Source organism: Pedobacter sp. PACM 27299, assembly GCF_001412655.1.
Classification (GTDB): Bacteria; Bacteroidota; Bacteroidia; order Sphingobacteriales; family Sphingobacteriaceae; genus Pedobacter.
The window spans coordinates 2,595,218-2,825,903 of record NZ_CP012996.1; the positions used below are offsets into that span (position 1 = coordinate 2,595,218).

Annotated in this window: 186 protein-coding genes and 2 tRNA genes (2 of these 188 cut by a window edge); 117 read left to right on the forward strand and 71 right to left on the reverse strand. The window is 41.2% G+C overall.

Translation table 11 applies throughout. The features are described from left to right. The 8 genes from AQ505_RS10915 to AQ505_RS10950 form a co-directional block, all read left to right on the forward strand. A protein-coding gene (locus AQ505_RS10915) for a DEAD/DEAH box helicase (RefSeq protein WP_062548211.1) crosses the window boundary here: on the forward strand, positions 1 to 205 show its end. Its footprint begins 1,946 nt before the window's first position; 205 of the gene's 2,151 nt are visible here — the last part of the coding sequence; its start codon lies beyond the left edge, outside the window; its stop codon occupies positions 203 to 205. Continuing rightward, complete coding sequence (locus AQ505_RS10920; RefSeq protein WP_062548212.1) at positions 205 to 927, forward strand: DUF2290 domain-containing protein; 723 nt, start codon at positions 205 to 207, stop codon at positions 925 to 927. The genes AQ505_RS10915 and AQ505_RS10920 overlap by 1 nt, the downstream gene beginning before the upstream one ends. Positions 928 to 1,041: 114 nt before the next feature. Then, entirely contained in the window at positions 1,042 to 2,187 is a 1,146-nt protein-coding gene (locus AQ505_RS10925; protein ID WP_062548213.1) for a hypothetical protein, read from the forward strand. Between the two features lie 58 nt (positions 2,188 to 2,245). Further along, positions 2,246 to 2,533 carry a helix-turn-helix domain-containing protein gene (locus tag AQ505_RS10930; protein WP_062548214.1) on the forward strand — a complete coding sequence of 96 codons (288 nt, stop codon included), beginning with the start codon at positions 2,246 to 2,248 and terminating at the stop codon, positions 2,531 to 2,533. A 415-nt stretch (positions 2,534 to 2,948) separates the two neighbouring features. Further along, positions 2,949 to 3,203 (forward strand): helix-turn-helix domain-containing protein, encoded by a 255-nt coding sequence (locus tag AQ505_RS10935; protein ID WP_316839275.1) that lies wholly within the window; start codon positions 2,949 to 2,951, stop codon positions 3,201 to 3,203. A 3-nt stretch (positions 3,204 to 3,206) separates the two neighbouring features. Next, positions 3,207 to 3,536, forward strand: a complete 330-nt coding sequence (locus AQ505_RS10940; protein ID WP_157262305.1) for a hypothetical protein — start codon at positions 3,207 to 3,209, stop codon at positions 3,534 to 3,536. 4 nt (positions 3,537 to 3,540) lie between these two features. After that, entirely contained in the window at positions 3,541 to 4,089 is a 549-nt protein-coding gene (locus AQ505_RS10945) for a BfmA/BtgA family mobilization protein (RefSeq protein WP_062548217.1), read from the forward strand. A gap of 3 nt (positions 4,090 to 4,092) precedes the next feature. Then, positions 4,093 to 5,085: a DUF5712 family protein gene (locus tag AQ505_RS10950; protein ID WP_062548218.1), complete on the forward strand. Its 993-nt coding sequence runs from the start codon at positions 4,093 to 4,095 to the stop codon at positions 5,083 to 5,085. Positions 5,086 to 5,247: 162 nt separating this feature from the next. Here AQ505_RS10950 and AQ505_RS10955 read toward each other — a convergent pair whose 3' ends face one another. The 3 genes from AQ505_RS10955 to AQ505_RS10965 all read right to left on the reverse strand — a co-directional run bounded on the left by AQ505_RS10955 (position 5,248) and on the right by AQ505_RS10965 (position 7,210). Continuing rightward, the gene (locus AQ505_RS10955; RefSeq protein WP_062548219.1) at positions 5,248 to 5,520 is read right to left on the reverse strand and encodes a hypothetical protein; all 273 of its coding nucleotides are present in this window, start codon (positions 5,518 to 5,520) and stop codon (positions 5,248 to 5,250) included. A gap of 77 nt (positions 5,521 to 5,597) precedes the next feature. Continuing rightward, positions 5,598 to 5,876 carry a hypothetical protein gene (locus tag AQ505_RS10960; RefSeq protein WP_062548220.1) on the reverse strand — a complete coding sequence of 93 codons (279 nt, stop codon included), beginning with the start codon at positions 5,874 to 5,876 and terminating at the stop codon, positions 5,598 to 5,600. Between the two features lie 20 nt (positions 5,877 to 5,896). After that, positions 5,897 to 7,210, reverse strand: a complete 1,314-nt coding sequence (locus AQ505_RS10965; RefSeq protein ID WP_062548221.1) for a hypothetical protein — start codon at positions 7,208 to 7,210, stop codon at positions 5,897 to 5,899. A 436-nt stretch (positions 7,211 to 7,646) separates the two neighbouring features. Here AQ505_RS10965 and AQ505_RS10970 point away from each other — a divergent pair, with 436 nt between their 5' ends. Together AQ505_RS10970 and AQ505_RS10980 are read left to right on the forward strand one after the other, a co-directional pair. Further along, a complete protein-coding gene (locus AQ505_RS10970) occupies positions 7,647 to 7,859 on the forward strand; it encodes a helix-turn-helix transcriptional regulator (protein ID WP_062548222.1) in 213 nt (70 codons plus the stop codon). A 292-nt stretch (positions 7,860 to 8,151) separates the two neighbouring features. Further along, entirely contained in the window at positions 8,152 to 8,559 is a 408-nt protein-coding gene (locus tag AQ505_RS10980; protein ID WP_157262307.1) for a hypothetical protein, read from the forward strand. A gap of 101 nt (positions 8,560 to 8,660) precedes the next feature. Here the strand turns inward: AQ505_RS10980 and AQ505_RS10985 are convergent, their stop codons facing one another. The 5 genes from AQ505_RS10985 to AQ505_RS11005 all read right to left on the reverse strand — a co-directional run bounded on the left by AQ505_RS10985 (position 8,661) and on the right by AQ505_RS11005 (position 12,699). After that, positions 8,661 to 9,872 (reverse strand): site-specific integrase, encoded by a 1,212-nt coding sequence (locus AQ505_RS10985; RefSeq protein ID WP_062548225.1) that lies wholly within the window; start codon positions 9,870 to 9,872, stop codon positions 8,661 to 8,663. Between the two features lie 248 nt (positions 9,873 to 10,120). Continuing rightward, a tRNA-Lys gene (locus tag AQ505_RS10990) sits at positions 10,121 to 10,193 on the reverse strand. Between the two features lie 464 nt (positions 10,194 to 10,657). Next, positions 10,658 to 11,008, reverse strand: coding sequence for a hypothetical protein (locus AQ505_RS10995; protein ID WP_062548226.1), 351 nt, complete (start codon positions 11,006 to 11,008; stop codon positions 10,658 to 10,660). A gap of 79 nt (positions 11,009 to 11,087) precedes the next feature. Next, positions 11,088 to 12,083 (reverse strand): biotin synthase BioB, encoded by a 996-nt coding sequence (gene bioB / locus AQ505_RS11000; RefSeq protein ID WP_062548227.1) that lies wholly within the window; start codon positions 12,081 to 12,083, stop codon positions 11,088 to 11,090. Further along, complete coding sequence (locus AQ505_RS11005) at positions 12,076 to 12,699, reverse strand: hypothetical protein (protein ID WP_062548228.1); 624 nt, start codon at positions 12,697 to 12,699, stop codon at positions 12,076 to 12,078. Before AQ505_RS11005 ends, bioB begins: the two co-directional genes overlap by 8 nt. 67 nt (positions 12,700 to 12,766) lie before the next feature. On the opposite strand from AQ505_RS11005, the gene AQ505_RS11010 reads away from it, so the two are divergent. After that, the gene (locus tag AQ505_RS11010) at positions 12,767 to 14,251 is read left to right on the forward strand and encodes an aminotransferase-like domain-containing protein (protein ID WP_062548229.1); all 1,485 of its coding nucleotides are present in this window, start codon (positions 12,767 to 12,769) and stop codon (positions 14,249 to 14,251) included. 35 nt (positions 14,252 to 14,286) lie between these two features. Here AQ505_RS11010 and AQ505_RS11015 read toward each other — a convergent pair whose 3' ends face one another. After that, entirely contained in the window at positions 14,287 to 14,997 is a 711-nt protein-coding gene (locus tag AQ505_RS11015) for a hypothetical protein (RefSeq protein ID WP_062550972.1), read from the reverse strand. Between the two features lie 168 nt (positions 14,998 to 15,165). Between AQ505_RS11015 and AQ505_RS11020 the strand changes: the two genes are divergently transcribed. After that, on the forward strand, positions 15,166 to 15,873 hold the full coding sequence (locus AQ505_RS11020) for a DNA alkylation repair protein (RefSeq protein WP_062548230.1): 708 nt from the start codon (positions 15,166 to 15,168) through the stop codon (positions 15,871 to 15,873). 20 nt (positions 15,874 to 15,893) lie between these two features. Here the strand turns inward: AQ505_RS11020 and AQ505_RS11025 are convergent, their stop codons facing one another. Then, complete coding sequence (locus AQ505_RS11025; RefSeq protein WP_062548231.1) at positions 15,894 to 18,035, reverse strand: outer membrane beta-barrel family protein; 2,142 nt, start codon at positions 18,033 to 18,035, stop codon at positions 15,894 to 15,896. A gap of 126 nt (positions 18,036 to 18,161) precedes the next feature. Between AQ505_RS11025 and AQ505_RS11030 the strand changes: the two genes are divergently transcribed. Next, entirely contained in the window at positions 18,162 to 19,832 is a 1,671-nt protein-coding gene (locus AQ505_RS11030; protein ID WP_062548232.1) for a histidine kinase, read from the forward strand. Positions 19,833 to 19,849: 17 nt separating this feature from the next. Next, positions 19,850 to 20,551 (forward strand): LytR/AlgR family response regulator transcription factor, encoded by a 702-nt coding sequence (locus AQ505_RS11035; RefSeq protein ID WP_062548233.1) that lies wholly within the window; start codon positions 19,850 to 19,852, stop codon positions 20,549 to 20,551. Positions 20,552 to 20,624: 73 nt separating this feature from the next. Here AQ505_RS11035 and AQ505_RS11040 read toward each other — a convergent pair whose 3' ends face one another. Then, positions 20,625 to 22,016, reverse strand: a complete 1,392-nt coding sequence (locus AQ505_RS11040) for a DUF3943 domain-containing protein (protein WP_062548234.1) — start codon at positions 22,014 to 22,016, stop codon at positions 20,625 to 20,627. Between the two features lie 111 nt (positions 22,017 to 22,127). Next, positions 22,128 to 22,880 (reverse strand): thioredoxin domain-containing protein, encoded by a 753-nt coding sequence (locus AQ505_RS11045; protein ID WP_062548235.1) that lies wholly within the window; start codon positions 22,878 to 22,880, stop codon positions 22,128 to 22,130. 104 nt (positions 22,881 to 22,984) lie between these two features. Between AQ505_RS11045 and AQ505_RS11050 the strand changes: the two genes are divergently transcribed. The 6 genes from AQ505_RS11050 (at position 22,985) to AQ505_RS11075 (ending at position 30,851) form a co-directional block, all read left to right on the forward strand. Beyond that, the gene (locus tag AQ505_RS11050) at positions 22,985 to 23,491 is read left to right on the forward strand and encodes a GNAT family N-acetyltransferase (RefSeq protein WP_062548236.1); all 507 of its coding nucleotides are present in this window, start codon (positions 22,985 to 22,987) and stop codon (positions 23,489 to 23,491) included. Between the two features lie 276 nt (positions 23,492 to 23,767). Next, positions 23,768 to 24,007, forward strand: a complete 240-nt coding sequence (locus AQ505_RS11055; protein ID WP_062548237.1) for a hypothetical protein — start codon at positions 23,768 to 23,770, stop codon at positions 24,005 to 24,007. Between the two features lie 282 nt (positions 24,008 to 24,289). After that, the gene (gene gdhA, locus AQ505_RS11060) at positions 24,290 to 25,630 is read left to right on the forward strand and encodes an NADP-specific glutamate dehydrogenase (protein WP_062548238.1); all 1,341 of its coding nucleotides are present in this window, start codon (positions 24,290 to 24,292) and stop codon (positions 25,628 to 25,630) included. A 203-nt stretch (positions 25,631 to 25,833) separates the two neighbouring features. Next, on the forward strand, positions 25,834 to 27,324 hold the full coding sequence (locus tag AQ505_RS11065) for a sensor histidine kinase (protein WP_062548239.1): 1,491 nt from the start codon (positions 25,834 to 25,836) through the stop codon (positions 27,322 to 27,324). After that, positions 27,321 to 28,070, forward strand: coding sequence for a LytR/AlgR family response regulator transcription factor (locus tag AQ505_RS11070; RefSeq protein WP_231635073.1), 750 nt, complete (start codon positions 27,321 to 27,323; stop codon positions 28,068 to 28,070). The genes AQ505_RS11065 and AQ505_RS11070 overlap by 4 nt, the downstream gene beginning before the upstream one ends. A gap of 6 nt (positions 28,071 to 28,076) precedes the next feature. Continuing rightward, complete coding sequence (locus tag AQ505_RS11075) at positions 28,077 to 30,851, forward strand: outer membrane beta-barrel protein (protein ID WP_082461494.1); 2,775 nt, start codon at positions 28,077 to 28,079, stop codon at positions 30,849 to 30,851. A gap of 61 nt (positions 30,852 to 30,912) precedes the next feature. On the opposite strand, the gene AQ505_RS11080 is transcribed toward AQ505_RS11075, so the two are convergent. Then, positions 30,913 to 31,794 carry a universal stress protein gene (locus AQ505_RS11080; RefSeq protein WP_062548241.1) on the reverse strand — a complete coding sequence of 294 codons (882 nt, stop codon included), beginning with the start codon at positions 31,792 to 31,794 and terminating at the stop codon, positions 30,913 to 30,915. A gap of 21 nt (positions 31,795 to 31,815) precedes the next feature. Beyond that, positions 31,816 to 33,399: a BCCT family transporter gene (locus AQ505_RS11085; protein ID WP_062548242.1), complete on the reverse strand. Its 1,584-nt coding sequence runs from the start codon at positions 33,397 to 33,399 to the stop codon at positions 31,816 to 31,818. Between the two features lie 161 nt (positions 33,400 to 33,560). Here AQ505_RS11085 and AQ505_RS11090 point away from each other — a divergent pair, with 161 nt between their 5' ends. The 3 genes from AQ505_RS11090 (at position 33,561) to AQ505_RS11100 (ending at position 36,373) form a co-directional block, all read left to right on the forward strand. Further along, positions 33,561 to 34,055 carry a hypothetical protein gene (locus tag AQ505_RS11090; RefSeq protein WP_062548243.1) on the forward strand — a complete coding sequence of 165 codons (495 nt, stop codon included), beginning with the start codon at positions 33,561 to 33,563 and terminating at the stop codon, positions 34,053 to 34,055. A 177-nt stretch (positions 34,056 to 34,232) separates the two neighbouring features. Next, on the forward strand, positions 34,233 to 34,955 hold the full coding sequence (locus AQ505_RS11095) for a GNAT family N-acetyltransferase (RefSeq protein WP_062548244.1): 723 nt from the start codon (positions 34,233 to 34,235) through the stop codon (positions 34,953 to 34,955). Between the two features lie 80 nt (positions 34,956 to 35,035). After that, positions 35,036 to 36,373, forward strand: a complete 1,338-nt coding sequence (locus AQ505_RS11100; protein ID WP_062548245.1) for an alpha-L-fucosidase — start codon at positions 35,036 to 35,038, stop codon at positions 36,371 to 36,373. Positions 36,374 to 36,524: 151 nt separating this feature from the next. Here AQ505_RS11100 and AQ505_RS11105 read toward each other — a convergent pair whose 3' ends face one another. Beyond that, the gene (locus tag AQ505_RS11105) at positions 36,525 to 36,716 is read right to left on the reverse strand and encodes a cold-shock protein (protein ID WP_062548246.1); all 192 of its coding nucleotides are present in this window, start codon (positions 36,714 to 36,716) and stop codon (positions 36,525 to 36,527) included. A 490-nt stretch (positions 36,717 to 37,206) separates the two neighbouring features. Continuing rightward, on the reverse strand, positions 37,207 to 37,647 hold the full coding sequence (locus AQ505_RS11110; protein ID WP_062550974.1) for an SRPBCC family protein: 441 nt from the start codon (positions 37,645 to 37,647) through the stop codon (positions 37,207 to 37,209). A gap of 280 nt (positions 37,648 to 37,927) precedes the next feature. Here AQ505_RS11110 and AQ505_RS11115 point away from each other — a divergent pair, with 280 nt between their 5' ends. Then, positions 37,928 to 38,761, forward strand: coding sequence for a 3-keto-disaccharide hydrolase (locus AQ505_RS11115; RefSeq protein ID WP_062548247.1), 834 nt, complete (start codon positions 37,928 to 37,930; stop codon positions 38,759 to 38,761). 110 nt (positions 38,762 to 38,871) lie between these two features. Here the strand turns inward: AQ505_RS11115 and AQ505_RS11120 are convergent, their stop codons facing one another. Then, on the reverse strand, positions 38,872 to 39,645 hold the full coding sequence (locus AQ505_RS11120; RefSeq protein WP_062548248.1) for a glucose 1-dehydrogenase: 774 nt from the start codon (positions 39,643 to 39,645) through the stop codon (positions 38,872 to 38,874). 267 nt (positions 39,646 to 39,912) lie between these two features. On the opposite strand from AQ505_RS11120, the gene AQ505_RS11130 reads away from it, so the two are divergent. The 17 genes from AQ505_RS11130 (at position 39,913) to AQ505_RS11210 (ending at position 64,646) form a co-directional block, all read left to right on the forward strand. Next, a complete protein-coding gene (locus AQ505_RS11130) occupies positions 39,913 to 40,752 on the forward strand; it encodes a hypothetical protein (protein WP_157262309.1) in 840 nt (279 codons plus the stop codon). Positions 40,753 to 40,819: 67 nt separating this feature from the next. After that, the gene (locus AQ505_RS11135; RefSeq protein ID WP_062548251.1) at positions 40,820 to 42,004 is read left to right on the forward strand and encodes a hypothetical protein; all 1,185 of its coding nucleotides are present in this window, start codon (positions 40,820 to 40,822) and stop codon (positions 42,002 to 42,004) included. 53 nt (positions 42,005 to 42,057) lie between these two features. Beyond that, on the forward strand, positions 42,058 to 42,657 hold the full coding sequence (locus AQ505_RS11140; RefSeq protein ID WP_062548252.1) for an RNA polymerase sigma factor: 600 nt from the start codon (positions 42,058 to 42,060) through the stop codon (positions 42,655 to 42,657). Positions 42,658 to 42,729: 72 nt separating this feature from the next. After that, positions 42,730 to 43,767, forward strand: coding sequence for a FecR family protein (locus tag AQ505_RS11145; RefSeq protein WP_062548253.1), 1,038 nt, complete (start codon positions 42,730 to 42,732; stop codon positions 43,765 to 43,767). A gap of 285 nt (positions 43,768 to 44,052) precedes the next feature. Next, positions 44,053 to 47,493 carry a TonB-dependent receptor gene (locus AQ505_RS11150; RefSeq protein WP_062550975.1) on the forward strand — a complete coding sequence of 1,147 codons (3,441 nt, stop codon included), beginning with the start codon at positions 44,053 to 44,055 and terminating at the stop codon, positions 47,491 to 47,493. Then, complete coding sequence (locus AQ505_RS11155; RefSeq protein ID WP_062548254.1) at positions 47,493 to 49,232, forward strand: DUF4397 domain-containing protein; 1,740 nt, start codon at positions 47,493 to 47,495, stop codon at positions 49,230 to 49,232. Before AQ505_RS11150 ends, AQ505_RS11155 begins: the two co-directional genes overlap by 1 nt. 68 nt (positions 49,233 to 49,300) lie before the next feature. Next, a complete protein-coding gene (locus tag AQ505_RS11160) occupies positions 49,301 to 50,521 on the forward strand; it encodes a hypothetical protein (RefSeq protein ID WP_231635074.1) in 1,221 nt (406 codons plus the stop codon). A 4-nt stretch (positions 50,522 to 50,525) separates the two neighbouring features. Then, entirely contained in the window at positions 50,526 to 51,614 is a 1,089-nt protein-coding gene (locus AQ505_RS11165) for a fasciclin domain-containing protein (protein ID WP_197286354.1), read from the forward strand. Positions 51,615 to 51,620: 6 nt separating this feature from the next. Continuing rightward, complete coding sequence (locus AQ505_RS11170; RefSeq protein ID WP_062548256.1) at positions 51,621 to 52,949, forward strand: hypothetical protein; 1,329 nt, start codon at positions 51,621 to 51,623, stop codon at positions 52,947 to 52,949. A gap of 2 nt (positions 52,950 to 52,951) precedes the next feature. Then, the gene (locus AQ505_RS11175) at positions 52,952 to 53,950 is read left to right on the forward strand and encodes a fasciclin domain-containing protein (protein WP_231635075.1); all 999 of its coding nucleotides are present in this window, start codon (positions 52,952 to 52,954) and stop codon (positions 53,948 to 53,950) included. 28 nt (positions 53,951 to 53,978) lie between these two features. After that, positions 53,979 to 57,236, forward strand: a complete 3,258-nt coding sequence (locus AQ505_RS11180; RefSeq protein WP_062548257.1) for a TonB-dependent receptor — start codon at positions 53,979 to 53,981, stop codon at positions 57,234 to 57,236. A gap of 33 nt (positions 57,237 to 57,269) precedes the next feature. After that, positions 57,270 to 59,438: an IPT/TIG domain-containing protein gene (locus AQ505_RS11185; RefSeq protein WP_062548258.1), complete on the forward strand. Its 2,169-nt coding sequence runs from the start codon at positions 57,270 to 57,272 to the stop codon at positions 59,436 to 59,438. Positions 59,439 to 59,610: 172 nt separating this feature from the next. Then, on the forward strand, positions 59,611 to 60,036 hold the full coding sequence (locus tag AQ505_RS11190; RefSeq protein WP_062548259.1) for a hypothetical protein: 426 nt from the start codon (positions 59,611 to 59,613) through the stop codon (positions 60,034 to 60,036). A gap of 128 nt (positions 60,037 to 60,164) precedes the next feature. Then, positions 60,165 to 62,408 carry a TonB-dependent receptor gene (locus AQ505_RS11195; RefSeq protein ID WP_062548260.1) on the forward strand — a complete coding sequence of 748 codons (2,244 nt, stop codon included), beginning with the start codon at positions 60,165 to 60,167 and terminating at the stop codon, positions 62,406 to 62,408. A 56-nt stretch (positions 62,409 to 62,464) separates the two neighbouring features. Further along, positions 62,465 to 63,421 carry a DUF4625 domain-containing protein gene (locus AQ505_RS11200; RefSeq protein ID WP_231635076.1) on the forward strand — a complete coding sequence of 319 codons (957 nt, stop codon included), beginning with the start codon at positions 62,465 to 62,467 and terminating at the stop codon, positions 63,419 to 63,421. A gap of 1 nt (position 63,422) precedes the next feature. Further along, positions 63,423 to 63,899 (forward strand): DUF4625 domain-containing protein, encoded by a 477-nt coding sequence (locus AQ505_RS11205; RefSeq protein WP_062548261.1) that lies wholly within the window; start codon positions 63,423 to 63,425, stop codon positions 63,897 to 63,899. A gap of 450 nt (positions 63,900 to 64,349) precedes the next feature. Then, positions 64,350 to 64,646 (forward strand): hypothetical protein, encoded by a 297-nt coding sequence (locus AQ505_RS11210; RefSeq protein ID WP_062548262.1) that lies wholly within the window; start codon positions 64,350 to 64,352, stop codon positions 64,644 to 64,646. Positions 64,647 to 64,860: 214 nt separating this feature from the next. Here AQ505_RS11210 and AQ505_RS11215 read toward each other — a convergent pair whose 3' ends face one another. Continuing rightward, on the reverse strand, positions 64,861 to 66,063 hold the full coding sequence (locus AQ505_RS11215; RefSeq protein WP_062548263.1) for a multidrug effflux MFS transporter: 1,203 nt from the start codon (positions 66,061 to 66,063) through the stop codon (positions 64,861 to 64,863). Positions 66,064 to 66,152: 89 nt separating this feature from the next. Between AQ505_RS11215 and pdxR the strand changes: the two genes are divergently transcribed. Continuing rightward, positions 66,153 to 67,646 (forward strand): MocR-like pyridoxine biosynthesis transcription factor PdxR, encoded by a 1,494-nt coding sequence (gene pdxR, locus AQ505_RS11220; protein WP_062548264.1) that lies wholly within the window; start codon positions 66,153 to 66,155, stop codon positions 67,644 to 67,646. Positions 67,647 to 67,717: 71 nt separating this feature from the next. Further along, entirely contained in the window at positions 67,718 to 68,737 is a 1,020-nt protein-coding gene (locus tag AQ505_RS11225; RefSeq protein ID WP_062548265.1) for an acyltransferase family protein, read from the forward strand. A gap of 26 nt (positions 68,738 to 68,763) precedes the next feature. Here the strand turns inward: AQ505_RS11225 and AQ505_RS11230 are convergent, their stop codons facing one another. The 3 genes from AQ505_RS11230 to AQ505_RS11240 form a co-directional block, all read right to left on the reverse strand. Then, complete coding sequence (locus AQ505_RS11230; RefSeq protein WP_062548266.1) at positions 68,764 to 69,603, reverse strand: AraC family transcriptional regulator; 840 nt, start codon at positions 69,601 to 69,603, stop codon at positions 68,764 to 68,766. A gap of 173 nt (positions 69,604 to 69,776) precedes the next feature. Beyond that, positions 69,777 to 71,012 carry a glycoside hydrolase family 27 protein gene (locus AQ505_RS11235; RefSeq protein WP_062548267.1) on the reverse strand — a complete coding sequence of 412 codons (1,236 nt, stop codon included), beginning with the start codon at positions 71,010 to 71,012 and terminating at the stop codon, positions 69,777 to 69,779. Between the two features lie 68 nt (positions 71,013 to 71,080). Then, positions 71,081 to 73,969, reverse strand: coding sequence for a ligand-binding sensor domain-containing protein (locus AQ505_RS11240; RefSeq protein WP_062548268.1), 2,889 nt, complete (start codon positions 73,967 to 73,969; stop codon positions 71,081 to 71,083). Positions 73,970 to 74,140: 171 nt separating this feature from the next. On the opposite strand from AQ505_RS11240, the gene AQ505_RS11245 reads away from it, so the two are divergent. From AQ505_RS11245 to AQ505_RS11265, 5 genes are read left to right on the forward strand one after another with little or no spacing between them, the layout of a single operon-like run. After that, positions 74,141 to 74,977, forward strand: coding sequence for a PKD domain-containing protein (locus AQ505_RS11245; protein WP_062548269.1), 837 nt, complete (start codon positions 74,141 to 74,143; stop codon positions 74,975 to 74,977). 31 nt (positions 74,978 to 75,008) lie between these two features. Beyond that, positions 75,009 to 78,065, forward strand: a complete 3,057-nt coding sequence (locus tag AQ505_RS11250; RefSeq protein ID WP_062548270.1) for a SusC/RagA family TonB-linked outer membrane protein — start codon at positions 75,009 to 75,011, stop codon at positions 78,063 to 78,065. Between the two features lie 44 nt (positions 78,066 to 78,109). Then, the gene (locus AQ505_RS11255) at positions 78,110 to 79,774 is read left to right on the forward strand and encodes a RagB/SusD family nutrient uptake outer membrane protein (protein WP_062548271.1); all 1,665 of its coding nucleotides are present in this window, start codon (positions 78,110 to 78,112) and stop codon (positions 79,772 to 79,774) included. 16 nt (positions 79,775 to 79,790) lie between these two features. Next, positions 79,791 to 81,077 carry a glycoside hydrolase family 2 TIM barrel-domain containing protein gene (locus AQ505_RS11260; RefSeq protein ID WP_062548272.1) on the forward strand — a complete coding sequence of 429 codons (1,287 nt, stop codon included), beginning with the start codon at positions 79,791 to 79,793 and terminating at the stop codon, positions 81,075 to 81,077. Between the two features lie 22 nt (positions 81,078 to 81,099). Continuing rightward, positions 81,100 to 82,200, forward strand: coding sequence for a family 16 glycosylhydrolase (locus AQ505_RS11265; protein ID WP_062548273.1), 1,101 nt, complete (start codon positions 81,100 to 81,102; stop codon positions 82,198 to 82,200). A gap of 178 nt (positions 82,201 to 82,378) precedes the next feature. On the opposite strand, the gene AQ505_RS11270 is transcribed toward AQ505_RS11265, so the two are convergent. Genes AQ505_RS11270 through AQ505_RS11285 form a run of 4 tightly spaced genes read right to left on the reverse strand, consistent with a single transcriptional unit; the run spans position 82,379 to position 89,879 of the window. Next, positions 82,379 to 84,034: a beta-N-acetylhexosaminidase gene (locus AQ505_RS11270; RefSeq protein ID WP_062548274.1), complete on the reverse strand. Its 1,656-nt coding sequence runs from the start codon at positions 84,032 to 84,034 to the stop codon at positions 82,379 to 82,381. A 24-nt stretch (positions 84,035 to 84,058) separates the two neighbouring features. Then, positions 84,059 to 85,324 carry a family 16 glycosylhydrolase gene (locus AQ505_RS11275; RefSeq protein WP_062548275.1) on the reverse strand — a complete coding sequence of 422 codons (1,266 nt, stop codon included), beginning with the start codon at positions 85,322 to 85,324 and terminating at the stop codon, positions 84,059 to 84,061. Positions 85,325 to 85,358: 34 nt separating this feature from the next. Continuing rightward, positions 85,359 to 86,867: a RagB/SusD family nutrient uptake outer membrane protein gene (locus AQ505_RS11280; RefSeq protein WP_062548276.1), complete on the reverse strand. Its 1,509-nt coding sequence runs from the start codon at positions 86,865 to 86,867 to the stop codon at positions 85,359 to 85,361. A gap of 9 nt (positions 86,868 to 86,876) precedes the next feature. Further along, on the reverse strand, positions 86,877 to 89,879 hold the full coding sequence (locus AQ505_RS11285) for a SusC/RagA family TonB-linked outer membrane protein (RefSeq protein ID WP_062548277.1): 3,003 nt from the start codon (positions 89,877 to 89,879) through the stop codon (positions 86,877 to 86,879). 342 nt (positions 89,880 to 90,221) lie between these two features. Here AQ505_RS11285 and AQ505_RS11290 point away from each other — a divergent pair, with 342 nt between their 5' ends. Both AQ505_RS11290 and AQ505_RS11295 read left to right on the forward strand, forming a co-directional pair. Then, positions 90,222 to 94,256 carry a hybrid sensor histidine kinase/response regulator transcription factor gene (locus AQ505_RS11290; protein WP_062548278.1) on the forward strand — a complete coding sequence of 1,345 codons (4,035 nt, stop codon included), beginning with the start codon at positions 90,222 to 90,224 and terminating at the stop codon, positions 94,254 to 94,256. 95 nt (positions 94,257 to 94,351) lie between these two features. After that, positions 94,352 to 94,765, forward strand: coding sequence for a rhodanese-like domain-containing protein (locus AQ505_RS11295; RefSeq protein ID WP_197286355.1), 414 nt, complete (start codon positions 94,352 to 94,354; stop codon positions 94,763 to 94,765). Positions 94,766 to 94,872: 107 nt separating this feature from the next. Here AQ505_RS11295 and AQ505_RS11300 read toward each other — a convergent pair whose 3' ends face one another. Beyond that, on the reverse strand, positions 94,873 to 95,868 hold the full coding sequence (locus tag AQ505_RS11300) for a GlxA family transcriptional regulator (RefSeq protein ID WP_062548279.1): 996 nt from the start codon (positions 95,866 to 95,868) through the stop codon (positions 94,873 to 94,875). Between the two features lie 166 nt (positions 95,869 to 96,034). On the opposite strand from AQ505_RS11300, the gene AQ505_RS11305 reads away from it, so the two are divergent. The 4 genes from AQ505_RS11305 to AQ505_RS27230 all read left to right on the forward strand — a co-directional run bounded on the left by AQ505_RS11305 (position 96,035) and on the right by AQ505_RS27230 (position 98,349). After that, positions 96,035 to 96,511, forward strand: coding sequence for an SRPBCC family protein (locus AQ505_RS11305; RefSeq protein WP_231635077.1), 477 nt, complete (start codon positions 96,035 to 96,037; stop codon positions 96,509 to 96,511). A 13-nt stretch (positions 96,512 to 96,524) separates the two neighbouring features. Then, on the forward strand, positions 96,525 to 97,298 hold the full coding sequence (locus AQ505_RS11310; protein ID WP_062548280.1) for a toxin-antitoxin system YwqK family antitoxin: 774 nt from the start codon (positions 96,525 to 96,527) through the stop codon (positions 97,296 to 97,298). A 76-nt stretch (positions 97,299 to 97,374) separates the two neighbouring features. Further along, complete coding sequence (locus AQ505_RS11315) at positions 97,375 to 98,100, forward strand: 2OG-Fe(II) oxygenase (RefSeq protein WP_062548281.1); 726 nt, start codon at positions 97,375 to 97,377, stop codon at positions 98,098 to 98,100. Between the two features lie 108 nt (positions 98,101 to 98,208). Further along, positions 98,209 to 98,349 carry an Ada metal-binding domain-containing protein gene (locus tag AQ505_RS27230; protein WP_335338004.1) on the forward strand — a complete coding sequence of 47 codons (141 nt, stop codon included), beginning with the start codon at positions 98,209 to 98,211 and terminating at the stop codon, positions 98,347 to 98,349. A gap of 5 nt (positions 98,350 to 98,354) precedes the next feature. On the opposite strand, the gene AQ505_RS11325 is transcribed toward AQ505_RS27230, so the two are convergent. Genes AQ505_RS11325 through AQ505_RS11350 form a run of 6 tightly spaced genes read right to left on the reverse strand, consistent with a single transcriptional unit; the run spans position 98,355 to position 103,468 of the window. Continuing rightward, on the reverse strand, positions 98,355 to 99,512 hold the full coding sequence (locus AQ505_RS11325; protein ID WP_062548283.1) for a lycopene cyclase family protein: 1,158 nt from the start codon (positions 99,510 to 99,512) through the stop codon (positions 98,355 to 98,357). Further along, a complete protein-coding gene (locus AQ505_RS11330; protein WP_062548284.1) occupies positions 99,499 to 99,975 on the reverse strand; it encodes a sterol desaturase family protein in 477 nt (158 codons plus the stop codon). Before AQ505_RS11330 ends, AQ505_RS11325 begins: the two co-directional genes overlap by 14 nt. Next, positions 99,968 to 100,495, reverse strand: a complete 528-nt coding sequence (locus AQ505_RS11335; protein WP_157262311.1) for a hypothetical protein — start codon at positions 100,493 to 100,495, stop codon at positions 99,968 to 99,970. Before AQ505_RS11335 ends, AQ505_RS11330 begins: the two co-directional genes overlap by 8 nt. After that, on the reverse strand, positions 100,492 to 101,328 hold the full coding sequence (locus AQ505_RS11340) for a phytoene/squalene synthase family protein (protein WP_062548286.1): 837 nt from the start codon (positions 101,326 to 101,328) through the stop codon (positions 100,492 to 100,494). Before AQ505_RS11340 ends, AQ505_RS11335 begins: the two co-directional genes overlap by 4 nt. Before the next feature lie 2 nt (positions 101,329 to 101,330). Beyond that, entirely contained in the window at positions 101,331 to 102,830 is a 1,500-nt protein-coding gene (locus AQ505_RS11345; protein ID WP_062548287.1) for a phytoene desaturase family protein, read from the reverse strand. Between the two features lie 29 nt (positions 102,831 to 102,859). Next, positions 102,860 to 103,468 (reverse strand): MarR family winged helix-turn-helix transcriptional regulator, encoded by a 609-nt coding sequence (locus AQ505_RS11350; RefSeq protein WP_062548288.1) that lies wholly within the window; start codon positions 103,466 to 103,468, stop codon positions 102,860 to 102,862. A 211-nt stretch (positions 103,469 to 103,679) separates the two neighbouring features. Between AQ505_RS11350 and AQ505_RS11355 the strand changes: the two genes are divergently transcribed. From AQ505_RS11355 to AQ505_RS26635, 5 genes are all read left to right on the forward strand, one after another. Continuing rightward, the gene (locus AQ505_RS11355) at positions 103,680 to 104,462 is read left to right on the forward strand and encodes a hypothetical protein (protein ID WP_062548289.1); all 783 of its coding nucleotides are present in this window, start codon (positions 103,680 to 103,682) and stop codon (positions 104,460 to 104,462) included. A gap of 6 nt (positions 104,463 to 104,468) precedes the next feature. Next, positions 104,469 to 106,040, forward strand: coding sequence for a sulfatase family protein (locus AQ505_RS11360; protein ID WP_062548290.1), 1,572 nt, complete (start codon positions 104,469 to 104,471; stop codon positions 106,038 to 106,040). Between the two features lie 217 nt (positions 106,041 to 106,257). Then, on the forward strand, positions 106,258 to 107,364 hold the full coding sequence (locus AQ505_RS11365; protein ID WP_197286356.1) for a 6-bladed beta-propeller: 1,107 nt from the start codon (positions 106,258 to 106,260) through the stop codon (positions 107,362 to 107,364). 37 nt (positions 107,365 to 107,401) lie between these two features. Beyond that, positions 107,402 to 110,164 (forward strand): hypothetical protein, encoded by a 2,763-nt coding sequence (locus AQ505_RS11370; RefSeq protein WP_062548292.1) that lies wholly within the window; start codon positions 107,402 to 107,404, stop codon positions 110,162 to 110,164. 62 nt (positions 110,165 to 110,226) lie between these two features. Further along, entirely contained in the window at positions 110,227 to 111,654 is a 1,428-nt protein-coding gene (locus AQ505_RS26635; RefSeq protein ID WP_197286357.1) for a S41 family peptidase, read from the forward strand. Positions 111,655 to 111,699: 45 nt separating this feature from the next. On the opposite strand, the gene AQ505_RS11380 is transcribed toward AQ505_RS26635, so the two are convergent. After that, positions 111,700 to 111,963: a hypothetical protein gene (locus tag AQ505_RS11380; protein ID WP_062548293.1), complete on the reverse strand. Its 264-nt coding sequence runs from the start codon at positions 111,961 to 111,963 to the stop codon at positions 111,700 to 111,702. 202 nt (positions 111,964 to 112,165) lie between these two features. On the opposite strand from AQ505_RS11380, the gene AQ505_RS11385 reads away from it, so the two are divergent. Next, a complete protein-coding gene (locus AQ505_RS11385) occupies positions 112,166 to 113,008 on the forward strand; it encodes a GNAT family N-acetyltransferase (RefSeq protein WP_197286358.1) in 843 nt (280 codons plus the stop codon). 69 nt (positions 113,009 to 113,077) lie between these two features. On the opposite strand, the gene AQ505_RS11390 is transcribed toward AQ505_RS11385, so the two are convergent. After that, positions 113,078 to 113,767: an OmpW/AlkL family protein gene (locus AQ505_RS11390; RefSeq protein ID WP_062548295.1), complete on the reverse strand. Its 690-nt coding sequence runs from the start codon at positions 113,765 to 113,767 to the stop codon at positions 113,078 to 113,080. A gap of 138 nt (positions 113,768 to 113,905) precedes the next feature. Beyond that, positions 113,906 to 114,250, reverse strand: a complete 345-nt coding sequence (locus tag AQ505_RS11395; protein WP_062548296.1) for a lipocalin-like domain-containing protein — start codon at positions 114,248 to 114,250, stop codon at positions 113,906 to 113,908. Positions 114,251 to 114,456: 206 nt separating this feature from the next. Between AQ505_RS11395 and AQ505_RS11400 the strand changes: the two genes are divergently transcribed. Continuing rightward, complete coding sequence (locus tag AQ505_RS11400; RefSeq protein ID WP_062548297.1) at positions 114,457 to 115,173, forward strand: YqjF family protein; 717 nt, start codon at positions 114,457 to 114,459, stop codon at positions 115,171 to 115,173. Here the strand turns inward: AQ505_RS11400 and AQ505_RS11405 are convergent. The 8 genes from AQ505_RS11405 to AQ505_RS11440 form a co-directional block, all read right to left on the reverse strand. Continuing rightward, positions 115,170 to 115,652: a DinB family protein gene (locus AQ505_RS11405; RefSeq protein ID WP_335338005.1), complete on the reverse strand. Its 483-nt coding sequence runs from the start codon at positions 115,650 to 115,652 to the stop codon at positions 115,170 to 115,172. The genes AQ505_RS11400 and AQ505_RS11405 overlap by 4 nt on opposite strands. Positions 115,653 to 115,739: 87 nt before the next feature. Beyond that, positions 115,740 to 116,882, reverse strand: coding sequence for a PepSY-associated TM helix domain-containing protein (locus AQ505_RS11410; protein WP_062550982.1), 1,143 nt, complete (start codon positions 116,880 to 116,882; stop codon positions 115,740 to 115,742). An 11-nt stretch (positions 116,883 to 116,893) separates the two neighbouring features. Beyond that, positions 116,894 to 119,272 carry a TonB-dependent siderophore receptor gene (locus AQ505_RS11415; protein ID WP_062548298.1) on the reverse strand — a complete coding sequence of 793 codons (2,379 nt, stop codon included), beginning with the start codon at positions 119,270 to 119,272 and terminating at the stop codon, positions 116,894 to 116,896. A 182-nt stretch (positions 119,273 to 119,454) separates the two neighbouring features. Further along, complete coding sequence (locus tag AQ505_RS11420; RefSeq protein WP_062548299.1) at positions 119,455 to 120,477, reverse strand: MAC/perforin domain-containing protein; 1,023 nt, start codon at positions 120,475 to 120,477, stop codon at positions 119,455 to 119,457. A gap of 351 nt (positions 120,478 to 120,828) precedes the next feature. Further along, on the reverse strand, positions 120,829 to 122,217 hold the full coding sequence (locus AQ505_RS11425) for a DUF5689 domain-containing protein (protein WP_062548300.1): 1,389 nt from the start codon (positions 122,215 to 122,217) through the stop codon (positions 120,829 to 120,831). A 426-nt stretch (positions 122,218 to 122,643) separates the two neighbouring features. Beyond that, positions 122,644 to 123,039 carry a VOC family protein gene (locus tag AQ505_RS11430; protein ID WP_062548301.1) on the reverse strand — a complete coding sequence of 132 codons (396 nt, stop codon included), beginning with the start codon at positions 123,037 to 123,039 and terminating at the stop codon, positions 122,644 to 122,646. 67 nt (positions 123,040 to 123,106) lie between these two features. Then, complete coding sequence (locus AQ505_RS11435; protein WP_062548302.1) at positions 123,107 to 124,219, reverse strand: hypothetical protein; 1,113 nt, start codon at positions 124,217 to 124,219, stop codon at positions 123,107 to 123,109. Between the two features lie 4 nt (positions 124,220 to 124,223). Further along, entirely contained in the window at positions 124,224 to 125,324 is a 1,101-nt protein-coding gene (locus AQ505_RS11440; protein WP_062548303.1) for an SPFH domain-containing protein, read from the reverse strand. A 214-nt stretch (positions 125,325 to 125,538) separates the two neighbouring features. Between AQ505_RS11440 and AQ505_RS11445 the strand changes: the two genes are divergently transcribed. Then, positions 125,539 to 125,844: a hypothetical protein gene (locus AQ505_RS11445; RefSeq protein ID WP_062548304.1), complete on the forward strand. Its 306-nt coding sequence runs from the start codon at positions 125,539 to 125,541 to the stop codon at positions 125,842 to 125,844. On the opposite strand, the gene AQ505_RS11450 is transcribed toward AQ505_RS11445, so the two are convergent. After that, on the reverse strand, positions 125,821 to 126,231 hold the full coding sequence (locus AQ505_RS11450; RefSeq protein ID WP_062548305.1) for a hypothetical protein: 411 nt from the start codon (positions 126,229 to 126,231) through the stop codon (positions 125,821 to 125,823). The two genes, AQ505_RS11445 and AQ505_RS11450, sit on opposite strands and share 24 nt — an antisense overlap. 203 nt (positions 126,232 to 126,434) lie before the next feature. Between AQ505_RS11450 and AQ505_RS27140 the strand changes: the two genes are divergently transcribed. Next, positions 126,435 to 126,560: a hypothetical protein gene (locus AQ505_RS27140; protein WP_257720572.1), complete on the forward strand. Its 126-nt coding sequence runs from the start codon at positions 126,435 to 126,437 to the stop codon at positions 126,558 to 126,560. A gap of 142 nt (positions 126,561 to 126,702) precedes the next feature. Then, positions 126,703 to 127,479, forward strand: a complete 777-nt coding sequence (locus AQ505_RS11455; protein ID WP_157262313.1) for a hypothetical protein — start codon at positions 126,703 to 126,705, stop codon at positions 127,477 to 127,479. Positions 127,480 to 127,537: 58 nt separating this feature from the next. Here AQ505_RS11455 and AQ505_RS26350 read toward each other — a convergent pair whose 3' ends face one another. Next, positions 127,538 to 127,714, reverse strand: coding sequence for a hypothetical protein (locus AQ505_RS26350; protein ID WP_197286359.1), 177 nt, complete (start codon positions 127,712 to 127,714; stop codon positions 127,538 to 127,540). 87 nt (positions 127,715 to 127,801) lie between these two features. On the opposite strand from AQ505_RS26350, the gene AQ505_RS11460 reads away from it, so the two are divergent. Together AQ505_RS11460 and yiaA are read left to right on the forward strand one after the other, a co-directional pair. Continuing rightward, positions 127,802 to 128,149, forward strand: coding sequence for a Crp/Fnr family transcriptional regulator (locus AQ505_RS11460; protein ID WP_197286360.1), 348 nt, complete (start codon positions 127,802 to 127,804; stop codon positions 128,147 to 128,149). A 122-nt stretch (positions 128,150 to 128,271) separates the two neighbouring features. Beyond that, positions 128,272 to 128,682 carry an inner membrane protein YiaA gene (gene yiaA / locus AQ505_RS11465; RefSeq protein WP_062548308.1) on the forward strand — a complete coding sequence of 137 codons (411 nt, stop codon included), beginning with the start codon at positions 128,272 to 128,274 and terminating at the stop codon, positions 128,680 to 128,682. 79 nt (positions 128,683 to 128,761) lie between these two features. Here the strand turns inward: yiaA and AQ505_RS11470 are convergent, their stop codons facing one another. Both AQ505_RS11470 and AQ505_RS26030 read right to left on the reverse strand, forming a co-directional pair. Beyond that, positions 128,762 to 129,445, reverse strand: coding sequence for a DUF6629 family protein (locus AQ505_RS11470; RefSeq protein WP_062548309.1), 684 nt, complete (start codon positions 129,443 to 129,445; stop codon positions 128,762 to 128,764). A gap of 74 nt (positions 129,446 to 129,519) precedes the next feature. Beyond that, positions 129,520 to 129,777: a hypothetical protein gene (locus AQ505_RS26030; protein WP_082461500.1), complete on the reverse strand. Its 258-nt coding sequence runs from the start codon at positions 129,775 to 129,777 to the stop codon at positions 129,520 to 129,522. A gap of 90 nt (positions 129,778 to 129,867) precedes the next feature. Here AQ505_RS26030 and AQ505_RS11480 point away from each other — a divergent pair, with 90 nt between their 5' ends. From AQ505_RS11480 to AQ505_RS11510, 6 genes are all read left to right on the forward strand, one after another. Beyond that, positions 129,868 to 130,476 carry an RNA polymerase sigma factor gene (locus AQ505_RS11480; RefSeq protein WP_062548310.1) on the forward strand — a complete coding sequence of 203 codons (609 nt, stop codon included), beginning with the start codon at positions 129,868 to 129,870 and terminating at the stop codon, positions 130,474 to 130,476. A gap of 146 nt (positions 130,477 to 130,622) precedes the next feature. Then, positions 130,623 to 131,735, forward strand: a complete 1,113-nt coding sequence (locus AQ505_RS11485; RefSeq protein WP_062548311.1) for a FecR family protein — start codon at positions 130,623 to 130,625, stop codon at positions 131,733 to 131,735. 392 nt (positions 131,736 to 132,127) lie between these two features. Beyond that, positions 132,128 to 135,280, forward strand: coding sequence for a SusC/RagA family TonB-linked outer membrane protein (locus AQ505_RS11495; RefSeq protein WP_231635104.1), 3,153 nt, complete (start codon positions 132,128 to 132,130; stop codon positions 135,278 to 135,280). Between the two features lie 29 nt (positions 135,281 to 135,309). Then, complete coding sequence (locus AQ505_RS11500; protein WP_062548314.1) at positions 135,310 to 136,866, forward strand: RagB/SusD family nutrient uptake outer membrane protein; 1,557 nt, start codon at positions 135,310 to 135,312, stop codon at positions 136,864 to 136,866. Positions 136,867 to 136,880: 14 nt separating this feature from the next. After that, on the forward strand, positions 136,881 to 139,649 hold the full coding sequence (locus tag AQ505_RS11505; RefSeq protein ID WP_082461501.1) for a family 78 glycoside hydrolase catalytic domain: 2,769 nt from the start codon (positions 136,881 to 136,883) through the stop codon (positions 139,647 to 139,649). A gap of 32 nt (positions 139,650 to 139,681) precedes the next feature. Beyond that, a complete protein-coding gene (locus tag AQ505_RS11510) occupies positions 139,682 to 141,988 on the forward strand; it encodes a family 20 glycosylhydrolase (RefSeq protein ID WP_062548315.1) in 2,307 nt (768 codons plus the stop codon). Positions 141,989 to 141,992: 4 nt separating this feature from the next. Here AQ505_RS11510 and AQ505_RS11515 read toward each other — a convergent pair whose 3' ends face one another. Further along, positions 141,993 to 142,901 (reverse strand): LysR family transcriptional regulator, encoded by a 909-nt coding sequence (locus tag AQ505_RS11515; RefSeq protein WP_062548316.1) that lies wholly within the window; start codon positions 142,899 to 142,901, stop codon positions 141,993 to 141,995. A 101-nt stretch (positions 142,902 to 143,002) separates the two neighbouring features. On the opposite strand from AQ505_RS11515, the gene AQ505_RS11520 reads away from it, so the two are divergent. Continuing rightward, positions 143,003 to 144,058, forward strand: coding sequence for an SDR family oxidoreductase (locus tag AQ505_RS11520; RefSeq protein ID WP_062548317.1), 1,056 nt, complete (start codon positions 143,003 to 143,005; stop codon positions 144,056 to 144,058). Between the two features lie 168 nt (positions 144,059 to 144,226). After that, positions 144,227 to 144,571 carry a DUF3892 domain-containing protein gene (locus AQ505_RS11525; RefSeq protein ID WP_231635078.1) on the forward strand — a complete coding sequence of 115 codons (345 nt, stop codon included), beginning with the start codon at positions 144,227 to 144,229 and terminating at the stop codon, positions 144,569 to 144,571. A 378-nt stretch (positions 144,572 to 144,949) separates the two neighbouring features. Here AQ505_RS11525 and AQ505_RS11530 read toward each other — a convergent pair whose 3' ends face one another. Beyond that, positions 144,950 to 149,647 (reverse strand): DUF3320 domain-containing protein, encoded by a 4,698-nt coding sequence (locus AQ505_RS11530; RefSeq protein WP_062548318.1) that lies wholly within the window; start codon positions 149,645 to 149,647, stop codon positions 144,950 to 144,952. Positions 149,648 to 149,811: 164 nt separating this feature from the next. Continuing rightward, positions 149,812 to 150,831: a hypothetical protein gene (locus AQ505_RS11535; RefSeq protein WP_062548319.1), complete on the reverse strand. Its 1,020-nt coding sequence runs from the start codon at positions 150,829 to 150,831 to the stop codon at positions 149,812 to 149,814. A gap of 144 nt (positions 150,832 to 150,975) precedes the next feature. On the opposite strand from AQ505_RS11535, the gene AQ505_RS11540 reads away from it, so the two are divergent. From AQ505_RS11540 to istB, 7 genes are all read left to right on the forward strand, one after another. After that, positions 150,976 to 151,386: a DUF6804 family protein gene (locus AQ505_RS11540; RefSeq protein WP_062548320.1), complete on the forward strand. Its 411-nt coding sequence runs from the start codon at positions 150,976 to 150,978 to the stop codon at positions 151,384 to 151,386. A gap of 1 nt (position 151,387) precedes the next feature. Then, complete coding sequence (locus AQ505_RS11545; protein WP_062548321.1) at positions 151,388 to 151,795, forward strand: hypothetical protein; 408 nt, start codon at positions 151,388 to 151,390, stop codon at positions 151,793 to 151,795. Continuing rightward, positions 151,795 to 153,144 (forward strand): hypothetical protein, encoded by a 1,350-nt coding sequence (locus tag AQ505_RS11550; protein ID WP_197286361.1) that lies wholly within the window; start codon positions 151,795 to 151,797, stop codon positions 153,142 to 153,144. Before AQ505_RS11545 ends, AQ505_RS11550 begins: the two co-directional genes overlap by 1 nt. Before the next feature lie 11 nt (positions 153,145 to 153,155). Then, on the forward strand, positions 153,156 to 154,016 hold the full coding sequence (locus AQ505_RS11555; protein ID WP_062548322.1) for a hypothetical protein: 861 nt from the start codon (positions 153,156 to 153,158) through the stop codon (positions 154,014 to 154,016). A gap of 25 nt (positions 154,017 to 154,041) precedes the next feature. Then, positions 154,042 to 154,695: a hypothetical protein gene (locus tag AQ505_RS11560; protein WP_062548323.1), complete on the forward strand. Its 654-nt coding sequence runs from the start codon at positions 154,042 to 154,044 to the stop codon at positions 154,693 to 154,695. 405 nt (positions 154,696 to 155,100) lie between these two features. Then, positions 155,101 to 156,633, forward strand: a complete 1,533-nt coding sequence (istA, locus tag AQ505_RS11565) for an IS21 family transposase (RefSeq protein ID WP_231635096.1) — start codon at positions 155,101 to 155,103, stop codon at positions 156,631 to 156,633. A 21-nt stretch (positions 156,634 to 156,654) separates the two neighbouring features. Then, the gene (istB, locus tag AQ505_RS11570; protein WP_062547708.1) at positions 156,655 to 157,392 is read left to right on the forward strand and encodes an IS21-like element helper ATPase IstB; all 738 of its coding nucleotides are present in this window, start codon (positions 156,655 to 156,657) and stop codon (positions 157,390 to 157,392) included. Positions 157,393 to 157,782: 390 nt separating this feature from the next. Here the strand turns inward: istB and AQ505_RS11575 are convergent. Continuing rightward, positions 157,783 to 157,855: transfer RNA gene (locus AQ505_RS11575), tRNA-Lys, on the reverse strand. A gap of 248 nt (positions 157,856 to 158,103) precedes the next feature. Here AQ505_RS11575 and AQ505_RS11580 point away from each other — a divergent pair. The 5 genes from AQ505_RS11580 (at position 158,104) to AQ505_RS11600 (ending at position 163,362) form a co-directional block, all read left to right on the forward strand. After that, positions 158,104 to 158,913, forward strand: coding sequence for a helix-turn-helix transcriptional regulator (locus AQ505_RS11580; RefSeq protein ID WP_062548324.1), 810 nt, complete (start codon positions 158,104 to 158,106; stop codon positions 158,911 to 158,913). Between the two features lie 101 nt (positions 158,914 to 159,014). Further along, positions 159,015 to 160,643, forward strand: coding sequence for a serine hydrolase domain-containing protein (locus tag AQ505_RS11585; RefSeq protein ID WP_082461503.1), 1,629 nt, complete (start codon positions 159,015 to 159,017; stop codon positions 160,641 to 160,643). A 20-nt stretch (positions 160,644 to 160,663) separates the two neighbouring features. Beyond that, positions 160,664 to 161,527 carry a helix-turn-helix domain-containing protein gene (locus tag AQ505_RS11590; protein WP_062548325.1) on the forward strand — a complete coding sequence of 288 codons (864 nt, stop codon included), beginning with the start codon at positions 160,664 to 160,666 and terminating at the stop codon, positions 161,525 to 161,527. Between the two features lie 99 nt (positions 161,528 to 161,626). Further along, complete coding sequence (locus AQ505_RS11595; RefSeq protein WP_062548326.1) at positions 161,627 to 162,265, forward strand: class I SAM-dependent methyltransferase; 639 nt, start codon at positions 161,627 to 161,629, stop codon at positions 162,263 to 162,265. Positions 162,266 to 162,525: 260 nt separating this feature from the next. Then, positions 162,526 to 163,362: a DUF6266 family protein gene (locus AQ505_RS11600; protein WP_062548327.1), complete on the forward strand. Its 837-nt coding sequence runs from the start codon at positions 162,526 to 162,528 to the stop codon at positions 163,360 to 163,362. A 239-nt stretch (positions 163,363 to 163,601) separates the two neighbouring features. Here the strand turns inward: AQ505_RS11600 and AQ505_RS26355 are convergent, their stop codons facing one another. Continuing rightward, positions 163,602 to 163,754, reverse strand: a complete 153-nt coding sequence (locus AQ505_RS26355) for a lmo0937 family membrane protein (RefSeq protein WP_157262315.1) — start codon at positions 163,752 to 163,754, stop codon at positions 163,602 to 163,604. Positions 163,755 to 163,987: 233 nt separating this feature from the next. Here AQ505_RS26355 and AQ505_RS11605 point away from each other — a divergent pair, with 233 nt between their 5' ends. The 12 genes from AQ505_RS11605 to AQ505_RS11660 all read left to right on the forward strand — a co-directional run bounded on the left by AQ505_RS11605 (position 163,988) and on the right by AQ505_RS11660 (position 181,895). Then, positions 163,988 to 164,842 carry an AraC family transcriptional regulator gene (locus AQ505_RS11605; RefSeq protein ID WP_062548328.1) on the forward strand — a complete coding sequence of 285 codons (855 nt, stop codon included), beginning with the start codon at positions 163,988 to 163,990 and terminating at the stop codon, positions 164,840 to 164,842. A gap of 105 nt (positions 164,843 to 164,947) precedes the next feature. Next, a complete protein-coding gene (locus AQ505_RS11610) occupies positions 164,948 to 165,664 on the forward strand; it encodes a siderophore-interacting protein (protein WP_062548329.1) in 717 nt (238 codons plus the stop codon). Between the two features lie 73 nt (positions 165,665 to 165,737). Beyond that, complete coding sequence (locus AQ505_RS11615) at positions 165,738 to 166,694, forward strand: quinone oxidoreductase family protein (RefSeq protein WP_062548330.1); 957 nt, start codon at positions 165,738 to 165,740, stop codon at positions 166,692 to 166,694. After that, the gene (locus tag AQ505_RS11620; protein WP_157262317.1) at positions 166,646 to 168,070 is read left to right on the forward strand and encodes a hypothetical protein; all 1,425 of its coding nucleotides are present in this window, start codon (positions 166,646 to 166,648) and stop codon (positions 168,068 to 168,070) included. The genes AQ505_RS11615 and AQ505_RS11620 overlap by 49 nt, the downstream gene beginning before the upstream one ends. A gap of 78 nt (positions 168,071 to 168,148) precedes the next feature. After that, positions 168,149 to 169,930, forward strand: coding sequence for a PAS domain-containing sensor histidine kinase (locus tag AQ505_RS11625; protein WP_062548332.1), 1,782 nt, complete (start codon positions 168,149 to 168,151; stop codon positions 169,928 to 169,930). Between the two features lie 561 nt (positions 169,931 to 170,491). After that, positions 170,492 to 171,109 carry an RNA polymerase sigma factor gene (locus AQ505_RS11630; RefSeq protein ID WP_062548333.1) on the forward strand — a complete coding sequence of 206 codons (618 nt, stop codon included), beginning with the start codon at positions 170,492 to 170,494 and terminating at the stop codon, positions 171,107 to 171,109. Positions 171,110 to 171,210: 101 nt separating this feature from the next. Beyond that, a complete protein-coding gene (locus AQ505_RS11635) occupies positions 171,211 to 172,419 on the forward strand; it encodes a FecR family protein (RefSeq protein ID WP_062548334.1) in 1,209 nt (402 codons plus the stop codon). 249 nt (positions 172,420 to 172,668) lie between these two features. Then, positions 172,669 to 175,965: a TonB-dependent receptor gene (locus AQ505_RS11640; protein WP_197286362.1), complete on the forward strand. Its 3,297-nt coding sequence runs from the start codon at positions 172,669 to 172,671 to the stop codon at positions 175,963 to 175,965. A gap of 11 nt (positions 175,966 to 175,976) precedes the next feature. Beyond that, positions 175,977 to 177,626 carry a RagB/SusD family nutrient uptake outer membrane protein gene (locus AQ505_RS11645; RefSeq protein WP_062548336.1) on the forward strand — a complete coding sequence of 550 codons (1,650 nt, stop codon included), beginning with the start codon at positions 175,977 to 175,979 and terminating at the stop codon, positions 177,624 to 177,626. 11 nt (positions 177,627 to 177,637) lie between these two features. Then, positions 177,638 to 178,537: a DUF1735 domain-containing protein gene (locus AQ505_RS11650; RefSeq protein ID WP_062548337.1), complete on the forward strand. Its 900-nt coding sequence runs from the start codon at positions 177,638 to 177,640 to the stop codon at positions 178,535 to 178,537. 56 nt (positions 178,538 to 178,593) lie between these two features. Next, positions 178,594 to 179,727 carry a family 20 glycosylhydrolase gene (locus AQ505_RS11655; protein WP_062548338.1) on the forward strand — a complete coding sequence of 378 codons (1,134 nt, stop codon included), beginning with the start codon at positions 178,594 to 178,596 and terminating at the stop codon, positions 179,725 to 179,727. Then, positions 179,727 to 181,895: an alpha-N-acetylglucosaminidase gene (locus tag AQ505_RS11660; protein WP_062548339.1), complete on the forward strand. Its 2,169-nt coding sequence runs from the start codon at positions 179,727 to 179,729 to the stop codon at positions 181,893 to 181,895. Before AQ505_RS11655 ends, AQ505_RS11660 begins: the two co-directional genes overlap by 1 nt. Positions 181,896 to 181,983: 88 nt before the next feature. Here the strand turns inward: AQ505_RS11660 and AQ505_RS11665 are convergent, their stop codons facing one another. From AQ505_RS11665 to AQ505_RS11715, 11 genes are all read right to left on the reverse strand, one after another. Then, the gene (locus tag AQ505_RS11665; RefSeq protein WP_082461505.1) at positions 181,984 to 184,287 is read right to left on the reverse strand and encodes a polysaccharide lyase 6 family protein; all 2,304 of its coding nucleotides are present in this window, start codon (positions 184,285 to 184,287) and stop codon (positions 181,984 to 181,986) included. Continuing rightward, a complete protein-coding gene (locus AQ505_RS11670) occupies positions 184,284 to 185,567 on the reverse strand; it encodes a hypothetical protein (RefSeq protein ID WP_157262319.1) in 1,284 nt (427 codons plus the stop codon). The genes AQ505_RS11665 and AQ505_RS11670 overlap by 4 nt, the downstream gene beginning before the upstream one ends. Positions 185,568 to 185,601: 34 nt before the next feature. Further along, positions 185,602 to 187,191, reverse strand: coding sequence for a RagB/SusD family nutrient uptake outer membrane protein (locus tag AQ505_RS11675; protein WP_062550987.1), 1,590 nt, complete (start codon positions 187,189 to 187,191; stop codon positions 185,602 to 185,604). Positions 187,192 to 187,216: 25 nt separating this feature from the next. Beyond that, on the reverse strand, positions 187,217 to 190,420 hold the full coding sequence (locus tag AQ505_RS11680) for a SusC/RagA family TonB-linked outer membrane protein (RefSeq protein ID WP_062548342.1): 3,204 nt from the start codon (positions 190,418 to 190,420) through the stop codon (positions 187,217 to 187,219). A gap of 106 nt (positions 190,421 to 190,526) precedes the next feature. Further along, a complete protein-coding gene (locus AQ505_RS11685; protein ID WP_062548343.1) occupies positions 190,527 to 191,279 on the reverse strand; it encodes an SDR family NAD(P)-dependent oxidoreductase in 753 nt (250 codons plus the stop codon). An 11-nt stretch (positions 191,280 to 191,290) separates the two neighbouring features. Further along, positions 191,291 to 192,577, reverse strand: coding sequence for an MFS transporter (locus AQ505_RS11690; protein ID WP_062548344.1), 1,287 nt, complete (start codon positions 192,575 to 192,577; stop codon positions 191,291 to 191,293). A 24-nt stretch (positions 192,578 to 192,601) separates the two neighbouring features. Continuing rightward, positions 192,602 to 193,480: an alpha/beta hydrolase gene (locus tag AQ505_RS11695; protein ID WP_062548345.1), complete on the reverse strand. Its 879-nt coding sequence runs from the start codon at positions 193,478 to 193,480 to the stop codon at positions 192,602 to 192,604. A 34-nt stretch (positions 193,481 to 193,514) separates the two neighbouring features. After that, on the reverse strand, positions 193,515 to 193,853 hold the full coding sequence (locus AQ505_RS11700) for a cupin domain-containing protein (RefSeq protein WP_062550988.1): 339 nt from the start codon (positions 193,851 to 193,853) through the stop codon (positions 193,515 to 193,517). Further along, complete coding sequence (locus tag AQ505_RS11705) at positions 193,840 to 195,909, reverse strand: heparinase II/III domain-containing protein (RefSeq protein ID WP_231635079.1); 2,070 nt, start codon at positions 195,907 to 195,909, stop codon at positions 193,840 to 193,842. The genes AQ505_RS11700 and AQ505_RS11705 overlap by 14 nt, the downstream gene beginning before the upstream one ends. Before the next feature lie 143 nt (positions 195,910 to 196,052). After that, positions 196,053 to 196,790 carry a FadR/GntR family transcriptional regulator gene (locus tag AQ505_RS11710; protein ID WP_062548347.1) on the reverse strand — a complete coding sequence of 246 codons (738 nt, stop codon included), beginning with the start codon at positions 196,788 to 196,790 and terminating at the stop codon, positions 196,053 to 196,055. 78 nt (positions 196,791 to 196,868) lie between these two features. After that, positions 196,869 to 197,750 (reverse strand): heparin lyase I family protein, encoded by an 882-nt coding sequence (locus tag AQ505_RS11715; protein WP_062548348.1) that lies wholly within the window; start codon positions 197,748 to 197,750, stop codon positions 196,869 to 196,871. 393 nt (positions 197,751 to 198,143) lie between these two features. Between AQ505_RS11715 and AQ505_RS11720 the strand changes: the two genes are divergently transcribed. From AQ505_RS11720 to AQ505_RS11730, 3 genes are all read left to right on the forward strand, one after another. After that, positions 198,144 to 199,184, forward strand: a complete 1,041-nt coding sequence (locus tag AQ505_RS11720; RefSeq protein ID WP_062548349.1) for a linear amide C-N hydrolase — start codon at positions 198,144 to 198,146, stop codon at positions 199,182 to 199,184. A gap of 226 nt (positions 199,185 to 199,410) precedes the next feature. Beyond that, positions 199,411 to 201,159 carry a hypothetical protein gene (locus tag AQ505_RS11725; protein ID WP_157262321.1) on the forward strand — a complete coding sequence of 583 codons (1,749 nt, stop codon included), beginning with the start codon at positions 199,411 to 199,413 and terminating at the stop codon, positions 201,157 to 201,159. 32 nt (positions 201,160 to 201,191) lie between these two features. Further along, positions 201,192 to 201,647, forward strand: a complete 456-nt coding sequence (locus tag AQ505_RS11730; protein WP_197286363.1) for a S41 family peptidase — start codon at positions 201,192 to 201,194, stop codon at positions 201,645 to 201,647. 32 nt (positions 201,648 to 201,679) lie between these two features. On the opposite strand, the gene AQ505_RS11735 is transcribed toward AQ505_RS11730, so the two are convergent. The 3 genes from AQ505_RS11735 to AQ505_RS11745 form a co-directional block, all read right to left on the reverse strand. Next, a complete protein-coding gene (locus AQ505_RS11735) occupies positions 201,680 to 202,213 on the reverse strand; it encodes a dihydrofolate reductase family protein (RefSeq protein WP_062548352.1) in 534 nt (177 codons plus the stop codon). 66 nt (positions 202,214 to 202,279) lie between these two features. Continuing rightward, positions 202,280 to 203,062 (reverse strand): AraC family transcriptional regulator, encoded by a 783-nt coding sequence (locus tag AQ505_RS11740; protein ID WP_062548353.1) that lies wholly within the window; start codon positions 203,060 to 203,062, stop codon positions 202,280 to 202,282. Positions 203,063 to 203,087: 25 nt separating this feature from the next. Beyond that, a complete protein-coding gene (locus AQ505_RS11745) occupies positions 203,088 to 204,170 on the reverse strand; it encodes a serine hydrolase domain-containing protein (RefSeq protein WP_062548354.1) in 1,083 nt (360 codons plus the stop codon). A gap of 614 nt (positions 204,171 to 204,784) precedes the next feature. On the opposite strand from AQ505_RS11745, the gene AQ505_RS26035 reads away from it, so the two are divergent. The 9 genes from AQ505_RS26035 to AQ505_RS11785 all read left to right on the forward strand — a co-directional run bounded on the left by AQ505_RS26035 (position 204,785) and on the right by AQ505_RS11785 (position 215,440). Continuing rightward, entirely contained in the window at positions 204,785 to 205,054 is a 270-nt protein-coding gene (locus AQ505_RS26035) for an NAD(P)H-binding protein (protein WP_082461507.1), read from the forward strand. Between the two features lie 169 nt (positions 205,055 to 205,223). Further along, positions 205,224 to 205,811 carry an RNA polymerase sigma factor gene (locus tag AQ505_RS11755; protein ID WP_062548356.1) on the forward strand — a complete coding sequence of 196 codons (588 nt, stop codon included), beginning with the start codon at positions 205,224 to 205,226 and terminating at the stop codon, positions 205,809 to 205,811. Between the two features lie 70 nt (positions 205,812 to 205,881). Continuing rightward, the gene (locus tag AQ505_RS11760; RefSeq protein ID WP_062548357.1) at positions 205,882 to 206,829 is read left to right on the forward strand and encodes a FecR family protein; all 948 of its coding nucleotides are present in this window, start codon (positions 205,882 to 205,884) and stop codon (positions 206,827 to 206,829) included. 177 nt (positions 206,830 to 207,006) lie between these two features. Continuing rightward, positions 207,007 to 210,255 carry a SusC/RagA family TonB-linked outer membrane protein gene (locus AQ505_RS11765; protein WP_062548358.1) on the forward strand — a complete coding sequence of 1,083 codons (3,249 nt, stop codon included), beginning with the start codon at positions 207,007 to 207,009 and terminating at the stop codon, positions 210,253 to 210,255. Between the two features lie 34 nt (positions 210,256 to 210,289). Continuing rightward, entirely contained in the window at positions 210,290 to 211,915 is a 1,626-nt protein-coding gene (locus tag AQ505_RS11770) for a RagB/SusD family nutrient uptake outer membrane protein (RefSeq protein WP_062548359.1), read from the forward strand. Positions 211,916 to 211,986: 71 nt separating this feature from the next. Continuing rightward, the gene (locus AQ505_RS11775) at positions 211,987 to 214,053 is read left to right on the forward strand and encodes a glycoside hydrolase domain-containing protein (RefSeq protein ID WP_231635080.1); all 2,067 of its coding nucleotides are present in this window, start codon (positions 211,987 to 211,989) and stop codon (positions 214,051 to 214,053) included. Positions 214,054 to 214,302: 249 nt separating this feature from the next. Then, complete coding sequence (locus tag AQ505_RS11780; RefSeq protein WP_157262323.1) at positions 214,303 to 214,800, forward strand: hypothetical protein; 498 nt, start codon at positions 214,303 to 214,305, stop codon at positions 214,798 to 214,800. Between the two features lie 108 nt (positions 214,801 to 214,908). Next, complete coding sequence (locus AQ505_RS26360) at positions 214,909 to 215,070, forward strand: hypothetical protein (protein WP_157262325.1); 162 nt, start codon at positions 214,909 to 214,911, stop codon at positions 215,068 to 215,070. Between the two features lie 172 nt (positions 215,071 to 215,242). Then, the gene (locus AQ505_RS11785; RefSeq protein WP_062548362.1) at positions 215,243 to 215,440 is read left to right on the forward strand and encodes a hypothetical protein; all 198 of its coding nucleotides are present in this window, start codon (positions 215,243 to 215,245) and stop codon (positions 215,438 to 215,440) included. Between the two features lie 76 nt (positions 215,441 to 215,516). Here the strand turns inward: AQ505_RS11785 and AQ505_RS11790 are convergent, their stop codons facing one another. Together AQ505_RS11790 and AQ505_RS11800 are read right to left on the reverse strand one after the other, a co-directional pair. Continuing rightward, on the reverse strand, positions 215,517 to 216,125 hold the full coding sequence (locus AQ505_RS11790; protein ID WP_157262327.1) for a hypothetical protein: 609 nt from the start codon (positions 216,123 to 216,125) through the stop codon (positions 215,517 to 215,519). Between the two features lie 677 nt (positions 216,126 to 216,802). Beyond that, a complete protein-coding gene (locus AQ505_RS11800) occupies positions 216,803 to 217,648 on the reverse strand; it encodes a sialate O-acetylesterase (RefSeq protein ID WP_062548365.1) in 846 nt (281 codons plus the stop codon). A gap of 251 nt (positions 217,649 to 217,899) precedes the next feature. Between AQ505_RS11800 and AQ505_RS26640 the strand changes: the two genes are divergently transcribed. The 7 genes from AQ505_RS26640 to AQ505_RS11835 all read left to right on the forward strand — a co-directional run bounded on the left by AQ505_RS26640 (position 217,900) and on the right by AQ505_RS11835 (position 225,799). Next, entirely contained in the window at positions 217,900 to 218,190 is a 291-nt protein-coding gene (locus AQ505_RS26640; RefSeq protein ID WP_062548366.1) for a hypothetical protein, read from the forward strand. 81 nt (positions 218,191 to 218,271) lie between these two features. Continuing rightward, on the forward strand, positions 218,272 to 218,526 hold the full coding sequence (locus AQ505_RS11810) for a hypothetical protein (protein ID WP_062548367.1): 255 nt from the start codon (positions 218,272 to 218,274) through the stop codon (positions 218,524 to 218,526). A gap of 108 nt (positions 218,527 to 218,634) precedes the next feature. Next, positions 218,635 to 219,165: an RNA polymerase sigma factor gene (locus tag AQ505_RS11815; protein WP_062548368.1), complete on the forward strand. Its 531-nt coding sequence runs from the start codon at positions 218,635 to 218,637 to the stop codon at positions 219,163 to 219,165. Positions 219,166 to 219,223: 58 nt separating this feature from the next. Continuing rightward, positions 219,224 to 220,240, forward strand: coding sequence for a FecR family protein (locus AQ505_RS11820; protein ID WP_062548369.1), 1,017 nt, complete (start codon positions 219,224 to 219,226; stop codon positions 220,238 to 220,240). Positions 220,241 to 220,264: 24 nt separating this feature from the next. Further along, positions 220,265 to 223,252, forward strand: coding sequence for a SusC/RagA family TonB-linked outer membrane protein (locus tag AQ505_RS11825; RefSeq protein WP_231635081.1), 2,988 nt, complete (start codon positions 220,265 to 220,267; stop codon positions 223,250 to 223,252). A 20-nt stretch (positions 223,253 to 223,272) separates the two neighbouring features. Then, positions 223,273 to 224,793, forward strand: a complete 1,521-nt coding sequence (locus tag AQ505_RS11830) for a RagB/SusD family nutrient uptake outer membrane protein (RefSeq protein ID WP_062548371.1) — start codon at positions 223,273 to 223,275, stop codon at positions 224,791 to 224,793. 1 nt (position 224,794) lies between these two features. Further along, positions 224,795 to 225,799 carry a metallophosphoesterase gene (locus AQ505_RS11835; protein WP_062548372.1) on the forward strand — a complete coding sequence of 335 codons (1,005 nt, stop codon included), beginning with the start codon at positions 224,795 to 224,797 and terminating at the stop codon, positions 225,797 to 225,799. 240 nt (positions 225,800 to 226,039) lie between these two features. On the opposite strand, the gene AQ505_RS11840 is transcribed toward AQ505_RS11835, so the two are convergent. The 3 genes from AQ505_RS11840 to AQ505_RS11850 all read right to left on the reverse strand — a co-directional run. After that, a complete protein-coding gene (locus AQ505_RS11840) occupies positions 226,040 to 228,088 on the reverse strand; it encodes a M13 family metallopeptidase (protein ID WP_062548373.1) in 2,049 nt (682 codons plus the stop codon). 272 nt (positions 228,089 to 228,360) lie between these two features. Then, entirely contained in the window at positions 228,361 to 229,248 is an 888-nt protein-coding gene (locus tag AQ505_RS11845; RefSeq protein ID WP_062548374.1) for a PorP/SprF family type IX secretion system membrane protein, read from the reverse strand. A gap of 68 nt (positions 229,249 to 229,316) precedes the next feature. Beyond that, positions 229,317 to 230,686, reverse strand: partial view of an Ig-like domain-containing protein gene (locus tag AQ505_RS11850; RefSeq protein WP_197286364.1) — the end only. It continues 7,165 nt past the right edge of the window; 1,370 of the gene's 8,535 nt are visible here — the last part of the coding sequence; its start codon lies beyond the right edge, outside the window — the gene reads right to left on this strand; its stop codon occupies positions 229,317 to 229,319.

Below are 230,686 nucleotides of genomic sequence, written 5' to 3' on the forward strand. Positions count from 1 at the left end.
CCTGCTTAAGAAAAACAATTTCAAGTTGATTTTTATACAACCTAGTGAGGAGGAGGTAAATACTATAAGACAGGATATAAATAAGAATCAATTCAACTTGAATAAGTTGGATAAAATGGCAGAAGAGCTAGCTAAAAATATGGGCGTTACTAAAGAAGAACTTTTAGGGACTTTTATGAACGATAAAAAAGCGAAAGGAAGATAATGTCAGAAATGAATTTCAGCAATTCAGTTAAGGAGGTGCAATCATTTTTAAAAGAAATAGGCTTATTTAAAGAGCAGGGAGTGAAGGTAATAAATAGAGATGATGTCTCAGGAGAATTTAAAAATGCATCTCAAAAGGCTGATTATTTCAATTTGTATAAAGTCGCATTAAGGAATTTTGACTATGATATTTTATTGAAAGATGATTCAATATTTCAGTTTTCATATAAATTTAATGGTTCATCTCCACCAGATATCAGATTTGCTTTCTTTCAGAATCCGAGACAATATAAGTCGTATGATGATTTCTTGGAGATACTCACAGAGAAAGGTTTAATAGAGAAAGAAGGAAATGAAAGTATTAGTGATTTATTAGAAGAAGAATATCAACAGTTTCTTACTGAGCAAAATATAAATGAATCATCAACATCTATTAGATTTGATGTCGATGCGACAGCATACAAGCCTCTTATTCATTCCACGGCTCATTTCCATATTGGTCATAAAAATAATGTTAGAATTCCTTGTAAGATTATTTTATCTCCTTTAAAGTTTTCAATATTTATCATAAAACACGTATACTATACAGTATGGAAGACAAAAATCGGGGAACCAACGGGTATATTAGCAACCTCCCTAAGTAATTCAAAATCTACTTGTTTAAAACTGCATCCATTGTCATGGGATCAGATTACAGAACAAAAAGAAATGTTTTTTTCATAATTATTGGTTTTAACCACTAAAATCTAGGAAAAGGTTTGAATTCTGGTTTAAGAATCTGAATACCAGGCGGAAATAATATGGTTTTTCCCTAACGGGTAATTAAATATAAGTTCTATGTTTTTTCATCACCTCAAAAATTTCAGTCCTTATTCTGGTCATATCTATAATGATATGAGAGTGCCTTTAATTAAAAAGCATGACAGGCACTTTAGCAAAAGCCCTCATCGCTTCGATTTGATGGATAGATTGGGTTATTTTCCCTTTAAAGAACTAATCAGAGGTGGTAGAGCTTATTTTATCAGTGATCTAGACCTGTTTGATTTTTTAAGCATGGACGAGCGTACTTTTGAAAACTATGTCACAGATTTTTTTCAAGACTGGGACATTTCAAAACAAGACATCTTTTTGAAGAGTTTTTTAAATGGCTATGATACTGGAATAATTGACTACGAAAGAAACATAGGGACATCATATCAGACCTTGCCACAGGAGCAAAAAATGCAGTACCTACATACCTTCTGTTTATACTGTCTTGATTTTCTTTATTTCGATGGTGATCTGGATGAGCATCTTTTCCATAACCTGGGCTATTTGCAGGCCAGTCTGTATCGGGGGTTTGTGGAGATCAATAATATAGAAAGTATTCTGGCTGGCAGAAGTGTTGGCATACGTTTACATTTTGATAGTTACTTGAAAGTACTGAGTAGTGCAAAAGCAAGAGGAGAAATAACACCAACTATTTTAACGGAATCGGAGGCTGTTAATGAAAGTGCTATACCAATCAACACCCGAATTGAATTACTATGTGACCTAGAAGAGGTCAGAACAATATGGTGGGTACTTACCGCACCAATCAAAACTAAGAACGGCGTTCAGGATGCTGTTTTCAACGTTCAGGAAATAAACCGTTTTTTAGGTTCTGCTTTTAGTTCAGGGGCATTTCCAGAGGCTTTTAAAACCGGAGATGAATATATTGAAAAACGAACTTCAAAAGGAGATATGAGGAGCATATTGAATGCGTTGATGTACGTCACTTATCAGCTGAATCATGAACATAACCGAAGTGCTAATCTAATTGAATATGCAAGTAGCTTAATACAGCATTTTCCGGTGTTTTCGGGCTCAAAGCCCGAAAGTGTCAAAAGTGTAATGGCGACCCATACCCCCAACGGGATGAAAGTACTGAAAGATAGCCAAAGTGTTAATCCTCATGTGGAAGAAATGATAAGTGTCCTAAAAAAACATAAAATATTACATTAATGTCATTGCGGTTATAACTCTTTTTGTACCATTACTTTGTACTCCTAAACGAAATATTATGAACAAAGAGAAAGTGTTATTTACTGCTTTATCTGAACAAGAACTATCCGATATAATGGAAAAATCTGTTAGAAGTGTTATCGGTGATAGTGAAATTATAGCCTCCGGTACAGACCAGTTGCTAAATGCTAGACAAGCTGCCAAGCTTATCAATTACAGAAGACCTACACTCTATGGGATGGTCAGAACTAACAAGATCCCTTATTCCAAGACAGCAGGTAAATTGCTGTTTTCACGGAATAAATTACTCCAGTGGATAGAAAAGGGCAATCATAAACCAGCATAAAAATTTCTCGGCGTGAGTAGGCTATGTATCTATATAGCTGGTAGGTTGTATATCCGGCTAAACGTATAGCTATATAAGCGTATATCTGGATATACGGCCTATCAAAAATTAAAAACACAGCAATTAACCTGACACCCAGGACAGTCTTTGGCTATATCAAATGACCAGTTCTCATGCTATGGAAAGGCGCTTTAGGCAGTCAATCCCCTTTCAGGGGTTTGAGCAAGCGGAAGTTGGGCAGCGCCCTACTTTCTTGCCCTTAAGCTATCGCTAGAGGGGTCTAAAGTATACTCCGGGTATACTTTGGGCAGGTTAAGACCCTGTAGGGTACTATAATGGTATACCCGTCAGTATACCAGATGAAAACAAACAGATTCAGCAGGAAATATTCAGCAAGAGGAGAAGCATTATGAAAATGGACATCATTACAATGGAAGATCTGCAACAGTTTAAAACTGATTTTATGCAGGATATCAAAGACCTTCTGGCTGGGAACAAAGAAGGTCAGAGCAACAAGGAGTGGTTGAGAAGTGCAGAAGTCAGGAAGATGCTTAAAATATCAGGTGGTACTTTACAGAATCTTCGCATAAGCGGCACGCTTCCTTTCCGTAAAATCGGAGGCAGTATGTATTATGATAAATCGGCAATCGTAAAAATATTGGAGGGCTAAAATATGGAAAACTATAACATGGACTATCTGAATATACATAAACACGCATTAAGTAAATACTTTGAATGCATTGCATCGGATGAACGTTTGTTTGCAAGCCATATTAGCTTGTGTATGGCTTTATTCTATTTCAGTAACGGAGAACATCCCAGATCAGCCTTTCAGGTGAGCCGGCCAAAGTTAATGCGTTTCTCGCGTATCAGGTCAATTGCCACCTACCACAAGAATATCAAGGATTTAACGGATTATGGCTATATCGAATATAAGCCATCGTGGCATCCTGTAAATGGAACACAAATCAGGCTGATGATTGAAATAATGGACAAGGATTAAGGTTATGGAGGATGTCAATATAAAATCTATCCGCTATCCCATAGCTGTAGACGTAAAGCTGGAAAGCCTTAGTTTGAAATTCGGGCGCACCAAAAAGCTGTTTTTTGAGCAGATGGTGGACTATTTTTATAAAAGTAAGAAAGACCCTAAAGACCTCAGCGATGAGGTGCTTAAAAAGGAGCTGTCGAATGGGAACAGTCGTATTATTTCCTTTGTCCGCAAGCAGGAAAGTGATTTCCTTTTACCCACTTTTTCGAATTTGGGTAAACTGCTGATTCTTTCCAATGCACACAGCAAGTATTTAGAAGGCCTGAGCCAATACGCAGTAAGCGATGAATCACAGACCAGAAGAATTATAGCTGGTATGATGTTACTTGAAAAAGCAATTGTAAAAACGCAGACGAACCTGGACGAGAAGGCGGTATTAAAAACGAAGTTCAGTAAAATACTGGAAAGATATATCAGTAGTCGGGAATCATTAGGCTGGACGGATTCATCCGCTAAAAAAGAAGAATTGCAAGGTCTGGCACGGGAGTCACTTAAAAACATATAGCCTATGTATATCAATATCACTGCATCAGAATCAGGGGATAATAAAGGAAGTAGCGGGGCGCTGGTCAACTATCTGGAAAAGGAAAACCACCTGCAACCTGAAAAAGGATCGGCTTTAGTACAGGAAAACTGGTTTAACGGCAGTGGTCAGGAAATCGGGAGGCAGGAAGTCAGAATGAAAATAGACCGGAACATTGCAAAACTTTGCCGTGACGACAGTAAATTTTTCCTCATCAATATCAATCCCAGCCAGAAGGAACTTGCGCACCTGCTTGCCAGATATGGCGGGCAGGGTGCAAAGGTCAAACTAAAAGAGTTTGGGCTTAAAGTGATGGATGAGTATGCCAGAAACTTCAAAAGAGCTGGGATTGACAGTCACAAAGATTTATTATGGTTCGGTAAGCTTGAAAATTACCGTTACTATGGCTTTAAAGATAAAGAGGTCAAAGAAGGGACAAAACAAGCAGGTGACCACAAAGGGGGCTGTCAGATGCACCTGCAAATTATTGTTAGCCGTAAAGACATCTCAAACCGGATCAAATTAAGCCCACAAAATACCTCCAGAGGAAAGAATAGGGAACATTCTGCAAAGCTGGGGCAGTTTGACCGCACCGCCTTTAAGCAGTCTGGGGAAAGCTTGTTTGATGATGTTTTTGAATTTGACAGGGGCTTGAAAGATACCCTGACTTATGCCAATACCATGAAAAATGGAACTGCTATCCAGAAGATGCAAATGCAGACTCTAGGGGATCTGCCTCCGCAGGGGGCTGAAACAGGCAGGGTGATTTTAGATTTAAGCAAGGGCGTTGCAGGTGGGCTATTCCAGAGTTTCGGGGATATGTTGGTCGCAGGAACAAAGGCGGGTGCAGGATTGCTCAGTTTACTACTGTCAGATGTTTATGTGCCAAACCAAGCAGATCCGGTAGACGATGGAATGCTACGAAGGAAAAAAAGAAAGAGTAAAAGTAAAGGGCAAGATATGGGGCACAGCAGGTAAGTGCTTTGTATAATCCTTAAACCCATTTAAGATAAAGGTGTTTTGCAGGTGTTTCCCCCCGCGCAAGAGGGTGGCCTGCAAAACACCTTGCCCGCGCTGGCCTTTGCACAGTTTTGCGGGGGATTTACGGAAAAGACAGCAGGCTGAAAACAGGTAAGTAGCCTACTGACCAAGGTGCAATGCTTTTAAACTTTCAGAAGTTGGATTCTGGTAGGCCAGTGTACCCTGCTCAAATTCAAAGAGCTGTTCCATGAGTACCACCTTTTCGTATGGAATATCCTTACTTTCCTCTAGCAGGATCTTCCGATAATTCTGGAAAGTATTCATGGAAATCCCTAGTAGCTCCGGTAGCAAATGCATGGCTTTCCGGTATTGTATTATGTTTAGTGCGTGTAAATACTCATTGATTCTGTATTTGTTGATAGGCTTGTTCATAGTGTTTAATTTTTATGTAGTTAACTGAAAAGATCATTTTTAACAGGTCAGATGCTAAAAATGATCTACCCTTCGGTTTAATTGGTACTTTCAAGACGTTCTTTTTCTATATGTACAAAAGAGGCATTTAAGAAACCAATCAGTTGGGTGTAAAACAATAGCATATTGGTCGTCTGATTGCTGTCGTATTCTGCGGTATGGTAAGTCCATCCTTTGAATAGTTCCCAGACCAGATCCCTGCATTCGTGAATAGGGGTATTGTCAAAGAACTCGGTGATTAAGTTTTCAGGATTTTGCAGTTCATCATCGGACAAACGTGCAGGCTGGTAATCCAGCTGTTTTAGGATTTTTTGCATGGTGATTGTTTTTATGGGTTTTAATTGGACAGTTCTTTGGTAGTCACTTTTTTAAATTCATACAAACTTTCCAGCTGGTTGATGAAATCCTGAAACTGCTGGTTGTAATGTGTTTTAAGTACGCAAATGCTGAAATGACGCGTCTCAAAAAATGCACTGAGCTGGTAATCTGCCAGAGTACCCAACAGGTAAAATTTCATTGGCTCTTTAGCGCTATGTAGGAAAAAGACAGGGTTTTCTGCCTCCGGTACTAAAGTGGCATTCCCAATGCGGAAACACATTTTTAATTCATAATAATCGCCTTTATCCAGCCATTTAAAGTAAATTTCAGGGATTTCTCTGGCAAACACGCAGGGGATTAAGTACTTCTTAAATGGTTTTGGCGCCAGATTTTTCATGCCATAGGTCATGAAATAATGGGTGTAGGATTGTGATTCCAGCATAGGGTATGCCTCTTGCCACAAATAGAACAGCTGATCTCTTCTCTCCATATTGTGATTACGGATTTCCTGCTTTTCTGCCTTACTATGGCTGAATTGCGTGTTTTGTATCTCAGCAAGCATTTTCATCTTTACCAGTAGTGGATGGAGCTGGGTTTGCACAGGGCTGTAATGTGGTTCTGCCGAAGCTTTGGTATCGGTAATGAAATAAGTATAGCTTTTTATGGCCTCTTTATTCCTGCCAAGTTTTCCAAGGTAAGGAATCGAAAATGGGTAGTGGTTAGGGCGGTAGGGAGCAAAAGTGGTATGAGCGAAGCAATACCCGATGATGCCATTGCTGGCAGAAATGTTGCTTCGAGTATTGGGGAATCGCTTTAAGCGGTCGGGGCATACAGCTTCTTTAAACGGATAGTAAAGTATGGACTCCGGTTTATAGAAATAAGAATATTGCTCTTTTAAACTAACGTTCATTCCCCATCTGTCGTTGATGATGTTAAGGTATTTGCTTTTACCAGTTCGGGGATGAAAGAAATCCGGCCAGTAAAATTCCTTAAAATCACATTCACCACTATGGTTCATTAAATCCTGTAAGACATAATAAGCATAACGACTGAGGTAGTTTTCGCTAGTGTCCACACTGCAACTAACCAGTAGTTCAGTCGATTTAACCTGCAAATAAACCATTTCTTCCTTTTCCTCACCAAGGGTAATCCCAATGGTGAGGATTTCCTGATGAAAGGAGATTTTCCTTTGTTTGATGTTTAGGAATGGCCTTTTGGTTCTCCTGATTGCAGAATGCTTGTCTAAAGTTTCCTGACTGAGTATTACAGTCCCTTTTTCCAGTGGAAGGTGGAAAAAGTCGATGCCCCGAGGCGATAATTGTTGCATTTCCATATATGATCTTATTTAATTTCTCATTAAATAAGCCTCAGATAAGTGGGATGCCGGAAAACAAAACAGGGCTGGTAACTCACTTACTCTATTGCAGCTAGGTTCTGGTAAACCCCCAAACCTTTCGGGATGGATCTCAGCAATATACATAAGCGAGCACCAGCCCTATTTATATATAGGGTGGTGGATGCTACACTTACGCTCGCTGAGATTAAATTTACCAGATTTAGCTGCGAGGCTCGTATGCAATCCTAATTGTTCATGACTAGAATTACAAAAGTATAATATTTAATTTATAACAACTTTTCTATAATGTCAGAAATAATAATGTAAAACACAAATAAAATAATAAATAACATTAATGTATTGACGAAATACATTACTATAATGATAAATATGATTAATTTCTGAATATTATATTTGTTTTACATCACATGATATGAGTAAAATAACTTATAACCGCATTAAGGCTGTACTAGCAGAAAAACAAAAGACAAATAAAGATTTGGCTGATGCTTTGAAAATTGCCCCTGAAACTGTTTCGAGCTGGTGTACAAACTCCGCACAGCCTTCGATTAAAAAATTGTTTGACATTGCTGTTTTTTTAGGGGTAGAGCCAGGTGATTTATTATCGTCGGTTAAAAATTTATAGATAATTCTAATTGTCAATAGTAAGTTGATATGGATCTAAAACTGTTTTTTATAGGTGTTGGCTTTTTAATGGTTGGATACTTAATGTACCGAAGTATTAAAAATGAAAGACCTAGTTCAGAAGAGAATAATTGGAATGGGCTTACACTTTCAAATTATATTGGATATTGGGGTAGTTTAGTGATGCTTATAATAGTTGGAATAGCGTTTGTCCTTAAGTCACTTCCAGCTAAGGTTTAGAAAAGAGCCTAGCCGAACTTGATTAAGTTGAACCAAAAAAATACACTACATAAATGTCTTTCCGTTATATATTTACATTTTTTATATTCTCTCTTATTTGTTCAGTTTGTTCTGGACAAATAACCATCAAGGGAAGGGTGTTAGATTCGGAACTTAAGCCGATAGTAGCAGCCCGTGTTGAAAATAAATTAAAGAATTTAAGATTCTATACCGACATAAATGGTGATTATAATATTGAAACAAGTATTGGTGATACACTTAAATTTTTAAGTATTGGACTTAGCCCAGAAAGTAGAGTCATAATGGATTTAAGTAGAGATTGCAATATAATCCTCATTGACAAGGAGGTGAATTGTCTTGGTGCTATTTGGGATGAACGAGATTACAAGAAAGCTTATCGTCAAGTGAATAGAAAATATAACCGTCTTAACATCGAAGCAAATAAGAAGAAGCTTTGGTAGAATCTGCAATTCGGGTGAAAATTAACCGACATTCATTTAGATTTATAGAAGAGCCAAAAACACACCGTGCTTTTGGCTTCAATTGTTGTCCTTTATACCTGTTACTGGTATTTATCCCTCAATAATGCCATATCTGCACCAACTTTAATGTCCAGCACTTTTGCGTAAATCTGGGTTGTTCTGATATTGGTATGTCCCAACATTTTTGATACGCTTTCAATGGGAACACCATTTAAGAGTGTGACCGTAGTGGCAAAGGTGTGACGGGCAATATGTGAGCTAAGTGGTTTATCAATTTCACATAGTGTAGCAATCTCTTTTAAATACTCGTTTAATTTTTGGTTGCTGGCCACGGGCATTGCTCTGTCTTTAATAACACAATATTCATTCTTACTGTATCTGTCTAAAATTGTCATCGCAGTAGGTAGCAGAGGGATAGCGGAACGGATATTGGTTTTCTTTCTGTTGGTGAAGATCCAGTGGTTTCCGTCAACTCCCTTGGTGATGTTGGATAGCTTTAGTTTTTGAACGTCAGCGTAAGCAAGTCCGGTATAACAGCAAAATAGAAATACGTCTTTAACTTGTGAAAGCCTTGCTGTACTAAATTGTTTCATGGCAATGCGTTGTAATTCTTCCTCCGACAGAAATGGGCGCTCTACAGGCTTAGATTTAAGTTTATAACCAAACATCGGGTCGTTGTCGATCCATTTCAGGTTTAAACAAATGCGGATAATCTTGCCGAAGTTTTTAAGGTATCGTATAGCGGTATTGTTCGCGCAGCTGTTTTCTGTTCTCAGGTAAAATTCAAAATCGCTGATAAAAGCATGGTTTATTTCTTTGACCTCTATATCAGTGACCTTGTATTTTTCGAGCATAAAGGCTTGAAGGTGGCGTTCCAGTATCTCAAATCTTTTTAAAGTTCCAATCGCATATTGTTTACCTACCAAAGCTTTCATTTTTTTGTTGTGATTCTTCACAGCCTCTAAAAGGGTATGTGTTGCGGTGTCTTTGCCCTGAAATTTGTTTCTGATACTTTCTGCTGTAATAGGTAAGTCAGCTTGAGCCAGATCTTTGTGTGCCCGATAAACCATTGCCTGTAAGTTGTCCAGATAGGCATTGGACCTTTTTACATCTTCTTTAGTTCCGGTTAATCGTCCGGTTTTGGGATTCCAGCGTTCCGGTTTGCATTCTTGTCCTGTAGTGATTTCCACACGATTTCCATTTACGGTAATCCTTAAATAGATAGGGGAATCACCGGAAGCATAGTTTTTTTGCTTTTTCATGTAGAAGAGCATACTGAAATTCGTTTTCATAATCAACTGATTTAAGGTTAAACAAATGTAGCCTTGCAGTTAATGGACGTCAAGTCGTTTAATGAATGAACTTTATGTGTGTCAGAAAGTTACGCGTTTATTCGGTGAGTCGGGGGAACTTCAATTTACTCACCGAATCACTCACTTTTTATATGTGATTTATTGAATAAACTGTAGTTTTTGGTAAAAACAAAAAGCCTGCAATCAATTGATTTGCAGGCTTTTAAACGTTTTGTTACTATTTCTTGTGATCCCGCTGGGATTCGAACCCAGGACCACTACATTAAAAGTGTAATGCTCTACCAGCTGAGCTACGGAATCATTTATGTTCCCTTGTTTCGGGAGTGCAAATATAGAAATATTTATTTAAAAACAATTATCTAAATGCAAAATCATCTAAAAAAAACACCCTTATTAGCTCTTTAACGTTGTTTGTGTGTATTATCTAATTGATCATCAACTGTTTGGATCCTTTGAAAAAATCAAACAATTTATTCTAATTCACAAATGAAAGACGTACTTTTAACCATCACCGGATAAAATTTCCTGAATTTTAAGAATTTTAGCACTGATATAGGCTGTATACGCTAGTCATGAAGAGATCGGCTCTTATTAGGGGGTAGCAGGGCTCTATTAGGGTGCTGGTAGGGCCTTGGTATACTGAGCAGCCGTATCAGCCCTTTATGAAAACTTAAGTGATGCAGGAGTAACCCAGAACTTAATCAGGTGACATTATTACTATATCTTTAGCATAAATTATGGTGTGGCTGATTTAACAAAGAGATTTATGGTTTTTTTTCTAAAACCAGAACAGTCAGGTAAGTCATGAGGAGAAGTAGGGATAAAATTCCCGGGTATTTAAAATAGCTGGTTTTAAGAAACAGATCAACTACGCCAACGAATAGCGTAAGCCCGATCAAAAATAAGATAATCCAGGTACCAAAGAGTATAAATTCAGCAGATTGATTGGCATTTACTGCACCAAAAACGACCGCCAAAACTGCTGCGATGCCGAGAATTAACCAAGTTAATCCCGGAGATTGTTTTGCCTTTTCTTTTACTTTATTATCGATTTTCTTACCAAAGACAATTAGTAACACAATAATTATCAGCAGAATTAGGGGTAAAATTTCCATACTCTAAGATATAAATAAAGGAGAGAAGGACAAGCCCATCTCTCCTTTATGTCAGCAACTGACATTCCCCCTCAAAGGATTAGATATTCACCGTTGAAGCGGAATTTCTATCTTTTTGCATCGGTTTCAATCCTAATAATTCAAACATCCGACGGTCATCATCTAATTTTGGATTTGGCGTCACCAGCATTTCCTCACTCTCACTTGTGAAAATGGAATTGGCACCTGCCATGAAACACCAGCTTTGTTCTTCTGTAGTCATTTCAGCCCTTCCCGCGCTCAGTCTAACCATCGCTTTTGGCATCAGAATTCTTGCGGTGGCAATCATCCTGACCATTTCCCAGGTATCTACTTTTGGCAAGTCAGCAAGAGGTGTTCCTTTCACTCTGGCCAAGGCATTTACTGGTACTGATTCAGGATGCTGTTCTAAATTTGATAAGGTATGGAGCATACGGATTCTGTCCTCATGCGTTTCTCCAAGTCCGATAATACCACCTGAACATACTGAAATACCTGCTTTTCGAACATTGTTCAAAGTCGTTAGGCGATCGTCATAAGTTCTCGTACTGATAATTTCCTGATAATATTCTTTAGACGAATCAAGATTATGGTTGTAGGCGTACAATCCGGCTTCCTGTAATCTTTCCGCTTGTGCCTCATTGATCATTCCTAAAGTACAGCAAACCTCCAGGCCGATTTCATTGACCCCTTTTACCATCTCAATAATCTTATCGAAATCCCTGTTGTCACGTACTTCCCGCCATGCTGCAGCCATGCAGAAACGAGAAGAACCTGCATCTTTAGCCCTTTGAGCAATGGCAACAACATCATCCTTGTCCATCAATGCTTTCACGGTGATACCAGTATGGTATCTTGCCGCCTGACCGCAATAAGAACAATCTTCCGGACATCCTCCCGTTTTCACAGAAAGCAGTGTGCATACCTGAACCTCACTGGCTTTGTGCCATACCCGGTGTACCGTTGCAGCCTGGTAAACAAGTTCCAATAAAGGCTGATGGTAAATGTTTTCTATTTCCTGGATAGACCAGTCATTACGTAGGGTAGTATTAGTCATTTGATATTATGTTTATGGTTTTTGATAAGTCACTGATCCAGTTGTGGTACAATTGACTCTCTATTTTAAGAATATGTTCCGCATGGAATTCCCAATCCGCGGAAAAGCTTTTCAATTGAACAATCATTTCTTCCAAATGACCCTGTTCTTCTAAAATGATGGATCGCACACTTACTTTACTATTGTTTTTACTCAAAACATCCTGATAAATTGGATAAATCAGGTCCGCACGTACTTCAATGGCATAGGTAACCAATAGATAAGCGGCAAATTTCAGCGGTGTTCCCTGCAGATCCAGTGTGTTTTTCAAATAGCGGCTGGTCATCAGATCCAATTTGTTCAGGTAGTATTTACTACTATAAGGTGCCAATAGGTAGTCCGGTTCATAGGTAGGACAGGCTGCTGCATTTAACCGGGTAATTTGTTTTTTCAGATAGAAGGCATGACGGTGTTCTTCGGCCGCATGTTTTAAGACCATATAGGTCGATGTTTCAGGCTGTTCATTCGCAGAGATCTTTCTGGCCCCGATATTCTCTTGTAAAGAGAGGGTGTTGAGAAAACGCGCATGTACTTCATCATGGTTTACTATATGCTGTAACAGTTCTTCTAATTCCATTGATTTCATTTGTTTGTGCCAAAAGTATTACCTTGCCGGATAGTTAACAGGTACCAGTTTTAAGTTTATGAGTAGTCCGGTTCAAATTCCTTTTCAAAGCGTGATCCGTATCGACCGGTCTTTAGACCGTCCGGTATATCTTCAGATCGCCCATCAAATGATCAATGCCATCCAGCGGGGAGTGCTTTTGGCAGGGATCCAGCTTCCGGGGACCAGAAGTCTGGCCATAGATCTGGAAGTACACAGAAAGACCATTATTGCGGCTTATGATGAGCTGGATGCCCAGGGATGGACGGAAATCAGGCCAAATAAGGGGACCTTTGTAAGAAATAAAGGTCCCCAGGAAAACATCGCCCTGCAATCTTATGATGAAAAGATTCTGACCAGCTATCCGGCTGAAACCGGTTACCGCTTTAAACAAAGTATCCTATTGGATGTGCTCAGCGTAACCACATCCAGTAAACTGGAATTCAATGATGGCTTGCCTGATATCAGACTGCTGCCCTTAGAACGATTGTCGAAAGTTTACGGTGGAATTCTGAAAAGTAAAACCAATTACAAACACTTCGGTTATTCTCATGTAGAAGGAAATGAATATTTCAGAAAAACGCTCGCGCAATACCTGAATAACACCAGAGGCTTACATATCAATAAAAATAATATCCTGACTACCAGAGGGATTCACATGAGTATTTACATGGCTTCCAGTATGTTAATTGAGCCTGGCGACCTGGTAATTGTTGGAGACCTGAGTTATTATCTCGCCAATATGTGTTTTCAGCAATGTGGAGGCAAGATTATTTCCGTGCCCGTAGATGCAGATGGGATTTCCGTGGAGGCCATAAAAGAACTTTGCAAGACGAAAAAAATCAGAATGTTGTACCTGACGCCCCACCACCATTACCCCACTACCGTTACACTAAGTGCCGAAAGAAGGGTGGAGCTGCTGCAATTGGCACAAACACATGGTTTTATCATCCTTGAAGATGATTACGACTACGATTTTCACTACAATGGGAATTCAGTACTGCCGCTTGCAAGCGCCGATACCAATGGTATGGTAGTTTATATTGGCTCTTTTTGCAAATCACTGGCACCAGGTTTCAGATCTGGTTACTTAATTGCTCCGGAGAACCTGATCCAGGAAATGGCGAAATTCCGCAGATTGGTAGATCGGCAGGGCGATATGCTCATGGAGCAAGCACTAGCAGAACTGCTGGACGAAAAAGAAATTCAGCGACACCTTAAAAAAGCAGTGAAAATTTATCAGGAAAGGAGGGATGTATTTACGGAACTCCTACAAAATGAGCTTGGAGAAGACCTGAGTTTTGCTTCGCCGCCCGGCGGATTATCTGTATGGACAAAATGGAATCCACAGCTCAACCTGATGCGTATCAGTAAAAATTGCCTGAAAAGAAACCTGCACCTCCCTCAGGAATTATTGTATCAAACGGATAATTTCACCGCAATGCGCCTGGGATTTGGAAATTTGAGTACCCCTGAACTCGAAGAAGCAGTTCATATTTTATCTCTTGCCGTCAAAGAATCCTAAGTATTCGTAAACATCTATAGAGAAGATTGATGCTGCTAAATTTTACGCAGCAATTGACGTATGGAAACCAGGTGGCCAAAAAATACAATGGGTACAATCAGCGTAGGCAGCCATACAAAAGGGAAATTAGGTAAGGCGATATTGGGTTGGTCAAATGCGAATTTTTGAAGTGGCGATGGGGCAGATAAAAGTGCGGTAAACACAATATTAATCAATAACGCCAGACAAATGACATTCCATAACAAGATCAGCTTCGGACTTAATTTTCCCCTTCTGATGCCATACCAGGCTATAAATGGTGCAGTAATCCCCGCTAGAATGTCAAAATTTCTACCCTCAAAAGTCATGATTTCAGGAACAACTTTGTTTAAGTACAGCAGATAAAGTCCGATTTCAACAGGAATTCTGATCAGATTTAAATAAGTCAGCCTTTCTAAAGGCAGACTATCAATGAATGTTCTACCCTTGACACTCACAAATAACGACACAATGGCGATAACCATAGGTAAAATGCCAAATAGAATGATTTTCGGCGGCAGTGCATCGGTATCTGTATTGTAAGTGTTTTTCAAGGCTAAAATAGCCTGTATGATCAGCCATGCGCTCAAGACAATAGCCGTAATGCCCGCTTTCTTTTTGGTGAAACGGGAGTCAGAGCCCAGAATGGTCCATTGCAGCAGGATTAATGCAGCAATAGCAATCAGACAAAACAATACGGAAAGGTAGACTGGTAAATGTTCAAGCATGGTCAGCATTTTTATCGGGATACTAATATACTGAATTTTGATATAGTTGTGTGACCGCTTTTTCCTCGAAAACCAGTCGGTTTTGATGAGGAATTAACTTAAATTCGTCTTAGATAGTTCCAGTCTATTGGAATATCAGGACATGAAAGACCTCCAATCAAAACAAATATGACTGTAAAAGAAATTATGGATGAGCTGCAGGCCAAAGGTAGCGAGCAAATCAAGAATATTCTATTGAAACATGGGGTCAAAGAGCCATTCTTTGGCGTAAAAGTAGGGGATATGAAGCCCATTCAGAAAAAGATAAAAATGGACTATCAGCTGGCAAAAGACCTGTATGCTACTGGCAACGTCGATGCGATGTACCTTGCGGGACTAATTGCCGACGATAAAAGGATGACCAAAGCTGATCTGCAGAATTGGGTGGAACAGGCCCTGTCTAACAATATTTCGGAATGGACGGTTCCCTGGGTCGCTGCTGGCAGCAATTTTGGCTGGGAATTGGCACTGCAATGGATAGATCATCAGGAAGAACACATTGCCGCCGCAGGCTGGGCGACACTCAGTAATCTAGTGGCACTGAAAACAGATGAAGAATTAGACCTTCCTGCGCTCAAAGGATTATTAGAAAGAGTACAGCGGGAGGTTTCCAATTCGGATAATCGGGTTCGATATCAAATGAATAATTTTATCATAGCAGTAGGAGCACATGTAGCCGCTTTAACTGCTGCTGCAATTGAAGCGGCTAAAAAAATAGGTGTCATTACTATAGATAAGAATGGTACTGCCTGCAAAGTCCCAGCTGCGCTTGATTATATTTTGAAGATAAAAGATAAAGGCGCGATTGGGAAAAAGAAGAAAACAGTAAAGTGTTAGATATTCACAGCTATTAAGCTTTAATTCCTGTTTCCAGACTTTGCCTGGCGTACTGTTTGGCCCTCCTTATTGTTAAACTTATACACGAAACTAAGGCGATAGCGCTCGGCATTTGGGCTGTTTGTCTGGTTGAGCACATAGTTACGGCCAATCGTCCTGGTCTTGAAATTGCGGGAATTTAAAATATTAGTACCATCCAGAACCAGGCTCGCCTTGTCTTTCCACAGATTTTTACTGATCCCCAGGTCTAAAGAATGGACTGCCACTGTTCTGCTTTGTGCATTTCTTTCTGCGCTGCTATAATTATAGCGTCCCTGGAAACTGACCCGCAGCGGTAATTTCAGCTGTGCAGAAAAACGAGCGGTCAGCGTTTCGCCAGAAAAATTGAAGTCTTGATCCTGATAAAATCCCCGCTGTTTGAAAGCATAATAGTTAAACTCTGCATTGACCTGCAATAGTTTTACAGGCTGATAAAGGATGGAAAGTTCCATTCCCCGACGCTGTTCCTGATCGATGTTAATGGGGCTGCTCAGGAAAATATTTCCTTGCTGTACATAGGTATAGTCCTGTATTGGATGCAGAAGATATTGATAGTACAGCGAGGGGTTCAACGTGACTTTCCCCCAGTTCTGTAAAAATCCCAATTCAAAAACGTCCGCATAGGAAGGATTTAATGCAGGATTTCCCCGGTATTGTGCATTAAAATCAGTGATTTCATTAAATGGATATAAAAGGTATAAAGATGGTCGGTTGATGCGTTTGCTGTAACTCAATTGCAAACTTGTGCTTTCTTTCAGCTGATAGCCCAAATGGACCGTTGGAAACAATCGCGTGTAATCTTTCCGACGATCGTAACCGCGCTCTGCATCCGATATGCGAACCTTGGTCAACTCCGTACGTAAACCCAATAAGTAAGAAAACTGCTTCCATTTACTGCTGAATTGTACATATCCACTGCCAATCAATTCTTTGTAATCTAGCTTGTTGTCGATCTGGTCAAGGATTTCCCAATCATTTCCTGTTTGCTGCTCCGCTTTATAATCACTGCTGACCTCCCTGTTTTCTAATTTTAATCCGAATTCAAAAGTCGCATTCAGATCAACAGGCTGCACAAAATCCGTCTGTAAAAGGAAATCTTTGCTGGCACCTGCCGAAGATGTTCTGATGCCAGGCAATAAAGCAGCTGTTGGCGCAGTCCTGCTGGTATTCAGGTTCCAATCCTTCTCACTGTTCCAGAAATCATACTGCAAATCTACACTGAACTTTTTCTTTGGCGCTTTGAAAGTTCTTGTGTAATTGAATTCCAATTGGTTATACGCTCTTTTCTCCCAGGATTCTCCCTGCCGGATTAAAGTGCTGTCTAAGGAATAATTATAGTTTAAAGCGGTCTTGTCATGGTCCTTAGTGGCATTTTTGAAGAAAGCAGCCGTGATGGTGTTTTGATCACTGATCAAATAATCAGCACCTAGGTAGAGGAGTTTCCCATCATCGTGCCGGTTTTCCTTTTTAAATTGCCGGTAGCTTGCCGGACTCGTTCCCTCGCGGTCAAGCAATTGCTCGGACTGGTATTTGCCAACATAATCGGTACTGCGGATGCCAAAAGTCGAAAATAAGTTGATTTTATCAGATTTGTAGTTCAGACTTGGGTTTAGCCTGGTGTCATTAGGAAGGCCGCCAACCAATTTCAGCTGGCCTGTAAATCCCGCTTTATTGTTTTTCTTAAGGATGATGTTGATGATACCAGCCGCACCAGCCGCATCGTAACGGGCAGAAGGATTACTGATGACTTCTACCCGTTCAATATGCCCGGCAGGAATCTGGTCCAATGCATTGCTTTGAGTTAATCCTGTTTTACGGCCATTTAAAAGAATGAGTACATTACTGTTCCCCCTTAAACTAACCGAGCCTGTAGGGCTAACGGCAACGGAAGGAAGGTTGTTGAGCAGGTCGTTGGCAGAACCATTTTGTGATAAAATGTCTCTTCCAACCACAAATATCTTTTTGTCCAACTTCAAGCTCAGGCCTGGTTTATCGGCCGTAATAGCCACTTCATTCAGGATTTTAGCGGTACTGTCTGTTCGCTGTTTTTCAGTGCTGCGCTCCTGTGCGCCTGCACTTAAGCAACAGCTCAGGGATAAAAGGAGAAATATCAGTAGTTTCATGTTCGGTTTATTTATTGACCACAAGATTAGGGAGCCGGATAATTTATTTCCCGGTAAAACGTGTCAACTGCTCTATATCCTTTTGAATGACATTTTTCTCCCTTATATTCCACCTAACTTTACCTTATGAACCGGCTCGTATTATTAACACTTCTGTTACTCTCTTTTTCTTCCTGTAAAACAGCAGAGGAAGCAGGCATTACCGATCCGGTTTATCAGGTAGGTGACGACCAGGAATGGGCTTTTCCAACTCATGACGACCACAAATGGTCAAAAAACAGAACCGCTGTCCAGGATCGTATTTATTGGGTGCGTGCCCATGTCGAATTGCTTAAAGGCTTAGGGACCGATGGACATCTGGGTTTGAAAGTCAATGCTTTTGGCGCGTTTGAAGTGTATTGGGATGGACAGCGGATCGGTCAAAATGGAATATTGCAGCAATTGGGGCAAAAAGAAGTCCCTGGGACAGAGACTAGCTGTTTCATGATCCCCGATGCGCTCGCAGGAAAGGGGAAGCATTTGCTGGCCATCAGGGCCTCACAAGCTTATTTAAGCGACGACTTGCGGGATGTCATTCTCTCGGTAGGGAACTACGATCAGCTTATTAAAAGACCAATCATCATCGCCTCGTTTATGAATATCACTGCTGGTGTATTTCTGATCGCTGCGGTATATTACTTCTTTATCTTCATCAACAGCAGAAAAAAAGACAAGGCAGTACTTATATTTTGTATCACTTGTTTCATTTTCTTTATCCTCCAGGTTACGGAATACATAAAAGTTTACATCACCATTCCTTACGACCATTTTTACCTGCGGCTTAAGATGATTGGCTTCCTTACTTTCGTGATCGCCTTACTGATTCCACTATACTTTAGCATTCAGTTTCAGTTCAAAAGAAAAGGTTTAGTTCTTGGAATATTAGGCCTTTCGCTGCTGCTGATCTTTAACCATAATTATGGCCATTACGATCTGACATCATGGTATTTTGGTTGTGCAATGTGGTTTGCAGCCCTGCTTATTGTTGGAAATGCGATGCTGCAAAAAGAAAAAGGAGCTGGTATTGTGATGACCGGACTGTTGGCCTCGGCCTTGATAGATTATTTCCTGTATTATGATTTTAGTTTATATATCAGCTTCAATATTATCATTTTGTGTATGTTATACCTGCATACCATTAGATCCAGGGATGCAGAACTAGAATATCAATCTGCTTTATTACTTTCCGCCAGACTGCAGACCGAGTTACTCAAGAAGAACATCCAGCCACATTTTATTAAAAACACGCTGACCTCCCTGATCGATTGGATAGAGGAATCGCCAAAACAAGGGGTAGTCTTTATTCAGGCCCTTTCAGCCGAATTTGACCTGCTGAATGAAATGGCTGAAGAGACTTTAATCCCTATTCAAAAAGAAATAGAACTCTGTAAAGTCCACTTGAAAGTGATGCAATTTAGAAAAGAATTGAAGTACTACTGGAGTGACTCAGGTGTGGAGGCCTCAGAGCTGATTCCGCCAGCCATCTTACATACCCTATTGGAGAATGGGATCACACACAGCAAACCTTTAGCCGATGGAAGTATCCGTTTTCATTTGAGCTTTATCAGGTATCCCGAATTTAAACAATACACCCTGTTGACAATGGCCGAAAATCGGGAAATGAAATATGGTAAGGAGAGGGGGACTGGTTTTAAATATATTAAAGCAAGGCTGAGGGAGAGTTACGGAGCGCATTGGACTTTTACTTCTGAGGCCAGTCCGGAAGGTTGGATGACCACCATTAAAATTAATAAATGAAGATCCTAAGCTAAATAATGAGAATACTAATTATAGAAGATGAAAACAGAATCGCCGGTAGAATTGAACGGATGACCCGCAGTTTCTTTGCGCAAAAACTGACGCGCCTCGATCGTTTTGAATCTGTCGCTGAAGGCTTGGCTTTTTTAGCGGATCATGAGATTGATGTTTTACTGCTAGACCTTAATTTAAACGGAGAAGATGGTTTTTTAATCCTGCAATCACTGCTGTCGAGGTCTTTTCACACGATTGTGGTTTCTGCCCATACCGAAAAAGCGATTACTGCATTTGAATATGGTGTGCTTGATTTTGTAGCTAAACCATTTGATGAAAGTAGGTTAATCCAGGCTTTTTTACGGATTTCGAGCCCTGAGCATCAGACAGGAAAGGGGCTAAGGTTTCTGGCGGTAAAAAAAGGAGGGCTGATCTCTATGGTGGAAGTTCAGGACCTGATTTATATCAAAGGCGCTGGGATTTATGCTGAACTTCATTTGAGAAATGGTAAGCTGGAACTTCATGATAAGTCCTTAGAAAAGTTAGAACAGCTGCTTCCAGAGACATTCGAACGGGTGCACAAATCATATATCGTAGCGATCGACCAATGTGAAAAGATCAGGGTCAATTCAGGAAGTAAATATGAACTGCTGCTGAAAAACGGAGAACTGATCCCTATCGGTAGAACCCGCTATGCGCAATTGAAAGGAAAACTGTTTGTGTAAAATCCTTCATCTTTAGGTCAAATTAAGGGTTTTATACAAACAGTTTTAAGCAGTAATGGCTACTGATGATCGTTTAGTCGTAAGCCAGCCTATATTTAAAGCCAATCTTTAAACCGGGAATCGTCTTGTGCACATCTTCGGAATTCTTATAGTTTTCCTGTACAAGAAACAAGCTTGGCGCGGTAGAAAAAGAGATTTCTTTACTCAGCGTATACTCCACTTCAGTGGAAATCGCCTGTGAAAAATAACTGGAAGTATTGCCGTTCAGCGTACCTAACCATCGGCCATTGTAATGGGCTTCAAACCTGAATTTATCTGACACATTGATTTCCGCATTCGCGTTATAGCCGCCGCCAGCCCCGTAATCGTAAAACCTATTGTTGTAAATTCCCTTCTCTCCAAAAGCGCCAACCAATATCGGGCCCATACCAATTGATGTCTTTACTTTAGTGCTGCTGCTGAGCCCAAACTCTGAAAACAGGTTCAGGTTGATGCTTTGTCCACCAAATAAAAAGCTTTGGTTGTTGATATAGTCATAATTGGAAGTGATAGACATCAGGTGTCTGTTCCGACTATTTGTACTTAAAAGCCAGCCATTCACTGCACCTACAATATTTACAGAATTTACAAAAGAACTGTCGTCCTGCCCAACTTCTGCATTGAAAGTGAAACTCCCAAATGGAGTTTTATAGTTTTCAAAAGGATTTCCATAGATCAGTTTTAAACGTCCATATACGCCAAAATTGGCCTGATCATCTCTCATATTCATCTTTCTGATCCCGCTTTCTGCCTCCAGCAGCAGTACCGTGGAGTCTAATTTCTCCGATAGTCCGGGAACTTTTCCCCATTCTCCATCTGCAATTCTCCTGAACCCATTGGTCGGATTGATCACCAGACTGATAGTTTCATTAATATATCTTCTGAAACCTCTCCTTCGGGTCTGCAGTATTTTTTTCGTCAATCGATGAACAGATTCACCAATGGTAATCCCGCCGAAAGTAGTATTGATGATGTCATTCTTTGAAGGGGCCTGGTTTTCACCGGCAGTTTCCCAAATGTAACTGCCCACTAATGCCGCAGGGGCGGATTGCCAGAAAGTAAAGCCATTGGTACGGAAAGAGTTAAAGAACACACTTCCATGGTAGGGGTGGTCGATCTGATTGGTAGGAAAAGCATCGTCATCCCAAGCCCAGCTGGATAGCTTTAAATTGTGTCCAATAGTTTTCAAACTAATGTTCGAAAACTCGGCATGAGTAATAAATTTACTATAAGACCAGGGCACCAGTTCTGCTAATACCAGTGATGTTGCGGCTCTTGCAAAGCGTTTCTTTACAGGGATTTCGACGATTGGACTGGCGAGACTATCCGCTTCAATTGACTGAGACGGACTTTGCGCATAAACTGGAATTGTAATACTTAGAAAAAGGAGGGGCAGCGTCGTTCTGAAGCCGGAAATTATGCTCATATATTTTATTACCTTCAAGTAAAAACACCTTTATCTACTCCTGATGTTAGATAAAGATGTCTTAAATTGGTAACACCGAAACTTCCGTAATGTTTCTCAGATGAAAAAAAATTATTTAAACTGCTGTAGTAGATTTAGTAAATCCTGCTCCGATTGAAATCCTGTAACTCGTTTGATTTCGATACCGTCGCGATAAAGAGCCACTACCGGAAGTCCCAGGATCTTGATGGACTTCGTTAAAGATTTCGCTTCATCAACATTTATTCTTTCTATGGCTATTTTGCCTTTGAATTGATTTTTTAACTTAGCCAGGCTAGGCTCCATTTCTTTACAAGGGATACACCATTCTGCATAAAAGTCGACCAATACATTTTTATTTGCTTTCAGCATTTTATCAAAATCATTGCTGGTAAACAGGTCTATTTTTGGCTTTTCTGCATCTTGCAATGGTAATCCACCTTGTTCCCATGCCATTATTCCACCTTTTAGCTCATAAACCGTGTTAAAGCCAAGTTCTTGCATCTTTTTAACCGCATTTGCACTTCTTCCGCCACCCTTACAGTAAACATATACCGGTTGTTTCTTGTCCATTTTGGAAATTTGATCCTGGAAAGATGGATCATAAATGTCCAGATTCTTGGCCTGGTTTAAGTGGCCGGATTTAAATTCTTCCGGAGTTCTTACATCAAGGATCACCGCTTTAGGGCTTGTTTTCAATTGATTTTGAAATTCTACCGCCGTGATGGTCTTGCTCAGCGTTTGTGCAGCTGCTGACAAACTGGAGCTGAAAAGGAAAAAGCTGATCATCATGACCAGGATATATAAATAGGAATTGCTGCTGTATGGATGCTGATAAACTTTCATGTGCCGTTTTAAAATGATGATATTCAAAATTAGGAAATACTATTGGATCTTTAAGTCCCGATTGTCATGGGCAAATAAGGTTTTTTAGTAATTTTACGGGTAATATGGTGATTAGACAAGCAACTTTAAACGACATCTCCCCAATAATGGAATTGGTGAAGGCAGTGGTGCCACTGATGAATGCCGCTGGAAACTGGCAATGGGATGATACCTATCCGAATCCTGCAGTTTTCGAAAAGGACATCAGCCTCCATCAGCTGTGGCTGGCAGATATTGAAGGTGCCATTGTTGGAATTGCCGCTATCACTACAGATCAGGACGCAGAATATGCACAGGTAGGTTGGGATCTCCATGAAACCGCTATTGTAACGCACCGTTTGGCCGTAACTCCGGATCATCAGGGAAAAGGAATTGCCGTAGCACTCATGGAGCAAGCAGAGAAAGAAGCGGTAAATCGCCATATCTCGGTGTTGCGGGTGGATACCAACTCCAGGAATGTAGCAACTCAAAAGCTGTTTCCTAAGTTGGGCTATCTCTATGCTGGGGAGATTGATTTGGCTTTCAGGCCCGGTTTGAGGTTTTATTGTTATGAAAAGCGCCTGTTTGTTTAAAATATAGCTAGTTTTCAGGACGATTTACCTGTTGTATGCAACGATATTTATCCTCTTTATTTATTCTTGCCCTGCTTTTTTCTAATTGTAAAAAGTCGGATGTGCCAGTGGTTTCTGAAAAACCAATATAAAAGATCATTTTAAATCAAAATGAAATAACACTACCAAAAGATCTGATAGGTGTATATGTACAGCTCATTGTGACAGTGAATAACCTATTGGTTGCTGCGTTCTAAACAATTGTATAAATAAACAGGAGGTTTTTAAAACTACAAAATGGAACAATCGAAGGACTTGCATGAACTTTGGGATGACCAGCAGCCAGCTTACCATTACGCAGCTCATGAGGACGTGGCGGAAGGAATTATTGACTTCGCCAACAAGCAAGCGGCCCAATTGGTGGTTACGATACTAAGAGTATATGGTTTCCTGGAAGGATTTTTTCATCAGCGCCTCAGTAATCGCCTGGCCAATCTTCTTCATCTTCCATTGATGCTGTTTCGGGTTGAATTATAGGACTTAAAATAAATTTATTTGCTGTTTTTCAAAAAGGACTGTCGTTTATTTCCAGGCTTGCGTTTAATATGCTTTGTATTAATTTGATTATTTAGTTTTTTTTGTAAAAAATTAGGTTATTTTTGTTTTCGGAGCCAAATGAAGCAATTACTTGTATTTCATATCCTGAAAATTCAAATACTAACTCTTTTCCTGAGAAAAACTGATTAACTCCAAGAATAAGGCCTGCATAGGATTGCTATGCCCTTTTTTTTTGCCAATTTTATAACCTAATACACACAAATGAACCAAACGATCAATGAATTTATGAGTAAAGTAGCATCTCGCAATACTCATGAACCAGAATTTTTACAAGCAGTCTATGAAGTAGCAGAATCTATTATCCCTTTTACAGAAGAAAACCTGAAATATAAGGTAAATAAGGTTTTAGAACGTATTGTTGAACCTGAACGTGTGATCATTTTTAGAGTACCCTGGTTAAATGACAAAGGAGAAGTAGAAGTAAACCGTGGTTTTAGAGTGCAGATGAACAGCGCAATTGGCCCATATAAAGGCGGTTTGCGTTTCCATCCTTCAGTGACACTGAGCGTGCTAAAATTCCTTGCTTTTGAGCAGGTGTTTAAAAATAGCTTAACCGGCCTGCCAATGGGTGGTGGAAAAGGTGGCGCAGATTTCGACCCTAAAGGGAAATCTGATGCGGAAGTCATGAAATTCTGCCAGAGCTTCATGACGGAATTGTACCGCCATGTGGGTGCTGATATTGATGTGCCAGCCGGCGATATTGGCGTAGGTGCCAGAGAAATCGGTTACTTGTTTGGTCAATATAAACGTATAAAAGGAGAGTTTACAGGTGTGCTAACCGGTAAAGGCTTTGAATGGGGTGGCAGTTTGATCCGTCAGGAAGCCACCGGTTACGGCGTGGTTTATTTCGTAGAAGAAATGCTGAATGTCAAAAATGATTCCTTAAAAGGGAAAAATGTAGTGATTTCAGGTTCTGGAAATGTAGCCCAGTTTACCGTAGAAAAATGTATTCAGGTAGGGGCAAAGGTATTGACTATGTCTGATTCAGAAGGTTTTGTTTATGATCCACAGGGGATTGATACAGAAAAGCTAAAGTTCATCATGGAACTTAAAAATGTACGTAGAGGTAGAATTAAGGAGTATGCAGATCAATATAACTGTCAGTATTTTCCAAATGAAAAACCTTGGCGCATTAAATGTGACATTGCTTTCCCGAACGCAACACAGAATGAACTGGACGAAAGTGATGCAGAATTGTTAGTGAACAATGGCTGTATCTGTGTGGCAGAAGGCGCTAATATGCCAACCACACCTAAAGCTATCCATGTTTTTGAACGTGCGAAAATCTTATATGCGCCAGGTAAAGCGGCCAATGCAGGTGGAGTAGCCGTTTCCGGCCTGGAAATGTCTCAAAACTCTCAGCGTTACTCTTGGGATAGAGAAGAAATTGATGGTAAATTGAAAGTGATCATCTCACAGATCCATAAAACCTGTATGAAATACGGTCAGGAAGCTGATGGCTATATCAATTATGGTAAAGGCGCAAACATCGCAGGATTTGTAAAAGTGGCGGATGCCATGATTGCACAAGGAATCGTTTAAATCACTAAAATATAGCCATAATAAGGCTAAAAGGCTGAGCACTGATCTGTTAAAAGGGAGGTGCTCAGCCTTTTTTTGTTGATTTTTAAATCATATTTTAGCTTTTCGTACCAGATTTAGGGTGTCGATCCCATATTTTGTAAGCAATTACCGCCTTTTGTATTCTTGTATCAGATTATAAACTGATAATTGATGCTGAACCTATGAAAAATAAACTGCTTACCCACGAAATTCTTATCGTTGTATTGTTTTCCACAATACTGGTCATTAAAGCGATTTTTCCAGATGGATTTTTGAATGGCTTCTCTGAGCTCCCTGTTTTACTACCGCGTATTGGCGTGATCCTGCTCTTTTTAGCGGTGTATTTATGGATCAATCTGTTCAGTATCCCGTCTTTCTTAAAGTGGAAAAACAACCATTTTTTCGCCTGGATCTTGCTGCTGGTTCAATTGCTGGGTTTGAGTTTTTTACTTGGGCTGGGAGTGAATGCAGCCAGCTACTATGCAAATCCAGCCCAGTCTAATTATGGAGGTTACGCGCTTTTTGCCTGGCTGGGCTATAATGATGCGCCTTTAAAATCCATTTCGGCAGGCTGGGATAGGGCTTTCATCATCCTTGCTGTATATGGTATTTACGCTGCTTTCAGGACTTATGTCATCTGTAAAATTGAAAACTCAGGCCCAAAAAGACGTTATTATACTTTGATCGTAAATCAGGTTTCCGGCTTTTTAGTGTTCTATTTGCTCTGTCCTGCATTTCTTTTTAATTTCAATCTGATCAGCAATGATGGCTTTTACACCGCCTATTTTATTGTGGTTACATCTATGGTGTTGGTTTATGTAACTAATACTTGCTGGTTGTTTCCCAGGTATTTAAAAGTGGGTAAGATTACTGTTGGTTTTCTGCTGAGGCTGCTCTGCTCTACCTGCTTATACTCTTTTCCATTGTTCTCATTTTTTAGTCATTGGGGAGCACTTCCCCTTTTGTGGATGGAGAACTGGGCTGTTCAATTGTTATTTACGGTGCCTTTCAGCTGGTGGATCTACCGCCAGGGAAATCAACAGGTATTGGAGTTAAGAAATGCCGTGATGGAATTGACACGTTCAAAGGCAGACCTGCAGTTTTTACGGAGTCAGATTAATCCTCACTTCCTGTTTAATGCACTGAACACCTTGTATGGAACAGCCTTGATCGATGGCTCAAAAAGAACGGCCAATGGGATCCAGATGCTAGGGGATATGATGCGCTTTATGTTAGAGGACAACCATCAGGACTTTATCCCGATGCAGGATGAGGTCGCTTACCTGGAAAACTATATCGCCCTGCAGAAACTACGCACCCTGCCTTCAGATCAAATCAAAGTAGAAGCTGATCTGGAGCTTTCACAATGCCAGCATTTAATTGCACCAATGCTGCTGATCCCTTTCGTAGAAAATGCATTTAAGCATGGGATAGATCCAGATGAAAAGTCCTGGGTGTGTATGGAATTGTCATGTACAGCAGATGGTATTCGTTTTAAGGTGCGAAATAGCCTTCCTAAGGTCTTGTATACTGATCCGGAAAGAAAGTCGCCAGGAGTAGGTTTGAATAATGTCAGAGAAAGGCTATTGCTGTTTTATAAAGGAAGGTATCAATTGAAATACGGCCCTGTTGAAAATGAATTTATCGCTGAATTAACCCTTAAAATCTCATGATCAGCACCGAAAACCCATCCGCTTTGAGCGCAATAGCGATCGATGATGAACCCATCGCGCTGGAAGTGATTAAAAATCTTTCTTCGGAAGTGGCATGTATCCAGCTTGTTGCCTGTTTTACCAGGACTAAAGATGCCTTGGCTTACCTTCAGCAGGAGGGAGCAGACCTGATTTTCCTGGACATTAAAATGCCCGGACTTTCCGGAATCGACTTTCTGAAGTCGCTTTCTAAACCCCCAATGGTGATTTTTACTACTGCTTACTCGGAACATGCGGTCCAGAGTTTTGAATTGGATGCGATAGACTATCTTTTGAAACCATTCTCATTTCCGCGATTTCTGAAAGCATGTAATAAGGCTTTTGAACATGATCAGCTCCGCCAGCAGCAGCAGGCTGTACCGCAGCATCCATCAGCTGTCATTTTTATTAAAAGTGGATATGAGCTGATCAAGGTGGTGCTGGAAGATTTGCTGTATGCCGAAAGTGTAGGCAATTATGTGCAGTTCGTTTCAACAGCCGGAATGGTACGATCCCGCTTAACGATGGTAGAAGCAGAGGCTTTGTTATCCGCTCCGGCATTCGTTCGGGCGCACCGTTCTTTCCTCGTTTCCAGTGCAAGAATTAGTAAGCTTGATAAGCGAAATGTATGGCTCGGAGACAAGCCCATTCCTGTCGGATCGATGTACCGATCCATGCTGGAACAGTCGGTTTTAACGAACCCAATCACCCCTCATCTCCTTAAATAAATAGCCATGTTACTCAAATGTTTAATGACCATTGTATGGTCAGCAGGATTTTTTTTGCCCGGATTTTCTCAGTATTCAGTTAAAGTATCAGTATTGGATAGCGAAGTTAACTATTTGATTTTAAATACTAATTTCGTTATAAGAAAACATGGTGTGCTGCAAAATTCGACCAAAGCAACTGCTAACGGCCGCTTTGAATTAAGGGGCTTGACAGCGGGTCGGTTTTCCTTATTGCTCAGCTGCATTGGCTATCAGGATTACCATTCGGAATTTGAGTTGAGTCCAGAAAATCCAGTCCTTGATCTTGGCAGGATTACCCTATTGATGAAAACTAATTTATTGAAAGAAGTGAGGATTTTAGGGACCGTCGATCCCATCCGGATCAAAGGAGATACTACGGAATATAATGCGCTTGCCTTCCGGTCGAACTTGAATGATAAAGTGGAAAGTTTGCTGAAACAGCTGCCTGGAATCTCAGTGGATAAAGATGGAAAGTTGACCGCTCAAGGTCGGACGATCGACAAAGTATTGCTGGATGGGCAGGAGTTTTTTGGTGATGATCCTACCTTGGCTACCCGGAATATTCGTACAGATATGGTGGATAAGATCCAGCTATTTGAGAAAAAAAGCGACCTGGCAGTGCTCATTGGCAGGAACGATGGGAAAGGAGTAAGGACGATGAACATCAAACTCAAAGCGGATAAAAAGAAGGGTTATTTTGGTAAAACAGAAGCAGGAATAGGAAATGGCGGTTATGCCGCCACCCAGATGATGGGGAATTATTTTAATGGTCAGCAGCAGATCTCAGTTTATGGAGTAGCCGGGAACAATGGGGCGACGAGTTTGAATTGGCAGGATAACGCCAAATACGCCTCTTCTAACGTAGATATTTCTGTTTCGGGGTATATGATTGACTTGGTTGGATACGATGAACTGGAGTCACGTAACGGCAATTACAGTGGACAAGGGATTCCGTTAGCCAGGACTTCAGGTTTACATTATGAGAATAAATGGAATAAAAATGAAAACAGCCTCAACTTCAATTATAAAATCGGGTCGTTAAAAACTACCGGGACACAGGAGATCAGTAGTCAGAATAGCCTGCCATCTGGCCTGGTCAGCAGCTCTGCCGCTGAAGAATTTAGTAATGAAGTGTTCCGGCAAAAGCTGGATGTCAGATTTGATTTAAAGCTTACAAATGATGCAAACCTGAAAATCACAGTGAATGGGGGGCTAAAAAATAGAGCAGCCAAGCACAGTGCTTTATCCAGTCTGTTGCTGCATCGGGAAGATTCAGCTGGACTCATGAAGGAAACTGAAAACTTTAGATATTTGTCGGAAGATTCAAAAGAACAGCATTTTATGGCTTCTGCTTTATACTTGAGGAAGCTGAAAAAAGAAGGTCGGACTTTCACAATTGGGCTCATGACTTCATTGGAACAGCAGCAGATGAATGGGCAGCTCAAGTCCAATACCACAGTTTCACAAATGGATCCAGCCATTGAAAATATTGATCAGAATAAAATCAGTAATATTTCCAATCAAGGGCTTTACATGAACGCGACCTATTCAGAACCTGTTTCGAAATCATTGCTGTTATTGCTCAATTATGGCTTAGGAGGAAGCAATAACGGGATGAGCAGGTTTTCATTCGATCGTTTAAATGAGCAGCTCCTGAATACACCAGATCCTCTGTATAGTAATGATTTTGAGCTGGGCCAGCTTGGACAGGAAGCAGGACTAAGTTTCAGCCTGGCGAAGCAAAAGGTGTTGCTTAATTTTGTGTTAAAAGGGAGTGTGGTTGCCTTTAAGCAAAGGGATAGGGCGACTAAAAGTCAATCCGATCGAAGCTTTCTGCTCTGGCATCCACAGCTTAATTTTCAGTATACCCTTTCGCCGCAGCGCAGCATTCGTTTCAATTATGAGGGAAATACAGCTGCACCAGCAATTGCCAAATTGCAGCCGGTTTTGATAAATGATGATCCACTAAACATCAGCCAGGGAAATCCGCTCCTAAGCCCCTCATTTAGCCAAACTTTTTTTATCGGATACCAGTCTTATCATCCTGATAATGGGGAGCTAATCGGTGTGTTTGCGAATTACGGAACTGTGATGCGGCCAATTGTCAATAAGATACAAACTGATACTGCAGGGAAAACATTTACGCAGTTTATAAACCTTCAGCATTTTCCATCCAGAAGTTTGAATCTTTCTTTATTTTATGACAGGAGGGTTAAAACCTTGGATATGAGTGTTGGGGTGAATTTCAATGTGAACGGTAATACCAGTTACCATATATCAAATGAAGTGCTCAATAAACTGGATGATTATACTTACAAAGTGCAAATGAGGTTTTCTAAACTGATGCCCAACGCGTATGAATTTAACCTGAGTTTGGGCCCTTCGTACACCCTAGGCGGTGCTTCATTACAGCCTGATTACCACAATAATGGAAAAGGTTTCCTAGGGGATGGGAATTTTACGGTATACCTGCCTTTCAGGCTTCAAACGATGGTCACAGCTGCTTATCAATACTTTGGTAAAACAGCCGTCTTTGATCAGGGGCTTTCAAGAATGATAGTCAATGCCTCCCTCAGCAAAGTTTTTTTAAAAGAAAACACTTTGAAGGTTGCGCTATCGGGAAGCGATTTATTGAACCAGAACGTTGGATTCAATAGGAGTAGCGCTGGTCATCTCATCAGTCATCGGAGTTTTACAGTCATTAAGCGGTATTTTATGCTTGGACTGACTTATGACCTGAATAAAATGAAATCTCAATAAATGATAGCCCAATAAATGATAGCCCAATACCTGGCGGTTCAATAAAAACTATTGAGGTGTTTTAACCTTCAATACTGTGTTTTACAAACAATAAACAGGCATCGCTTTCCAGGTAGAGCACTTCATTTGCCACACTGCCCATAAACAGTGTCGTCACAGAAGTAACCCCTTGAACACCCATAATCAATACATCTGCCCGTTCTTTTTTAACATGATACATTAATGCGGAGGCGATATTTTTATCTTCTGCGGGGATCACCTTTAAGGGCGTAGCAGTTGGATAAAGCTTCGCCCACTTTTCCGATTTCAGCTTCAGATCTTCCTGCGTATTCTTTTTGATTTCTGCAGTGGAAAGCCCAGGGAAGAACTTCCAGGACAATTTAGAGATGTTGATCGGCTGAAAAGTCAGCTCCGGTATCTGGTTATATTTCTTAATAAGGCTGCCCCATTGCATGACTTTAGCCGTATATTTTGAAAAATCTATGGCCTCTATTACTTTCGTTGGTTTAGGGTTATAGGTTTCCGGAACGAGCATGGTCTCAAAAGGAAGCATGCGGATCAGCTTATGAGCGAGCCCGCCATTGCCCTCCAGGTGCTGTTTATTGCCCAATATAGCCAGGTTGCTTTGCTTTTTCCTGGCCATCTTTTGAAAAGCCAGTTCTGTATAGTCCTCAAAACTGATCTCAACATCATAAGGCAATTGGTCGCCAAGCAGGGCAGGAATAGTATTAGAAAGTTTCTTTTTAAGCGTATTGGCTATGGTATTGAGCTGATCGAGGCTTTTAAAAGACTCAGGAAGCTCAGATTGTTTGATGTTATGAAAAAAAGTCACCTTGTTTAGGGGCAGCAATTCGGACAATAGCTGGAGGTATTGAATGAGCGACTGGTCCATTTCAGAAAGATCCAGCCCTGCAATTACATTTATTTTCGGGGTTAATGCCATGTTGTTTTCTTTGTTAAAGGGTTACTTCTGTTCAGACATCAGGTCTGAAATAGTGTCTCTATAGCTTTTCTCCTGCTTAGAACGCAGCTTCTTTTTATTCTTGTTCAGCTCTTCCTGCAGTCCTTTTTTCAGGCTGTAACACATCAGTAAAATGATGACGGCAAAAGGCAGTCCGGCAATAATCACGGCAGTCTGCAAGGCATCTAGTCCACCTCCCCAGAGTAAAACAATCGCGACTATCGCCTGTAGGAAAGCCCAGAAAACACGCTGTAATGGTGGGGTATAGGGGGCGTTACCTGAAGTGATGTTGTCGATCACCAGGGATCCTGAATCAGAAGAAGTGATGAAGAAAAAAGCGACCAGGAGGATGGCTAATCCTGATAAGATGGGGGTAAAAGGGATTTTCTGCAGGAATACAAAAAGGGCAGTGGAGATGTCGGAATTTACGGCAGCGATCAGGCTATGGTCGCCTTCCAGAATAAAATGAAGGGCGGTTCCACCAAATACAGTCATCCATAATAAAGTGATGATTGCAGGGACAATCAGAACGCCAAGGATAAATTCCTTCACGGTTCTTCCTTTCGAAATCCGCGCGATAAAACTGCCTACAAAAGGAGACCAGGCGATCCACCATGCCCAATAGAACACGGTCCAGGAATTTTGCCATCCCGATTGCCGGTAGCTGTCATTCCAGGTGCTGATTTCGATGAAGTCGGCCAGATATGATCCCGTATTTTGTATGAAGCTTTTTAGCAGATAAATGGTCGGGCCAAGTGCAAAGACCAGCAGCATCAGCGCAAAAGCCATGATCATATTTCCCTGGCTCAGGAGTTTAACGCCCTTATCTAAGCCAGAAACCACTGAAATGGTGGCGATAGAAGTCACGATGATGATGATAAAAGATTGGAGGGTGGTAGACATATCCCAGCCGAAAAGGAAATTTAAACCTGCATTCATTTGCTGTACCCCTAATCCCAGGGAAGTGGAAAGGCCAAACAAGGTGGCGATGACGGAAAGAATATCGATCGAATGTCCCCACCAGCCATGAATACGCTCTCCTAAAAAGGGGTAAAATAGCGAACGGAAGGTAAGCGGGAGTTTCTTGTTGAAAGAAAAGAAAGCAAGTGCAAGTCCGACTACCGCATAAATTGCCCAGGCATGGAGTCCCCAGTGTAAGGCCGTAAACTCCATCGCTTGTATGGCCAGTTCCGGTTCGGAACCCGCCGGGCGCGGAGGGTGACTGAAATGGGAAACAGGCTCAGCAATGCTGAAAAACATAATTCCTATGCCCATTCCTGCACTGAACAGCATGGCAAACCAGGAAATGTTACTGAACTCCGGTTCCGCATCCTCTCCTCCAAGTCGGATTCTGCCAAACTTCCCAAAGGCCAGATACAAGCAGAAACCAAGGATAAAGTTGACGGTCAGGATTAAAAACCAACCCAGGTTTTGTGTAATCAACAGCTTTGTATTGTCGAACCAGGCGTCTAAGGATTTCTGAAAGAGCAGGCACAGTGCCAGGCTACATACAACCAGTAATATCGAGGTGTAAAAGACTGGTTTATTGATGACGAATTTAGAATTTCGCGGTTGATTCTTGAGCATGTTCCAGGTTTATGAAAGCATAACACAGTTTTTGTGATTAAGTTTCTGTTTTTGGCGCATTTACCCCTTAATATTGACGTTTTACTCCCCTTTAATTCTAAAAATAGCTGTTTAACTTTAATCACAGTTATTGATCGGATTGAAAATAAAATCATAAAACCATGGAAAACAACACCGTTAGTAACAGAACGCAGGGGCTGCTGTCTTTATTTGACATACAAACCGGCTTTCTGGCGAAGGCAATTACAGGAATTTCGGAAGAAGATATGTACAACCGTTTAAATACGGAGGCAAACCATCTGGCCTGGCTGACCGGCTCTTTGGTGGGACAGCGGTTTTGGATGACTGCCGAGACCAATCCGGGGCTTAAGCAAACCGGATATGAGCTCTTTGCGGATCATAAAGGGATACAGGAAGGGACAAAGTATCCTACAAAAGAAGAATATTTGAAAGATTGGGAGATGATCAGCCCGATTGCCCGGGAAGCATTGCGGACAATCGATGATCAAAAGTTAGACAGTGAAATCGATATGGGTTTCATGAAAATGACTTATGATGAGATGATTACTTTTACGATTTATCGGGAAGCTAGTATCATTGGTCAGCTGGCATTGTGGAGAAGGTTGTTGGGTTATCCGGCACTGAAATACGATTAGCCTTCGTTTTTAAGAAGATCATTCCATTGATGATCGTGTTCATGATGCCGTTAATGTGCTGCTTAAAAAAGCAATCTGAAGCTCATTAACGGTATTTTTACTTGAGTTGCTGGGCTTTGAATCTTATATTTATCAGCCAGCACGTGTAAAAAAACACACATCGGCTGCTCGAAACCTATGATCAAAGACGAAAATAAATTAGACAACCCCGTTTGGTTTTCATTAACGGAAAGCCATGCCAAATTCTCAGTCGGCCATGCTGAGGTCAGCGACCATGCTCAGGTCTGCAACCATGCTCAGGTCAAATTCTACCATCCAGACTATTGCCCTTTTGGTGGTTACCTCAATTTAGATTCCACCGAAAAACACTTAAAAGACTATTCAGAACTGTCTGCTTCCTTTTATGTGGTGGGCGAACAGCCCAATTACCCAGCTTCCTTAACCTTAAACAAAGACCTGGTATGCCTTCAAATGGTGCTTTCTGACAAAATAGAGGTTGATATAGTAGAAGCTATCATTCCCTTAAAAGCGGAGCAGAAAGCCGATCTTCTTAGATTGGTAAACCTGGTACAACCCGGGTACTTCAAAGATAAAACACCTGAATTGGGTAATTATTACGGGATTTATAAAGACAATCAACTGGTAGCAGTTACTGGTGAGAGGATGAACATGGATGCTTATACGGAAGTGAGTGCCGTAGTGACACATCCGGAGCATACAGGAAAGGGCTATGCCAAACAGTTGGTAGCCCATACTTCAAAACAGATCCTTTTAGAAAATAAAACACCCTACCTGCATGTTGCCGAAAGCAATACCGGAGCCATAAAACTTTATGAAAAGCTGGGCTTTGTAACCAGAAGAAAAATCAGCTTCTGGAATTTCATAAGAAGCCAAAGCTAAAATCGTTGAATGCTTTGGCATTATCGCAGAATTGCAGCAGCTCTTAAATCCGTTATTTGTAATAACCAAATGATAAAACTATGAAAAAGAGCTGTTTGCTGTTTGCCGGCCTGGCCTTGTCCTGTTCGGTATTTGCCCAAAAGAACTATTTAGAAGAATCGAAAGCCGCAAAAACACAGCGGATGCAATGGTGGCATGATGATACTTTCGGAATGTTCATCCATTGGGGATTATATGCGGTTCCTGCCGGTACTTACAATGGAAAGGATGGTGGTGCAGAATGGATTATGGAAACGCATCACATTCCAACCGCGGAATATGAGAAATATGCGGCACAATTTAACCCTCAGCAGTTTGATGCAAAAAAATGGGTCAGCATTGCGAAAGCGGCAGGTGCCAAATATATAGTGATCACTTCGAAACACCATGACGGCTTCAGTATGTGGGATAGTAAGGTGACAAATTACGACATTGTAGATGCGACGCCATTTAAAAGAGATGTGATTAAAGAGCTGGCGGATGCCTGTAAAAGTGCAGGTATCAAATTCGGTTTGTACCATTCCATCATGGACTGGCACCATCCAAACGCCAATCCGAAACAAAAACCGGCGCAGAAACCCGATTTCGCGAAATATAGAGAAGAGTACTTAAAGCCGCAATTGGCAGAGCTGATTAAGAAATATGACCCCGCCATATTGTGGTTTGATGGAGAATGGATTTCCGAATGGACGGAAGAACAGGGGAAAGATCTTTATAACTATTTACGCGCTCTAAAACCATCTTTAGTGATCAATAACCGCATCAGCAAGGCCCGTGGAGGGATGGAAGGGATGAATAAATATGAAAATGCAGCTGGAGATTTCGGGACTCCGGAACAGGAAATCCTAAAAACCAATTCTCAGGATTATTGGGAAAGCTGCATGACCATCAACAACAACTGGGGATTTGTGAAAAACGACCAGAATTGGAAATCAGCAGAAACACTGATCAATAATCTAATCGATGTAGCTGCAAAAGGAGGAAATTACCTGTTAAATGTAGGCCCAAATGCCGCAGGTGAAATTCCTGCTCCAAGTGTAGAACGACTGGGAGAGATGGGGGTATGGCTGAAACAGAATAAAGAAGCCATCTATTCGACAAATAGCCTGGAAAACTATAAAGAAGGGGACCATATCCGCTTTACGCAGGGTAAAGATGGTAAAACTACCTACGCCATCTTTAATAAACAGGAGAACAATGAAATATCCATTGCGACTATTCAGCCAAAAAAAGGATCTAAAACCTATTTGTTAGGCTTGAATCAACCATTAAACTGGACCAGCAATAACGGGAAGGTATTGGTTAAACTGCCGGCAGAATTGCCTGGCAAATATGCCTGGGTTTTAAAAATCCAGGATGCTGCGAGCAAAGCGAAATAAGAATTAAAATTGAGGCGGTACGGATTTCACTCGAAATACGGCCGCTTTTTCACAATTAGGAGGAGCGTTTTTTTAATACTGCTAGCCAATGCCGTTTAGAAACAAAAAAAAGCATCTCTTTTGGAGATGCTTTGATTAAATCATCGATCAATTAGATGGCTTTAACATTTGTTGCGTTTAGGCCTTTTTTGCCGTTTTCAACTTCATAGGTAACTTTGTCGTTCTCCCTAACTGGGCCTGCTAATCCTGTTACATGTACAAAGATCTCTGCATCTCCGTTTTCAGGTACGATAAAGCCAAATCCCTTTGACTCATTAAAAAATTTTACTGTTCCTTCTGGCATTGTATTTTATTTAGTTATTAAAGATAAGTGTTATCGCTTCCATTTAAGTAGTTGCTCAACGATAGTGAATAACAAGTGTAAAATAGGGATTGTTTAAAAGAAATCTAAGTTTTTTTAATAAAATATTTTACAATAGTTCATTTTCCCTTCTAATTGGGGTTTTAATGCGGTTTTTCGCGATTTAGTATATTTTAAAATTAATAGTTTTTTTTAACTAATTACTTTTTGTGCAGGCGGAAATGCCTCCGGATCTTTCAGATATTGTCCCGGAAATAGATTTCAAGGGTTATTAAAACTATTTCCCCGCTCAAGGGTTTTAAATATAAACACTAACATTATGTCTATATTTCTTGAATATCCATCCGCTGAAGATTATCCGGTTTATGAGCCTAAGCCTTTTGCTACGACCTGGGAATAACCGAGAAAATCAAATAAAAAAATAGCGCATATCCTGAGGATAGGCGCTATTTTTATGATATAATTATAGTACTTAAAGAATTTTGTTTAGTGCATCCAGCATCTTTGTCCAGGAATTTTCTGCACTTTCCACGAAATGAGCCCAGTTCGCTGGCATTTTCTGAGTCAGGGTAAGTTCAGCACCAGTAGAATTAGGTATGATATCAATCACGATCTCAGAGTGATCAGGTGAATCCGAGCGTACTGCCCAGGTAAAAGATAGGTGCAGTGGCCTGTTGATCTCCATATATTCACCGACATGATCCACCTCATCCGCTTCCCGCTTTACAATATAGGAAAAGGATCCGCCAACTTTAGGATCGGATTTAAGACTGATAATCTTTTCATCCCGGACCTCGGGACCAAACATAAACCTTCCAATCATTGCGGTATTTAACCAGGCATCAAATACATCTTCCGCAGATACCGAAAAATGGCGGCTTACTGTAGCATGAGCAGGGAGTTGATCATTCATGATTTCCATTTTTATTTAGTTTTATTGAGCTATTATTTTTCGTATAACTTTTGTTAACGCCAGAATGTTTTAAGCGCCACCAGAAATTTTCTACTCATCCCCGGCTTTACTGTTAAAGTTAACGAATATATGAACAGATAGTAGTCAGGCTATAGTCCATTTTTTTTCTCTGAATCAAGCCCTTTATTTTAATAAAGGTTAATTTTTTAGCACATCAGCAGGATAATTATTGACTGATGTGATTTTAATCCCTATTTTTAAACCAACCATAAAATGAAATATGAAACTAAAAATCAACTTATCTCTTATTGCCGCACTCAGCTTCTTATTCGTAAGCCATGCTGCTGCTCAAAAAGGCTGGACCAATCTTTTTAACGGGAAAGACCTGAAGGATTGGAACATTAAAATCTCCAAACATGACTATAACGACAATTATGCAAATACCTTCCGTGTAGAAGGTGGCCTGATCAAAGTAAACTATGATGGATATGAGAATTTTGATCAGCAATATGGACATATTTTTTACAAAAAACCTTTTTCATACTACCTGCTAAGAGTCACCTATCGTTTTGTTGGCGAGCAGGCTAAAGGAGGAGAAGGATGGGCGATAAGAAATAGTGGAGCGATGCTGCATTGTCAGGCGCCGGAAACAATGCTTAAAAACCAGGATTTCCCAATATCTGTAGAAGGACAAATTTTAGGAGGCGATGGCGAACATGTACGTCATACCAGTAATGTATGTACGCCAGGTACGCAAATCGTATATGAAGGGAAACTATTTACTCCGCATTGCCTGGATTCTAAATCGAAAACTTATGATGGCGATCAATGGGTAACTGCTGATTTTCTGGTTTTAGGAGATTCAGTGATCAAACACATCATTGATAAAGAAGTGGTATTGGAGTATACTAAACCGCAAATTGGTGGAGGAAACGTCTCTAACTTTGATCCGAAAATGAAGCAGGATGGAAAAGCGCTTACAGGCGGTTATATTTCTCTGCAGAGCGAAAGTCATCCTATAGAGTTTAAAACAGTAAAGCTTTTTAACCTTGCGCCTTATGCAAAAGATAAAGCAAAGTTGGATAAAATGATTGCCAAGGTGTTAAACGATTAACAAATTAGCACCCGATTAAGGGAATCGAATAGCAAACAGGCCTCATTTTTACTATAAATGAGGCCTGTTTTCATATCATCATGGTCTGAGATTTAATAAAGCTTTCGGAATTAGTCAAGGGTTTGAACCCCACCGCCATTCACAAATAGGGTTTGTCCGCTTACCCATTCCGAAATAGGAGCAGCAAAATACAATACAGCTCCAGAAATATCTGATGGCTCCCCTAATCTCTTAATTGGCGTATGTGCCAGCATCCTTTCTTCAATTTCTGGTGTCAGCACAGTCGCTAAGGCTGCAGTTTTGGTAGCCCCGGGGCCAACTGCATTGATGCGAACTTCCGGACCGAAATCCATGGCCAGATTGCTGGTCATGTGGTTGATGGCGGCTTTAGAAGAGGCATAAGCACTGATATTCGGACTTTTGTTGATACTGCTCATCGATGTGATATTGATAATGCTTCCGTAACCATCTTTTTTCATTAAAGGCACGCATAGCTGACAAAGTCGCCAGGCACTGAAAACATTCAGCTTGAATACGCGGGCAAAGTCATCTACCGTGATTTTAAAGGGGTTTTCGCGACCAGCGCCACCTCCGCCCGCATTATTGACCAGGATATGAACACCACCTAATTCCTGATCAGCACGTTCCACAAGCCGAACCAAGTCCTCATCATTGGTCACATTACACTCAACCGCAATGGCTTTACCGCCTTTAGCAATGATCTCTTCGACTACTGCTATTGCATCTTTTAATTTCAAATCGGCCACAGCAATAGCAGCACCAGCTTCCGCAAGCGTCTCACAGCAAGCTTTACCAATCCCATTACCACCTCCGGTTACAATGGCAACTTTCCCTTGCAGGTTAAAAAGTTCGTTTATAAGCATATCCTATACATTTAATTTTAAAGGTCGAAATCCAGGTTTTTACCTGATTTAAACACAAAAACAACAACAGGAGGTGGTAAATGTTTGGTTTAACAGCAGAGTCATTAGAAGAACTGTCAATTTTCTGTGGGGAAGCCATTTTAATGCAGGTATTCTGTTTTAAATTAAGATATTGGAAGCTCGCTGAACAAATCAGGTGGATCATCAAAAAGAAGCCTGGCCGATAAAAACTGGCCGATAAAACTGGCCTATAAAAACTGAGCATACATGAAAATTTGCAAAAGAACCGAATTCATTAAACTAAAAATCTTATTGCCGCTCGTTTTGATGGTGTCATTGTCTTCCTGCGTTTCCAGGTTGTCCAGGCCTGCTATGTCAGGTGTGATCGTAGATTACGATAAAAAACCAGTAGCGGATTGTCGGGTCGGAGAAACACGAACAGATAAAAATGGAAAGTTTTACCTCACAGAAAGAAGATATAACAAGTTTTTACTTTCAGAAATCATGATGATGGAAGCACCTCCGGTAAATGTGATGGAACCAATTACAAAAGAAGGTTTTAACAGTGATGCGATTTCGTTGTTTAACCCCCGTGGCGGCGGACAAGCGAAAGGAGCGAATTATCAAATAGATACTATTTTTCTAAAGAGAACAAATCAGCAATTTGATATCAACAGTTTACTAGCCAACAATACCTGGAATCTAAGCTATACTAAAAATGCGGATACCATATATATGGTTAGCCCAAAATTTAAAGATTGGTGTAAAACGGAGAACTGCCGTGCATTTTATAACAATTATGAGGTTTTAACTGATAATTATTACCATTCTAATGGCAATAACCTGAAGGATGGTATAATTAAGCGGTTTATTGAGGTTCGTTTTAACGGCGATCATTCTGGTAAATTACAGCAGGTACAACATTACAAACATACTTATGAAGGGCCAAATAAACCAAGTGATACCCTCCATACCAATATTACCTGGGCATTCACAAAGCCAGATGTCATCAAATTTGTGATTCCAAAGCAGGCTGAAATTAATCAGCCTTATAAAATAGTGATGGTGGATTTGTATCAAATGATGCTGATCAAAAGCAAGGAATAACTTAGCATGGCCCCATCCAATAATCCCCTTTCAATAAACTAAGAATAACCGGTCCACGACCTGAAAAATGAGCATATCGACCCTAAATAAAACCATATATACGATGCTGCTGGCCACAATGATTACGGCCTGCCAAAATACCTCAAAGCAATCTGCTGAAGAATCCAAAGTACCTTCCTCCTCAAATCAAACACAGCAACTGATCCAAGTTTTATCTGAACAACTCAAAAGAGGAGAAGATGAAAACTTCATATACACGGAAAAGGACCTCGATGTAACGGTACCCATTCTTAAAAATGAATTGCTGAAATACGGTTTTAAACCCGTTAGCGATGAAGTGTTCGCGGAAAGAATACTGAAAATATTCGGAAGAAAGATCGATCCTAATTCCAGCTCCAATTATTTAGCCATCCATTTTGACCCGGCAGCGAATACAGAAAGATATGCGAGCCCGGCTTGTAATCAAGAACTTGTTTTCAAAGGGAGCGCGCTCTGCGACAGCAATCCTGTATATGTCATTAAAAAAGACAATTTTATCACGGAGCTTTTCGCCCTGCCTCGAATCATGGATTATGAAAACATGTATCCTGATCTATCTTCTTTGGAATCCAAAAACAGTAAAACCGCTCCTTGGAAAGACAATACAGACCTGGCTGCGGATAGGAAAAGGATTATTGAAAAGTTAGTGATCCGTAATATATACCTCATCAACGATGATAAATCCCAATTGCCTTGGCTGATTAAAAACGATGCTGCATTTCTGGAAGACCTGGTTACTGATTTCGGCTATACTGATGACCCTAAATTATTGGAATGGCTGTTGAAAAGGAGCCTGGAATTGCGCTGGCCAGAACAGGTCCTTGCTGAAATATTATGGAGAACCGGCTGTAATGGAGAATTGATTTTTCATGAAGGCGCATTCGAGGTACTGAAGACATTGAGCAATAAGGAGAACCCTGGTTATCTGGAAAACCTCAGGCTTCACATCTTAAATATCAGCCTGAAAAAGGAACATGATACGTTAGACTTCGAAAAAAGAACTAAACTGCTGACTTACCTATGTCATCAGGGGACTAAAATTGCAAAAGAAAAAAACGCTGAATATGATTACCTCTTTTTCCAAATTCTGAACCAGCCAGCGTACCTAGCGGAGATGAAAAAGAACAATTTCTATGACCTTCCCGGTTGTGACGCGCTTTTTAAAGATACCGCTTTTATTTTGCGCCTTAACAATCACATAACTCCACATTAACTATAAGCTTATTTCTTCCTGCTAGGTTTGCCACCGTTAGATTCAGGAAGATTATGAAAGAATTAAGTGAATTATCAGACCATCAGTTGTTGAAATCTTGTCGCAATGGAAATGATAAAGCATTTGATCTGCTCTTTCAGCGATATTTCAAACCACTCTACTCGCTCTCTTTAAAATATGTGCGTGATCCGGAAGTTGCCGAAGAATTGGCAATGGACCTGATGCTGTGGGTATGGGAAAAAAGACAGCTCGACTTTTGTCCCGATGGAAACCTGAAAGCGTATTTATTTAGGGCGATACGCAACAGCGTGATCAGCTTCTTCCGCAAAAAGACTTTAGCTACCCAGCCACTGGAAGATTACCATGAAGAAACCATGCCGGATTCCAGACATGCGGATCACAACCAGATCTATACAGAAATTGAAGCCTGCTTCCAGGAAAAACTGAATGAACTGAGTCCACAGCGACGCAAAGTTTATGAAATGAGCAGGGAGGAAGAGCTGACCTACCCGCAGATCGCCCATCAATTGAACCTTTCTGCAAACACAGTGAAAAGTCACATGAGCTATTCTTTGAATCACCTGCGTAAAAGTTTACATGAATACCTGGATGTTACCTCTGTAATTGCGCTTTTCTGCTGGTTCATAAAATAATTCAATTATTTTTTCAAACCCATTCACCCTACCACTAATTTTCTGCGCTATACCTATTGAAGGAGATAGGATATGCAACACCCCATAGATAAAGAACTACTAAAAAAATACCTGAAGGATACTTGTACCCCCAGCGAGCTGGAAGTTGTACGCGGGTATTTAGGCAGACCAAGTACCGAGGCGATTTTACAGGAACTGATCGCTGAAGAATCAGCCGCAGAATGGGAGTGCGCCACGAATGCGCCTGTAGAACTTGATGAACAGCTGATCAGATGGCAGTCTAAATTTGAACAGCGTAAAGCCGTATCATCAGGCCATAGCCCAAAAATCATTAAAGGCTTTTTCAGCAGGAACAACTTTCTAAAATATGCTGCGGTATTGAGTACGGTCATTTTAGGAATAGGGATCTATACATTGAACAGCTCCCAGGAAAAAGAACTTCCTAAAGCAGCAATTCAATTGTCCATGAAAACTTTTACTACGGTAAAGGGGCAGCGTGCAAAGATCACCTTAACCGATGGAACCATCGTTTACATGGGAGCGGGCAGTACTTTAGCCTATCCTGAGCAATTTAAAGATTCGATCAGAAGTGTATCCTTAAAAGGAGAAGCATTTTTCGAAGTCGCAAAGAATCCTGCACAGCCCTTCATCATCCAGACAGAAAACATTCGCACCCAGGTATTGGGAACTTCCTTTAAAGTAAACGCCATCACTGGAAAACCCTTTCAAGTGCAGGTGGCTACCGGAAAGGTAAGAGTAGATCGTATAAAAGAAGGCCAAAGAGAGGAACTCGCCATCTTGACCCCAGGACAGCAGCTGAGTTTAAAAACCTTAAATGACCGGGCGGTTTCCAGCGAAATTGCCGTTGCAGATATTCAGGGATGGAGAAATTCAAGACTGGTTTTCAAAGACCAGACCATTCAGGAAATCGCGGAGCAGCTGGAGCGTTCCTACGATGTTCGCTTTACATTCAAATCTCCGCAAAAAGCAGCAGCTGTGCTGACGGTCACCCTTCAGGACAACATTCCTTTAAATGAAACGCTGCGGGTTTTAAGTGCCGGCGCACATTTCAAATATCAGATACAAGGTAAAAACATCATTATTAAATAAGGAAAGGCGGTTATGACGGATTAGTTACTCAAAAAAAAACGTTCCCAATGGCCCTGGCAGGCTAAAGGGAACGCTTCATTAAAATTCGTCCTGCCTTCCATGTTTTCGACGACACATAGGCAGGTTGAAATGGCAGCCGGAAAACCGGCTCATACACCTATTATTCGCCCAAAGGGCATTTTAACACGTATAACATTCAAATATATGCAAAAAGGATCAATAGCTAATCCTTCACTTTTGGAGGAACCCGGTGGTTCCAGATTTTTAAGAATAATTTATTTGCTGATGAGATGTTCATTTGTCCTGTTGTTTACTAAGCTGACCATGGTAGGCATGCTGTATGCCAACACCGTAACTGGCCAGGATCTGAACCGAAAGGTGGATCTGAAACTGGAAGGAGTTGGGGTAAAAGAAAGCCTGCTACATATAGAAGCCAAGACTGGCGTAAAGTTTCTGCTTCCACAGAAGGTGCTGGACATCAGTACCAAAAAAGTAAACCTGACCACAAATGATATGACCGTTGCGGAAGCCATTAAAAATGTGCTTTCCAATTCCGGTTTAAGGTATAAAGTGGTGGAGCATTATGTAGTGATTGAAGCCATCCCGGTTCAGCAGCGGATCACGGGCAGGGTAACTGACGCGGCAAACAAAGAAAGTTTACCAGGCGTATCTATCCAGATCAAAGGCCAGCAGCGCGGAACCTCCACAGATGTAGACGGTAATTTTAGCCTCACAATTACGGAACCCGAGGTGACCCTGGTATTCAGTTACATGGGCTACAACACCAGAACGGTAAAAGTGGATAAAAACAGCGCTAACCTGAATATCGCCATGACGGCTTCCAGCAATGCCTTAAATGAGGTGACTGTGCAGGCCAGAAGAAAAGCGAATACAGAAGTTGCCGTATTGGACGAAAGAAAAAAATCTTCCGTGATCCAGGACGCGATTTCTTCTCAATTGATAGAACGTACCGGAAGTATCACCACTACGCAGGCCTTACAGCGCGTATCAGGGGTAACGGTAACCGATGATAAATATGTAGCGATCCGTGGTTTGGGCGATAGAAGTGTTATCGGACAGCTGAATGGCGTTCGTTTAGCTTCCTCAGATCCAGACCGCAGTACGATCCCACTAGATTTAGTACCCGCTTCCTTATTAGACAACATCACCATTTATAAAACCGTAACGCCGGATAAACCTGCAGATGCAGCAGCGGGTATTGTGGAACTGAAAACTAAATCTGTTCCTGAAAAGGAGACTTTTGAAATCATCGCGCAAAGCGGATTAAATTCAAATGTAGGTTTAGGTGGTCAGTACAATAGCTTCTGGAACAGTGACATGGGGACTTTCGGTGGAAAGATCAAGGACAAGAACCTGAGCAATGATTTTAAAAACCTGGCCAAGCAATATCCAGACGGATTGGGTTCTATACAAAACATGATTGCCAACAGCAATTATAGCCCAAGTGCTTATCAGGAAGTCAACCGCATCAATAGCATCATGCAGTCTTTTGATCCGGTGATGACTACGCAATACAAAAAAGCACCCTTAAATCAGCTGTATTCGGCGACCTATGGAAATAGCTTTGATGTATTTAAAAAACATAAAATAGGCTTGATCCTGGGCGGGAATTACTACCGACGCATCACTGATATTTCCGGGGGAGATTTAACCCAATACAGTATCTATCAAGGGGTGGTGACTGGTAATACCGATGTATACAGTCCGCGGAATATTCCAAACTACATCACGCCAAACAGTCTGTATATGGGTAAATACCAGACCTATAAAGAAAATACAGGTATAGAAACGCTAAACTACGGTACTTTAGCCGGTTTAACCTATCGTTTCAACAGCAGAAACGAAATCAGTATGCAATATCTGGGCAGCTGGGGTGGAGAAAGCAAGGCGACCAACCTATACGGTCGTTATGAATATACCGGCTTACCGGGCGATGTATACACGACTACTTATTCTCTGAAACAGACCTTCCGTAACCTGAATACCTTCAATTTACAGGGAGAGCATAAATTTCTGGATAACGAAATGTCGCCTCGTTTAAGCTATAATGTGGCCAGCTCCAGGTCTAAACAAAACGATCCGGATTTCCGTTTCGCCAGCTTAGTAGACTATATGCCTAGAGGCGGTGGCTGGTATTCAAGACCGGGAATTGGTGCAGGAAGTACTACTGAAGGCCTAACTTATACCAAACATCTTTACGCTTTAACCTCCGGTTATGTGAATGGATTTGGTCCTTATGGCATCATGCAGGCAGAACCAAACGGACGCAGATGGCGTAACCTGGATGAGAAGAATTACAACTATAAAGCAGACTTGAGCATCCCTTTTAAACTATTCGGACAGACCCAGCAGTTTAAAACAGGGATCAACTATTTGTTCCGTGACCGTTCATTTACAGAGAATCAGCTGTTCTTGCCGGGCTCAAACTTTACCTCGAATAAATCTATCCCATTGTATGATGTGGAAGGCAACTTAAACCGACTGGTGAGCAATCAGATCATCGGTGTAAAGGCACCTGCAGCCAATCAGGGCGAGGGCATGATGCCTATCGGTGGTTTCTTGTACAACACACAAAAATCTCCGAACAACTACACCGGCTACTTTGAAACCAATGCCCTGTACGGGATGGTGGATTTGAAAATCACGGAAAAGCTTCGTGTAGCAGGTGGTGTCCGTTTCGAAACCACTAATATCGGATCCAAAGTAGATACGGCAGGGGTATTCTTAGACCCTTCCTTAACTGCAGGAGGTGCCAGCGGTGGAAGGATTCCATTGAATCCAATCAACCCGAATTCCGTTTATAAAACTGGTTTCAAGCCGTATTATTCGGTCAACGCCACTTATACCTTAAACGACAACATGAATTTCCGTACGGCTTACAACACTACGCTGGCCCGTCCGGAGTTAAGGGAAATCACCAATGTGTTTGAGTTCGACGCTTTCCAGATGGGATTGGTAGTCGGTAATCCAAACCTGAAAAACCAATCTACGCAAAACCTGGACTTCAGATGGGAATGGTTCCCGGATAAAGGGGAGGTGCTTGCGGTTTCCGCCTTCGGCAAACGTATTGAAAACCAATTGGTAAAGGTGTTCAGTCTGCAAACTGCAGGTTTAGCGGCCACTTATCCGGAGTTTCCAACCATCCAGTTCCAGAACGATCCTAACGTTGGTAGGGTATGGGGATTGGAGCTAGAAGTAGTGAAAAGTCTGGGTGCTTTATATGATCCTTTGAAGAATTTCTACTTCGGCTCTAACCTATTACTCGCACAGAGTGACATCAAAAAAACACCGGAACGTTATGAAGCCATCCGTTCACTGGATCGTTATACGCCAAAAAACTCTCCGCTGTTTGAGCAGGCACCTTATTCCATCAACCTTTGGTTAAACTATGAAAACCCAAAATCCGGCTCTGATTTAACCATGACTTTTAACATGGTAGGAGAGCGTTTGGTACAGATTAACCTGACCGGTGAGCCTGATTTGTACACCCAGCCGGTACCGGTATTAGATTTTGTATTCAGTCAGCGCATCACTAAGAGCGTGAAATTTAAAGGATATGCGAAGAACATCCTGAATCCGGCCATCAAAACCGTTTATGCAAATCCTCAGACTGGTGGTAAATGGTACGGTAACGAATACATCAACCGCAGTTTTACCCGTGGTGCAGAAATTATGCTGGGCTTTACCTATAACCTTCTTAAATAATGAACAAGCTAAAATATAAATTCCTCCCCCTGTTTTTCCTGACGGCAATGCTCTTATTTCAGGCTTGTAAAAAGGATAAGCTGAATTTTGAGGCTGATAACCGCGTTTTAACAGAGAACCGTGTGAATTCTACGGCCAGGGTGATCAATCTTTCGCTTTACAATCAGGTGATCGCCAATGGTGATAGCCTGACCAGTTTTCTAACCCCAGTTCCAACTCCAGGATCGCCTCCAAAATTACCGGGAACTTCGTATTTCCCTGTGAATGGCTATTTGACTAAGAGCTGGTACATCCCGCAAAACCTTTTCAATGCACAGGAAACCGTAAAATTAGACTTCATGACCCGGTCTTATCAGCCCACATTAGGTACTGATATTAAAACAGAGATCAAAAACGATTACAGCAATCCAATGGATTATTTCCTGATGCCAACTTTTGCGATGGAAGGACAGCCGGATGTAGTTCCTGTGAAAAGAGGGGTCTCGGCACCTTCAAAACCTGATCACTTTAAAATCAGGATCGTCAACCTTTCCGGTAAAATTAAGAACCCTGCTTTCAACAGCAGTGGAGCCCTGGAAGATTTAACGGGCCGCGTATCCCTGGCTTACTCAGATGGTACGCTTGTGAATACGCGAACCAGCAACATGAATTCCGTTGATGTGGCTTCTGAATATGTAGAGCTGCCTTATGGCACCTACCAGTTTAAAGTACTGATGGCGGACGGCCGACAAATGCCTGCCCTAGGTGCTGAATTGAACCAGTATACCATATTAGACCCGCCAACTTCTACGATTCCAAGAACGATCAGCAATTCTACTGCTTTAGTTTATGCACCGATTCAAACCTATCAGCCTGGAGGGATTTACACGATCTTAATCGCTCCACAGCGCTTTAATTATTTAATCAATGAGAATTCGGAAACCGCTGATACTTACCAGAATTCATTCCAGATATTGAATGACAATACCGCTCCTGTTAACAATAGCTATTTCCGAGTACAAGGTGTGAATGCTTTGAACACTGAAAAAGTAAGTTTCAGAGTAGATGGTAAAACGATTGCCAGCGGTCTTGGTTTTGGCGCATCCGGCGACTATAGTAATTTCATACAGGGCACACATACCATTGAAGCGGTAGATGCTTCAGGGAAGGTCATTGCTTCAGGATCACAAGTACTTCGTTCTGCGCAGAATTATACGGCTTGGTTATCGCCAGATGCTGCAGGAGCAGCTAAATTGTTAATCGTTGCCAACGATTTGAGCGGTGCAACTTATACCGGTGGCCCTGAACAGGAAGATGCTACTTATGCTAGAAATCAGTACCGCTACTTCTTCTTTAAAAGGTTTTTAAACCTGTCGGCCGGCAATCCTTATCTCACTTTCACGCTGGATAACGGTCAGCCTATTTCCAGCGGCGAGGACAATCCTAATGCTGGGGTCAACCTTCAGCCGGGGATGCCTTTGTTTGAACGTCCTTATGTGAGCAGTGATTACGCCTCAAATTCTTATGAGGTAATGGCCTACCGTTCTAAGCCTAACGTGGTTCCTGGGGTTTGGGCAAGCGATATACAGGTGCTGAAAAGCGATGCTTTTATCGCCAACAAAGACCTATACCTGAGGCCAGGAAGGGAATTGCCTGTCCATGAGCCTGGTATTTATACGGTTAGCTTAATTGGGCAATCTGGAACGGGAAGCGTACCAGCCACCAAAGCAAAAATGATCATTATCAAACATAACAAATAATGAAAGCAGCAAAAGCCCTTATGAATCCGCTAATGATCGCTTCATACGCTATTAAAAAATATCATCTGATGAAAAAGAATAGATTATTTCTAATGAACAAAACATTCGTCTGGCTGGTCGCTTGTAATTTCCTGCTGCTGACCTCCGGCTGTGTAAAGGTCGAATACAGTAAAATTAAGGAGCCTGCGTACCTGCGCGTGTTCAACAACCTGAACTACGTGCAAACGCTGGGCAGTAAAGACAATAAAGTACCGTATTTCTGTATGTTCATCAATCCGGTAGTGGATGCCAGCGGGATGCCCGTAAGTGCAGAAATTGTAGGTGATTTCCTGGACCAGCGGGATGCTTATGCACCGCCATATCCATCTCATATTGGAACCAGTACTTCGGTAAATAACCCGGAATACCCTGGAAAAGAGAATGTATTGGTAGGTCCGATTTTAAACGGTTTTGATCTGAGCAGCTGGGCACAGGTGCCATCTGGAAAAGTACGCATCATGTTTGCTTACCGACCTAAAAATACGGTGCCCTTCTTTCAATTAGAAACCCACCTTAAAAAGGACATCCTGATCGATACCACCATCAATTTGACCAATCAGGAAGTCTATACGCTGCACCTGCTGCAGAAAGACTTTGTCAGCAAGAAAACAGGGGTATTACTGCGTCAGGAGATCTTCCATAAACTCCCATTGTCCGACTCACTGGCTTATGTGAATTTCTATAACATGAGCGCAAAAGGATACTGGCAGGCAGAAAAGTCCCTTAAAGAAGACAATTTCTTATTGGCAAGTTTTCAATGGGGAATGAAAGACGACATGAACGTTTACCTTTCGCTTTTCGAAAATCAGAATATATTGAGTACCCAAGGGGCCACCGTAACAGGCTACAAAGGGAAATACTTCGCCAATGTGAAGCTAAATACGGAAAGTCCAGCAGTGAGCCCTTATTCCAGCTTCCCGATCTGGGCCAGTAAATCATCCAATGGCATCACCACCAACATCTGGCCTAGGTTCGACTTTTTTGTGCCGGGAATGGACATCACCACCAATCCATACTATGGCGGTTCTACGGATAATGGTGGAAACTGGGTTTCTGTGAATTGTCTGCAAAACGGTAAAATCAGGATGACAAGCAATGATAATGCGGCAATACTGCCTAACGTATTGGTCAACATCCACTCTGGCAAGAACAATCCGGCCACATTCGCTACCGTAAACACCATTGAAGTAGTAAATGGTAAGGTTTATTTAACCACCATTCAAAGGAAATATGCACCGCCAATTTATTAAGAATATGATTTTCAAGGAAAAAAGAAAATATAGGAATAAAACGCTGATGATACTGGCCATAGGAATGCAAATCTTATTGCTGGCTTCCTGTAAGCATGATGATTTAACGATTGCTGAACCGAACGAAAACATCCGTCCGGCAGCAGATTTTGTTAAGAACAACTATGAAATGCGCTTGTTTTATGCGGCCATTAAAAAAGCAGGCTATGTGGATGAGCTCAATGGAACAGGGCCTTTTACCATATTGGCACCTACCGATGAAGCCTTCAATAGGATGGGGGTTTATAGCCCTTCAGATTTTGATAAAATGAACCAGGATAGCCTGAAAAAGGTGATTGGGTACCATTTGATGCCTCGGAAATTGAGGGTGAGCGATATTCCAAATAATGGAATTGATGTGCGTTATGCCACTTTAGCTGGCAGCGACCTGTATGTTTCCAGAGCTTCAACCAACCCAAATGGAGGTGCAGAAAATGAACTGTATTTTTCTGGATCTGAGGTGCTGCGACAAGATGTGGTGCTGGCCAATGGAACCCTGCATGTGCTGGACAACGTGATGAAACCTAATTTCAATAAAACCGTACAAGCCTGGCTGGCCGGACATCCGGATTACAGCGTGTTTGTAAGCGGTTTAAAGAAGTTTAACTTATGGGATCAGCTCGCCGGAACAGCAGAATTCACCGTTTTTGCGCCCAATAATGAAGCCCTTAAAAATGTAGGCATTACCGCTGCTTCCTTAAATGCAATGGATGTCAGCAAATACCAGGGAGAGCTGCTTTTTGGAGTTTACCTTTTATACGACAGACACTTTTTTGTGTCCGATACTCAGGTGTTCGCCAGGATCAATTCGAATGCCTCATTTGACTACTATCTAAAGAACAGCAGCTATTATATGACCTTCGGAGGCGGAAAACTATATCCCACTTTTAAACTGGGTTATGGAATAAGCTTACGTAATGATGGACCAACAGGTAGTCTTATCAACTCAGCGACCAGCACCATCGTCGCGAAAAATGACAATTTATGTAGCAATGGGCTTGTGCATCACCTGGCTGATGGAATGGTTAAACCAGAACAAGCGATAAAAAAATAAGATATCATGATGAATATGAGAAATTTAAGGTCAGTGATTTTATGCTCAGGTCTGCTGCTGTTTGCCGCTTGTACCAAAAGCGAATTTATACCTGACCCGGCAGGAAGCCAGGTTCCTTTTCAACCTGAAGCCACACAAACTGTAGAAGAATTATTAGCCGCATCTCCGGCAAAACTTTACTACAGCGCCTGGCAAAAAAGTAATATCAAGACGATCCTGAAAGCAAAAAGCAGCAAATTGGTGTATACCGTTTTTGCCCCGAATGATGCGGCAATGCAGGCTGCGGGTTTAACTGCCGCTGCAATCGGGCAGATGCCTGTCGCAAAATTAGATAGCTTAATGATGTTTTATACCACGCTTGGATTCGTTACGCAGACAGAACTGAAACAGCGAAGCGACAATTTTGTGGTGAAAACCCTGCTGCAGAAACCTGGGCTTTACCTGCCTTATTATGAAAATACAGCATCAAGACAATACGACCTTTATTACTTTAAAAACTATGTAGGTGTAAAAGGAGAGTCCCTGCTGGTGAATGGCAAGAACCTAGGGAAACTGAATTATATCCCTGCGGTAGATGGTGGGCTTTACCTCTTGGAAAAAGCCATAGAAAAGCCAACCAAAACCATTTTAGAAGCTTTAACCGCAGATGGCAGATTTACCATATTCCTGGAATCTCAGCGCCTGGCAGATGAAAGTTATATCGAAACGATGATCAATGGTATGGAGCCGCTTTTCGGTTACAGACCTGAGCCGGAAGAAGTGCTGCCATATATTACCGGCAGAAAGCTGTACACCGTTGGATGGGGCATCAATGCGCCAATTTATCAGGGATACATAGGACCAAATATTACCATATCTACACTCTTTGCACCAACAGATGAGGCTTTTCATAACGCAGGATTTCAAACCCTCGCCGAAGTCATGAAGTTTAATGAACGCGGTGCCAGCACAATTTATTTTGATGAGAATTTGTTTACCGGAGTGGGTGGCTTTCCAATGGATACCGTATACAATTTTCACCGTGATTGGGGAAGGATGTTCCAGCGACTGACCACGGGTGGAGATAAAGCGATCGCGAATACCACCGTGTTTTATGGCAATGTGCTCAATGCTGCACTGAACGAATACATGGTGAATGTGGGCGGAAATGCGCCTGCAGAATTTGCCTATAAAATGCCAATCGAATTTTCATCATCCAATAACAGCGTTCAGCTGAAGGCAAAAGGTTCCAGCTATCCGGCAGCAACGGTAACAGAGACCGATATCAACACCTTAAACGGACCCATCCATGTGGTTGACCGCCTGATTTTTCCTAAAGGATTTAAACTAAACTAAACATGGCACATTTATATAAAAAGAACGCCTTATTTTCTTTGATGCTGATGACCATTTTGGGTACGTCATGCAGTAAAGATGACCAGCAAAATAGCGAATACGATAATAACAAGATCAACCTGGTAATCGCCGATAACTTTAACCTTTCGACATTCAGCGCGGTGTTAAAACGTAGTGGTTTAGATAAATCCTTACAGCAGGGTGCCGGGCCTTATACGGCATTGGTACCTTCAGATGCTGCCTTTAGTACTGCGGGTTACGAAGGACCAGTAGGGGTGATGACCGCCAATCCAACCCTCATTTCGCGGATTGCGAACTACCATACGCTGGATGGAAAGTATGAACTGAACAAGCTCCCTTTCCTGTTTAATCAGGAATTACGCTCCCGCGGAGGTAAGTTATATGCCACACACTGGATCAAAGGACAGGACACCATCCTGACCCTGAATGGCTCCAGAGTGATTTCGCAGAATATCCCGGCTTCCAATGGATTGATCCAGGTGGTAAACCGGGTATTGAGCCCGTACTTACATGATCTATTGGGCGATGCCATCGCTGCAGAAGCCAGTACCACACTTTTTGCCCAAGCTTTAAGAAGTTCTGGTCTGCTGCAAACCATCGATGGAGCAGGTCCTTACACGATTTTTGCCCCCGATAATAACGCCATGCAGCAAATGGGTTATGGAAGTATTGAACAAATCAGCCATACCGATCCGGCAGAGCTGAAGCGTTTCGTAAACTACCATGTGGTAAAAGACAGGCGCTTTATCTACGATTATATTTTAAGTACCGGGCCTTCCAATATGAGTTTACAAGCCATGCTGGATGGTAATTCTGTAACAATGTACCTGGTACCAGATGAAAACATCGAAGGAAGTTTTAAAGGAATTACCCTGAAGGGAATCGGAAATACAAACCAGATCAACCTGCTGAAACAAGACATCCTTTCTGGAAATGGGGTATTACATATTATTGATGGCGCTTTGCGAATTACCCAATAAGGCTTCGTAAAACAATTAAACTTAAAAAATGAAGAAAATATATGCAGTCGTTATGCTTTGCGCCCTGATATTGGTGTCGTTTTATAGCATGGCGCAAGAAACAAGTGGTTCTTTAACCGGACAGGTGAAAGATGCCAAAGGTTTAGCGATCCCTGGTGCTACAGTGGTGGCTATCCACACGCCATCGGGTACCCGTTACGCCATGTCGGCGGATAAAGATGGCCGTTATTTCCTAAACAATCTCCGCATTGGAGCCCCTTATCTGGTGACCGTTTCCACTATGGGGATGCAGAATGCAGTGCGGAACGACATTGCAGTTCGTCTGGGCGGTAGTCAGCAGCTCAACTTTGTGCTGTTAGAAAATGCACAGGAGCTGAAAGGAGTAGAAGTATCCGCAAGGAAAACCGTCCGCCAAAAAGCCGACAGCTACGGAACAGGAAAAAACATCAGCTCCGAGCAGGTGAAAAACATGCCAACAATTAGCAGAAGCATTACTGACATCACCCGTTTAACGCCTCAGGGTAGCCGGGACAATAGTTTTGGCGGTACCAATTTCAGGTACAATAACGTGACTATTGATGGTGCTGTAAACAACGATGCCATTGGTTTTAGTCCTTCACAAGGCGGACAAACCGGTACTTCAGGCATGAATGGCAGCAGTACAAGGACCAACCCGGTTTCTTTGGACGCCATTGAAGACATGCAGGTTTACCTGGCACCGTTTGATGTGAAAATCGGAAACTTTACCGGTGGATCGGTCAATGCCGTTACCCGCAGTGGTACCAATACGGTCACAGGTTCGGTGTACGGATTAGGAAGAAACGCCGCATTAACCAGCAAGGACCGCGTAGGTGGTTTGGGTAAAATGAACTCCGATTTTTATGATTATCAGGCTGGTTTCCGCGTCGGTTTCCCAATCATTAAAAACAAGCTTTTCTTTTTTAGCAACGAGGAAATCACCCGTCGCCAGGACCCTACACAATTATCGGTAGGTACAGCAGAAACGGATGCTATTTTCAGTGTAGCAGATGCGCAGTCAATTGCCAATACAGTGAAAACCAGGTACGGAAGTATCTTCGATGCAGGTACTGCCGATGTATATACCAACTGGAGTAAATCGCAGAAATTCTTTAACCGCTTAGACTGGAACATCAATGATAAACACCAGCTGGCGATCAGGAACAATACGATTTTCAGTAAAGCCACACACATGGACCGTGATCAGCAGGATTTCCGTTTCAGCAGCATGGCTTTCCTACAGGAAAACAACCAGACGAGTACGGTTGCTGAGCTGAAAAGCAGGTTCAATAATGAGCTGTCTGGTAATTTGTTAGTCGGCTTTACCCATGTAAACGACAACAGAGATCCATTAAGTGACCCTACCTTGCCGCAAGTGCAGATTATGGGACGCACACCAGGAACGACCATTTATTTAGGTACAGATCGCGAGGCGAGTATTTTCAATATGAAACAGAAAACCTGGGAATTTACCGCAAATTTAAACTGGACAAAAGGACGTCATAAGTTCTTAATCGGTACGCATAACGAGTTGTACAACATTCAATATGGTTTCGTCAACTCCTGGAATGGTCGTGTGGATTATCAGAGTATCGAAGATTTCACCAACAACAATCCTTACCGAGTAAGAGGCAGTTACAATTATTTCAATAACAGCAGAGATTACCTATTGGCCAATCCGGCAGCAGATTTCAACGTCAACATGTACAGTTTATATGTGCAGGATGAAATCAGAATCAGTGATAAATTACGCATTACGCCAGGATTACGTGCAGATTTCGTGAATTTACCGACCATGCCGACTTTAAGTGATAAAGTCCGCGACATTTTCGCAGATCCAAATTTTGGAAATACCTACACGTATACACCATTGAACCGTATCAACAACAAGTTCTTAAACAAAGTGCAATTGTCGCCGCGTTTAGGTTTCAGATACGATGCACTGGGTGATCAAAAGTTAATTTTAAGAGGAGGTGTGGGGATGTTTACCGGTCGGATTCCTTTCGCATGGTTAGCTTATGCGTATTACAATACCGGAAATACTTTTGGAGCGATCGATCAGAGAGCTGATCAACAGCCGTTCTTACCAGGTACAGATCCGATTAAACCAAGCCCGAATGGTATTGGCGGATTTATTGAACAAAACGGTACGGTGATCAACAACCCAAATAGCGGTCGTACACAAGTCGACCTGGTAGATAACGGTTTTGAAATGCCGCAGGTATTGCGCGGAAGTTTAGGGATCGATTACGAAACTGAAAACAACTGGCGCTTTACCGTAGAAGGAATGTATACGAAAAACTTAAAAGATGTGTTGTTCCAGCAGTTGAATACCAAAGACAATCCACTATATTATGGTTACGACAAAGAGAAACAACAGCCAGTTTATGGTGGCACAGTAGATCCGCGTTTCTCTAATATTTACTTGCTGAGCAATACCAAAGAAGGCTACCGCTACAGCTTAACTGGTACCATTGCCAGAACATTTATGAACGCTTTAAATGTGAGTACTTCTTATACCTACGGACAATCAAAAGATTTAAGTAATGGGGTGCGTAACTCTATGGAAAGTAACTGGCAATTAAACCAGGCTTTGATTCCGAACAACCCAACACTGAGTGCCAGTAATTTTGACATTCGCCACCGCATTGTGTCCACCATTAGTTATAACTACGAATGGAGCAGAGCGGGTAAAACGAACATCAGTTTATTCTTCAGCGCACAATCCGGCAGTCCATTTACCTATGGAATTGTGAATGGAAATATCCAGGGCTTGCCACAGCAGGTGAGTTTAACCTACATCCCAATGAGAGAGGAAGCGATCCGTTATTTCAAAGACATTTCAACGGCAACTGCGGCGCAGCAGGCAGCAGCATTTAATGAGTTTATTGATGGAAATGAATACCTGAGCAGTAGAAGAGGCAGATATACAGAGCGAAATAAAGGAAGAACGCCATGGAATGTTCAGGCAGATTTACACCTTTCCCATGAGCTGTTTGTTAACGCTGCGAAATCTCAGTCTTTAAGCTTTACGGTGGATGTGATGAATGTCACCAACCTGATCAGCAAGACCTGGGGTGTGCAGTATTTTTCGCCAAACACCTTTAATTCTACCAGCAGTGTGGGCTTAACACCTTCGTTATTCCCGCCGCAGCAAAACGCCGATAATTATCCTGTCTTTACTTTTAATAATCCTGGTCAGCCATACAGCATCGATTATTTTGGATCGAGAGCGCAGATGCAGCTGGGATTGAGGTATAGCTTTTAGTTCATATAGATTAGAAATTAAGTCATAAAAAAGATGAATATTCAACACAAATGGAATTTTAGTATTGGCATTATGCTGTGCTTCCTGCTGTTTATTGGTGCTTGTAAAAAGGATAAGGTAGCCATACCAGATGTGCCTTTCAAAATAAACAGCTATTACCCGAATAGTGGGAATGCAGGAACCCTGGTTTCCATCGTTGGGGAGGGTTTTGGAACTGAGCTTGCTAAGTATTCGGCAAGCATTTCAGGGAAAGCCGCAGAAGTGATCAGTGCCACAGAAAATACGATTGTAGTCCGCATGCCTGAAGCTGGGGTAACTGGCGTATTGTCGATAAATTATGATTCCAGAAATTATGACCTTGGATCATATACTTATCAGGCATTAAGTGTGAAAACGGTATTCCCTGCAAATGGCCCTGCAGGTTCTCAAATCAGGATTACCGGAGCTGGTTTCAGTAGCACCACTGGGCCGGCGACGGTTTTCATCAATGGAAAACCAGCATTGGTAGTGAGTGTGTCTGATGAAATTATCGTAGCTGAAGTGCCAGAAGAGGCTGGTTTTGGCCCGGTTACGGTGAAGGTGGATGGCAAAGAAGCCAAAGGTCAGAATTTCACGTACCAGGCCATCAGCAGCATCAAACCTTTAAGCGGTGGTAAAAACACAAAAGTGACGATCAACGGTGTTGGTTTTGAAGAATTAGCGGAAGGTAACCTGATTGATTTTAATGGAACCAGCGCTATTGTTCTGGAAGCAACAAAGGAGAAGCTGATCGTACAGGCACCTGATGGTGTCAATACAGGTCCTCTTTCTGTAAACATCAACGGGCAAAAAATTGCAGGTCCGGTATTTACGGTCGTGGCGGCACCAATGATTCAAGTGGTAACGCCATTAAGCGGTCCGAAAGGAGCGGAGATGACAATTTCTGGTGTTCAGTTCAGTGCGGTGCTAGACGAGAATAAGGTGTTCATCAATGGCGTATCTGTTGATGTTCAATCCGCAACTGAAAGCCAGATCAAGCTATTGGTGCCAGGAGGTACCGGAAGCGGATTGGTAAAAGTGGTGGTAAATGATCAGGCGACCAACGGGCCTCAGTTTAAAGACCAGACGCTTGGGATTATTTCCGTAAGTCCGGATAATGGGATTGCAGGAACAACCGTAACGATTAAAGGATCTGGCTTTAGTGCCAGCGCTGCGAATAACAAGGTATACTTTAATGGTTTGCTGGCCACAGTGAAAACCGCGACAGAAAATACTTTGGTACTGGATGCGCCATCAGGATTAAGTACTGGTGATTTAAAAGTAGTAGTAGACGGTCAGGAAGCATTGGCGCCGCAGGATTTTAGAAGAGCAGGAATGTCTACGCTCGCTGGTGGTCCTAACAGTGATACATTCGGACGTTTTAATGTGGGTATCGCGGTCGACAATAGTGGCAACGTTTACATCGCAGACAGAATGAATCAAGTGGTCAAAAAGGTGACGCCAACAGGTACAGTAAGTGTTTTACAATCCAATGGGGCCAATATTCTCTTTGATACACCTTATGGAATTGTGATCGATAAACAGGATAATATTTATGTATCAGATATTGGCCGTAATCAGGTTAGAAAAATTACGCCATCAGGACAAAATACGGTGTATGTTGCTGGTTTTGCACCAGGATTAATGACATTTGACAACGCAGGAAATCTTTATATTAACGTGGTAGCTGCTTACGGAGGGATGTACAAGGTAAATACAGCCGGCATTGCGACCAAAGTAAGTGGTCCATCATGGCCAATGTCTAAGCCTGTGGTAGATGCAAATGGAAATCTTTATTATGTAGATTCTGGCTCAAGCAGTAACAATGCGATTTCAAGAATCCCTGTTGGAGGTGGAAATGAAGGCTATTTTGTGGGCTCTTCTGATTCAGGATTTGATGACGGAATAGGCTTCGCTGCAAGATTCAACAGTATTGCTGGTGGATTGGCCTTATATGGTACCGGTAAACTAATCGCCGGTGATAGGTACAATTATGCCTTAAGAGAGGTTGATGTTGCCAATAAAAAGGTTTCAACCGTAGTCAAACTAAGATCTGGTTTTGCGGACGGTGCATTCTCTGATGCGAAAATCGGTTCAATGGATGATATGGCCATCGATAAAAATGGAATTATTTACATCCTTGATGCCGAGAATAAGGCGATCAGGAAAGTATTTCTGAAGTAATATTCATTTAAAGGATTGATACTCCTTTCAAGTATAACGGCTGTTCATCGTAAGAGGAACAGCCATTTTTTTTATAGACAATCTTTCTTTTTAAAGGCCCTATGTTAAATTTGGCAACTTTGTTGCATTTACCTTGTTTGTTAGGAAATAATAATGCAACTTTGATGCAGTTGTGAAGAGAAGCAAAAAACAAATACAGATCAGATTAAAGCAGGGGGCATCCTTCCTGTTGGTCTTGCTGTTTTTAAGCATTGCTGCAGCCCCGGTTTTAGACGATCACAACGATGGGCATAGGAATGCTCAGGAACAACACAAAGGATCAGAAATGTATGTTACGCAGGTAGGTTATAGCACTGCAGAACTATACAACTGGGCAGCAGAACAGTCTGGTACGCAAGAACAATTGCAGCGGTCAGATAAATGTTCCGTTTGTGATTATTACCACCATATCCAGGGCAAGCAAATCTTTTCCCATTACCTTTTGGAGCTTCCTGCAATTTTCTCAAAAGTAATCAGTACGAGTCCGCATCTGCTAACCGGAAACTATAAAATTACGGTTCAGGGTTTCACGAATAAAGGGCCACCTCCAGCTTTTTAAGCTCTTGACCGTTTGCTATGCGGTCGTTTTTACACCCAAATTTTACACCATCCGGATGATGATTTCTATGGGCTCTTTACTGGGTTCTAAGACTTTGTGCGTTCCTTTTTTCCAACATTTTCAATTCAATGAATAAATCCTACAGGCTATCCTTTTGCCTTTTAATTTGCAGTGCACCGGTTTTCGGGCAAAGCAATCCGGCTGTTCAAGATACTACACTTCAGCCTAAAAAATCCTCGCCAAAACAGCTTAAAGAAGTCGTCATTAAAGACCGCAGACCACAATTACGCAAGGAAGAAGAGGCCTTAAATATAGAAATTGTGAATAGCAGTTTTATACAGCGAAACCTGGGTGGGAGTTTAATGAAATCTCTGGAGCGATTACCGGGCATTCAAACTATTGGCATAGGCTCTGGACAGTCTAAACCATTGATCCGCGGACTAGGATTTAACCGGGTATTGGTAGTAGATCAGGGCTTGAAACATGAAGGGCAGCAATGGGGTGCGGATCATGGGTTAGAGATCGATCAATTTGCCATTGGCGAAGTGGAACTGATCAAAGGTGCCGCTTCATTTAGGTATGGATCCGATGCGATAGCCGGTGTCATCGACCTTAAACCTCAGCTCATTCCCGCTAAAAACTCTTTTGGCGGATCGGTAAATCTGCTGGGCAAGAGTAACAATGACTTGTACGGAAGTTCGGTTAATTTGTACGGACGTCAGGAAAACTGGTTTTTTGATGCCCGTATAACCTATCAGAATTATGGCGATTATCGGGTGCCTGTAGACACGATATTCGTGTACGATTATGCGGTAAAATTACATAACCGGCAATTGCGCAATACTGCGGGTAGGGAAACAGCCCTGCACTATACCACAGGCTATATCGGGAAGCGTTTTAAATCCCTGGTTTACCTGAGTAATGTGTACAGCAAAAGTGGTTTTTTTGCCAATGCACATGGTTTAGAGCCGAGAAATGTCGATGAAAAAATACATGATGCTTCCAGTAGGGACATCCAGATGCCCAGTCAGGAAGTGAATCATTTTAAGCTGATCAGTCGTACGGAATATCAGGTCAATGCACATCAACTGGCCTTAGATCTAGGTTATCAGCGCAACTTCCGACAAGAGTTTAGCCAGTATGTGAATCATGGTTTTATGCCGCCTGTGTATCCAGATACCATGTCGGTTTCTCCGAATCTGGAAAGGGAGTTTGATAAACACGTGTACAGCTTTAACTTAAGGGATAAAATCCTATTGGGTAAACACGAAATCACCGCAGGTTTAAGTGGAGAATATCAGCAAAATACCATCAATGGATGGACGTTTTTAGTACCTTCTTTTAAGCAGGTTTCTGCAGGGCTCTTTGCCTATGATAAATACAGGGTAAACGAAAATCTATTGCTTCATGCCGCGTTAAGGTACGATTTCAGCCATATCAGGATGTTCAAATATACAGATTGGTTCGAATCTGAGCGGGGTACGAACATGACTGCTGTAGGTAATGAAAGTACTGCTGCTTTTGAAAAACTGGTGCGTTCGGAAGACCTGAACCGGTCATTCAACAGCCTGGTTTGGTCGGCCGGATTGAACTACAACCTGGAGCAATTTTCCTTGAAAGCCAATGTGGGTAAAAGTTTTCGGATGCCGATCGCAAAGGAGCTCGGTGCTAACGGGGTAAATTACCATTATTTCAGCTTCGAAAAAGGAGATCCGTCATTGAATGCGGAGCAGTCTTATCAGGCAGATTTAAGTCTGGGCTGGACTGCGGATCGCTGGTCTGTTTTACTCAGTCCATTTTATAATTATTTCCCGAATTACATTTACTTAAATCCGACTTCCGGGCATGATGATTACTATGGTGCCGGCAACCAGATTTTTCAATATGCGCAGAGTAAGGTGATGCGTTACGGAGGAGAATTGCAGCTTAAATTGAAATTGCTGGAAAGCCTGAGTACTTCCTTTTCCGGGGAGTATTTGTATGCCCGACAGTTGTCGGGGGATAAGAAGGGCTATACTTTGCCATTTTCTCCGCCAGCTTCCGCGTTATTTAACCTGAGCTGGTCGCCGGTCATCAATGAGAAGTTCCAGAAAACCTATTTTTCTATAGACTACAGGCTGACTTCCAGTCAGAATAACATCGTACCACCAGAAAAGAAAACGCCAGGTTATGGCTTGATTGATCTGCAGATTGGTACGGAACTAAACTTTCAGAAACAAGCCCTACTGATCAGTCTGCAGGCTCAAAACCTGATGAACACGCGGTACTTAAATCATACCAGTTTTTACCGGTTAATCGGGCTGCCTGAATCCGGCAGGAACCTGATCCTTTCGATAAAAGTTCCTTTCCAGATCCCATTGAAGAAATCATAAAATCGCCATACCCTCAATTCATAAAATCACCATAATCCCCATTATAAAAACAACAGATGAACAGCAACAAAATCTTAAACAACAACAAATTATTAAACATGAAAACAGCTAGAATGATGACCGTTCTGCTTTTATTTTTCACTGCTTTTTCGGCATGTAAAAAGGAGGAGCGGATAGAATTGGCAAAGCCAACAGCCGATAACATTGAGATCGGTACTGCGAATAATAAACAAGCTTTAAAAGGAAGAGATTTCCATTTCAATGCCGACGTGGTTGCTGCCAGCAAAATAAAGGGGATACAGCTTCGAATCCTGCAGAAAAGCACCGAAACTTATAGCAAAACCTGGAAACTGGAATTCGACTGGCAGGAATATATTGGTGCAAAAAATACGAATGTGCACAAGCATTTTACCATGCCTGCGGATGCACCTGATGGAAAGTATGATTTCTATTTTATTGTACTCGATGAGAACGGAACGCAGCTGGAAATTAAGGAAGAAATTACCATTGCCGATCCTGCAAATATGCCGGTAGATCCTGTAATCGGCCGTGATATGATCTCCCGAAATGAGACCATGATCTATTACATGGATACTTGGGTCGAGCAAGAATTGACCTTCAAAAAAGGGGATGAAATGACTGCTCATGCTCAGGTTTCCCAGCTAAAAGGCGACGGAGTTTTATATACTTTATTGATTAAGAAAAGCGCTAATTATTACCCGGAATCTATTGATAAACTTGATTTTAATAAAGCAATTGTGATTTCAAAAGTAGAACATAAGGACTTACCTGCGGCTTCAAAAATTACTACACTAAAACAGGTAAATGGTGTTTATGGTGGGGAGAAAATTGTCATCGGAGCAGATAAAGATGGTAATGAGCCAGTCTCAAACCCTATCAGCGGACAAAAAGCATGGGAGTCCGGCAAGTATAACCTGGTAATTTTATATAAAAATACCAGCTATAACAGAAGTGTGTACAAGGTGATTCCAATCACCATAGATTATAAATAAGATGAAGAAACTGAAAGTATTAGTCTGCTGTTTATTACTGGTGGTAGCCCTGAGCAATTGCAGTAAAGATAAGGCTGAGCCGATTGATACCACTTATCCGGAAATTAATACGGATGTGGCGCAGGCATTTCCAAAGCAATGCAGTGTATTGAAAAGAGGAGAGAAGTTCGTGTTTAAAGCATTGTTAACTGATAACGCTCAATTGGGTTCTGTAAGTGTCGATATCCACCATAATTTTGACCACCATACCCACAGTACAGAACTGGAAGAATGTGAAATGGCACCCATAAAACAAGCGGTAAAACCATTTTTGCTGATCAAAAATATAGCTATTCCTGCCGGGCTGAAATCTTATGAGGTTAATGCCGAAATCGAGGTTCCCGCAGATGTGGATCCCGGAGATTATCATTTTATGATTAGACTGACAGATAAGGAAGGCTGGCAAACGATCAAAGGATTGAGTATCAAAATTAATTAACAACATCGGAAAGGGGGCTTTATCATATTGCTTAGGATTTGCCATACTGCTTAGGATTTGGCCCCCTGTTTTATTCGGGATTCATCTGGAGAAGCGCTATAGCAGGCATCATACTTATGAGTTTTTCTTAAGTATTGGAATTAGGTTGCTAGGGATTTTTCAGGTTAAATGACCCCTGCAACCTCTTTTGTTATTTCTTTTTAACGAGTTTAAAACATATTATAGATTTCATTTTTAATTCTTTAGGTGTGTTGGTTATCTCTTGTTTAATATCATATTGGTCTGAATTAATTTCAGCTTGTTAACCGCTCCCATCATGGCAATATTTTGTGCAGGCCCGCATGGGTACCAGCCGGGTAACCGTCACCCGGATCATGCTCGTGCAGCAGTTTTCTAAATGCGGGCAAAAGAGGAAATGGAAGCTGTTTTATCCCGCTTCAGTCGGAATGGATGAGGAATGGACAAACGGAAGTTTATGTTTGTTTTAAATCTGCGAATGGGGAATTAATTTCTGATAGTGCTTATGTGGGGAACCTGAATGGCCTTGCAGAAAGTAATAAAGAACAAGTAGAAAAGAAACATTATATGGTAGTTAAAGTTCGTTTTGACCGGGTTGAAGCAGATTATCATCAAAAAATAATAGCCCATAAAGAGGGAAGGATCGGCACCAAAGCTTTCCGGCATATAGCAAAAGAATACGAAATGCTGAAACAGAAACTGAAATCCCTGCCGGGAAAACCTTCCTGAAATTTATAGGTGATGCTTATGCTCTGGTTTTAAATGTTGATCTTAAATAAGCGGTGGTCCCTAAAATTGGAAGTCATATAATGATAGCGATCCAGACAATTTTATCCAGAAGGCTAAGCGTTTTATTTTTTACAGCTTTGACAGTACCATAAACCAAAGAAAAGAATGCGATAATCAATACCAGCAGTTCGAGAATCGTCATACACAAAGGTAATTATTTCATCACCTGATCATCATGATTTCTTCTCCTGAAAAGTAAACAGCTCAGAGCAACGATCGTACAGGTCCACATCGTGAATACCATCGGATAAGCGGTGTTGTTATGAAGTAAACTTAAAACCGAAGTAATTAGAAATGCTGATAAATAACTTAAGGAACCGATCAAGGCCGAGGCAGAACCTGAAAATGCGGGAAGTGTAGCCAGATATAAAGCGGTTGTATTTGGTAAAATAGGACCAAGCATCGACAGGAACAGAAAAGCAAAAGTCAGGAGCAGATAGAAAGGGCCATTAAAGTAAATCACTAAGATCATTCCTGCGCCGGTAATCAATTGAAAAATCAGTGCATATTTGGTAATGACTTTAACTTCAAAGTGTTTCAGTAATCGGGTGTTGATGATGCCTGTGAAAATAATTCCTACGGCCAGCATGGAAAATATAAATCCAAATTGCTTCTGGCTAACCGCATAGAGCTGAGTAAATACGAATGGAGAACCGGTAATCATCGCAAATGCAGCACTGTTACTCACTGCTCTGACTAAAGCATAATTCACAAAGGAAGGGCTTTTTATACATTGGCTGTAAGCGTTTCTGATACCTTTGAAATTTAGTTTCTTGACGGCTGTACCGGGTTTCCCATCTGGCAGCACCGTTAAACAGCCTAATAAACCCATTCCCGAAAGTATCGCCATAATCAAGAACAAGTACTTCCAGGTAGATTGATCGGAGAGCATGCCGCCAACCATTGGCGCAAGAATGGGTGAGACCCCCATCAATATTTGCAGAAGTGTAAAAACATGTGCCGCACGATTGCCCTTATAGAGGTCATTTACCAATGCTCTGGAGATCACCTGACAAGCACTTCCAGCCAGGCCCTGTATGAACCTTAAGGCCAGTAACAGCGTGAAAGAGCTGGTCAGCATACAAGCCACACTGCATAATATGTAAATCGACAGCCCTAATTTTAAAGGTAATTTTCTGCCCCATACATCAGATAGTGGGCCAATGAACAACTGACCAAAAGACATCCCGAAAAGAAATAGCGTTACGGTCGTTTCCATCCGCACTATCGGTACCTTAAAATACGAAGACATCACGCTAAAAGCAGGTAAATACATGTCGATGGAAATAGATCCTATGGCTGTTAAAATACCTAGTGTAAGCGTAATGAGCAGTGGCTGCAGATTTCGTTTTTGCATGGTTAAATATTCGTTTGTATTCTACAAAACTAAGCTTACATTGGTTCTGTAAAAAGAGCCATTATATAAGTAATTCATAGTGCCAATTTATGGGTAAAATATCACCTGAAATCCTGCTGACTTTCATCCATCTGGATCGAAAACTTAAAACACCGCTTTACATTCAGTTGTATGATGCGATGAAACAAGGCGTATTTGATGGCATGCTGAAGCATGGCGACCGAATGCCATCTACCAGAAGTCTGGCGGCAGAATTTAGTATTTCCAGAAATTGTGTGTTACTGGCTTTTGAGCAGCTGACACTGGAAGGATTTCTAAACGGTAAAACGGGAAATGGTACTTACGTTTCTGAACAAGTCAATGAACTAAAACTCGATAACAGGAAATCCAAGAAAGACTTATCTCCGGAAGAAAAGGTATTGAAACCAATTGAAATGACTGATCTTCCTTCACATACAAAATATGTGGTCAATTATGTGGGTCAGGAAGCGATGCTGCCATTTCAACCCTCTACACCTTCGCTGGTTGATTTTCCATTCCAGATCTGGGCGAGAATTGCGGCCAATGTGTACCGGAATATTCATCAGTTACATTTGGGCTACGATAGTGCACAGGGTTATCTTCCGCTGAGGGAAGCCCTCACAGATTATCTTCGGATGAACCGCTCGATCAGCTGTACTGCGGATCAGATTGTGCTGGTCAATGGCTCTAGTCAGGCGATGCAGCTCATCGCAGAACTGCTGTTGAAAAAAGAAGACCAGTGCTGGATGGAAGACCCGGGCTTTCTACGTGCAAAATCTGCTTTTGCCCGTTTCGGTGCTCAAATTTGTCCGGTTCCTATAAAAGATTCAGGCATGGATCTGGACTATGCCATGCAGCATTTTCCGGCAGCAAAATTAGCGTATGTGACGCCTTCCCATCAATATCCGCTGGGGGAGACCATGCCTTTAATGGTAAGGATAAAACTCCTGAAATGGGCTGCACAAAAGGATATGTGGGTGATAGAAGATGATTATGAAAGTGAATTCCGATATTTAAATAGACCGATACCCGCACTCAAAGGCCTGGATACTTTCGGGAAAGTGATCTATGTGGGTACCTTTAACAAGACCTTATTTCCTGCACTAAGAATCGGATATATGGTGCTGCCTTCAGCAGCTATTGCACAGCAATTTACCATTGCCAAAGCAGTGATTGATCGCCAGAGTCCGGTTATTGATCAGGCCATTTTAACCGAGTTTATTCTCGGAGGACATTACACCAGGCATTTACGAAGGATGAGGCTGGTGTATCGAAAAGCACAGGAAGAACTGATTCTATTGCTAAAAGAACATCTCGGAAATCAGCTTCGGATTGCAGCAGCAGAAGCTGGAATGCACCTGGTGGCCTGGTTGATGAGCGATCAGGATGCCACAGCTATCGCACTAAAAGCAAGAGCCAGCGGTGTATTTATCTATGCTGTGGATGAGCTGGCGATAGATTTTAAGCATCCGAAAGCCTTGATTATTGGCTTTACCGGATTTAGCATTCAGCTCATGGAAGCAGCAGTACTGATGTTGAAAAGCATTTTGGAAGAAGAATAATTTCGACAATGATTTATTCCTAAATTATGTATAATATTGATTTCTCGTAAATTAACGATTAGCGCAATCAAATGAACAGAAGTCATTTTTTAGATTATTTAAAGGGCATAGCCATATTTTTAGTGGTCTGGGGCCACTCCATACAGCATTTTAGTACAGGTTACGAGACTTCGGAGAATGGCTTGTTTATGTTCATTTATTCCTTCCACATGCCTTTATTCATGACGATCAGCGGCTATCTATTCGCTTTTAGTAAGAAAAGGAAGGAGCTGGAGCTGATGGTAAAGACAAAAGCGACTCAGTTGTTGATCCCTGTATTCAGCTGGGCAATTCTTATGGTCGTGCTTTCCTATTATAAAGAGCTGTTTTCCGCTGATCTGAAACATAGTGTCCTCCTTTTTATTAAATCTTATATCAGTATTCTTCCTTACTATCTATGGTTTTTATGGGCGCTTTTTGTGATTTCCATATTAGTTTCAGTGATCGCCAGTAAGTTTAAGGATAGGGTCACCTTACATATTCTAGTATTTGGGTTGCTACTGTGTTTAACGGATCGTTTTGGCCTGATGTACATTAAATTTATGTATCCATACTTTCTATTTGGATATTTCTACAACTTGTACCGCGAGAAATTTGTAGCCTGGGAAAAGCCGCTGACTTATTTGAGTTTTGTGGTCTTTCCTGTTTTATTGTTCTTCTTTTGGTCTAAAGAGGACCTGATCTATCAAAGTGGCATGTCATTATACAAGCCAGAAGTACTCAAGGTAGTCCTGATTTCCTTGAAGCGATATGTGATTGGATTTACAGGTATGGTCGTGGTCGTAACGATTTTAAGGAGGCTGCTTTATTTTCCAAAAGTTACCTTTATTACTAAAATGGGTACCTTGAGTTTAGGGATTTACATCATCCAAACCATTCTATTTCAAGGAATAGACATTTTCGCTCCGGTGACTACGATGAATGATTACCTCTATACTTTTGGGTATACGCTGGCATTGTCGGTCGTGATGATTGTGATCTGTATGTACCTGACTTCCATCATCAGCAAAATTCCAGTGATTGGAAAAGCCCTGTTTGGGGGAAGATATTAAGCCTGAGGTATTAATTAGCGATACGCTTAGCTATTCATCGTTGCCCTGAAGGCTTTAGGGCTGATCCCTTTCTGCGATTTAAAGAATTTGTTCAGGTGACTTTCATCTGCAAAGCCCAGCTCATTGGCTATTTCGGTGATGCGCATGTCGCTGAAACGCAGTCGGGCTTCGACCAGTCTGATCCGAAGCTGAGCAATATATTGCTGCAGGGTTTCATGGGCATGTTTCTTAAAATACTTGCTGAAATAATGCTCAGAGATCCCAAAATGGCTGCTTAGACTTTCTGCCCTCAGCTTTTCAGGACTGTAAATATTGGCCTGTATATAGTTTAAAATCTCTAATGCCTTCTCTTCCGAATCCTCCCTGACTGCTGCTGGCATATATTTGGCAATATTGCGGGCGACCAGCACTATCATCGTGTCCACCATTTTAGCGACCAGCTCTTTATTATAGAGATCTCTGTTCACATATTCAGCGATTATAGCCTGGATCAGCGAACGGATCAAAACTTTGTCGGAGAAGTTTTTGAGAATACAACCCGGTTGGTGACTCGCATTGTTCAATATATATTCCATTCTTCTGATATCTTCCGTATGAAAATCGTTAGAGCGGATATATACATTACCGAAGCGTAAAAAGAAAAACTCTGTGGTGGTTTCGATTTCAAAAGAATGACAGTCTTCCGGGGTGATCAGAAACATCTGATCTGCCTGGTATTGGAACTTGTTATTGTTGATACACTGCATCCCTGTTCCAGATAACACATAAACCAGTTCAAAAAACAAATGCTTGTGCGCCGCTTTAGGGCATTCATCCAGCTTTTTGTAAATGACTTCAAAAGGCTCATACAAGTGTTCTCTGTTCATAGGGCTGAATTTAGTTCAGCAAATATATGTTATTGAGGAATATGGATTTCCAGTTTGGCAGGAATGTACTGCTATATAGCCTGATTGTACAGGTAGTCGGGCTATAATCAGTTGAATTCTGTCTATAGGAAGCCAATTTCACCACAGTAACTTGTAAGGCCTATGGCTTATTCTTACGGAGCGGATTGAAAAACATTAAATGGGATAGACCTGCCTTTTAGTTTTAAAGTCACTACGCCATGTGCCGGAACTTCAAAACTCAATTGTTTGGATTTAGCTGTTGTTAAATCCTGGTGTTTCCATAAATCACGGATCTGATAAGGTTTCGAAGTATCGATTCCTAAACTATCCGGTTCAAAGCTAATGTTTGCCGACTGTTTTGATCTGTTGAACAAGGTCACCGCAACTTCTCCGCTCATGGTAGAAATCAAGGGCTTTGCCCAGACTTCCAGATCTCCTGTTTTTTTCAACCTGCGGGATTGATAACCTAGTGGATCCTGATTGAGCGCGATGATCTCCTTATTCGTTACGAGTTTCAGACTTTCTTTAGACATCGTTCTTAAATCATTCCCTAATAATAGGGGAGAGTTGAGGATACACCACATGGTAAAGTGCGATTTGTCTTCTTCCGCGCTCATGCCGCGACCCACCTGCAGCATATCCATATCATTGACATGCCCCGCAGAACTGTACTTCCATAAGTCTGCATTTTTATCGATAATATGTAGAATGGATTCAAACTTATTGTCAATATCTCCAGAAATACGCCATGAATCCGCGATATTCACTGCCCAGATTCCTGGAAACTGCCAGCGGCAGATGTTAAAAATAACCTCAGGTTTTATACTTTTAATATGGTTTGCAATTTGTGTGTAGCGGATCTCTTCATTTAATTTCAACTGCTCTCCACCACACCAATCGATTTTGATAAAATCATAACCCCAGGTGTTCAGCATCAGGTTTAAATCCCGTTCATCATGACCATACAATCCTGAACCTACGCCTACGGTATCTTTATCCCAGATGGACGCACAGGTGTTTATCCCTGCCTCCGCATAAATTCCTGCTTTTAAACCCTTGCTATGGATATAGTCGGCAACTGTTTTCATGCCATTAGGAAAACGTCCGGAATGAACCAATAACTCTCCTTTTTCATTTCTGCCTCCGAAAAAACCATCGTCAATATTTACAAAATTATATCCTGCTGCTTTAAGTCCGGTGGAGATCATGAAATCAGCCTGTGCCTTGATGATCTTTTCATCAATCGCTACACGAAAATTATTCCAGCTGGACCAGCCCATAATCGGTGCTTTCGGTTTTGAAGTTTTAGTTTGTGCAGTAAGATCTGTGCTAAAAAAAGAGAGTAAAAGAAGGGAAGAAAAAATTAAGGATAATGGTTTACGCTGCATTGATATAAAGGTTTATGAGGCTAATATAGAAATTAAAAGGATTTGATTTAAAACGGCTGGTTTTTACACTAGTTCCGAAACTCAGATAGAAAGTCGAACAGCGTGACCTCTGCTGGAATCTGAAGCTTCTTTCTTAGTCGGTAGCGACTGATTTCAACACCTCTTGGCGAAATCTTCATCAGCTGTGCAATTTCCTTGGTAGACAGGCCCAATTTTAAATACGCCGCTAATTTCAGGTCGTTATTGGTCAGGTTGCTGTATTCCGCTTTCAAGTCCTCCAGGAAGTTGGCATGTACCTTATCAAAGTAGATAGAGAACTGCTCCCAGCTTTCTCCGTTTTTTTCTTCAGTAGACAGCAGCCTGATGATCTTTCTTAAATTATAAAGGTTCTCATCAGAAGGAATATTGGTATTTAATTTACTGAGGTCGTTTTTGATTTTCGTGATCAGTTCCTGCTTTTGAACCAGGTGCATAGAAGTAGAAGCCAGCTCTGAGTTTTTGATCTCTATTTCCGTGATCAGCCTTTCATTTTTAAGTTTAATAATTTCCTGCTCAGATTTATCGATTTCCAACTGGTGCAGGTATTTCATTCTGTCCTGTTCCTTCAGGAATTCCTCCCGCTGTTTTACAAACTTCTTCTGCTGTCTTTTATAGATTAAATAGATCAGCCATACCGTAAGTACCGCGTAAAATAAGTTGGCATAAATGGTTTGATACCAGGGTGGGAGGATTACAAATTCGTAGTTCGTAACCGCAGATTCTTCCCCGAAATTATTCCGGGCCTTTACCTGAAAAGTATAGCTGCCATAGGGTAGGTTAGTATAGTCTTTTTCCGTTTTTCTACTATATTCAGACCATTTACTATCGAATCCTTTCAGGTAATAACTGTAGGTAATATTGGTCTGGTTTTTCTGCAATACCGCTGCAAATTCAAAATGGAAGGAATTGGAACTGTATTTAATTTCCGGGATCTGCTGCTGTGAGTTCAGGTCGTTCACTTCTCCGTAATAACCGGCAAAAAGCAGGCTGTCGGTCTTGCCAATAGCTTTTACCACATTGATACGGACTACGGGCTGACTGAGGCCTTTTAAGTACTTTTCATAATTAATGTGGTAAAATCCTTTCTGGGCACCCACCAGAATATTGTTTTTATTGATTGGGTTGATATGCTCAAATCCGCTCACCAGTTTCCCATTCATTTCCGGAATATAGATGAGCTTCGGCTTGCCGGAAGAGAAATCACAGACCCCTAATTTCTTGTCCTGTACAAACCAGACATTCCCATCCGGATCTTCTTTTAAATAGCGGATGTATAAATCGCCGAAAACGGAATTAAACAATGGGGAGGGTTCAAAACGGTCGCTTTTCTTATGATATTCATAAATGCCTTTTTCTGTGCTGACTACTACGCGTCCTTTCACCTGGTAAACGTGGTTATTATAAGTAGAAGGGAGCTGATCGGCTTGGGTATACAACCTGATTTTAGGCGCATTTGCTGTGCTCAGGTCAATTCGATAAACGCCTTTATAGGGTTGGGAAGCCCAGATCACCTGATCTTTATCTACCGTAGTAAACCTTGCTGATTCATTAAAACCTTCAATTTTTCCGATCGGGGATAAGGCTTCATTAAAAATGTCTATGCCATTGTAATTGCCCGCTAATATGACCGGTTTTCCTTGAAGCTGGTAGCTTAAAAAGTTCCAGTAACCTTTGCCTTCCGCAAATTTAACCGCGCTATTGCCTTTGACTTCAAAAGCACCTTCGTGTTTTCCAAGCAGCAGTCGATCGTTCAGGATATTCATGCCCCATGCTTGTCCCTCGGTGTTCGTGACATATTTAAAATTGTCTTGCAGCAAACTGATGTCGGCACCTGGTTTTACCGGAATTTTAAAAAGTGCACCGGAAAGGCCAAGGTAAAGCTCGTTGTGGTACAGCATAGAAGTATGGCCCACACCTTCATTGAAAACTTCTGGATTGAGGTGCCTGATGGCATCATTATTTGCGATGAAATCAATGCCATTGTTCAGTCCGAGCCAAAGGTTTTGCTGCTTGTCTTTCAGCATGCTCAAGACTACATTGCTCTGGAGGCCTAGTCTCCGGGAAAAATTATACACAATGTCGCCTTTTTTATTGACGATGTAACAGCCGCTGATATTGGTCGCCACTACCAGCATATCGTCATTTAAGCGGAAGGCTTTGGATACTTGTTTGTTGCTGTATTTTTCCGACTGATAACCGGGTAATTTACTTAAAGTGTTATTGCTGAGGGTGTACAGTCCGTCTTGCCAAGTAGATAACAACAAGGTATCTGCATGATAGGGAGATATGGAGGTGGCCCGAAATCCGCCTCCGGGAATAGGATGGTTTAAAAATGGAAGCCATTGCTTGTCTTTATATTGCAGCAATCCTTTCTGTTTATCCTGCGCAATGATGGTTTTATTGGCCATGCCCAGAAAGATCCATTCTGATTCATTCGGGTAGACAGTGATCTTATGATCAGCTAGTTTAAAGATTCGTTTTCCGGAACGGAAGAATACTTCATTATTTAAGGCTACGATGTCCCAGATGTCGGCAAAAGATCGGTAGGCAATAGGGATTTTATCAATCAGGCTATGGTATTGCAGTTTTCCATTCTCCGCAGGAGAGAAGTAACCGAAATCACCTTGTGCCCCAACATATATTTTATGATCATCTGCAATGGCCAGAGAGCGGACGATCGTTTTATTGGAGATAGGATAGGTTTTCCAATAAGTTCCATCAAAGCTGAGCAGCCCTTCATTATTTGCAAAATAGAGCATGCCATTCCGGTCCTCCTGGATCGCCCAGTTTTGTGTACCGGCACTGTAAGCCGTTTTTTCATAATGGCTGATATCCGGCAGTCCAATTGGATTTTGCCCGAATGAAAAGCTGCTGAAAAGAAAAAAAAGGAAAGTGAATAGCTGGTTTAGTTTGGTCATAATGGTCGAAATAAAAATAGCTATAAATTGTAGAGTTTTCTTGGTTTATCAAAAAAAACCTTGTTTCTAGCTATTTTATCGAGGTATGATGTAGTATTGATGTACCCCTAAAAACACTGTGGAAAGGAACACTTAATACCTTTACCCTTTAACAAACCAAATATAAACTTTATGAAATTTCTAAAATCTTCGTACCAGGTGAAGACCTTGTACCTGCCGGTTTTGCTGGCTTCATTTTTAATTTTCGGCTGTAAGAAAAAAGAGGGAGAACTTGGCGAAGCGGCAAAAGCTTCCTTTAAGGTGACTCAGGTTACAGGCAAAGCGAATACCTTTTTACTGCAAAGTACTTCAGAAAACGCTTACCGTTATCAATGGGATCTGGGCGATGGACAGGGGCTTTCGGCAGGTACCGTAAATAAGGAAGCTTACTTCCTGAAAAAGGGTGATTATAATGTAAAACTCTATGCTTATGGTCAGGGTGGTTATGATATCGCTACGGCAAAAGTTACGGTGGCTAATGATGACCTTTCTCCAATTTTAAACAGTGAGACCTTTAAAAAACTAATCGCTCATTCCTGGAAATTAGATCCCAATTCCCTGGCACCAATTACGGTAGGTACAGAGAATAATCCTGCAGAGTATTTTGGTGGTGGTTCATTAGCGGCTTGTCAGGCAGATGATGTCTATACTTTCTCTTTTGTAAACAATGATTTCAAGATTACTTACAATGCGAATGGGGCAACCTTTAATGCGGGAAATGTGCAGCCGAATTATGCCTGTGGTGCTGACCGTTCTTACAGCAATGTTTCCTTTAACTATTCTACGGTAGTTGCAGGTGCTGGTTTAGCGACGATCACCCTTCCGGGAGCTGTTCCTACTCAATTTATCGGCGTAACCGATGTGAGTTCTAACAACTACAGGATCATCTCGATCACAGACACAGAAATGGTCCTTAGAGGAGGAAAAGCGAATGAAACTGTGTTTCAGTTCCGCTTTGTGACGCAATAAACCCTTTTGTTTAAGTTTTAAAAATAAAGAAATGAGAAGAATTATACAATTAATAGTCTTTTTGATCGGTACCTGTTTTTTGCAGGAGGCTAATGCGCAGCGTTGGTCTGTATCTGGAAAGGTAACCGATCCAACCGGCGTTCCTATGCCCGGTGTATCTGTATTGCTGAAAGGCTCAACTGTAGCCACTTTATCCGATGGAAATGGCAGCTATACCCTAAGTATTCCTGAAAAAAGTTCCGTGCTGGTATTCAGCTATATTGGCTCGAAAACCAAAGAAGTGGCGGTTTCAAAAGCAGGGGTGTATAATGTGACGATGGAAGATGCCGCAAATGACCTGAATGAATTGGTGGTAGTCGGTTATGGCAGTCAGCGGAAATCAAGTGTAACCGGATCTATCTCCACACTGAATGATAAGGAATTATTACAAAGTCCGGTGGGCGATTTAAGTAATGCATTAGCCGGGCGTGTTCCGGGGGTAATTACCAAGCAGCCAGCAGGTGAGCCTGGTGCAGATGCAGCACAGATTTACATCAGAGGTAACGCCACTTTCGGTAATGCCACAATGGAGCCTTTATTCGTGATCGATGGTATTGTACGTTCCTTCCGTGATTTTTCACAGATGGATGCGAATGAAATAGAATCGGTGAACGTCTTAAAAGACGCTTCTTCTGCCGCAATTTTCGGTGTGAAAGGTGCGAATGGGGTGGTGTTAGTCACCACTAAACGTGGTAAAATAGGTAAAGTGAGTGCCAGTTACACCATGAATTACGGGGTTTCTCAAGTAACCAGATTGCCTAAAAACCTGGGTTCTTATGAGTATGCGGTATTGTTTAATGAGGCAAAACTGAATGACAACCCAAACGCGACTCCAGAGTTTTCTTTAGAGCGATTAGACGGTTTCAGAACTGGTGCCGACCCTGAATTGTATCCGAATACCAATTGGATGGACCTGGTATTGGGTGGAACTGCACCAAGAATGCAGCACAATGTTTCCCTGAGCGGTGGTACAGAAAAGGTGAAATATTTCACTTCATTGGGTTATTTGAATGAAGATGGTTTGTATAAATCATTGAATTACAAACGGTACAATGTACGTTCTAACTTAGATATTCAGGTGACCAATACGACTCGTTTCTCGGTGGATTTATCCGGCAGAATGGAGAACAGACAGGCGCCACCTTCAGGAGGAATATTTGAGCATACCTTGCGTAATCCGCCTATTTACCTGGCAAAATTTGCCGATGGTCGTTTAGCAAGTCCGGGTTCTTACCCAAATCCATTGGCGATGATCTCTGAAGAAAGCGGTTACAACAGAACATCCAGCAATTACCTGCTGAGCAATTTCCAATTGGTTCAGGACATTCCTGGCGTAAAAGGATTGTCTGTAAAAGGGGTGATGGCATTTGACCGTAATTTCAGCTACAACAAAACCTGGAATGCCTGGGTGCCTTTATATGTGAAAAATGCAGACGGAACTTTTGAGAGTTCTGCACCTTCAAAATCTTCTCTTTCTAAAGATTTTGGTGAGGGACAGGCATTAGAATTTCAGGCACATTTAAACTATGAAAACCGTTTCGGTAAACATGGGATTTCTGCTTTAGCTTTATTCCTGCAAAAGGAAAATCAGAGCAGCGGTTTGCATGGTGCCAGAAACTCTTATACCAGTTCTGCATTGGAGCTGATCAATTTTGGTCCGGCAGAGAATGAAGTGCTTTCAGATCGCGAAGATAAAACCGGTTTAAGAAGTGCTGCAGTACGTGTGAATTATGATTATGACAATAAGTACTTTATCCAGGGTAGTTTAAGACGCGATGAGTCTGAAAACTTTGCTCCGGGTAAAAGAACAGGTTATTTTCCGGCAGTTTCCGCAGGTTGGTTAGTGACCGCAGAGGATTTCATGAAAGGGGTTAAAGTGATTGATTATTTGAAAATCAGGGGATCTTATGGTCAGCTGGGCAGTGATCGTATCCCTAGTCGCTTTGGTTATTACAACAGGTATGATTTAGTGCCAAATAACTATCCTTTTGGCGGTACTTTATCCAATGGTTTAATGCCAGGCGCAGTAGCCAATGCAGATGTAACCTGGGAGACTTCCACTAAAACAGATATTGGTTTTGAAACTAAATTCCTGAACAACCTGATCGGTTTAGATTTCACTTATTTCAATGAAGAGCGTAAAAACATTCTGGCTACAAGAAGCTTATCAGTACCCTTGTCTTTCGGTGCAAATCTGCCAACGGAGAACATTGGGAAAGTGCGAAATAGGGGTGTGGAATTGGTGTTGAGCCATAACAACAGGCTTTCTAATAATTGGTCTTATTTCCTGAGCGGGAATTTGACTTATGCGAAGAATAAGATTATCGAAGCTGCGGAAGCTTCTAATGTTCCTCCAGGGAAGAAAATCACTGGTCGTCCGAACGGTGGTCAGTATGGCTATAAAGCAATTGGCATTTTTAAAGATATGGACGATTACAACAACTCTCCTAAAACCAGTGCTTTTATGTCTTCGACCGGGCCTGGCGACATCAAATATCAGGACATCAGTGGTCCGAATGGTGTTCCAGACGGCATCATTGACGATTTTGATGTGACGTATTTAGGTGGTGGTTCTCTACCTGAAATCATGTATGGTATCAGTGGAGGTGTGAATTACAAAGGTTTTGAGGTCAACTTTTTATTACAGGGTGCTGCAAGATCTCAGCAGATGCTGACCCAAAATTCTGCATGGGCATTTTACAATAGCGGAACGGTAACGGAAGAATGGCTGGACAGATGGACACCAGACAATACCAATGCCAGCTTACCAAGGTTGGGGCTTAATGCGAATGGAAACAATTATGTCACCAGCAGCTTCTGGTTAAAAAATGCAAGTTACCTGAGGTTAAAGAACGTTGAAGTTGCTTATACCTTCAAAAATGAGTTTTTAGCGAAGCTGAAATTAACCGGAGTAAGGGTGTATGCAAATGGACAAAACCTGTTTACCATCACGGATATGAAGAATGTGGATCCTGAAAACACCAGCTCGTTGGGATGGTACTATCCACAGCAAAAGATCTTCAATTTTGGTTTAAATGTTCAGTTCTAAGCCCTGCGGTATAATTATTAATTCATATTAAATCAGCATATATTATGATGACTAAAAAAATAAAATGGCTAATCTGCTTCGCATTTGTCGCTTCAGTAGCCTATTCCTGTAAAAATGTATTAGACGTAAAGCCTACCAATTTCGTGTCTGATGAAGCAGTTTTCAAAGACATTACTTTAACCAATCAGTTCGTTACCAATATTTATTCAAGTTTATTGAGCGGTTTCGACCGTCGGGATGCTGGATTGGGACAGGATTGGTCCGTTGGCTTTGGTTTGCTGGATATGGCAACCGATGACATTGAAGCCCATGCTTCTCTGAATGTAAACCTGATCCAGACCGGAGATTTGAACAGTTCTAATTTTAACTTCTCTACAGAAATGTGGCAGGCCAATTATGTCCTGATCAGAAAGGCAAATATTTTATTGGCCAGGATTGATGCGGTGCCCACTACAGAGACGGCATTGAAAGCAAGATTAAAGGCTGAGGGACGTTTCCTGCGTGCCTTTGGTTATGCAGAATTGATCAAAGCATTTGGTGGTGTACCTTTAATTATCACGGAGCAGAAGATCTCTGAGGACCTGGAAGTACCGAGAAATTCTTATGAAGAATGTGTGAAATTTATAGTGGCAGAATGTGATGCTGCAGCTGCTGATTTGCTGCCTATCTATGGCGAATCTGACCTGGGCCGTGCCACTAAAGGTGCTGCATTGGCACTTAAAGCAAGGGTTTTATTGTATTATGCAAGTCCACTGAACAACCCTTCTAACGACCAGACGCGTTGGGCAGATGCGGCTAAAGCAGCAAAAGATGTCATGAATCTGAATGTTTATGACACCTATCCTGATTTCTATCGTCTTTTTATGGACAAGCAAGGCAACAAGGAAGTGATTTTTGCCAAGAAATACGGCAGACCGGGCAGGATTCATGAAACTGCCTGGAAACTGGCGATGAGTATTGAAGCACCTTCGGTAATTGGTGGTGCCTGGGGTGGTTTTCATGCGACACAAAACCTGGTGGATTGCTATGAGATGAAAGATGGTAAATCGATCAATGATCCTTCCAGCAACTATGTGAAAAATGACCCATATAAGGATCGCGATAGCCGTTTGGACAAATCAATATTGAGAAATGGATCGAGCTGGAAAGGCGTAACTGTAGAAACGTTTGAAGGTGGAAATGCCAATAAAGTATCTAACGGCGACCGTACCAAAACCGGTTATGGCTTGAAGAAATTTATTGATGAGAAGTATGTGACTGCTGCTGATGTGTACCAAGGTGCTGATAATGACTGGATATTTATGCGTTATGCAGAGATCCTATTGATTTATGCAGAAGCACAGAATGAAGCCGTAGGTCCGGATGGAACGGTGCTGGAAGCGATCAACAAAGTGAGAAAAAGAGCGGGTCAGCCTGATTTAACCGCAATGGGAAAAACTCAGATGAGGGATAAAATCATCAATGAAAGAAGAGTGGAACTGGCATTTGAAGAACACCGTTTTTATGATGTCCGCAGATGGAAATTGGGTGCTACCTATTTCAATCAGCCAGTAAGAAAAGTGAAAATCATTAAAAATAATGATGGCAGCTTTGTGTATACAGATGAGGTCTTGGAAAACAGACAATTTAAAGAGCACTATAACCTGCTGCCAATCCCTCAGATAGAATTGGAGAGAAACAGGAAATTGGTGCAGAATAAAGATTATTAACTATTAATTGAATACCATGTTTAGAAAGAGATTAGCTGTTGTATTGTGCTTCGCTTTCCCCTTTATCGTCGTAGCTCAGGATGTAAAATCCGGGGCTGCGATTAAAGTGGCAGTGAAAAAGGAAGGAGCTGGATATCAGCTGATGCGTGACGGGAAACCGTATTATATTAAAGGAGCAGGGGGAACGGGTTATATGAGCCGCATTGCCGCTTACGGAGGGAACTCTGTACGGACCTGGGATACGAAAAACGGAAAGCAGATTTTAGATTCTGCACAGAAATACGGGCTTACCGTTTTGATGGGTTTGCCGGTTGCGGCAGAGCGCCACGGTTTTAATTACGATGATCCGGCGGCGGTAAAAAAGCAGTTTGAAAAGGTTCGTGCAGAAGTGCTCAAATTTAAAGATCATCCGGCATTACTGGCCTGGGGGATTGGCAATGAGCTGAACCTTTCTTACAAAAACCTGAAGGTTTGGGATGCAGTGAATGAGATCGCTGAAATGATCCATAAAGAAGATCCAAATCACCCGGCCAGTACCGTGTTGGCGGGTATCAATAAAAAAGAAGTGGACTATATTAAAGCGAATGCCAAAGCGGTTGACATTTTATCAATCAATACTTATGCTGGCCTGACAGAATTGCCTCAGCAAATTGCTAAGCTGGGTTGGGAAGGTCCGTATATGGTGACAGAATGGGGACCGACTGGTCATTGGGAAGGTTTAGAGACTTCCTGGAAAGCACCTATAGAGGAATCGAGCAGCGAGAAAGCAGCGGTTTATAAAAGAAAGTATTTGTACGGGATCGCAAATGACAAAGATAAATGCTTAGGCTCTTACGTATTTTTATGGGGACAGAAGCAGGAAAGAACACCGACCTGGTATGGTGTTTTTACTGAAAAAGGAGAAGAATCGGAGGTGGTAGATGTGATGCAATTCCTGTGGTCGGGGCATTATCCTGCAAACAAAGCGCCTCATATTTATGCTTTTCAATTGGATGGCCAGATGGCGCTGAACAGTGTGCATTTAAAGGCTGGCGGAAGTTATGAAGCAGTAGTGGATGCCATAGATCCCGACAATGATCAACTGACTTACCGCTTTGAAATGTTGCCAGAGGCGACAAAAGTAGGAGAAGGCGGGGATTATGAAGAAAGACCTGCTGCAGTTTCCGCTGGACTTAAACCACTGGAAAATGGAAAGGTTCAGCTGACTGCACCTGCCGGGAAAGGCGCTTATCGTCTTTTTGTCTATGTGACCGATGGACACAATAATGTAGGTACCGCAAATATTCCTTTTTACGTCAACTAATAAACTATTAAATTTTAAGCGTATGAAACCTTTATTAAATAAATACAGCTGGCTGCTGGTCTTCCTGATTCCTTTGATGGTGTATTGTAAAAAGCCAGAGAAACCTGTTGTTTTGTCCAACTTGCAGTTGTCGGTGGAGCTGCAGAATGATGGATCTGGCCTGGTTAAAGTAAGTGCTACTGCGGAGCAGGCAGACCGCTATTATTTCAGCTTCGGCATTAGCGATAATGAAGAAGCGGTTCGTACGACCGATGGGAAAGCCAGTTTTACCTATACAGCCAGTGGTGCTTATGTGGTAAAGGTGACTGCTTATGGTCCGAATAACAGCTCTGCTGTAGTTACAAAAAACATTAATGTAGTGGTTGCCAACGACGATGCAGGTTATGTTACCCCAGAAAGCTATCCTGGAATGAAGTTGTCCTGGAAGGATGAGTTTAATGGCAGCGCATTAAATACTGCAGATTGGACTGCGGAAATTGGCAATGGAACAGATGGCTGGGGCAATGCAGAATTGCAGTATTACCGCAAGGAAAATGCTAATGTTGCCGATGGTTACCTGACAATTACTGCGAAAAAAGAGGCTTTTGCTGGTTCTCAGTATACTTCTTCAAGATTGAAAACGCAGTACAATAAGAGCTTTAAATACGGAAGATTAGACATCCGCGCAAAGCTTCCAAAAGGGCAGGGGATCTGGCCTGCAATCTGGATGCTGGGTGCCAATATTGACGAGAAAAAATGGCCGTACTCCGGCGAAATTGACATTATGGAATTAGTGGGCGGAGGACCAGGAAAAGACAATACGGTGTATGGTACAATTCATTATGACAATGATGGGACCTATGCACATGTGACCAAATCTTATATTTTACCTAAAGGTGATTTCTCTGAAAAGTTCCATGTGTTTTCATTGTTGTGGGATGAAACCAAACTAACCTGGTTGGTGGATGATGTGGCCTTTTATACGCAGGACATTACCGCTGCTACATTTAACGAATTTCATGAGCCGTTTTTTATCCTGCTGAACGTGGCAGTGGGTGGAAGATGGCCGGGAAGCCCTGATTCAGCTACCTCATTCCCTCAAAAGATGATGGTAGATTATGTGAGGGTTTTTCAAAAACAATAATTATTTGACTGAATGATACAATGTAGCTATTCGCCAGTTCTTTGAATCGTAGTTTGTAAACTTGAAGTCGCAAAATGCGACATCAAGCTGAGGAGAGAGCAGAAAAAAAATGCCCCCGGAAAGCAGTTAACTTTCCAGGGGCATTGGCAAAATAATACTCGTTTTAAAATAGCGGTAATTATTTTGCTTTACTTGAGTTTTCGAGTGCGTCTTTGTAATAATTTGCGTTCCACAGTTGATAACGGTTAAACTGCTGTTTCAAGCGACTTTGAAATGAGGTCCAATCTCTGCTTTCTTTGCTGCTCCAAACTACTTCACTTAAAGCGGACATCCTTGGGAAGATCATATACTCTATTTTGGAAGGGTTGTTCATATACTCTGTCCACACATTGGCTTGTGCACCAAGAATATATTTTCTGGATTCAGCTGGCAGAGCAGCAGGAATAGGTTCATAGCTGTATACCTTTTCTAAAGTAGTCAGACCTGGCATTGTTAAGGAATCTCTTTTAGCCGTTTGGGCGTAATCAAAATACATATAGTTTCCGGGAGTCATGATCGCATAATGGTTTTGTTTTGCGGCTTCAATTCCTCCTTCTTCACCGCGCCAGCTCATCACCGTCGCATTAGGAGCGAGGCCGCCTTCTAAAATCTCGTCCCAGCCAATAATGCTTTTCCCTTTTTTATTGATGTATTTCTCCATGCGCTGTACAAAATAGCTTTGTAATTCATGCTCATCTTTCAGCTGATGGTCTTTCATGCGCTGCTGACATTTCGGACATTTCTTCCAGCTGGTTTTCGGACATTCATCACCACCGATGTGAATGTATTTGGCTGGGAAAAGCGCTGCTACTTCGTCTATGACATCCTGAAAGAAGGTAAAAGTCTGCTCATTTCCTGCACAGAAAACCTCGTCAAAAACACCAAAGGTTTCCTGAACTTTGTATGGTCCGCCGGTACATCCTAAATAACTGTAAGCGGTTAATGCTGCGGAAGCATGACCGGGCATTTCAATTTCAGGAATCACAGTAATGTATCGGTCAGCAGCATATTTAACCACTGCTTTGATTTCCTCTTGGGTGTAGAATCCTCCATGAGGGATATTGGTATTTCCATTGCCTGGCAGGAATCCGGTGATGGTTCCTTTACGTTTCGAGCCAATTTCTGTCAATTTTGGGTACTTTTTAATTTCAATTCTCCAGCCCTGATCGTCTGTTAAATGCCAGTGGAAATAGTTCATTTTGTGGAGCGCCAGGTAATCAATGTATTTTTTTACAAAAGACACTGTAGAAAAATGACGGGCTACATCCAGGTGCATTCCACGGTATTGGAATCTTGGCTCATCTTTGATTTTCACAAAAGGAACCGCTAAGGTTTTGTCTTTTCCGTTCGGATCCAGCAGCTGAATCAAGGTCTGAACACCGTAAAAAACACCTTCCTCGGTGGCAGCGCTAATGAAAATACCTTCCTTTTTTACTTCAAGGGAATAATTTCCAGTAGTCTGATTGGTTTCAGCAGGTTTACTGCTTTCAGTAATTTTGCTGCTCTCAGTAGTTTTGCCGGTTTTATTGTTCAGCGAAAGGTAGATCCCTTGTGTGGCACTTGTCTTACTTTGTTTCAAACTAAAACCATAAAACTGGCTTAAATAAGTGTTTAAAAAGGAAGCTGATTTTTCTAAACCTTGCTGCTTAAAGACCACCTGAGTTTTGTCAGACAAATTAAAAGAACCCTTGGAAGTACTATTGACTTCCAGGGGTTGAGGGATGATATTAAATTGGGCATGTAGTTCTGCTTTTAACAGCAGCAATGTAAAAAGGCAAAGAAGGAATTTGTTCATTTGTGTGTGTTTAACGCTATTGAATTATAATTTATTAAAGTAAAAGTCATCGCCGTAAGCGGTTCCGGCAACAGGTTTATACATGTAAACGGTGACTGATGAATTGGTGGCACCTGTACTGAAAGTCACGGAAGAATTGGTATAGCTCGTAGCGTTAATTGCAGTGTTTACGGCAGCACCACCATAGTTTTTAACGCCGAACATTGCCGATTCTCCAGCGGTACTTACCTTTCCATAACCTCCAAAAACATAGGTGGTATTAGGACTCAGACCGGTAATGACTTGTTCCAATGAAGTCTCGCCGCCTTGCTGTCTGATTGCTTTTGCCCCAGATCTGAAATTGGTCGTCACTACCGCGGTATTACCTGCTGGATTCCAGTTGCCCCATGGGGTCAATGCAGCATCCTCAAAACCTGGATTACCCAATACTGGTACTTCCTTATACACCCTGATATAATCCACATTCATGTTAAAAGGAAGGTCGGCATTGGTAATTGCTCCAGGCCATCCTGCACCACCAGATTGGTTTAAGATCAGGTAAAAGGGCTTGTCGAACGGCCATTGTGAAGAGGTCGCAGCGGCAGCTCTGTTATAGGTGTATTGCAGGACATTGTTTACATAAAACTGAATGGCCGAAGGGCTCCAGATGATGCCGTAAATGTTGTAATCTGCAGTGTTGTAAGCCGTCGTTTTGGTTGCGGAACTGCCGCCTGATGGTCCGGTAACTGATCCATTGTGAATCGTTTGGTGAACTGAATTCTCATAGTTTACATGTTCCATGATGTCTATTTCACCACTGTTTGGCCAGTCGCCATAAGAAACCGGCGTTTCTGGCATCATCCAGATCGCTGGCCATGAACCTTGTCCTTGTTTAAACTTTGCCCTGACTTCCACTTTTCCATATAAGAAGCTGAACTTTGTGGAAGTCTGAATACCTCCTGAATGGTAGGGAACCGGATCGCCGGCGATCACCGCATTATCCATTCTTAATACCAGATCGGTTCCATTTTGAGCCACATAATCTGAGGTTGAGGTCAGGTATTTTGCCCATGCTGGAGACCACCTAGGACTATACGTCCATTTGCTGGCATCAAAACTTCCGGTGCTGTTGAATTCATCAGAAAAAACAAGGTCCCAGGAAGAGCTCAGGGTAGCCAGTGCTGCTGTGTTTTGTACAGCAACACTACTTGCCTGGCTTTTACTGGCGGGTAGATCCGGACTTTGCTGCAGCGCTTTTGAACAGGAAAACAGTAGGATGGAGCTGCCCATCAGGAGGTTCATCATTTTCATAATTCTTGGTTTAGGGTTTATATTGATTTATGGTTTATTTAATGATAGGCAATGGGGACCAGTAAAATTCATGTGTCGCATCATTTGGTTTCCCTTTCAATGGAAGTTCTGAAGGATCGCGGTCTTCCGTGGCTTTGGCTACAGTTTCCGTTCTGATCAGGTCAAACCATCTTGCTGCAGGTTCTGGTCCGGCAAATTCCCAGCCTTTTTCTGCAATTACTGCATTTCTAAAATCCGTTTGATTCAAACCTTTTGCCAATTCTCCTAATCCAGCTCTGTTTCTAACCTCATTGACGGCCTGGTAAGCGGTTTCATCTGGTCCGCCAGCGGACATGGCTTTTGCTTCTGCGTAGGTTAAGAGTACTTCTGCATAGCGGATCATGTATACCGTTGCACTTCCCCACCAGTCGTTCAGTTTATGGGTAACCGGATCATAGGATTCATCATCTCTATATTTTAAGAAATAAGGATGTTTGTGCGTCAGTTTGGTATAATCTACCGCTTTAGCTGGATCGTTACCTAAGAAATAAACCATTTGGTAAGTGGCCTCTTTTCTTGGGCCAGCAGGGAATTTATTGTAAAATGCGATCTCTCCGAAAGCCTCGTCCCATCCACCTTCTTCACCAGGAGCAAAGTTGGGAGGTCCCATCTGACTGCCATTACCCCAGTTGTCTCCATAATCCCAGATACTTGGCATGTTTTTATTGTAATAACAGGCAAAAACAGCTTCTTTATTAAACCTGGAATCTTTATCCCAAAGTTCCGCATAACCGTTTACCAATCCATAACCCCAGGTCGCTTTGCCATCTATCACTTCTTTGGCTTTTTTAGCGGCGAGGTCATATTTGTCGGTTTGTTTCAATGGCCAGCCCGCCATAGTCAGGTATACATTGGCCAGCAATGCTTTCGCGGAACCTCTTGTTGGCAGAATATCCGTGCTGCCTTGTCGTCTAGGGCCAGACCAGGCATCAGGCAGCATCATTTCTGCTTTCTGCAGATCTGCAATCACCAGATTATAGATTTCCTGTGGGGAAGCATTGTTCTGCGCCTCTAGATTTGCCTGCAGTGGCATTGGTACCGCACCCCAGGTACGGGTCAGGAAAAAATAGGAAATGGCACGATAAAAATAACCTACACCGGCGGAGTTGCTGCGCTGTACCTCAGTGGCATCCGTTGCTTTTGGGTAATTCTCAATCAAAGAATTGGAAGATTTGATGGTTTTATAGAAATAGTTCCACCAGATGGTCATCCTGTCGTTGGAAGAGTTGGCTTGAAAGGTATCGAAATTGGAGAAGCCCATTTTGTTTCCTCCGGCATGCGTGGTAATGTCATCACTGCCAAAGGTGGTGGCCAATCCGCCGGTTTGATTCCAGGCCAGGTTATACGTTAATGAAATACCAAGTGTGGCAGAATTCAGGTCTTCGGCAGTCTTGTAAAAAGTTTGAGGAGTGATGCTGCCTTTAGGGTCTTCCTTTAAGAAATCTTTCTTGCAGGAGGAGACAAGCATCGCAGGTATCAGGAGGGTAACAATATATTTTTTCATTGGAATGGTTTAAAAGGTTAGGTTAAGCATAATGGTGAAGGTTTTTGGAGAAGGGTAGGCCCCTAAATCAATGCCGGCATCTGAGTCATTATTTGCCGCAGTTGAACTGGCTTCAGGGTCAAATCCTTTGTATTTGGTGATGGTAAATAGGTTTTGACCACTTAGGGTAAGTTTTGCATTGCCAAACTTTATCATGCTTTTAGGTAGCTTATAGGATAAGCTGACGTTTTTGAGTCTGGCATAAGCTGCATTTTGCAGGAATTGAGTAGACTCGATATATTCTTTTGCGGTACTGGTTGGATTTGCCCATAGGGAACCTGTATTTTGAGGTGTCCAGTAATCGGCTGCTGCGGCAAGTGTTGGATAGGCTACATCGCTGGTGGCAATTGCTGATGCTGCATAGGTAGCATTGAACATTTTATGTCCATAAGCACCTTGAATAAATACATTTAATTCAAGATTCTTATAGTTAAAATTATTGTTGAAACCCCATTGTACTTTAGGCATGGCATTTCCTGAGATCACCATGTCTTCAAAGCCAATCGTCCCGTTTCCACTCACATCAGTGTATTTATAATCACCTGCTTTATGTCCATTCTCGTCATTTTGGTACACACCTTCCCATGGAATCAGGTAAAATGAACCTAATGGCTGTCCCACCTGAATCACCTGGATAGGGGAATTAATTAAACCACCACCGATTTGGTTCCGTCTGATCATGGTTTGCTCACCAAGGCTGACTACCTTATTCTTATTCAGAGCGGCATTAAAGCTGGTATTCCATTTGAAGTCGGTATGGTCAATGGCATTGAAATCTACCATAAATTCAAAACCTCTGTTGTTCACTGCACCGATGTTTTTTAATAGGGTGCCGCCGCCAAGATAATTGTCGATTGGGGTGAATAAGAGTAAATCTGTCGTGTTTTTATTGTAATAATCTGCTGTGATGTTCAATCTCCTGTTGAAAAAGCTCATGTCCACACCAATATCAGTCTGTTTTGTCGTTTCCCATTTGATATCTGGGGTATTTGGATTACCCAGCGTATAACCCTGAAAAGAGGTGGTACTGCCGTAAGAATAATTTGCCGGACTCAATAAACCCAAAGTACTGTAAGGGGCAATAGATTGATTTCCAGTTACTCCCCAGCCTGCTCTAAGTTTAAGCGCAGAAAAAACATTCAGTTTCTTGATGAAGGATTCTTCTGATAAGTTCCAGCCTAAACTTGCTGAAGGGAAATTACTCCATTTATTGTCTCCCTGAAATTTGGAAGATCCATCTCTTCTGATGGTTACTGTAGCCATGTATTTCCCATCATAACTGTAGGCTGCTCTACCCATAAAAGACAGGATGGACCATTGGGAATAGCCGGATGAAATACTTTGAGCGGTGTTCAAACCCAGGTTATAATAGCCGTTGGAAGTAGTGCTTAAACCGGATCCGTTTGCACTAAAGCTATTGGAGGTGTTTTGTGTGCTCTCTTCCACAGCGGTGATGGTAAGGTCATGTTTTTCATTAATGACTTTATGGAAGGTCAGGACATTGTTGTTCTGAAAGTTGTAATTTTCAGAGAAGCTCTGTGCGGATTTCATGTTACCTGGGGAAATCCAGTTGTTGGTAAGAGAAGCTGCTTTTGACAGGTTCAGGTCTAATCCAAAAGTAGAGGTAAAGGTTAGCCAGTCTGTAATGTTATACTTCAGGTTGGCATTCATAGTAGCCACATTAGCAAACACATTATTGTCGCTTTCCATACTGGTCATGTATGGATTTGGCCAGATCGGAGACAATCCGTTTCGGTTATATTGTTTGGTCGCTTCGTCATCATACACTGGTTCTGTAGGTGCCCAGGCAATCGAAGCCATCACAGGATTTGCTTTTGAAGTTTGCAGCCCATTATTTTTTGAATTGATGCGCTGTGCAAACAGGTTAATTCCTAAGGAGATTTTACTGTTTAATTTGGCCTCCAGGTTGGTACGGATACCAAATTTCTTTTGGTTGGTGTTGACTAGTAATCCATCCTGATCGGTATAAAAACCGGAAACATAATATTTCGCATTTTCAGTTCCTCCACTTGCAGAAAGCTGGTGATTCTGGGTGATGGCATCTTTAAAAAGGAGGTCTTGCCAATCTGTTGTTTTTCCAGCATAGGATTCCGGGTTAGGAATCACCGGAGAACCTGCGGAAAGGTTGGCCATGTTTGCATAAGTCACTGCATCCATCAGTTTGTATCTTTTCATTGGACTGCTGAAGTTGACGAAACTATTGTAGGCCACTGTTACGGCGCCAGATCTCCCTTTTTTAGTGGTTATAATCACTACGCCATTTGCACCTCTCGAACCGTAGATTGCAGTAGCTGAGGCATCTTTTAACACATCCATCGCTTCAATATCATTTACATTGAGGTCCTGAATACCGATACTGCCCAGCGCTACACCATCTACAATATATAAAGGCTCATTGCTGCCACCTATGGAATTGGCCCCTCTGATCCTGATTTTTGCCTGTCCACCAGGTGCACCAGAGCTTTGGGTAACCGCAACACCTGCTACTCTTCCCTGTAATGCATTGGCTGCATTAAGTACAGGCTGATCTTTATACGTGTCTGATTTTAGGGTGGCCACAGATCCGGTCAGGTCTTTACGTTTTTGCGTACCATAACCAATTACGGCAACGGCTTCCAGCGTTTGTACATCGGATTCTAAATTTACATTGATTACTTTTTGGTTGTTTACAGGCACTTGCTTTTCTTTCATGCCCACATAATTGAACACTAGTGTGGCATCTGCAGGCGCATTGATAGAGAATTTACCATCAGGGTTTGTTTGTGTAGATAAGGAAGCTCCTTTTACTCTTACCACAACCCCAGGTAAAGGGGCACCTTCATTGCTGACTTTTCCAGTAATGACCTGCTGGGCATAGGCGGTGGTAAAGCCGGAACAGACCAGGAGCAGTAAGAGTCGGAGGGCGATCGAGTGTTTAAAAAAATAAGAAAGGTGTAATCGTTTGATCATCATTAATTTGGTTTTTGTTTAAAGAAATAGGTTGTTTTGGGAGTTGATAAGGATGAAACCTGCTCCTGCAGGAGCTTTCGGTTTTTTGAGCTCTGTTTTTATGCGAAGCCTTGTTTGGCTCAGAATAAAACAGCGCATGACAAGGCCAGTGTTTTCATAATATTTGGTTTAGGTGAAGCAATTGGCGATAAGATGTGGTGAACCGCTTTGCTAAGGTATATAGGAATAGCAGCCTGAAAAGGGGGTGAAGTAGTTAAAAAAGGGGGGTAAACTCGATAGGTTCCATGTTTAAAACACAAATAATACTTACATTCAACCCTAGATATCATATTCCCTTACCTCCACATGTTTAATCCTTTTAGAACTCTTGCGATCACTGTTTCATTATTATGGATCACCTTACCTTCAGCTGCAATTGACTTTTCTTCGGTATTCTATTTAGGTATTGAAAATGGCCTTTCTAACAATGAGGTAAATTGTCTTTTTCAGAGCAGGGATGGTTTCATGTGGTTTGGTACTTTTGATGGATTGAACCGTTATGATGGCTACAGTTTCAAGATCTTCAGAAAGAAGCTGAAAGATGGAAATTCACTGATCAACAACAGGATCCAATGTCTTGCGGAAGATGAGGCTGGAAATCTGTGGATTGGCACGATGGGCGGGGTATCCATTTATAATGCGGCGAAGGAGAAGTTTAATACGCTGTATTTTAATGCACTTTCGAAAAAAGGAAAGCAGCTGGTGGACAATACCACGGTATTAAAAAGAGAAGGAAAAAATGATATGCTGATCGGGACTGCTAAGGACGGCTTACTGCTGTATATGGCAGCAACAGGAAAGACCATCCAGATTCCGTTCGTATCCGGTTCTTCAAAACGTGTTTCGTATCAGGTAACGGCCATAGAAAGGGATAAAAATAACCAGGTTTGGTTGTTTATTGAAGGCCTGGGTTTGTGTAAATACGATAGAAAAACACAAACGGTTAGTCTCTTGAGTAATACCTTAAAAAATGTCTCCTGTATTCAGGCAGATACTTTGGGCAACCTGTGGCTGGGTACAAGTTCGGGGATCTATAACTATAGGATTGCTGACCGAACATTCTCTTTCAGGCCATTGCCCCGACCAGTAACCAGTTTGTATTTCGATCAGTCTGATCAGCTTTGCATCACCACAGATGGCGGGGGGATTTTCATGATCAACATCAATGAAGAAAAGATGACCCAGCCTTTTAGGCTGAATGAAAAGGAACTTTTTACCAGCACGGCGATAAAAGGAATGTTAAGAGACCATCAGGGCAGGGTCTGGGTGGCCACATTAAGAGGGGGAATCAATGTCATAGACAATCAGCGATACCGATTTAAAACCCTTAATCCTGATCCTTTAGAAAAGAACAGTTACCATAACTATTTTATTTCTTCATTCGCTGAGGATGCTGCCAATAACATTTGGATAGGGACGGATGGGAATGGACTGGACCGCTGGGACCGCAAAAGGAATATATATGTAAACTATAAAAAGGAAGCCAGGAATGGCTTGACAAGCAACAACATCACGACCATTTTAAATGACCATCAAAATACCATTTGGCTGGCTACCTGGGGCGGGGGAATCCATCGTTTCCAGAAGTCAGCAGGGACTTTTGAGCATTTTAGCTGTATCCATCCTGTCAGTGGTTTAGAGTTTAAAAATGTATGGAAATTATACGAGGACAAACAACACAATTTATGGGCAAGTACGTTCGACAATGGCGGATTGTACAAGTTCAATCCAGCGCTGAAACGTTTTGAGTTATTTGATGATGCGATTGGCAATATCCTTTGCTTTATGGAGGATCGTAAAGGCGATTTATGGGCGGGAACGGATAGTAAGTTAATCCGCATCGACAGGCGCTTGAAAAAACACCTGGTTTATCATATTGGACATCGGGTAAGGGCTATTCTGGAGGATAAAGGAGCTATTTTATGGCTTGGAACGGAGGGCGGTGGATTGCTTTCACTAAATACCAGCAGCAAGAAGTACAGGCGATTTACAGAAAGCGATGGATTGCCGAATAATGCGGTATTGAATATCTTGCCTGATCAGGAGGGCGCGCTTTGGCTGAGTACTTTTTATGGGCTTTCGAAATTCAATCCGACCACTAAAAAGTTTCATAATTTCTTTGCCTCTGATGGCTTGCAAAGCAATCAGTTCAGTTACCTGGCAGCGGCCAAATTGAAATCCGGAGAATTGATATTCGGAGGGATCAAAGGTTTTAATGTGTTCTCAGCAGAGAAAATCAGCTTCTCCAGGGATAAACAGCAGATCTTGCTGACGGAGGTAAGTATAGATAATAAGCCTGTAAGCGAGAGTTTAAATGCGGAGTTTGTTAAGAAAACAACGGCCGGAGTCATCGATCAGCTCCTGATCCCTTACCATAAGGCATCGCTGTCTTTTGGCTTTATTAGTCTGGAGTATTCTAAACCTGATAAGATTAATTATGCCTATTTTTTGGAAGGATGGGATAACAACTGGATCAATGCAGGAAAAGTAAGGACCGCAAATTACAGCAGGTTAAAAGAAGGAACATATACGTTTCATATCAAAGCAAGCAATAGCGAAGGGGAATGGGGGGATGAACAATTAGTCAGCATTGTGGTGCTGCCACCCTGGCAGCGAACCTGGTGGGCTTATGCTTTGTATGCTTTGGTGATTGGGCTGGGCGTTTATTTGTATGTCAGGTATAAGCGTCAGCAGCTCGACCTGAACTATAAAGTGCGTCTGGCACAAATGGAAACTGAAAAAGAAAAAGAACTCAATGAGAAGAAGCTTTCCTTTTTTACAAACATCACCCATGAATTGAGAACTCCGCTCACTTTAATTGTGAACCCGGTTAAGGAACTGATAGGTAAAACAGAAGATACGTTAAAAAAGGAATTGACGGTGATCTATAGAAATGCGAGCCGTTTATTGACTTTAGTGGACCAGCTGATGCTGTTCAGGACAACGGATCAGGAAACGGCTAAGGTTCAGCTCAGTGAATTGAATTTTTACCAGCTGTGTAAAGATACTTTTGAAAGCTATCAGAAAATTGCTTTGAGCAAGCATATTCATTATGAGTTTGAATGTGCAAATCATGACCTGATGATTTTTGGGGACTATGAGAAGCTGGAAATTATCTTTTTTAACCTCCTTTCCAATGCTTTTAAATTTACGCCTTCCAATGGCAGTATCTTGTTTAAGGTGGAAGAAAATGAAACTGAGGTTAGCGTTTTTATCAACGACACCGGATGTGGGATCAATGAAAATGTGAAGAATAAACTCTTTGAAAAGTATTACCAGGGAAAAAATAGCGCAAAGAATAAGGAGATCGGATTTGGCATTGGTTTGTATCTGGCAAAGCAATTTATTGATTGTCATCAGGGAGAATTGAGCTATTCCAGCGAGCCGGGTACAGGGACTTCATTTCAAATCAAACTGAAAAAAGGAATGTGGTTTGATCCCGCTACCCCGGCAGCAGTGCCACTGGAAAATAAGCTGCTGCAGCGCCCAGAGCAGATTCCAGCCGAAGAAATTACTGAGGTTCCCAATATCAATACACTGGAGATCACTGAAAAAAGATCATTACTGATTGTCGATGATAACATGGAACTGCGGCAGTACCTGAAAAAGATCTTTAGTCCGCAGTTTGTAGTATATGAAGCGGAGAACGGTCTGGCAGGCTTTGAACTGGCACAAAAACTGGTGCCTGATCTGGTGATCAGTGATGTGCTGATGGAAGAAGGAAATGGGGTGGAGCTCTGTAAAAAGATAAAAACTGAGCCTATGCTGAACCATATTCCTGTGATTCTTTTATCTGGCCTCAGCTCTGCGGAAAGTAAATTGAAGGGGATTGAAAGTGGGGCAGATGATTACATCATTAAGCCGTTTGACAAGGACTTGCTGCTGGCTAAAATCAATGCGGTATTAGACAACAGGGATACCTTGCACCAATATTTTAGAGACAACATTACCCTCCGGAATAACAATCAGAAAATATCTGCGACCTATAAAGCTTTTCTGGAGAAATGTATTGCCATTGTGGAGGAGAATTTAAGCAATGAAGATTTCAATGCGCAATGGCTGGCCAGGTCTTGTAATTTGAGTTATTCTATCCTCTACAAAAAAGTGAAATCCATTTCCGGCCTTTCTTTAAATGCATTTATACGGTCTATTCGGTTGCGTAAGGCGGCATTGTTGATGCTGAGCACCAATACCAATGTGAACGAAGCCGCATTTCAGGTGGGGATTTATGACATCAAGTTTTTCAGGCTGCAATTCAAGAAATTGTATGGGATGAATCCTTCTGATTATATTAAGAAATACCGAAATTCCTTTAGTAAAGAATTTAACCTGATCAAATAAGCGTGATGGTTTTTATATTAGTATCAGCGCTAGGAGGAATGCCTGTTAAATGACGGAAGTATTCCGGATAAGTTTTAATTATAAATCGACTCAAGATGGAAAATCAACTCAGGATGGATGCACAAATTAAACATTATGAAAACAAGCTGGCTTTTGAAATGGATCCTTCAGATTTGTTTGAAGCCCTAAAGAACGGTGAAAAAGTAATTGCGATGGATGCCAGGAAGGTCTTTGGATTTGAAGCAGAGCATATTCCTGGTGCCATCAATATTCCCCATAGGGAGATGAATCTAGAAAGTACAAAACATCTGGATAAGGATTTTACCTATGTCACCTATTGCGATGGAATTGGCTGCAATGCTTCCACAAAAGGCGCTTTAAATATGACCAGACTTGGTTTTAAGGTCAAAGAACTGATTGGTGGACTGGAATGGTGGAAGCTTGATGGCTATGCAACAGCGGGGACAAAAGCAGGTGATGCTGGCGAGCAAATCCAATGCGCTTGTTAAAATTTCTACATTTTACTAATTTCATGTATCCAGCTAAAGCTTAAAAGCGATGAAGGATCATGTTCAATAAATGAAGGAGCTCGGGATTGAGGCGATCGAGGATTAAGCTAGGCCCGGATCGCTGCCTCTTTATTGTACTTGCCACGGTACTCCAGTGGGGAGATTCCTGTGATTTTCCTAAAGACTTCCCGGAATGCCTTTGTGTCTGAGTAACCAACCGCATACATGATTTCATTAATTGTTTTCCGGGTAGTTTCAAATTCTTTTTTTGCAAATTCCATCTTGACGCGCTGTGTATACTCCACTGGGGTATTGCCGGTCGCTTTTATGAACCTCCTGTCGAAGTTTCTTCTCCCTATAGCGAATCTGGAAGACAAAGCTTCCATCGAAATTTTATCCTCCAGGTTGCTTTCAATATAGGCTTGTGCTTTTTTTACCATTTCATCGCTGTGGTGCTTTTGTCCGGCAAATATGATAAATGCCGACTGACTTTGTCGGTCTATTTCAATCTGGAAGATTTTAGAGCAATAAATAGCAGTTTGTCGGTCGTAATATTTTTCTACCAGGTAGATGACCAGATTGAGAAAGGAATAGCCACCACCATTGGTATAAATTCGATGTTCATCCGTAATTAACTGCTCAACTTGCAGGTTTACTTTAGGGAATTTTTTCTGAAAAGCATCCGCGAAACACCAATGCGTCGCACATTTTTTCCCATCTAACAAACCTGCTGCTGCCAATACAAATGCCGCACTGCACATGCTGGCTATTTCGGCGCCTTTGCGATAATGTGCGTTGATCCAATCCAGCATTGCCTGACTTTCGTTATCGTTTTCGTCTTCTTTATGGTTGAGGGAAGGAATCAGAATCAGGTCTGTCTTTTGTATAGCAGAGATGTTCTTTTCTGTTTTTAAGGTGAGTAAACCTTTCATGAGTTCCGCACGAGGGGAAAGCCCCGCCATTTCAATTTCATATAAGGGCTGTTTTCCATTTCCTACCCAGTAATCATTTGCCGCCGTCAGTATTTCATAAGCGCCTATGATGCAGGCCATGCTGTTGATATTGGTTTTTCCACCAGGAATTAAAATCGTGATGTGTTTCATCGCTTTCTTTTTAATAAAAATAAGGGAAATCTGCGTCTAAATCAACCCCTGGAAAAGTCCAATTGGTACCACATTAGCAAGGGGGATGTCCCGTAACTTTGAGTTGTACTCCTCAATATTTGAGTTGTTCTTTTCGATAAATGAATTAATAACAGTTAAACCTACAATGAAACAAGCTATGGAAAGTAAAAACTTTACTGCGACACTATTGGTCGATCAAACTCCGGAACAAGTGTTCAATGCCGTTAAAAATGTACGTGGATGGTGGTCAGAGAATATTGAAGGAGGTACCGAAAACTTAAATGATGTATTTAAGTATCATTATGAAGACATACACCGCACAAAAATTAAGCTGATAGAGGTGCTGCCTAACAAGAAAATAGTTTGGTATGTGATGGAAAATAGGTTCAATTTTACCAAGGATCAAGAGGAATGGACAGGCGATCAAATGATTTTTGAGATTACTGAAAAAGGCGGTCATACGCAGCTGCAATTTACGCAGGTAGGTCTGGTTCCTGATTATGAATGTTACGAGATCTGTTTCAGTTCCTGGAATCATTATATTTTGGATAGTCTACAAAGTTTAATCACTACGGGCAAAGGGTTGCCAACTATTAAGGAAGGAAAATCCCTATCTTCATGAAATAATTGAAACCATGAACCTCCCTCAAAATCTTGCGCTAAAGCTCAGCTGCTCTTTTCTTTTGCTAAGTACAAATCTTTTCGCGCAGCTGCCGGAAGAAATCAGCTGGAAACATTTGCTGAAGACCTATAACCAGGATAGTACTGAAATGGTGCTTTCCCTGAATAATAAACTATTGGAAGGCCAGTATAAGATCCCTTCAGATGAAGGAGGTTTTGCTTTGTATACGATTAAAAAAGGGAAGATTACAGGCGAAGCTTTTTGGTATACGCAGGGTGGAAGGATGGAGTGTAAACTGCATTTTAAAGATGGCGTACGTAATGGTTTAAAGGAAAATTACGACAATGATGATCAGGTTTGGCTGCGTCAGGAATATAAAGATGGCAAGCAGGATGGCATCAGCGAAATGTACAGAAGCGGTAAAGTCATTAATAAATCAAGCTATAAGGCGGGTAAAAAAGACGGTCAGTCTTTAACCTATTCTGGTGATCAGCTGAGTACCGAAGCCAATTATGAGAATGACAAAAGGAATGGCCTTTATCGGGTGTACCAGAATGGCCAGATCATCACAGAAAATAATTACAAAGACGACTTACAGCACGGTTTGTCGAGCACCTACCTTTCTGGTAAAAAGAGCATGGCTTCTACCTACGAAAATGGCAAAAGACACGGTGTTTCTTATATGTACAAACCTGATGGAACTGTCCTTTTTGAAAGCTATTACCTGCTTGGAGATAAGGTGAGCAAAGATGCTTTTGAAAAATATCAGGAAAGTCATCAAAAATAATGCTGCTTAGCAAGTTTCGGGTTTTATGAAAATCAGGTTTATCTGACCTTTGTTTTGAATTTAAAAAACAAAGGAAATGGAAAAGCTGCAAAATAAAGAAACCATAGTGAGGAATCCGGTAGATTGGCCTACCGTAACGGAGGAAATGCATGAAAAAGGATTTGCGCTGGTTCCTGCATTCCTTTCCGCCGAACAATGCGGGGAATTGATCGATGGTTATCATCAGCCGGATGCTTACCGAAAAACAGTGCTGATGGAACGCTATCGTTTTGGCCTTGGTGAGTATAAATATTTCAATTATCCATTACCTGACCTTATCCAGCACATGAGAACAGCGCTATATCCAAAGCTGGCAGTCATTGCAAATGCCTGGATGAAAGTGCTGAATATTGCGACAGTTTTTCCAGCCGAACATCAGGAGCTGATACAGCAGTGCAACGAAAATAATCAAACCAAAGCAACAGTACTGATTTTAAAATATGGTCCAGGTGGATTCAATACTTTGCATCAGGATTTGTATGGGGAGGTCTATTTTCCAATCCAATGTGTGATGTTTTTAAATGAACCAGCACAGGATTTTACTGGCGGCGAGTCTGTGTTAACAGAACAAATACCTAGAGCACAATCAAAAGCGATTGTACTACAACCCAAAAAAGGGGATCTGTTGATCTTTACCACGAACTTCAGACCAGTACGTGGGAGCAAAGGGTATTATCGCGTCAATATGAAACACGGAGTAAGTGAAGTTCATACGGGAGCACGCCATACGCTGGGTATCATTTTTCACGATGCTTTGAGTTAAAAGATGATCAGACATACTGAGGTTAATGACCCTGATTTAAGAAGGAAATTACGACAAAAAGAGGTTTGTTTCGCTGGAAACAGCAAACTGAAAATATACGGAACGTTAATGTGTAAATCTGGTAAGCGAATGAAAAAAGAGAACAGGGTTTTCTTTAGTTCTCAGGAAGCAGCAGTTAAGCATGGTTTTCGACCCTGCGGACATTGCATGAAAACCGAATATAAGAGTTATCTAATGGCCATACGATAGATGGGCTAACTGTTGCTCATTATTTTTATAGTACGGTTCAATAAAGCCATTGCAAACTCTGTTTTCTGCAGCGTACTGAAAATCTGTACTTCTTCTAAAAGAGTAGATTCATTGTCCAGGAATTTCAGGATTTTCCTGGCGCTGTTTTTCTCGAACATCCTGGAGAAGATCTCCTCACCTGAAATGCGTTCAGAATCGAGCAAATGTAAAAGCGTGGCATCATAGAGGGCAAACCTTGGTGATGAAATTGCTGGAAGATTGGGATGCCCGGACTCCATCAATTGTTTCACAATTGCTGCGGTATGTTTCTGGATAAATCTAAAGGTATAACCGGTAGAGCCTTTTGTAAATCCTCCTGCAGTACCTAGATAAATAATACGCTCCTGCTGCCTTTTGATGGGATGATCAGTCATTGGAATTACACCATGTTCCTTTTCTATGATGGTATATTGCATGCATTTTAGCTGCTCTTGGATGTATTGCTGCAATGCGGCGCTATAATCTTCTGGAGCTAATTCTTGCTTAGAAAAGATCGTGTATTCCACTAAAGCGCGATTTGAGCTGAGCGGCAATACATAAACAAATGAGGTGCCTGCTTGCTGTGAGGTGTTAAAGTCCATCAATGTCGCACATTCCTGGTCAAAGGTATTGCCTTCAGTTTCTATCAGCCAGCCTTCAAAATGCTGCAGGAAATATTGGTAACGATCAGGTTTTTTCTCCTGGACCTGGGGAATACTGCTGAACACATAATCAGCGCTGAAAGTCTTCCCATCAATCACTACATAAGCCTGATCTTTTTCCGTGTACTGCTTTTCTACCTTTCCTTGTAAGCGGATCAACTGCGGCTGATCTGCTAATAATTGATCCGTATGTGCATAGAAATCCAGTCCACGGATCATTTTATATTGATAGGGCTTGATGTCTAATTCTTGATGAAGGAATTTGCTGGCAAATGATAAGCGGTCCCATTTCCGATATACGGCAGGTTCAAATACATCCGGATGTTCTTCCCAAAAACACCAGGTTCTGTCGTTGGATTTTTTCTCCTCATAGTCTACGAGCAGTACGCGTTTATTGCTGGCCTGGATATAGGGGAGTATCCGTACTGCAAGGCTTCGTCCAGCACATCCGCCTCCGGCGATGATGTAATCAAAGTGCTCCATGTTTGTTCTTTTGAGAGTGCTGCCAATATTTTCTTGCTGCGAACAACATGCCAAAGGATTCTCCATGATGCCTGTCCAGGTGCTTATGGTGCATTTTATGGGCTCTTTTGATCGTTTTTATATACTTGTTATCGCTCCTTGAAAACCACTTGAAACGTTGATGGATCACCACATCATGGATCATGAAATAGGCGATACCATAAAGTAAAATTCCTAATCCTATATAAAACAACCAGTTGAACCCCTTTTCCGCACCGAAAAAGAACAATAAAATACTAGGTGTAGCAAATATTATGAAAAAGGCGTCGTTCTTTTCAAAGAAATGTGGTTTTTTCTGATGGTGGTCTTTATGCAATACCCACAATAGTCCGTGCATGACATATTTGTGTGTAAACCATGCCACTCCTTCCATGAAGATAAAAGTACCTATGGTAATCAATAAATAAATCATCCAGTTATCCATGGTTATGCTTTAATAGTTCCAAATTTAATTCTTTCTTTTCTTCTGCAGTACAATACTTAGAAGTCGACAAGTATTTTACTATGTTTTGCTTTAGTGTTTTGTCTTTGCTGTTTTTTAAATTAGCCAGCACAAACTTCTTATCATTTTGGATGTCGTCGTTGTAGTTCAGAAAAGCGGGCAGATTCGTTTGAATGGCCAGTCTTAAGAATCTTATTTCCAAATGATCCGGTGCTTTTTTGACCGCTGTTTCTATCAGGTGTTTCCCGTTGTTAAAACGCTTAACTTTACTGATCGGACTCCATGCATACTTGGCCTGCATCATTTCTGCAGCTCCTTTATAGCCAATTAACAGCGGGCTGGAGGACTCCGTAACCTCTGCCAGCAGCTTTAAAAGCTGATCTGCTGCGGTTTTACTTTTCGCGGAGGCCTGGAATAGACTTTTTACTTCCTGAATTTCTGGTTCTGCTGCATAAACTTTGCTCAACAGCAGCATGAACATCAAAAAGACTATTTTCTTCATATCGTATTCGTTTTGTAACGGATGATGGAGTCGAACATCAATCCAAATTTATGGGCATTGGAAATTCTAATCCTTTGCGACATCACTTTCTCAGCAGTACTGGATTTAATCTTCTGAAACAGTTTTTTATAATAAACATAAGCCAGGTAAACACCGTTTCTTGAGGAGGCCGGTAGTTGTCGGATGCCAATCAATGCCCGTTTGAACTCTTCTTCTATTTCCTCTTCAATCAGCTTTTTTTCCGTGTTGGAGAAGGCCGATAAGTTTACATTAGGGAAATAGCTGCGGCTTAAGGTATAATAATCTGCGTTAATATCCCTCAGGAAATTTACCTTTTGAAAGGCAGAACCGAGCTGCATTGCCGAATCTTTTAGTTTTTCATATTGTAATTTATCACCTTCTGTAAAAACTTGTAAGCACATTAGGCCAACTACCTGAGCTGATCCAAGGATGTATTCATTGTATTTTTCGGGGGTGTAAAGTGCTTGTTCCAGGTCCATTTCCATACTTCTAAGAAACAATTCTATCAGCTCTTTATCAATGTCATATTTGTTCACTACTTGCTGGAAAGAGTTGAGAATAGGGTTTAGGCTAATTCCATCTTCAATCGCTTCAAAGCAATCTCTTTTAAATTTAGAGAGTAAAATAGGCTTATCATAATCATGGAAGCTATCTACAATTTCATCCGCCAGCCTTACAAAACCATAAATGGCATATATCGGATGACGCAGTTTTTCCTCTAAAAAATAGATGCCTAAAGAAAAGCTGGTACTGTAACGCTTGGTGATCATTTCGCTGCAGGCTGCTGACAGCTTATCGTATATCTCTTTCATGGCTATTTGTTTAGGTGCTTTATCAATTGTTGGGCGGCAAGGTTTCCAGAAATAATCGATGGCGGAACTCCTGGTCCGGGCACAGTAAGTTGTCCGGCATAAAAAAGATTGTTGATTTTTTTATTTTTAAGGGTTGGTTTCAGGTTTGCAGTCTGCATCAGCGTGTTCGCTAAGCCGTACGCATTTCCTTTAAAAGAATTGTAATCGGTAATAAAATCACTGACACAGTAGCTTTTTTTATAATCCAGGTGTTTGCGTATTGGTGTTCCGGTATAAGCTTCCAGGCGGTCCATAATTAAATCAAAGTATTGTTCACGGATGGCTTCAGGATCTTTGATATCCGTGGCAAGCGGCATCAATACAAATAAGTTTTCATGACCAGCTGGGGCTACCGATGGATCGGTGACACTTGGACAGCAGACATAGAATAATGGTTTTGTGGGCCATTGCGCTTGTTTATAGATCTCTCGTGAATGCTTTTTTAAATCCTCGTCAAAGAATAAAGTATGGTGATTTAAGCGCGCGACCTTAGTGTTTACCCCTAAATAGAAGATGAGGCAGGAGGGCGCAAGTACTCGGTTGTCCCAATATTTTTCTGAATAATTTCTCTGTGCAGCATTTAGCAGTTTTTCTTCCACATGATGGTAGTCTGCAGCAGCGATCAGGCCATCATAATGATGAGTCCCGCTTTCCGTAGTTAAACTGACTACTTGGTTTTCCTCCACATCAATTGCGGATACGGCGGCATTGGTATGAAATTTAGCACCCTGCATCTCCGCAATGGTCTTCATGGCTTTGATCACTTTTCCAAAGCCACCTTTTGGGTACCAGGTGCCTAATTTCAGCCCTGCATAGTTCATCAGACTGTATAGTGCTGGAGTATCTTCCGGCATTGCGCCAAGAAACAGCACCGGGAATTCCATTAAGGCAATGAGCCGGGGATCTTTGAAATATTTTTTAACGTGCGCACTAAAAGAGGTAAATACCTGTAGTTTAAACAAGCCTTTGATCAGGTCTACATCGGCAAATTCCATTAAGGAAAGTCCGGGTTTGTACACCAGTTTGCCCATTCCAATGTTGTATTTATAGGCGGCTTCAGCTAAAAATTCCTTTAGTTTTTTAGCACTGCCAGTTTCTATGGATTCAAATAACGCGCACAATTCTTCGAAATTTGCCGGAATATTTAATACGTCATCAGCGCCGAAAACTACACTAAAGCCAGGATCAAGCAATTGCAGCTCATAAAAATCTTCTGCTTTATAGCCGAAATCATTGAAGAACTTTTCAAATACTTCGGGCATCCAATACCAGCTTGGCCCCATGTCAAACAGGTAGCCGTTCTCCGTAATCAGCTGACGTGCCCTTCCCCCAATGTCTGCGTTTTTTTCATAAACATCCACCTGGTAACCTTGTTTTGACAGGTAAGCTGCTGCACTGATTCCGGCAAAACCTGCACCAATGATGGCGATTTTAGTTTGAGCTTTATTTGTTGTAGTTGACATGCTGGTGGTTTCTTTTGATGAGTTGATGACTATCCTCTTGCCTTTGCCTTATGAAAATCTTCCAGCTTGGTCAGTATTGTGATCAATTGCATTTTTTCTTCCTGAGATAATGGTTCAGTAACATTCTTTGTGGCGGCCCTTATATTTTCCATACTTTCATTGAGAAGCTGAGTTCCTTTTGAAGTAATGTGGATCATTCTATTCCTTTTGTCTGTGTCAATCGTAGTTTGTGTTACCAATTCCATACTAATCAATCTGTTGATGATTTGTATCCCTGCAGATTTTTCATGAACATTCAATTTTATCAGCACGGTTTTTGTCATGCTCCCAAATGCAACCAGACTGATTAAATAAATGAAATCATCAGGAGTGGAAAATGCAGTGTTGGCAATCGCCACCTTTGCCTGTAATTTCGCATACCTGGACAAGTGCACTAATGAAGTATTAATGACACTATCAGCCGATCGACCTTTCGATTTTCCTTCCCATTCAGGTTCTGAAGGAATCAGCAAACCTTCCTTTCTGGAATATTCATTTAGCCATTGCCCAAATGAATGTACATCCTGGGGATGCTGATCAGACTCCTCTTCGTAAATCTTAACTAAACTGATCAGGTCCTTTATTAAATCGTAATGCATATTTTTAGAATCAGGTAGGCGAATAATTAAGCTAATATAGTATTAAATTGTACTAATAAATAAATTAATTTAGTTTTGTGTGCTGTAAAAAGTATAATAATATACTAATATTGCTTGGAACAAATTTACACTGAGGCTGTTATTCAGATATAGCGGTCATATTGAAAGATACGGACATCTGCTATAATAGTGCTATTTAATACAAAACAATATGAAGAAAATACTTCCTTTCGCCAATGGCATTGCTTTATTGGTCACAATTTTGGTCAACTATCTCTCTAATTCAGGATTGTTGAATGGCAATACCATGAAAACGATATCAGATCGTTATTTTAATTATTTCACTCCTGCAGGGTATGCGTTTTCCATTTGGGGGCTTATTTATATTGGCTTGATCGCTTTTGTATTTTACACATGGCGAGACTTTTCTAAAAAGAAAGAAGAAGATTCCATCGTGCTGAAAATAGGCTGGTGGTTTGTACTTTCTTGTCTGGCGAATTCTCTTTGGGTACTGGCCTGGTTATCTGATTATACCGCCTTATCGGTTCTGCTGATGGCAGTATTGTTGATTTCTTTGTGTAAGATCATCATCAATACCCGTATGGAATTAGATGCGCATCCGTTTAAAAGTTACCTTTTTGTTTATTGGCCTTTTGCACTGTATTCCGGATGGATTTCTGTTGCTTTTATTGCGAATATAGCGGCTTACCTGACTAAAATCCAGTGGAGTGGCTGGGGGATTTCTGCAGTCAGCTGGACTATTATAATGATTGTCGCAGCTGGATTGATCAATATTGTGATGGTGAGGCTGCGAAATATGCGAGAATACGCGTCGGTTGGTATTTGGGCATTAATCGCGATTGCAGTCTCCAATGGAAAGAACAATGGTCCGGAATCAATAGTGTATGCCTGTTATGTAGTTGCAGTGATTATATTTGTTTTCATTAGTATCAGTGCTTTGAAAAATCGCCAGAGCTCTTTAGAAAATATGTAAAACAATATGTTGAAACGCTTTAAAAAATGCTTCCTGCTTGCCAGTTTTTTTCTTGCCTCTAGCACTGTATTTGCCCAAACGCAAAGGGTTAAGCCAGCGGTAAAACCTAATATTATTTTCATTATGGCCGACGACCATACTTCCCAATCCTGGGGAATTTATGGTGGCATATTGAAAGATTATGTAGTCAATAAGAATATAAAAAGGATGGCAGCTGAGGGGGCTGTTTTAAACAACGCTTTTTGTACAAATTCTATCTGTGTACCCAGCAGGGCGACCATTATGACTGGTCAGTACAGTCAGAAAAATAACGTGTATACCTTAGGTGATGCTTTAGATCCAGCTCATCCAAACATTGCTAAAGTACTACAGGGAAACGGTTATCAAACGGCATTAATCGGCAAATGGCACTTAAAGAAGCAGCCCACAGGCTTTGATCATTTCATGGTGATGGACGATCAGGGCGTGTATTTTAACCCCACGTTTAAGACAGAAAAAGACTGGAAGGATGATGGCCAGGCTGCTGGTGTGCTGCATAAAGGATACAATACAGATCTGGTGACGGACTACTCCATAGATTGGCTGAATCAGCGGGATAAGAACAAACCGTTCTTCATGATGACACATTTTAAAGCGACTCATGAGCCCTGGGAATATCCGGAAAGATACCATAACCTGTATGCAGGACTGACGATTCCTGAGCCGGTATCTATACTTGATTTCGGACCAGAAACCAATGGCCGGACTTTTAAAGGACAGGATCTAGAAGACCTGGAAAGCCGCTGGGAACAGTATCAGAAAAACCCTGAAAAATATTGGACTACTTATCCGGGGATGCCCTTTACCATTGAAGGTTTAGACAGCATTCAGGCCCGTAAGAAGATCTATCAGAAGTTTGTTAAAGATTACCTGAGGTGTGCCGCCGCAATTGATGACAATATTGGCAGGCTGCTGGACTACCTGAAGCGTAATGGCCTGGCGGAAAACACCATTGTGATATATACCTCAGATCAAGGTTACTTTTTAGGGGAACATGGCTTTTTTGATAAACGGATGATGTATGAGGAATCGTCAAGGATGCCTTTTGTGATTTGTTATCCGAAGGAAATTAAAGGAGGCAGCCGTGTCAATGATATCATCCTAAACATCGATTTTGCTGCACTTTTTGCAGATTATGCAGGCTTAAAAAAACCTGATTTCATCCAGGGGCAAAGCTTTAGGGATAATTTAAAAGGTAAAACTCCAAAAAACTGGCGCAAATCTATGTATTACCGTTATTGGGAACATAGTAAAGACAGGCCCGCTCATTTTGGGATTAGAGACCAGCGTTATAAACTCATTTTTTACTACGGAAAGGGCCTTGGAATGAAAGGTGCTTCCAATGAATCCAGTCCAGCTGCCTGGGAGTTTTATGACCTTTCAAAAGATCCAAAAGAGCTGCACAATGCGATGAATGATCCAGCTTATAAACAGCAGATCGCCAGGATGAAAATTGAGTTATTGAAACAAAAGGAGCAGAGTGGTGATGACGATTCCGGCAGACCTGAGATGAAGGCCATTATGAACAGTTCATTTTAGTATTTCTTTTTAGTTTAAGGGTTTAAAGTAAAATATTATTATATTCGATAGCTTTCTATTGATGATAATATATGCGCCTCAAACTAATTGTGCTGATTCAAATTTTCTTTAGGGAGAATAAAATGTTTTCTTTTTTATTATCCTTAATATTATTGCTTCGCAAGCGGTTTTTTCTCAGCAAATTCCGGAAAAGAAGCTGTTGGTTGATATTGCCAATTTGAATGGTGGGACAGTTTCCGAGATTTTCCTTGAAAATGAATATATCCCACTGGAAAATACAAAAGAAAGCGAGGTTAACAGAGTGGATAAGGTGCTGGAGACCAAGGATAACTACCTCATTCTTGACACAAAGAAACCAGGTAAAATATTTATTTTCGATAAGCAGGGGAAGTTTGTACGAAAAATCAAGGAAATACCTGGAAAGAAAACGACGGCAGATGGTTTTCGGAACCTTTGGCTGGACGAAGCTAAAAATGAGATCATCAGCGAAGTATTCTCTACCATAGATGGCCTGAATTTAATTTACTTTGACCTGAATGGCAACTTTTTGAGATCGAAAAAGCAACCTCATGGAGGTAGAGACCTTTATTATATAAACCAAAATATTTTTGCTGGAGTAAGCAGCTACTATCAATCCGGGGACCTGAATAAAAAAGATCGCCCAAATTTTCATTTGTCCTTTTATAAGGATGGGAAAATGATCAAACAGTATTTTCCAATAGATACTGCTATTCTCAATTTGGACCTGGATGATATCATTTATCGACCCTCTGGTATTGATGTGACGGATCCTGCTTTTTTATTCGTCAACACAGCAAGCTATAAGGTTTTCAATGTCAATGAAAAGGGTATTAACGCCATTTACAACATTGTGCTGCCTTTAAAAAACACACTGCCTGCAGATTTTATGACTAACAAAGCTCATCAAGGAAAGCGTTATCAAATGGCCAGCGCTAACAAAGATTTAGTTTATGGATTCCAAAATTTATATAAACTAAAGAATTGGCTTTTTTTTAGTGCGAATCATGTGAATGATGATGACCTGATCATGTATAATTTACAAACTTCCAGCGCGATCGAATTGAGACATGTACAGGGTGATGCTTCAAATGCCTACCTGCCTGTATTCTTATTTGAAGGGTTGGTTGGAGTTTCACATCAAAATATCTATACTACTTTAAGCGCAGCAGAGTTATTTCAATCCAAAACGGATATGTCCGCTAAAAATCCTGCTTACAGTAAATTGCTGAGTGATTTCTTTGCAAAATCATCTCGTTTGAGTAATCCGGTACTGGTTAGGTTAAAGCTGAAAGGTGATTTCTAGGTTGAAGTTCAAAGCAGTTTTATTCATTTGCATATTGATGATCACTGCGCAGGCAGATGCCCAGCAAAAAGATCCATCCGCTATCGGGCAGATCAAAGGGGTAGTTCGCGATTCCCTGCATAATTTTAGTTTACAATCTGCTACCATCTCCATTTATAGCAAGGCAGATTCTTCATTGCTGATGTATCAGCTGGCTAATCGCTTAGGGGAGTTTGTAGCTAAAAATATTCCAATAGGAAAGCCATTATATGCTGATTTTACCTATCTGGGCTATAAAGGACAAAGACGATATTTTACCATCAGCTTAGCCGAAAAAATATATGATTTTAAGACCATCTACCTGCGCAACCAGGATGTCATGCTGCAGGAAGTGGCGATAGGACTACCTCCTGTGAGAATGAACAGGGATACGCTGGAATTTTTAGCCGATGCCTATACGCTTGAAAAAAGTGCGACAGTGGAGGATCTGCTGAGGAAATTAGCCGGATTAACGGTATGGGGCGATGGCAGCATTACTTATAATGGTAAACCTATTCACAATCTCACTGTCAATGGCAAGCCTTTTTTTGGTGGTACTATAAAAGTTGCGACGCAAAACCTCCCAAAGAATATCGTAGATAAGATACAGGTCTTCAATAATGGTCATAATGAAAATCCATTGGATTCTACCCTGCAAATGAATGTCAAATTAAAAAAGGGGATGGAAAATGGGCTGTTTGGTAAAGTGTCTGCGGGCTATGGAACAGCGCAGCGATATGGGGCGGATGCCTCCATCAGCCATTTTACCCCAAAATTGCAGCTAGGGATTTTGACTGCATTCAATAATACGAATAAGGTTGCTGGCAGCGTATCTGGATTACAGCAATATTCCTCCTTTAAGGGGGCGGGGACGAGCAATGAGTATAGTTCTGATTTTAGTAGGGCCGGGCTAAACCGTCAATACGCGGGCGGCGCACAGTTCCAGTATAATTTTATGGAGAGTAAAAAGACGCTGCTTGAAACGCGTTTGCTGACAGGAGATTATTTCGCAAGTAAAGACTTCAATCAAACCGAAAGGGAAATTGTAACAGACAGATTGGTCTCTCAGGGGATTGATACCAGAAAAATTGATGCCAATTCCAATCGTAATACGGTAACTAGACAGCATTTAAATCTGAACTATCAAGCTAATGATTCTAAGAATGGATTGGTGCTGGCGCCGAAAGTCATTCAAAGCATTACAGACCATCACTCCATTACAAATAGTACTGTTCTTTTGCCTGATGGTACAGAACAAAGCAGTAATGAATCCCAAAATATAAATAGCCAGCGATATAACTTTTATGGGATCAGCGGCAAGTATAATATGGCATCCATATTTAGCCTGTCATTCGATTTTTCTAATCATAAAAATGATGAGGATAGAACGAATATTACTGAGTTTACATCGCCTTTGGATGTTACGCAAAACAAAGCTTTTAATCGTAAGTACGCTATAAATACAAATAGCAATTATCAAATGATAAATCTGCGCTCTATGCCTTTGCAGGATTTTATTTTTGATAAGAGAAAAATGAGGCCAAGTATTACTTTAAGAAATAAAATAGAACTTCGCCAAAACCAAAGTATTGACCAGATCAGCGATTTAAATGCAGATCAAAACAACTATACTGACAATACTTATTTGAGCAATCGAACAAAATATAATTTAACAACTGATGTATTAGGCTTGAACATCAATCGCAGTTATGATGTGGGCAGTTTAGCAGGTCGATACCAGAGAAATCTAAGGCTAAACATAGACCTTCAAAACCAGTTTCTCTGGCAAGAGCATCGCTCAGAGAAGGCTTTCCAAAATATAAAGCGCGACTACAGTTCATTTGTCCCCTTGGCATCCATCCATTATGAGGATTATCAGACAGGGAGCTACAGTAAGAGTTACAGGTTAAGCTATATCAGCTCCATCACCGTTCCAGAAATTCAGCAGTTTGCGCCATTGGTAGATAGTTCCAATGTTTACATTTTTTATCGTGGTAATACAGCACTAAAGGAAAGCTACCACCATGAATTGGTTTTTGATTTTAGTCATGTCCCTTCGAGTCTAAAAGATGGGATAAACTATACGGTATCAGCCCACTATAAGGCGATCAATAATTATATCACGGATAGTGTTTTTTACGATGAATTAGGTCGGCAAACTATTGGATATGTAAATGTAATGGGCTACAGAAGTGCTGGACTAAATTCCCAGATGAGCAGGTCTTATAAATTTTCCTCTCATCAGGTCCAGTTACGTTTAAATGTCAGCTATAACTTTTCCAGGAGACCTGGCTATACCAATGGGCTTGAGAACCTGGTACAGCAAAATTCTACCAGCGGATATCTAGATGCCGGCTATTCATTTAAAGACAAATTGTTGATTAACCTGGGACAAAGAATCAGTAATTCCAATGCGAAGAACAGAAGTCCGGCTGCGGTGACAGCCTTTGTAAATACTACTTCAGTGACCACAGGACGCTTAAGTTTTCCATTTTATAAAGGACTGACCTTTGCGAGCAATGTTGACTTTAATCATTATAAATCATCCAGCAGTAAGGCGGTCAGCTTTACCATTTGGAATGCCGGTTTAACACAGCGCTTTACCGAGGAAAAGAACTTTGAACTGCGATTTGAAGCCCTGGATTTATTGCGGCAAAACAAAAATATGGTGATCATTAATGATGGCACCATGCTCACAAGTACCAGAACGAATACCTTAACCCAGTATTTTATGTTATCATTTTCTTATTTCCCCCGTAGATTTGGTAACAGTAAAAAATGATTGCATGATTTATACAATTTTTAATCTTCGGGAATACTTTCCTTTACGATATAAAATTGTAAATGATGAAGATAATACTGTCTATAGCGCTGATTTTCCTAGCCAATCTGGTTAATGCACAAAGTACCTGCGAATGCGGGGAGACTTTGGAACGATTGATTCATAAAATTGAAACTGAGTATCCAGGATTTGAAGAAAAGACGAAGGATAAGATATTATATGAAAGTTTCAAAGTACAGTTAAAAGTCGAAGCAAATCTCACTGAAAAATCAGCTTGCTTTGCTATGCTAAAAAAGTACACGGCTTTCTTCCGGGATGGTCATATCTGGATAAATCCAGCAACGGCTATAAGTAATTCAAAAGAAACAGTAAGTACCACGCTGGTCGATGTTGATATCGAGAAATTCCGGAAAAGGAGCAAAACGACTGCTGATCCAGTCGACGGAATTTGGAAAAACAAGTTTGAATGGACAGGAGGGGCGCTCTATGAAATTGGAATTACCAAAAATAAGGCTGGGGTATGGATCGGATTTGTCATGAGTTCCAGCTCTGCTTTTTGGAAACCTAAAGAAACGAAATTTAGGCTTTATCCTGATGGGAAGTTCGAATTTTACACTTTCGATAAGAAGATGAAGACCGGAACTTATGAAATTTACAACCAAAGTATTGTCTATTTTAAGGAGGTAAGAGCTGTTTTTATAAAAGAATCACCAGCATCAAATTTGACACAGGAAGAGGTAAAAAGAAAAGTTGGGGAATACTATGGATTTGGGGCAAAAAAGTTGAGCGATAAAACCATGCTGCTCACATTGCCATCTTTTGATTATCCTTTCGTTGAAATCATTGAAGACCTGGTAAAAAACAACCGTTCCCAAATTGAAACTTGTAAGAATTTAATCATCGATCTCAGGGGTAATTCTGGGGGGACAGATAACGCTTATCAGCTATTATTGCCTTATATCATGACCAATTCCATCAGAAACATGGGGGTAGAATACCTGGCCACACCAACTTTAGTAGATGGACTTAAAGGTTATCTAAAAAACTTGCCTGAAAATAAGGAGCGACAAAGAGAAATGGAGCGGGTAGGGAGATGGATCAGTCTTTTTGAGGAAAATATGGGAAAATTTGTAAATCTTAAAGACAGCACTTTCTCCATGCAACAAGTTGTGCCCTCTGAAAAGAGCCCTGCGCAGGTGTTGATCCTGATCGATAAAAGAGTTGGAAGTGCTGCCGAAAGCTTCACTATGATGGCGAAACAAAGTAAAAAGCTGAAGGTAGCAGGTACGGTCAGTTCCGGAGGATTGGATTATGCAGCAGCACGGATGTTCAATTTTGGCTGTCCTGAATATCTACTGCAATTGCCAACCTACCGTTCTTTAAGGCTGCCGGATTATCCAATTGATAATATTGGCATTCAACCAGACATTTTCCTGGACAAAAGCGTCCAGGATTGGCTGCAATTTGCCTTAGCATATTTGGAACAATAAAGAAACTGATTCTGGCAAACACGTTGACAGAAAATCAGCTCAATGCTAGTTTTGTGCAGTATAACCTGCTAGCGTACCAGAGATTTCTTTGATCGTCTTTAGACTAAAAGGATGTCTGCCAATCAGCCATCTTTTAATTTCGTCAGGATTGATATCCAAGGCCACAGCTAGATCATTTTCTGAAAGAATCTGATCGGCTAACATTTTTGAAGCTTTGCTGGCAAGATCCTGGTTCAGCTGTGTTAATTCTTCTATAGCGGGGTTTCCACTTTCTTCCAGCCAGATGGCTACAAAGTCGTTCTCTTCCATTGATGTTCTACGTAATAATTTAAAGTATTCCGGGCCTTCTGCACCGTTTGCCTCATTTGGGCTCCAAATTTAACGATATTCCTAGTAATATTGCAACAAGACTCAAAGCCAGTCAGGTTATAATTGAAAAATTGTAGCTTAGGCAGGTGTGCTGGAAGAGGATTGCTGGAAGAAATATGATGATGTTATAGTGTGAATGAATATGGAAGTAAAAAACTTAGAGAATATCGATCTTGAAAAATTAGTGGCAGTAATTAATTTATCATTTTCAGATTATATCGTGCCCCTGCAGCTGAATTTAGAAATATTGAAAGCTAAGATTAAAGCAGAGGACATCAAGATGGAATTATCTATGGGCGTGTTTGATGGTGATGAAATGCTGGGTTGTATGTTACATGGATTACGGGATACGGAGGAAGGATTAACAGTGTACAATGGTGCTACAGGCGTAATTCCAAGCCATAGAGGGAGAGGATTGGTCCGAAAAATGTATGAACATCTGCTGCCGGAATTAAAAAAGCTAGAGGTAAAGAATATGGTATTGGAAGTGATCACTGGAAATCATCCTGCAATAAAAGCGTATGAGAAAATGGGATATACTGTGCATAGAACGCTAGATTGTTATAGAGGAAAAATTCAGGTCAACAATAACAGTCCGGTCAGCATATTGAAAGAAATTGATCCGGTGGAATGGAAGGAGTTGATGTCTTTCTGGGATACAAAACCCTCCTGGCAGAATGCCGTTCAGTCCTTGGAAAATAGCAAAGAAAATTGTCAGTTTGTGGCTGCTTATCGCGATGATTTATTGGTCGGTTATGCCGTCTATAATCCGACATCAAGAAAAATAAATCAGCTTGCCGTTGCTAAAAATTACCGAAATAAGGGAATTGGTACGGAGCTGTTTGCTCATATCAATGAGGTAGTTGATCAGCAAGAAGTTTTTGTCTTCAATGTAGACCATAATGCGGCTTCTACTTTGGAATTCTTAAAAGCTCAGGGGCTTTGCGAACATATCGCACAGTTTGAGATGAGCAGAATGGTCTAATGTTTAATGCCCATCATTTCTATTGATGGGCATTAAACATTTAGCTTCCTAGATTAAACCTGGTGTAGATTAGAACTTATAGCCTAAACCTACGCCTAATAACCACGATTTTATTTTCACATCTGCATTGATGCTGCCGAGTACTGGTGCCAGCTGCGGACTTGCTGCTGGTGTCAGGTTTGAAGCATCAACAATTGCTGTGGTAGAAAGGAAAATCTTCTTCAAATCCACATTAATAAAGAATTTATCACTGATGTCGTAGTCAAAACCAGCTTGAGCTGCAAAGGCAAATTTATCTTTGTATTTGATGTCTTTTACGGTTGGCCCCGCATCTGCACTATAAAAGATGGTATAATTGATACCAGCTCCAAGATATGGGTTAAACTTTCCAACAGGGTAATGATATTGTAAGGTCAGGGTAGGAGGAAGTAACCATACTTTTCCCAGATTTACATCTGCTGACTTGGAGGCACCGATCGCACTAAGGTCGGAACCTACCGTGTTTACTTTATGTCTGGTGGTACCCAGAATCAGCTCTGCCGCGAAATTTTTGTTAAAGAAATAAGTGAAATCCAGCTCAGGAATGAAAGAATTGGAAATCTTTGCATCGCCGCCAATTACGCCGATTTCTGCACTTTCCTGAGGCATTACCGCCACACCTCTCAATCTAATCCTCCATTTTTCAGCAGGCTGGCTGCTTTGTGAAAATCCGTAAAATCCGGTCATTAACAGGACCATAAGTATACTTAACCTTTTCATAATTTTGATATTTATTTAGGACAAATCTATCCTGGAATACCGATCAAAAAAATGCGCGAAAACATCGATTATACTGATCTTCGGCAGGTTTTAGCAGCTGGTAATTTTGACATTTTCATTTAGCTGATCCAGATCATATTATTCAACTTTCACATATTCTAATTTCCCTGTTTTATCACTGCTGATGGTCCTCTTTTTTGCATCAAAATAATCTACTGAGAACTTAATAGAAATGATACTGATCTTAATGGTCAGCTCCTTATTATCGTCCGAAAGTTTCCATTTGCCTTTTCGGGAATTGCTGCCATTGATTCCTTGAAATATGCCATCCTCCATAAATACCTGATAAACGTCCGTTGGTGTGGTTACAACACCATCTTTAGTCTCTTTTACCAATTTCCATTTTCCAATCAGTTCTTTAGAAGTCTGCGCATTGCTGATCAATCCGAATCCGCAAAGTAATAGTGTGATGAATAGTTTCATGTTTTTTTATTCTAATCTAAGAAATTTATAAATAAAAGCATTCAGCGGTAAGTTGAGCTTTACAACAAATGAAAATTTTCTTTATAGAAAACCAGATCCTGAATAAACTGAAGAGATTTGTGTTTATACATAAAGTATCAAGAAACAACTGGGACTATAGCAATTTAAATGGGCATTGACTCCGGTGTTTTTATGTAAATTGCTGGATGAGTTTTTTAACAGCCGAATGGAGAAAACTAGCTATGGCAAATTATGTCGTAGATAAGGAACTCCTTTATCCTTATTTGCCAGCAGGAACAGAGATCGATTTATTTAATGGAAACTGCTATGTGAGTTTAGTCGGTTTTCTATTTAAAGAAACGAGATTATTAGGAGTTCGCGTTCCTTTTTATGCTAATTTTGAAGAGCTGAACTTGCGGTTTTATGTAAAGTATCAGGAGGGAGGGGTTTGGAAAAGAGGGGTGTGTTTTATAAAAGAAATCGTACCAAAATTTGCACTGGCATTCATTGCGAATACAGTTTATAAAGAAAACTATGAGTCCATGCCTATGAAACATCGTTTCTCTGAAACTGAGCAAGAACTTAGCGTGGAATATCAGTGGAAGTATCATGATATATGGCAATCATTTGGAGTGAAAGCTGCCCTGGCATTGTCGGAAATTGAAGCGGGAACTGAGGCTGAATTCATTACAGAACATTATTGGGGTTATGCCAGGTATACGGATACAGTAACGAATGAGTATGAGGTCAGGCATCCTCGGTGGATGGAATATAAAGTAAACAGTTTTAATATTGTGGTCGACTTTGAACTTAATTACGGAGAGAATTTTAAGTTTCTGAATGAGAAGAGCCCAGCATCAGTCATGCTGATAGAGGGCTCAGAAATAACTGTGGAACGGAAGAAGACATTGCGTCCAGTTTAGCTGCTCCTGCTATCTTCATAGGTAGGCCCATAAATACTGGGTACTTTATTTCCAGTTGCACGCAGGTAAACGATCAGCTCACCCCGGTGGTGGTAAATATGATTGAACAGAAATCCACGAGTTACAATGCCTCTTGGCATTGGACCAAGAATGGTGCGTTCACCGACTTTCATCGTCCAGCTGTCTTGTAATTTTTGTTCTGTAAGCGTGGCTAATGCCGCTCTGGCCTTTTCAACATTGCGTTCAAAAAGTGCCAGTATTGCATTAATATCATTGGTATCTCCACGCTCCAGTGTCGCTTTCGCCATGTCATATACCTCTTCTGTTAATGCACCTACATACCAGTAATAAATGGTGGCAATATGCTGAGCGAGTTCGCCCATCGTCCAGGAGATGTCAGCAGGTTTATACCCAAGGTCTTTTTCTGGAATCGCATGGAGTAATTTACGTGTACTGTTTACTTCGTTTTCAAATTCAATTTAAGATATTGGATGATCATAGCTGTGTTCATTTAAAAATTAATAAAAGATAATAGCTATAAAACATCCAATATTGCTCATAAGTTTTTACGCTTGACTGGTTTTTTTCTTTTTACGGCCACGCCAGATCAGGAATCCTGTAATAGGCAAACTTGCCGCAATTAAACTCGCTAGAAAGGCCAATATTTTACCGGGTAGGCCAGCTATCGCACCAATATGGATGTCGTAGTTCATTCTGGTTATTTTATCAGCAACACTTGCATTTTTTAGTTTTCCGAAACTATGTGTTACTTCCATTTCCATCAACGTATATTGATCGTAGTAAAGGTAATCGGCTTTCCAATACGTGTCCGTATCTGGATTTATCGCGACTTCTATGGCCGACTTCGCATTTTCAGGAACATGTACTTCCAGTCCTCCAGTGTAACCTGGTAAGCCTTTTAAAGTCTTTGCCCATAAAATGTCCATTGCCGGCTGTGTCCCTTTAAAGCTATTTACCTGTGTCGTATCCGAGTAACTTTCCGCAAACTGTTTCATCTGGTCTCCGCCCGAGGAAATCCAATACACCGATTTTGCAAACCATTGAAAGCCCATTACGAGGCCAGATATGGCTATAAAAATCAGGATCCAGGTCATGTAAAAGCCCATGACATTATGTAAGTCGTAGTTGACGCGTTTCCATTTTGCATTCCATTTAATACTGAATCTTTTCTTACTCGCCGCTTTGTTTTTCGGCCACCACAATACCAGACCTGAAATCAGTAAAAACAGAAACATTAAGGTGGCTGAGGCGAGGATCGGCTGACCAATATGTGCTGGAAGCCAGAGGTAATAATGACCCATGATCATGATCCTGAAAAAGTCATCCTCCATATTTTTAACCTTTAATACCTCAGCGGTGTAAGGGTTTAAAAATACAATCCAATAATAAGATGGGCTTTCTGCAAAATAAACCACCTGTGAAGATTTTCCTGGCTGATAACCCACACTATGGGCATGTTTACCAGGCAAGGCTTCATCTGCAATTTTTTTAAGTAAGGAGGGGGCCATCAAAGCACGCTGCTCTACTTTTGTGAACCGATAGGGCTGTGTAATGTCTTCAATCTCACGTTCAAAGGCTAATATACATCCGGTAATCCCTAAGAAACACACAAATAGCCCGGATGTTAATCCGAGCCATAAGTGCAATTGTCCTGTCCAATATTTGAACGTCTTTTTTTTATTGTTCAACACTGATTTTATTAAAATTTGTAAGCAATGCTCAGTCTGTAATTTCTTGGTGCTTCAGTTTGCCAGTAGTAATAATCGCCATAAGAAGCGCCGCTATATAGGTATTTGTCCAGGATGTTGAATACATTTCCTGTTAAGCGGATTTTATCTTTTTCCCAAAATACACCGCCGTCTAATTTAAAGTAGCTAGGCATTTCCTGAGTTCCTGCACCTCCCCATGACCATGAACTGCGGTCGGCCAGATAGCTGAAACCACCACTTACGCCAACACCTTTTAAGTCGCCATCTTGAATTTTATAGCTCAGCCAGGCATTTGCATTATGTTTGGCATAGCCTGCGATTTTAGTTCCAACAGCAATAATTTCCCCATAAACTTCTGTAGCCTTACTTACTCTGGAATCTGTAAGTGCATAGTTGGCGATCAGGTTTAATCCAGGTAAGATCTCCCCACGAAGGTCAAATTCGATCCCTTTTGTTCTGCTTTGTCCCAATTGTAAAGAGTATGGGGAGGCAGGTGTACTGGTTGGGTCTGGCGACAATTCATTATTTTTAAGGATGCGATAAGCGGCAATGGTCGTGTTCCAGCGGCCATCAAACCAATCTTTCTTGATTCCAAATTCGATGTTGTTTCCGGTGATCGGTTTTGGTTGTGCTCCGCTTTTAATTGCACCTGTCTGCGGAATAAAAGTCTGGTCAAATAACCCATAAACAGAGGTTTCTTTATCAATGGATACACTTAAACCTACTCTAGGTGTAAATCTTTTGTCTTCTGTGTTTACGCCATATTCAGATTGTTTCACGTAGGTGAATCTTCCGGCCAGTGTTAAGCGGATTTTGTTTTCCAGAAAACCAAGCTCGTCCTGCAGGTATAGGCCAGTATAAGATTGATTTACACGGCTATTTGCAGCTCTTTGGTATAAGCTCTTACTGCGGTCAAATTGAGGAATCCCATTTGCAGGAGCACCATATACTGGATTGTAAATGTTAAACGGTTTAGCAGCATTGTCAAGTTTAGCTGATTGTCCAAAATCATAATAACGCTCTTTATCACCTACATCCAGGCCTACTAAAATACGGTGACTGATGCTTCCGGTGGTTGCTTGTCCATTTAAAAATACCTGACCGAATTTATAGTTCAATGCGGCATCAAATAGGTAAAGGTCACGAATGATATCGCCATTCGCAGCTACAGATGCGGGCCATATATCACTTGATTGCTGACTGAAATTTACATACGCTAATTGCGCGGTAAGTTTCCAGTTTGCATTAAAATGGTGCTGCATGTTTAAGAACAGGCTATGCTCTTTCGCAAGGTTAGGTTCTAAACCAGGTTCAGACATGGTGAAATTTCTAGGTAATGTCGCATAGCCATCTGGAGCGAAAACATAAGCTGAGCCTAGATCTGATAGTTTCACATGCTGATAATTATATTCCGCAGTGATCAGGGTTTGATCATCAACCTGGTAGCTAATCACAGGAGCAATGCTATATCGGTCGTTATATTCATAAGCACGGTGTGAGTTTTTGCTTTGGCCCATTAAGTTTAGGCGGTAGGATAATTTTCCGGATTTGTTCAGTTTTCCATCCAGATCAAGCGTGCTGCGGTACATATCATAGCTGCCTAAAGTAAAAGAAGCTTCACCATTAAAGTCTCTTCCAGTAGGTTTTTTAGTCACCACGTTGTAAATACCACTTGGTTCACCGTTAGACATCATAAAGCCAGATGGGCCTTTCACAAATTCGATGTGGTCTACAAAACTCATGTCTTCAGTAAGCGGGCCCCAATCAGAGGTTAAATTTATCCCATTTCTAAAAGCGGCTGCTCTTGCTCCACGGGTGTTTACGCGGGTGTATAGATCACCCCAATGCTCTAATCTGGTAACCCCACTAACATTTCTGATCACACCATCACTCATACTGGTAATCTGCTGGTCGGCAAGAGTGGAAGAAGTAATGATTTGAATGTTTTGTGGTACCTCTAATAGTGGTTCATCCAACCTCAATGAGGAGGAGGGAGCATCCACTTTATATTTTCTTTTATTACCAGAAACGACTACCTCTTTTAATTCATCGGCACTTTCTGATAAACTGAAATTGATATAGATCGTTTGATCTCCAGATACAGTTGCTGTCTTTTCTGCACTTTTTAAGCCTATCGCGGAAACGCGTATGATATAATGGCCATCTTTAATTTTTACGAAGCTATATTCTCCTTTATCGTCTGTAGTCACTGCAATTCCTTTGCCCTTCAAGCCTACACTCACGTAAGCAGCGGCTTGTCCATCAGCGGTTAGTATTTTCCCTTTAATGCTATTCTTTTGCTGGGCATTGCCTGCAATGGAGCATAAGGAGAGCAGGAATATTAAATTAAATAGTCGAAGTATATTCATGTTTTTATTTAGATTAATTCTAATTGATGGCAAATATTGCATCTATTTAGTTACAAACAAAATTTATTTAGAATTATTCTATTTAGTAGGGGATACAGGAATCAGATCTCTATTTACAAAAAAGAGCCATCAAAATCTGATTTTGATGGCTCTTCTCAAGCATTATGTAATTGCAAATAGATTTAATTTGTCAGCTTCACTGCTTTAGCAGCGAAATATTGTTGGAGATAAGATTTTACCTGCGCTTTTTTTGCGGCATCGTCAATAAAACTATCAAGAGGCATCAAGCCATTGTTATAAACACCAATGAATCTTGCATTATCTTCGGTCGTAGAAGCACGCCAATCGTTAATATTTACTGTCATTTTATTATTTACGATTTCAGGTTTTAGTTTACTCATATCGCCGCCAATAGAACTATAATGGATTTTAGCTGATGAGTTTGCATTTAAGTCTCTTAAGTTTACTTCATCCAAATAACCGCTCGCCAAGCCAAAAGTATGTTTTAGCGCGTAGCGTAAGCCTTCCATAATAATGGCTCCTCTATTTTGCGCAGTAGCTTCTGCCTGATAAATGACGTCAAATTTTGAACCCATTTCTATCTGGGTGAGTACGTGCGTTCCATATTTATGAACGAGTTCTTCTGCATTTAATGTAGTGATGTCACTCTTAAAACCAGCTGTTAAAAAGTTATTTATGGTTTGTCCATAAAAACTGTACCTTTTCCAGATCATGTAATTAGAATAATATCCGTAAAGATATTTTTTATCAGTGGCGACTGTTCCTTGGAAAATGTTTTCCACAGTATTTCCGAATAGTTTCAATCCTTTTGTTTCTGTAAATGAATTGGAAAGTTTTTCTGAAAGCCCTACCGCATCATTGGCTTGAATATTTTTCCAGGAACCTTCAGTACCTCTCGATACAATCACCCTTTGGGGTTCACTGGCAGCAAAAGCAGGAACATCTACTACATTAGCCCTTACCGAAGCTTCATCGTTGAACTTGTCTGTAACATCATATCCAAAGCCTAAAAAATCATAAGTCTTGGACCAAGGATACAAGGGCTTACTTTCTTGTGTTGCTCCTTTAACTACCAGTTCAATATCTGGTGATAATTTTTCTTCAAGTGTCGTGCTTTCTCCCGAATTTTTCTTGCAGGAAGCAAGGATGGCAAAAGTTGCCATGAATAGCATTGTTTTTTTCATTTGATTTATATTTGTGTGTATTCTTTTGAGCTCAATTTTGATGCCATTTTACAATAATTTTTAAATTATATGTCAACTTTTTTAAGTTACTGCAAGCCCCGTTTTTTATATCCTGCTGTTTTGATTGAGTCAAAAAAAGACAGTATCAGGAAAGTTAACTAAAGCGCTGTAGGGCAGTATGTTGCGAGGTTCGCTGACTGTTGTGGTCATAAAATATCTTTCTACTTACCGGACGATAAGAAAATTTAAGCAACAGTGAAAATGGTTAGGATAAAAAAAATAACCCTGCCCATCGGATTTGAAAACCAGGAGCAGGGTTATTTTTTTTGTTTTTTCAGAAAACGGGAAAAATTAGAAGCCCATTTTTACCTTGTCTATTATCATCGGGATATAACGGTCTCGATAATAAGTGCTGATACCGGGTGTTTTTCTTGAGGACAGATTAATGAGGTCTAGCTTTGGATTTTCCAGCCATTCCTGACCTTTTCCTGCACTAATACCCATCGCGATTAAATCCTCCAGGCTGGAAGGGATTATAAATTTAGCCGTATAAAATTTACCGGTTTCTTTAATAGGAGCTAACAATGATGTCAAGCGATAAGACTCACTATTGCCTATTTTTATGCTGATTCCTATATTCACTTCGTCGATGCCGGTGTTAAATGGTAAAAGTGTTAAATTAATGGATTGATTGCCACTCATTTCAGAAAAGATGGTAATGCCCATACTTTTACTCGCGGCAAATGTGACTTCCATAACTTTCAACCCTTTTAAATTCAATTTATCAAAACGCTGCAGTCGGAGGAAACCGTCAATAGAATCTTTAGGCAAGTAAGGATATATCTTTCCTGGCTTCGTAAAAACTAGATCTGCCGAATTTGCAAGCTGCTTGATTGCACCTTCTTTCGGATCTCCATACCAGTCTGCAACTTCGGTCTGCATGACGTTCACCGTGCTTGAAGGAATAGAATTAATGCCTGTGTTTGTCCATTTTGTAAATTCATCTACAACATATTTTAATGGAAGGATTTCTCGCATATTAACTGGGGCCAACTGGACTTCATTTCCATTTAAACGTACAATCCCTAAAATGCTCATCATTTCCTGAGGCAGCTCCTGGTTATTAAATACCGCATCTGCCAGGATATAGGAAGCAAGGGTCACCTTTCCATCTCTTATTTTCATTTTCCCTGAATAGTTCCCATTATCAGAGCTCAATTCGCATGGGGAAATGCGTATTAAACTACCTTCCCAATCTTTTTTATTTGCCTGAAGTTCTCTCACAGTAGTTATCCGGGGGATAATGTGACCAACACCTACCTTTTTTACTAAATTAGTAGCCAAATCCTGCAATACTACAGTCCCATTCAATTTTGTTAATGTCTGATCGAAAATGTTTATTTCCAGGCTGTCATTTAAAATAAAATTATGAGCTGCTTTTAACTCGATCATGAGCCCGCTCTTCCCATTACCTTCCTGTAGAAACAGCGTTCTATTGTTCTCCAAATTTTTTGAACTGGCATCCGAGATCACAACACCTCTAATTACACCCTCGTCCTTAATTTTTATTAATTCTGCCGTGCTTAAAGCCTTTACATAGGCAATCGAAATTTGTTTAGCATCAGGAATCGGAATAAACTCCTGCTCTTCATTTTTAGCTTTTGAACAAGAGGCCATAATGGCTATGAAAATTAAAAGCATTGATAAGGTAACCGGGTGACCTGCATAGATTCTTTTCATAGCGGAGTTTTAGAGTGGTTAAATAATAAATATTCATTTCCTATCCTAAAGTGTAATTTACAGTTCAGGGGAATAACTAGGGTAACTTTATTTAATCTTTATGATATTGTTTGTTTTTTTTACTGTGACTCGTGATTTAAAATTAACTATATCTAAAATAAGCTATTAAATTGAATATTTAGGTAATATTTTTGTTTTTACAGGAAACCATACTGTGGTTGGTCTGTTGAATACCAGGATTTAGAGGGGATTGGTAGGAGGGGTGGCATTGCATCAAACAAAAGAAGACTGTTAATTAGGAGATTAACAGTCTTCTTTTGTACTATTAGGATTTTGTTGATTCCTTTCCTGTCCATGTCTGGGAATTTACAGCTGACTGTATTAAAAGGTAGATTTATTGGATGAACATGAGAAGAAAATGGTTCGTTAACTGAATTTCTTGATCGCTTCCGGACTGACAGGGCTGAAGAAGTTGATTAAATTACCATCGGGATCACGAAATAATAAGGAGCGATTTCCCCAAGGCATGGTGGTCGGCTCCTGAACAATTTCAGCTAATGCGTCTTTAATACGATCGTAATCTTCATCCACATTCTTCACAAGAAATTCTATAGTGACACTTTTGTTGCTTGCTGGCTCCGCGAAATCTTTTCCGAACAAGCTCATGGTCAGGGTACTTCCTATGGCTAAATTAAAGCTGCCGAGATGGAGCTCTGCGAAGTCTGCTGTTGACCAATGCGCAGTTAAACCAGTGATTTTTTCATAAAACTGTACCAATTGTTTGATGTTTGTCGTGATGATTCTTAATGATGCTAAATTCATGATGCTTTTGTTTAATACTTTAGCACAAAAATAAATTAGCCCGGTGACAGCTATATGTCAGTAGAATTTAAACTAATAAAGTTACCAAACAAAGTAAAATCAATACCATAAATACAAATAGAATGATCTTGGTCCAGCTTAAAGGACGCTCACCAATCACTTCACCGGTGCTGGCGTTGACCGTAAACTGATAGATTTTCTTATTGTAAACATAAGCACTCAGCCATACCGGCAGCATGATATACTTTATTGCTTTCTTATGGAAATCGGTATAGAAACCGCTAATCTGCTGTTCATCTCCACCAATCTTAGATTGTATGGTAAACCTGATTCTATCTTTAGTTTGGTCTGAGGCTAAAGAAAAGCCCTGTTCAGGGGTAACCTGATAAGTTTCAGAACGGAAGCCACTCATATAGCGTTCGTCGAACTTCACCAGCAGGTCAAAATTCCAGGGGGATAATTCCTTTAATGTTTTAGTAGGAAGAGACTTACTGGCAGGTACAATCAGGTCATTAAAGATGTTTTCGACTTCGCCTGTAACTGTAGTCCAGCGGGTATGGCGCACTTGCCTTGTCCTGTTTTCCGTTTTGCCATTCTCCTTCGTTACCGTATAGTTTTCCGTGGTGTAATAATAATCGCCGCGATTTCCAGTATAAGCGCTGGTTGTGGTGGTATCAAAAGACCAGTGGGGTAGGTAAACTCCCTGAATGGATGAAGTACTGGACTTGACCTGTTTGATCAGGTCACTTGGTGCCCACCAAAGTTTATTGAGCCAGTTTTGAAAGAAATAAACGGCCTGATCTTTACTGATCTCGAATGGCAAAACATAATGCGGGGGCACATATTGCTGCCCATTTTGCGTACTCAACACTAATGGTGCTGTGCAAAACGAGCACCGATCTGAGGTGGTAAAAGCGCTCAGCACAGTTTCTGAGCCACAGCTGCTGCATTTCACCATTTTAAGATCGTCAGTCTTTTTGTTCTGATCGATGCGGTCTACAAAAAGCTCATAATCAAACGATTTGATGGTGCTGGCATTGTGGTCAGTTGCTATTGGATTACTGACGCCGCAATGATCACATTTGAGGTTTCCGCTGCCGGGTACGAAAAGTAGCAATGCACCGCAACCGTTACATTTTAGAGAAGAATTAAGGACAAGGGGTGGTACTGTGTTGTTCATGAAATTAGATGAGTGGTGGTGGTTCATGGTCAAATAACTCGGTCAAGGACCCTGCAGGAGCCCATGCCGCCATTCCCTTTTTCCAAACCTGAGTTTCTTTATTGATCACATTAGCGGCGATCAATGTTTTAATAGAATCAAGGCTGTGAGGTCCATCAGGTTTTCCATCTTTTGCGAAATGATATTCTACCGCATTTAGTGATGGGGGAGCCTCTGCAGTTTTTGCATTGGGATCAAACTGGTTTTGCTGAAAGATATTGCCCACCTGGCCCATCATCGCTGCGCCAACGCCAATTCCCATACCTGCTGCTCCAAGGTTGCCACCAATGGTGTTTTCCGCAGATTTTTCGATCGCATTTGCGGCCTGAAACTGCGCATAAGCACCCAGGTTTCCGATGATGCCCATCTGACTCCGTTTGTCTAGTGCCTGTTCTACTTCAGGAGGTAAGGATATGTTTTCAACAAATAATTTGCTGAGCTCAAGTCCGAGTTCGGTAAAATCAGGCTGTATATGTTGTGTTACCAGAAGGCCCACTTCATTGTAATTCGCAGCAAGGTCAAGTACCGGTATTTTGGACTCTGCAATGGTATCCATCGCACGCGAAACTACGGTATTGCGCAGCTGCTCGTTAATGTCGTCAATGCTAAAGTTGGGATTGGTAGCAGAGATCTGAGTAAGAAATACTTTGGCATCCTGTACTTTAAAGTTGAATGAACCAAAAGCACGCAGGCGAACTGGACCAAATTCTGCGTCACGTATCATCACCGGGTTTTTAGTGCCCCATTTTTGATTTAAAAAAGTACGCATGCTGACAAAATAAACGTCTGCCTGAAATGGGCTGTTGAAGCCATATTTCCAACTCATCAAGGTGGTCAGAATAGGAATGTTCTGCGTAGTAAGCTCGTACATACCCGGAAGAAATACATCCGCTATCCGACCATCGTTCATGAAAATTGCTACCTGCGATTCACGTACTGTCAGTTTAGCGCCCATTTTTATCGCGTTGTCATTACGAGGGAATTTCCAAACCAGGGTGTCCTGACTATGGTCTACCCACTCAATAACATCTATAAACTCACCTAATAATTTGCTAAATAATCCCATGGAATGATATTCTTGTATAGTTTTTTTTGATAAATATAGTTTTATTCTGCAATCTATCAAATATTACCTTAGAGTCACAAACGGTTAATTGTTACAGGATTTTACAATGAAAACAGCAGTTGACAAAAAAATGAGCATTAACGGACTTAATGCTTCCTACGGAGCTTCAAACTGTATTTCGGCTAATTGTGATGTGAGTTTATATGTTAGATGAATGACAATTCTAAAAGCAGCAATAAATGGGAGGAGGAGTCATATCGATCATGTTATGGTTCCAATTACAACCATTTATTTCTTTGTGCGCGATACCAAAACCTTAGCATCAACTGGAAGGAGAGTTTTAAGAAATCGTTTGTATGAAGGAAAAGATCTGCTTTTGAAAGGTACTGATGACAAAAGCTGGGATATGGCGTCAATATTCCTAGATACTTTATTTTTGAAACAGCTGAACCTGATCAAATATCAAGCTCAGCTGTTTAATTCATTTTCCAATATTTTAGTTAACTGTTACGGTTTTTGAGGCAATAACAGTAGTTCCATCTTCAGTCTCTCCAACTAGGGATAGCGTGAATGTTCCACGCTTTATAAAATCTTCACCGTCTAAAGAGATGGCAGTTTTTCCGTTTATGATCGGCTCGACAGCACTTCTTACCTGAATAACACCTTCTCCCCTTATTTCCCATCTAAAGTCTGTTCCAAAACGAATCATTTTAACTTCATAAATATAACCCGTACCCAACAGACTAATACTGCTTGGGCCGGCCATATTAACAAACATTTTCTTGTTCTTGATGAGTTTGGTTTGTGGCTCATTCTTTTTCTTATGATTCAGTTCATTATTTGCACTAACACTTAATGAACCTGCAAGCATAAGTACTGCTGCACATAAAATCGTAGCATTTTTCATAATCTTGAATATATAGTTGTTAATATTTATTGTAGTGCAATTTAAGTTTAATTATATCAATTATTGTAAATAGTTTTTTTATTATTTAATAAAAACGTTTTTGGTATGATTATAGGCCTTTTTTTTTAAAGTAAAATTTGTTGTCATGTTTTTGATCCATCGTCTCGCATTATAAATAATCATAAAATCAACATTTAAAATTCATGAAACTCTCTAAACAGGTTTTGCTGGATAACATGCTTAAGGATTTAAACCCTAAGTTGAGGAAACGTATCATCCAAGACGCTATGGCCGAATTGACGGTGATGCTGATTGGAGGATTTGTATAAAAGAAGGAGCTATACAGCAACCTTTTTCAACCAATTGTATTATTGACAAATTGTATTTATTAAAATAACGTATCACATAATGGTGATTTTTGATGTGGAGTTGTTTTCTGAAATCCTTATTTTAGCGGAAAATTATCATTTGATGGTCCGTATACTGTTATTGTTTTTCGTCTTATTGAAATTGCCTGTTTATGCTCAGGATATAAAATCTCTGGAGAACAAACTACATCATTTAGCTCAGCAGAGGGAGAAATGGAGTCACAGTCAGGAGGAAAAATCATACGATTCGCTTGCTAAGTACAATAAGGAATTGGAAGTGTTGATTTTGAAATTTACGGCTAATAACCCTAAAACGTTAAGTCATCAATTTGACAAAGAAAAGGTTGGATTGGATATACTTACTTCTAATGATGGTCTTTTTAGAATCTATACCTGGAATACAATGGAAGGTGGAACTATGCAGTACTTTAGAAGTGTTTATCAGTATAATGTTGCTGGGAAAGTGCATTCCATGACGAGTGATACACCCGAGGAAGATAACGGATGCCGGTTTTTGGAAATCAATGACCTGACAGTTGCTGGTAAACGTTATTATCTAACCACTAGCATCAGTGTTGGAAGTAGCGCATTATACTATTACCAGGCAAAAATTTTCTCTGTTGAAAGCGGAAAGTTAAATCCAAATGCCAAACTGATTAAAACTAAGACCGGGATCAAGAATGTCATCGGTTACGAAATTGATCTTTCCAGCTCGTCCAACAGGGATAGAAAAGACGGGGTGGAACCTAGGGATTATATGAAAATGCTGTATGATCAGAAGGATAAGACGATACTGATTCCCCTGATCAATGCAGACGGCCGAGTGACCAAAAGCAAAATCAAGTATCAATTGAAAGGACTGTATTTTGAAAAGATCTAATTTTTTAGCCTTGGAAACTACTGCTATCAATTTAAACACTTATAGCGCATTCAGATCTTTAATGTGTTAAAAATTTAATGATTTCATCAATGCTTTTCAGCTCAATAAAATTATCGTGTTTCAAGTTATGGTCCTGCTGTTCGTGCGTCCAGGTCACGTGGTAGGGAATATGAGCGGCGAAACCACCAATCTCCAATACGGGCAGAATATCCGATCTTATAGCGTTTCCTATCATTAAAAAATTTGAAAGCTTACAATCTAAATGTTTCAGTAGTTTTTGGATTTACAAAATGTTTCTTTACGGAAGACAAAAATTCCATGTTTGTGCAGTATTGAAGCAATGACAGCAGTGACTGTTTATGCGATATCCCTCCCTTACTTTCGTGCTTTACTTAAAAAGGACATCGCTTTAAACAATTTATTGCTCGAAGTTTTTGCAGAGCGTATTGTGAATACCTCCAGTAGGGCATCCTATCAGCAATTGTATACCACAGAATATACTTTAGCAAAATTGCTGAAATTGCAGTCCAAGCAAGAAATCGAAATACCTAGAGAAGATATGGCCGCTTATTTAGGGATTACGATAAGAAGCCTAAATAGATCCATAAAGAATTTAGGAGCTGGGCTGGGTACCGTGCCTTTGCTGAACTTCTACTTTATATATGTGTAAAAATCGGAAGATTTGCCTCAGATGAAGTTTTTAATAAAATGAATCTTACTGGTTTTAAAGATAATTAATTATAATTGTCTAATTAACCAATCAACATCCACCATTATCTATTTGAAAAATTAATGAATCAAAAACCATCAAGTGCATTTATTGGGGCCTCCTGGGTCGCTTTAATGGCAGGATTTGCTGCTTACAATATTGGTCTTTTCAATGCGACCATGCAATTGAACGAAAAGGGGTATTATTTTACCATCCTTATTTTCGGTGTGTTTGCCGCAATTTCTGTACAAAAATGCGTTCGTGACCGATTAGAGGGCATCCCGGTAACTAATATTTATTATGGAATCGCATGGTTCTGCACAATTCTTTCTATCGCATTATTAGCAATAGGCTTATGGAATGCTACACTTGCTTTAAGTGAAAAAGGATTTTATGCTATGGCATTCTTACTGACAATTTTCGCTTCTATTGCTGTACAGAAGAACACTAGAGATAGTATTTCAGCTGAACCTAATAGCGACAAAGGAATTTAATCATTGCAGTAGAGCCTGAAATATTAGTTCTACAGTTATTTGTTTAAGCCTCAGCATATAGCTGGGGCTTTTTTGATACTTATGGCCTAGTAAACAACTTAGCGACGGGTATAGGTTTTAAATTTCCAGAATTCTGCCTTGTGATGATGAAAAGAATCAGCATGCTCAATATCGAGCCGAAGAAGCACCATACAGAGGTAAGGTAGTTGGTATAAAAGATTGCCGTGACCACATAGGAAATGACAAGTGTCCAGCCCAACATTCTGAGCAATTTATGACTGGAGAAGAATGGTGAAATTGCCGTAGCCAACATATAAGGAATGCCTCTGAGCAGTTTGCTCTGGAAAGGAAATTCCAGTGAGTATCTGATGTGGTGTTCCTCTATTCTAGCCGAAGCTTTAAAATTCAATAGCGAATAGCCAAGGTATAAAGCTGCCAATACCCCAGTGGCTAACAGGACTAACAAAATTTTCTTCCTACCCGGATCTTTTTCAAACAACAGCATTGATAAGGGAACCAATATGGGCCAGACGGTCTGGGCAAATCCCAGGAATAGGTACATGGTAAGGTCAGTCCAGGGTGCATAAGCCGCATGCGAAAGTGTCAGCCATAAGAATCCCTCCATAGCCTGTTGCACTGCAAAAAGGATCGGAATGCAAGCGAGTACATATTGTGGGATTGTTTTAGCTTTTATCAAGGCAATACCGCCTACCACTAGCAGGCCAGCACCTGCTGTAAAACTCGCTGTAGCAGAAAAACACATTAGCCTTTTCTTTATATCTGAGGAAAATTCATCAGGTATTAGACTAACGTTCCAGCATGATAAAAGTTTAGGGATTAAGAAATATTCTGACCTGTACTTTCTGCATGCTGCTTTATAGTGAGATTGCGGTTCATCAAAAGCGTTTCCATATATTTCTTTAAAAACAGATGATCTGCAATTTTTCCTAAGATTCCTAAAGGAGATATCCTACCTGCTATTACTCTTTCCTGGGTCTGCTTTGTAGAAACCTGGTGTAAATCGATACTTCTGGAAAGATCAAATACGATGGCAGGTGTAGCTAGAATGAATGTACTGAGATATATTGTAGGCATGATGGTGCAGGACAGTTATTAAATCTATTTCTCCAATATTAGGAAATTATAATCTACCATTTATAATTCAATTACGGGGAGTAGCAATTTATGGACTCAAGGTGTGTAAAAAACCTAAGTGCTTTTACTGATGCTGAATTGGCGATCTTAATTGCCGAAGGTGATGCGCTTGCTTACACTGAGATCTATAATAGGTATAGCGCTGTACTATGTGTTTTTGCGTATAAGCGTTTAGGCAATAGGGAAGAGGCAAGGGATCTGGTACATGAACTATTTCTTTGCCTGTGGCGAAAAAGAACAGAGATGAGCGTTACCGTAACTATGTCTACCTATTTATTTACTGCTATTCGTAACCGGATGTTAGATCTAATCTCCCACAAAAAAGTATCTTCAAAGTATGTAAATAGTTTTCAGAATTATTGCACAAACACGGAAAATCACTCTGCTGATCATTTGGTGAGACATAACCAGTTGCTGGCATTAATTGAAAAGGAGATTGCTGCGTTACCTCCAAAAATGCGTCAGGTTTTTGAATTCAGTCGGAAGTCGAGTTATAACCGTAAGGAAATAGCCGCCGAACTAGGACTTTCTGAACAAACCGTGAAAAGTCACTTACAGCATGCGCTGAAAATATTAAAATTAAAACTGGGCACTATCGTCTCTATTGTGATGTCTTTCCTCCATCTATTCTTTATTTGAGCATAGCTTGAATTTTATTTGTGTATATCCTGATCTCTCCTCTGTAGGCATCGAATTCGGATGGTTTTAAAATAAATAATATTTATTTAACCCTGATGTTCAAGTTAGCCGTCTTATCCTTAATCTGAAATAATACTGCATTTTGAATGAAGAATAAAAACCTGGAAGATATATTGAAAAGGTACAAAGCTGGTAGGGCAACACCCGAAGAACAAGCTTTATTAGAGAGCTGGATAATGTTTGGGAATATGCCTGCCCATGATCTATCTGAAACTGAATTGGGAGCGGATGTAATGATCGCTGCAAAAGGATTACCTGTTGTAAAACAAGGGAAAATCCGGAAAATCTGGTGGACTGCTGCGGCTGCTATTCTTCTTTGCTTTAGTGCATCTTATCTCTATGAGATGACCTTCCATAACAACCAGTCGATTTCGGAATATGCTAATGACATCAAACCTGGTGGAAATGATGCAGCGCTAATTCTGGCAGATGGTAGGAAAATAAGTCTGAATGAAGCTCAGGATGGAGAAATCGCCAGCGAATCAGGCGTAAGTATAAAAAAAACTGCGAATGGAGAGCTGATCTATACCATTGGAACCAATGGAAATAAGAACGCTTCAAATGATGAAGTTTTCAATACCATCCTGGTCCCGACCGCCGGACAGTATCAGATACGGTTGCCTGACGGCACTAAAGTATGGCTGAATTCAAAATCTAGCTTACGTTTTCCTGTGCAATTCAGTGCGCATGAAAGAAAAGTGGAGCTGGTAGGAGAAGGCTATTTTGAGGTGATGCACCAGAAGTCCAAACCTTTTAAGGTAAAGAGCGGGGAGCAAACTGTAGAGGTGTTGGGTACTCACTTCAATATCATGGCTTATGGAAATGAACTGTCAGGCAAAGTGACGTTGCTGGAGGGATCTGTAAAGGTTGAAAATAAAAGCAATGTTAAAGTTCTGGTTCCCGGACAGCAGGCGGAATATGTTTCAGGTCAGCTGAGTGTGTCTAAGGTAGATGTTGCTGATGCTGTGGCCTGGAAGAATGGATATTTCAGGTTTAATGAAAGTCTAAGGAGCATTATGACCAAAATCAGTCGCTGGTATGATATAGAAGTCGTCTATGAAGATGCACCGGACGATGCCTTGGTATTTGAGGGAGAGATATCCCGCGCAAGAAATATATCATCAGTACTTAAGCTGATGCAATCAACAGGAAATGTACACTTTAAAGTTGAAGGAAGGAGGGTGACCGTAAGCAGATAAAATTACCTGACCAAACAAAATCTGGCAAGAAACCAAAGGTGCTTGAACACCCTTGGTAAATATTCGGATCAGATTTTCCGATAGAATCGGATAAAACATTATGCATTAATACTTTACAACTAATCCAAACAAACCAAATGTATGAATTTTTTCTCATCTTTTAAACATGGGACGGGGTACCATGTTCCATTTAAATTTCTACTGAAAATGAAATTTATTATCTTTTTTTTGATGATAAATATACTTCAGCTGCAGGCAAGTATATATGCTCAAAAGATCACACTCGACAAAAAGGACGAGTCCTTAAGTAAAATATTTAAAGAAATCCGTAGTCAGAGTAACTATGATTTCTTTATAATCAGGCGCTGATCAAAGGGGCAAAAAAAATCACCATAACTGTCAAAGAAGCCTCAATTGAGGAAGTGCTCGACAAGTGTTTTGAAGGGCAGGATCTGGTCTATAAAATAGTAGGCCAGGCCGTTACCGTGAATAAAAAAGAAGCTGGATTCTTGAAAAAACTCATCAGCAATGTTTTTACAGGAATTGAAATCACTGGTAAGGTCTCCGATTCGAAAGGGAAACCGATGCCAGGAGTGGCAGTAAAAGTTTCTGGGACCAATACAAGTACCCGTACCAATGAAAGCGGCCAGTTCAGGATCAGCTTGCCCTCAGAATCGGGAATGCTTGTATTCTCTTATATCGGTTTTGTAAACAAATCTGTTCCTGTTAATGGCAACAATACAGTCAATGTAACACTAGAAGAGGAAACCACAGCACTGACTGAAATCATTGTGGTGGGTTATGGTCAGCAGCAAAAAAGAGAACTTGTAGGTGCCGTCTCACAGTTGAATTTTCAGGAAACTAAAGATCAGCCAGTAGGTACACTCGGACAAAAACTGCAGGGTAAATTTTCTGGTGTGGAGATTGTACAATCCACTGGGCGTCCGGGACAAGGGATGTCCTTTCGCATTCGTGGTGCAGCCTCTATAAATGCAGGAAATCAACCGCTTTTTGTGGTAGACGGAGCACCAGTAACGGGTGATATTTCCAATATCAATCCAGATGAGATCGAATCTGTTAGTGTGCTGAAAGATGCGTCTTCCAGTTCATTGTATGGTGCACGTGCTGCTGGAGGGGTCATCCTGATCACCACAAAAAAAGCAAAAGCAGGAGAGAGCAAAATTGAGGTAAATGGTGTGTATGGGGTAGCCAGTGTACCGGAAAAGGGCCGTCCGCAGATGATGAACGGAACTGAGTTTGCTACTTTTATGAAAGGCTTTTTTGAAGATAAAATTAAATACGAGGGCTATACCGGTGGCATCCCTGCAGACTACCAGGATCCGACTAAATATGGAGAAGGCACAAACTGGTACAATGTATTACTTCGCAATGCGCCCACGCAAAATTATAGCATCTCGATTGCCAATGCGACCGAAAAGTCTTCTACAGCAGCGGTTTTGGGTTACTTCAACCAACAGGGGGTAGTGATCAATACAGGATATCAGCGGTTTTCGGGTAGATTGAACCACGTCACAAAGTTGGGCGACAAGGTTCGAATAGGAATTAATATCGCGCCTACACTGACGATAGATCACAATACACATGAAAGTGCAAATACTGATGGATACCGTTTAGGAATTATGGGGGCGATGCTTTCCAGTCCAATCGCTAAAGCTATAAATGATGATGGCTCTATACCTTTAACGGCTACCTCGTTTAATTTATTCAACAGCGTAAATTGGTATAGAAAATTGTCGGAATATGTTGATAATTATAAAAATACCCGCATTCTTTCCAACGCTTTTGCAGAGGTAGATCTTGTAAAGGGGCTTACCTTTAAGACTTCGGCAAATACCGATATCGGTCTCCTCAGTAATTACAAATGGGAGCCATCCACGGCTAGAGGAAATACCTACGAGCCGGGAGATGGAAGGGCTGAAGGTGCTTACAATACCAGTAATTACTACTCCTGGTTACTGGAAAACACTTTGAACTATCAGTTGAATTATCGCGAACATAGCTTTGAAATGTTGGCCGGATATTCAGCTCAGAAGTACAATGTGGAAACTGCTCAAGTGAATGGAAACACTTTTCCGGATGATAAAATACCTTATCTGAACGCCGCTATCAATAAAAACGGAACTAGCGGTGCAAGCGATTGGTCGCTGATCTCTTATATCGGTAAGTTGAATTATAGCTTCAAAAGCAGGTACTTCCTCCAAGCTACGATCAGAAGAGACGGTTCCTCCAGATTTGGTGCAGATAGTAAGTATGGATATTTTCCATCAGTAGGAGCCAGCTGGATGGTAAGTGATGAGGACTTTATGAAGTCAGTACCAGTATTGAGTTATTTCAAGCTGAGGTTGAGTTATGGTCTTGTTGGAAATAACGCATTCGGCGGTAACTATCCTTCTATTGCTGGCTTAAATGCAGGTAACGATTATAGCTATGTGTTTGGCAATAAATTGTCTCCCGGCAAAGTCATTGCAGGCCTTGGCAATACATTGCTGTCATGGGAAAAAACGAAACAGTTTGACGCAGGAGTTGATATCGGTTTTTTAAAGGATCGGATTACTTTTTCTTATGATTATTATCGTAAGCTCACTAATGGTCTATTGTACCAGGTGGACGTGCCATTGTCGTCCGGATTCAGCTCGATCAATTCCAATATTGGAGAATTTGAATTCTGGGGACATGAGTTTAGTGTGACTTCAAAAAACTTAGTAGGAGCGCTAAAATGGAATACCAACCTTAACCTCACTTTTAATAGAAATATCGTCAACAAATTAGGAACCAATGACTTACCTCTGGGGTCTTTTTCCAATCCTACAGGCGGTTTTATCACCCAAGTTGGTCAGCAAATGGGACAGTTTATCGGTTATATCTTTGATGGGGTATATATGAACCAGCAAGAGTTTAACAGTCAGCCTAAACACATTACATCAACGGTGGGCTCGGTTCGTATGAAAGACATCGGTGGACCAAATGGTGTTCCGGATGGGCTGATCGATTTTAACGATGTCACCACAATTGGCAATCCCAACCCTAAATTCATTTTTGGGATCACTAATGATTTTGCTTATAAAAACTTTGACCTGAGTATTCTTCTTGCCGGTAGTGTGGGTGGTAAAATATTGAATTACCAGCGGGAGAGTACGACTAATATCGACGCTGTATTTAATATGGACAGGGAAATGCTGAACCGCTGGCGTTCTGAAGAGAACCCTGGAAATGGCTTAGTGCCGCGTACTTTATCTGGTACCACCAACCTATATCGGATCAACAACAGTAGCTGGGTATATAATGGTTCCTACCTCACGGCAAAAAATATTGCTTTAGGTTATACTTTCAAAATCAACAACAGCAAATACATCAAGAGGCTGAGGGCATATACCAGTGTTCAGCAGGCGTTCATCATTACCGGATATCCGGGAGCAAATCCTGAAGTTAATGGCAACGGCTTAAACGGCCTTAGTCAGGGGATTGATTATGGCGCTTATCCAGTACCAAGAACCATTTCGTTTGGCCTTAATGTGGGGCTATAGTTTAGGCATCATTTAAATACAGAACAACCATGAAAAGGAAACATATATTTACAATCGGTTTATTGCTTATCGGACTGGTCTCCTGTAAGAAAGGCTTTTTAAATTTATCGCCACCGGATAGAGATTCGACCGCCAGTTTTTTCAAAACAGAGTCTGATTTTCAGCAAGCTTTAAGCGGCGCATATGATATTTTGCGCAACTCCCACGGAAACGCCAGCAGTAGCGCCTGGGATATGGGTGAAATGCGCTCGGATAACACGCATTTTGATCTTAACGAGCAAAACAGAGGCGTTGGTGCCTTGCAGCTGGAAGATGTTTCAAAATTTACTGACGATGCGGTGAATGGCAATACGCAAAGCAAATGGATTGCTAACTTCAGCGCGATTTCAAAAGTAAATTCCATCATAGACCGCTTACCTGCAGCTAATTTTGAGAATAACCTTAAAACGCCGATCCTGGCAGAGGCTAAATTTCTAAGAGCCTTATGGTACCTGGACCTCGTTCAATATTATGGTGGCGTACCTTTGCAGTTACATGAGGTGACCAAGGAAAGTGAAGCGTCATTGCCAAGATCTTCTGTAGAAAGTATATATGCACAGATCGAAGCCGATGCAGTAGAGGCCGCAGAAACTTTATCACCTGTAAGTGGTTTTCCGCAATCTGGCAGGGCAACTGCAGGAGCTGCAAAAACGCTTTTAGCCCATGCTTACCTCGTACAGAAAAAGTATGCGCAGGCAGAAAAGCAACTGAAAGAGGTGACACAAATGGGCTATGGTTTAAACATGCCGTATGCCACTGCATTTTCACCAGCCAACAAGAACAGTAAGGAATCTATATTCGAAATACAATACCTGAGCACAGTGGGATTGGGTCAGGAAAGCAGGTTCATTTACAACTGGCTGCCAGTAGCTGCTGGGGTAAACGTTATGACTGGATCTCTTCCGAACAGTCCGAATTCAAACGGGGGGTATAATGTGCCTTCCATCAACTTAATCCATGCTTATGAAAGTAATGATCAGCGTTTAGATGCTTCGATCGCGATTGTGGAAGGCGTACTTTCTGGCAATACTTTTACCGCTGAAAGTGTAAAAAGCATTGTGGGGTATACCTTGCCTCCTGGGAAAACGGGCAGAAGAGTGATTAAAAAGTTTCTTCACCCGCATGCCGTTACGGGAAATACGGATGAAAATTTTCCGGTTTATCGTTATTCGGATGTTTTGCTGATGCTGGCAGAGGCCTTAAATGAACAGAATAAATCCGGTGAAGCTTTGCCTTTTCTAAACCAGGTGCGCAATAGAGCAGGGCTTTTGGATGCCACCTCAACAGATCAAACGACATTAAGGACCGTTATTGCTCATGAGCGCCGTATTGAATTCGCTTTCGAAAATAAAAGATGGCTAGATTTGGTCAGGACAAACCAGGCAGTTCCGGTAATGAATGCTTATGGGGTGGAATTGAAAATATTACTACCAAACACGAACCCGAATGCTTTTAATGTGACACCAAACCGGTTAATATTCCCAATTCCAAGAATTGAAATGGAACGGAATGTGGCACTTAGCGGAAATCAAAACCCCGGCTATTAATTTTACTTTAGATCATGATACTGAATTTACAAAGAATTTCCATTTGGCTTGCGATGCTGTTGCCGTTTTATGTGGGCGCACAAAGCAGTGTTCGCATCGACCGTATGCGCTGTGAGTACCTGCTGAACCCAGAAGGGATAGATGAACGTTTGCCCAGGTTGAGCTGGGTATTACAAGCGAACGACCCGAAAGCTTTTGGGCAGCGGCAAAGGGCTTATCGGATTATGGTGGCCGAATCAGAAAAAGCCTTGACTGATGGTATTGCAGCAGCATGGGATTCGGGTTGGATCAATTCCGACCAAACCAACCAAATCCAATACCGCGGCAAGGCATTGGAATCTGACAGAACCTATTTTTGGAAAGTCTGTGTGAAGGATGAAAACCAGAAAATATCGGCATGGAGTAAAGTGGCGCATTGGAGCACAGGCTTGTTTAACCGACAGGATTGGACGGCAAAGTGGATTGGTACCGGAGATTTAAAGGATCAGAAAAATCAGGATGCTAAAAACTTGCCGGATCCCTGGTTCCGCAAAACATTTGACCTCAAAAAGAAGCCTGTAAGGGCTATGATATTTGTCGCCTCTGTGGGTTACCATAACTTATATGTAAATGGTGAAAAGGTAGGAAATGGTGTTTTGGCACCTTCAGTAAGTGATCACTCAAAACGGGCCAGGTATGTTGCCTATGACATCAGTGCGCAGCTAAAATCGGGAAGTAATACTGTAGCACTGTGGCTAGGCACATCCTGGTCTTTATTCTCCTCGTATAGGACCAGCGATAAGCCTTTGGCCCCAATCGTTATTGCCCAGGCTGATATTTATGATTCGAATCAGCCTGGAGCCATGCCTTACCTGCGCATCCAGACTGATAAAAGCTGGAAAACCGCCCCAAGTCCCAACTCTCTGATTGGAAGATGGGAAACCGGCCAGATGGGTGGCGAACTGTGGGAAGCCGATAAAGAAAATAAAAAATGGAATTTGTCTGAGTATGAGGTAAGTGACTGGAAACAGGCGCTGGAATATCAGCCAAGACTCATGCTGACCGCTCAAATGGTAGAACCTAATCGCCTGGCCAGACACCTCAAACCTGTGTCTATTGAAACACGTGCTGATGGCGTCTACCGGGTGGATATGGGAATGAACTTTGCCGGCTGGACAAAAATTAAACTAAGTGGTGAACCCGGACAGCGGATCGATATGCTGTTCTCTGAGCGGGAGGGTCAGGATATGACCTTCAACATCCGCAACGCCTGTATATTGGGAAAGGATGGTAAGGGGACGTTTGAAAACCGTTTCAACTACAGTTCCGGACGTTGGATTACCATAAAAGGTCTAAAGGAAAAACCAAAGCTTAGTGATATTGAAGGATGGGTAGTGACCACAGCGTATGAATCGGCCGCTACCTTTTCCAGTTCCGATTCTTTACAAAATTGGATATATGAGAAAACACGCTGGAATTTTGAGAACCTATCTTTAGGGGGCTATGTGGTAGACTGCCCACAAAGAGAACGGTTAGGATATGGTGGGGATGCCCATGCGACTTCCGAAACAGGAATGTTTAATTATCAACTGGGTGCATTTTATACCAGCTGGATGGAAGATTGGAGGGATGTACAGGGCACAAAGTCTATGGACGAATTGAACTATGGCGGTCATGCAGATGAGGGTATATTGCCGCACACTGCTCCAACCTATCAGGGAGGTGGTGGCCCAGCTTGGGGTGGTATAGTAGTGGTATTGCCTTGGTTAATGTATCAGCAGGAGGGAGATGAGCGGGTACTGGAGAAAAACTTTAACCTCATTAAGAAATGGTTGGCCTTCCTGGATAGTCATACCAAAGACAACCTGATGCAACGTTTCGGTGGCCCTTGGGATTTTCTCGGCGACTGGCTGTGGCCCAATGCAACTGCGGAAGGAATGAACAATGATAAGCCGGAGAACATTTGCTTTAACAATGCCTACAGAGTTTACAACCTGCGTACTGCAGCCAAAATTGCCAGGGTCTTAAAGCATGAGGAGGACGCCAAGCAATGGGAAAATCAGGCTGATGCCGCTGCGAAAGCAATTCAGGCGAAATATTTTAACCCCTCAGATGAGAGTTATGCCGATGGATCAATGGGAAACCTGGCCGTAGCTTTGCTGGCGGAAATTCCACCGCCGCCGCTCCGTGAAGCAGTTATGAAACGCCTGGAGAAAGAGATTTTGGTAAATAGAAAGGGCCATATTCATGCTGGAATTACCGGAGGGGCCTTACTCTTTAAACTGTTAAGGAATGAAGGACGGGATGATTTAATTTATTCCATGACCTCTCAAACCAGTTACCCGGGATGGGGCTATATGAAGGCTAATGGGGCAACTTCCCTCTGGGAAATGTGGGAGAAGGATTTAGCCGGACACTCCATGTTACACAGCTCATTTCTTTACCCTGGTGCCTGGTACATCAATGGAATGTCGGGAATCAGGAAAGAAACAGAAAGTAAAGGGTTTAAAGAATTTGTGGTTCGTCCGCCGTTATTGAAGGCCGCGCAGTTGACCTGGTCAAAAGCAGGTTATGAATCTAATGTGGGAACGATTAAGACGGAATGGAGGCGGGAAAAAGGACAACTGTTTTTAAAGGTTGTTGTTCCTCCCAATAGCAGCGCAACGATTTATTTCCCCGCTGAAGATGCTTCAAAAATCAAGTGTTCTTCCTCATGGGCTAAGGCTGTGGGAACCAAAAATGGATACTCGTTATTTAAAGTCCCAGCAGGAGCCTACACTTTTTCAGGTAAGGAGAGCATCTAAGCCTTATATTTTACATCAAATCAATTTCAACTATGTTCAAACAAAGAACTATTTTCTTTCTGAGTGTTATAGCGATAGGTGCTATGACTTTAGGAAATATAAATGCACAAGAAAAACGTAACCGGTATCCGGTAATTCCATATCCTTCCATTCTGGAACCTGCAAAAGGGAGCTTCATCATTAACAGAAAGACCGCAGTGCTAGCACCGGAGCTGATGTTTAAAAATGAGCAGCGGTTTTTGCGGGAGATGCTTGCTGGCTATTTAGGTGGAGATTTACCCGCTAAAAAGAAGGGTAATGTGATCGTTATGAGGTTTGACTCCGGAATAAAAGCAGCAGAGGGCTATCGGCTGATGGTCAATCCAGAACAGATAACGCTACGGGCCAGGACACCTGCAGGAATGTTTTATGCAGTGGAAACCTTGAGGCAGCTACTGCCTGTGGATGTGGAGAAGGGAAAGGGGAATTCGTTAACCATTTCATCGGTGAAAATTGCAGATCAGCCGAAATTTCCTTGGAGGGGAATGATGCTGGATGTGTCCAGACATTTCTTCTCCATCCAATATCTGAAGAAGTATGTGGATATGATGGCGCTTTATAAGATGAACAAGCTCCACCTTCATTTAACAGACGACCAGGGCTGGAGAATAGAAATCAAAAAATACCCTAAACTCACTTTGGAAGGTGCCTGGAGGGAATTTAACAATCAGGATACTGCTTGTATGAAGGTTGAAAAAGAAACGGGCAATACTGATTTCAGAATGGATAAACAGCATTTGGTAAATCAGAATGGAAAGCTGAAGTATGGTGGGTTTTATACGCAGGAGCAAATGGCTTCATTTATTCAATATGCGCAAAGCCGGCATGTAGAGGTGATTCCGGAAATTGATATGCCCGGGCACATGATGGCTGCGGTAAAGGCTTATAGCTATTTAACCTGCGACAGCACGGTGGGCAGTGGACCTGGTTTCACAAACCCTATTTGCCCTTGTAATCCTCAGGTGCTTCAGTTTGCGAAAGATATTTATTCAGAGATTGCCGATTTATTTCCTTCTAAATATTTACATATTGGAGGGGATGAAGTAGAAAAAAGTAATTGGCTGAAATCACCTGTTTGTCAGGATTTTATGCGCGAAATGGGTTTTACTCATGTCAATCAGATCCAAAGTTATTTTACTGCTCAGATGAAAACTTTTTTCAAATCGAAGGGGAAAACATTAGTGGGTTGGGATGAGATCAGTGAGGCTGGCATTGATTCTGCAGCTGTTGTCATGTTCTGGAGGTCATGGGCTGGAGCTATCCCAATGCATGCCTCAAAGAATAAAAACAAGCTGATTATGTCGCCAAGCGGCCCACTTTATTTTGATGCGACGCCAGATATTAATACGCTGGCGGACGTTTATAATTACGATCCATTAGATGAAAAATACAGGCTGTCGGACACAGAAAAGGAAAATATTATGGGTGTTCAGGGTAACTTGTGGACTGAAATGATTCCAACAGAAGAACGCGCAGATTATATGATTATGCCCCGGATGACTGCCCTTGCTGAAGTCGGCTGGACCTATCGTCCCTTATATACATCTTATAGGAAAAGATTAGAAAGTCATTATCCTCGTCTGGATGATTTGAATATAAATTACAGGATGCCTGATATCATTGATGTGGCCGAAAATAACGTTTTTGTAGGAGAGAAGTTGTTCTTTAAAGCAGCACCTTTGAAATACTATACCATTCGTTATGCTACGGATGGCAGTTTACCTCATGCCAGTTCAAAAGCACTGGATAAACCGCTTTCTGTTAAACAGAATTTAACCTTAAAAATGGCTTTGTTTACGCCGTCAGGTAGGCGGGGAGATGTGAGCACGCTGCATTTTGTAGGTCAGCAATATAGAAAACAGGAACCGCTTAGCAATCTGCCTGAGGGACTTGATGCTGCACTTTATAAAGGCAGTTTTTCGGCGACTACCAAGATAAAACCTACAGCGGATAGTACTTTTAAGGTGCTAAAAGTTGAAGTGCCTGCGAGTGTAAAATACAATGAATTCGGACTTAGATTTAAAGGATATATTGAGGTGCCTGAAACCGGGATTTATTCATTTTATTTAAATTGTGATGATGGTGGGGTGCTTTATATCGGAGATCAACTCTTAATTGATAATGATGGTTTACATCCTGCCAAAGAGAAAGGCGGACAAATTGCGCTGGAAAAAGGGATGCATGCTTTTAAGCTTAATTATATTGATGGTGGGGGCGGAAACCGGCTGGATTTGAAATATAGCATCGGAAATGAGGAGCCGAAAATTGTTCCAGCCTCTTGGTTTAGAAGTAAAGAATAAAGTTTTAAAAATGGGGAGATCGAATGGTTTGAGTAAGCCGTTTGATCTCTTCTACTTTTTCAATGGAGACCCTGCTTTTGTCATAGGCGAGATAAAGGGTGTTAGCCGTGTCACCTGTTCCATTCCAGATTACAGTTATACTTCCTTGATCAACAAATTCTTGTGCAAGGTAATCCGATACGATGCTTATTCCGCTGCCATTTGCGATAGATTTAATGATGACGTTCAGGTTTGGGATGATGTATTTTGGGGAGATGATCGGTCGTTTGCTGAAATTTTTCAACCAGAACCTACGGATAAAGGCAAGGTCATTGCTGTAGGCGTACCATTCCTGATTAATAAGCCATTTCTCAACAGCATTCAAGTCTTGGTTTTCCAGGTGTTGGTTAAAATCACTTAGATCAATATTCTTATTCCCAATGATGACGAAGTTTTCTGTCAGAATGGGCTCGTATACGATATTTCTGCTGTCGATGGTTTTCTGACTGGCGATTACAAGATCTAGTTTTCCTTCGTCTAACTGTTGCATCAGGTCTTTCGCTACACCAAAAGAAACGTTGAGTGGAGAGGAGATTTTTTCTAATTGAGGGCTGATCTTAGAGAAAAATAATTCCAATGGACTTCCTAGCCTGATCACAGGACGATGACGGAGCGCGGTTCTTTTGAAAGTAGTTTCTACCGAGGCCAGACTTTCAACTGAGCCTACGACCTGAGTATATAGCTTTTTGCCTAACTCCGTCGGAACCATTTTCCTGGGCATCCGGTCAAATAATTTCCCACCAACATATTGCTCCAAAGAAGCAAGGTGTACACTCGCATTAGGCTGCGATATACTGAGTTCCTGTGCAGCTTTGGTGAGGTTGCCCCGCTGGTAGATCGCAATGAAAGTCCGGTACCATTCGAAATTTATCATGTTACAAAGCTATTAAAATATGAATAGATAGTGATAGATATGAGTATTGTTATAATACATTCATTATCTCGAATTTTGCATCAGATTAAAAAAAGAAAACGATGAAAACAAATACAGCACTGGTTATTGGAGCAAATGGCATTGTAGGCAGACACCTCACCGAATACCTCAACAGTTCCGGAAAATGGAATGTTTTAGCTTCAGCAAGGTCTAAATTAAACTATGAAACCACAGCGGATTTTATTGCACTAGATTTGGAGGATAAAGAAAGTTTAGCTGGTGCAGCGGATCAATTGAAGGCCGTAACTCATATCTTCTTTAATGCTTATACCGAAAGGAAGACACCCTATGAACAATCGGAAGCAAATTTGAATATTTTATCAAACCTCGTTCCGCTATTGGAAGAAAATGCTCCAGGTCTTCAGCGTATATTATTCATTCAAGGAGGTAAAGCCTATGGTGCTCATCTGGGAATTTATAAAACACCCGCTTATGAAACAGACCTGAGGAGCATTACGCCGAATTTCTATTATGATCAGGAAGACTACCTAAGAAAGCAATCCGCAGGAAAGAATTGGTCCTGGACAGCAATACGCCCGGATATTGTTATTGGATTTACAGTGGGCACGCCGATGAACCTTGCCAATCTTATCGCCGCCTATGCAATATTGTGTAAAGAGGAGGGAATCCCTATGCGTTTTCCTGGTTCCCCTAAGGCGTATGAGGTATTGGTTAATGTTACCGGAACTGAAGTCCTTTCCAAGTCGCTGGAATGGGCAGCACTGGAAGAAAAAGCAGCCAATGAGATTTTTAATGTGACGAATGGTGATGTTTTTCGATGGTCGCAGGTATGGCCAAAGATTGGGGATTTCTTTGGAGTTGAAGTGGCAGAACCACAGACATTTTCACTTCAGGAATATATGCCGGGAAAAAGAAATCTATGGGCAGAAATTACCAGGAAATATAATCTTCAAAGTCATGACCTTGACACACTAGTTCAATGGGGTTTTGGAGATTTTGTGTTTAATGTGGAAGTTGATGCTTTTCTTGATGTCAATAAGGCGAGAAGGTTTGGATTTAATGAGATGAATGGGGACAGTGTTAAGGTGTTTTTAGATGCTTTTAAGGAATTAAAAGATAAAAAGGTTATTTGTTAAGGGTGGGGCTGGATAGCTTTTAGGGAAGATGAAGATTCTTTCATAAAGATTTTTTAGATATCAATTTTGATCACAATTGAGTTATTATGGGAACCCGTAAGGTGGGGGCTACTGATATCATTAGCTTGCATGACGGCAAATATTAAAGGACAAAAATATTGCTGATGCATGTCATGTAATTATAGAAGAGTCCGTGGATTCGTACAGAGCGAAGAAAAACAACATTTTCAAATGTCAGAAAGAAAACAAATATCCTGCATTAACAAGAATGATCGTAGTAGTGCCTACGAGAGAATTGCATCTGTAGGAGGAACGCACAATGGACTAAGATGGAAGCTAAGTCTCAGCACAGCAATCTTAGCCATCGAAAACAAGACCAGCTCGTTCTACACAAGCGTTGGCGGACATGTCAGGAATGTGATTGTTTCAACTAGAAACGGTGTGAAATACCTGAAAACCGAGGCCGATCATGATACACCTGATAATCTATTGAGTTTACCTGAATGCCCTTAGTTATATCGCCCAGTTTTACTGGGCGATTCTTTTTAATATACTTGCTTTTATTTATGCCATGCAGATAGATGATTTTGAATTGTCTGGCAAAATTCGGCTCCTAATTGAGCCCTTAATACATCGTCTTTATTTCCGACCTGTCCGCTGGAACGCCTATTTCAACAGTAAGAGTTACAATCCCTTTGGTCGCGATTTCTGCATATGCGCAATTGGGTGAGTAGGATTAATTTTCCAAATGACACACCTAATCGCTCAATTTATATGAGAATTGGTGCAAGTTTTGGTGCCACCGTAAAAGCAAAAAGCCTTGCAATCTATTGATTTGCAAGGTTTTAATTCTGCTCTGGTGAATTTCTTTTGGTACGGATTTCCTGGCATCTATTGAGATTTCAAATAATCCCCATCCCTGATCACAACCCCTCTTGTAACACTCATTTCAATTGCTATCCCTAAATCCCTGCGCACATCTTCAGTAACCCTGTTCACACCAAACAATTTGGCAATCAATGGAACAGCCGTTTCTGGCTGAATAGCAATAGATGATTCTACAACACTCTTTACCGCCAGATCAAGTTCTTCAGGGGGGATCAAACTTATCCTGCGCGATCCTGCAGTTAAACTGCTGCGGTCACGAATCGTAGGAGCATTCATCTCCGGGTGCCAAAGGAAATCTCCCCGTCGGGAAATAATCTTGGAGCTCACTGTAAAATCTGTTGCTGCATTCAGTGTATAACGGATCCGGGACCCAATTTTAGACGCGCCAGAAGCATCAGCAATACGCCTGGCGACCTCTTCGAAATGTACAGGTCCTTCAACCTCAACCACCTGCTTAATCCATTCTGCCAGTTTCCCAAACGGAACTAGATGAAGTTCCTGAGCTGGAAGACCAGCAGGGAGAACTGCTTGCATATATTTCTCAACAGCTACTATAATCTCTTCTTTTTCCTCGCGATGTAATGCATTCTTTTCCTTTGCCATAGCTTCCTCTGATAATGCAGCCATTTCCTGTTGAAGATCATCATCTGCCTGATCCTGAACCAAAGCATGAGCTTTTGCACTTTCAATTGCCGCAACCAGTCGCTGCAATTCTCTTTCAGGATTTCTGTACCACTCTACACTCCAAACCTTAAAGATATCCCAACCGATATTCTCCAGTACCTGTCCGCGCAGCCTGTCGCGGTCTCTGGCGGATTTCGCAGTGCTGTACGAATTTCCGTCACATTCTATTCCCAGCAGATAACGCCCTGGATTTTCCGGATCTACGATTGCAAGGTCAATATAAAAGCCTTCGGAGCCTACTTTTTTACGAACGATATATCCTGATGAAGTGAGCTGTGCTGCCAGCATATCTTCAAACGGCCGCTTATCAGGAACCGGAAGATCCTGTTCCGATTCAAAAGTACCGTGTTGGGCAAAGTAGAGGAAGTTCTTCAGCGCCCGGATTCCAAACTTAGTGGTTGCTGTTGGATTAATATCCTCCGATGTAATGTTTGTAAACACTTCACAGCGATATTTAGCCCGGGTGATCAGTACATTTAACCTGCGTTCGCCGCCATCATTATTCAGCGGACCAAAGCTCATCGGTACCTTTCCATCTTCTGTTCTGCCATATCCGATACTGATAAAAATCACGTCCCTCTCATCGCCCTGCACGTTCTCCAGGTTCTTTACAAAGAAAGGTTCATGGGCATGGCTCCTGAAAAACACTTCAGATTCAGGGTTCTGTCTGCGTTTGATCTCGATGGCATTCTGGATGGCCTGCATCTGTGCGGTACTGAACGCCACCACACCAAGACTCTGCCGAGGGTTCTTTATGGCATGGTCAAACACTGCCTTTGCAACCTCTTCGGCTTCGATTGGGTTGGTACGTGTCTTGCCTCTATCGTAAACCGCATTCTGCAGATGATGGAATGCCAAACCCATCCTGTACTTAGAACCAGGACTGGGGAATATGACCAGTTTATTCTCGTAAAACTCCCTGTTCGAAAGGCTGATCAATGACTCGTGCCTGCTGCGGTAGTGCCAGCGAAGCATCCTCTGAGGTGCTCCCTGACCATCACACATACCCAGAATACTCTGTATGTCGGCCGTTACGTTTTCTTCATCTTCGGTTTCAGCATTCATCTTGTCGAAGAAACTTGTAGGGGGTAACTGCTTCGAGTCTCCAACTACGACCAGTTGTTTGCCTCGTAGTATTGCTCCTAAAGCTTCTACCGGTCTTACTTGACTTGCCTCGTCAAAGATGACCAGATCAAAATCAATGCTTTCTGGAGACAGGAAGTTTGCTATAGACATGGGGCTCATCATCAACACCGGCTTAATGGTCTGGATCGCGATTCCTGCCTGTTCCATCAGCTTACGGATGGGAATGTGGCGCGCCCGTTTATTGAATTCGCTGCGTAAAATATTCCACTGGCCGCCACCTTCCAGTTTGGGTACTGATTCATAATGTTTCAATGCAACCTTTGCCCGGTTATATTGAAGGTTCAGGAGATCCAGTTGGATAAATTTATTGATGATTTCTTCATGGGTTGTTCTTTCGAACCCACGCAGGGGAGGTCTGTCTGTCATTGCCTTTGTGACCAGATACTCATACCAGGTCTTTTGCATAGAGATCTTCAGATACTGAGATGCGCCTTCCCAAGTCAGGGATGAGTCAATTAGAAATTCAAATCCTTCCTTTCTTGCCTGTTCAGTCAGGTTATTCCATTGTATAGCATGCTGGATCTCATTCAGTCGTGTACCCCATTCCTGGAATCTCGTGATCTGATCTTCAAATGTTAAACCAGCAAGATTATTCTTCGCAACTGCGGATATATTCGTAAACCCGAGTTTCTGCTGGACTTCTGCAATGCTTTTCTGGCTGTCATCAGCTGCTTCTTGAAGACGCTGGAGGTAATCTTTCACCATTGCCGGATTTTCATGGCGCGCTAAAAAATCCAGTATTTGCACCGGGTATTTACCAGTACTGATATCCTGATGTAAACCTGAAAGGAATGCCAATACATTTTCCAGAACAGTCCAGTTTGTTTTCAGTAGCCTCCATCTGTTTCCAAAAAGAGGCGTAGTGAGATGAGCGTTTTCATCTAGGCTATTGCTTAAGCGCTTGGCCAGTAAGATGTCATCCGTATACCTGATTTTTGCATCCAGCGATTCAGGCAAGGGGATCCTGGAGAATGAAGCCAACTGCTTCACACTTCTTTTGTAATCTCCCAGTAGAAACTTATACCATTTCTGGCCATGTTCAATTAGATTCTGGCGTATTTCCAGCACATTCTGGTCCCATGCTTCCGGATGCAATATGTTTTCATATCTGGTACGAAGATCCGAGAGCTCCCTGCCGGTTTCAAGTAGTTCTTTGATGTCTTCATGGTTGAGAACCCAGGCCTGATCGTTAACCATGATGTCATTCAAGACTGGTGCCACAGATAGAAAATCAAGAAGGCTGATAAAAGAGGTAAGCTCCTGCAAGGAGACTGGCGCTGTAGTTCCGGTAAAAGACGCGGCAGCAGTACTCAGCTGTTGCGTGTGTTTGGTAGTAGCCAGTGCCTTATCTATAATACCTTTAGTGACATCTGTTTCATGTGGGAGAAATAAGGTGAGTACAGTACCGTGGAAGAGAAGCTGAGCAGGGATACCGATGTCTTTTAACCTCGTCTCAATCAAATCGGCCAGGGCAGAAGCACGCCTCGTGGTATCTGCATCCCATGATTCAATTCTATGAATAGGGATTGAAGGAAGCTTAAGGTCTTTGTATTCCCCATTAATTTCCATCAGGAAACCAATTACCTTTTGTGCCGATAAGCCACTTTGCTCGATGGCCCTGTTTACGGAATTGCAGTATCCATTCAGCTGGCCTTTGTAAGCATCAAGCAGTGCAATTTCTTCCTGCAGATGCGTTACGGTTGGTTTTCCAAGATCTAAAACCCTTTTTAGTTCCTCATGGAGATCTCTCTTGTTAGCTTTATGGCTATGAAGTTCCAGACAAGCCTCGCCAAGATTAATTGAATCCAGACGTCTTTTTACTACGTCAAGTGCCGCCATCTTTTCAGCTACAAATAAAACTTTCTTACCGTGGCCTATAGCATTAGCGATGATATTAGTGATAGTTTGTGATTTACCTGTGCCCGGAGGCCCCTGGATAACCATGTTTCGTCCTTCATGTACAGCCAGCATGGCCAGTACCTGCGAACTATCCGCATCAACTACCGTAAATAATTCGTGTGCTTTTGTTTCTTTATCTAAATTATGTTCTTCTGTTGCGGTCGGCTGAGGATCGGTGAAGCCACCGTCAAACAACGATGATAGAATAGGATGTTCATAAGGTTTTGCATTAACGGGCCATTTGGCAGAATCCAGGTCATGGTAGATCATGAACTTGCCAAAGGAGAAAAAACCAAGCTCTATCGCATCCCGATCTACTTTCCAGCCTTTCTGATGTACTAATCTTTCTTCAATACTGTTAAAATAGCTTTCGATATTAAAATCGTCCGGCTCCGGAAGATCAGGGATGGTAGTATTGAAATCTGCCATCATCTTTGCCTGAAGGGAAAGGTTAGCACCGATATCTCCTCCGTTGAAACGTAACCTAAAACGTTCGCTTGCACTAGATCTCTCCAACGAAACCGGGATGAGTACCAGTGGCGCAGTACGCGGCTCTTCGGTTTCCACGTTGTCATACCAATTGAGCATCCCAAGGGAAAGATAAAGGATGTTTACACCCTGTTCTTCTATGCTTGTTTTAGCAAAATAGTAGGTATTGAGGATCTTTGTTTGCAGCTTTTGTTCATTTTCATTGGTCTGCAGTCGCGTGTCATTGTATGCATCTTTCAATTCTTCGGCACTGAGCTCAGGAAGATCAAATACTTCTGTATCATCATCTTTTCCAGGCCTTCCCAGAAAAGTCATTGCCTTGTTTTGCTTTACGAGGATATTATAAATCGAGGTTGACTGTTCCTGAACGATGTGAAGGCCCCTCGCCTTTGGTGTCCTGTAGTTCAAAAGGGGATTTCGCATGCCGAGATCAAGCAGTTCTTTCCTCGACGCTTCTAATTTTGGTAAAATGTTTTCCTGCATAAAGACTGGTCTTCTAAGAATCTTAGGTTAAGGCAAATGTGTTGTAGATGTAAATGGTAGGTATATTCTCAAAGCTAATGAATGAAGTGCAATTAACAAAAGATCACTTTCTTTATGCCTATAATTTAGTTATAATGCTATAATTGTATATCAATTTTACCTACTTACGGTGACAATGAGCTGCTAACATTTATCTGGTCCTTATTCAGCTTTTTTGGGTTGGATGAGGTCTTGAATCTGAATTGGTGTTTGCGCAGGACATTTTCTAACACAACATAAACAATCATAATCACTAGAATTAAAACTATAAAACAAATCATACTTTCGAGTAAGAATCTATATTGATTGACATAATGGCTCAACATATAAATTGTCAGTGGTTTTAATTTTTTTTGTGGATCTAAAGGATATCGTCCACTGTCAGTGAAGAATTCAGGTTTGCCATCTCTCTTAACATACCAAACTTTTCCTAAATCATTTTTTGTTAAAAGATCTGGCCACCTCACCTTTTTCAAATTATGCAGTGTCTGCATATTCAGTGGGAGGGTAGGTTTACTGATAGCATATTTATCGCATTCAATTGGCACATAGTAGTTGCCATTCCAATACATACATTTTTCATTAAGTGCCGGCTGGTTGATTCTCCCGGGGATTCCAAGCCCCCAAAACAAACAAAGACTGATACAGCATACCAATACAATGATTCCTACAGACATATACATAGGCGAGAACCTTTTGCTAGAAGAATCTTCATTATCCCCTGTTTCACCATTCCCATGACCTCCATCATTCTCTCCTTTTCGTTCAACTTCCGGGCGAGTACCCTTAGCCAAATATTCCAGTTTCCATTCGGAATAAGCAGTGAATCCTAATAACCAGGCGAGCGCGTGGACAGGCTCATCATATTGTAATTTACTTCCTTTAGTTAGAAAAGTAATTAATGGCCTTAGTTTGTCTAATTCTACTCTAGCAATACTATCAAGCGGGTCTTCATATTTACGCTCAGGATCAAAAAATCTATTAATTATTTCAGTATCTGATCTTTCGTTTTTTACCCTATAAAGTCGTAAGAATTCTTGTTTAAGCTTCGTTCTATTCGGATTCTCCAACTCTGAAGACAACCTATTTGAATTTTTCTCTTCATTATAAAATTGCAACAGAGCTATTTTATATTCATCAATCATTGTCAACATTATTTTCATAAAAATAGGCTGAACATTACATTTTATCTTACGGTTTCCCGTAAATTATAGCTGTCGTGGGTGTGTACTTTTGATCTGTCTTAGGATCAATATGGCCTAGGGAATATTAATTTACCTCACCGATTTATGTTAAAGGGATTATCACCTCAAGCTTTAAAGTGGATATTTATATTTGTCGCCGTTTGGTGCTTTGTTGCGGTGCTGCCATTATCAATTGGTTACTATACATTCCTACGTATTATTGTCACTATAGGAAGTGTATTGGCTATTGCGATGATATATCAACAGAAAAATAAGCTTCACACATACATATTAGTCATCATTACCATCTTTTTTAATCCTTTAATACCTATCTATCTTCAAAAAAAGGCTATTTGGATTCCCTTTGATATTCTTACTGGCTTCGCATTTCTATATCTGGCGTTTTTACAGAAATCTACAAAACCAAGAGAGCAATCCGAATCTGGGAGATATAGCGGAGCTACTGCTAAAGCGCGCGTGCGCGACGTAATAATTACAAATAAAGACATCAATTGATATGCAGAACGCAGAAATACCAGAAAAACTAAAGGCGCATTTTCTTAGATTATACCAGATGGCAATCTGTGATGAGGATTTTAGCGCGATCGAATTGAAAATGCTCTATAGTTTTGCAGAAGATAGGGGAATAACGGCCAAGAATCTTGATGAAATACTTCTTCGACCTATCAACTCTAAAAACCATTTTCCCGAATCGATTGAGGAAAAAATTGAGTACCTGTACGATTTGTCATTGATGATTTGGGCTGACGGTGTAGTGGATGAGAATGAACGGGCTGCACTTGAAAAATATATTAAGATGTTTGGCTTTTTGGAGGAAAACATTCCACAGATAGCTGATTTTTTTTTGGCAGCCACCAAAAGTGGTAAGACCAAAGAAAGCATTATACAAGAATTCAAAAACTGATGGAAATGACTGGACATATTAAAAATCTCTTGCGACTTAAAAACAGTGCAGATATGGTGGCTTTAGAAACTAAGCTAATGGATGATGATTCGATGGCTTTAACTACTACCGAGCTAGAAGAGACGAGAAAACGCACTTACCACGAAATTGGTTACCGTGATGGCAACAGGAATAGCGGCAGTCCGCAAGCGCTTTCTATCTCATTAAAGGCTATTTATGCTAAATTTCAAAACGAAGAAAAAGAGCTTGTAGGTAAGCAGGTAAAAATCAAGGAACCCTACATGAATGAGCAGCGCAATAAGGAAACGGAAGTAAAAGCATTATTAGTCACGAAAGAAAATAAGGAAGAGCAAATCGTCAGAATCGATGAACAGATCCGTGCAGTGAAAGACGTCATCGAAAAACTGAAGTTTGAAATTAACGACCTGCCAAGAGATCCAAAAAAATACCATATTGATGCAATCAGAGGTGCATCAAGCAAGTTCTGGATTGGTTTGATAATTCTGTTTTTTATTAGCCTGTATCTATTCACTTTTTATATTTCTACTTCCTACTCTGCATTTTTCAAAACCTTCGATCCGGATAGTAACATTTTGATGAATGTCCTTGATCCCAAAGCATTCGAAGTAGCCTGGCGTAATGGGCCTTTAGAGGGGGGCTTTGTGACACTTATCCCTTTTGTTTTTATAGGCTTAGGATATCTTATCCATATGTTCGGTGAGGTGAAGAACTTCATGAGCTATGTAAAAATGGCCCTTCTACTACTTATTACTTTTGCATTTGATGCGATACTGGCATACCAAATTGAAGACAAGATATATGATCTGAGTAAGACAATGGATTCTCCACCATTTGATCTGTCAATCGCATTTACCAGAATTCAGTTTTGGGGAATCATATTTGCCGGATTTGTAGTGTATATCATCTGGGGCCTGGTGTTTGATTTCATCATGAAGGAGCATAAGGAAAGAGATAAAATTAAGCATGAACAGGATCTTAGAAATAAGAACATAAAGATTCATCAGGAAAGGATCACCGAACTTGAAAAAAACAAAGAAGTAGCAATTGGTGAACTGAATTTTATCAAAGAGAGCATTGCTAAGGTGCTCGGTAGGATAGCCGAACTCCAGCGTATTATTGATGCAGTGATCATTCCTACTAAAGAATATGTACTATATGCTTCAGAATACATGCAAGGATGGATCACGTTTATCAATGAAAAATTGTTTATTTCCAGAACCGAGACTGAAAATCTTGTGGGTAATTGTATTGACTCATACAATACGCATTGCGAAAGTGTGGGGGCTAGAGAAGACTCTCAAAATGCAATTTATATATCTGCACTCTAAACCCGATTACAATGAAATTTAGATCAATACGAGCATTTCTGACCGTTAGCTTATTGCTATCAACTTTAAATAGTGTTAAGGCTCAAAAATCCAATTCCCAAAACCTCAATATCAGCTTTCTGCTGGATCTGTCTGATAGAATTAGTCCTGCAAAGAACCCCAGTGGAGCCATGCCGTATTACAAGCGTGATGTAGAATATATGAAGTCTATTGAAAGAGCATTTGTAAACCATGTCAAAAGTAAAAAAATTAGAAAATTAAATGAGCAAATGCAGGTCTTTTTTGATCCTACACCACAGGATCCAGCCATTAATGCTTTTAGTGAATCGCTCAAAGTTAAAGTTGATAAGAGTACAACGAAAGCCAGTCTGATCGCAATAGATAAAACTTTCTCGGATATTCCTCAAAAAATCTATTTGTCAGCTATTAAGTCGAATAAGTATTTTGGTTCAGATATATTTAATTTTTTTCAAAAGAAGGTAAAGAACTATTGTATATCCGATAACCATAGAAATATTCTGGTAATTCTTACCGACGGTTACATGTATCATGTGGATAGCAAATATGTTAGTGGTAATCAAAGTTCCTACATTACGCCTACATATATCAAAAGCAAGAAGTTGCATACAATAAACTTTAAGTCTGAAATGGTTAAGAATAAAATTGGTTTTATTCCGGCTACTACCGGACTGAAAGACTTAGAGGTAATTGTCATTGGGATTAACCCTTCAAAGACAAATCCCTTCGAGGAGGGGATTATCAATCAATACTGGTCTGACTGGTTGAAAGCAATGGGCGTCAAGACCTTTTATCTGAATGGAGCTGAGTTACCGTCTGATATTGAACCGCTATTGCAGAAAATTATTGGTTAAGATGCTGTCCGAAAATTAAAATTCTATGAAAAGATTTATACCATTATCATTTTTATTCCTCAGCATTGGAGCAGCTGGATGCCAATCTAGTTCTACTTCCTATTCTGATCAAAGACAGCCTAATGGCGAAGTGTACTATGCCCCAACCAAAACTCCAACTCCAATGGCCACAGTTCCCGTAGAAATTCCGAAAACTAATGAAGAAATACTAGCAGAGCAAGGGTATGAGAAAGTAGGATTTAATAACGGTATTATGCCAGACTGCTATAACTATACTCCCAGATTTGGAGATGTAGAAAACGAACTTGCAGTTATTGTTGGTGGTGGGACTGATTTGGCAATTAAAGTCATGTCTGTTACGACCGGAAGGTGTATCCGTTATGTTTTTATCAATAGCGGAAGTACATATAGTATTAAAAATATACCAGAAGATAGTTATTACTTAAAAATGGCGTATGGGCACCAATGGATCGCCAAAACTAATAATCGTATATGCGAAGGACGATTTTTATCAGATGCAAAATATGAGAAAAGCGAAGATATTCTTGATTTCAACCGAAAGGAAACTGTTAGTGGCTATCAAATTCCGAGCTTTAGCTTGAAATTAGATGTTATTTCTGGTGTGACTGATAACACTTTTAATTCAGCTGGTATATCTGAGTCAGATTTTAATAACTAAATGGTGATTTATACTTTGAAGGCTGAGAAATTGGAGCGCAGGAGCGCTATCAATGGAGCTGTCACTAAATCAATAGTTTGCGAGATAAGTTGGTGCCCCGTATAAATCTAAATCCCATATTAACTTCTTACACCCATCACTTTTATCAAGGAAATGATCACGAAGTTACATTACTTCTAAGACATTGATTACGAAATACCTTATGGTTGGATATTACGGTTCGAATAGTGCCAGCTATTTCGGTCTGTTAGTGCCAGCGATTACGGTTTAAATGATGCCACTTTAGTGGTTTAGTTTTTATCCATCTATCCGTTTTACGGTTCGAATTGTGCCACTTTAAAAAGATCAAGAAAGAATTACCTTATCGCTTTTAAATACAGCGATATGGCCAACAAACTTGATCCGATGGACTTAAAACAAATACTCACATTACATCTGGAGGGTTACAGTAACCGTAAAATAGGTTCTGTTCTCGGTATTTCCCGTAACACTGTCAATACCTATATGCAACTGTTTGCTGGTAGCGACTATTCATGTCAGGAGCTTCTGGGGTTTGATACAGTTGCTTTATCCGAACTGTTCTCATCACATACGACCCTGGACACCATTCGCCATAATGAGCTCATGCTTTATTTTGAGGGTGTAAACAAGGCCCGGAACCATCCGGGTTTTACCTTTTTGTATCATTATCAGCAATATGTTGAGCTGGCGGCAGAACCTTATAGTTACACACAGTTCCTTGAGCATTTCCGCCGCAAGTACCCTAAAGAAAAAGGGTCAATGAAACTTCAGCACTTTGCTGGCGAAGAAATGTTCATAGACTTTGCCGGTAAAAAGCTGCAGATCATCGATAAGCAGACCGGAGAGATTGTTCCCGTGGAAGTATTTGTAGCCATACTTCCCTGCAGCCAGTACACTTACGTTCAGGCATGTATGAGTCAGAAACGCGAGGACATGCTGTCGTGTTGTGCTGATGCCTTACGTTTCTATGGCGGATCGCCTAAAGCGATTGTATCGGATAACCTAAAGTCCGCAGTTAACAGATCGAGTAAATACGAAGCCGATATCAACCGTAGCTTTAAAGACTTTGCCCGCCATTATAATTGTGTCATCAACCCCACCCGCAGTTACGCTCCCCAGGACAAGGCGCTGGTTGAGAATGCGGTGCATTTGGTCTACCAGCGTATTTATTATCCTTTACGGGAAATGACCTTCTTTTCTCTGGAAGATCTTAACAGGGAAATTGCTGTCTTATTGGAGTGTTACAACAAGCTTTTGTTCAAACGAAAAGAATCTAGCCGTATTGAACTCTTCCAGAGTATTGAACGTCAGTATCTCAAAGAGCTACCGTCCAGTACCTATGAAATGAAAGACTATAAAAGGGCCAAGGTGCAGAAGATGGGCTACGCATATTTTTCTCCCGATAAGTGTTACTATAGTGTTCCATACCGGTATATCGGCAAGGAGACCATGATCCATTATACCAGGAGCCGTGTTGAGATCTATTATAACCATGAAAGGATTGCGCTGCATCAGCGCAACCTGAACAAGGGCAGCTATATCACCATCACAGATCATCTGAGCAGCACACATAAGTTCTACTCGGATTGGAGCCCTGAGTTCTTCAGGAAAAAAGCATTGCCGCATGGTGAATATGTTTTGGCATGCATAGAAAAGGTACTGGCCTCGCAGGATTACCCGGAAATAAGCTATAAGCGCTCTTTGGGCATTATTCATCTGAACCGTTCCTATGGCTCTGAGCGGCTCAATAATGCCTGTAAAAGGGCTCTGGCTACAGATAGTTGCTCTTATCTGCGTGTAAAGAACATCCTGAAAAATAATATGGACAGACTGCCCGCTATTGATGAACAGCCCGAATCCATAAAACCACATATCCCTCTTCACAGCAACATACGCGGTGCTTCCGCTTACCAATAAAGACAATCAAAAATCACAACAATGAATAATCAGACAGTTGAAAAACTACGTAACATGCGCCTTGGGGCGATGGCTCAATTACACCAACAGTATGTAAAGGAAAACAGGTTCGAAGGCATCACATGCGACGAATACCTGGCACTACTGACCGACCATCAGTGGGAAGACCGCGAGAACAACAAAATTGATCGGTTACTGAAACTGGCAAACTTTAGGCAGAACGCCAGTCTTGCCGATATAAACTATTCCAGTGAAAGAAATCTGGACAAGAACATGTTCGCACGACTTGGTACACTGGACTTTACAATGAGAAAGGAAAACATCATTATATGTGGTGCTTCCGGCACAGGCAAAAGCTATCTATCACAGGCTCTTGGGCATCAGGGATGTCTTACTGGAGTAAAAACACTCTATACAGTAACTGCCAGACTGATCAAAAAGCTGAAATTGAGCAAAGTTGACGGAACCTACCTCAAGGAGCTGGAAAAACTAACTAGAATGGATCTGCTAATACTGGATGACTTTGGCTTGCAAGCTTTCGATAATCAGGACAGGGAAACGCTGATGGATATTATAGACGATCGGCACGGTAAAAGATCAACTATAATCTCCTCCCAAATACCGGTATCGGCCTGGTACGAAATCATTGGTGGTGAAGGAACTATTGCAGACGCCATCTTGGATCGGATTGTAAACTCCTCTCACCGCATTGACCTGAAAGGTGAATCCATGAGAAAAGGAATATTGAAAAAGGAATAATCCCAGCTTTTTTATATAATTGTATGATCTTTTAAGTGGCACGGTTTGACCGAAATCACTGGCACCATCACTCCGAAATACCCAATGGTTAATGAATCATATTTTATACCATTATTATGGAATTGGAATGATAAAACATACATGCTGTTAAAAAAACAATAAATGAATGTAAAATAACTTTATATTAAGATGTGTATAAGATGCACAATGGCTTAATTATTTATCATACAAATAGTTGCAATTATTCGGTGAGTAGGAAAGATTTCAAAATTACTCACCTAATCACTCACTTTTTATATAATAAAATATGTGAATTTTGGTACCCCGAAAGACAAAACCCCTGTTAACATAGCGTTTACAGGGGTTTATAAGTTTTGATACTGAATCTTGTGATCCCGCTGGGATTCGAACCCAGGACCACTACATTAAAAGTGTAATGCTCTACCAGCTGAGCTACGGAATCAACTATGTCCCCTTGTTTCGGGATTGCAAAAGTATTAAAATAATGCAGATTCTACTACTGTAAACCCGTTTAATTTCGCTCTAATCCGCTTTTTCTCTTTAATCGATTGATTTATAGCTATAAAAAATTACAGTTATTTTTCATTACACGTAACAAATCCCATCGACAAGCATCTCTTTTACATGAAATACTTCCATTAAAGCCAGAACAACGCAGTAATACAACAAAAAACACTATAAATTTAAACAATGAAGATCCTTCAAACCGGCCAATTTTTCGGGAATACTAATGAAACCAAAACTTTAGGGAGTCTTACGCTTACTGATACAGAGTACACCCAGGAAAAGGTCGACTGGCATTACCATGAAAACGCTTATTTTACTTTTCTCCTCGATGGGAGGGTTCTGGAGGGGAATAAAAAGGAAATCTATCACTGTACTGCGGGAGCATTACTGTTTCATAATTGGCAGGAACCACATTACAACATCAAACCAAAAGGCTTCACCAGAGGCTTTCATATTGAATTTAAGCCAGACTGGTTTCAAAACTTTGATCTGAATATCAGTAACCTACAGGGGAGTATTAACCTTTATAATCCGCAATTGAAAGCTTTGATGTATAACATCTTCAAGGAGAGTAAGCAAAATACAGGTTCTCTGGCTATAGACACCTTACTTATTGAGCTGTTTACCAAGGCCAATAAAAATGAAAACCGCCTCTCCCGAAATGTCCCTCATTGGGTAATGAAAATTAGGGAGCTGCTCAACGACGATCTGTCTTATGACTGGTCGCTTTACAACCTGTCGAAACAACTGGATATTCATCCGGTACATCTTTCCAGGGATTTTTCAAAGTATTTCGGCTGTGGCATCGGACAATATATTCGGGCAATAAGAGTGCAGCAATCTCTTTCCATGATTGTAAAAGGAGAATCTTCCTTAACTGCTATCGCTTTAGACTGTGGATTCGCCGATCAAAGCCATTTTATACGCAGCTTTAAATCCTTACATCAAATTACCCCATTCGCATACAGAAAACTTTTCTCTGAGCCCAGATAGGTTAATTTTATTCTATTTTTGATACGAACCACTCCCTAATTTTGAAAGAAAAAATGATAAACTTTTCTATTGTACGATCGCTCAAATTAATCGTATGCGCAATGCTACTTTTTAATGTTGCGACAAAAGCACAGGGGACAGCGGTTGAAAATCAGGCGTTAATCCAGGACCCTATTCACAAATCAAATATCGGGAAAATTGCTTTCACAGCTAAACCCGTCAAATTAACTGAACTAGGGAATGCGCAATTTCTGAATGATTATCAGCTGACCAACAAAAGCAATCTTTTTATTACCGTGTTTTTAGGAAATACCATGACTAGCTATTTAAAACAGCTTGCGCCAACCCTGGATTCAAATACCTTGCTGCAGTCGGGTAATTATCAATTCTCCTTTTACATAGATCAAAAATTAGTTTACCAGAGTAATCTACTACCTGGAGCACCGCGTAGTAACGAACAAAATACCTTCACAGTTTGGACTAAACCTTTAATCGATAACGAGCATGAAGGCGCCTATTGGAGCCAGTCGGCATGGAACCGATTCATGTTCAATGGGGGAGACAGCGCACTCAGTGATGGCCAGCATGTATTGAAAATAGAGCTCAGACCATATCTCAAATCGACCACCTTAATTGTAGGAAATGTAATCGCTGCTGGTACACTAAATTTGGTGGTCAACCGAAAGCCACTGGTAGATATTGGCAATTTAAAATTAGCTCCTGTAAAAGCTTATGATGGGCTTCCAGTCTCTAAAGCATCTTTTGATCAGGATAAAATCAAAACTTTAAAAGCAAATGTTGAAGCGGGAGTTTTTAAGCACATCACAAGTGTGGTAGTGATAAAAAATGGAAAAATCCTGCTGGAAGAATACTTTAACAATGCCAATCGCGATAGTCTTCACGACGTCCGTTCTGTGGGGAAAACTTTTGCTTCTACTTTAACCGGGATCGCTATAAAAGATGGATTATTGAAATCGGAAAATCAAACACTAGGAGAATTTTATGACCTCAAAGCTTACGATCATTATTCTCTAAAAAAATTAAATACTTCGATTAAAGATCTATTAACCATGAGCGCTGATTTTGATGGTGATGACAGTGACGGTGATTCACCGGGTAATGAAGAAAATATGTATCCTACGGAGGATTGGGTGAAATTTACACTGGACCTTCCTGTAGATACAGTTAAGTACAAAGGACAATGGCATTATTTTACTGCTGGTGCGATGTTAGTAGGTAGTTTACTGGATAAGGTGGTACCAGAACACCTCGAAAAATATGCAGACGCAAAGCTTTTCAAGCCTTTGAATATCACAAATTATAAGTGGCAGTACACCCCTCAGCATGTTGTAAACACGGCTGGTGGAATTCGTATGAATGCCTTGGATTTTGCTAAATTTGGACAACTGTATAAAAACAATGGACTTTGGCAAGGAAAACAAGTACTTCCAAAGCAATGGGTAGAAAAATCACTGAGCAGACAAATTCAGGTAACAGGGCGAAAAGATGAGTATTATGGTTACTTATTTTGGAACAAAACTTACCAGCTGAATGGAAAAGCGTATGAAACTTCGTATTGTGCTGGAAACGGAGGAAATAAGATTTTTGTCTTTAAAGACCAGCCATTGGTGGTAGTGATCACCGCGACAGCTTATGGAACTGCTTATGCACATACTCAGGTTGATAAAATGATGGAAGATTATATTTTGCCGGCAGTAGTTGGAAAGTAAACAGATTTAAAAAAACGATAATGGAAACTATTCCGGTAAGACACCTCAATGATTCAGTTAAAGAACCTGCTTTTTCCGGGAGTTTTGACCTAGTGGATATGGAGGCATTTCTGGCTGGGAAGGATATGGTACAAGAACTTCATCGGCATAGTTTCTTTTATATATTGATTTTAGAGAAAGGAGAAGGGGAGCATCGCATCGACTTTGTAACTTATCCAATCGAGAATTATTCCGTTTTCTTTATGCGTCCCGGACAAGTACATGAGCTGGTTTTAAAGAATGGCAGTACGGGCTATTTGCTGAAATTCAGCCCTGGTTTTTATACACCATTGGCAGTATCAGCTAAAGAGGTACTCAGGAAAGTAAGTCGCAGGAATTTCTATCAATTCAACGCAGCGCAGATGAACCGTATAAAGTTCATCCTGGAAAATATATATAAAGAAAATAAGGACCAGCAAGAAAGACATAGAGAAGCTATTCAGTCTTATCTGGATATTTTTTTTATTTCGCTTTTAAGGGAAAGCGATCCAGTTAAAAGCCCTGGCAATAACAATGATGATTACATGCAGGAGCGCCTGGAATCATTTCAGGAGCTGATTGCCCTTTCAGCAACTCAGTTTAAACAGGTCTCTTATTACGCTGAGCAATTGAACCTGACTACTTATCAGCTGAATGCCATCACAAAAACCACACTCCACAAAACTTGTTCAGAACTCATCATTGATCACTTGCTATTGGAAGCTAAAAGATACCTTTTAGCAACTACCAATCAAGTGAATCAAATCGCCTCCCAACTCGGTTATGAAGATGTTTCTTACTTCGTCAGGTTCTTTAAAAAGCATACTGGATACTCACCTGAAGCATTCAGAAAAAGCTTTAAATAATCGCTGAATTCAGCAGACATCCTATAGAATTCAAATTTTGTCCTACTCCGTAATTTCTTTTATAACGGAAATTTGTAATACAGTTTTAAACAGAATATTATGAATGAATCATGGAATGTAGCCGATAAAAATAGGTGGGATACCCGTTATGAAGAAAGTGGATTTGCTTACGGAAAGGAGCCCAATATTTTTTTCAAAGAATGGCTGCAGAAATTAACACCAGGCACTATTCTGATGCCTGCTGATGGGGAAGGTCGCAATGGCGTGTACGCTGCGACATTAAATTGGGAGGTGACTGCATGTGATTTAAGTGAAGCAGGAAAATTAAAAGCCCTTGAACTGGCAAAAGAAAAACAGGTGTCCATTACTTACATTGTAGGAGATCTGGAAAAATTAGAGTTTGAGCTAGTATCGTTCGATATAATCGCTCTGATCTACGCGCATTTTTCCTCAGATCGAAAATCAATGCTCCATAAGAAATTACAGCGTTATCTTAAACCTGGTGGGCTGATTATCATGGAGGCTTTCAGTAAAGCACACCTGGATTTTAATGCGATAGATCCCAAAGTTGGCGGTCCTAAAGAAATAGATATGTTGTTTTCTATTGCAGAGATCAAGGCTGATTTTGAAAATTACGAGCCATTGCTGTTAGAAGAGCGTATCGTTGAGCTGGAAGAAGGAAAATATCATATTGGTCAGGGTGCTGTAATCCGCTTTGTAGGAAGAAAACCAATGTAGAGAAGAAGTGATGAAATTACGAATTTAATAAAGAAAAAGTCTTTGTTTACTGAACCTTGATTTATAGTTTTTATAAGCATTTTAAGTGGTGGTTGCTAGGGCTATTAGAGGCTTTTTTGCTTATAAACGGGGTCTCGGTCCTGTATTAACTAACTGGATGGGTGCTAATAAAATCAGTATCAATATTGATTCTAAGGGGGTTGGTCTTTGTTTATCAGTAACTTAGTAGTTATTAATTCACGTAAATAACCACTTTTATCATGGCGAAATTCATTGCAGGCCCTTTTGGGTACCCTTCCGGGAAAATAGGAAACTCAGTCTTTTATATGTTAAATGGACAATTAGTCTGTCGCGCGATCGGAAAGCCGGGGAAACCAAGCTTAAAACAACTGGCCAACCGTCAAGCAATGGCGGTAACGATGCAGCTGTTAAATCCAATGGCCGATTTTATCAATGTCAGCTTTAAACTGGAGGCAGAAGGAACATTTAAAAACCCGCATAATATAGCGACCTCCTACAATAAGAAAGCGGCTTTAACCGGTAGTTATCCCAATATTTCGGTTGATTATGCGAAAGTAGTCCTGAGTAAGGGAAGCCTGGAAATGGCAAAGCATCTCCATGTCAGCAAGGGCGAGGCTGGGATTAATCTAACATGGGATACTACGATTTTTGAAAATGGTGATATAGATGATTCGGTCATGGTGATGGTCTGCCATCCAATGCAAAAAAAGGCGAGTAGCTATTTAAATGCTGCTCGTAGGGCGGATGGAGGCTGCTTTCTCCCATTAAACAGGGATTGGAAAATGGCTGAACAGATGGAGATTTATGTCTGTTTTAAATCGGCTAATGGAAAGCTGATTTCCGACAGTACTTATGTGGGAAACTTGAACGGCGTTACCGAAACCATAATGCAAATAGCAGAAAGGGAAAAATACAACCGGATTCAGGCACGTTTTGACCTAATTGCCGTTCAATATCAGCAAAAAAGAATGGATTACGCGGAGGGACTCGTCGAATCTAAGGCCTTCCGGCATTTGGAAAAAGAATACCTGGTTTTAAAGGATAAGCTGGCAAAACTACCGGGGAAATTAGTCTAAAATCAGGGGCCAACCCGTGTAAAACAGGAAGAAAAACTATTTTTTAAGCCTGTTAATGAGATTGATTTGTCAAAAATTTAACGCCAAATAGAAAGAAAAAAGCTTAATATTGCTTTAGTTGATTGTAATTCAGTGCTTTTTGTCTGATTTGTGGTTTGTCGGTAAAGAGTGTGCAAGGCTAAAATAATCAGTGGATGTAATTTACAACATCTCACTGATTATAGATGAATCTCTTCGTGTTAAGATGCCCTTCTGATCACGCCCAAAATAACCGCTATAATAGCAATTACAATCAGGATATGAATGATTCCTCCAGTATAGTAGCCTCCTAAGAAACTGATAGCCCAAATGATAACGAGGATGACTGCGATGGTATAAAGTAGATTTCCCATAGTATGTAGATTTTATAAGTTAATGTTCTTGTCTATGAACAAATCGAAGGGGCTTTGGTTTGAATGGTTGCTGGATTATTTTCTGATAGATGCCTGAAATTACTGATGCTCAGGGGAATGATGTGTGCTGCTGAATACCGCGAAACGTCCAGTGATTCCGGTCTTTTGTGCTATCTTTATATAGCGATATATGACTTCCTTTACAATTTTAACCTGCTGCTATATATTTCCTCATGAATAATTCTTCCTCCATACCTTTATATAAACTCCAGGAAAGGGGAATTGCTTTGTTTGAAGTTAAAAAACTAGATCCTGCATTGCATAATTCGTCCTCGCATCCCGCACATCGGGACGATAACCATTTGATGATGTACCAGGAAAGTGGCTGTACCAGAATGATGTTGGATTTCCAGGAAATCACCATTGAAGGACCAGCGATTTTCTGCATATTTCCTGGGCAGGTACATTGTGGGCTTTCTACCGAAGGAACTCTTGCATGGGTAATCGCAGTAAATCCGGTAGGTATTCAGGATTCCTTTCGCATGGTTTTAATGGAAGCCAGTATCCAAAATCCGCTGGTCGCAATAGATGCAGCAGCATCTAAAATATTTAAAAAATCTATACAGTTACTCCACACGTTTGATACGCAGTCGGACCCGGATTTTGAGGACTATACCAAACGGTCTATGCTGGATGTTTGTCTTAGCCTATTCGTAAGTCAATATCAAAATCAAATTTCTTCCTCTGCTGCGCCTAATCTGCGGACAACCATCATTACCCGGGAATTCAGAGGTTTATTACTGAACAGTTACCGCACGATGAAAAGTCCATCTGAATATGCTGCTGCGTTAAACATATCGACCGCTTACCTGAATGAGGCAGTTAAAGAATGTGCCGGTTATCCGGTAAGTTATTGGATACATCAGGAAGTTATCATGGAGGCCAAAAGGATGCTCTATTATTCTGATAGCAATGTCAAAGAGATTGCCTATCATCTCGGCTATGCCGATCCTGCCTATTTTATTCGCCTGTTTACCAAAGTTGCCGGCATTCCTCCTTTACAATTTAGGAAAAAGCACCATCGATAGCAGTGAGTACCACGAATAGTGCAGTAGTTACTGCGCTCTGTTCATTGATCATTTTTCGTGTTTGCCTTTACTTTGTTCCAATAGATTTTACTGTAAATACAAAGTATGTCAATAGTAACTAAATGGGTTGGTGATGCGATGGAACGCTTGCTATCTTCAAAATATTTACCAGTTAAGGTGTGCTCGATTGTAGATTTGAATCCTGAAATCAGAATCATCTGCTTCTCCGGGGATCTCTCCAATACTGAATTCTATCCTGGAGATGCGGTGGCTTTCCGCGTCAGCGATTTTGAATTCCGAAATTATACACTGTCAGTATTCAACGAAGAAGAAGGATACTTTGAGGTCATCTTTCATTTGCATGGAGGCGGACCAGGAAGCGATTTTGCAACGCAGCTGAGGGTAGGTGAAGAACTGAAAATGATCGTTCCCAGAGGGAGAAAAATGCTGAATACAGTGCAGCAGCATCATTTCTTTTTTGGTGATGAAACCAGCCTGGGGTTAATGGTACTCTTTGCAAAAGCAATTGTAAATAACCAGCAGAATTATATGGGTATTCTGGAGTTAAAACCTGATAACATGGCGGTGATTAATCAGTTAAAACTAGCTGTTCATGGGGTGTTAAAATCTCCCGAAAATCCTGCTGAAAATGCGATTTCTTATCTGGAAAACCTGCATCAGGACTATACTGAAGCATTTAGTCAGGGTATCTTTTACCTCACAGGTAATGCCTCCTCTATTCAAAAGTTTAGAACGGCATTGAAGTCTAAAGGGGTGCTGCCGAAACAGATTAAAACGCAGGCCTATTGGATCAGCCGATAAATTTGTTATTTCTTAACAATTGTTATCGGGGATCTATTAACTTGCTCATAGATTTGTTTAAATTCTTAAAAACATGAAATCAGCAGTTTTAAATCAATACGGAGAAAGTCCTAAATACACAGAGGTGATTGATCCTATTCCCAATGCAAATGAAGTGTTGGTGAAAATGGTCGCTTCCTCCATAAAACAGATTGACAAGTCAAAAGCGGCAGGTAAACATTACACGAAATACCCATCTTTACCTGCTGTAGTGGGATTGGATGGAGTAGCCAGCCTGGAAGATGGGAGCGCAGTTTATATCACCGGCATTTCTGGAACAATGGCAGAAAAGGCGCTGGTAATTGCCAACAGCTGGGTGCTTGTGCCGGAAGGATTGGCATTGCCACTCGCAGCTGCTTTGCCTAATGCCTTAATCGGTTCAGATGCGGCGATGCTTTACCGCGGCGAATTTAAACAAGGAGATGCCATCATCATCAATGGCGCTACTGGGGCGACTGGCAGAATCGCTATTCAAATGGCTAAAAACCGCGGCGCTAAATGTGTGATTGCCTTAGGTAGGTTCGCTTCCGGACTTTCTGAACTGTCCGATTTGGGTGCAGACATTTTAATTGATACTGCACAGCCAGAAGAAATTTTCCTATCACAGCTTACTGAAACGCTAAAGCTGCATCAACCGAAAGTAGTACTTGATTATTTATGGGGGCGTCCCGCAGAGCTGATCCTTAAAGTTTTACATGATACCACTAGTGCTAAGGTGAAATTTGTGACGGTGGGAGAGATGGCTGGAGCTACAATAAACCTTCCTTCGGCACTATTGCGCAGCAGGAAAATAGAATTGCTGGGCTCAGGAATTGGTAGCATTTCCTTTACGGAAGTCCGGGAATATTTTGCAGTGGAATTACCTCAAGCTTATGAATGGGCTGCAGCAGGAAAAGTGATCATGCCTTTGGAAATTGTAAGTCTTGCTGATATAGAAAGTGTTTGGCAGCGCGAAGAGAAAAAGGGCAAAAGGAATGTGGTGATATTGTGATTTCTACCGGAAGGGCAGTATATTGGGGCGCTAATATGAATAACTTCGATTTTATAACATTTAAAGAACTCCTGGCGATTCAGGATTTCCAGGATTCCTGGAACGCTATTTCTCCATATCAAGGAGAAGAATTTGAGGAGGATGCCATTTTTATAATCAGCCATGGAGATGTGAGTTTTGCAGATCACTTTAGACTTGATATTGACCATGGCTGGACCATGCACGATAAGAAATGGAAAGAACAATTTCCGAATCTTCCTTTACAATCGTCCGATGAACGTGTGGAAGGGTTGATTGTTTTTGGTCAACTGAACATCAATGGCTCGCTGATGAATGAGGAGGGCGATTATGGTGCTTTTCTTTATGTATCCGGTCAAATCAATTGTCAGAGTTTAGTAGCTGGAGGCTCGGTGATGTATGTTAAAAAAGAGGTCACTGTAAAAGAAGTATTTATCAGTCATTACAACCACGGATATTTTAGAGCTGATGGACTGGTCACTGCCCCGGTATTGATCATCAACGACCATTATACCATTCTAAATGATCATCAAGCCAGTCTTTTTTATTACAATGATAAAACCGGAGAAAACCCTCCTGAAAATAACTGTTATGAAGATGAGGCCGGAGATTGGCTGTGTTCGGATCAGCTTACCAAACTTTTAGCCAATCCAACACCAACCTTTGAAGATTTAATCTTCGATTTAAATGAAGGTGAATTTGTATTGGCGACAGCAGCACTGTTACCGTTAAAAGACGAGAACTATTGGCTGCGAAAACTAAATAAAAACTGGAGTATTTTAAACCGGATTCCAGCGGAATTTAAAACGCATCGGGTTTTTGAAAAGGCCTATGTAAAATACGGAGCGCTGTGTTTCTCTTATTTTTCTGAAAGTTTCATCAGTCAGGAACGAATTGAACAGACCTTAATAAAGAATGGCATCAACATCAGGTATATTCCTGAATCTTTGCTGACTAAATCGCATTGTTATCTCGCTGCAAAGCATCAAACTTACCTGTCATTTGTTCCTGTGAAATACCTGGACAAAGACCTGATTAAAGAGATCATTCATCATCATGAATCGCAGATGAGCAGCGTGCCTCCCGAATTTATTACGGAAGAACTGCTGATCGACTATGTCAGATTAGGCCCAGGTTTGTGGTTAGATAAATATTGTAAAATTGCCAATGTATCCAAGGAGACCGTACTCTTGAAAGCATTGGATTCGGGCATAGCAACCATCGATAAAATCTGGGGCCATCATTTCCAGGAGGCAGTTTATAGCTACGCAAAAAAGCTGTATGAAAATGAACTGGAATGGAATCAATATCTGGTAAAATTCCAGAAAAAAATAGACCGGCTTTCAGCATCTGCCTAAGTTTTTTTATCCTGTTTATAAACAAATCACCATTTATGATGGTTATAGGGGGGATTTAAATGGAAAACACCTATTGATATGAACGGGATACAACTCTTAAATAAGGATCAGCTCATTTCGGTTTTGAGTCAGGGCAAGACGGCAACCGCTATTCATATAGGTGAGGACGCAGTAATTCAGGTGGCAAATCAGGCCATGCTTGATATTTGGGGGAAAGACAGTTCTGTGATTGGAAAGGGCTTAGAAGAAGCGCTTCCTGAGCTTAAAGGACAGCCATTTGCCAAAATGTTTAAACGCGTATGGCAGGAGGGGATCACCCTTTCCGGGGCGGAAACCGCTGCGGACCTAAGAATAAATGGTCAGGTGAAAACTTTTTACTTTGATTTTGAATATCGAGCAATTAAGGACGATTCAGGTCAGGTCATTTGTGTGCTGCATCTGGCCACTGATGTGACGGATCGGGTGATGAACCGTAAGATTATACAGCAAGTATATGCCAAAGAGCAGGCATTGGAGAGAGAGCAGGCGCTTAATGAAGAATTGTCTGCGGCTAATGAAGAGTTGAAAGCGGTAAATGATGAACTGGATCAAAGTCAGACAGAACTTAGTCTGATGAATCAATTACTGGAGGCCAGGGTAGAAGCGAGGGTGAAAGACTTGTCTAAAAGTGAGTTGCGTTACCGCGAGATTTCGGATGAACTGGCCGCGATTAATGAAGAGTTAAATGCCGCTAATGAAGAAATGATGGCCTCCAATGAAGAACTTTTGGAAGCTAAAGATCATTTGCAGGAGACTTTTGATCAATTGGAAGATAAAGAGATTGCTTTACGGCTCACGATTGAAGCTGCTAATTTTGGTACCTGGCACATCCATTCTGTGACCAGAGCATTTGTGACTTCCGCTCGTCTCCGGGAGCTTTTTGGCTTTCATCCCGATCAGGAAATTACAATTGACGATGCCTTAGCGCAGATCACTGAAGAATACCGAGGGTATGTACAGCAAAAATTGGAAAATGCACTGAGTGGTGATGGGGATTATGATGTATCCTATCCCGTTATTGGATTTCATGATCAGAAACTCCGCTGGCTGAGGGCCATTGGGAATTTAAAAGCAGATAAATCTGGTGATTTTTCTTCCTTTACTGGGGTAGTCATGGACATTACTCCGTTTAAAAAGGATGAACAGCGTAAGAATGATTTTATTGCGATGGTGAGCCATGAGCTCAAAACACCGCTGACTTCACTGAATGGCTACATTCAAATTCTGCAGCGCAGGGTAAATGGTATTGGTAATGAGTTTGTCCATAGCTCTTTAGTACTGGCCGGTAAACAGGTGAAAAAAATGACCGGAATGATCAATGGTTTTCTAAATGTTTCCCGCCTGGAATCCGGAAAAATTGTACTTTCTCCAACACATTTTTCATTGAGTGATCTGGTAGAATCGACTGTCGAAGAAAGCAGAATGATAGAAGATGAGAAGGACATGATTTTTCATGGCTGCGATCATTTACAGGTTTATGCAGATTATGATAAAATTAGTAGTGTAATTGCCAATTTAATAAGTAATGCGGTTAAATATGCGCCCTTAGCTAAACAAATTGATGTCAAGTGCGAACTAATAGATGAAATGGCACAAGTGAGCGTTCAAGATTATGGAATCGGAATTCAGCCCCAGGATATTGACAAACTTTTTGAAAGATATTATCGTGTAAAAAGTGACAGTCATATTTCAGGTTTCGGGATCGGATTGTATTTGAGTGCAGAGATTATTGCGCGTCATAATGGTAGGATATGGGTAGATAGCGAACCAGGAAAGGGTTCTACATTCTATTTTAGTTTGCCTTTAAATGGTAAGGCTTAGGCATATTATTCGCGCTCTTTTACCTATCTTTAAGCTACATCATAGCGATACGAGAAAATGCTAAAAACGCTCAATTTATCATTCATCATTACCGTCTTTTCGTTGCTTTACTGGATTTATTTATTGACCCCATTTAAATCACGACCGTTAAGAAGGAATTATATAAAATTGTATAAAGATTCGCAATACCTGTGGATCAATATCTGGCTGTCCAGCTTATTAATGTTGACGAATAAACCAATGACATGTATGCCATTATTGTTCGTGCTATTAGCGCTGTTTTTCAGCAAAATATCCTGGAATATTTTTAATAAAAACTTCCTTTTTATTTTAAGAGGAGATTTAGTTAGAGGGACATTTTATGATTATTTCTTTTCATTTTGCTTGATTGGTATTCCCTTATTTACGGGTCTATTTGTGACTGTTCTGTATCAAATTAAATAATAAGGTCATCTGGTAGCACACTGCAGAATGATTAAAACGATGATTAATCTGCTGATTGCTTTGATGAAATTTGTATTATATTTGATTCAGACCTAACCCTCAAGTATAGACCTGTTTATGCCTAAAATCCTTCAAGATGATGAGAAAGAACTGCTGTTACAGCTAAGGTCTGGAGATCAAAAGGCATTTAATGTATTGTATCAGGCTTACGAACGGAAGGTTTATTATCACCTGAAAAAACTTGTACACCTTCCTGAAATTGCCGCGGAATTGCATCAGGATGTTTTTCTGAAAGTATGGAATAAGCGGGAATACCTGGATCCAGAGCGATCATTTGAAGGGTTCTTAGTCCATATCACCAAAAACTGCGCAATTGATTTTTATCGGAAAGCGGCAAGGGATAAGCAGCTGACAGATCAGCTGGCTTTACAGATGACTGAGCTTCATGATCCGATTACTGATAGCATCGCCTTAAAAGAAACTAATCATGCCTTAGAGAAAGCCATCAGCAAACTTCCCCAACAAAGAGGTCTCGTTTTTCGTCGCATAAAGATGGAACATGAAAGCTATGAGAATGCCGCCTGGCATTTTGGCGTTTCAGTAGGTACCATCAAAGACCATATGGCTAAAGCTTTACAGTTTGTGCGGACAGAAGTCATCAACTCAAAACGTTTTTTTCTGTCGGTTTTTATGATGAGCAGCCTCGTAGAAATGCTTAGAAGACTTTTCTTGTAGCTTTCTTTGAAATTTCCCTGATCTTCAGCAAAAAAAATTAAATCAGCGCATAGACTTTTCATTTTAGCAGCGTATAGTGTTATAGAGCGAAGCTAAATACGATGGATGATTTAAAAAAACTATATCATAAATTCCTTTTAAAACAATGTACCCGGGAGGAACTTCAGGAGTTAATGGATCATTTTCATTTACAAGGGGAAGATACAGAATTGAACGAGTTGATTCTCGCTCAATTGCAATCGGAGGAAGGGCTGGAAGATGAGCTGCAAGATAGTGAAGCGGTTAACCTGGTGCTAAACCATAACCGGGAATCAATCCATAAAAAAATCAATAAAGAACTGGTGCTAAAGCCATCATCATGGCGCATTTACCTTAGAGCCGCTGCTGTTCTCGGACTGATCACGGCATGTTCCTGGTATTTCTTTAGCGCAAACTCAGCTCATCAACTATCAGGTAATAAAATCCTGGCTTCCGGAGATATTGGTCCAGGAAGTACAAGGGCTAGGCTTACACTCAGTAATGGGGAATCAATTGACCTTGAAAATGCGAGCGATGGTGAGGTAGTCAGTAAAAACGGAGAAAGCTATGCTAAAATCCTAGGGGGAAAATTAACCTGTCTGCTGCAGTCTGAGGACCACAATGATACCGCCTACAATACCATTACTACGCCTAAAGGAGGAACGTATGAACTGGTGACGCCAGATGGCAGTAAGATCTGGCTGAATGCTGCTTCTGAACTCAAGTTTCCAACCACATTTGCTGCGGGAAAACGCGTAGTGGAGTTGAAAGGCGAGGCTTATTTTGAGATTGCCAAAGATAAAAAACGGCCTTTCATCGTGAAAACTGCAGGCCAGGAAACAGAAGTTTTAGGAACCCATTTCAATATCAATAATTATGAAGATGAGCTGGCCACCACGACCACTTTATTGGAAGGCTCAGTTCGTGTACATTCCTTAAACGCAAAAGGAAAGGTATTGCTCAGTCCAGGACAACAATCCGTATTAAAAGGGCAGCAGCTGAAAGTGCAAAAAGCAGATGAATCTGCAGCGATGGACTGGATGAAGGGGAAAATTGTCTTTAAAAATGAAAAACTGACCAGCATCATGCGTAAAGTTTCCAGGTGGTATGGGGTAGAAGTTCAGATCAAAGGAGATATAGGCGATCTGGAATTCTGGGGCGCTGTTTCCCGCAACAACAACCTTTCTTCGATTTTAAACTATTTGAAAGAAACTGAGGACCTCGACTATGCCATCAACGGTAAAAGCGTCACTATTTTCAAAAAGAAACCAATACTAAAAAATAGATTTTAAACCCAACCAAACCAAACATGAAGAAAATTTTACGCTGCTAAACCAAATCAGGGCGCTAAAAAAAAACGCATTCCGAGTACCAGTCGGAATACGTCTAATCATTTGAGCCAACCCTATCCGGAAAGATCCGGACAAAAATTACCGACAGATCGAATCAATCGTTAACCCAAATCATTCAAATGTATGAATTTAATTGCTTTTAACCCAGGCAAGCCGGGGAAATGGCGTCCCCAAAAACTCCTATTGGTTATGAAAATAACTATTGCCTTAATCCTGTTTTTCGTCATATCCGCCAATGCAAACATATTTGCACAGAAAATCTCCCTAGCGGAACGGAATGCGCCACTAGTTGAAGTGCTGGAGAAGATCCGGCTTCAAAGCGGCTATGACTTTGTGGCGAGTACGCGATTAATTGAACAAAGTAACCGCGTATCCATTCATGTAAATGAGGTGAGCCTGGAAGAAGCGCTCAAAATATGTTTCCGCAACCAGCGGCTGACGTATAAGATTCAGGGTAAAATTGTCCTGATCAAAGAAATCAAAAACACGGTCAAATCCCTGGTTTCAAATGCCCAGGAGGAGATCACTGTAAAGGGAAATGTTGCCGATAAAACCGGGCCATTACCTGGAGTAACGGTTAGTCTGAAATCTGATAAACAAAAAGCAGTGTTGACAGATGCTTCCGGAAGCTTTAAAATCACTGTTCCTAAAGATGGCCTGCTTGTTTTTACCAGCATAGGATTTAAAACACTGGAAGTCCCGATCAATGGGCGCGCGGTACTGGATGTGTTTCTGGAACAGGAAACTTCTGGACTTTCGGAAGTGGTGGTGACAGGCTATGGTCAGAAACAAACAAAAGTCAGTCTAACGGGTGCGATATCCAGCATTTCCACAAAAGAACTGAAGCAAAGTCCGGTAGCAAACATCAGTAATGCACTCGCAGGACGGATTCCAGGTTTGGTTACCGCACAGCGATCAGGCAGGCCAGGGAGCGACGCTTCCTCACTTTTTATCCGTGGAATCAGTACTTATACCGGGAATACAGCGCCGCTGGTGGTCATCGATGGACTGCCTCGGGGAGACCAGAATTTCGGAGACATTGACCCGAATGAAATTGAATCAATATCGATCCTGAAAGACGCTTCCTCGACTTCCTTATACGGGATACAAGGAGCCAATGGTGTGATTTTAGTCACCACAAAAAGAGGGGAAGATGGATCGCCAACGATACAGGTCAATGCGCAGAGTGCCCTGATGAAGCCAGGACGTTTCCCTAAGTTTCTGGATAGCTATAACTCCGGATTATTGAGAAATGAAGCCGCAAGAAACGATGGTATCGCAGCAGTGTATACAGATCGGGAATTACAACTTTTTAAAGATCAAACCAGCCCTTATTTGTATCCAGACGTAGATTGGTACAAAGAAATGATCAGAGATTATACGCCGCAGAGACAAGTGAACTTAAATGTGAACGGCGGGACTAAAGCGGTGAAGTATTTTGTATCCGGATCTTACCTCAGACAAGAAACAAATTTTAAAGTTGCAGATGAAAACATCTACGGCGTCAAATACAAATATGACCGGTATAATTTCCGTTCTAATATAGATGTGACGCTTGATAAAAACACGGATTTACAGTTGGATCTGGCTTCAAGATTAGAAAACAGAACCATGCCGCATGCAGACAGAAATGACAACGGTTATCTCTTTGTGGTGCTCTCGCAAATGCACAATGCTTTAACGCCTGTGTTTAATCCAGATGGTTCCCTGGCCTCAGGAAACCTTCGCGCAGATTTCATTAACCCTTATGGAATCATCACCAGGAACGGCTATTCTGACACCAATTTCTCCAATACTTTCGGAAATGTTGCCGCCACCAGAAAGCTGGATTTTATAACCCCGGGGCTGAAAATTAAGAGTTTATTCTCTTTTGAGACTTTTGGCAGCATTGATTTTGCACAATATCAAATGCCGGCATCTTTCCGCTATAAAGGAGAGGACGAAATCACCGGAAAACCTATTTATGTGCAGCATTATGCGAAAACATCCTTAAGTCAGGATGGCGCCACAAATGCCACCAGATACAACTATTTTGACGTGAAATTGCTGTACGATAGAAGTTTCAAAAGTCATAACGTCAGCGGATTAATGCTATTCAATAGAAATTATAGGACCATAACCGGTGATTTGCCCAGAGTATATCAAGGATTGGTTGGACAGCTGAAATACAATTATGACCAGCGTTATTTCTTCGAATTTAATGCCGGTTATAATGGTTCGGAAAACTTCCCTAAAGGCAAAAGATATGGATTCTTTCCTGCGGTTTCTGCCGGATGGCTCGCTTCTGCAGAACCATTTATGAAAGATAATAAGGTGTTCAGCTATTTGAAATTACGTGGCTCACATGGTTTGGTCGGCAATGATAATATTGGGGATGGCCGTTATCTTTTTGTTTCTGAATTTGCTAGAAGCGGAGGTTATACTTTTGGCAATAATCCAACAGGGGTAGGTGGATATTCGGAAAGCAGAGTAGGAAATACCAATATTACCTGGGAGAAGGCCACCAAGAGTAATATCGGTGTGGAAGCAGGATTTTTAAAAGATCAGATCCGGTTAACAGTTGATGTTTTCCGCGAACATCGAAAAGATATCCTGACAGGCCCCAACCTGATTCCTGATTATTTTGGAATTGACGCGGCCCTCAGCTTAAATAAAGGCGCGGTATTGAACAGAGGATTTGAAATTGAAATGAAACTGAATACCAATATTGGAGCTGTTTACCTGTTCTCTAACCTGAATTATACCTTCACAAAGAATAAAATCCTGGAAATTGACGAGCCTAAACTACAGTATCCATGGCAAACGCAGATCGGATTGCCCGTTGGTTATTCCTTAGGATATGAAGCTTTAGGTTTCTTTCAGAATCAGACAGAGATCAACAATAGCCCAATACAAAGTTTTACCACCGTAATCCCTGGCGATTTAAAATACAGAGACATCAGCGGGAATGGATCTATTGGGCCGGAAGACCGGATTCCTATTCCCACGCTAAACGTACCTAACCAGGTTTTTGGCGCATCTTTTGGCTTAAGCTATAAAGGAATCGACTTGAGTGTGCTTTTACAGGGGGCTATGGGCGGACGCCAAATTTATTCCGATCAGATTGTATACACCTATCGCGATGGAATCAGGCCCCATCACCTGGACCGATGGACACCAGAAAATCCGGTAAATGCGAAATTTCCAGTATTGCATGGTAATGAAAGTAAGAACGGAAATAACTTCATCAACTCTACTTTCTGGGTTCGCAAAACGGATTATCTGAAAATAAAGAATCTGGAATTGGGGTATCGTCTGCCTTCTGCCTGGACTCGAAAAGTGGGTACCAAGACTGCCAGAATTTTCGTCAATGCGATGAATCTTTATTCCTGGGATCATTTAAAGGACATCAATGTAGATCCTGAATCGAATGTTGGAGGGTCTTTTTCAGGACTTTCTTATCCCATTCAGAGCATCTATAACCTAGGACTAACCGTCAACTTCTAATCATTAAGACCATGAAAAAACTATATATTTTACTCGTATTAGTCGTAATTGGGCTTGCGGCTTGTAAAAAAGATTACCTGGACCGTTTGCCGAATGCCAAAATATCAGAAGAAGAGGTGTTTTCTGACATCGGAAATGCAGAGTTGTTTGTGAACAATATCTACAATTCAGTACCCAATATGTTCCGTACTTTCTGGCCGATGTCCAGCGCAACGGATGAAACAGATCAGAGTCAGGACCAGGCCACCATTACCGCCGATGGTGCAGATGCAGGGAACTTCAACAGTGGGTTTTTTACACCTTCGGCATTTCCATTAAGAGGACGCTGGAAAGATTATTTTTCCCAGATCAGGCGCTGTAATATTGTCCTCGCAAATTATACCAGAATTCCTGAAGACAATAATTATCCGGAGCGTAAAAAGAGGCTCAGAGGAGAAGTGCTGACCATGAGGGCGTATTACTATTTTGAATTATTACGTGGCTGGGGAGGTGTCCCATTGTTCGAATCTATTCAGAATCCATTAGGGGACGACCCGATTTTCTTTAAACGGAACTCCGTTGATGAAGTGGTGGCCTCGATATTAAAAGACCTTTCGGAGGCCGAGACCTTGCTGCCGGCAAATTATTCAGATCGGCAGTCTGAAATTGGCAGGGCTTCTAAAACGATTGTTTTGGCGTTAAAAGGACGTGTGTTATTGTATTATGCCAGTCCTTTGTTTAATCCTTCAGCTGTAAGTACGAGGTGGAAAGATGCCGCAGATGCGAATAAAATAGCATTGGACGCCGCTCTGGGCGCGGGCTATTTACTGCATGCCAAATATTCGGAAATTTTCACCCAGTTTACCAATCAGGAAGTGATTTGGGGCCGTCCGGCACCGGGCGCATTTGGTGATGCAGGAATTGATCGCGAAATGAATCCAACAGGATATATCGGCTATGCAAGAGTCACCGTTTTGCAGGAATTAGTGGACGATTATGAACTTAAAGCAACGGGTAAACGCCCGGATGAATCGGGTTCCGGTTACGATCCAAATCACCCTTATACTGGGCGTGATCCCCGGTTTTATCAATCGGTTTTATATCCTGGAAGCGTATGGAAAGGCCGAAAAATTGATCCTTTAGGGATTGATGCCCCTGAACCAGGAAAGACAGCCACCAATTACTGGCAAAGAAAATATCTGCTGGAATCTGTAAATCTAATCAATGGTTCGGGAGATTCTCCACGCAGATGGGTGTTGATGAGAACAGCGGAAGTTTACCTCAACTATGCAGAAGCATATAATGAAGCAATTGGCCCGGATAAACAGGTCTATGATGCCGTAAATGCAGTGCGTGCGCGGGTAGGAATGCCGCCATTGCCTGTAGGATTGGGCAGAGAAGAAATGCGCGATAAAATCAGGCATGAAAGAAGGATTGAACTGGCATTTGAAGGACAGCGGTTCTGGGATGTGCGCAGGTGGAAGATCGCAGAAACGGTCGACAATAAGATCGTGCGCGGGGTTGCTATCAGCGTTTCTGGCAGTGATACCACTTACCGTTATCCGATCATTGAAAAGAGAACCTTTGATAAGGTGAAACAGTATTTTCTGCCGATCCCACAGTCGGAAATAGATAAGCTGGGTGGAGTAAGTTCAGGGTTCAGTCAAAATCCAGGTTATTAAATTTTAAAGCCATGAAAAATAGAAATCATCAACTGACTTTATTATTTGTAGTGCTGGTCATAGTGATCGGCGCCTGTCAGAAAGAAATTAATTTGCCTGGAATTGCTAATGATCCCATATTATATATGCCCCAAGCTCCGCGGGGAAATCCTTTTAATTTGGTGGAGGTGATTAGCCGGGAACCTGGTCAGCAGGATACGGTATATTATCGTCCCTACAGTGCGTATTTGGAGGGTAAAGAGCCTGCAGCACAGGATGTTCAGGTTGAATTTATGATCGATCATCAAAAGCTGGATTCTTTAAATGCATTGGAGGAAGCGGCAGGAAGAGCGCCTTATGAACTGCTTCCAGCTGGATCTTATACGGAAGGCTCGATGAAAGCCACGATCAGAAAGAATGAACGGATCAGCGATATTCCTCAATTTGGGATTAATCCTAAACTGTTGAAGGAAGAAGGAAAGTACCTGATTCCAATCTCTATTAAAAATGCGGTTCCGAATGTTCCGGTAAAATCGGCCCTAAAAACGGCGTATTACCAGGTGAGCCTAACCGTCCCTGACTTTGTTAGCGGTACCTATATGGCCAGCGGAATAAGAAACGGGGATGGTTATGGAACCGATCCGACAAAAGTTAAGAAAACCATTACGAAAGTTGGCAATCATATTTATGAGGTCAACCTGATTGCGAATCTTGGGCCTTGGTGCTGCAGTAACCAGTTCAGGTTAAAAGTGAATCCGGTAGACAATACCGTGATCGTGTCCGGGCATTTGGAGGAAGCAGGTAATCTCTTAACCAATAGGGAAGGTACCACGAGCAGCTTTGACCCATTGACCAATACCTTCGTTTTGTTCTATAATTACAGTTATTATGGATATGGAGCGCAAATGACCGAAACACTAAAAAAACTTTAGATCAATATTCATCAGGAGGTTCTGCTATAAGCAACCTCCTTTTTTACGTTATCATCATGAATAAAATATATCTTTTGCTGTTCCTGCTGCTTGCTGCGGGGCTTAGCCCTGCATTTGCCCAGCAAGCTACCCAGCAGGTTTTGCCGGTTAGCGAACTTTTCCCTGTCCGCGCTTTATTATTGTCTACTCCAGATCCCCAGGATGTGCCCATGTTCTGCGATTTCATTACTGATGTTTTACCTAAAGAAGGGGTAAATACGCTGGTGCTCCGCATCAATTATAAATATCAGTTTGAGACGCGTCCCGAACTGGCGGGGCATAACGCCTTATCGAAGAAAAACCTGCAGAAAATTCTTAAAGCCTGTAAAACGGCAGGTATCCGGTTCATTCCGAAAATGAACCTTTTAGGGCATCAATCTGAAGATGTGTCTATGCTGCCACTGCTGAAAAACTATCCTCAGTTTGATGAATCGCCAGCGTTGAATCCTCCAGTGCCATGGAAACCGGCCAACACGATGTTTGATTTTTATTCTAAAAGCTTATGTCCTAAACATCCGGATTTATTTAAAGTAATATTTCCAGTTATAGATGAGTTGATCGATGTTTGCGGTGCTGGTGCTTTCCATGTAGGTTTAGATGAAGTATGGATCATTGGTGATGAGAAATGTCCGCGCTGCGGAGGGCTGGACAAAGCGGAGATCTTTGCAGCGTATGTGACCGCTTTACATGACCATCTGAAACAAAAAGGATGTGAAATGTGGATGTGGAGCGATCGTTTAATTGACGGGAAAACTACGAATTTATTGGCCTGGCAAGCCAGTATGAACAACACACACCGCGCAATTGACCTCATCCCCAAAGACATCATGATTTGTGATTGGAAATATGAAGATGCAGCGCCAACACCTGCCTATTTCGCAATAAAGGGCTTCAATGTTCTTGCTGCACCTTCCAATAAGGCGGATGTTGGATTGGCTCAGCTGGAAATGGTCAGGGCGATCAGAAAGAATGGAAACAGGACGGAATTTTCAGCCACTATTTCCAATAGAATGCAGGGAATGTTTCATACCATGTGGGGGAATTCAAAGGATTTTATTCTAGCCTACCATGGTCAACAGGCCGACAAAGATGGGACGGTGAATACTTTTAAAAAGTTATTCGCGGAAATCAGAACACTAAAAGGTAAGTAATGAAAAATATGATAAGATACAGAAGTTTGATGTTGTTTTTGCTGATGCTCGCGGGCCTGACCGCAAAGACTGCGCCGTATGAAGAGGTAAAAGGCATAGCTTCCAGGAGGTTTTCATGGCTGGCTAAAGCCTTGGTTTTTCAGGTAGTTCCTGCGGAAAATGGAAAAGAGATTTTTGAATTGAGCTCCGAGAAAGGGAAGGTTATCATTGCTGCCAGTACGGCAAATGCTGCGGCGGAGGGGTTAAACTGGTACCTGAAGTATTATTGCCACAGAAGCATGTCGCATTTTGGCGATCACCTAAGCGGGCATGATCAGGGCAAACTTCCCGAAGTCAAGAATAAGGTAAGGATAGTTTCTCCCTATCCATATCGCTATGCGCTGAATTACTGTACCATCAGTTATTCTATGAGTTTTTACACCTGGAAAGATTGGGAAAGAGAGTTAGACTGGATGGCTTTAAATGGGGTTAACCTGATGTTAGCACCAGGAGGAATGGAAGCGGTATGGCAAAATACGCTTCGGAAATTGGGTTATAATGAAAAGGAAATTACTGATTTTGTAGCAGGTCCTGCGTTTGGTGCCTGGTGGTTAATGGGAAATCTGCAAGGCTGGGGCGGACCAGTAAGTCAGCGGACGATAGATCAGCAGGTTTTGTTGCAGCAAAAGATCATAAAACGGATGAAACAGCTGGGTATGGAGCCGGTAATGCATGGTTTCTATGGGATGATTCCTTCTAATTTGAAAGATAAACAAGCGATTAAAGTAATTGATCAGGGATTATGGGCAGGAGGATTTAAACGTCCGGATTTTCTGCTGCCTGAAGATCCTTACTTTGATAAAGTGGCGAATATCTATTATTCAGAAATGAAAAAGTTGTACGGTGCTGATTTGCATTTCTTTGGTGGAGATCCTTTTCATGAAGGTGGTTCTTCAAAGGGAGCGGATCTTGCAGCCTCTGGTAAGCACATTCAGCAAGTCATGCAGCAAAATTATCCTGGTGCAACCTGGGTTTTACAAGGTTGGCAGCAGAATCCTGCAGATGCTTTATTGGCAGGATTAAATAAAGAAAAAACCCTCGTGATTGAACTTTTTGGCGAGAATACCAACAATTGGGAGAAACGTCATGGTTATGAAAATACACCATTTGTTTGGAGTAATGTGAGCAATTTCGGAGAGAAAAATGGGATTTATGGCAAGCTGCAACGCTTCGCAGATGAGGTATACCGTGCAAAAAATAGTGCTTACGGTCCTTTTTTGAAAGGAATCGGGATTATTCCCGAAGGGATTTATAACAACCCTGTTGCTTATGATTTGATGCTCGAACTGGGTTGGCATCAGGATCATCTGGACCTTAAAAACTGGATTAGCGGTTATACCAGTTACCGCTATGGAAAGCGGAGTTCGAATATGGATAAGGCCTGGTCTTTGTTTTTAGAAACGGCTTACAGCAGTCATGAAGTAAATCAGGAAGGGCCTTCTGAATCTATTTTTTGTGCCAGACCCGCGATTGATATTCCCTCTGTTTCCTCCTGGGGAACCAGAAAAAGAAACTATGATGTTACGAAATTTGAAGAAGGAGTGAGGATGTTTGTGGCCGCTGGAAAAGAATTTGAAAGTCTGGAGACTTATCAGACGGATCGGATTGATTTTGTGCGACAGCTCCAGGCGAATAGAGCGGATAAGGTATATGCTAAAATGATGCGGGCAATAAAAACCAAAAACCTGGAGGAGTTTAAATCCAGCAGTGCAAAATTTAAGCACTTGATGCTGCAGCAGGATTCCCTATTGAGTACGAGTAAGTATTTTTCGGTCAATAGGTGGTTGCAGCAGTCATTAGATTTTGGAGCTTCAAAATCAGATAAGGAGAATGCTTTACTGAATGCCAAAACGCAAATCATTTTCTGGGGTCCCGATAACAATCCTAAGACGGATCTTCATGATTATGCGCATAAAGAATGGTCTGGGTTGTTGAGCACGATTTATTTGTCGAGATGGGAGCAATTTATAGCATGGCAAATCGCGTTGATGAGTTCAAAAAATGCAGCTGAACCGGATTACTTCAAAATGGAAAATGAATGGGTGAAGCGGAAGGATTTGTATCCTTCCAAACCAATGACAAAAACAGAATTGGATGGACTGATTAAACGAATCATCGTTGAAGAGTAGGTTTGTTCAGGAATCTGAAAGATAGAAAGACAGTTCATTCGGTGAGTGATTTTCCAGAAGGACTTACTCACCGAATCACTGCTATTTATTAAAACTTTGCGCCAAGTGCCTGTTGATCATTTGATGCGGATGCCATTTTTACTGATCCTGGCTCATCATGGTAAATGTGTGGACCGGCAGCGTTATTATAAAAAGATTCAATCTTTCCAGAATTGTAAAAATTACAGTAATCAACCAAAATATGATCAGTTCTGTATTCCTGAAATTGTATAGAACGGCCGCCCTGCCCAGAATTTAAGAAACTGGAGTTGGTAATTTTTGCCTGCTGTACGCCAATCAATTTCACAACCGCACCCTGCTCTCTGTTTTCAACTTCGTTAAAAGAGCAGTAATCGATGCTGACAAAAGGACCTAATGTGCTTTCGTCATTTCCACCGCGATAAACGTTGATCGCGCTTCCCAATAAATTTGTAAACAGGCAATTGGTAATATTCACAAATTCCGCATTGTAAATACCTTTGTCGTCTTTCTCTGAAGATAGGTTTATGCCTGTGCCAGAAAGGTGGTGGAAAATAGAATTGCTCACTATTAAAGTATCTGCTAATGTCCCTTTTGCGCATGCAATACCACTCTGTGAACTTTCATTGAAATCGTAAAATTCACAGCCGGCTACATTTAAATAATAGGACTGGTTCATGGGTGATTCCGAAGATTTAATCCCTGCATCCACACCGCCAAAACTTTCCAGCGTTCCCTTAAATGCGATGTTTTTAACGGTCAGGCGACCGCCATTCTCTATGGTCAAAAATGAAGGCAGGCTATTGAAACTTGCATTCACGAGAGTAGGTCTTTTAGGCAGGTTTTTAGCCGCCATAATCACCAGTGTTTTGTTAATTTGAATTGGCTCCTTCATTTTATAATAACCGGTGTCCATCAATACAATGGTGTCACCGGATAAGGCCTGCTGAATCAGCTGGTTAAAGTTTTCAGACTGAGCACTGCTCAGCTGAAAACTTTTGGCTTTGCGGGCAGTGGTTTTTACTGCTGGCTGAAACCAGACTGCTCCAGTATTTTTTGCCTCAATAAAAGAAAGCTGCTTTAGGTCTGCTCCGTATTTGGCATCATAAGGAAGTTCATGCCCTTTGATGCGCAGGTATTTGGGCTTTATTTTATGAAAGCCTGTAGCTGCATTCCCAACGGTTTTGGAGCGGGTGTTAGCCCCTTCGATGAGCCCATTGTCCGTGATTTTTATCCCATTGTCGTCATTTAAATTCTCATAAATGCAGGAATCCTTGCTGAGAACCAAGTTGTTTTTGAACGCGACTTCCTGAGGAGAAAGTGTTCTTTCCGCATCTTTTCCAGCGCCAAAAAGAAAGGGGGTACAATCGACAAAGGTGTTTTTTTCTACCCTCACATCTTTTACCTGATAATACCGGTTGATTAAAGAATTGGGAACACCGTTCATAATGCTTAAAGGCGCTCTGAATTGTTTGCCTTTCAGCTGGTAGAACACATTGTTGAATACCTTATGACCAGGGTTAATGATCCTGACTCCACCTGTGAATGGTTTGTTATTCCCATTGAAGAAATTGCTTTCCACCGTGTTGTTTGAGCCATGTCTTAACACCATTCCGCCTTCGCTTTCAAAAAAGGTGTTGAAACTCACCGTGTTTTCTCCAGATTTTATGGATATAATTTCCACTTCTCCATTGCAGCGTTCAAAGAAATTATGACTGATGGTGGTTCTGGAAGGACTGAGGGAATACCTGGAAACTCCTACACGGATGGTTTCGGCACCATTAGAACCGAAACGCGGTCGGCCATTGAAATAATTGCTGTCAATGCGATGGTAATTCTGCTGACTCCTTTCATCGTCCAGCTCCACAATAATCACCGGTCCGGAATTCAGCTTGTCGACAAACGTAGAATGATCTATCCGGTTATATTTTCCATAAAATATCACCCAGGTATCCGTTTTGAATCGTTCCGGCTGACTATAATTCTCAATCACCACACCAGTAACCCGGCAATGATTGGCCAGGTTTTTACTGTCCGCCCTAAAAGAAATTACCGCTCTTTTAGGGGTAAAACCTTGGTTAAAATGCAGGTTTTTTACCGTTAAATATTCACCGGCCAATTGCAGGTAAGAACTGCCTGTCAGCAGCATTCCACCAGGGCTTTCTGCCATTATCACGATCGGTTTTTGGGCCGTACCCTTGCCATCCAGGTTTAAAGCAGCATCTTTCCAGGTGCCATTTTTTAGTACAATGGTATCACCTGGTTTTGCCTTTTGAACTGCTTTCCGAAGTTGTTCTGGATTGTCGACTACAATCCCGGCAAAGGAATTCATCGCATAAAACATCAAGGAAATTAATAGGAATTTTCTCATCATTTAGAAACTAAGATGTCAAATTTTATAGTTGATAATGCGGCTGTTGCAGCGATGTTAACCTCTTTTACCCTAAGTAATTGATTAGTGAAAGTTAAACCATCAGCTTTAGGTACCCGGATCCAGATCAAATAGGCACTGCTCAGGTTAAATATGGCAGTGGATTGGTTGGCAACAATGGCATCAAACTTTGCTGTATTGCCGGCTGGAACAGGAATGCCATTAAAGAACGCATCGCTGAGCTCCGTAATTAAGTTGGCATTATATGCTGCGTAAACCTGATCTACCGCTGCGGTGCCTGGCACCAATACGCGGAACTTCGTGGCCTTTAAATCAGCAGTGTTTGGCTCCCAAATCAGACTGCCGCATTTGAAGTTTTTGGAGATGGTACTGGTATTCGCAGGACTATAAAGTGTGTAGACAAAAGTACTCGTGCAGTAGCCTACAAAATCAATTTTTTGCTCCTGTCCATTTACGTTACAGCTGCCAATTGCCGTACCCGTTTCACCGGTAAAAAAGCTGCTGGCTGATGGGATGGCTGTGGTACCATTGGCCATCATTTCAATGCCTTTAAAACTGTTGTAACTCAGTAATGGCATGTTAATGACTGAACTTACAGAGAGCCCGTAAAGATCCGTAATGACCACTTTTACCCTGGATGCATTTTTACGATAGGTGTAAGTGTAGTTCAATTCATAAGTTTTCTCCCGGTTGGGTAAGTCGATCTTTTCAACAAGGGCATCAATTCCTTGATAATCGTCATAGATAGCGATTTCTTTAATCCCATTTTCGGATGCAGCGGTTCCTGTGATCCGGATCTTTCCATTTTCATCTGGCAGCAATTTCACAGGGATATTTTTTAAGGTAGGCATTGGCGGACTAAAGGAGGTCACTTTCACAAAACCTTCAGAAGAGCCGTTGTCCATATCCCGGATCATTAACTTGATCCCTGCCACTTTTTCAAGATTTGCGGAAGCGTAATTCTGGGTGGGGATCACGAAATGAAAACTGGTTTGATTCATCGCTTCCTGAGGACCGCTATAAATCAAGGAATCGGTCTTACCTGAACGAACAAGATAACCGTAGATCTGTTTAATTCCTGTACCAGAACTGATATCGCCATTGACAGCCTCATCAGGTGTAATTGCTTTTATCGCCATATTAAAGCTGAATTCTTTAGCTGTCACCACAGCCGTACCTTTTCCTGCTACTTCCTCCTTTTTGCAGGCCGACAATGCGGAAATACAAAGGATCAGCATCGTTAATTTTAGCTTATGTTTCATTTGATTACAATTTTTAATAGCCATCATTTTGATATTAGTAACCATCATTTTGAGTGATTTTAAGCTGATCATTGCTGTCAATTTCCTTTTGTGGAATTGGCAGTAACATTCGGTCTTGTACCACATTACTTTGCAATTGAGCGAGTGTGATCGCTGGAACGATGTTCTTGTAATGCGTAGGGAATTCTGCTGAAAAATGGGCTTTAATGATTTCTATGGCCTGTCCACTGCGCAATAGATCAAAGAAACGCTGGTTTTCAAATGCAAATTCTAACCTTCTTTCATTGAAAAGTGCGGCTAAAAATCTGGTGTTATCGGTTATCGCATTTGCCTGACTACCATCTGTTGGGTATTTATAAAAACCACTGGAGAAATCACCTGTGGTAAAATCTACTGCACCTGAACGTGCTCTAACCTGGTTGATGAGGCCAACAGCAGTCCCGGAAGGGCCATCAAAACCGAGTGCTTCTGCTTTCATTAACAGCACATCAGAAAATCGGATCACTGGAAAATCGTTCTCCGCATCGTTTTTCACGAGCACTGGAGAGATGAATTTCTTCACATATAATTTTGCACCATATTTGCCAATGGCCACGTCTTTTCTTTGATCAACCGGAGCACTGGCTAATATTTTATACTGCCCATCCAACTCTGTTGTCGGAAAATTATAGCCTAATCCATCGCCATTGATCACTGCACTGCCACTGGAAGTAGGGGCAAAGGAATTACCCATGCTATTACCGAGTCCAAAACCACCAGCTTTAAACCGTACTGAAAAAAGAATTTCTTTATTCATTTCATTGTTGATGGAAAACACATCAGCAAAGGAGTTCAGTAAACCATGACCGCTGTTCTGCAGCACATCATCCAATAGGGCTAAGGCCAGATTTTTCTGATTTAAAGTCAAATAAACTTTTGCCAGCAGCGCTTTTGCTGCCCAGCTGGTTGCTCTGCCACGATCCGCATCTGCAATCGCTGAAAAAGCAACAGGAGACAGCAGATCTTTTGCTTTAGAAAGATCGGCCACAATCAGTTTATAGCATTCCTGTACCGGAGTTCTGTTGAGTTGTTTAGATTGTTTGGGATCCACGGGTGTGGTCACTAAAAACACGTCTCCGTACAATCTAACCAGGTTGAAGTAATGGTAAGCTCTTAAAAACAAGGCTTCTCCCGCCAATTGGTTTTTTTGTGCTTCCGTCATTTTTGCCGTTCCTTCCCCAATTTGAACATTGCCGTTTTCATACGATACCCCCAGGCTTTTCAATACATAATTGATGGAGCGGATGTTTTTATAAGTATGCAGCCAGTATCTGTAAACCTTATCATGAGAAGAATTTAAGGTAAACATGTCCAGCTCATTGAACTCAACATTGATGGAAGCCGAACTATTGGGCACCCCTTGTTTTGTATTGTCGCTTCTCAATTCCGTGAGCATCCATTCGGTTTCTAATGGCAATTGCAGGCCATTATAACTCCCGGTGAGTCCAACTTTCGTTTCGTCATAATTGGTGTAAAAAGTTTCCACCCCTAAATTAGAGATGGGATCAATATCAATTATTTTTTTGCAGCCTCCTGTGAAAAAAGCAAGGACAACAAAGGGTAGTAGATATTTTAAGTGTTTCATGGTCAGTTTTTTAATTGGTTTATACCTAGAAATTAACATCTAATCCAAAAGTGTAAGTTCTGGCGATTGGGAATGCACCGCGTTGGTAGCCGCTCACCAGTGGCGACGCATAGGCTGAGCTGGTGGTTCTGGCTTCCGGGTTAATTCCCCTATAGCTTTTTCCCATCAGGTAAAGTACATTATCAATGGAGCTGTAGAGCCTTACACCGTTTACACCCATTTTTTTAGCGATTTTATTGGGCAGGGAATAACCAATGATAATGTTCCGTAAAGCCGCATAAGAAGCATCTTCGATCACATAATCTGTGAGCAGCCAGTTCTCGCCATTGGTATAATAAGGAGTCTTGCCGTCTCCAGGGTAGGCGGCGCTAATCCAGCGGTTTTCAGTAAAATTCTTATTGTATTTTCTGGACTCATTATAGTTGGCATCGCCATTAATGACACTTCCACCTTGTACGCCCTGGATCATAATGTTCAGGTCAAAACCTTTGTATTTAAAAGAGTTGTTGATGCCCCAGGTGAAATCTGGAAAGGGACTGCCAATGATGACACGGTCGTTCACATCAATTTTCTGATCGCCATTTGCATCTACATATTTTAAACCTCCGGCAGCGAAATATTTGGAAAGGGTAGAGGTTTGTCCGCTGGCTTTAGCGGCATTGATTTCTTCCTGAGAAGTCCAGATGCCATCTGTTTGATAACCGAAAAACTGAATGGCTGGCTTGCCTACAATAGCCGCATAGATTTCATTGCGCTCGCCATAATTGTATTGGAAGGGCTCGCCGCCTAATTCCAGCAATTTGTTTCTGTTTCCTGCAATGTTAAAGCTGGTGGTCCAGCTGAAATTTTTATTTTTTATCGTGTTGGCACTGAATTCTAACTCCAGACCTTGATTCCTGATCTTTCCGGCATTGTTAATGTATTCAAATGATCCGCTGAAAGACTGTGTAGATTGTTTGTACAGCAGGCGGTCGGTCACCGCGTTATAGTACTCTAAAGTAAGGGAAAACCGGTCTTTAAAGAAGCCAAAGTCGATCCCTGAATTGAATTCAAAAGTTCTTTCCCAGGTAATGTCTGGATTTGCTAAAACATCGCTATTTGGAGATAGTCCTAGACCTACCGATCCAGTACCAGAACCAAATGAATAATTACCCGGATACAGCAGGTTCACAAAAGAGAAACTTGGGATGTTATTGTTCCCTGTGGCACCGTAACTGGCCCTTAATTTCAGGTTACTCACCCAGTTCACATTTTTCATGAAGTTCTCTTTTCCAATGCCCCAGCCTGCAGAAACCGCAGGGAAGGAACCGTATTTTTGTCCCTTAGCAAAATAAGAACTGCCATCAGTTCTGAAACTGGCAGAGAAAAGGTATTTGTTTTTATAATCGTAGGTCATCCTGCCCAGATAGGAAATTAAGCCAACGCGGTCTTCTAGTGTTTTCGTTAGTGCCTGATCAATTTGACCGGCTTGATTTAAAGTCTTAAAGTTGTCTGTCGGGAAGTTCCTGCCCACCATATTACTTTCCTTAATTTTAGTTTGCTGGGTGGTATAACCTAGCAATCCTGTGAAATGGTGATTGCCTTTTGTTAAGGTGTAATTCAGGGTATTCTCCCATAAAAAATCCAGGTATTGTTTGTTGTATATGGTCGCTTCGTTTACGTCTCCATCTTTACGCGCATTGGATAGGGTGAAGGTGGAGTTTTCCTGATTGGTATAATATCCACCTACAGAAGTCTTGAAGATCAGTCCTTTTAAAATGTTGATACTTAGGTCTCCACCACCCAGCATTCGATAGTTTTCCTGCGATCTGTTTTCTCTTCCTGCAATTGAGGCTGGGGTATTGTTGCTGGTGGCAAAAGGTTCAACCGGACCGTTGCTGTTCCAGGTGGTTCCATCTGGCATCAGGCCAGAATAACTCAGGCCATTAAAATGTCTTGCCTGTACAAAATCCCCTGCATTAATATTTGCCCATTGCGAATTTTGCTGCACATAGGCTGCGGTAAAATCATCATGATACACAGGAAGGAAGGAGCCAAACCTAAAGTAGTCGGTAAAATTAACGGCTGGTCGCTGTGTTTTTATATAGGATGGGTTGAAGTTGAAACTGAAGGTGACTTTCTTGCTGAGCGCACCGTCTACTTTTGCTTTTACATTTAATCGGGTATTTTCACTGTATTTTAATACCGCTTCGTCTTTTTGTCCGCTGGCAGACAAATAGTATTTCAGGTCTTTTTTACCACCGGAAATACCCAGCTGAATATTTTTGATTGCAGCCTCCTGGAGCGCTTCACGCTGCCAGTCGGTAGGGCCGCCTGCAATTTGATTTTCTATGACATAAGCAGCCCGTTCAGCAGGGGTAATTAGATTTTTTAAATTAGCAGGTACTGTCGGATCATTTTCCCGCAATGCAGCATCTGCAAAGAGCTGATTGGTATATTCGGTCACGCTCATGATCGGGTTCAGCTCGTAAGGTTTTTTAAAGCCGTAATAAGTTTTAAAAGTGTATCTGGGTTTATCAGAAACACCGCTTTTGGTGGTAATTAAGATCACCCCATTTGCTGCTCTGGAGCCATAAATAGCACTGGAAGCTGCATCTTTAAGCACTTCAATAGACTCTACATCCTGTGGATTCACGAAAGAAAGTCCATCAGGAACGGGATAGCCATCTACTACTACCAGAGGTTGAGAACCTGCACTGATGGAACTGAATCCTCTCACCCTGACTACAGGATCTGCGCCTACTTCTGAGCTTACATTTTGGATGGTTACCCCGGCAATTTTCCCGATCAGGGCATTGTCTAGTCTGGAGGTAGGAATCTCATCCAGGTTGTCATTTTTCAATTTACTGACAGCACCGGTCACAGAAGATTTTTTCTGGCTTCCATAACCAATCACCACCACCTCATCCATGACGTTCTTAATTTCCTGAAGCGTGATGGTCACGTTTTCCGCCTTTGTCACAGGATAGGCCTGCGGCTGGTAACCGACGTAGTTAAATACCAGCAATTTTCCGGTTTCAACAGTAATGGTAAATTCACCTTTGGGATTGGTCATGGTGCCCTGTTTCCCGTCTTTTACTTTTACTGAAGCGCCTGGTAAGGTTTCTCCCGTTTCAGTTTTTACCACACCCTGAACCTTTACTTTTGTTTGAGCAAGAGCAGTATTCATAAACAGCAGGCAAGTAAATAATACTGCAAGCAGAATAGATTGCAAATAAAATTTTTTCATATTAGTTTCTATTTGGTTAGAAGGTCAGTTGCTGATGTCTACCTGAGTTTGGGCTGGTAGAAAACTGCGAGTATGGTCAGCAAATTAATTGCTGACCATTCAATATTTAGGAGAAGAATAATCCTCCGTTAATGTCAATATTTGTTCCGGTGATATAGCTGGAATCATCAGAAGCAAGGTAAATGATCAGATCTGCTACTTCCTTAGATTCCCCTTCACGTTTGATCAGGGTGGCTTTGGCTACATTCACGCGCACTTCAGGCTTGCTAAAAGTATCATGGAACGTGGTGGCAATCATACCCGGTAAAACGGCATTCACACGAATCCCACTTGCACCTAACTCTTTGGCAAGGGCACGGGTATAGGTCATTACACCGCCTTTTGCAGTGGCATAGGCACTGGCACCCGGACCACCGCCATCTCTACCGGCAAGGGAAGATAAGTTGATGATCGAAGAACCGGCAGGCATTGCTGGAATAGTTGCTTTCGACATCAGGAATACACTTTTCAAGTTGAGGTCCATCACTTTATCCCAGAATTCTTCATCTAGTTCTGCAGTTGTTTTTCTGGCCACCATTCCACCGGCAACATTCACCAGAATATTGATTTCTTCGCCAAAGGCCTGTTTGGTCTGTTCCACAAGATCCAGGGTTTCGGGAGATTTGGTGACATCGGCTTTCACTATAATCGCTGTTCCGCCTGCCTCTTGTATCAGTTTGAGGGTTTCTTCCGCATTCTCTACACTGCCATGGTAGTTGATCACTACTTTGGCTCCTTGTGCAGCTAAGCCGATAGAAACTGCCCTACCTATATCTCTTGATCCACCAGTTACAATTGCTACTTTATTTTTTAGACGCATAATTAATTTATTTATGAAATGATTATTTTTTTTGAGGTGATGTATTTAATACAAATCCAGGTAATTGGCACGAGTACAGCGGCCAGTACAAAGAAGGATTCATAGCTTGTTTTTGTAATAATGGGTACTGCCCATGTGGTTAATAAAGTACCGGCAACGGCTGCTGTTCCGCCCATTCCAGCTACTGTGCCCACATTCTTTCCATGGAAATAATCGCTGGGCAGGGTTTGGATATTGCCGATCAGAAATTGAAATCCGAATAGGGTAGCACCGATCAGCAGCATGGCCAGCGTTGGGTTTTCTTTGAGGGTAGCCAGGAAATAGACGATGGCAATCAATGCACTGATCATAATGGCACAGCCGATGGCAATGGCATCTTTTCTGGCTTTTACTGCGTTCACACCTCTTTTAATGCGCCATGAAGAATAATAACCACCCATTAAACTGCCTACTGCCGCGAATAAATAAGGCAGCCAGGTAAAGGCACCGATCTGCTTGATGTCAAACATAAACTGCTCCTTTAAGAAGGTCGGCAGCCAGGTGACAAAAAGCCACCAGACCGGGTCAATGAAAAACCTGCCCATCAGGATGCCCCAGGTATTCCTGAACTTCAATAATTCTTTCCAGGTTAGTACAGGAGCGAGGTCAGTTGCTGCTGCAGCATTGCTGTCTTCATCCAGGATATATACCCTTTCTTTCTCTGTGATCCAACTGTGCTTATCCGGGGTGGCTTTGTTGATAAACCACCATGGAATCACCCAAATCAAACCCAATGCGCCAATCAGTACGAAAGTGGTTTTCCATCCGAAAGCGATATAGAGCAGGGCGATAATCGGTGCAGAGATCACGGATCCCATGGCCGCTCCCGCACCAAAAATCCCCTGTGCAATTGCACGCTCTTTAACCGGAAACCATTCTGCATTACTTTTTGTAGCCCCAGGCCAGTTTCCAGCTTCACTAAATCCCAGCATAAAGCGGAAGATGTTGAAGGAAAACAGGGTTCTGGCAAAAGCATGTAAAGCAATGGAAACACTCCAGCTCAGGATAGAAATGGTCATTCCTAACCTTGTGCCCAGCGCATCCATCATTTTTCCCGTAAACGTTTGCCCAAGTGCATACGCAATCATGAAAAAAGTAGTGATTAATGCGAGTGCATTTTTATTGTCTTCATCGGTAATTCCGAAGTCTTTATAGATGTAAGGCCATAAAATATTAATGGCACTTCTATCGATGTAATTGATTACCGTTGCAAGGGCAATCAGCGCTATAATGTACCATCTTAATCCTTTGATCTTCATTTCTTAATCTAATTTTGGAGTATGTTAAAGTCCTAAGCTCTTCAGGAAGGCCATTATTTTTGTATCGACCATGCTGTTGTCTTCTTTAGGAAACTTGCCATGCAGACCGTCTTTTACGATAACCAATTCACTTTTTACGCCCATTTTGTCAAACTGTTCTTTTAAAGCAATGGATTGCTGATAAGGGACAGTAGGATCTGCATCACCATGTACAATAAAGGTGGGTGGACTGGTTTTTTTAACCTGGTATAAAGGGGATACTGATTTGGTAAAAGCATCATCTTTAGCTTTTGCGCCCAACCAGCTTGTGGCCGATTTACTGGTTTTAATCGGTCCATAAGCCCAATCCCAGACATCAGTAATTCCGTATTTGTCAATAATGGCGGCTACCTTTACCGGTGTTGCCGATTTACAATTGGTGTCAAATACAGGGTTGTTTTCTAAAAGTCCAGCCATTAAAGCCAGGTGACCACCAGCGGAACCGCCCATAATGACGATCTTATTCGGATCGATGTTTAGCTTTTTCGCATTGTTGATGATGTAAATTAAGGCACATCTGGTGTCTTCAATAGCTGCCGGAGCAGTAGCAACCCCAGTAAGGCGATATTCAATATTGGCCACTGCATAGCCATTTTTGAAGAAGCGGCTAAAACCAGTTTGAGATTCTTTAGTGCCTTTATTCCAGCCACCACCGTGTACGTTGATCACCACTGGGCTAGGGGCTTTGCTCATGTCCGGTAAATAAAGATCCAGTTTGCCTTCCCAATCGCCAACTTTGGTATAAACGACATTTAGCTGTTCCGTAAATCCATTAGGATATTGAACTTTTTTAAGCTCAATTTCTTGCGAATAGCCCTTGAAATTTAGGCATAGTAGTCCACATAATATGAATATTGCTTTCATAATTTATTGATTTTAAGTAAGTTGATTTATTTCTTTATTTCAGAAAGTCTTCGCGATGTGGGCTGAAAACATCTATTAATATTCCTGGTTCAATACAGGTACATCCATGTATTTCATGAGGAGGTACATAGTATCCATCACCTTTTCTGATGATGCGTACATTATCACCAATGGTCATTTCGAAAACACCGCTGTCTACATAAGTGACCTGTGTATGGTGATGTTCATGTAAAACCCCAACGGCCCCTGCTTCAAATCTTGCCTTTACCAGCATGATTCTGTCATCGTAACCATAAACTTTCCTGGTCACACCATTCCCCAGGTCCTCCCAGGTGGTTTCTTCTTCAATCTGAAATAAATTACTTTGTATCATCTGCATTTGTTAGTTGTATATAATTGTCCTTATCCTGGTAGTTGATCTGATAGTGATAAACCTTCCCTTTAACTTTAAATGAAACCACTACTTTTTGCGCATCGGCGCTGTTAACCATCAAGTCGCTGACCACACTCTTAGCGCCGACTGTAGTTTCGCTGACTGGATTTGTTTGTCCATGCGCTTCGGTGATGGTAAAGAATACTTGATTGCTGGCTTGTTTTTGAGAAAGCAAAAATGCTTTGCTTTCTACCAGATTCATCTCCGGATCATTGGCCCCCAGAGAGATCAGTTTTACCTGAATAGGGGAGTCTGTGGCAAAATGTGTGGTGTAAAAACGTTTGTTGTTGAGTATGCTAATATATCCGCCAGTTTCAGGTACATTTTGTTCCGCATTCAGCCAGATATGCTCGTAGCCATATTTGCTGCCCAGCGCTTTTAAATTGTTGGTATAGGCATTGATTTTAAAAGAAGCATCGATTAAATTCCCTTTGTACCAAAATGGAAGGTCATATTGATGAGGTTTTGAAGATAAGGCCTGGAAAATATCCAGTAACAGTGGTTTCGATAATGCCGGTACCTTGATCAGCGCTGAAGTTCGTTTCATGTTGACTCCCTGGTAGGCGTTTTCTTCCATTGCACTGACCACCTGCTGGTTTTTTTGATCATTAAAGAAAAGTTTAACCGCTGGATGTTCCTGTGCTTGCTGCCAGTCTCCTTTGAAATTAGAAGTCTGATCTACTACCATTGTATTGTGCGCAATGGTTTGTTTTGCCCAGGTTTTGTTCTCAGGAAGGTAATCTCCACCTTTTTTAGCTTCAATATTCATGAAACGTGCGGCACCATAATCAGGGAAAACCTCCACGTTATTGTCGTAGTATAAAATGTTTAAGCGGTCAAAATGTCCATGTCCCATTCCCTGGGAAGCTGCTTTTAGTAATAAACACTGCTGGTCGCTGTTTTTACCATACCTTAAGATTCCTAAACCTCCATCCTGTCCATTCGCGCCATCGCCAATCCATTGGGATTGATAAACAAAAGGTTTTGTTTTATTCTCCTGCAGGGCTGCGGCTATTTTCAAACCTGCATCTGAAACGACCACCTGACCTTGTTTTTGAACGATGTCGAGTAATTCAGGCTGCGCTTTAATGTCAGCGTAAGCAATATCCACCCCGTAAACCAATTCTGCTGATTCATAAGTTTTGTCTTTAATGGCATCATTAATTGGAAAGAAGACGCCATTGGTATAGGTGAGCTGCAGTGAAGTCTGAATTGCTTTTGCGAGCAGCTGATTGCGGTATTCAAAGATTCGGAGTTCTGGTTGGTAGTTGTTGATCGCCTTTGCAAAAATAACAAATGGCAATAGTGCATATCGTTGGTAATAAGGCCCTTCAGTATAGTAGCCATCTGGAGAAAACAATTGATCTACTTGTGCTAAATAACCAGTTTTACCGTCTTTTTTAGATCCCTTAATTGCCATTTGAACGTATTCAGGGAGATTCAAAACATATCCTGTCATCCCCACAGCAGCAATATCCCAGGTGCCATGGTTGTGGATTTTATCAAAAGTCTCTTTACAATCGACGGTGAAAAACGTCATCATCGGTTTAAAAAGATGTTTTTCGATTGTTCCCCTGTCTTTCGCAGAAATTGCATCATAAGCAAGGTCATAGCCTTGAATGGTGTACACCTGCCAGACAAAATCATTTAAACTCTGCCAGAATATTTTGCCACCCTGGTGTCCTTCTTTACGTTTAGGGTGGAGCGGCCATTTCTCATACGCTTCTGCGTATTTCAGTAAGATATTGCTGATGTAATCCGCATATTTTTTCTCCGCAGAAATTTGGTAGGCGATTCCGCAATTTAAGATGTGGGTATAGTTCTTTTTATGCTGTTCGTGTGTGTAACCTCCTCCGGCATCTGCGGGAGTAGGGACTACGATTGGCTGACTTAAGGCCAGATCAGCGTCTGTTTTAGCGACTGCATAGGAGCTTTTTAAAATGGGATAGGTCGAAACACCTTTCCTGATCGCAGGTACATTTCCTTTGGTCATCATGAGACCAGGATGTACCTGGGCGACCGCAGGCAATGAAAAATATAGACACAAGCATCCTAATACTAACTTCTTAAAGCAGTTCATAATATGAATTAAAGAAGAGATTGGTCCTGATAAATCAGGAGAAGAATCAAATCATAGGTTTAAATTTTCTGAATTAGTTTTTGCGCAGCAAATCCTGCTCTGCTGATCTGGAACATATCGTCAAGATGTGCCGCAATCGCATTTTCTGCAGCATCAATATCCTGGTCTTCGATGGCTTTAAAAATTAAGCGGTGCTCATTTTTTGCCTGAATGCCACGATTTTCACCGCATATCTTATTTTCTACTATGTTTTTAATGAGGTCTGGGATAAGGATCAGAATCATAGATTCTATGACCGGGTTTTTAGTGGCCCTTGCAATTTTAATGTGGAAGATCATGTCTTCTTCAACGGCATTCTGCCCGCTGTCGATTTTAGATTCATAATCGATCATGGCTTCTTTTAGACTGATCAGGTCTTGTTCTGTTCTTCTTTCGGCAGCCAGTTTGACTGCATCAAGTTCTAAATAATAGCGGGCTTCGAGTAGGGCATTAAAATCATCTTTATTGAATTTTATAATATCAGTAATGATATTGTCCAATACTTTGATACTTAATCCAGATACATAGGTGCCACTTTGAGGGTTAGTGCGTAATAAACCATAGAACTCAAGTTTTAAGATGGCTTCTCTTACATAGCTTCTGCCTACGCCAAATTTTTCAGCAAGCATTCGTTCAGCAGGTAGCCTGTCGCCAGGTTGTAATTGTCCGGAAGTAATCAGAAGTTTCAGCTGGCCAATAATTTTGTCCACAGGTGATTCTATCTCGATTGATTTAATCGTTTCAATAAAAGCTTTCATACGTTATATTTGGTTTACCAATTAATTGGTAAACCAAATATATAAAACATAATTACATTAGCAAAATATTCATCCTTTTTATTTCCCTACCTTTTGAATGCTGAAATCATTGAACCGGATTTCCTCATCTCTTAAATAGCTTTTATCATTTAAGCTCCTGTATAAGCCCCATTTAGGTCTGCAGAAACTGGTTCCCTGGCGCCAAAGGTTCAGGTCTTCTTTTTTAAAATGAAGCAATTCCTGCTGGTCAGTAAGGCGGGTGGCCTTAATCTCATAACTGCCATGTTCAGAAAACAGGACTGTCTCTGTAAATTCAACCCATTGCCCTTCGAAATCTTTAAGGGATACTTCGTGTAATTTTCCCAGACTGCTTTGGTCATTGCCACCGCCATTGTGAATGATCTCCAGTTTATTGCCTGCTTTTTTATTTCTGGCCGTCAGGGTGATGATGGGCATGTCTGCATCGCCATCGCCTGGTTTAATTTGGTGCAGGTGAGAAAATGAAGGGGAGGCTTGAAAATCTTTATCCAGTTTCATTTTCCATTTATAAGTAAAGGTATTGTTCAATGCAGCAATCAGAGAATCCGGTGATTTATCATAGGTTTTGATCTCTATGCGCTGACGGTCCGTTTTTGGGGTGCAGCGGTCGTTATCTGGAGTCACATGGAGAAAAAAAACAAATACGTAAGCATTGAGGTCTTTGTCAAAAACTTGTCGGATGTGTTTTCCGAAAGCCGCATGGCCGCAGTCTGGAACTTCAACCACATCACCAGTACCTCCAAAAACTTTATTGATCAAAGCATAGGTTTCTGTTTTACCATCAGCAGTTAAGGTCACACCTGGATTTAAAATGGCTGTAGCTTCTTTTTTTATCGGCGGAGTTTGTGCGATGTTCTTTTTACAAGCCAGACTCAGGTAGCAAAATGCGATGAGGGTCAGGAGGGATAAGTTCAATTTCATATTGTATATATTTGGTTAACCAAATATATACAATATGAAATAGGGTTCTTATTAAATCTCATATTCTGTTTGGCGATCATATTTTATGTGGTAATCCTATTCAGTTTAGCACTTATATGCTGTTTTAGTATAAGGGTACTTAGCTTCAATTGCCTATTTTTAGGTTATTTTTCTTAAAAGTATTTCTCAAAGATGTAAATGGATTTAAAAAATAGCTTATAGGATTTAATTTCTTAGCTTTATGTAAATGCGTTTATGTATTGAGCTGTCTGATCAGATCCTTTTGCCATTTTGTATCGGTTGTGTTAAAAACGGGCTAATGGATTTTTATTTTTCGATATCAATTACTTAGTAATATAGGATCAAGCTATTTATTAATTAACATCTATCAATATGAAGTATCTTTTCTCTTTTGTTTTTGTAGCATTTCTTTTTATTCAAAAAGAAGCTTTAGCTTGTACACGTGTGGTGTACAAAGGTCCGAATGGAATGGTGCTCACTGCACGAAGTATGGATTGGAAAGATGAAATCTCTGCCAACTTATGGGTATTTCCCAGAGGAATTGCCCGGACTGGAGAGGTTGGTCCGCAATCTTTAAAATGGACTTCCAAGTATGGCAGCGTCATTTCCAGCGCCTGGGACATTGCCACAGTAGATGGGTTAAATGAAAAAGGACTGGTCGCCAATGTATTGTGGCTGGTAGAGTCCAGTTATCCAAAATTTGAACCTGAAGGTAAAAAGAAAGGGATCAGTATTTCGGCCTGGGCACAATATGTATTAGATAATTTTGGTAGTGTAAAAGAAGCGGTAACGGCATTAAAGGATGAACCTTTTGTGGTGGTCAGCGATTATGTACCTGGGACCAAAAAATTCACTACGCTTCATTTGTCTATTTCTGATGCTGCTGGTGATAATGCCATATTTGAATACATCAATGGAAAATTAGTGATTCATCATGATGCTGCTTATACGGTGATGACCAATTCGCCGATATTCGATGAGCAGCTTGCTTTAGATAAGTATTGGGCGGGTATTCCTGGAACAATTATGTTGCCGGGCACCAACCGTGCTGCTGATCGTTTCGTAAGAGCTTCTTATTATATCAAAGCAATTCCACAAACGGAGGATGTCAGGGTTGCTGTGGCGAGTGTATTTAGTGTGATCCGCAATTGTTCTGTTCCATTTGGCATCAGCTCAGAAACGGAACCGAATATTTCTTCCACCCGATGGAGATCTGTAGCAGATCAAAAGAACAAAGTCTATTATTTTGAAAATGTACTGACCCCTGGAACTTTTTGGGTAGACCTTAATAAATTTGATTTAAAGGAAGGAGCGAAATCTATGAAGTTGACCTTGAGTAAAGGAGTAGCTTTAAATGGATTATCAAATCCGGATTTTAAAGCGGCAGAACCTTTTAAATTTTTAGGGATTTAAATCTGCTGAATGTTCTCAGTCTTCCTCAGAAATACCATTCATCTTTCTGTAGGAACCCATTGTTTTTTCTTCAGGGATACGCCGGTTTAAAGCGTATCCCTACACTATGTTTTTTCCATAATACGGTTGCTGATCCAAAGAATCCTACTTTAAAGAAAAGATCCTGATTAACAATATTTAACACTTATCAATCTTGGAAATAATTAGCTTTACTCACCAAAAAATTATGATGTATAAACGCGCTTTCCTCCTGGCATTCTTCTTATTCGTGTGTGGTTACCATAGTAATGCACAAACTGATATCAATGGAAGTTTTGAAAATATAGATGCTAAAACAAGCAGGCCTAAGGGCTGGACTTACGGCTTTAACAAAACACAGGAATCTACTTATCCTACTAAATTAGACAGCCTGATTAAGAAAAAGGGAAAGTATAGCGTTTCTATTGAAAAGAAAGAAGATGGAGAAGGATATAGTGTCATTGAGTCTGTGATCTCAGAGAACTATAAAGGTGGTACGATTGATTTGGTGGGCTATATGAAAACTGAAGACGTAGCTAAAGGATTTGCTGGTATATGGTTAAGATTGGACGGTGAAGGCGGCCGGACGCTGAAGCTAGAAAACATGCAGCAGCAGGCGATAACGGGTACAAATGAATGGAAACAATATTTTATTAAACTACCTTATGAGGGGGATGTGAGAAGCATTCATTTTGGCGGACTGCTGGCTGGAGAGGGGAAAGCCTGGTTTGATGACCTGGAAATATACATTGATGGTAAAAAGATCGAGACCCTAAAACCACGTGCTTTAGCAGCTGCAGAGCGCGATAACGAATTTAATAAAAGCTCAAAAATCCAATCATTTATTCCAAATCAGCAGCAGATTAAAAACATCGCAGTTGCGGGTCAATTCTGGGGCTTTTTAAAATATCATCATCCTTCTATTGCTAAAGGAGATTACAATTGGGATGGGGAATTATTCAGATTTCTGCCCTCGGTAATTGCAGCGAAAAACAACGCAGAATTGAGTACTGCATTGGAAAAATATTTAGACAAATTACCTCCAATAGCAGCCTGTAAATCTTGCAGCAAAACAAGCCGGGTTAGCACCTCTAAACCTAATTATGGCGATTTGTTAAGGGGCAAAGTCTTGAGTCCTTCCATCAGCAAAAAGCTCAGCGATATTCTGAAAAATGCCAGCATTAAAGAAAATTATTATGTCGCGATGAACGATGGGGTTGGCAATCCCAAATTTCAGAACGAACGGGATTATGAAGACATGAAATATCCAGATGCTGGTTACCGTATTTTAAGTTTGTATAGGTATTGGAACATGATCAATTACTTTTTCCCCTATAAATACCAGGTGGATGAAGATTGGAACAAAGTGCTGTATGATTTTGTACCCCAATTTCTGTCTGCAGAAAACGACCTGGGGTATAACTTAGCCGCGTTAAAATTGATTGCAAAAATTAGCGATACACATGCCAATCTTTGGAATAAGCATGGGATATTAGATCAATATAAAGGGATGAATACTGCGCCTTTTAAAGCGACTTTTATAGAGGAAAAACTCATCATTACGGGTTTTTACCTGGATACTTTGGGCATTAAAAATAAGCTGAAAATTGGTGATGAGATCCTGACCATTAATGGTAAAAAAGTTGGCGATCTGGTACAGGAATTTTTACCAGTTACCGCGGCCTCTAATTACGAGACGCAATTGAGGGATTTGCCGAAAGCTTTCTTATTGCGAACCAGCAAGCCAACGATGGCATTGGGATTTAAAAATGAAAAAGAAACTTTTGATCTGGAAGTACCCATGGTCAATATCCGCCTGACGTATAAAAACATCGATTACACCAAGCCGAAGGGCTATCATCTGCTGAATGACAAGCTTGGCTATGTTTATCCTGCAAAATATAAAAACACTGATTTGAATGACATCAAAAAGCTTTTGAAAATACAAATGGGATAGTGATAGATATGCGTTGTTATCCTTCAGATTTCATGCCTTTCACCTTTGGTGAATATATCAAACAAGACAAAACACCTTTTGTAAAGTTTAGCACAGGCAGTGTTGCACAACCAGGGACTTTTGTGATTGGAAAAGACCTGATGAACGGTGGGAATAAGGATGCCTATAAAGGTAAGGTGGTGGTGATTGTAAATGCAGAAAGCCAGAGTAATGCGGAGTACACGACAATGGCTTTCCAGAGTTCTCCAAATGTGAAAGTAATTGGCAGTCAGACGGCAGGAGCTGATGGCAATGTTTCTACCATTGTATTGCCAGGTGGGATATCTTCATGGATTTCTGGAATTGGGGTGTTTTATCCAGATGGTAAGCCCACTCAAAGAGTGGGAGTACGCATAGATTATCCGATTAAACCAACTGTAAAAGGTATAACTGAGGGTAAAGATGAGCTGTTGGAAAAAGCGGTTTCGCTGCTGGAAGCAGGTTGGTAATAGCGGCTTGGTGCTAGGGGGTTAGTGATAGGTTACAGTTCAGTCTTATGAATGCTGTAACGTAGGGATACCAAACCGGTTTTATAAGTTTGGCTTTCCAAAAGTGTCAGTTTATGGCGACTATCCTGCTCCCGGAATAGGGGTTTACCACTGCCAAGTAATATAGGATGAACAGAGAGCCATAATTCATCAACTAGTGCTGCTTTCATGAAGGAGTCACTGAGTTCCGCACCACCATATAACCAGATATCTTTGCCCGGCTGTTCTTTGATCTTTTGGGCCTCGATAATGCTATTTTCGGCGATCAATATCGCGCCATCTCTTACTGTTTTCAAGCTGGAAGAGAACACATATTCTTTCATTCCAGGAACAATTTCCCCATTGTTGTTTTCGGCATGCTGCTGTGCTGCTTCATAACTTTTTCGGCCAATAAAAATGCTGTCTATACGGCCAAAGAACTCGTTTAAGCCATAATCCTGATCTGTAAAACACCAGTCATATTCACCATTCCGGCCCTCAATATATCCATCCAATGTGACTGCTAGGCCTAATATTAATTTTCTCATATCCTTAATGTTTTTGTAAGGCAAAATTGGAAAGATTAGAGGAGCTAAAATTGTACAAATCGGACATTAATAAAGAATGTCATTTGCCTGTGTAAACTGAGCAGGAGCACAGCCAGTGTAAGCTTTATAGTCGCGGTTAAAATGCGACTGGTCATAATAACCACTTTTATAGGCGATTTCTGTAAGCGAGAGTATAGGGTAGTTTTTGAGGTGCTGCAATGACTGTAAAAACCGGCAAATCCGCAGGTATTCTTTGGGTGATAAACCAATATGCTGCTGAAATTTTCTGGAAAGATGGCGCTGACTAATGCCTGCGTCATTTATCAGCTGACTTACAGCGGCCAAACCACCGGAAAGTTGTGCCTGCTGCAGGCAGTAGCCCAATTGTGCATCATTTTTATCCAAAGCCAATTGCTGTATCAAATAATTTTGTGCCAGGGATACTCTTGTTTCATGATTAGGCGCCGCAGCTAGCCGATCCTCTATTTCTTCTACGAGGTTATTCCAGACATCAGATAAAGCTGCTGTAGTATCTGATAAAATGTGCATGGGGATCTGGAAGAATTGATAGGCCATTCCTGGATGAAAACAAATGGCGAGGCAACCAGCTCCTTTGCGCATCTGCACTTCCATCGGCCGACTCATGCGAGCGTTAATGATACTGCCCTTATGCAGTTCATCGCCAATAATTGCCACTGGGGTACTGGTATAATTCAGAAACAATTCTACACAGGTATCAGGAAGTACCCGCACATGACGGGTATCTGTCTCCTCATCGCATTCCATCGTGCAGATCAGCTTCACATAAGGCCGGAGATTAGAAATGATGTCATACGACTGAATCCGCATAATTTATAAATATTGATGATTTTTTTTACAGCAACTTTAGCGCCAATGCAGCAATGTCTCTGGTAATTTGTGTGGGCGAATGACAGTCGCAATTACTGAACCCGATCACATAAATGTCCTTAGAGGGGATGTACACTCCCATGGTTTTAAACCCAAAGATACTGCCCCCATGTTCTCTAACCGCTATTCCATTGATTTCTTTCAGGTGCCAGCCGTAGCCATAAGTAAAGGCTTCGCCATTATTTAATTTGTACGTGGTAAATGCTTTTTTTGTTTCTTCGGCATTGAGCAGTAGGTTGCTGTTTAATGCATTTTGCCATTTTAGCATATCCGCTGACGTAGACATCAAAGCACCGGAGGAAAAAGGAATGCTAAAACTAATGATCGTTTTATTGACATATCCGTATTCCTTTTCATGGTAGCCATAGGCTTTTTTATCAATAATTTTCCTGTCGCTGGCATAATAGGAGTGGTTCATGCCCGCTTTTTCAAATATATGATGCTTAATGAAATCCTCATAGGAAATTCCAGCGATCAATTCTATAAGGTATCCCAATACTACATAACCGGAATTATTATATTCGAACTTTTCTCCGGGAGCAAAATCCGGCTGCTCGTTTTTTAAGAAGTCGACCATCATTTTAGGGGTCATTTCCTTTTGTGCAATTTCAGATAGTGTTTTCATTTTGGTGAAATCTTTGATGCCTGAGGTATGCGTTAGTAAATGATGTACGGTGATCTGATCTCCAGACGGGTAATCAGGGATGTATTTGCTGATCGGATCCTGAGTAGCTAACTTTCCCTGCGCTTCCAGCATCAGCACTGCGATCGCTGTAAACTGCTTGGTCATGGAGCCCAATTGAAATACATTTTCTGGGCTAAGATTTACATCCAATTCTAAATTGGCTTTGCCGAAAGCTTTATGATAAATGGGCTTTCCATTTTTAGCCACCATAAATACGGCACCTGGCCCATTTTTATCCCGGAATTCGCTTTGAATTATACGATCTGTTTTGGTTTCAAAACTTTGTGCAAAAGCGTTAATGAATGGGGTATAAATGAGCATAAATACCAGTAGTAATGATCGGTTTAGCTTTATTTTATTCATATCATTTATTGATTTTAGGAGTCGAGGATATCAGACGCTTTGGGAATGAGCTAGGTTACAAGTCCTAAAAGGCTTTAACATCGGATTGATCAGCGTATTTTTTTTACTAAAAAAGAAGTTTTATTAACTTAGCATTACTGATGTTAAACGCAATTATTTAGAATTTATAACTTAACGCTCTTATGGAAAATTACCAGATCCCAGGTGTTTACATTGTAGATAATACCTTACCTTTTCTGTTTCCGCAATAGCAGTTGTAAAAGTGGCTATTGTAAGACCTGCTGAGTTTATCGTCGTCACTTTCCAGCAGCAACAGCAGCAGTAATCTTTTTTCAGCTTTAGATATACAGGCCAATTCAAATCGTTTTGTTCTGAAACATGAAAGCGATATCGAAGCTGTCTTCAGGGTGAGGAAACAATTACTGGATATGCAAGAAATGAATTATCCTTTAACCAGGGGAGAAGCTATTTCTGCCCGGAAAATAAATCTTCCGCTTGTGCTTGAAACCAGTATAGCTAATATTTTGCAGGTCATGAAATCCTACGGAGTGAAACGGATCTTAACGTTGTCATCTGTTGGAGTGGGAGATTCCTAGAAATATAATCCATGGTATGTGAAGCTGCTGGTGAAGCTGACTAATTTCAAAGTTATCTTTGTCGACCATAATGCCCAGGAAGATTTGATTAGGGCATCCGAAACCGACTGGAAAATCGCCAGACCTGCCGGTCTGAATGACAACGATACCCTCGGTACATCAGTGGTCAGTTACGACCGTAGCCCAAAACCTTTTCAGATCAGTAGGAAGTTACTGGCAAAATTCTTTATTGATAATTTGTATAGCGAAGGGTTTGTTCTGCCAATACCAATGCTGTCAGAGCGGTAATTGACGAAAATATTTATTTCTTCGCTGATCATCTGAGTTGCCTGGATGATTTTTTTGTTGGAGAAAGCCCTAATTGTGGCCAGCGCAATTACCTGAAAATTGTAGTTTGCTGGAATGTAAAAATATATACCTTTGAAATGTACATAGACTTCTAAAACTTTTTCCATTCATGGATATAGATACAGATTTATTGACTGGTTTAAAATCTGATAAGCAGGGTTCATTTGAAAACCTGTTTAACAGGCATTGGGAAGATTTGTATAAGAAAGCTTACCGAAGGCTGCAGGATCAGTCTGAAGCAGAAGACATGGTTCAGGATATTTTTGAAACGATATGGAGCCGCCGTCACAGCATTGAAATTCATACTTCATTTCAGGCCTACCTTCAAACGGCTCTGAAATATAAGATCATGAAATGGCTGGAACGTAAAAATCTTCATGAGCGCGCTTCAGCCCATCTTTTGTACAGAATGGAAGAAATGGAGAGCAGTATTCTGGAAATGATTGCTGCTGCCGATGTAAAGCATACTTTGGATGAAGCCATTCAGACTTTTCCAGAAAATATGCGGAAGGTATTTATTCTTCGTACCGAGAGTTATTCGATCCGGGAAATAGCCGAAGCCTTGGGATTGGCAGAACAAACGGTTAAAAATAATAATGCAGAGGCTTTGCGACGCCTTAAAGTCATTCTTTCCGCTAAACATCCTGACCTCAAACAGTCGTTTTTCATTGCCTTGTCGGCGATAATATTAAGTTAACAATTAAATAACCTTTTCTTGAAGTACTTTTCCTCTGCTGAGGACACTATGTAGTTGTAAAAGACGAATAGTGGAAGACTCATATTTTAAAAAACTCATAAAAAAATACAATAACAATACTGCGAATGCTGCAGAGCGATTTGTTGTTGACCTCTGGTATGATTCCTTTGATGCTGACCTGGATGCGAAAATTCCAGGCTTATCGAATCAGGAAGAAAAGCATGCCACAAGACTGCGCATACTGAATCGGATAGACAGGCGGCAGCCCAGGCTACACTGGTACCGAAGCTCCTGGCTGCGGATCGCTGCCCTGTGCTTACTGATTTCCGGAATAGCGCTGTTTTTTATCCCAAATCATACCCAGGAACCCCTGGTCGTAAAACTGCCATCGGTCTATAGTACCGGCCAGAAAGAAATTAAAAGAATCCTTTTAACAGACAGTACCGTAATCTGGTTAAATGCCAATTCCAATGTCAGCATCACCAGTGATTTCGGAAAGAAAGAACGTAAGCTCTTTTTGAAAGGAGAAGCCAGTTTCGACGTACGCAGGGATACGTTGAGGCCTTTCATCGTGGATGCTGGTAAAATCAAGGTAAGGGTGCTGGGGACCGCATTTAATGTTCGCGCTTATGAACAGCTGAATGAAATCAAGGTGAGTGTGAGCCGGGGAAAAGTAAAGGTTAGTGACGACTTAAATGCTTTGGCACTGCTGACTAAAGGAACAAGTTTGTCCTACGATAAGCTGAGCAGAGCGGCAAAAGTGGAGAATGCAGCAGTCACAGATACCTGGATGGATGGAAAAATAGTCCTGGTCAAAGCCAGCTTTCCTGAGCTTGTACAGGATATGCACAATATGTACGGTTTAAAACTGAGTACTACAGATAAGCAGGTGAAGTCTTTCAGGTATAATGTTACGCTTCGCGCTAGCCAATCTCAAAAGGAAGTATTGGAATTATTAATGAACATGTTAAACAAAAAGTATAAACAGGAGGGCGAAAATGAGATAATTATATATTAGAAAAAACCGTCGAACCACAGCGGATTCGACGGATGATTTGTGCTGGCGGCATTTAGTTTGGACGCTGATCACCGCCGGCATTAGCAATTAAATAATCACTAACTATTCAAATCTATGAAACCCTGGCTTGGAATCAAAGCGCAGAGCGGTCATGGTTTGAATAAAAACCAACTATAAATGAAACAAAAAATACTGCTATTGCAGCAATTTATGCGTATTACAATTATCATCAGTTTGATTACTGTTGCAGCTTCCCAGTTCTTATGGGCGGGTGTATCCAGAGGACAGGTACTTCAGAAGCACCTGGATGTATCTTATGAAAAAACAACGCTCTACGATCTGATCAATGACATTCAGAAGAAAAATAAGGTCGACTTTGCCTTTACAGACCATTTGAACCTGGAGAAGATTGTGCTGACCAATATTAATTTCAGAAATAATGCGCTGGAATTGGTATTGCAAGCGATTTTAACACCTAATAAGATCAGTTTCAAAGAAAGAGGAGGCACCATTATATTGTCCAGGATGCAAACACCTGGTAAGATAAAAGGTAGGATCCTTGATGAAAGTGGGAATCCATTGGTCGGAGCAGGAGTTAAAGTTGTAGAACTTAAACGCAGCGTAAGTGCAGACGCAGCAGGTTATTTTGTGATGGATGTTCCTCCTGGAACTTATACGGTAGAAGTGAGCTATATTTCTTTCAGCACCCAGCGAAGGACAGAGGTGGTCGTGACGGAAGGTAAATCTGTTACCCTGAATTTCACACTCAAAGATGAATTGAGCAAGCTTGATGAAGTGGTAGTGGTCGGGTATGGAACACAGAAACGGAAAGAAATTACCTCTGCAATTACTTCGATTAAAGCGGAAGACTTCAATAAAGGCGCAGCAAGGTCACCTATGGATTTAATCCAGGGGAAGGTTCCGGGATTAAATATTACCAGAACACAGGGGAATAATCCAAATTCAAGTCCTTCTATACAGTTGCGCGGTATCACCTCAATTACCGGAACGAGGTCGCCGCTGATTGTGATAGATGGAATTCCAGGTGGAAATTTGGATTTGCTGCAGCAGGATGATATTGAATCGATAGATGTGCTTAGAGATGGATCTGCAGCCGCAATATATGGAACCAGGGGTAATGCAGGCGTGATATTGATCAGCACGAAAAAAGGCAGGTCAGGAGATCCTGAATTTGATTACAACAACTACTTCCAAAAAGATTTTGTAGATAAAAAGCCAGACTTTTTGTCGGCCGAACAATGGAGAGAACGGATTGCTTCCGGAGATATCAAGCCACAACAGGATCTGGGTGCTGCCACAGACATGTATAATGAGCTGATCAATAAGAATAACCTGAGTCAATACCATAATTTTGCCGCTTATGGCGGCGGAGAAAAGACCAATTACAGGGCTTCCGGATACATGAATGATTTTCAGGGTATTGCAAAATCAAACCGCAGAGAACAGTGGGGAGGTCGTATTAACATCAATCAAAAAGGACTTCAGGATAGGTTGACCTTGCAAGTAAATATGGTGGCCAACTTTAATAAAGCCAATTTATTGGGCGGTGGCAGCGGTGATTTTGAACAGGCTGTGATCTGGAATCCAACCGCTCCAATTATGAAGCCGGACGGTACCTTTAACAATCCCAACGATGGATACAACCCACTTTCGAGGTTAGCCAACAGAATCAGTGAAAGAGATCAGCAAACCTTTTCAGGTGATGCCAGAGCAACTGTAGATTTGTCTGACGACCTTTCCTTTTCTTTGTTCGGTTCTTATCAGCGTGACAATTATAACAACAGACAATTCCGTTCTATCAATGACTGGGATCAGCGTTTAAATTCTACTTATCGCGGTATGGCTTATGGAAGTAAAGAAAATGTGCTGGACTGGACAAAGACTTTTGAGCCGACTGTAAACTTCAAGAAAACAATTCATGAAGACCATAATGTAAGTGCCATACTTGGATACAGCTACCAGTATTCTACTACAGAACGTTTCAATGTAAACAACAACGGGCTAACTACAGATGGTTTCCTGGATTGGAACCTCGGTGCTGGAGGGGCCATCAGTAATACGGCTTTACCAAGACCTGGAATCGGCAGTTTTAAGGAAGATAATACCTTAATTGCCTTTTTCGGAAGGGCAAATTATGCCTATAAAGGGAAGTATTTCGCCCAATTTATTTTAAGAAGAGAAGGTTCCTCAAAATTCGGAACGAATAATAAATATGGCAGCTTTCCTGCATTGTCTGCAGGCTGGATGTTGAGTGATGAAGCATTTATGAAAAACATTCCTGTGATTAACAGTTTGAAGTTAAGAGTGGGATATGGAGTAACAGGTAATGCAGGGATAGGAAATTACCAGTCTCTGATCACACTCGGAACAGGCGGTTTGTATCCTCAGGGAACGGAATATTACCAAACCTATGGTGCAGGTAGGAACCCGAATCCGGACCTTCGCTGGGAGCGCAAAGCAGAATGGAACTTTGGTTTGGATTATGCCATCCTGAACAATAGAATTACAGGAACTATTGATGTATACAATAGGAAGACCAAAGATTTGCTGCTGAACTATGTGGCGCAGCAGCCAAGTTATGTACGCGGTGATATTTATACCAATGTGGGTGCCATCCAAAATCATGGTGTAGAATTGCTCATCAGTGCAGTTGCAGTAAAAAACAATAATTTCCAATGGAATATCGACCTGACCGCAAATTCTCAATTTAATAAGCTGTCTTACCTTACGAATGATGTGTTTAAAGCGACCTCTTTGTTCTATGCGGATATTCCTAATCCAGGGGCGATGGGTCCAGCAATCAGAATTGATGAGGGAGGAGTGATTGGTAATTTTTATGGAAAACGCTTTGCTGGTTTTACGGAAGCAGGTGCCTGGCAGTTTTATAAAAAAGATGGCTCAATTGCCGAAGCTGCGCAAATGACGGAGGAAGATAAGACGATTATTGGAAATGGTGTTCCTAAATATGGATTGAGCCTGAACCAGACTTTCAAGTATAAGAATTTCGATTTAACGGTATTTTTAAGAGGGAAATTTGCCTTTGATATTCTAAACCTTAAAGAGATATTTTATGGTAACAAAAGTTACTTGCCCAACAACGTATTTAATAGTGCTTTTGGGAAACATAGTCAGTTAAAAGCCGCCCCTCAGTATTCTGATTATTACCTGGAAAAAGGTGATTTCGTAAAACTGGATAACGTAACGCTGGGCTATAATTTCAAGCTGGATAGCAAATACCTGCGTCGGGTTAGGGTCTTTGTTTCAGGCCGGAATTTGCTGACAGTTACGGGTTATAGTGGCTTGGATCCTGAGTTACAGGATACCGGATTTGATACGGGTATAGATTCAAGAGGTTTCTATCCAAGAACAAGGTCCTGGACAGCGGGTTTAAGTGTCGGTTTTTAAGGAGTCTAATCGCTAATTATTACAAAAATTAAGAATGAAATCATATATACATAAGGCCTTAGGCCTGTTAAGTTTAACAGTTGGGATAAGTACACTAAACTCCTGTACTAAACTAGAGGAAAATTTGTACAGTGAGCTGTATAAAGATAATTTCTACAAAAATAAAACTGAAGTGCTTCAAAGTGCATTACGTCCGATGACACATTTGCAATCCTGGATTGCACCAATACGCGGTGATGGCTATTATTACCATGCAGAGATGTCTGCAGATCAGTTGGCATGGCCTCAAAAAGGTCGTCACGCTTATGACAATGGAGATCATATTCGTCAGCATTATCACTCCTGGACACTCAATGAAAACCGCTTAAATAATGCCTGGGTAGGGATGTGGACAGGTGTTGGCTATGTTAATGCTGCCATTGAAGATTTGGAAAAATTAGACGCCACTAAAGTTGGAATGACTGATGCTGAGCTAAAAATGATTCTTGCAGAACTGCACGTTTTAAGGGGTTTTCATTACCTGAAATTAGTAGATACCTGGGGTAACATTCCAATTGCGACTAAAGTTGGGGAACCTAAGAATCCTGCTACGGCTTCTCGTAAAGAGGTTTTCGACTTTATTAAAACAGAACTGGAAACTTATGTTCCTCAGCTGGCGCCTTATTCGGAAGCATTAATTGGTCGTATCGGACAAACTGGCGGTTATGCCATGCTTGCTGAACTATACCTGAATGCAGAGAAGTGGACTGGTACGCCGATGTGGGATCAGTGTATTGCAGTCTGTGATAAAATCATGGCTGGAACTGCAGGTGGACTTGGCGGTGCACCTAAATTGGCTGCTAATTTAACTTCAACTTTCTCCAATACCAATAGAACCGCAACAGAAGCTTTGTTTCAACTTGCTTATAGTCGCAAGGGAGGTTTTGAATGGCAATGGATTGTACTGCATGGTTTTTCTTATATGAACGATGCGCTGAACGTTTCCTATGAAGGGAACAATGCTTACGTGGTTACACCACCTGCTTTTAATGCTTATGCTGCAAATGACTTGCGTAAAAAAGAATGGTTTTTGTTCGGTCCTCAGTATAAATATGGAACCACTACTCCGATTCTGGGATCTGAAGAATATAGCGGAAAACCATTTATTCTGGTCAACTCTATTAGAAGGGAAAGTGAAGGCGATTTAACCAGTGATGGGGGAATGACAAAAGGAGAGGAGAATAGCGGGGCAAGATTTAATAAATATAAATCTGGTATACTCAGCGATGTAAATTATAAAGAAAATCAATTTATGGTGTATCGCCTGACGGAGATTTATTTTGATAAAGCTGAGGCGATCATGCGTAAAAATGGTAACACCGCTACTCAAGAAGCGGTCGATTTGATCAACGCCAGTCGTAAGCGTGCTTTTACCGATCAGGATTGGGAGGCGGCAAAATATACCACGGCCACGCTAACTATGGATGAACTGCTTGCTGAAAAGGGCAGAGAGTTTATATTTGAAGGTAAACGTCGTACGGATATCATCCGTTTTGGACGCTTTACAAAAGGTACATGGTGGGACCACACGCCAACAAATGATGCCAGAAGAGAGATTTATCCAATTCCTTTCCGTCAAATGGCGAATAATGTAAACCTGGTTCAAAATCCAGGATATTAAATTTTGTACATCAGGGGCTATTATAGCCCCTGATATACTCTACAGCTAGAAATAAATTGAAAAATGATTGTATGAAGTTAATGAAACCCTATTTACCACTGGTCCTATTGAGCTGGTTTGGAGGAGCAGTTTTTGCCCAGCAGCCTAGAGCTGGAAAAGATAAGCTGGTGAATGTTTTTTTAGGCTCTTCCGGAGACCATGGGCAAATGTCGCCTGCCGCTTCTTATCCCTTTAGTTCATTGAGCATCGCTCCACAAACCTATCCTGCCACGCATACAGGTTATGAACACCTGGCCAAAGAGATATTTGGATTTACTCACAACCGCTTTGAAGGTGTAGGCTGTCAGGGCAGCGGCGGTATTTTATTGCTGAAGCCCTTTTTAGGAGCAGAAGATGACCATCGGCCACTACTCAAAAAATCAGAACATGCCGGCCCTGGCTTTTATGAGATCGCATTGGAAAATGGCATAAATGCGAGTTTCGCAGTCAGCAAACAAAGCGGTATCCATCATTATGAGCTGCCAAAAGGTAAAAAAGGTTTTACAATAGACCTTGGTCATACTTTCAATAATGCCTTCGTAAATGAAGCACATACGATTACTGGTACGGCTATAAAGGGCTGGATTGAAGCCAAAACCACCTGCCATGTGGGTAATTATAAAGTATATTATCAACTGTCTTTTAACCAGCCGGTGCAATGGAAAGAACTCGGTAACCACCAATTGGCTGCTATTCCTGCTGATGGAGCAGAATCGGTTGATTTGCGAGTGGATATTTCTTCCGTTTCAACAGATTATGCTGTAAAATCATCAAAGGTAAAGTTGTCTTTTGAAAATGCAAAAAGCAGCAGTGCAGCAGCATGGGATGAACTGTTAAACGTGGTGGAAGTGAAAGGGGAGGTAGAAAGAGAACGTCTTTTTTACGCGCTGCTTTATAGAACAATCCAGTCTCCATACCTCATTTCTGAACCAGATGGGGCCTATCGTGCAGTAGATGGCAGTCTGCAAAAATCAAAAGATAAACGTTATCATGGCTGGGCAATATGGGACAATTATAAAACACAGCTGCCATTATTATCCGTTTTATATCCGGAGAGATATGGCGATATGCTCAGCTCTATGGCCAATTTATATCCTTATGGGAAGAAAGATTTTGCCGGAGGCCAGGAGCCTTCAAATACCGTCAGGTCGGAACATGCAGTAGTGGTACTGCTGGATGGGCTGAAAAAAGGGTATAAAGTAGATTTCCCAGCCATCAAAGATTCTGTTTTGGCAGAAATGAGCAGGCTCGATTTCAGTAAGCCAGATAAGGCATTAGAAGCGAGTTACGACCTATGGGCAGTTGCTGGATTATTGCAATCTTTCGGAGATCAAACGGGGAGTAAAGCCTATCTCAGTAAAGCAATGGATTATAAGAAATATTGGCTTAAGGATTTTAAAGACCTGTCGAGAAATGATGTAGATAGAATGGGTGCCAGGAGCTTATATCAGGGGACGATCCGCCAGTACCGATGGGCAGTGCCTTTTGATGTGAAAGGTTTGGTGGAACTCGCAGGTGGTCAGCAGTCCTTTACAAAGCAATTGGACGATTTCTTTGACCATGATTATTTTAACAGAGCGAATGAACCGGATCTACAGTCGCAGACTTTATACATGGCCAGTAATACGCCTTGGAAATACCAATATTGGGTGCATAAATTAGCAGTAGATACGGTAATCCAACATTACTTTAACGACAATAGCAGAGGGATTGGTTCCTTCATTGACCGCATCTATAAAAATGAGCCAAAAGCTTATATCCGAACGATGGATGATGATGCCGGTGCCATGTCAGGCTGGTTTGTACTGGCCGCTATTGGTATACAGCCTGCATGTGTAGGTGCTCCGGTATATTATTTAAATGTGCCGCTTTTTGAATCTGTTACGATTGGAAAAGGAAGTAAAAATTTCAGAATTAAGGTGAAGGATTTTGGGCCTAATCAGGTCTATATTCAAAGTGTTTCTCTAAATGGGAAATTGCTGGATAGAACCTGGATCACCCATCAGGAAATTAGGGATGGTGGAGAATTGCTAATCACAGCAGGCGATCAGCCGAATTTTCAATTTGGTATCGGCAATATTTGGCAATCTAGTCTTTAATTCACTTTTTGATGCGTTCCGTTCTTGTTAATGACGGAGTTCGTGAATAGGTAAAATGCCCCCAATAAGTGTCTGCACAGCCCACAAAAGGTCAGACAATTTTGGGGGTATTTTTCATTATAAGGCTTTTTTGTTTAGCTCGATACTTATGGTTATTTTAGAGCAGCAGGAGATTCAATGGAATTCTGTGAAAATCTGCTGACAGGCAGATGAAACATCAACAAACCACCTCTATAAACTAAGGATAAATTGGATACTTTATATTATTTGAAAGTGTTTCAAATGGCGGCCGACCAGATTGATCAACAGCTCCTTAGGGAAAGGGGGCTTGAAACTGCTGTGGTTACGTTTGGGGAGGACTGTGTCGTTTTGAAGCTCTATAAAAGATCATGGGCAAATCAATTTCAAGATCCATTAACTGCTGAATCAAGAATCTTCTTTTCTGTTTGGATCAGTGATTCAGCAATAAAAGAACAAAAGCTGCTGTACAATATTCATGCACTTAAGCTTAGAAAGCTAAAAGGGTATTCCATAGAGAGCAGGAAGTTTGCAGCGATCTTTAGATCGGATTTTAAAGATTTCGAACATCAATGGGAAAATGTAAGGGTAGATTATGGGCCACTCACCTTAATGGAGGGTTGGCTAAAAATAGACCAGGAAAACCTCCAGGATCAGATTCTGAAACTAGCCAATCACTTTTTTGAAATAGCACATCTGATTGATGGTACGCTTGCCCATTTTAAATAAGGTCAGTATCTTATAGCCTATAATTACTTTTCAAGGTAAATGTAAAAAGTTCCACATCAAAAAGGTTATTCATTTTATGAAAAAGGATGAGATAACAAGTCATTTCCTTTGGCCATTTACAATTGGGAAAAGGACTACATGACAAAACATGGAAAAGTCCAGCCAAAGCTGATCACAGACCAATCAGATCAGGGTTATGTTCTTTGGCAAGTTGAGGCGAAAGATGTGAATACCATTTTATTAAATGGGAGTAGAAATCAATATGCCTAAAACTTTTCCATCTCTTCAAAAAAATGGTCTGATGAAAGGAAGATAGGATTCCTTACTGAAATATTTAAGCAAAATTATTATAATTCTTAGCGGAAATATATAAATTAGAGCAATTAATGTAATGGTGTGTCATCACCAGATACGAAGTTAAACCTCTCAAAATTATAAAATTATGATGGCAATAAACCAAGTCATCCCTTGTCCGGTATGCAATGGAAGTATTCCTTTTGACACGAAACAGTTACTTATGGGTGCGAAATTTACTTGTCCAACTTGTGGCGCAGGTATTGGTTTAGCAATAGAAAATAAATCTGTTGTAGAAGAAACCATGGAAAAGCTCCAAATGTTAAAAGACTTTAGTAAAAAGTAGATTTACGCAGTATTTAAGCTGTCTGTTTTTTTATTGCTGCCTAACTATAGGCAGCAATAAGCTATAATAGTAAATGCTATTCGGCAACTCTGCTGGTTTTCTCGTCCATTTTTTCTAGGTTGGTTAAATCTTCCCCAAAATAATCGATCAACCATTTGCTATTTACTTTCGTCATTATAAAGAGGTATTGATTGAACTCTGAAATGTCGAACTTAACTAGCGCCTTATTGTAAATGCTGTAAATTTTAATGAAGCGTCCCGTCTCAAAATGGTCTAAAATCGCTTCGGGTTCAAAACCAAAAATTAAATCGGATTCCAGGCCAGGAATAGGACCAAAATAATCAACCAGTGGGTATTTATTTAAGGTGTCGGAGACACTGGCATAGGTTCTCCTCAAATCATTTAAGAAAACATCGGATAGATAACCCGATTTTTTTAAGTTTGAAAGGTACTGATCAACTGCTGGCATATTAATGCTAACGACGCTGTCTCTTTTTATTGAATCCTCATTAAATCCAATGACGATAGGGGCAGTCATAAGATGATTTTCTTTGTCCTTATACCAGGTTAAAAATCCGATAACTGTCTGCTTCAACTGTCCATTAATCAGTGCTTCTGTTTGCTGCCCATAACTGAAGGTGCTCCATATGCTCACAACAAAAGCGGTTAAAATTATTCGTCTCATGAGGATTATTTTTTATTTGCTATTGTACCTGCAGATGAATTTTACTACAATTTATTGTTATAATTCCAACTACGGAAATGTTATTTTCGGAATTTTCAAGAAGTTCCGGATAACTCCGGAACTTCTTGAAAAGGTAGGTATTATCTTTTGATCTTTGGATTTGGCTTGTATTCTGAATACCACTTACCCAAATGCGGTATGGTTTCCAAACTAATCTACCAGCGCTGATGGCCATAGTCTTGCGCTTGTTGGAGAACCAGTAAGTGCTTTGTTCATTATAATTTTTAGGTAAAAACGCATGGCTAGGTGTAAAATGATTGCTCAGGTCTTACTTTACCACATTCTGGATTCGATATTGGCTATGTGGATCTTCCAACAACTGAATCTCTCCATAGCTTATAATAATATATTTGCTGGTATGTTTGGCAAGGTCTACAGCCTGCTGTACCATCGAATTATAACTTAAAGCAGAAAAGTAAAAAGGTAATGAGGTAAAATTTCAAGGGTATAGAAATTTTATGGAATATAATCATGTGGTGTAATATCTGGCTGAAACTCATGAAACCCTGCTGTCAATCTTGTAAATTGAGAACAGGGTTTCATGATGAAGCTAAAGATAGCTAAAAAGTTTAAATCTATTAGCAGAGGGAGTTAGAATTGATCCTATACCAGATTTATTAGTCGTTGAATAGGCTCAACTTTTCCCCCAGATCAGCTAATGATATTTTACCAGAGGCAAAATCAATCTCTAACAATGTTGCCTGTTCTTTTTTAGTTAAAGGCCTGTTTTGTATGCTTTCAATTAATTCATCCTCAGTGGAAACTGCGGTCAGAATATTTTTCTTTTCATCGAATGATTTGAAATACCGGATTCCAAATCTGCGCTGCGATACTGCGTCAAAATGAAGTCCATCTTGGTTAGCCCTTAACCCATCCGCTGTTACAAAATAACAGTTCGGCTTTGTTTCAGCGAATTTCTGAAGCGCATCATTCACCTGTTGATATTCAGTAAAATATTTACCGTACCTGCCAGCGATTAAAAAATCGCCAAGGCCACCTGTAATAAAAGGAACATCTGCCGCGTCGAGCTCCTGACGAAATGCATCCACGATTACACTCAGTTTATCGTAATACAGCGCGGAAAGCCCGCCAAAACTATCATTTTCACCCTGATGCCATAGGATTCCAGTCAACTTGCTGGTCCTGAGGGCAAGCTTCGCCTGGAATACCGCGTTTTCAAAGAGTACGCCTCCAACAGCCCAGTCGTCCAGACTGGTGCCACCGTCTGCGCAGGGGATCAAACCGATTTCTTCCGGATCATTTTTTAATCTCCAGGCCCCCGCAAAGGATGCAGCCAATCCTATACCGGAAGTAGGCCTGTCAAAATTAATGGGTTCTGTCATTGTTTGCCAGCGACCATTCACTAGCATTTTGATCTTTTCATCATAGATCTGTTTTACATCATTCAAATATCCTCGCCCTGCCATATTCGACTGGCCTATCATCAAAAAAGAGTTTATCATATTTTTAATATTTATACTACCGGCTATTAGAACGGCTATTTTTTTAAGCCTTTAGTAAAAGGGTAATGGTGGTTCCAATAATTGCTCAAAATTAAATGATTATTCATTGAATTGGAGATTTTCTGGAAATTTCATAACACCTAATCCGATGGGCGATCTGAACTTTTCAGCAACATATAATTGACCTGTTCAGTAATGAAATTTATCGGTAATTAAACCAGTTTTATTGAATAATTTTAAAACATAAAAACATGAGTAAGACAATTTTAATTACAGTTGCTGCAAGTGGTTTTGGAAAAATCGCTGCATTTGATTTGGCAGAAAAAGGACATAAGGTAATTGCAACCACCCAGGTTTATCCGCAAATGAGCGACCTGATTAGGAAAGCAAAAGAATTAGGTATCGCGCTAACCGTAGACAAGCTCTATGTGGCCCTGGGTGATCAATCAAACTTTAGAAATGTACATCCAAAAGAGACCGAAGATTTTGTAAAACAATTACAGGCAGCTGCCTGGACAGCTAAAAGCTCAACCAATTGCTGAAAGCACATTCGCTATGATTTTGAAAAGAATAAAATAGAGAGTGGTTACCCAAAAGGAATTAATGATACTTCATGGCCTGGATTGGAGCCCTACAAAAATGAAATTATTGCCGCTGTAAAAGTTGATGATACTAAGGCTTATTTTTTACCAGAGATGGCAGGATTAAAACCTTACGCTACAAAAATTAGCACCATCATCGACTGGTCATCCGAATTCTTTTTTAAAAAAAAAGACAAATCGGATTTGAAATATGATAAAATCAACAATAAAGTAATTGATAGTTATCCGATGCCTGTAAATGATCAGACCTGGCCAGGATTAATGAAACAACTATAAAATTGCAGAAAAAAAGCTGATGAGTTGAAATGAATGAACTAAAGCTTTACATATTGATAATGTTAAGTTAAGTTAATTGCCTCCTAAAGCCTGTAATTTCGTCCATCAATGGACAAGGACATTGTGTTTGGAATAAAGGCAGCTGAACTGTCGGCATTTAATATGGCTTATTCCAGCTATCATCAGCAGATTTATCAATTCGTATTCAAGAAGACACAGTCGGAATATATTGCTACTGAAGTGGTTCAGCTGTGCTTTATCCGGTTATGGGAGAAAAGGAAAACGCTGAATGAAGAACTCGGACTGAATGTCCAGCTGTTCGGTATGGCCCGTCAGGTCATGATCGATGAGCTTAGAAAAGAGGCAACACGCTTGAAGTACAATACCAGTTCAAACCAATACCCATTTACCGATAACCTGATGAAGATGATTGAGAGCCGCGACATGCTCAAACATTTTGAGCAGGAAATTGATTCGATGCCCCCTATACGGAAGATGGTATTTAACCTGAGTCGGCAAAACGGACTTTCCTATAGCGAAATTGCCGAGATGTTAGGAATCTCTACCAAAACGGTAGAAAGTCATATTGGCAAGGTACTCTCCCGTTTAAAACACTACATGTACACGATCCTGATGTAGCTATATTAAATAATTGTTAAGCCATAAGGGCAAGGGCGCTGGCATACGTAATACTAGTATGAAGCCAAACAAAGGAGGACAACGCAAGCTGAACAGCAAAGCGTTCATTCAGGAAAATTTTAGTGATCAGGAATGGGAATCTTTTGATTCCCCAGAAGCGCTGCCTCAGGAGAAATCTGAGGAGATGCAGCGTTTGGTTATTGATAATATCACCACTAAACTAGAAAGAAAGCAGCAGGTAAAATTGAAACTGATCGGGGTAGCCCGATACCTTTCAGCAGCCTCGGTTATTTTAATAGTCGGATGGGCACTGGTACTGAACTTTAAGGATGTTTCTCCTGCAGCTTCAGCAATACCTATTACCGCAAAAAAGAATCTTTCCCCTTCTACTTTGGAAAGTGTCTGGAAAGAGGTAGCCAATACAGGAACACTTGCTATGAAATACCAATTGCCAGATTCCTCCCTGCTGACCATTTACCCAGGTTCCAGCATCAGATTTGACAGGCAATTTGACCAGAAATTCAGAAACGTTTACTTGAAAGGTAAAGCCAGATTCAAGGTGAACCGAAATCCGATGAGACCTTTCAGTGTGTATTCAGGCGCATTGAAGACCACTGCTTTGGGCACCTCCTTTACAATCAATACCAATGGACATCAGATCTCTGTGAAGCTCCACACTGGAAAGATTGTGGTGGCCAACACGAGTACCAAAAAGACGCTGGCTTATATTTCCAGCGTAGGAAGTACACTGCTTTACGATCCATCCTTAAAGCTTGCCAGGGTCATAAAGGCCGTTGAGCCGACTAGTTATCCTGCCGAAGTACTCAAAAGAGAAGGCAGTATGATCACGATGAAAAATCTTCCATTGCAAAAGGTACTCCATCTTTTAAAGGAGAGCTATGGCATTCGTATTCAATCCTATCCAGCGGAGATAAGCACGATCAGCTTTACTGGCAAGGTGGATACCGGAAAAGAGCGGGCAGAAGATGTCCTTAAACTGATCTGCCTGATCAATGAGATGACCCTGACCAAGGTATCCGAGGAAGAATTTATTATTCAAAAAACCAATAAATAAACCAAACCAGAATTCATACAAATTATGATGTCTACAACAAGATTCAGAATGCTGAAACCCATGATATGCCTTGGCATCATCGGTTGGGCAAGTCCAGTTTTTGCCCAGGAACTCCCTGTAAAAGGGATCGTTTTGGATGTCTCCGGACAGGGGATTCCAGGCGTCACCATAAAGGCAGAAAACGAAAAAACACGCCATTCGATAGTCACCACATCTTCAGGGACAGGCTTATTTAGCTTTGCAAAGATTGCTCCCGGTGGTCCCTATCGTTTTATTTTCAGTTCAATGGGGTATAAGACGGACACCTTGTCGGGCTATACTATCGTTCCAGGCCAGCAGGTGGCACTCAGCATCAAACTCAATGAACAATCCAATGACCTGCAGGAAGTCGTGATTGGCTACGGAAAGAGTAAAAGGAATGAGCTCACCGGAGCTGTAACCTCAATAAAACCAGAAGATTTTAACAGCGGTGTAGTCAGTTCTCCAGGTCAGTTGCTGCAGGGAAAAGTGGCAGGTCTGAACATCACCAGATCCGGAAATCCTAGTGATAAGCCTGCAGTGATTTTGCGTGGCCCATCAAGTTTTAGAGAAGGTGCACAAGAGCCTTTTTATGTGATTGACGGCGTCCCTGGTGCTTCTATTGATTTAGTAGCACCTGATGATATCATCAGCATGGAGGTGCTGAAAGATGCTTCCTCGACGGCTATCTATGGTTCCAGGGCTGCGAATGGGGTCATTATGATCAACACCAAAAACTCCGGAAAAGGCTTGGGTAAACTTTCTTACAATGCCTATGCAGCTGTGGAGGGGATCTCAAACACCATAAAAATGGCGAGCGGCGAAGAATTGAGAACATACCTGAAGGATAATGGAAAAACTTTAGATAAAGTGAGTGACGATGGCAGTAATACCGATTGGTTGAAAGAGGTCACCAGAACCGGTTTCTCTCAGAACCATAACCTTAACTTTAATGGGGGGTCGGAAAACTCTTCTTATGGAGCAAGCTTGAATTACTTCGACAATGAGGGGATCATCAAGAAATCGGGAATGGAGCGCTTTATTGCCAGGGCGAATATGGAACAGCGCTTACTGAACAACCGCTTAAAGCTGAACCTGAACTTAACCAACAGCAATACCACGAACGACAGGATTGCGAGTCAGGTGTATAACAATATGTTCACCTATCTGCCTACAGTTGGCGTAAGAAAGGCCGATGGCAGTTTTTCCGAAGACCCTTCCAGAACTACTGGTACCGGGGGATACTACAATCCGGTAGCGCTATTGGAGAACAATACTTATCAAGGCAAGACCAATCTATACCTCATTAACGGCGCGGTTAAAGCGAATATCCTGGATGGTCTTGATTTCAATGCGATGGTTTCTATGCAAAATGAGCAGATCAGCGAAAATCTTTATAACAACAGATATTCGATGTTAAAGCAAGGTTTTAATGGTTATGCAGAGCGATCATCGGTAAAGAATACGCAAAAGGTATTTGAGGGTTATTTCAATTATGATCATCAATTCGGCGACCATGGGCTGAAGCTATTGGCAGGTTATTCCTGGCAGGAAAACCGCAATGGTGATGGCTTCCAGACTTCAGGACAAAACTTTGTTTCCGATGACTTATTATGGAATAACCTGGGATTAGGCAATGGAAATGGTTCCACAGTGGTGAACTATGGCAATACTTACATCTCTACCTTGCGTTTGATCTCATTTTATGGCAGGGCGATCTATGACTATAAAGGGAAATATGTGTTACAGGCTACGGTTAGAAGAGACGGCTCCTCTGCTTTTGGGATCAACAACAGATGGGGTATGTTCCCTTCGGTATCTGGCGCATGGAACATAGACCGCGAAACCTTCATGGAAAACGTATCCTTTGTCAATAGCCTGAAACTGCGTGCAGGTTACGGAGTATCTGGAAATTCTATCGGTTTTGATGCCTACACCGCAAGATTGGTGTATGGTTCACAGAATTATTTTTATTCGAACGGAAAGTGGTTAACCGCCATTGGCCCAACTCAAAATGACAACCCTAACCTGAAATGGGAGCGTACAGCAACCTTGAATATCGGTTTGGACTTTGCCCTTTTCAAGAACAAGCTTTCCGGTTCAATTGATGTATATAACAAAAAGACTACGGATCTTATTGCGCCATACTCGGTGTCTACCACACAGCATCCTTTCAATGTGCTGACGGCAAATGTGGGCGCAATGACCAATAAGGGGATCGAATTTACACTAAACACCAGTCCGGTAAAGACCAGGGATTTTAGCTGGAACACCGCTGTTAACTTCTCTCATAATAAGAACGAAATTACTTCGATCTCCAATGATTTATTCCAGATCAATGAATTCTATACCGCTAATGTTGGTGGAAGAGGTCAATCAGGTGCTTTGGGTTATCAGATCATCAAAGAAGGTTTGCCTTTGGGCTCTTTCTATACTTTAAGGTATGCGGGTAAAGATGCGGATGGCAAATCCATGTTCTACGATAAAAACGGAAATGCCTCTACGGCAAATACGGGATTTGAGAATTTTACGGTAACGGGGTCCGCACAGCCAAAATTATTATATGGCTGGAACAATAGCTTTAAGTACAATCAATTTGATTTCAACTTTTTCATCCGTGGGGTGTATGGAAACCAGATCCTGAATGCCACCCTTGCCGATATGAATGCGCCGATCTATGCCTTTCAGACCAATATTGCAAAGTCAACACTGACGGAATCTATCAAAGACGATAAAGCACAGTTTGTATCTGATCGTTACCTGGAAAGTGGTTCCTACCTGCGGCTGGATAACGCCACATTGGGTTATACTTTTAAGCTAAAGGGGATCAGAAGCCTGCGTGTATATGCTTCCGGCAATAACCTGTTCATCATTACAAAATACAAGGGTGTAGATCCAGAAATCAGTATGGCTGGTCAGACGCCTGGCATCGATTACCGTAATTTTTATCCTAAGACACGCTCGGCAATCTTTGGACTGAACTTCAACCTTTAACCATTTATAAAACGAAAATAATGAAACGATATATAACAGCGACAGCCCTGATCGCATTAACCTTAGGAAGCTGTACGAAACTTGACGTTGGCGTTGAGTCTCAATTGACAACCGGAAATTTTCCGGTTACCCCAGATGCATTTTTAGCGGCAACAGGTACGGTATATCAGAAATTCAATACCGGTTTCGGCGTGGATATCTGGAGGATGTACGAATTGAGTAGTGATGAGGTAATTATCACTGCAAGAAATGGGGGATATTATGATCAGGGAAGGTATCAAACCCTGCACAAACACAACTGGCAACCAGATCATCCAATTATTCAAGGGGCATGGGAATGGGGTTATGCCGGGATCAGCGATTGCAACAGGGTGCTGAATATCCTGGAGAAATCTGTGGATGGCCCAACCAAAACGCAGTTTATAAACGAGATCCGTGCTATGCGGGCCCTCTATTATTTTTATGTGATGGATATGTACGGCAATGTTCCTATTACGAGTTTCGGTACTGCAGAACGTCCTAAACAGTCTAGCAGAGCAGAGGTGTTTGCTTACATTGAGAAAGAATTGCTGGAGGTTTCGGAGGGTTTATCTGCTCCAGCGACAGTGACTACCCAGTTTTATGGTCGCCCTACAAAATGGATGGCCTATGCATTGCTTCAGAAACTGTATATCAATGCCCTGCAGTATATTGGAAAGCCTAAATATGAAGAATCCATCACCTACGGCAATAAGATCATCAACGGGACATCAATGGCACTGGTAAGTGATTACAACAGTCTTTTCTCGCCAACAAATGGGGCCAATACAGAAACTATTTTTGCCGCGATATATGATGCGAATTATTCGCCAGGAAATGCCATGACTCGTTTTACGCTGCACAGCGCATTAAGGGCGAAATATAACCTGCCTTTTAGTCCGAGTAATGCACAGTGTACCTTAAAGGAGTTTTACGATACTTTTAACCTGGCTGGAGATGTCCGCAACGCAACCTGGCTTGCCGGTAAACAGCTTCTTGAAAATGGAACTACACCCATTCTGAACGGTTCTGTACAGCTCAACTTCACACCAGAAATCGTATTGACCAATAATGAGACGATGGATGTGGGCCCAGAGCTGAATGGCATATCAAGAGGGGTGCGCTCGATCAAGTTTTATCCGGATCCCAATACAAACAGCAGTACCCGTTTTCAAAATAATGACATGCCAATTTTCAGACTTGCTGACGTCTATCTTTTGAAAGCGGAAGCATTGCTGAGGACAGGTGGAGCCCCAGATGAAGCCCTTAAATTGGTAAATAAAGTGAGGGTTCGCGCAAAAGCTGCGGAGCTGAGCACGGTTACACTGGAGGAGATTCTGGAAGAAAGAGGACGCGAGCTGGCCTGGGAAGGATGGCGTCGTAACGATTTGATCCGCTTTGGGAAATACCAGGGGAAATGGGGATTTAAAGCCGGTAATGAAGGCGCATTCCGGGACATCTTTCCGATTCCGGCCACGGAGCTCGTACTCAATAAAAATTTAACACAAAACACTGGTTATTAAGATGAGAAGAAGGGATTTTGTAAAAGGGACAGCATTAGGTGTAATAGGGGCGAGCGTACTCGCCCCTTTGCAATCACTGGCAGAAAGACCAGAAACGCATCTGGAAACTGAAGATATTGCGCCCAGAAGTGAGTTAAATGATGATTATTCAGTACACTTTATGGCTGTCGGTGATTGGGGACGCAATGGCGCCGATCATCAAAAGCAGGTCGCCACGCAAATGGGGAAATGGGCCAGCGAGCATCCCAATGATTTTATCCTCTCTCTAGGGGATAACTTTTACCCAAAAGGAGTGACCAGCGAGCATGATCCCCTGTGGCATTATTCTTTTGAAAACATTTATACCGACTTTTCATTGCAATGGGATTGGTATCCAATCCTCGGAAACCATGATTATATCTCTGATCCGGATGCACAGGTCAGATACAGCAAGATCAGCAGAAGGTGGAAGATGCCATCCAGGTATTATTCGCAAGAAGTACCTTTAAAAGGTGGTGGAAAAGTACTGATGGTGTATATTGATACCTGCCCTTTAATTCCTGAATTTCACAAGAGCGAGCAGTACCAGCCATGGGTCAAAGATCAGGATCCTGAAAAGCAGCTGAAATGGTTAGATGAAACCTTGAAAAACGCCGGACCGGATGTGAAATGGAAAATGGTGATGGGACATCATCCGATCTATACCGTTGGCCCAAGGATTAAAAATTATGATACACTAGCCGTAAGAAAGGTGCTTTCTGAGATATTCGAAAGAAACAAAGTGGATGTTTACCTTTCTGGACACGACCATTCCCTGCAGCACCTGAGTACAGGTGGTTTTACGCAGCAGTTTATTTCTGGTGCAGGATCTGAGGTGACACCAGTTACTGCGGGAGTGCCTTATAGCAAATTCGAAGTTGCGGAATATGGTTTTATGTATTTTTCAATAGATGGGAACCGGTTAAATGCAAAGATTATCGCCCATACCGGAGAAAACTTGTATGAAACTACTTTGCGGAAAGCTTAATCGGCTTTAATAGGAGCAAGACGCAGAGAAATCTGGGTCTTGCTTTAATCCCGATCGGACAAATAGGCGAATTTCTAATATCTTATGAGAGAGCTGGCTGAAAGAAGATGGGTGTCCTATAATTACATAAAATCACGACGTGATCCAAGCACAGTGAATAGACGAGAATTAGACCATGTCATTAAAAGCATATTTATAAAGCTATTTCAGTTGGAGCCATCAGTGTATTCCATTAAAGTTCTACCATATTCTTACGCGTTCATTTGGAGGTAAGAAGAGCTTGTTTTTTGGATCAATGTCAAAGGCCTTGTACCATGCGTCAATATTCCTCACCACACCATTTACGCGATACTCTGCGGGCGCATGATATTCTCCAAGTGTGATGCGGTATGCTTCTGGTGTATACATTGTCCGGCTAATCTGTGCCAGTGAAAGGAAAAACCGCTGATCGCCGGTATAACCATCCAGAACAGTAGCAGCTCCCTTATGGTCTTTGAGATAGAGCTGATAGGCATCGTAGGCTACAGTTGCACCTGTCAAATCGCCAATATTCTCTCCGAGTGTCTGCTTGCCATTCACATGAAGCCCATCCAATGGAGAAAAGGAATTGTACTGCTCAATCAGTTGGGTGGTACGTGCTTGAAAAGACGATCGTGTATTTGCCGTCCACCAGTCGCGTATCTTGCCATTGCCATCAAACTTTGAACCTTCATCGTCAAAGCAGTGACCAAGTTCATGCCCTATAATTGCACCGATAGCCCCAAAGTTGACTGCGGCATCGGCATAAGGGTCAAAAAATGGAGGCTGCAATATGCCTGCTGGAAACTCGATTGAGTTGTAGAGTTTGCTGCTGGTTGCGTCCACTGTCTGTGGAACCTGATACCATTCTTTACTGGTATAAACTTTTTCAAGCATTGAGCGTTCATAGTCCCAATTTATCTTTGCGATGAGACGTTCATTGCCAATCGGATCTTCTTCGTTAAAACGAGTGGTCGAGTAATCGCGCCAATGATCTGGATATCCAATTCTTACCGTAACCGCATTAAGCTTGGCGATTGCCTCAGTTCTGCTGCTTTCATCAAGCCAGTTTAATCTCTCTAACCTTGATTTAAAGGCGCTGCGAACGTATCTTACCAGCTCTTGTATATGTTGTAGATATTCATTTGGAAAATACTTTTCTACATATAGTTTTCCCACAAGCTGACCTACTCGATTGTTGACATACAGCACTGCTTTTTGTGGTCTGGAGATATCCTTTGATATCCCGTTGAGCGTAGTCGAATAAAAATCAAATTGACTTTTTCGGAACTTTGATGGCAATAGGGTGGAGTGGTTGACTATCCAGTGAAATGCAAGATAAGATGTCCAGACTTCTACGGGAGTAGCAGCAAATAGCGAAGCTTTTGCTATGATAGCGAGATCTGCTTGTAATACAACTTCCTTCACGTTTGCTACCTTTCTTTCTTCAAGGAATACTTTCCATGGAAATCCTGGAGCGTAGGAAGCTAGCTCCCCGGTTGGCATCTTGTGAGCGTTGATCTTGCTGTCGCGCAATTGTGCAGGTGTCCATTGTAGGGAAGCCAGCTTTGTTTCTATATCAATAATATCATTTGCACGCTGCTCTGCATCGGTAATGCCAACAAGATTAAATACCTGCGTGATGTATTCCTTATAAGCCTTGCGATAGCCAGGATATGGGCCATCTTCCTTTTGATAATAAGCCGGTGCAGGCAAACCAATACCACTTTCACTTAAAGTTACCAGGAATCTACTTCTGTTGTTGATGTCAGGTTCAGTACGAATACTGATAATAGAGAAGGATTTTGGATCTGCCATTAACTTCGCAACACCTTCATGATTTTTAATGGAAAGTATGCCTTTTACTTCCTGCTCCATAGATTGAATCCCCATACGCTCGATTTGAGCTGTATCAAGATAACCCTGGTAAAGGGCACTTACTTGCTTAAGCGGTCCAGAAGAACGCTGTTCATCGGCTTCCTTAATCATCAAATCCGCTATTCTTTCGCTCACTATTTTTTTGACCTCGCTATAATTACTCAGTCCAGAAGATCCTGGAGAGATGGTATTAGTTGACAGCCAGCCTTCATTGACAAATCTGTAAAAATCATCTCCAGGCAGCACTTTACTACTTATAAACTGTGTTTGTACGCCCCAATTGCCGAATAAGGGTTTGCTGCTGGATTGGGCGTTGAGGTCGCTATTGTTAAAGACCAATAAAAAGGTCATTACTCCAAGGCCAATTTTATGATAATTATTGTTGTATTTCATTTTGCGCTTTGTAGAATTGCAAATCTATTTCCTGGTTGATGCCGACCATTATCTCCTTACAGCTAATATAGGCAAATGTAACCTTGCTTTGATGGGGCTTAAGATCGTGTAATGATTTTCTAAATCACGCCATTTTTGATTATTTTTTGACTATTTAAATCAGTCTGATTAGAGAAAGAAAAGGGTGATGCATAAAAATGCCCCCAAATAGTTTTTACACTTTTTGAGGGCAATGTACTGTGAAGCTTTTCCGCTTCTTTTAAGATTCGCTTTTAACGCCCCAGGCTAAGCCTTAGGTTCAGTTCAAAACTCCCATTAGTGTAAGCACTAAGTGCTGAGGTTTGCGTAGTATACGACCCACTGATCAGGTATTTATTTCTAAAATCCATACCAATGCCGAAGGTGGCACTTTCGGAGCTGTGGTACATCGCTAGTGCGAATAACTGCTGATTGATCATTCCGACCTGCACGCCCGCATCCCAGATGTTCTTATATCCTTTGACGCCACGATACGCCACTTTAGGTTCCGCGTCAAATCCTTCCGGGCCCTTACTGATCGGGAATTTGTAACTGATCGCGGAATAGAAAGTAGCCACATCCGCTAGTTTAATCGTTTCTTTTTTCAGAAAGCTTTTCAAGTTAGGGATTGCCGCCTGGATATTCAATCCGTTACTGGTATATGCAACTCCGAAATCCCCGTCTAAATAGCTTTTTCGATTATTGTACTGACCAACAAGGGGATCATTCGGGTTACCATAAATATCTGCGTTTTCAAGCCGTTGGTTTAAAATACCCAACGAGATACCGAAGTGTAACGCATCTGAATTTTCATTTAATTTCAGGTGATATGCATACGAACCTACAGCCCTGACCTGTCTTTCGAGACCGGCACTTTCATGGCTGACCGTGATTCCAAGACCGACTTTTTTGAAACCGTAGTCTACCGTCAGGTTTTGGGTAACAGGTGCACCGGGAACATTATCCCAAAGTTTACGGTAGGAGCCATTGATTTTTATTCCTTCCTGATAACCAGCAAACGCCGGATTAATTACATACTGGTTGGTATAGTACTGGGAAGACAAAGGATTTAGCTGGGCTTTTGCTGTATTTACTGCTGCTATAAAAGTAATCAGTAAGCATGTTTTGTGTATGATTTTCATGTGTCTCTTCGTAATTGTTATGAAGCCTGCATGCCTTTTGTGAAAGGTTAATGCAGGCTTCTTAAAGATTAATTTTCTCTGACAACAGTAATAAAGCCTTTGAATCTAAGCTTGTTTGTTCCGAAGTCAATGATGTAATAGTAGGTTCCTTCCTCTAAAGGATGGCCATTTACCGTGGCATCCCAGCTGTTATCATATCCCTTTTTAGTATAAAGAATTCTTCCAGCTTTGTCAAAAACCTTCACTTCATTATTCGGATAGAAATCGATGTTATCTACAATCCACTTGTCATTATAACCATCTCCGTTAGGGGTGATGATATTGGTTCCTTTAATCAGCGCCAGATCGTCCAGTATACCCAAGGTAAATGTTTGGGTTTGTGAACAGCCATTGGCATTGGTTGAAGTTACCGTGTAGGTAGTCGTTTCCTTTGGCCTTACTGTAAGCACTGCTGAATTTAGCCCATTCAGGATGCCATTACTGTTTGCCCAAACATAATTTGTTCCGCCTGTTGCAGTTAAGAGCACTGTTGCCCCTTTGCTTACCTGATTACCTAAATTACTGCTGATAGAGATCGCAGGTGAAGCATTGACAGTAAGTACAAATGAACGACTGTAGGTATCTACTCCTCCATTTGCGGTACCTCCATTGTCTTTCACTAATACAGTCACCGTGGCTGCACCTGATGCACTGTTTCTCAATTTGTAAGTTAAGGTTCCTGTAGCACCGCTACCCACAACTTTTAACGTTTCAAAAAGACTTGAATTGGTACTATTAACCGTTAGTGTAGTGGTTTGACTGCTTTCCGGACCAGCGCTGATTCCTGTTAAGGCAATAGTTTGTGTGGTTGTTGTGGCACACAAAGCAAGATCGCCTATGGCAGATAGTGTAGGGGACTCGTTCACATCTGTTAAATTAATGGTCAGTTCTTTTTCCAGCGACGTATTATTTTGTGTCGTAGAACGTACCCTCACTTTGTAAACAGATTTTGTTTCGAAATCCAGGATTGCAGTGGTCTGAAGCTGATTGCCATTGATGGCAAATGCAGTATTATCTGTATCCCCGGAACCTGTCACTAATGAATAGGTAAATAATGCACCCGGATAATCAGATGTACTGCTTAGTGTTCCGGCAGCCGATCCCACAGCGGCGTTTTCGTACAATGGTACGCTGGCAAGGCTGATGGTGGTTGGCGCATCCGTTTTAACAGTCAGCGTTCCTTTTTGATAAGTAATGGCATAATTGTCTGCTGCAGCACCACTGATATTGATGTCGTAAGTACCAACCGGGCTATTGGTGGTTGCCGTAGTAGTCAAGACAGGAGAGCTGCTGAGTGCTGAACTATTTTCTCCATTTGCCAGACCTGAATAAGTCGCGGTAAGCGCTGGATTGACTTCAGCCAAAAACTTCTCTTTTTCATCAGCAATGATCGTTAAAG

What these genes read in the sequence shown, in the direction of transcription:
- AQ505_RS11275 (WP_062548275.1), bottom strand. Translation starts at nt 85,324, where the DNA reads ATGAAAATGATGAACCTCCTGATGGGCAGCTCCATCCTACTGTTTTCC.
- AQ505_RS11500 (WP_062548314.1), top strand. Translation starts at nt 135,310, where the DNA reads ATGAAAAGGAAACATATATTTACAATCGGTTTATTGCTTATCGGACTG.
- AQ505_RS11070 (WP_231635073.1), top strand. Translation starts at nt 27,321, where the DNA reads ATGATCAGCACCGAAAACCCATCCGCTTTGAGCGCAATAGCGATCGAT.
- AQ505_RS11185 (WP_062548258.1), top strand. Translation starts at nt 57,270, where the DNA reads ATGAATATTCAACACAAATGGAATTTTAGTATTGGCATTATGCTGTGC.
- AQ505_RS11310 (WP_062548280.1), top strand. Translation starts at nt 96,525, where the DNA reads ATGAACCTCCCTCAAAATCTTGCGCTAAAGCTCAGCTGCTCTTTTCTT.
- AQ505_RS11695 (WP_062548345.1), bottom strand. Translation starts at nt 193,480, where the DNA reads ATGAAAGCAATATTCATATTATGTGGACTACTATGCCTAAATTTCAAG.
- AQ505_RS11625 (WP_062548332.1), top strand. Translation starts at nt 168,149, where the DNA reads ATGAACGGGATACAACTCTTAAATAAGGATCAGCTCATTTCGGTTTTG.
- AQ505_RS11425 (WP_062548300.1), bottom strand. Translation starts at nt 122,217, where the DNA reads ATGAAAAGAATCTATGCAGGTCACCCGGTTACCTTATCAATGCTTTTA.
- AQ505_RS11550 (WP_197286361.1), top strand. Translation starts at nt 151,795, where the DNA reads ATGGAAATGACTGGACATATTAAAAATCTCTTGCGACTTAAAAACAGT.
- AQ505_RS11785 (WP_062548362.1), top strand. Translation starts at nt 215,243, where the DNA reads ATGATGGCAATAAACCAAGTCATCCCTTGTCCGGTATGCAATGGAAGT.
- AQ505_RS10985 (WP_062548225.1), bottom strand. Translation starts at nt 9,872, where the DNA reads ATGAAAACGAATTTCAGTATGCTCTTCTACATGAAAAAGCAAAAAAAC.
- AQ505_RS11115 (WP_062548247.1), top strand. Translation starts at nt 37,928, where the DNA reads ATGAAACTAAAAATCAACTTATCTCTTATTGCCGCACTCAGCTTCTTA.
- AQ505_RS11835 (WP_062548372.1), top strand. Translation starts at nt 224,795, where the DNA reads ATGAGAAGAAGGGATTTTGTAAAAGGGACAGCATTAGGTGTAATAGGG.
- AQ505_RS11250 (WP_062548270.1), top strand. Translation starts at nt 75,009, where the DNA reads ATGAGAAGAATTATACAATTAATAGTCTTTTTGATCGGTACCTGTTTT.
- AQ505_RS11765 (WP_062548358.1), top strand. Translation starts at nt 207,007, where the DNA reads ATGAAACAAAAAATACTGCTATTGCAGCAATTTATGCGTATTACAATT.
- AQ505_RS11730 (WP_197286363.1), top strand. Translation starts at nt 201,192, where the DNA reads ATGCCTTTCACCTTTGGTGAATATATCAAACAAGACAAAACACCTTTT.
- AQ505_RS11560 (WP_062548323.1), top strand. Translation starts at nt 154,042, where the DNA reads ATGAAAAGATTTATACCATTATCATTTTTATTCCTCAGCATTGGAGCA.
- AQ505_RS11045 (WP_062548235.1), bottom strand. Translation starts at nt 22,880, where the DNA reads ATGAAAGTTTATCAGCATCCATACAGCAGCAATTCCTATTTATATATC.
- AQ505_RS11790 (WP_157262327.1), bottom strand. Translation starts at nt 216,125, where the DNA reads ATGAGACGAATAATTTTAACCGCTTTTGTTGTGAGCATATGGAGCACC.
- AQ505_RS11650 (WP_062548337.1), top strand. Translation starts at nt 177,638, where the DNA reads ATGAAAAATAGAAATCATCAACTGACTTTATTATTTGTAGTGCTGGTC.
- AQ505_RS11540 (WP_062548320.1), top strand. Translation starts at nt 150,976, where the DNA reads ATGTTAAAGGGATTATCACCTCAAGCTTTAAAGTGGATATTTATATTT.
- bioB (WP_062548227.1), bottom strand. Translation starts at nt 12,083, where the DNA reads ATGACTAATACTACCCTACGTAATGACTGGTCTATCCAGGAAATAGAA.
- AQ505_RS11520 (WP_062548317.1), top strand. Translation starts at nt 143,003, where the DNA reads ATGAAAACAAATACAGCACTGGTTATTGGAGCAAATGGCATTGTAGGC.
- AQ505_RS11640 (WP_197286362.1), top strand. Translation starts at nt 172,669, where the DNA reads ATGAAAATAACTATTGCCTTAATCCTGTTTTTCGTCATATCCGCCAAT.
- AQ505_RS11595 (WP_062548326.1), top strand. Translation starts at nt 161,627, where the DNA reads ATGAATGAATCATGGAATGTAGCCGATAAAAATAGGTGGGATACCCGT.
- AQ505_RS11050 (WP_062548236.1), top strand. Translation starts at nt 22,985, where the DNA reads ATGGTGATTAGACAAGCAACTTTAAACGACATCTCCCCAATAATGGAA.
- AQ505_RS11075 (WP_082461494.1), top strand. Translation starts at nt 28,077, where the DNA reads ATGTTACTCAAATGTTTAATGACCATTGTATGGTCAGCAGGATTTTTT.
- AQ505_RS11225 (WP_062548265.1), top strand. Translation starts at nt 67,718, where the DNA reads ATGAACAGAAGTCATTTTTTAGATTATTTAAAGGGCATAGCCATATTT.
- AQ505_RS11820 (WP_062548369.1), top strand. Translation starts at nt 219,224, where the DNA reads ATGAAGCCAAACAAAGGAGGACAACGCAAGCTGAACAGCAAAGCGTTC.
- AQ505_RS11630 (WP_062548333.1), top strand. Translation starts at nt 170,492, where the DNA reads ATGCCTAAAATCCTTCAAGATGATGAGAAAGAACTGCTGTTACAGCTA.
- AQ505_RS11290 (WP_062548278.1), top strand. Translation starts at nt 90,222, where the DNA reads ATGTTTAATCCTTTTAGAACTCTTGCGATCACTGTTTCATTATTATGG.
- AQ505_RS11280 (WP_062548276.1), bottom strand. Translation starts at nt 86,867, where the DNA reads ATGAAAAAATATATTGTTACCCTCCTGATACCTGCGATGCTTGTCTCC.
- AQ505_RS11155 (WP_062548254.1), top strand. Translation starts at nt 47,493, where the DNA reads ATGAACAAGCTAAAATATAAATTCCTCCCCCTGTTTTTCCTGACGGCA.
- AQ505_RS11240 (WP_062548268.1), bottom strand. Translation starts at nt 73,969, where the DNA reads ATGACCAAACTAAACCAGCTATTCACTTTCCTTTTTTTTCTTTTCAGC.
- gdhA (WP_062548238.1), top strand. Translation starts at nt 24,290, where the DNA reads ATGAACCAAACGATCAATGAATTTATGAGTAAAGTAGCATCTCGCAAT.
- AQ505_RS11315 (WP_062548281.1), top strand. Translation starts at nt 97,375, where the DNA reads ATGGAAAAGCTGCAAAATAAAGAAACCATAGTGAGGAATCCGGTAGAT.
- AQ505_RS11140 (WP_062548252.1), top strand. Translation starts at nt 42,058, where the DNA reads ATGAAAGAATTAAGTGAATTATCAGACCATCAGTTGTTGAAATCTTGT.
- AQ505_RS11215 (WP_062548263.1), bottom strand. Translation starts at nt 66,063, where the DNA reads ATGCAAAAACGAAATCTGCAGCCACTGCTCATTACGCTTACACTAGGT.
- AQ505_RS11830 (WP_062548371.1), top strand. Translation starts at nt 223,273, where the DNA reads ATGAAACGATATATAACAGCGACAGCCCTGATCGCATTAACCTTAGGA.
- AQ505_RS11700 (WP_062550988.1), bottom strand. Translation starts at nt 193,853, where the DNA reads ATGATACAAAGTAATTTATTTCAGATTGAAGAAGAAACCACCTGGGAG.
- AQ505_RS11755 (WP_062548356.1), top strand. Translation starts at nt 205,224, where the DNA reads ATGGATATAGATACAGATTTATTGACTGGTTTAAAATCTGATAAGCAG.
- AQ505_RS11415 (WP_062548298.1), bottom strand. Translation starts at nt 119,272, where the DNA reads ATGAATATACTTCGACTATTTAATTTAATATTCCTGCTCTCCTTATGC.
- AQ505_RS11330 (WP_062548284.1), bottom strand. Translation starts at nt 99,975, where the DNA reads ATGGATAACTGGATGATTTATTTATTGATTACCATAGGTACTTTTATC.
- AQ505_RS10935 (WP_316839275.1), top strand. Translation starts at nt 2,949, where the DNA reads ATGGACATCATTACAATGGAAGATCTGCAACAGTTTAAAACTGATTTT.
- AQ505_RS11355 (WP_062548289.1), top strand. Translation starts at nt 103,680, where the DNA reads ATGAAGAAAATACTTCCTTTCGCCAATGGCATTGCTTTATTGGTCACA.
- AQ505_RS11015 (WP_062550972.1), bottom strand. Translation starts at nt 14,997, where the DNA reads ATGCTTGAACATTTACCAGTCTACCTTTCCGTATTGTTTTGTCTGATT.
- AQ505_RS11350 (WP_062548288.1), bottom strand. Translation starts at nt 103,468, where the DNA reads ATGCATTACGATTTAATAAAGGACCTGATCAGTTTAGTTAAGATTTAC.
- AQ505_RS11600 (WP_062548327.1), top strand. Translation starts at nt 162,526, where the DNA reads ATGGCGAAATTCATTGCAGGCCCTTTTGGGTACCCTTCCGGGAAAATA.
- AQ505_RS11390 (WP_062548295.1), bottom strand. Translation starts at nt 113,767, where the DNA reads ATGAAAAGGTTAAGTATACTTATGGTCCTGTTAATGACCGGATTTTAC.
- AQ505_RS11170 (WP_062548256.1), top strand. Translation starts at nt 51,621, where the DNA reads ATGATGAATATGAGAAATTTAAGGTCAGTGATTTTATGCTCAGGTCTG.
- AQ505_RS26030 (WP_082461500.1), bottom strand. Translation starts at nt 129,777, where the DNA reads ATGCCTACAATATATCTCAGTACATTCATTCTAGCTACACCTGCCATC.
- AQ505_RS11635 (WP_062548334.1), top strand. Translation starts at nt 171,211, where the DNA reads ATGGATGATTTAAAAAAACTATATCATAAATTCCTTTTAAAACAATGT.
- AQ505_RS11230 (WP_062548266.1), bottom strand. Translation starts at nt 69,603, where the DNA reads ATGAACAGAGAACACTTGTATGAGCCTTTTGAAGTCATTTACAAAAAG.
- AQ505_RS11380 (WP_062548293.1), bottom strand. Translation starts at nt 111,963, where the DNA reads ATGGAAGAGAACGACTTTGTAGCCATCTGGCTGGAAGAAAGTGGAAAC.
- AQ505_RS11165 (WP_197286354.1), top strand. Translation starts at nt 50,526, where the DNA reads ATGATTTTCAAGGAAAAAAGAAAATATAGGAATAAAACGCTGATGATA.
- AQ505_RS11445 (WP_062548304.1), top strand. Translation starts at nt 125,539, where the DNA reads ATGACAATTCTAAAAGCAGCAATAAATGGGAGGAGGAGTCATATCGAT.
- AQ505_RS10950 (WP_062548218.1), top strand. Translation starts at nt 4,093, where the DNA reads ATGTATATCAATATCACTGCATCAGAATCAGGGGATAATAAAGGAAGT.
- AQ505_RS11295 (WP_197286355.1), top strand. Translation starts at nt 94,352, where the DNA reads ATGGAAAATCAACTCAGGATGGATGCACAAATTAAACATTATGAAAAC.
- AQ505_RS11065 (WP_062548239.1), top strand. Translation starts at nt 25,834, where the DNA reads ATGAAAAATAAACTGCTTACCCACGAAATTCTTATCGTTGTATTGTTT.
- AQ505_RS26635 (WP_197286357.1), top strand. Translation starts at nt 110,227, where the DNA reads ATGATGAAGATAATACTGTCTATAGCGCTGATTTTCCTAGCCAATCTG.
- AQ505_RS11605 (WP_062548328.1), top strand. Translation starts at nt 163,988, where the DNA reads ATGAATAATTCTTCCTCCATACCTTTATATAAACTCCAGGAAAGGGGA.
- AQ505_RS11535 (WP_062548319.1), bottom strand. Translation starts at nt 150,831, where the DNA reads ATGATTGATGAATATAAAATAGCTCTGTTGCAATTTTATAATGAAGAG.
- AQ505_RS11580 (WP_062548324.1), top strand. Translation starts at nt 158,104, where the DNA reads ATGAAGATCCTTCAAACCGGCCAATTTTTCGGGAATACTAATGAAACC.
- AQ505_RS11710 (WP_062548347.1), bottom strand. Translation starts at nt 196,790, where the DNA reads ATGAAAGCTTTTATTGAAACGATTAAATCAATCGAGATAGAATCACCT.
- AQ505_RS11825 (WP_231635081.1), top strand. Translation starts at nt 220,265, where the DNA reads ATGATGTCTACAACAAGATTCAGAATGCTGAAACCCATGATATGCCTT.
- AQ505_RS11025 (WP_062548231.1), bottom strand. Translation starts at nt 18,035, where the DNA reads ATGAAACTACTGATATTTCTCCTTTTATCCCTGAGCTGTTGCTTAAGT.
- AQ505_RS11160 (WP_231635074.1), top strand. Translation starts at nt 49,301, where the DNA reads ATGAAAAAGAATAGATTATTTCTAATGAACAAAACATTCGTCTGGCTG.
- AQ505_RS11285 (WP_062548277.1), bottom strand. Translation starts at nt 89,879, where the DNA reads ATGATGATCAAACGATTACACCTTTCTTATTTTTTTAAACACTCGATC.
- AQ505_RS10955 (WP_062548219.1), bottom strand. Translation starts at nt 5,520, where the DNA reads ATGAACAAGCCTATCAACAAATACAGAATCAATGAGTATTTACACGCA.
- AQ505_RS11735 (WP_062548352.1), bottom strand. Translation starts at nt 202,213, where the DNA reads ATGAGAAAATTAATATTAGGCCTAGCAGTCACATTGGATGGATATATT.
- AQ505_RS11705 (WP_231635079.1), bottom strand. Translation starts at nt 195,909, where the DNA reads ATGATGACCAAAGGAAATGTACCTGCGATCAGGAAAGGTGTTTCGACC.
- AQ505_RS11020 (WP_062548230.1), top strand. Translation starts at nt 15,166, where the DNA reads ATGACTGTAAAAGAAATTATGGATGAGCTGCAGGCCAAAGGTAGCGAG.
- AQ505_RS10930 (WP_062548214.1), top strand. Translation starts at nt 2,246, where the DNA reads ATGAACAAAGAGAAAGTGTTATTTACTGCTTTATCTGAACAAGAACTA.
- AQ505_RS11690 (WP_062548344.1), bottom strand. Translation starts at nt 192,577, where the DNA reads ATGAAGATCAAAGGATTAAGATGGTACATTATAGCGCTGATTGCCCTT.
- istB (WP_062547708.1), top strand. Translation starts at nt 156,655, where the DNA reads ATGAATAATCAGACAGTTGAAAAACTACGTAACATGCGCCTTGGGGCG.
- AQ505_RS11775 (WP_231635080.1), top strand. Translation starts at nt 211,987, where the DNA reads ATGAAGTTAATGAAACCCTATTTACCACTGGTCCTATTGAGCTGGTTT.
- AQ505_RS11845 (WP_062548374.1), bottom strand. Translation starts at nt 229,248, where the DNA reads ATGAAAATCATACACAAAACATGCTTACTGATTACTTTTATAGCAGCA.
- AQ505_RS10995 (WP_062548226.1), bottom strand. Translation starts at nt 11,008, where the DNA reads ATGGAAATTTTACCCCTAATTCTGCTGATAATTATTGTGTTACTAATT.
- AQ505_RS11095 (WP_062548244.1), top strand. Translation starts at nt 34,233, where the DNA reads ATGATCAAAGACGAAAATAAATTAGACAACCCCGTTTGGTTTTCATTA.
- AQ505_RS11135 (WP_062548251.1), top strand. Translation starts at nt 40,820, where the DNA reads ATGAGCATATCGACCCTAAATAAAACCATATATACGATGCTGCTGGCC.
- AQ505_RS26350 (WP_197286359.1), bottom strand. Translation starts at nt 127,714, where the DNA reads ATGATAGGAAACGCTATAAGATCGGATATTCTGCCCGTATTGGAGATT.
- AQ505_RS11770 (WP_062548359.1), top strand. Translation starts at nt 210,290, where the DNA reads ATGAAATCATATATACATAAGGCCTTAGGCCTGTTAAGTTTAACAGTT.
- AQ505_RS11555 (WP_062548322.1), top strand. Translation starts at nt 153,156, where the DNA reads ATGAAATTTAGATCAATACGAGCATTTCTGACCGTTAGCTTATTGCTA.
- AQ505_RS10960 (WP_062548220.1), bottom strand. Translation starts at nt 5,876, where the DNA reads ATGCAAAAAATCCTAAAACAGCTGGATTACCAGCCTGCACGTTTGTCC.
- AQ505_RS11105 (WP_062548246.1), bottom strand. Translation starts at nt 36,716, where the DNA reads ATGCCAGAAGGAACAGTAAAATTTTTTAATGAGTCAAAGGGATTTGGC.
- AQ505_RS10920 (WP_062548212.1), top strand. Translation starts at nt 205, where the DNA reads ATGTCAGAAATGAATTTCAGCAATTCAGTTAAGGAGGTGCAATCATTT.
- AQ505_RS11335 (WP_157262311.1), bottom strand. Translation starts at nt 100,495, where the DNA reads ATGAAGAAAATAGTCTTTTTGATGTTCATGCTGCTGTTGAGCAAAGTT.
- AQ505_RS10945 (WP_062548217.1), top strand. Translation starts at nt 3,541, where the DNA reads ATGGAGGATGTCAATATAAAATCTATCCGCTATCCCATAGCTGTAGAC.
- AQ505_RS11345 (WP_062548287.1), bottom strand. Translation starts at nt 102,830, where the DNA reads ATGTCAACTACAACAAATAAAGCTCAAACTAAAATCGCCATCATTGGT.
- yiaA (WP_062548308.1), top strand. Translation starts at nt 128,272, where the DNA reads ATGAATCAAAAACCATCAAGTGCATTTATTGGGGCCTCCTGGGTCGCT.
- AQ505_RS11525 (WP_231635078.1), top strand. Translation starts at nt 144,227, where the DNA reads ATGTCATGTAATTATAGAAGAGTCCGTGGATTCGTACAGAGCGAAGAA.
- AQ505_RS11800 (WP_062548365.1), bottom strand. Translation starts at nt 217,648, where the DNA reads ATGATAAACTCTTTTTTGATGATAGGCCAGTCGAATATGGCAGGGCGA.
- AQ505_RS11180 (WP_062548257.1), top strand. Translation starts at nt 53,979, where the DNA reads ATGAAGAAAATATATGCAGTCGTTATGCTTTGCGCCCTGATATTGGTG.
- AQ505_RS11440 (WP_062548303.1), bottom strand. Translation starts at nt 125,324, where the DNA reads ATGGGATTATTTAGCAAATTATTAGGTGAGTTTATAGATGTTATTGAG.
- AQ505_RS11260 (WP_062548272.1), top strand. Translation starts at nt 79,791, where the DNA reads ATGTTTAGAAAGAGATTAGCTGTTGTATTGTGCTTCGCTTTCCCCTTT.
- AQ505_RS11055 (WP_062548237.1), top strand. Translation starts at nt 23,768, where the DNA reads ATGGAACAATCGAAGGACTTGCATGAACTTTGGGATGACCAGCAGCCA.
- AQ505_RS11590 (WP_062548325.1), top strand. Translation starts at nt 160,664, where the DNA reads ATGGAAACTATTCCGGTAAGACACCTCAATGATTCAGTTAAAGAACCT.
- AQ505_RS11035 (WP_062548233.1), top strand. Translation starts at nt 19,850, where the DNA reads ATGAGAATACTAATTATAGAAGATGAAAACAGAATCGCCGGTAGAATT.
- AQ505_RS11150 (WP_062550975.1), top strand. Translation starts at nt 44,053, where the DNA reads ATGAGATGTTCATTTGTCCTGTTGTTTACTAAGCTGACCATGGTAGGC.
- AQ505_RS11200 (WP_231635076.1), top strand. Translation starts at nt 62,465, where the DNA reads ATGAACAGCAACAAAATCTTAAACAACAACAAATTATTAAACATGAAA.
- AQ505_RS11120 (WP_062548248.1), bottom strand. Translation starts at nt 39,645, where the DNA reads ATGCTTATAAACGAACTTTTTAACCTGCAAGGGAAAGTTGCCATTGTA.
- AQ505_RS11670 (WP_157262319.1), bottom strand. Translation starts at nt 185,567, where the DNA reads ATGAAACATAAGCTAAAATTAACGATGCTGATCCTTTGTATTTCCGCA.
- AQ505_RS11010 (WP_062548229.1), top strand. Translation starts at nt 12,767, where the DNA reads ATGAGTAGTCCGGTTCAAATTCCTTTTCAAAGCGTGATCCGTATCGAC.
- AQ505_RS11615 (WP_062548330.1), top strand. Translation starts at nt 165,738, where the DNA reads ATGAAATCAGCAGTTTTAAATCAATACGGAGAAAGTCCTAAATACACA.
- AQ505_RS11435 (WP_062548302.1), bottom strand. Translation starts at nt 124,219, where the DNA reads ATGAACAACACAGTACCACCCCTTGTCCTTAATTCTTCTCTAAAATGT.
- AQ505_RS11745 (WP_062548354.1), bottom strand. Translation starts at nt 204,170, where the DNA reads ATGAATAAAATAAAGCTAAACCGATCATTACTACTGGTATTTATGCTC.
- istA (WP_231635096.1), top strand. Translation starts at nt 155,101, where the DNA reads ATGGACTTAAAACAAATACTCACATTACATCTGGAGGGTTACAGTAAC.
- AQ505_RS11470 (WP_062548309.1), bottom strand. Translation starts at nt 129,445, where the DNA reads ATGTGTTTTTCTGCTACAGCGAGTTTTACAGCAGGTGCTGGCCTGCTA.
- AQ505_RS11130 (WP_157262309.1), top strand. Translation starts at nt 39,913, where the DNA reads ATGAAAATTTGCAAAAGAACCGAATTCATTAAACTAAAAATCTTATTG.
- AQ505_RS11480 (WP_062548310.1), top strand. Translation starts at nt 129,868, where the DNA reads ATGGACTCAAGGTGTGTAAAAAACCTAAGTGCTTTTACTGATGCTGAA.
- AQ505_RS11450 (WP_062548305.1), bottom strand. Translation starts at nt 126,231, where the DNA reads ATGAAAAATGCTACGATTTTATGTGCAGCAGTACTTATGCTTGCAGGT.
- AQ505_RS11255 (WP_062548271.1), top strand. Translation starts at nt 78,110, where the DNA reads ATGATGACTAAAAAAATAAAATGGCTAATCTGCTTCGCATTTGTCGCT.
- AQ505_RS11675 (WP_062550987.1), bottom strand. Translation starts at nt 187,191, where the DNA reads ATGAAACACTTAAAATATCTACTACCCTTTGTTGTCCTTGCTTTTTTC.
- AQ505_RS10980 (WP_157262307.1), top strand. Translation starts at nt 8,152, where the DNA reads ATGTCTTTCCGTTATATATTTACATTTTTTATATTCTCTCTTATTTGT.
- AQ505_RS11510 (WP_062548315.1), top strand. Translation starts at nt 139,682, where the DNA reads ATGTTCAAACAAAGAACTATTTTCTTTCTGAGTGTTATAGCGATAGGT.
- AQ505_RS11610 (WP_062548329.1), top strand. Translation starts at nt 164,948, where the DNA reads ATGTCAATAGTAACTAAATGGGTTGGTGATGCGATGGAACGCTTGCTA.
- AQ505_RS11360 (WP_062548290.1), top strand. Translation starts at nt 104,469, where the DNA reads ATGTTGAAACGCTTTAAAAAATGCTTCCTGCTTGCCAGTTTTTTTCTT.
- AQ505_RS11455 (WP_157262313.1), top strand. Translation starts at nt 126,703, where the DNA reads ATGGTCCGTATACTGTTATTGTTTTTCGTCTTATTGAAATTGCCTGTT.
- AQ505_RS10965 (WP_062548221.1), bottom strand. Translation starts at nt 7,210, where the DNA reads ATGGAAATGCAACAATTATCGCCTCGGGGCATCGACTTTTTCCACCTT.
- AQ505_RS11210 (WP_062548262.1), top strand. Translation starts at nt 64,350, where the DNA reads ATGAGGAATGGACAAACGGAAGTTTATGTTTGTTTTAAATCTGCGAAT.
- AQ505_RS11420 (WP_062548299.1), bottom strand. Translation starts at nt 120,477, where the DNA reads ATGAAAAAAACAATGCTATTCATGGCAACTTTTGCCATCCTTGCTTCC.
- AQ505_RS11305 (WP_231635077.1), top strand. Translation starts at nt 96,035, where the DNA reads ATGAAACAAGCTATGGAAAGTAAAAACTTTACTGCGACACTATTGGTC.
- AQ505_RS11175 (WP_231635075.1), top strand. Translation starts at nt 52,952, where the DNA reads ATGGCACATTTATATAAAAAGAACGCCTTATTTTCTTTGATGCTGATG.
- AQ505_RS11485 (WP_062548311.1), top strand. Translation starts at nt 130,623, where the DNA reads ATGAAGAATAAAAACCTGGAAGATATATTGAAAAGGTACAAAGCTGGT.
- AQ505_RS11530 (WP_062548318.1), bottom strand. Translation starts at nt 149,647, where the DNA reads ATGCAGGAAAACATTTTACCAAAATTAGAAGCGTCGAGGAAAGAACTG.
- AQ505_RS11100 (WP_062548245.1), top strand. Translation starts at nt 35,036, where the DNA reads ATGAAAAAGAGCTGTTTGCTGTTTGCCGGCCTGGCCTTGTCCTGTTCG.
- AQ505_RS11665 (WP_082461505.1), bottom strand. Translation starts at nt 184,287, where the DNA reads ATGATGAGAAAATTCCTATTAATTTCCTTGATGTTTTATGCGATGAAT.
- AQ505_RS11395 (WP_062548296.1), bottom strand. Translation starts at nt 114,250, where the DNA reads ATGAAACTATTCATCACACTATTACTTTGCGGATTCGGATTGATCAGC.
- AQ505_RS11840 (WP_062548373.1), bottom strand. Translation starts at nt 228,088, where the DNA reads ATGAAATACAACAATAATTATCATAAAATTGGCCTTGGAGTAATGACC.
- AQ505_RS11715 (WP_062548348.1), bottom strand. Translation starts at nt 197,750, where the DNA reads ATGAAATTGAACTTATCCCTCCTGACCCTCATCGCATTTTGCTACCTG.
- AQ505_RS27230 (WP_335338004.1), top strand. Translation starts at nt 98,209, where the DNA reads ATGTGTAAATCTGGTAAGCGAATGAAAAAAGAGAACAGGGTTTTCTTT.
- AQ505_RS11270 (WP_062548274.1), bottom strand. Translation starts at nt 84,034, where the DNA reads ATGAACAAATTCCTTCTTTGCCTTTTTACATTGCTGCTGTTAAAAGCA.
- AQ505_RS11090 (WP_062548243.1), top strand. Translation starts at nt 33,561, where the DNA reads ATGGAAAACAACACCGTTAGTAACAGAACGCAGGGGCTGCTGTCTTTA.
- AQ505_RS11110 (WP_062550974.1), bottom strand. Translation starts at nt 37,647, where the DNA reads ATGAATGATCAACTCCCTGCTCATGCTACAGTAAGCCGCCATTTTTCG.
- AQ505_RS26640 (WP_062548366.1), top strand. Translation starts at nt 217,900, where the DNA reads ATGAGTAAGACAATTTTAATTACAGTTGCTGCAAGTGGTTTTGGAAAA.
- AQ505_RS11645 (WP_062548336.1), top strand. Translation starts at nt 175,977, where the DNA reads ATGAAAAAACTATATATTTTACTCGTATTAGTCGTAATTGGGCTTGCG.
- AQ505_RS11085 (WP_062548242.1), bottom strand. Translation starts at nt 33,399, where the DNA reads ATGCTCAAGAATCAACCGCGAAATTCTAAATTCGTCATCAATAAACCA.
- AQ505_RS11815 (WP_062548368.1), top strand. Translation starts at nt 218,635, where the DNA reads ATGGACAAGGACATTGTGTTTGGAATAAAGGCAGCTGAACTGTCGGCA.
- pdxR (WP_062548264.1), top strand. Translation starts at nt 66,153, where the DNA reads ATGGGTAAAATATCACCTGAAATCCTGCTGACTTTCATCCATCTGGAT.
- AQ505_RS11430 (WP_062548301.1), bottom strand. Translation starts at nt 123,039, where the DNA reads ATGAATTTAGCATCATTAAGAATCATCACGACAAACATCAAACAATTG.
- AQ505_RS26355 (WP_157262315.1), bottom strand. Translation starts at nt 163,754, where the DNA reads ATGGGAAATCTACTTTATACCATCGCAGTCATCCTCGTTATCATTTGG.
- AQ505_RS11685 (WP_062548343.1), bottom strand. Translation starts at nt 191,279, where the DNA reads ATGCGTCTAAAAAATAAAGTAGCAATTGTAACTGGTGGATCAAGAGAT.
- AQ505_RS11680 (WP_062548342.1), bottom strand. Translation starts at nt 190,420, where the DNA reads ATGAAAAAATTTTATTTGCAATCTATTCTGCTTGCAGTATTATTTACT.
- AQ505_RS11545 (WP_062548321.1), top strand. Translation starts at nt 151,388, where the DNA reads ATGCAGAACGCAGAAATACCAGAAAAACTAAAGGCGCATTTTCTTAGA.
- AQ505_RS11385 (WP_197286358.1), top strand. Translation starts at nt 112,166, where the DNA reads ATGGAAGTAAAAAACTTAGAGAATATCGATCTTGAAAAATTAGTGGCA.
- AQ505_RS11265 (WP_062548273.1), top strand. Translation starts at nt 81,100, where the DNA reads ATGAAACCTTTATTAAATAAATACAGCTGGCTGCTGGTCTTCCTGATT.
- AQ505_RS11725 (WP_157262321.1), top strand. Translation starts at nt 199,411, where the DNA reads ATGATGTATAAACGCGCTTTCCTCCTGGCATTCTTCTTATTCGTGTGT.
- AQ505_RS11720 (WP_062548349.1), top strand. Translation starts at nt 198,144, where the DNA reads ATGAAGTATCTTTTCTCTTTTGTTTTTGTAGCATTTCTTTTTATTCAA.
- AQ505_RS11660 (WP_062548339.1), top strand. Translation starts at nt 179,727, where the DNA reads ATGAAAAATATGATAAGATACAGAAGTTTGATGTTGTTTTTGCTGATG.
- AQ505_RS11030 (WP_062548232.1), top strand. Translation starts at nt 18,162, where the DNA reads ATGAACCGGCTCGTATTATTAACACTTCTGTTACTCTCTTTTTCTTCC.
- AQ505_RS27140 (WP_257720572.1), top strand. Translation starts at nt 126,435, where the DNA reads ATGAAACTCTCTAAACAGGTTTTGCTGGATAACATGCTTAAGGATTTA.
- AQ505_RS10925 (WP_062548213.1), top strand. Translation starts at nt 1,042, where the DNA reads ATGTTTTTTCATCACCTCAAAAATTTCAGTCCTTATTCTGGTCATATC.
- AQ505_RS10940 (WP_157262305.1), top strand. Translation starts at nt 3,207, where the DNA reads ATGGAAAACTATAACATGGACTATCTGAATATACATAAACACGCATTA.
- AQ505_RS11740 (WP_062548353.1), bottom strand. Translation starts at nt 203,062, where the DNA reads ATGCGGATTCAGTCGTATGACATCATTTCTAATCTCCGGCCTTATGTG.
- AQ505_RS10970 (WP_062548222.1), top strand. Translation starts at nt 7,647, where the DNA reads ATGAGTAAAATAACTTATAACCGCATTAAGGCTGTACTAGCAGAAAAA.
- AQ505_RS11325 (WP_062548283.1), bottom strand. Translation starts at nt 99,512, where the DNA reads ATGGAGCACTTTGATTACATCATCGCCGGAGGCGGATGTGCTGGACGA.
- AQ505_RS11205 (WP_062548261.1), top strand. Translation starts at nt 63,423, where the DNA reads ATGAAGAAACTGAAAGTATTAGTCTGCTGTTTATTACTGGTGGTAGCC.
- AQ505_RS11040 (WP_062548234.1), bottom strand. Translation starts at nt 22,016, where the DNA reads ATGAGCATAATTTCCGGCTTCAGAACGACGCTGCCCCTCCTTTTTCTA.
- AQ505_RS11195 (WP_062548260.1), top strand. Translation starts at nt 60,165, where the DNA reads ATGAATAAATCCTACAGGCTATCCTTTTGCCTTTTAATTTGCAGTGCA.
- AQ505_RS11370 (WP_062548292.1), top strand. Translation starts at nt 107,402, where the DNA reads ATGATCACTGCGCAGGCAGATGCCCAGCAAAAAGATCCATCCGCTATC.
- AQ505_RS11235 (WP_062548267.1), bottom strand. Translation starts at nt 71,012, where the DNA reads ATGCAGCGTAAACCATTATCCTTAATTTTTTCTTCCCTTCTTTTACTC.
- AQ505_RS11145 (WP_062548253.1), top strand. Translation starts at nt 42,730, where the DNA reads ATGCAACACCCCATAGATAAAGAACTACTAAAAAAATACCTGAAGGAT.
- AQ505_RS11400 (WP_062548297.1), top strand. Translation starts at nt 114,457, where the DNA reads ATGAGTTTTTTAACAGCCGAATGGAGAAAACTAGCTATGGCAAATTAT.
- AQ505_RS11340 (WP_062548286.1), bottom strand. Translation starts at nt 101,328, where the DNA reads ATGAAAGAGATATACGATAAGCTGTCAGCAGCCTGCAGCGAAATGATC.
- AQ505_RS11245 (WP_062548269.1), top strand. Translation starts at nt 74,141, where the DNA reads ATGAAATTTCTAAAATCTTCGTACCAGGTGAAGACCTTGTACCTGCCG.
- AQ505_RS11515 (WP_062548316.1), bottom strand. Translation starts at nt 142,901, where the DNA reads ATGATAAATTTCGAATGGTACCGGACTTTCATTGCGATCTACCAGCGG.
- AQ505_RS11300 (WP_062548279.1), bottom strand. Translation starts at nt 95,868, where the DNA reads ATGAAACACATCACGATTTTAATTCCTGGTGGAAAAACCAATATCAAC.
- AQ505_RS11585 (WP_082461503.1), top strand. Translation starts at nt 159,015, where the DNA reads ATGCTACTTTTTAATGTTGCGACAAAAGCACAGGGGACAGCGGTTGAA.
- AQ505_RS11505 (WP_082461501.1), top strand. Translation starts at nt 136,881, where the DNA reads ATGATACTGAATTTACAAAGAATTTCCATTTGGCTTGCGATGCTGTTG.
- AQ505_RS11655 (WP_062548338.1), top strand. Translation starts at nt 178,594, where the DNA reads ATGAATAAAATATATCTTTTGCTGTTCCTGCTGCTTGCTGCGGGGCTT.
- AQ505_RS11005 (WP_062548228.1), bottom strand. Translation starts at nt 12,699, where the DNA reads ATGGAATTAGAAGAACTGTTACAGCATATAGTAAACCATGATGAAGTA.
- AQ505_RS11080 (WP_062548241.1), bottom strand. Translation starts at nt 31,794, where the DNA reads ATGGCATTAACCCCGAAAATAAATGTAATTGCAGGGCTGGATCTTTCT.